Annotated in this window: 212 protein-coding genes, 8 tRNA genes, 1 other RNA gene and 10 pseudogenes (2 of these 231 only partly in view); 87 read left to right on the top strand and 144 right to left on the bottom strand. The window is 66.9% G+C overall.

All coding sequences use genetic code 11. The features are described 5' to 3' along the window. The 7 genes and pseudogenes from AAAZ40_RS06065 to scpA all read right to left on the bottom strand — a co-directional run. Positions 1-307, bottom strand: a pseudogene (locus tag AAAZ40_RS06065) (2-oxoglutarate dehydrogenase E1 component); it reaches 2574 nt to the left of the window's first position. A 241-nt stretch (positions 308-548) separates the two neighbouring features. Then, on the bottom strand, positions 549-812 hold the full coding sequence (locus tag AAAZ40_RS06060) for a hypothetical protein (protein ID WP_476661639.1): 264 nt from the start codon (positions 810-812) through the stop codon (positions 549-551). 91 nt (positions 813-903) lie between these two features. Then, the gene (locus tag AAAZ40_RS06055) at positions 904-1416 is read right to left on the bottom strand and encodes a VOC family protein (RefSeq protein WP_476661700.1); all 513 of its coding nucleotides are present in this window, start codon (positions 1414-1416) and stop codon (positions 904-906) included. A gap of 32 nt (positions 1417-1448) precedes the next feature. Then, positions 1449-3542, bottom strand: coding sequence for an ATP-binding protein (locus AAAZ40_RS06050; RefSeq protein ID WP_476661638.1), 2094 nt, complete (start codon positions 3540-3542; stop codon positions 1449-1451). A gap of 20 nt (positions 3543-3562) precedes the next feature. Continuing rightward, positions 3563-5095, bottom strand: a complete 1533-nt coding sequence (locus tag AAAZ40_RS06045) for an acyl-CoA carboxylase subunit beta (RefSeq protein ID WP_476661637.1) — start codon at positions 5093-5095, stop codon at positions 3563-3565. A 34-nt stretch (positions 5096-5129) separates the two neighbouring features. Further along, positions 5130-6284, bottom strand: coding sequence for a methylmalonyl Co-A mutase-associated GTPase MeaB (gene meaB / locus AAAZ40_RS06040; protein ID WP_476661636.1), 1155 nt, complete (start codon positions 6282-6284; stop codon positions 5130-5132). Between the two features lie 90 nt (positions 6285-6374). Then, positions 6375-8525, bottom strand: coding sequence for a methylmalonyl-CoA mutase (gene scpA, locus AAAZ40_RS06035; protein WP_476661699.1), 2151 nt, complete (start codon positions 8523-8525; stop codon positions 6375-6377). Positions 8526-8954: 429 nt separating this feature from the next. On the opposite strand from scpA, the gene AAAZ40_RS06030 reads away from it, so the two are divergent. Together AAAZ40_RS06030 and AAAZ40_RS06025 are read left to right on the top strand one after the other, a co-directional pair. Further along, positions 8955-9608 (top strand): GntR family transcriptional regulator, encoded by a 654-nt coding sequence (locus AAAZ40_RS06030; RefSeq protein WP_476661635.1) that lies wholly within the window; start codon positions 8955-8957, stop codon positions 9606-9608. Between the two features lie 252 nt (positions 9609-9860). Next, positions 9861-10631, top strand: coding sequence for an oxygen-binding di-iron domain-containing protein (locus AAAZ40_RS06025; protein WP_476661634.1), 771 nt, complete (start codon positions 9861-9863; stop codon positions 10629-10631). Between the two features lie 116 nt (positions 10632-10747). Here the strand turns inward: AAAZ40_RS06025 and AAAZ40_RS06020 are convergent, their stop codons facing one another. Together AAAZ40_RS06020 and AAAZ40_RS06015 are read right to left on the bottom strand one after the other, a co-directional pair. Next, entirely contained in the window at positions 10748-11029 is a 282-nt protein-coding gene (locus AAAZ40_RS06020; protein ID WP_476661633.1) for a type II toxin-antitoxin system RelE/ParE family toxin, read from the bottom strand. Beyond that, positions 11026-11307, bottom strand: coding sequence for an antitoxin of toxin-antitoxin stability system (locus AAAZ40_RS06015; protein WP_476661632.1), 282 nt, complete (start codon positions 11305-11307; stop codon positions 11026-11028). The genes AAAZ40_RS06020 and AAAZ40_RS06015 overlap by 4 nt, the downstream gene beginning before the upstream one ends. A 156-nt stretch (positions 11308-11463) precedes the next feature. Between AAAZ40_RS06015 and AAAZ40_RS06010 the strand changes: the two genes are divergently transcribed. From AAAZ40_RS06010 to AAAZ40_RS06000, 3 genes are all read left to right on the top strand, one after another. Further along, positions 11464-11540 (top strand) — tRNA-Arg (locus tag AAAZ40_RS06010). 4 nt (positions 11541-11544) lie between these two features. Then, a complete protein-coding gene (map, locus tag AAAZ40_RS06005; RefSeq protein ID WP_476661698.1) occupies positions 11545-12378 on the top strand; it encodes a type I methionyl aminopeptidase in 834 nt (277 codons plus the stop codon). A 52-nt stretch (positions 12379-12430) separates the two neighbouring features. After that, positions 12431-15142 (top strand): [protein-PII] uridylyltransferase, encoded by a 2712-nt coding sequence (locus tag AAAZ40_RS06000; RefSeq protein WP_476661697.1) that lies wholly within the window; start codon positions 12431-12433, stop codon positions 15140-15142. Between the two features lie 7 nt (positions 15143-15149). Here AAAZ40_RS06000 and ligA read toward each other — a convergent pair. Next, positions 15150-17335, bottom strand: a pseudogene (gene ligA / locus AAAZ40_RS05995) (NAD-dependent DNA ligase LigA). Positions 17336-17503: 168 nt separating this feature from the next. On the opposite strand from ligA, the gene AAAZ40_RS05990 reads away from it, so the two are divergent. The 6 genes from AAAZ40_RS05990 (at position 17504) to AAAZ40_RS05965 (ending at position 23145) form a co-directional block, all read left to right on the top strand. Next, complete coding sequence (locus AAAZ40_RS05990; RefSeq protein WP_476661631.1) at positions 17504-18517, top strand: PstS family phosphate ABC transporter substrate-binding protein; 1014 nt, start codon at positions 17504-17506, stop codon at positions 18515-18517. 40 nt (positions 18518-18557) lie between these two features. Then, a complete protein-coding gene (gene pstC / locus AAAZ40_RS05985) occupies positions 18558-19469 on the top strand; it encodes a phosphate ABC transporter permease subunit PstC (RefSeq protein WP_476661630.1) in 912 nt (303 codons plus the stop codon). A 9-nt stretch (positions 19470-19478) separates the two neighbouring features. Continuing rightward, positions 19479-20408, top strand: a complete 930-nt coding sequence (gene pstA / locus AAAZ40_RS05980) for a phosphate ABC transporter permease PstA (protein WP_476661629.1) — start codon at positions 19479-19481, stop codon at positions 20406-20408. A gap of 7 nt (positions 20409-20415) precedes the next feature. Then, complete coding sequence (gene pstB / locus AAAZ40_RS05975) at positions 20416-21285, top strand: phosphate ABC transporter ATP-binding protein PstB (RefSeq protein WP_476661628.1); 870 nt, start codon at positions 20416-20418, stop codon at positions 21283-21285. Positions 21286-21434: 149 nt separating this feature from the next. After that, positions 21435-22769 carry an NAD(P)/FAD-dependent oxidoreductase gene (locus tag AAAZ40_RS05970; protein ID WP_476661627.1) on the top strand — a complete coding sequence of 445 codons (1335 nt, stop codon included), beginning with the start codon at positions 21435-21437 and terminating at the stop codon, positions 22767-22769. A 31-nt stretch (positions 22770-22800) separates the two neighbouring features. After that, positions 22801-23145, top strand: a complete 345-nt coding sequence (locus AAAZ40_RS05965; RefSeq protein ID WP_476661626.1) for a DUF5368 family protein — start codon at positions 22801-22803, stop codon at positions 23143-23145. Positions 23146-23237: 92 nt separating this feature from the next. Here the strand turns inward: AAAZ40_RS05965 and recR are convergent, their stop codons facing one another. The 3 genes from recR to dnaX form a co-directional block, all read right to left on the bottom strand. Further along, positions 23238-23831, bottom strand: a complete 594-nt coding sequence (recR, locus tag AAAZ40_RS05960; protein WP_476661625.1) for a recombination mediator RecR — start codon at positions 23829-23831, stop codon at positions 23238-23240. A gap of 25 nt (positions 23832-23856) precedes the next feature. Next, positions 23857-24189 carry a YbaB/EbfC family nucleoid-associated protein gene (locus AAAZ40_RS05955; protein WP_045535694.1) on the bottom strand — a complete coding sequence of 111 codons (333 nt, stop codon included), beginning with the start codon at positions 24187-24189 and terminating at the stop codon, positions 23857-23859. Positions 24190-24256: 67 nt separating this feature from the next. Next, complete coding sequence (gene dnaX / locus AAAZ40_RS05950; RefSeq protein WP_476661624.1) at positions 24257-25849, bottom strand: DNA polymerase III subunit gamma/tau; 1593 nt, start codon at positions 25847-25849, stop codon at positions 24257-24259. Positions 25850-25884: 35 nt separating this feature from the next. Between dnaX and ffs the strand changes: the two genes are divergently transcribed. The 5 genes from ffs (at position 25885) to AAAZ40_RS05925 (ending at position 30218) form a co-directional block, all read left to right on the top strand. Then, an RNA gene (ffs, locus tag AAAZ40_RS05945) (signal recognition particle sRNA small type) lies at positions 25885-25981 on the top strand. A 64-nt stretch (positions 25982-26045) separates the two neighbouring features. Then, positions 26046-26378 carry a thioredoxin TrxA gene (gene trxA, locus AAAZ40_RS05940; protein ID WP_476661623.1) on the top strand — a complete coding sequence of 111 codons (333 nt, stop codon included), beginning with the start codon at positions 26046-26048 and terminating at the stop codon, positions 26376-26378. 350 nt (positions 26379-26728) lie between these two features. Further along, a complete protein-coding gene (rho, locus tag AAAZ40_RS05935) occupies positions 26729-27991 on the top strand; it encodes a transcription termination factor Rho (RefSeq protein ID WP_476661622.1) in 1263 nt (420 codons plus the stop codon). A gap of 153 nt (positions 27992-28144) precedes the next feature. Continuing rightward, positions 28145-28399 carry a type B 50S ribosomal protein L31 gene (locus AAAZ40_RS05930; protein ID WP_045535699.1) on the top strand — a complete coding sequence of 85 codons (255 nt, stop codon included), beginning with the start codon at positions 28145-28147 and terminating at the stop codon, positions 28397-28399. Between the two features lie 94 nt (positions 28400-28493). Further along, the gene (locus AAAZ40_RS05925; RefSeq protein WP_476661621.1) at positions 28494-30218 is read left to right on the top strand and encodes a hypothetical protein; all 1725 of its coding nucleotides are present in this window, start codon (positions 28494-28496) and stop codon (positions 30216-30218) included. A gap of 35 nt (positions 30219-30253) precedes the next feature. Here the strand turns inward: AAAZ40_RS05925 and phoR are convergent, their stop codons facing one another. The 4 genes from phoR to AAAZ40_RS05905 are packed head-to-tail and all read right to left on the bottom strand — an operon-like array spanning position 30254 to position 33457. Continuing rightward, a complete protein-coding gene (gene phoR / locus AAAZ40_RS05920) occupies positions 30254-31573 on the bottom strand; it encodes a phosphate regulon sensor histidine kinase PhoR (RefSeq protein WP_476661620.1) in 1320 nt (439 codons plus the stop codon). Continuing rightward, complete coding sequence (gene phoB / locus AAAZ40_RS05915; protein WP_476661619.1) at positions 31570-32295, bottom strand: phosphate regulon transcriptional regulator PhoB; 726 nt, start codon at positions 32293-32295, stop codon at positions 31570-31572. The genes phoR and phoB overlap by 4 nt, the downstream gene beginning before the upstream one ends. Next, entirely contained in the window at positions 32292-32993 is a 702-nt protein-coding gene (gene phoU / locus AAAZ40_RS05910; RefSeq protein ID WP_476661618.1) for a phosphate signaling complex protein PhoU, read from the bottom strand. Before phoU ends, phoB begins: the two co-directional genes overlap by 4 nt. Positions 32994-32995: 2 nt before the next feature. Beyond that, a complete protein-coding gene (locus AAAZ40_RS05905) occupies positions 32996-33457 on the bottom strand; it encodes a phosphate ABC transporter ATP-binding protein (protein ID WP_148311821.1) in 462 nt (153 codons plus the stop codon). On the opposite strand from AAAZ40_RS05905, the gene AAAZ40_RS05900 reads away from it, so the two are divergent. Further along, positions 33425-33530: transfer RNA gene (locus AAAZ40_RS05900), tRNA-OTHER, on the top strand. The two genes, AAAZ40_RS05905 and AAAZ40_RS05900, sit on opposite strands and share 33 nt — an antisense overlap. Positions 33531-33804: 274 nt before the next feature. Here the strand turns inward: AAAZ40_RS05900 and pstA (AAAZ40_RS05895) are convergent. From pstA (AAAZ40_RS05895) to pstS, 3 genes are all read right to left on the bottom strand, one after another. Next, positions 33805-34659, bottom strand: coding sequence for a phosphate ABC transporter permease PstA (pstA, locus tag AAAZ40_RS05895; RefSeq protein WP_045535707.1), 855 nt, complete (start codon positions 34657-34659; stop codon positions 33805-33807). Between the two features lies 1 nt (position 34660). Continuing rightward, the gene (gene pstC / locus AAAZ40_RS05890; protein ID WP_476661617.1) at positions 34661-35650 is read right to left on the bottom strand and encodes a phosphate ABC transporter permease subunit PstC; all 990 of its coding nucleotides are present in this window, start codon (positions 35648-35650) and stop codon (positions 34661-34663) included. 153 nt (positions 35651-35803) lie between these two features. After that, positions 35804-36844 (bottom strand): phosphate ABC transporter substrate-binding protein PstS, encoded by a 1041-nt coding sequence (pstS, locus tag AAAZ40_RS05885; protein WP_476661616.1) that lies wholly within the window; start codon positions 36842-36844, stop codon positions 35804-35806. A 248-nt stretch (positions 36845-37092) separates the two neighbouring features. On the opposite strand from pstS, the gene AAAZ40_RS05880 reads away from it, so the two are divergent. The 3 genes from AAAZ40_RS05880 to AAAZ40_RS05870 are packed head-to-tail and all read left to right on the top strand — an operon-like array spanning position 37093 to position 41022. Further along, positions 37093-37767, top strand: a complete 675-nt coding sequence (locus tag AAAZ40_RS05880; RefSeq protein WP_476661615.1) for a class I SAM-dependent methyltransferase — start codon at positions 37093-37095, stop codon at positions 37765-37767. A gap of 57 nt (positions 37768-37824) precedes the next feature. Continuing rightward, on the top strand, positions 37825-39810 hold the full coding sequence (locus AAAZ40_RS05875) for a monovalent cation:proton antiporter family protein (RefSeq protein WP_476661614.1): 1986 nt from the start codon (positions 37825-37827) through the stop codon (positions 39808-39810). 45 nt (positions 39811-39855) lie between these two features. Next, a complete protein-coding gene (locus AAAZ40_RS05870; RefSeq protein ID WP_476661613.1) occupies positions 39856-41022 on the top strand; it encodes a Na/Pi cotransporter family protein in 1167 nt (388 codons plus the stop codon). A 433-nt stretch (positions 41023-41455) separates the two neighbouring features. On the opposite strand, the gene AAAZ40_RS05865 is transcribed toward AAAZ40_RS05870, so the two are convergent. Continuing rightward, on the bottom strand, positions 41456-43447 hold the full coding sequence (locus AAAZ40_RS05865) for a DNA topoisomerase IV subunit B (protein ID WP_476661612.1): 1992 nt from the start codon (positions 43445-43447) through the stop codon (positions 41456-41458). A 103-nt stretch (positions 43448-43550) separates the two neighbouring features. On the opposite strand from AAAZ40_RS05865, the gene AAAZ40_RS05860 reads away from it, so the two are divergent. From AAAZ40_RS05860 to AAAZ40_RS05825, 8 genes are all read left to right on the top strand, one after another. Beyond that, the gene (locus AAAZ40_RS05860; protein ID WP_476661611.1) at positions 43551-44795 is read left to right on the top strand and encodes an MFS transporter; all 1245 of its coding nucleotides are present in this window, start codon (positions 43551-43553) and stop codon (positions 44793-44795) included. Then, entirely contained in the window at positions 44792-44920 is a 129-nt protein-coding gene (locus AAAZ40_RS05855) for a hypothetical protein (protein WP_476661610.1), read from the top strand. Before AAAZ40_RS05860 ends, AAAZ40_RS05855 begins: the two co-directional genes overlap by 4 nt. A gap of 184 nt (positions 44921-45104) precedes the next feature. Then, positions 45105-46550 (top strand): GntP family permease, encoded by a 1446-nt coding sequence (locus AAAZ40_RS05850; protein ID WP_476661609.1) that lies wholly within the window; start codon positions 45105-45107, stop codon positions 46548-46550. Between the two features lie 93 nt (positions 46551-46643). Beyond that, complete coding sequence (gene dapA / locus AAAZ40_RS05845; protein ID WP_476661608.1) at positions 46644-47531, top strand: 4-hydroxy-tetrahydrodipicolinate synthase; 888 nt, start codon at positions 46644-46646, stop codon at positions 47529-47531. Positions 47532-47606: 75 nt separating this feature from the next. Continuing rightward, entirely contained in the window at positions 47607-48746 is a 1140-nt protein-coding gene (bamC, locus tag AAAZ40_RS05840; protein ID WP_476661607.1) for an outer membrane protein assembly factor BamC, read from the top strand. Between the two features lie 99 nt (positions 48747-48845). Continuing rightward, positions 48846-50168, top strand: coding sequence for an MFS transporter (locus tag AAAZ40_RS05835; RefSeq protein WP_476661606.1), 1323 nt, complete (start codon positions 48846-48848; stop codon positions 50166-50168). Between the two features lie 33 nt (positions 50169-50201). Continuing rightward, positions 50202-52355 carry a methionine--tRNA ligase gene (gene metG, locus AAAZ40_RS05830; RefSeq protein WP_476661605.1) on the top strand — a complete coding sequence of 718 codons (2154 nt, stop codon included), beginning with the start codon at positions 50202-50204 and terminating at the stop codon, positions 52353-52355. 66 nt (positions 52356-52421) lie between these two features. Next, positions 52422-52497: transfer RNA gene (locus AAAZ40_RS05825), tRNA-Thr, on the top strand. A 374-nt stretch (positions 52498-52871) separates the two neighbouring features. Here the strand turns inward: AAAZ40_RS05825 and AAAZ40_RS05820 are convergent. Then, positions 52872-53198, bottom strand: a complete 327-nt coding sequence (locus AAAZ40_RS05820) for a type II toxin-antitoxin system PemK/MazF family toxin (protein ID WP_476661604.1) — start codon at positions 53196-53198, stop codon at positions 52872-52874. After that, positions 53195-53422: an antitoxin MazE family protein gene (locus tag AAAZ40_RS05815; RefSeq protein WP_476661603.1), complete on the bottom strand. Its 228-nt coding sequence runs from the start codon at positions 53420-53422 to the stop codon at positions 53195-53197. Before AAAZ40_RS05815 ends, AAAZ40_RS05820 begins: the two co-directional genes overlap by 4 nt. 205 nt (positions 53423-53627) lie before the next feature. Between AAAZ40_RS05815 and AAAZ40_RS05810 the strand changes: the two genes are divergently transcribed. Then, complete coding sequence (locus tag AAAZ40_RS05810; RefSeq protein WP_476661602.1) at positions 53628-53909, top strand: type II toxin-antitoxin system TacA family antitoxin; 282 nt, start codon at positions 53628-53630, stop codon at positions 53907-53909. Further along, positions 53906-54403: a GNAT family N-acetyltransferase gene (locus tag AAAZ40_RS05805; protein WP_476661601.1), complete on the top strand. Its 498-nt coding sequence runs from the start codon at positions 53906-53908 to the stop codon at positions 54401-54403. The genes AAAZ40_RS05810 and AAAZ40_RS05805 overlap by 4 nt, the downstream gene beginning before the upstream one ends. A 266-nt stretch (positions 54404-54669) precedes the next feature. Here AAAZ40_RS05805 and AAAZ40_RS05800 read toward each other — a convergent pair whose 3' ends face one another. Next, positions 54670-54960, bottom strand: a complete 291-nt coding sequence (locus AAAZ40_RS05800) for a CopG family ribbon-helix-helix protein (RefSeq protein WP_476661600.1) — start codon at positions 54958-54960, stop codon at positions 54670-54672. 134 nt (positions 54961-55094) lie between these two features. Beyond that, positions 55095-56276 carry a tRNA epoxyqueuosine(34) reductase QueG gene (queG, locus tag AAAZ40_RS05795; protein WP_476661599.1) on the bottom strand — a complete coding sequence of 394 codons (1182 nt, stop codon included), beginning with the start codon at positions 56274-56276 and terminating at the stop codon, positions 55095-55097. Here queG and tsaE point away from each other — a divergent pair. Further along, the gene (gene tsaE, locus AAAZ40_RS05790) at positions 56259-56807 is read left to right on the top strand and encodes a tRNA (adenosine(37)-N6)-threonylcarbamoyltransferase complex ATPase subunit type 1 TsaE (RefSeq protein WP_476661598.1); all 549 of its coding nucleotides are present in this window, start codon (positions 56259-56261) and stop codon (positions 56805-56807) included. The genes queG and tsaE overlap by 18 nt on opposite strands. Beyond that, positions 56804-58231 (top strand): N-acetylmuramoyl-L-alanine amidase, encoded by a 1428-nt coding sequence (locus tag AAAZ40_RS05785; protein ID WP_476661597.1) that lies wholly within the window; start codon positions 56804-56806, stop codon positions 58229-58231. The genes tsaE and AAAZ40_RS05785 overlap by 4 nt, the downstream gene beginning before the upstream one ends. 78 nt (positions 58232-58309) lie before the next feature. Here AAAZ40_RS05785 and AAAZ40_RS05780 read toward each other — a convergent pair. The 9 genes from AAAZ40_RS05780 to folC form a co-directional block, all read right to left on the bottom strand. Further along, positions 58310-58386, bottom strand: a tRNA-Asp gene (locus tag AAAZ40_RS05780). 7 nt (positions 58387-58393) lie between these two features. After that, positions 58394-58469 (bottom strand) — tRNA-Glu (locus tag AAAZ40_RS05775). 43 nt (positions 58470-58512) lie between these two features. After that, positions 58513-58588 (bottom strand) — tRNA-Ala (locus AAAZ40_RS05770). Positions 58589-58675: 87 nt separating this feature from the next. Beyond that, complete coding sequence (gene gltX / locus AAAZ40_RS05765) at positions 58676-60154, bottom strand: glutamate--tRNA ligase (RefSeq protein ID WP_476661596.1); 1479 nt, start codon at positions 60152-60154, stop codon at positions 58676-58678. Continuing rightward, positions 60151-61362: an O-succinylhomoserine sulfhydrylase gene (locus AAAZ40_RS05760; protein WP_476661595.1), complete on the bottom strand. Its 1212-nt coding sequence runs from the start codon at positions 61360-61362 to the stop codon at positions 60151-60153. Before AAAZ40_RS05760 ends, gltX begins: the two co-directional genes overlap by 4 nt. A 6-nt stretch (positions 61363-61368) precedes the next feature. Beyond that, entirely contained in the window at positions 61369-62874 is a 1506-nt protein-coding gene (gene purF / locus AAAZ40_RS05755) for an amidophosphoribosyltransferase (RefSeq protein ID WP_476661594.1), read from the bottom strand. Positions 62875-62893: 19 nt separating this feature from the next. Next, positions 62894-63379, bottom strand: coding sequence for a CvpA family protein (locus AAAZ40_RS05750; RefSeq protein WP_476661593.1), 486 nt, complete (start codon positions 63377-63379; stop codon positions 62894-62896). Between the two features lie 3 nt (positions 63380-63382). After that, positions 63383-64057, bottom strand: coding sequence for an SPOR domain-containing protein (locus tag AAAZ40_RS05745; protein WP_476661592.1), 675 nt, complete (start codon positions 64055-64057; stop codon positions 63383-63385). A 92-nt stretch (positions 64058-64149) separates the two neighbouring features. Then, the gene (gene folC / locus AAAZ40_RS05740; RefSeq protein WP_476661591.1) at positions 64150-65505 is read right to left on the bottom strand and encodes a bifunctional tetrahydrofolate synthase/dihydrofolate synthase; all 1356 of its coding nucleotides are present in this window, start codon (positions 65503-65505) and stop codon (positions 64150-64152) included. Between the two features lie 190 nt (positions 65506-65695). Between folC and ppnP the strand changes: the two genes are divergently transcribed. Next, positions 65696-66016, top strand: a complete 321-nt coding sequence (ppnP, locus tag AAAZ40_RS05735; RefSeq protein WP_476661590.1) for a pyrimidine/purine nucleoside phosphorylase — start codon at positions 65696-65698, stop codon at positions 66014-66016. A gap of 26 nt (positions 66017-66042) precedes the next feature. Next, complete coding sequence (gene argG, locus AAAZ40_RS05730; RefSeq protein WP_476661589.1) at positions 66043-67374, top strand: argininosuccinate synthase; 1332 nt, start codon at positions 66043-66045, stop codon at positions 67372-67374. 85 nt (positions 67375-67459) lie between these two features. On the opposite strand, the gene AAAZ40_RS05725 is transcribed toward argG, so the two are convergent. From AAAZ40_RS05725 to AAAZ40_RS05650, 16 genes and pseudogenes are all read right to left on the bottom strand, one after another. Beyond that, positions 67460-68776, bottom strand: coding sequence for an ATP-binding protein (locus tag AAAZ40_RS05725; protein WP_476661588.1), 1317 nt, complete (start codon positions 68774-68776; stop codon positions 67460-67462). 87 nt (positions 68777-68863) lie between these two features. After that, positions 68864-70096, bottom strand: a complete 1233-nt coding sequence (locus tag AAAZ40_RS05720; RefSeq protein ID WP_476661587.1) for an ATP-binding protein — start codon at positions 70094-70096, stop codon at positions 68864-68866. A 43-nt stretch (positions 70097-70139) separates the two neighbouring features. Then, entirely contained in the window at positions 70140-71483 is a 1344-nt protein-coding gene (locus AAAZ40_RS05715; protein ID WP_476661586.1) for an ATP-binding protein, read from the bottom strand. A gap of 10 nt (positions 71484-71493) precedes the next feature. Continuing rightward, on the bottom strand, positions 71494-71676 hold the full coding sequence (locus AAAZ40_RS05710) for a hypothetical protein (RefSeq protein ID WP_476661585.1): 183 nt from the start codon (positions 71674-71676) through the stop codon (positions 71494-71496). A gap of 61 nt (positions 71677-71737) precedes the next feature. Continuing rightward, positions 71738-71962, bottom strand: coding sequence for a type II toxin-antitoxin system CcdA family antitoxin (locus tag AAAZ40_RS05705; protein ID WP_476661584.1), 225 nt, complete (start codon positions 71960-71962; stop codon positions 71738-71740). A gap of 336 nt (positions 71963-72298) precedes the next feature. Next, the gene (locus tag AAAZ40_RS05700; protein WP_476661696.1) at positions 72299-72985 is read right to left on the bottom strand and encodes a nucleotidyl transferase AbiEii/AbiGii toxin family protein; all 687 of its coding nucleotides are present in this window, start codon (positions 72983-72985) and stop codon (positions 72299-72301) included. 46 nt (positions 72986-73031) lie between these two features. Then, the gene (locus AAAZ40_RS05695; RefSeq protein ID WP_476661583.1) at positions 73032-73850 is read right to left on the bottom strand and encodes a type IV toxin-antitoxin system AbiEi family antitoxin domain-containing protein; all 819 of its coding nucleotides are present in this window, start codon (positions 73848-73850) and stop codon (positions 73032-73034) included. Positions 73851-73990: 140 nt separating this feature from the next. Next, positions 73991-75973 (bottom strand): polysaccharide biosynthesis protein, encoded by a 1983-nt coding sequence (locus AAAZ40_RS05690; RefSeq protein WP_476661582.1) that lies wholly within the window; start codon positions 75971-75973, stop codon positions 73991-73993. Positions 75974-75975: 2 nt separating this feature from the next. Next, positions 75976-76716 (bottom strand): UDP-N-acetyl glucosamine 2-epimerase, encoded by a 741-nt coding sequence (locus tag AAAZ40_RS05685; protein ID WP_476661581.1) that lies wholly within the window; start codon positions 76714-76716, stop codon positions 75976-75978. Next, positions 76713-77198, bottom strand: a complete 486-nt coding sequence (locus tag AAAZ40_RS05680; RefSeq protein ID WP_476661580.1) for a DegT/DnrJ/EryC1/StrS family aminotransferase — start codon at positions 77196-77198, stop codon at positions 76713-76715. Before AAAZ40_RS05680 ends, AAAZ40_RS05685 begins: the two co-directional genes overlap by 4 nt. After that, positions 77122-78090, bottom strand: a complete 969-nt coding sequence (locus AAAZ40_RS05675; RefSeq protein ID WP_476661579.1) for a Gfo/Idh/MocA family protein — start codon at positions 78088-78090, stop codon at positions 77122-77124. Before AAAZ40_RS05675 ends, AAAZ40_RS05680 begins: the two co-directional genes overlap by 77 nt. Positions 78091-78235: 145 nt before the next feature. Next, positions 78236-79093: pseudogene (locus AAAZ40_RS05670) on the bottom strand (nucleotide sugar dehydrogenase); the annotation flags it as partial. Continuing rightward, positions 79090-80775: an ABC transporter ATP-binding protein gene (locus tag AAAZ40_RS05665; protein WP_476661578.1), complete on the bottom strand. Its 1686-nt coding sequence runs from the start codon at positions 80773-80775 to the stop codon at positions 79090-79092. The pseudogene AAAZ40_RS05670 and the gene AAAZ40_RS05665, both read right to left, overlap by 4 nt. A 499-nt stretch (positions 80776-81274) precedes the next feature. Next, complete coding sequence (locus tag AAAZ40_RS05660) at positions 81275-81514, bottom strand: hypothetical protein (RefSeq protein ID WP_476661577.1); 240 nt, start codon at positions 81512-81514, stop codon at positions 81275-81277. A gap of 136 nt (positions 81515-81650) precedes the next feature. After that, positions 81651-81881 (bottom strand): toxin-antitoxin system HicB family antitoxin, encoded by a 231-nt coding sequence (locus AAAZ40_RS05655; protein WP_476661576.1) that lies wholly within the window; start codon positions 81879-81881, stop codon positions 81651-81653. Continuing rightward, positions 81878-82300, bottom strand: coding sequence for a putative toxin-antitoxin system toxin component, PIN family (locus AAAZ40_RS05650; RefSeq protein ID WP_476661575.1), 423 nt, complete (start codon positions 82298-82300; stop codon positions 81878-81880). Before AAAZ40_RS05650 ends, AAAZ40_RS05655 begins: the two co-directional genes overlap by 4 nt. Before the next feature lie 508 nt (positions 82301-82808). On the opposite strand from AAAZ40_RS05650, the gene AAAZ40_RS05645 reads away from it, so the two are divergent. Together AAAZ40_RS05645 and AAAZ40_RS05640 are read left to right on the top strand one after the other, a co-directional pair. After that, positions 82809-83054, top strand: coding sequence for a helix-turn-helix transcriptional regulator (locus tag AAAZ40_RS05645; RefSeq protein WP_476661574.1), 246 nt, complete (start codon positions 82809-82811; stop codon positions 83052-83054). Then, on the top strand, positions 83051-83962 hold the full coding sequence (locus tag AAAZ40_RS05640; RefSeq protein WP_476661573.1) for a HipA N-terminal domain-containing protein: 912 nt from the start codon (positions 83051-83053) through the stop codon (positions 83960-83962). Before AAAZ40_RS05645 ends, AAAZ40_RS05640 begins: the two co-directional genes overlap by 4 nt. Positions 83963-84005: 43 nt before the next feature. On the opposite strand, the gene AAAZ40_RS05635 is transcribed toward AAAZ40_RS05640, so the two are convergent. The 10 genes from AAAZ40_RS05635 to murB form a co-directional block, all read right to left on the bottom strand. Further along, positions 84006-84242, bottom strand: a complete 237-nt coding sequence (locus AAAZ40_RS05635) for a hypothetical protein (RefSeq protein WP_476661572.1) — start codon at positions 84240-84242, stop codon at positions 84006-84008. Between the two features lie 110 nt (positions 84243-84352). Continuing rightward, the gene (locus AAAZ40_RS05630) at positions 84353-84685 is read right to left on the bottom strand and encodes a type II toxin-antitoxin system RelE/ParE family toxin (RefSeq protein ID WP_476661571.1); all 333 of its coding nucleotides are present in this window, start codon (positions 84683-84685) and stop codon (positions 84353-84355) included. Beyond that, positions 84682-84966, bottom strand: coding sequence for a type II toxin-antitoxin system ParD family antitoxin (locus AAAZ40_RS05625; RefSeq protein ID WP_476661570.1), 285 nt, complete (start codon positions 84964-84966; stop codon positions 84682-84684). Before AAAZ40_RS05625 ends, AAAZ40_RS05630 begins: the two co-directional genes overlap by 4 nt. A gap of 145 nt (positions 84967-85111) precedes the next feature. Then, positions 85112-85354, bottom strand: coding sequence for a ribbon-helix-helix protein, CopG family (locus AAAZ40_RS05620; protein WP_476661569.1), 243 nt, complete (start codon positions 85352-85354; stop codon positions 85112-85114). Between the two features lie 232 nt (positions 85355-85586). Continuing rightward, positions 85587-85907, bottom strand: a complete 321-nt coding sequence (locus tag AAAZ40_RS05615) for a BrnA antitoxin family protein (RefSeq protein WP_476661568.1) — start codon at positions 85905-85907, stop codon at positions 85587-85589. Positions 85908-85992: 85 nt separating this feature from the next. Continuing rightward, positions 85993-86223, bottom strand: coding sequence for a DUF2442 domain-containing protein (locus AAAZ40_RS05610; RefSeq protein ID WP_476661567.1), 231 nt, complete (start codon positions 86221-86223; stop codon positions 85993-85995). Between the two features lie 404 nt (positions 86224-86627). Continuing rightward, the gene (locus AAAZ40_RS05605; RefSeq protein ID WP_476661566.1) at positions 86628-86981 is read right to left on the bottom strand and encodes a nucleotidyltransferase domain-containing protein; all 354 of its coding nucleotides are present in this window, start codon (positions 86979-86981) and stop codon (positions 86628-86630) included. A 3-nt stretch (positions 86982-86984) separates the two neighbouring features. Then, positions 86985-87392 (bottom strand): nucleotidyltransferase substrate binding protein, encoded by a 408-nt coding sequence (locus AAAZ40_RS05600; protein WP_476661565.1) that lies wholly within the window; start codon positions 87390-87392, stop codon positions 86985-86987. 123 nt (positions 87393-87515) lie between these two features. Then, positions 87516-88880, bottom strand: a complete 1365-nt coding sequence (locus AAAZ40_RS05595; RefSeq protein WP_476661564.1) for an MFS transporter — start codon at positions 88878-88880, stop codon at positions 87516-87518. Further along, positions 88874-89926, bottom strand: coding sequence for a UDP-N-acetylmuramate dehydrogenase (murB, locus tag AAAZ40_RS05590; protein WP_476661563.1), 1053 nt, complete (start codon positions 89924-89926; stop codon positions 88874-88876). The genes AAAZ40_RS05595 and murB overlap by 7 nt, the downstream gene beginning before the upstream one ends. Before the next feature lie 39 nt (positions 89927-89965). On the opposite strand from murB, the gene AAAZ40_RS05585 reads away from it, so the two are divergent. After that, entirely contained in the window at positions 89966-90451 is a 486-nt protein-coding gene (locus AAAZ40_RS05585) for a YajQ family cyclic di-GMP-binding protein (RefSeq protein ID WP_476661562.1), read from the top strand. 19 nt (positions 90452-90470) lie between these two features. Beyond that, entirely contained in the window at positions 90471-91436 is a 966-nt protein-coding gene (locus AAAZ40_RS05580; protein WP_476661561.1) for an HD-GYP domain-containing protein, read from the top strand. Here the strand turns inward: AAAZ40_RS05580 and plsY are convergent. The 8 genes from plsY to AAAZ40_RS05540 form a co-directional block, all read right to left on the bottom strand. Continuing rightward, the gene (gene plsY, locus AAAZ40_RS05575; protein WP_476661695.1) at positions 91433-92065 is read right to left on the bottom strand and encodes a glycerol-3-phosphate 1-O-acyltransferase PlsY; all 633 of its coding nucleotides are present in this window, start codon (positions 92063-92065) and stop codon (positions 91433-91435) included. The genes AAAZ40_RS05580 and plsY overlap by 4 nt on opposite strands. Before the next feature lie 46 nt (positions 92066-92111). After that, positions 92112-93182 carry an aldo/keto reductase gene (locus tag AAAZ40_RS05570; protein WP_476661560.1) on the bottom strand — a complete coding sequence of 357 codons (1071 nt, stop codon included), beginning with the start codon at positions 93180-93182 and terminating at the stop codon, positions 92112-92114. Between the two features lie 23 nt (positions 93183-93205). Next, positions 93206-93298: transfer RNA gene (locus AAAZ40_RS05565), tRNA-Leu, on the bottom strand. A gap of 21 nt (positions 93299-93319) precedes the next feature. Beyond that, positions 93320-93934: a hypothetical protein gene (locus AAAZ40_RS05560; protein ID WP_476661559.1), complete on the bottom strand. Its 615-nt coding sequence runs from the start codon at positions 93932-93934 to the stop codon at positions 93320-93322. A gap of 7 nt (positions 93935-93941) precedes the next feature. Next, positions 93942-94892 carry a ribosome biogenesis GTPase YlqF gene (gene ylqF / locus AAAZ40_RS05555; RefSeq protein WP_476661558.1) on the bottom strand — a complete coding sequence of 317 codons (951 nt, stop codon included), beginning with the start codon at positions 94890-94892 and terminating at the stop codon, positions 93942-93944. Positions 94893-94902: 10 nt separating this feature from the next. Further along, entirely contained in the window at positions 94903-95562 is a 660-nt protein-coding gene (locus tag AAAZ40_RS05550) for an HAD family hydrolase (RefSeq protein WP_476661557.1), read from the bottom strand. 171 nt (positions 95563-95733) lie between these two features. After that, positions 95734-96030: an H-NS histone family protein gene (locus AAAZ40_RS05545; protein ID WP_476661556.1), complete on the bottom strand. Its 297-nt coding sequence runs from the start codon at positions 96028-96030 to the stop codon at positions 95734-95736. 45 nt (positions 96031-96075) lie between these two features. Then, the gene (locus AAAZ40_RS05540; RefSeq protein WP_476661555.1) at positions 96076-97110 is read right to left on the bottom strand and encodes an RluA family pseudouridine synthase; all 1035 of its coding nucleotides are present in this window, start codon (positions 97108-97110) and stop codon (positions 96076-96078) included. Between the two features lie 478 nt (positions 97111-97588). Between AAAZ40_RS05540 and AAAZ40_RS05535 the strand changes: the two are divergent. The 4 genes and pseudogenes from AAAZ40_RS05535 to AAAZ40_RS05520 all read left to right on the top strand — a co-directional run bounded on the left by AAAZ40_RS05535 (position 97589) and on the right by AAAZ40_RS05520 (position 103370). Beyond that, positions 97589-100685: pseudogene (locus AAAZ40_RS05535) on the top strand (Rne/Rng family ribonuclease). A 165-nt stretch (positions 100686-100850) separates the two neighbouring features. Further along, a complete protein-coding gene (locus AAAZ40_RS05530; RefSeq protein WP_476661554.1) occupies positions 100851-101393 on the top strand; it encodes a bacteriohemerythrin in 543 nt (180 codons plus the stop codon). A gap of 6 nt (positions 101394-101399) precedes the next feature. After that, positions 101400-102092 (top strand): VC0807 family protein, encoded by a 693-nt coding sequence (locus tag AAAZ40_RS05525; RefSeq protein ID WP_045534823.1) that lies wholly within the window; start codon positions 101400-101402, stop codon positions 102090-102092. A gap of 123 nt (positions 102093-102215) precedes the next feature. After that, positions 102216-103370 (top strand): alpha-hydroxy acid oxidase, encoded by a 1155-nt coding sequence (locus AAAZ40_RS05520; RefSeq protein ID WP_476661553.1) that lies wholly within the window; start codon positions 102216-102218, stop codon positions 103368-103370. A 32-nt stretch (positions 103371-103402) separates the two neighbouring features. On the opposite strand, the pseudogene soxB reads toward AAAZ40_RS05520, so the two are convergent. The 7 genes and pseudogenes from soxB to AAAZ40_RS05485 form a co-directional block, all read right to left on the bottom strand. Continuing rightward, positions 103403-105152 (bottom strand): annotated as a pseudogene (soxB, locus tag AAAZ40_RS05515) (thiosulfohydrolase SoxB). Between the two features lie 126 nt (positions 105153-105278). Then, the gene (soxZ, locus tag AAAZ40_RS05510) at positions 105279-105590 is read right to left on the bottom strand and encodes a thiosulfate oxidation carrier complex protein SoxZ (RefSeq protein ID WP_476661552.1); all 312 of its coding nucleotides are present in this window, start codon (positions 105588-105590) and stop codon (positions 105279-105281) included. A 42-nt stretch (positions 105591-105632) separates the two neighbouring features. Then, the gene (gene soxY / locus AAAZ40_RS05505; protein ID WP_476661551.1) at positions 105633-106085 is read right to left on the bottom strand and encodes a thiosulfate oxidation carrier protein SoxY; all 453 of its coding nucleotides are present in this window, start codon (positions 106083-106085) and stop codon (positions 105633-105635) included. 61 nt (positions 106086-106146) lie between these two features. Further along, a complete protein-coding gene (locus tag AAAZ40_RS05500) occupies positions 106147-106494 on the bottom strand; it encodes a c-type cytochrome (protein ID WP_476661550.1) in 348 nt (115 codons plus the stop codon). A 221-nt stretch (positions 106495-106715) separates the two neighbouring features. Further along, positions 106716-107412: pseudogene (gene lolD, locus AAAZ40_RS05495) on the bottom strand (lipoprotein-releasing ABC transporter ATP-binding protein LolD). Further along, positions 107405-108655, bottom strand: a complete 1251-nt coding sequence (locus tag AAAZ40_RS05490; RefSeq protein WP_476661549.1) for a lipoprotein-releasing ABC transporter permease subunit — start codon at positions 108653-108655, stop codon at positions 107405-107407. The pseudogene lolD and the gene AAAZ40_RS05490 overlap by 8 nt, the downstream one beginning before the upstream one ends. Before the next feature lie 161 nt (positions 108656-108816). Further along, complete coding sequence (locus AAAZ40_RS05485; protein WP_476661548.1) at positions 108817-109476, bottom strand: class I SAM-dependent methyltransferase; 660 nt, start codon at positions 109474-109476, stop codon at positions 108817-108819. A gap of 149 nt (positions 109477-109625) precedes the next feature. Between AAAZ40_RS05485 and recJ the strand changes: the two genes are divergently transcribed. Beyond that, positions 109626-111362: a single-stranded-DNA-specific exonuclease RecJ gene (recJ, locus tag AAAZ40_RS05480; protein WP_476661547.1), complete on the top strand. Its 1737-nt coding sequence runs from the start codon at positions 109626-109628 to the stop codon at positions 111360-111362. A gap of 27 nt (positions 111363-111389) precedes the next feature. On the opposite strand, the gene apbC is transcribed toward recJ, so the two are convergent. From apbC to AAAZ40_RS05450, 6 genes are all read right to left on the bottom strand, one after another. Then, positions 111390-112478 carry an iron-sulfur cluster carrier protein ApbC gene (gene apbC / locus AAAZ40_RS05475; RefSeq protein WP_476661546.1) on the bottom strand — a complete coding sequence of 363 codons (1089 nt, stop codon included), beginning with the start codon at positions 112476-112478 and terminating at the stop codon, positions 111390-111392. A 104-nt stretch (positions 112479-112582) separates the two neighbouring features. After that, complete coding sequence (locus AAAZ40_RS05470) at positions 112583-113209, bottom strand: Rieske 2Fe-2S domain-containing protein (RefSeq protein ID WP_476661545.1); 627 nt, start codon at positions 113207-113209, stop codon at positions 112583-112585. After that, a complete protein-coding gene (locus AAAZ40_RS05465) occupies positions 113206-115377 on the bottom strand; it encodes a SulP family inorganic anion transporter (protein WP_476661544.1) in 2172 nt (723 codons plus the stop codon). Before AAAZ40_RS05465 ends, AAAZ40_RS05470 begins: the two co-directional genes overlap by 4 nt. Continuing rightward, positions 115374-116294 carry a dimethyl sulfoxide reductase anchor subunit family protein gene (locus tag AAAZ40_RS05460; RefSeq protein WP_476661543.1) on the bottom strand — a complete coding sequence of 307 codons (921 nt, stop codon included), beginning with the start codon at positions 116292-116294 and terminating at the stop codon, positions 115374-115376. The genes AAAZ40_RS05465 and AAAZ40_RS05460 overlap by 4 nt, the downstream gene beginning before the upstream one ends. A gap of 30 nt (positions 116295-116324) precedes the next feature. Beyond that, the gene (locus AAAZ40_RS05455) at positions 116325-117053 is read right to left on the bottom strand and encodes a 4Fe-4S dicluster domain-containing protein (RefSeq protein WP_476661542.1); all 729 of its coding nucleotides are present in this window, start codon (positions 117051-117053) and stop codon (positions 116325-116327) included. Further along, positions 117050-119998 (bottom strand): molybdopterin oxidoreductase family protein, encoded by a 2949-nt coding sequence (locus AAAZ40_RS05450; protein WP_476661541.1) that lies wholly within the window; start codon positions 119996-119998, stop codon positions 117050-117052. Before AAAZ40_RS05450 ends, AAAZ40_RS05455 begins: the two co-directional genes overlap by 4 nt. A gap of 302 nt (positions 119999-120300) precedes the next feature. Between AAAZ40_RS05450 and AAAZ40_RS05445 the strand changes: the two genes are divergently transcribed. Both AAAZ40_RS05445 and AAAZ40_RS05440 read left to right on the top strand, forming a co-directional pair. After that, positions 120301-121494: a sensor histidine kinase gene (locus AAAZ40_RS05445; protein ID WP_476661540.1), complete on the top strand. Its 1194-nt coding sequence runs from the start codon at positions 120301-120303 to the stop codon at positions 121492-121494. Continuing rightward, entirely contained in the window at positions 121491-122216 is a 726-nt protein-coding gene (locus AAAZ40_RS05440; protein ID WP_476661539.1) for a response regulator, read from the top strand. Before AAAZ40_RS05445 ends, AAAZ40_RS05440 begins: the two co-directional genes overlap by 4 nt. Before the next feature lie 12 nt (positions 122217-122228). On the opposite strand, the gene cobA is transcribed toward AAAZ40_RS05440, so the two are convergent. The 13 genes from cobA to dsrA all read right to left on the bottom strand — a co-directional run bounded on the left by cobA (position 122229) and on the right by dsrA (position 133544). After that, entirely contained in the window at positions 122229-123077 is an 849-nt protein-coding gene (gene cobA / locus AAAZ40_RS05435) for a uroporphyrinogen-III C-methyltransferase (protein WP_476661538.1), read from the bottom strand. Then, complete coding sequence (locus AAAZ40_RS05430; RefSeq protein ID WP_476661537.1) at positions 123074-123463, bottom strand: hypothetical protein; 390 nt, start codon at positions 123461-123463, stop codon at positions 123074-123076. Before AAAZ40_RS05430 ends, cobA begins: the two co-directional genes overlap by 4 nt. Before the next feature lie 12 nt (positions 123464-123475). Further along, positions 123476-123850, bottom strand: a complete 375-nt coding sequence (locus AAAZ40_RS05425) for a TusE/DsrC/DsvC family sulfur relay protein (RefSeq protein WP_476661536.1) — start codon at positions 123848-123850, stop codon at positions 123476-123478. Next, the gene (locus tag AAAZ40_RS05420; RefSeq protein WP_476661535.1) at positions 123847-125259 is read right to left on the bottom strand and encodes a cobyrinate a,c-diamide synthase; all 1413 of its coding nucleotides are present in this window, start codon (positions 125257-125259) and stop codon (positions 123847-123849) included. The genes AAAZ40_RS05425 and AAAZ40_RS05420 overlap by 4 nt, the downstream gene beginning before the upstream one ends. 46 nt (positions 125260-125305) lie before the next feature. Continuing rightward, complete coding sequence (locus AAAZ40_RS05415; protein WP_476661534.1) at positions 125306-127258, bottom strand: NAD(P)-binding protein; 1953 nt, start codon at positions 127256-127258, stop codon at positions 125306-125308. A gap of 52 nt (positions 127259-127310) precedes the next feature. Next, on the bottom strand, positions 127311-128840 hold the full coding sequence (dsrK, locus tag AAAZ40_RS05410) for a sulfate reduction electron transfer complex DsrMKJOP subunit DsrK (protein WP_476661533.1): 1530 nt from the start codon (positions 128838-128840) through the stop codon (positions 127311-127313). Between the two features lie 18 nt (positions 128841-128858). Continuing rightward, on the bottom strand, positions 128859-129587 hold the full coding sequence (locus tag AAAZ40_RS05405; protein ID WP_476661532.1) for a respiratory nitrate reductase subunit gamma: 729 nt from the start codon (positions 129585-129587) through the stop codon (positions 128859-128861). A gap of 18 nt (positions 129588-129605) precedes the next feature. After that, positions 129606-129938, bottom strand: coding sequence for a TusE/DsrC/DsvC family sulfur relay protein (locus AAAZ40_RS05400; RefSeq protein WP_476661531.1), 333 nt, complete (start codon positions 129936-129938; stop codon positions 129606-129608). A gap of 47 nt (positions 129939-129985) precedes the next feature. Next, complete coding sequence (gene tusB / locus AAAZ40_RS05395) at positions 129986-130285, bottom strand: sulfurtransferase complex subunit TusB (protein WP_476661530.1); 300 nt, start codon at positions 130283-130285, stop codon at positions 129986-129988. A 13-nt stretch (positions 130286-130298) separates the two neighbouring features. Beyond that, positions 130299-130655, bottom strand: a complete 357-nt coding sequence (gene tusC / locus AAAZ40_RS05390; protein WP_476661529.1) for a sulfurtransferase complex subunit TusC — start codon at positions 130653-130655, stop codon at positions 130299-130301. Between the two features lie 84 nt (positions 130656-130739). Beyond that, entirely contained in the window at positions 130740-131099 is a 360-nt protein-coding gene (tusD, locus tag AAAZ40_RS05385; protein ID WP_476661528.1) for a sulfurtransferase complex subunit TusD, read from the bottom strand. A gap of 22 nt (positions 131100-131121) precedes the next feature. Continuing rightward, positions 131122-132192, bottom strand: coding sequence for a dissimilatory-type sulfite reductase subunit beta (gene dsrB / locus AAAZ40_RS05380; RefSeq protein ID WP_476661527.1), 1071 nt, complete (start codon positions 132190-132192; stop codon positions 131122-131124). Positions 132193-132245: 53 nt separating this feature from the next. Next, positions 132246-133544, bottom strand: coding sequence for a dissimilatory-type sulfite reductase subunit alpha (gene dsrA / locus AAAZ40_RS05375; protein ID WP_476661526.1), 1299 nt, complete (start codon positions 133542-133544; stop codon positions 132246-132248). Positions 133545-133812: 268 nt separating this feature from the next. On the opposite strand from dsrA, the gene AAAZ40_RS05370 reads away from it, so the two are divergent. Genes AAAZ40_RS05370 through AAAZ40_RS05330 form a run of 9 tightly spaced genes read left to right on the top strand, consistent with a single transcriptional unit; the run spans position 133813 to position 139166 of the window. After that, positions 133813-134040 carry a DUF6967 family protein gene (locus AAAZ40_RS05370; RefSeq protein ID WP_476661525.1) on the top strand — a complete coding sequence of 76 codons (228 nt, stop codon included), beginning with the start codon at positions 133813-133815 and terminating at the stop codon, positions 134038-134040. Positions 134041-134077: 37 nt separating this feature from the next. Next, the gene (gene cas6, locus AAAZ40_RS05365) at positions 134078-134704 is read left to right on the top strand and encodes a type I-MYXAN CRISPR-associated protein Cas6/Cmx6 (RefSeq protein ID WP_476661524.1); all 627 of its coding nucleotides are present in this window, start codon (positions 134078-134080) and stop codon (positions 134702-134704) included. Between the two features lie 36 nt (positions 134705-134740). Further along, complete coding sequence (locus AAAZ40_RS05360) at positions 134741-135070, top strand: TusE/DsrC/DsvC family sulfur relay protein (protein WP_476661523.1); 330 nt, start codon at positions 134741-134743, stop codon at positions 135068-135070. 12 nt (positions 135071-135082) lie between these two features. Continuing rightward, the gene (locus tag AAAZ40_RS05355; RefSeq protein WP_476661522.1) at positions 135083-135691 is read left to right on the top strand and encodes a hypothetical protein; all 609 of its coding nucleotides are present in this window, start codon (positions 135083-135085) and stop codon (positions 135689-135691) included. A gap of 2 nt (positions 135692-135693) precedes the next feature. Next, positions 135694-136647, top strand: coding sequence for a TauD/TfdA family dioxygenase (locus AAAZ40_RS05350; protein ID WP_476661521.1), 954 nt, complete (start codon positions 135694-135696; stop codon positions 136645-136647). Continuing rightward, a complete protein-coding gene (locus AAAZ40_RS05345) occupies positions 136644-138143 on the top strand; it encodes a 2Fe-2S iron-sulfur cluster-binding protein (protein ID WP_476661520.1) in 1500 nt (499 codons plus the stop codon). Before AAAZ40_RS05350 ends, AAAZ40_RS05345 begins: the two co-directional genes overlap by 4 nt. Before the next feature lie 17 nt (positions 138144-138160). Continuing rightward, the gene (locus AAAZ40_RS05340; protein ID WP_476661519.1) at positions 138161-138478 is read left to right on the top strand and encodes a S24 family peptidase; all 318 of its coding nucleotides are present in this window, start codon (positions 138161-138163) and stop codon (positions 138476-138478) included. A gap of 7 nt (positions 138479-138485) precedes the next feature. Further along, complete coding sequence (locus AAAZ40_RS05335) at positions 138486-138704, top strand: hypothetical protein (protein ID WP_476661518.1); 219 nt, start codon at positions 138486-138488, stop codon at positions 138702-138704. A 15-nt stretch (positions 138705-138719) separates the two neighbouring features. Next, positions 138720-139166 carry a hypothetical protein gene (locus AAAZ40_RS05330; protein ID WP_476661517.1) on the top strand — a complete coding sequence of 149 codons (447 nt, stop codon included), beginning with the start codon at positions 138720-138722 and terminating at the stop codon, positions 139164-139166. Here the strand turns inward: AAAZ40_RS05330 and AAAZ40_RS05325 are convergent, their stop codons facing one another. The 10 genes from AAAZ40_RS05325 to AAAZ40_RS05280 all read right to left on the bottom strand — a co-directional run bounded on the left by AAAZ40_RS05325 (position 139167) and on the right by AAAZ40_RS05280 (position 146159). Further along, the gene (locus AAAZ40_RS05325) at positions 139167-140270 is read right to left on the bottom strand and encodes a YeeE/YedE family protein (RefSeq protein ID WP_476661516.1); all 1104 of its coding nucleotides are present in this window, start codon (positions 140268-140270) and stop codon (positions 139167-139169) included. Between the two features lie 89 nt (positions 140271-140359). Further along, positions 140360-140587 (bottom strand): sulfurtransferase TusA family protein, encoded by a 228-nt coding sequence (locus AAAZ40_RS05320; RefSeq protein WP_476661515.1) that lies wholly within the window; start codon positions 140585-140587, stop codon positions 140360-140362. A gap of 165 nt (positions 140588-140752) precedes the next feature. Then, positions 140753-141337 carry a malonic semialdehyde reductase gene (locus AAAZ40_RS05315; RefSeq protein ID WP_476661514.1) on the bottom strand — a complete coding sequence of 195 codons (585 nt, stop codon included), beginning with the start codon at positions 141335-141337 and terminating at the stop codon, positions 140753-140755. Between the two features lie 11 nt (positions 141338-141348). Further along, complete coding sequence (locus tag AAAZ40_RS05310) at positions 141349-141987, bottom strand: 3-oxoacid CoA-transferase subunit B (RefSeq protein WP_476661513.1); 639 nt, start codon at positions 141985-141987, stop codon at positions 141349-141351. A 17-nt stretch (positions 141988-142004) separates the two neighbouring features. Further along, positions 142005-142709 carry a CoA transferase subunit A gene (locus AAAZ40_RS05305; protein ID WP_476661512.1) on the bottom strand — a complete coding sequence of 235 codons (705 nt, stop codon included), beginning with the start codon at positions 142707-142709 and terminating at the stop codon, positions 142005-142007. A gap of 63 nt (positions 142710-142772) precedes the next feature. After that, entirely contained in the window at positions 142773-143753 is a 981-nt protein-coding gene (gene queF, locus AAAZ40_RS05300; protein ID WP_476661511.1) for an NADPH-dependent 7-cyano-7-deazaguanine reductase QueF, read from the bottom strand. Beyond that, positions 143753-144442 carry a 2OG-Fe(II) oxygenase gene (locus AAAZ40_RS05295; protein WP_476661510.1) on the bottom strand — a complete coding sequence of 230 codons (690 nt, stop codon included), beginning with the start codon at positions 144440-144442 and terminating at the stop codon, positions 143753-143755. Before AAAZ40_RS05295 ends, queF begins: the two co-directional genes overlap by 1 nt. 78 nt (positions 144443-144520) lie before the next feature. Further along, a complete protein-coding gene (gene yaaA / locus AAAZ40_RS05290; RefSeq protein WP_476661509.1) occupies positions 144521-145291 on the bottom strand; it encodes a peroxide stress protein YaaA in 771 nt (256 codons plus the stop codon). Between the two features lie 236 nt (positions 145292-145527). Continuing rightward, the gene (locus tag AAAZ40_RS05285; protein WP_476661508.1) at positions 145528-145926 is read right to left on the bottom strand and encodes a PIN domain-containing protein; all 399 of its coding nucleotides are present in this window, start codon (positions 145924-145926) and stop codon (positions 145528-145530) included. Then, the gene (locus tag AAAZ40_RS05280) at positions 145923-146159 is read right to left on the bottom strand and encodes a ribbon-helix-helix domain-containing protein (RefSeq protein WP_476661507.1); all 237 of its coding nucleotides are present in this window, start codon (positions 146157-146159) and stop codon (positions 145923-145925) included. The genes AAAZ40_RS05285 and AAAZ40_RS05280 overlap by 4 nt, the downstream gene beginning before the upstream one ends. A gap of 353 nt (positions 146160-146512) precedes the next feature. On the opposite strand from AAAZ40_RS05280, the gene AAAZ40_RS05275 reads away from it, so the two are divergent. Both AAAZ40_RS05275 and AAAZ40_RS05270 read left to right on the top strand, forming a co-directional pair. Continuing rightward, entirely contained in the window at positions 146513-149773 is a 3261-nt protein-coding gene (locus AAAZ40_RS05275) for a valine--tRNA ligase (RefSeq protein WP_476661506.1), read from the top strand. Positions 149774-149960: 187 nt separating this feature from the next. After that, positions 149961-150542, top strand: coding sequence for a DsrE family protein (locus AAAZ40_RS05270; protein ID WP_476661505.1), 582 nt, complete (start codon positions 149961-149963; stop codon positions 150540-150542). 46 nt (positions 150543-150588) lie between these two features. Here AAAZ40_RS05270 and AAAZ40_RS05265 read toward each other — a convergent pair whose 3' ends face one another. Further along, the gene (locus tag AAAZ40_RS05265; protein WP_476661504.1) at positions 150589-150816 is read right to left on the bottom strand and encodes a sulfurtransferase TusA family protein; all 228 of its coding nucleotides are present in this window, start codon (positions 150814-150816) and stop codon (positions 150589-150591) included. Between the two features lie 66 nt (positions 150817-150882). Next, positions 150883-151884 carry a cysteine synthase CysM gene (gene cysM / locus AAAZ40_RS05260; RefSeq protein WP_476661503.1) on the bottom strand — a complete coding sequence of 334 codons (1002 nt, stop codon included), beginning with the start codon at positions 151882-151884 and terminating at the stop codon, positions 150883-150885. A 102-nt stretch (positions 151885-151986) separates the two neighbouring features. Between cysM and AAAZ40_RS05255 the strand changes: the two genes are divergently transcribed. Both AAAZ40_RS05255 and AAAZ40_RS05250 read left to right on the top strand, forming a co-directional pair. Further along, a tRNA-Leu gene (locus AAAZ40_RS05255) sits at positions 151987-152074 on the top strand. A 70-nt stretch (positions 152075-152144) separates the two neighbouring features. Then, entirely contained in the window at positions 152145-153140 is a 996-nt protein-coding gene (locus AAAZ40_RS05250; RefSeq protein WP_476661502.1) for a calcium/sodium antiporter, read from the top strand. An 8-nt stretch (positions 153141-153148) separates the two neighbouring features. Here AAAZ40_RS05250 and AAAZ40_RS05245 read toward each other — a convergent pair whose 3' ends face one another. After that, the gene (locus AAAZ40_RS05245) at positions 153149-154054 is read right to left on the bottom strand and encodes an NAD-dependent epimerase/dehydratase family protein (RefSeq protein WP_476661501.1); all 906 of its coding nucleotides are present in this window, start codon (positions 154052-154054) and stop codon (positions 153149-153151) included. A gap of 69 nt (positions 154055-154123) precedes the next feature. Here AAAZ40_RS05245 and AAAZ40_RS05240 point away from each other — a divergent pair, with 69 nt between their 5' ends. Then, positions 154124-155158, top strand: coding sequence for a CDP-6-deoxy-delta-3,4-glucoseen reductase (locus tag AAAZ40_RS05240; protein ID WP_476661500.1), 1035 nt, complete (start codon positions 154124-154126; stop codon positions 155156-155158). A gap of 51 nt (positions 155159-155209) precedes the next feature. Here the strand turns inward: AAAZ40_RS05240 and AAAZ40_RS05235 are convergent, their stop codons facing one another. Beyond that, positions 155210-155911, bottom strand: a complete 702-nt coding sequence (locus AAAZ40_RS05235; RefSeq protein ID WP_476661499.1) for a nucleotidyl transferase AbiEii/AbiGii toxin family protein — start codon at positions 155909-155911, stop codon at positions 155210-155212. Continuing rightward, positions 155904-156515, bottom strand: coding sequence for a DUF6088 family protein (locus AAAZ40_RS05230; protein ID WP_476661498.1), 612 nt, complete (start codon positions 156513-156515; stop codon positions 155904-155906). Before AAAZ40_RS05230 ends, AAAZ40_RS05235 begins: the two co-directional genes overlap by 8 nt. Here AAAZ40_RS05230 and AAAZ40_RS05225 point away from each other — a divergent pair. Both AAAZ40_RS05225 and AAAZ40_RS05220 read left to right on the top strand, forming a co-directional pair. Then, a complete protein-coding gene (locus AAAZ40_RS05225; RefSeq protein ID WP_476661497.1) occupies positions 156514-156777 on the top strand; it encodes a hypothetical protein in 264 nt (87 codons plus the stop codon). The two genes, AAAZ40_RS05230 and AAAZ40_RS05225, sit on opposite strands and share 2 nt — an antisense overlap. Positions 156778-157057: 280 nt before the next feature. Next, complete coding sequence (locus tag AAAZ40_RS05220; RefSeq protein WP_476661496.1) at positions 157058-157333, top strand: hypothetical protein; 276 nt, start codon at positions 157058-157060, stop codon at positions 157331-157333. Between the two features lie 2 nt (positions 157334-157335). Here AAAZ40_RS05220 and AAAZ40_RS05215 read toward each other — a convergent pair. From AAAZ40_RS05215 to AAAZ40_RS05150, 14 genes and pseudogenes are all read right to left on the bottom strand, one after another. Beyond that, positions 157336-157449 (bottom strand): annotated as a pseudogene (locus tag AAAZ40_RS05215) (type II toxin-antitoxin system MqsA family antitoxin); the annotation flags it as partial. Beyond that, a pseudogene (locus tag AAAZ40_RS05210) lies at positions 157448-157558 on the bottom strand (type II toxin-antitoxin system MqsR family toxin); the annotation flags it as partial. The pseudogenes AAAZ40_RS05210 and AAAZ40_RS05215, both read right to left, overlap by 2 nt. 112 nt (positions 157559-157670) lie before the next feature. Continuing rightward, a complete protein-coding gene (locus AAAZ40_RS05205) occupies positions 157671-158714 on the bottom strand; it encodes an Rpn family recombination-promoting nuclease/putative transposase (RefSeq protein ID WP_476661495.1) in 1044 nt (347 codons plus the stop codon). Positions 158715-158793: 79 nt separating this feature from the next. After that, a pseudogene (locus tag AAAZ40_RS05200) lies at positions 158794-158979 on the bottom strand (type II toxin-antitoxin system MqsA family antitoxin); the annotation flags it as partial. 134 nt (positions 158980-159113) lie between these two features. Continuing rightward, positions 159114-160157 carry an Rpn family recombination-promoting nuclease/putative transposase gene (locus AAAZ40_RS05195; protein ID WP_476661495.1) on the bottom strand — a complete coding sequence of 348 codons (1044 nt, stop codon included), beginning with the start codon at positions 160155-160157 and terminating at the stop codon, positions 159114-159116. Between the two features lie 283 nt (positions 160158-160440). Next, a complete protein-coding gene (locus tag AAAZ40_RS05190; RefSeq protein WP_476661494.1) occupies positions 160441-161985 on the bottom strand; it encodes an O-antigen ligase family protein in 1545 nt (514 codons plus the stop codon). Positions 161986-162119: 134 nt separating this feature from the next. Continuing rightward, positions 162120-162551 carry a pilin gene (locus AAAZ40_RS05185; protein WP_476661493.1) on the bottom strand — a complete coding sequence of 144 codons (432 nt, stop codon included), beginning with the start codon at positions 162549-162551 and terminating at the stop codon, positions 162120-162122. Positions 162552-162861: 310 nt separating this feature from the next. Beyond that, complete coding sequence (locus AAAZ40_RS05180) at positions 162862-163503, bottom strand: SCO family protein (protein ID WP_476661492.1); 642 nt, start codon at positions 163501-163503, stop codon at positions 162862-162864. Next, entirely contained in the window at positions 163500-164150 is a 651-nt protein-coding gene (locus tag AAAZ40_RS05175) for a hypothetical protein (protein ID WP_476661491.1), read from the bottom strand. The genes AAAZ40_RS05180 and AAAZ40_RS05175 overlap by 4 nt, the downstream gene beginning before the upstream one ends. A 36-nt stretch (positions 164151-164186) precedes the next feature. Further along, positions 164187-164795 carry a hypothetical protein gene (locus tag AAAZ40_RS05170; protein WP_476661490.1) on the bottom strand — a complete coding sequence of 203 codons (609 nt, stop codon included), beginning with the start codon at positions 164793-164795 and terminating at the stop codon, positions 164187-164189. A gap of 82 nt (positions 164796-164877) precedes the next feature. Next, complete coding sequence (locus AAAZ40_RS05165; RefSeq protein ID WP_476661489.1) at positions 164878-166368, bottom strand: Fic family protein; 1491 nt, start codon at positions 166366-166368, stop codon at positions 164878-164880. 9 nt (positions 166369-166377) lie between these two features. After that, positions 166378-166530, bottom strand: a complete 153-nt coding sequence (locus AAAZ40_RS05160) for a hypothetical protein (protein ID WP_476661488.1) — start codon at positions 166528-166530, stop codon at positions 166378-166380. Beyond that, positions 166527-167189, bottom strand: coding sequence for a hypothetical protein (locus AAAZ40_RS05155; RefSeq protein ID WP_476661487.1), 663 nt, complete (start codon positions 167187-167189; stop codon positions 166527-166529). The genes AAAZ40_RS05160 and AAAZ40_RS05155 overlap by 4 nt, the downstream gene beginning before the upstream one ends. Positions 167190-167294: 105 nt before the next feature. Next, a complete protein-coding gene (locus AAAZ40_RS05150; RefSeq protein ID WP_476661486.1) occupies positions 167295-168170 on the bottom strand; it encodes a methyltransferase domain-containing protein in 876 nt (291 codons plus the stop codon). Between the two features lie 421 nt (positions 168171-168591). On the opposite strand from AAAZ40_RS05150, the gene AAAZ40_RS05145 reads away from it, so the two are divergent. Genes AAAZ40_RS05145 through AAAZ40_RS05120 form a run of 6 tightly spaced genes read left to right on the top strand, consistent with a single transcriptional unit; the run spans position 168592 to position 176550 of the window. Beyond that, positions 168592-169200 (top strand): GspH/FimT family pseudopilin, encoded by a 609-nt coding sequence (locus AAAZ40_RS05145; RefSeq protein WP_476661485.1) that lies wholly within the window; start codon positions 168592-168594, stop codon positions 169198-169200. Then, positions 169197-169763, top strand: coding sequence for a type IV pilus modification protein PilV (gene pilV, locus AAAZ40_RS05140; RefSeq protein ID WP_476661484.1), 567 nt, complete (start codon positions 169197-169199; stop codon positions 169761-169763). Before AAAZ40_RS05145 ends, pilV begins: the two co-directional genes overlap by 4 nt. A gap of 14 nt (positions 169764-169777) precedes the next feature. Then, the gene (locus AAAZ40_RS05135; RefSeq protein ID WP_476661483.1) at positions 169778-170941 is read left to right on the top strand and encodes a PilW family protein; all 1164 of its coding nucleotides are present in this window, start codon (positions 169778-169780) and stop codon (positions 170939-170941) included. Beyond that, positions 170938-171501 carry a pilus assembly PilX family protein gene (locus AAAZ40_RS05130; protein ID WP_476661482.1) on the top strand — a complete coding sequence of 188 codons (564 nt, stop codon included), beginning with the start codon at positions 170938-170940 and terminating at the stop codon, positions 171499-171501. Before AAAZ40_RS05135 ends, AAAZ40_RS05130 begins: the two co-directional genes overlap by 4 nt. A gap of 11 nt (positions 171502-171512) precedes the next feature. Then, entirely contained in the window at positions 171513-176009 is a 4497-nt protein-coding gene (locus tag AAAZ40_RS05125; protein WP_476661481.1) for a pilus assembly protein, read from the top strand. A gap of 58 nt (positions 176010-176067) precedes the next feature. Beyond that, the gene (locus AAAZ40_RS05120) at positions 176068-176550 is read left to right on the top strand and encodes a type IV pilin protein (protein WP_476661480.1); all 483 of its coding nucleotides are present in this window, start codon (positions 176068-176070) and stop codon (positions 176548-176550) included. 34 nt (positions 176551-176584) lie between these two features. Here the strand turns inward: AAAZ40_RS05120 and dnaE are convergent, their stop codons facing one another. Further along, positions 176585-180160 carry a DNA polymerase III subunit alpha gene (gene dnaE, locus AAAZ40_RS05115; RefSeq protein WP_476661479.1) on the bottom strand — a complete coding sequence of 1192 codons (3576 nt, stop codon included), beginning with the start codon at positions 180158-180160 and terminating at the stop codon, positions 176585-176587. 119 nt (positions 180161-180279) lie between these two features. On the opposite strand from dnaE, the gene AAAZ40_RS05110 reads away from it, so the two are divergent. Further along, a complete protein-coding gene (locus AAAZ40_RS05110; protein WP_476661478.1) occupies positions 180280-180603 on the top strand; it encodes a hypothetical protein in 324 nt (107 codons plus the stop codon). 100 nt (positions 180604-180703) lie between these two features. On the opposite strand, the gene AAAZ40_RS05105 is transcribed toward AAAZ40_RS05110, so the two are convergent. Together AAAZ40_RS05105 and AAAZ40_RS05100 are read right to left on the bottom strand one after the other, a co-directional pair. Continuing rightward, positions 180704-181261 (bottom strand): flavodoxin family protein, encoded by a 558-nt coding sequence (locus AAAZ40_RS05105; RefSeq protein WP_476661477.1) that lies wholly within the window; start codon positions 181259-181261, stop codon positions 180704-180706. Between the two features lie 61 nt (positions 181262-181322). Next, positions 181323-182021 carry a pirin family protein gene (locus AAAZ40_RS05100; RefSeq protein ID WP_476661476.1) on the bottom strand — a complete coding sequence of 233 codons (699 nt, stop codon included), beginning with the start codon at positions 182019-182021 and terminating at the stop codon, positions 181323-181325. A gap of 186 nt (positions 182022-182207) precedes the next feature. On the opposite strand from AAAZ40_RS05100, the gene AAAZ40_RS05095 reads away from it, so the two are divergent. The 9 genes and pseudogenes from AAAZ40_RS05095 (at position 182208) to AAAZ40_RS05055 (ending at position 190816) form a co-directional block, all read left to right on the top strand. Further along, positions 182208-183173 (top strand): LysR substrate-binding domain-containing protein, encoded by a 966-nt coding sequence (locus tag AAAZ40_RS05095; protein WP_476661694.1) that lies wholly within the window; start codon positions 182208-182210, stop codon positions 183171-183173. A gap of 210 nt (positions 183174-183383) precedes the next feature. Next, positions 183384-184220, top strand: coding sequence for an energy transducer TonB (locus tag AAAZ40_RS05090; RefSeq protein ID WP_476661475.1), 837 nt, complete (start codon positions 183384-183386; stop codon positions 184218-184220). 9 nt (positions 184221-184229) lie between these two features. Continuing rightward, positions 184230-184979, top strand: coding sequence for a MotA/TolQ/ExbB proton channel family protein (locus AAAZ40_RS05085; protein WP_476661474.1), 750 nt, complete (start codon positions 184230-184232; stop codon positions 184977-184979). A 17-nt stretch (positions 184980-184996) separates the two neighbouring features. Beyond that, positions 184997-185407: an ExbD/TolR family protein gene (locus tag AAAZ40_RS05080; RefSeq protein WP_476661473.1), complete on the top strand. Its 411-nt coding sequence runs from the start codon at positions 184997-184999 to the stop codon at positions 185405-185407. A 56-nt stretch (positions 185408-185463) separates the two neighbouring features. Then, complete coding sequence (locus AAAZ40_RS05075; protein WP_476661472.1) at positions 185464-186573, top strand: NAD(P)/FAD-dependent oxidoreductase; 1110 nt, start codon at positions 185464-185466, stop codon at positions 186571-186573. A gap of 23 nt (positions 186574-186596) precedes the next feature. Then, positions 186597-187562 (top strand): annotated as a pseudogene (gluQRS, locus tag AAAZ40_RS05070) (tRNA glutamyl-Q(34) synthetase GluQRS); the annotation flags it as partial. A 126-nt stretch (positions 187563-187688) separates the two neighbouring features. After that, a complete protein-coding gene (gene trmB / locus AAAZ40_RS05065) occupies positions 187689-188465 on the top strand; it encodes a tRNA (guanosine(46)-N7)-methyltransferase TrmB (RefSeq protein ID WP_476661693.1) in 777 nt (258 codons plus the stop codon). 36 nt (positions 188466-188501) lie between these two features. Next, on the top strand, positions 188502-189794 hold the full coding sequence (gene ribD, locus AAAZ40_RS05060; protein WP_476661471.1) for a bifunctional diaminohydroxyphosphoribosylaminopyrimidine deaminase/5-amino-6-(5-phosphoribosylamino)uracil reductase RibD: 1293 nt from the start codon (positions 188502-188504) through the stop codon (positions 189792-189794). Positions 189795-189871: 77 nt separating this feature from the next. Continuing rightward, positions 189872-190816 carry a pseudouridine synthase gene (locus AAAZ40_RS05055; protein ID WP_476661470.1) on the top strand — a complete coding sequence of 315 codons (945 nt, stop codon included), beginning with the start codon at positions 189872-189874 and terminating at the stop codon, positions 190814-190816. Between the two features lie 103 nt (positions 190817-190919). Here the strand turns inward: AAAZ40_RS05055 and alaS are convergent, their stop codons facing one another. Further along, complete coding sequence (gene alaS, locus AAAZ40_RS05050) at positions 190920-193583, bottom strand: alanine--tRNA ligase (protein ID WP_476661469.1); 2664 nt, start codon at positions 193581-193583, stop codon at positions 190920-190922. Between the two features lie 64 nt (positions 193584-193647). Here alaS and AAAZ40_RS05045 point away from each other — a divergent pair, with 64 nt between their 5' ends. From AAAZ40_RS05045 to AAAZ40_RS05035, 3 genes are all read left to right on the top strand, one after another. Continuing rightward, the gene (locus tag AAAZ40_RS05045) at positions 193648-194175 is read left to right on the top strand and encodes a dihydrofolate reductase (protein ID WP_476661468.1); all 528 of its coding nucleotides are present in this window, start codon (positions 193648-193650) and stop codon (positions 194173-194175) included. A 108-nt stretch (positions 194176-194283) separates the two neighbouring features. Then, complete coding sequence (locus tag AAAZ40_RS05040) at positions 194284-194583, top strand: nucleotidyltransferase domain-containing protein (RefSeq protein WP_476661467.1); 300 nt, start codon at positions 194284-194286, stop codon at positions 194581-194583. After that, the gene (locus AAAZ40_RS05035; RefSeq protein WP_476661466.1) at positions 194580-195104 is read left to right on the top strand and encodes a hypothetical protein; all 525 of its coding nucleotides are present in this window, start codon (positions 194580-194582) and stop codon (positions 195102-195104) included. The genes AAAZ40_RS05040 and AAAZ40_RS05035 overlap by 4 nt, the downstream gene beginning before the upstream one ends. Positions 195105-195150: 46 nt before the next feature. Here the strand turns inward: AAAZ40_RS05035 and AAAZ40_RS05030 are convergent, their stop codons facing one another. Both AAAZ40_RS05030 and ffh read right to left on the bottom strand, forming a co-directional pair. Then, positions 195151-195783, bottom strand: coding sequence for a hypothetical protein (locus tag AAAZ40_RS05030; protein WP_476661692.1), 633 nt, complete (start codon positions 195781-195783; stop codon positions 195151-195153). 74 nt (positions 195784-195857) lie between these two features. Next, the gene (ffh, locus tag AAAZ40_RS05025; RefSeq protein WP_476661465.1) at positions 195858-197255 is read right to left on the bottom strand and encodes a signal recognition particle protein; all 1398 of its coding nucleotides are present in this window, start codon (positions 197253-197255) and stop codon (positions 195858-195860) included. Positions 197256-197289: 34 nt separating this feature from the next. On the opposite strand from ffh, the gene AAAZ40_RS05020 reads away from it, so the two are divergent. Genes AAAZ40_RS05020 through AAAZ40_RS04995 form a run of 6 tightly spaced genes read left to right on the top strand, consistent with a single transcriptional unit; the run spans position 197290 to position 206637 of the window. Beyond that, positions 197290-198090 carry a cytochrome C assembly family protein gene (locus AAAZ40_RS05020; RefSeq protein WP_476661464.1) on the top strand — a complete coding sequence of 267 codons (801 nt, stop codon included), beginning with the start codon at positions 197290-197292 and terminating at the stop codon, positions 198088-198090. Beyond that, positions 198087-198359 carry a PP0621 family protein gene (locus tag AAAZ40_RS05015; protein WP_476661463.1) on the top strand — a complete coding sequence of 91 codons (273 nt, stop codon included), beginning with the start codon at positions 198087-198089 and terminating at the stop codon, positions 198357-198359. Before AAAZ40_RS05020 ends, AAAZ40_RS05015 begins: the two co-directional genes overlap by 4 nt. Next, positions 198325-200058, top strand: coding sequence for a sensor histidine kinase (locus AAAZ40_RS05010; RefSeq protein ID WP_476661462.1), 1734 nt, complete (start codon positions 198325-198327; stop codon positions 200056-200058). Before AAAZ40_RS05015 ends, AAAZ40_RS05010 begins: the two co-directional genes overlap by 35 nt. A 43-nt stretch (positions 200059-200101) precedes the next feature. Next, the gene (locus AAAZ40_RS05005) at positions 200102-203104 is read left to right on the top strand and encodes an ATP-binding protein (protein ID WP_476661461.1); all 3003 of its coding nucleotides are present in this window, start codon (positions 200102-200104) and stop codon (positions 203102-203104) included. Between the two features lie 45 nt (positions 203105-203149). Next, positions 203150-205090, top strand: coding sequence for an EAL domain-containing protein (locus AAAZ40_RS05000; RefSeq protein WP_476661460.1), 1941 nt, complete (start codon positions 203150-203152; stop codon positions 205088-205090). Positions 205091-205107: 17 nt separating this feature from the next. After that, positions 205108-206637, top strand: coding sequence for a sigma-54-dependent transcriptional regulator (locus AAAZ40_RS04995; RefSeq protein WP_476661459.1), 1530 nt, complete (start codon positions 205108-205110; stop codon positions 206635-206637). A gap of 19 nt (positions 206638-206656) precedes the next feature. Here the strand turns inward: AAAZ40_RS04995 and AAAZ40_RS04990 are convergent, their stop codons facing one another. From AAAZ40_RS04990 to AAAZ40_RS04930, 13 genes are all read right to left on the bottom strand, one after another. Beyond that, on the bottom strand, positions 206657-207574 hold the full coding sequence (locus AAAZ40_RS04990; protein WP_476661458.1) for an energy transducer TonB: 918 nt from the start codon (positions 207572-207574) through the stop codon (positions 206657-206659). Between the two features lie 32 nt (positions 207575-207606). Further along, positions 207607-208077 carry a biopolymer transporter ExbD gene (locus tag AAAZ40_RS04985; protein WP_476661457.1) on the bottom strand — a complete coding sequence of 157 codons (471 nt, stop codon included), beginning with the start codon at positions 208075-208077 and terminating at the stop codon, positions 207607-207609. 21 nt (positions 208078-208098) lie between these two features. Next, positions 208099-208821: a protein TolQ gene (tolQ, locus tag AAAZ40_RS04980; protein ID WP_045535961.1), complete on the bottom strand. Its 723-nt coding sequence runs from the start codon at positions 208819-208821 to the stop codon at positions 208099-208101. Next, positions 208818-209267 carry a tol-pal system-associated acyl-CoA thioesterase gene (gene ybgC, locus AAAZ40_RS04975; protein ID WP_250960127.1) on the bottom strand — a complete coding sequence of 150 codons (450 nt, stop codon included), beginning with the start codon at positions 209265-209267 and terminating at the stop codon, positions 208818-208820. Before ybgC ends, tolQ begins: the two co-directional genes overlap by 4 nt. A 12-nt stretch (positions 209268-209279) precedes the next feature. Then, on the bottom strand, positions 209280-209852 hold the full coding sequence (gene nusB, locus AAAZ40_RS04970) for a transcription antitermination factor NusB (protein ID WP_250960126.1): 573 nt from the start codon (positions 209850-209852) through the stop codon (positions 209280-209282). Beyond that, positions 209849-210319, bottom strand: coding sequence for a 6,7-dimethyl-8-ribityllumazine synthase (gene ribH, locus AAAZ40_RS04965; RefSeq protein ID WP_250960125.1), 471 nt, complete (start codon positions 210317-210319; stop codon positions 209849-209851). Before ribH ends, nusB begins: the two co-directional genes overlap by 4 nt. Position 210320: 1 nt before the next feature. Beyond that, positions 210321-211454 (bottom strand): bifunctional 3,4-dihydroxy-2-butanone-4-phosphate synthase/GTP cyclohydrolase II, encoded by a 1134-nt coding sequence (gene ribBA / locus AAAZ40_RS04960; protein ID WP_476661456.1) that lies wholly within the window; start codon positions 211452-211454, stop codon positions 210321-210323. Beyond that, complete coding sequence (locus tag AAAZ40_RS04955; protein ID WP_476661455.1) at positions 211451-212071, bottom strand: riboflavin synthase; 621 nt, start codon at positions 212069-212071, stop codon at positions 211451-211453. Before AAAZ40_RS04955 ends, ribBA begins: the two co-directional genes overlap by 4 nt. Positions 212072-212077: 6 nt before the next feature. Further along, positions 212078-212527 (bottom strand): transcriptional regulator NrdR, encoded by a 450-nt coding sequence (nrdR, locus tag AAAZ40_RS04950; protein ID WP_476661454.1) that lies wholly within the window; start codon positions 212525-212527, stop codon positions 212078-212080. Between the two features lie 12 nt (positions 212528-212539). Continuing rightward, positions 212540-213784 (bottom strand): serine hydroxymethyltransferase, encoded by a 1245-nt coding sequence (gene glyA, locus AAAZ40_RS04945; RefSeq protein ID WP_476661453.1) that lies wholly within the window; start codon positions 213782-213784, stop codon positions 212540-212542. A 76-nt stretch (positions 213785-213860) separates the two neighbouring features. After that, complete coding sequence (locus AAAZ40_RS04940) at positions 213861-214829, bottom strand: lytic transglycosylase domain-containing protein (RefSeq protein WP_476661452.1); 969 nt, start codon at positions 214827-214829, stop codon at positions 213861-213863. A gap of 577 nt (positions 214830-215406) precedes the next feature. Beyond that, positions 215407-215841: a DUF1841 family protein gene (locus AAAZ40_RS04935; protein ID WP_476661451.1), complete on the bottom strand. Its 435-nt coding sequence runs from the start codon at positions 215839-215841 to the stop codon at positions 215407-215409. Positions 215842-215884: 43 nt separating this feature from the next. After that, positions 215885-216523 carry a trimeric intracellular cation channel family protein gene (locus AAAZ40_RS04930; RefSeq protein WP_476661450.1) on the bottom strand — a complete coding sequence of 213 codons (639 nt, stop codon included), beginning with the start codon at positions 216521-216523 and terminating at the stop codon, positions 215885-215887. Positions 216524-216592: 69 nt separating this feature from the next. On the opposite strand from AAAZ40_RS04930, the gene AAAZ40_RS04925 reads away from it, so the two are divergent. Then, positions 216593-217210: a nucleotide-binding protein gene (locus tag AAAZ40_RS04925; RefSeq protein WP_476661449.1), complete on the top strand. Its 618-nt coding sequence runs from the start codon at positions 216593-216595 to the stop codon at positions 217208-217210. Positions 217211-217229: 19 nt separating this feature from the next. Here AAAZ40_RS04925 and AAAZ40_RS04920 read toward each other — a convergent pair whose 3' ends face one another. After that, complete coding sequence (locus AAAZ40_RS04920; RefSeq protein WP_476661448.1) at positions 217230-217739, bottom strand: tRNA (cytidine(34)-2'-O)-methyltransferase; 510 nt, start codon at positions 217737-217739, stop codon at positions 217230-217232. A gap of 23 nt (positions 217740-217762) precedes the next feature. After that, a protein-coding gene (locus AAAZ40_RS04915) for a DEAD/DEAH box helicase (RefSeq protein WP_476661447.1) crosses the window boundary here: on the bottom strand, positions 217763-220280 show its 3' portion. 137 nt of this gene lie beyond the right edge of the window; only the last 2518 of its 2655 coding nucleotides appear in the window; its start codon lies beyond the right edge, outside the window; it ends in the stop codon at positions 217763-217765.

Below are 220280 nucleotides of genomic sequence, written 5' to 3'. Positions count from 1 at the left end.
GCTGCGCATAGACCTGCTTGCGCGCCAGCTCCGGGTCGGCGCCCGAGGCCACCACGACCTGCGTCACGCCCTGCTTGGCGCGCTCGGCAAAGGCGTTGATGACGGGCAGGTGCGGCACGTCGCGCGCCGCGCTGCCGTCGAGGGCCGGCACGTGCTGCAGCGCGTCGAAGTAGTCGCGCCAGGAATCGGGCACCGAGGTCGGGTCGGCGAGGTAGTTCTCGTACATCTCCTCGACATAGGGCGCATTGCCGCCGAACAGGTACGAATTGCCTTGATAGGCCTGATAGACGCCAGGGGTCTGGTTCATGAAATCGCTCGCCTTCAGTTTCCCTGCAGGAAACACAAGTGGGTTGAGAAAACCTTCCGCGACACGGCTGCACCGATTGGCGGATGCGACACGGGCCTGTAAAGGGCCCACGCAATTCCGCGATTGTGCCACCGTTTGCGGCTTGAGAGGAAAAAATCTGTGCTTGTCTCCTGAGCCCTGTAGGCCAGCGCTTGGGGCTCGCGGGGGGCCGTGAGAGGCCACCGCCTAGCGCCGGTCCGGGCTAATTTTGCGGCACAGTTTGAGCCTCGTTGTTGACGGGAAGCTGACCGCTGGTGCCGACGTTGACGCTGCCCGCGCCCACCGATACCCCCACGCCCACGCCGACACGGCCATCGCTGCCCACGCCCACGCCTACCGAGGCGCCACGGCCCAAAGGCACCGCAACCCCGAGGTTGACGCTGGCGCAGCCCGCGAGCACCAGCGCCAGCGCCACCAGCGCCAGGCCGCGCAGCGCAGCGGTGCCACGCAATCCAAACCTACCCATGGTGTGCACCTCCAAACTTCGCAATGGCGTCATTCTGACAGCTGCGGCGCCTGGGTGCCGGAATGCGCTCACAGCCCAGCCCCCCAGCCCCTCAGCCCAGCGCCGCGATCACCTGCGGCGGCGCCTGCACCAGCTCGATCAGCACGCCTTCGCCCGAGTAGGGAAATTCGGCGCTGGCCTTGGGGTGCATGAAGCAAATGTCGTGACCGGCTGCGCCCTTGCGGATGCCCCCGGGGGCAAAGCGCACCCCCTGCGCCGTGAGCCACTGCACGGCCACGGGCAAGTCGTCCACCCAGAGCCCGATGTGATTCAGCGGCGTGCCGTGCACCGCCGGCTTGGCCTGTGGGTCGATGGGCTGCATCAGATCGACCTCGACCGCGTGCGCCCCGCGCCCAAGGGTGCAGATGTCTTCATCGACGTTTTCGCGTTCGCTGCGAAAGCTGCCCGTGACTTGCAAGCCCAGCAACTGCACCCAGAGCTGGCGCAGGCGCTCTTTGTCGGGGCCGCCGATGGCGATCTGCTGCACGCCCAGCACCTTGAAGGGACGGGGAGTGCCGCAACGCTCCGGCGCCGGGCCGGCCGGATCCGCCCCCTCGGGGGGCAGCGACCCACGCAGCGGTGGCGCGTGGGGGCCGCTCACTGCTCGAACTCCACGATGGGCTGATCGACCACCAGGCTTTCGCCCTTGGCCGCCAGCACCCTGGCCACCACGCCGTCGGCGGCGGCAAAGAGCACGTTTTCCATCTTCATGGCCTCGATCACCGCCACGCGCTCGCCGGCTTGCACCCTTTGGCCCGGCTGCACCGCCACGTCCACCAGCAGCCCCGGCATGGGCGAGAGCACGAAACGGCTCAGGTCGGGCGGCCGCTTGAAAGGCATGAGGCGGTGCAACTCGGCCATGCGCGGCGAGACCACCATGGCCTGCAGGCGCGCGCCGTTGTGCTGCAGCACCAGCGCCAGCGGGTTGCCGGGCGCGCCGCGCTCGATCTGGGCCGTGAAGGGCTGCTGGTTGCAGTGGCCGCTGATGACGATGTCGTTGAGGCGCGAAAGCGAGCGCAGCTGGTAGTGCCGCGCCCCCACGCGCACCGAGGCGCAGCCGCTCTCGCCCACGAACTCGTCCACGTGCACCGGGGTGTAGCGGTGCGCGCCATCGGCCGCCAGGCTGATGACCACGTAATCCTGCCCCACCTTCACGCCATAGCCCGGCAACTGGCCCGAGAGGCCGGTGGCGCGCTCGCGGCTCTTGCGGCGCACGAAGGCGGCCAGCGCCAGCAGAAAATCGGGGTCGGTGTGCGGCACGTCCTCGGCCCTGAAGCCGTGCGCGTAGTGCTGGGCGATAAAGCCGGTGTTGAAGTGACCCGAGACGAAGTCTGGGTGCGCCAGCAGGGCCGACTGGAACGGGATGTTGCTGCCGATGCCGCGGATCACAAAGCCGTTGAGCGCCTCGCGCATGCGCGCAATCGCGTCGGCACGGTCGCGGCCGTGCACGATCAGCTTGGCGATCATCGAGTCGTAGTGCATCGGGATCTCGCCGCCCTCGAACACGCCAGTGTCCACGCGCACACCGCCAAAGGCGGCGCTGGCAGCGTCCGCGCTGGCCGGGGTGCCGTTGGCAAAGGGCGTTCCCGCTGCAAAAAGCGTAGGCTGTGGCGGGTTGAAGCGCCGCAGCCGCCCGGTGCTGGGCAGAAAATTGCGCAATGGGTCTTCGGCGTTGATGCGGCACTCGATCGCCCAGCCTTCGCGCTTGACCTCGGCTTGCGTCAGCGGCAGCGGCTCGCCGGCGGCGACACGGATCATCAGCTCCACCAGATCGAGCCCGGTGATGCACTCGGTCACCGGGTGCTCGACCTGCAGGCGGGTGTTCATCTCGAGGAAGTAGAAATCCTGGTCTTTGCCGACCACGAACTCGACCGTGCCCGCGCTCTGGTACTGCACGGCCTGCGCCAGCGCCACCGCCTGCGCGCCCATGGCGCGGCGCGTGGCCTCGCTGATGAAGGGCGACGGCGCCTCTTCGATCACCTTTTGGTGCCGGCGCTGGATCGAGCACTCGCGCTCACCGAGGTAGATCACGTGGCCGTGCGCGTCGCCCAGCACCTGAATTTCGATGTGGCGCGGCTCTTGCACAAATTTTTCGATGAACACGCGCTCGTCGCCAAAACTGTTGCGCGCCTCGTTGCGGCAGCTGCTGAAGCCCTCGAAGGCCTCTTGGTCGTTGTAGGCCACGCGCAGCCCCTTGCCGCCACCGCCCGCGCTGGCCTTGATCATCACCGGGTAGCCGATGCCCTGCGCGATCTGCACCGCCTGCTCGGGCGTGCCGATGGCGTCGTTCCAGCCCGGAATGGTGCTCACGCCGGCGGCTTGTGCCAGTTTTTTGGAGGCGATCTTGTCGCCCATGGCGGCGATGCTGTGCGCCTTGGGGCCGATGAAGACGATGCCCTCGGCCTCGCAGCGGCGCGCAAAGTCTTCGTTTTCGCTCAAAAAACCGTAGCCGGGGTGCAGCGCCTGCGCGCCGGTGGCGTGGCAGGCGGCGAGGAGCTTGTCGGCCGCCAGATAGCTCTCGCGGCTGGGCGCGGGGCCCAGCAGCACGGCCTCGTCGGCCAGCTTGACGTGGCGCGCCTCGCGATCGGCCTCGGAATACACCGCCACCGTGGCGATGCCCATTTTTTTGGCCGTGGCAATCACGCGGCAGGCGATTTCACCTCGATTCGCGATCAGGATTTTCTTGAACATCGGGTACGCTCCTTGGGCCGTCACAGCGGAATGTTGCCGTGCTTGCGCCACGGGTTGTCGAGTTTCTTGTCGCGCAGCATGACCAGCGAGCGGCAGATGCGCTTGCGCGTTTCGTGTGGCAGGATCACGTCGTCGATGTAGCCGCGCGCACCGGCGACAAAGGGGTTGGCAAAGCGCGCCTTGTATTCGGCCTCGCGCTGCGCCAGCCGGGCCGGGTCTTTCTTTTCTTCGCGAAAGATGATCTCGACCGCGCCCTTGGCGCCCATGACGGCAATTTCGGCATTCGGCCAGGCCAGGTTGACGTCGCCGCGCAGGTGCTTGGAGCTCATCACGTCGTAGGCACCGCCGTAGGCTTTGCGCGTGATCACGGTGATCTTGGGCACCGTGCATTCGGCATAGGCATAGAGCAGCTTGGCGCCGTGCTTGATGATGCCGCCGTACTCTTGCGCCGTGCCGGGCATGAAGCCGGGCACATCGACGAAGGTGATCACCGGGATGTTGAAGGCATTGCAAAAGCGCACGAAGCGCGCCGCCTTGATGCTGCTCTTGATGTCGAGGCAGCCGGCCAGCACCAGCGGCTGGTTGGCCACGATGCCCACGGTCTGGCCGTCCATGCGCGCAAAGCCGACGATGATGTTTTGGGCGTAGTCGGGCTGGAGTTCGAAGAAGTCGCCATCGTCCACGGTTTTGAGGATCAGCTCCTTCATGTCGTAGGCTTTGTTGGGGTGGTCTGGCACCAGCGTGTCCAGGCTCGGTTCGGCGCGGTCGATCGGGTCGCCGCTGGGGCGCAGCGGGGCTTTTTCGCGGTTGTTGAGCGGCAGGTAGTTGTAGAGGCGGCGCAGCATCAGCAGCGCCTCGACGTCGTCGTTGCACGCCAGATCGGCCACGCCGCTGCGGCTGGTGTGGGTGCTCGCACCCCCGAGTTCTTCGGCCGTGACTTCTTCGTGCGTCACGGTTTTGACCACTTCGGGGCCGGTGACGAACATGTAGCTGCTGTCCTTGACCATGAAGATGAAGTCGGTCATGGCGGGCGAATACACCGCGCCGCCGGCGCACGGCCCCATGATCAGGCTGATCTGCGGAATCACGCCGCTGGCGCAGACGTTGCGCTGAAACACCTCGGCGTAACCACCCAGCGAGGCCACGCCCTCCTGGATGCGTGCGCCGCCCGAGTCGTTGAGGCCGATCACCGGCGCCCCGACCTTCATGGCCTGATCCATGATCTTGCAGATTTTTTCGGCGTGGGCCTCGCTCAGGGCGCCGCCAAAGACGGTGAAGTCCTGGCTGAAAACGAACACCAGACGGCCGTTGATCATGCCGTAGCCGGTGACCACGCCGTCGCCGGGGATGCGCTGCTCGGCCATGCCGAAGTCGCTGCAGCGGTGTTCGACGAACATGTCCCACTCTTCAAAGCTGCCTTCGTCGAGCAGCACTTCGATGCGCTCGCGCGCGGTGAGCTTGCCTTTGGCGTGCTGGGCGTCGATGCGCTTTTGCCCACCGCCGAGGCGGGCGGCGGCGCGCTTGCGCTCCAGTTGGTCGAGGATGTCTTGCATGGGACTGTGGGCTCCGGGGGGTTGGACTGGAATGTCAAGGGGGGCACGCGGCGGCTGGCGGCGCGGGCGCTTGCGGGGGTGGTGCGGGTTCGAGCAGCGCCAGCAGCTGGTGCGCAGCGCTCGACGGCGCCAACTGCCCGGCCTGCACCTGCTGCGCCAGCGCGGGCAGGCGCACCCGCACCTGCGGGTGGGCGGCAAAGCGCTGCTTCAGCCCGGCCTCGATCAAGGCCCACATCCAGGCGCTGGCCTGGCGCTGGCGCCGCGCCTGCCACTGGCCGTTGGCCTGCTGCACGCGCCGAAATTCGGTCACCGCCGCCCAGAAGGCGTCGAAGCGGTGCGCGCTGGGGGGTGTGGGCGGCGCCTGCGCGGCGGCGCCTGTGGGTTGCGCCCGCGCGGCGCTCAGGGCGCTGAACTCGAGCACCTGCGGCTGCCATGCGGGGGCGCGCTGCGCACTGGCGGTTGCGTGGGTTGCGCTCGCGTCGCTTGCATCCGCCTCGGGCGCGGGCGCGGGCTCGCCGTGCCAGCCAAACAGGCGCAGCGCCGCCACGATCTGCGCCCGGGCCCGGGTGGCGGCGGCCGGGTCGAGGTCGGCCTTGTTGATCAGCACCAGGTCGGCCAGCTCCATCACGCCTTTTTTGATCGCCTGCAGCTCGTCGCCGGCGTTGGGCAGTTGCAGCAGGCAAAACAGGTCGGTCATGCCGTGCACGGCGGTTTCGCTCTGGCCCACGCCCACGGTCTCGACGATCACCACACCGTAGCCGGCGGCTTCGCAGAGCAAAATGGCTTCGCGCGTTTTTTCGGCCACGCCGCCCAGTTGGCCCCGGCTCGGGCTGGGGCGGATGTAGGCGCGCTCGTCGCTGCTCAGGCGCTCCATGCGCGTTTTGTCGCCCAGTATCGAGCCGCCCGAGACGCTGCTCGACGGGTCCACCGCCAACACCGCCACGCGCTGCCCCTGGCCGATCAGGTACAGGCCCAGGGCCTCGATGAAGGTGCTCTTGCCCACCCCAGGCACGCCGCTGATGCCCAGCCGCAGGCTGCGTCCGGTGTGCGGCAGCAGCGCGTCGAGCAGCGCATGGGCCTGCAGGCGGTGCTCGGCGCGGCTCGATTCGATCAGCGTGATCGCCTTGGCCAGGGCGCGGCGCTGCGCCGCATTGGGCGGCCCCAGCAGATCGGGCAGGAGGGCGTGCATCACCAAAGATCGAGTCGGACTGAGACGGCCATGGCGCTTACCCCGCTGTTGCAATACGGTCTTGACTGTATGACAAACCTGGGTCGGCGCTCAAGCCAGCGCCTGCTTGATCTGCTCGAGCACGTCCTTGGCGCTGGCCGGGATCGGGGTGCCAGGGCCGTAGATGCCCTTGACGCCGGCCTGGTACAGGAAGTCGTAGTCCTGGCGCGGAATCACGCCGCCCACAAACACGATGATGTCGTCGCCACCCTGGCGCCTGAGGGCTTCGATGATCGCGGGCACCAGCGTCTTGTGGCCCGCCGCCAGCGTGCTGATGCCGACCGCGTGCACATCGTTTTCGATCGCCTGGCGCGCGCATTCTTCGGGCGTCTGGAACAGCGGCCCGATGTCGACGTCAAAACCGAGGTCGGCAAAGGCCGTGGCCACCACCTTGGCGCCGCGGTCGTGCCCGTCCTGGCCGAGCTTGGCGATCAACACCCGCGGCTGGCGGCCTTGGGCCTGGGCAAACTCGGCGATCTCGGCCTGCAGCCGTGCCCAGCCTTCGGTATGGTCGTAAGCAGCCGCATACACCCCGGTCACCTTTTGTGTGTCGGCGCGGTGGCGCCCAAAAACCTGCTCCAGCGCATCCGAGACCTCGCCCACGGTGGCGCGCAGCCGCATGGCGCGGATCGAGAGCTCGAGCAAATTGCCCTGCCCCGACTCGGCCGCCGCCGTCAGCTCGGCCAGCACCGCCTGCACCGCCGTGCCGTCGCGGCTGGCCTTGATGGCTTGCAGGCGCGCAATCTGCTGCTCGCGCACCTTGTGATTATCCACTTCCAGAATGTCCACCGGCGCCTCCTGCTCGAGCCGGTATTTGTTCACGCCCACGATCACGTCGCGCCCCGAGTCGATGCGGGCCTGTTTTTCGGCCGCGCTGGCCTCGATGCGCAGCTTGGCCCAGCCGCTGTCCACGGCCTTGGTCATGCCGCCCATGGCCTCGACTTCCTCGATGATCGCCCAGGCCGCGTCGGCCATGTCCTGCGTCAGCTTTTCCATCAGGTAGCTGCCGGCCCAGGGGTCGATCACGCGCGTGATCTGGCTTTCTTCCTGGATGATGAGCTGGGTGTTGCGCGCGATGCGCGACGAAAACTCGGTCGGCAGCGCGATCGCTTCGTCAAAGCTGTTGGTGTGCAGGCTCTGCGTGCCGCCAAACACCGCCGCCAGCGCCTCGATGGTGGTGCGCACGACGTTGTTGTACGGGTCTTGCTCGGTCAGGCTCCAACCGCTGGTCTGGCAGTGCGTGCGCAGCATCAGGCTTTTGTCTTTCTTGGCGCCAAAGCCCTGCATGATGCGGCACCAGAGCAGACGCGCCGCGCGCATCTTGGCGATCTCGAGGTAAAAGTTCATGCCCACCGCCCAGAAAAAGCTCAGGCGGGGCGCGAAGTCGTCCACATCCAGCCCCTTGGCCATGGCGGTGCGCACGTACTCCTGCCCATCGGCGAGCGTAAACGCCAGCTCCAGCGCCTGGTTGGCGCCGGCCTCCTGCAGGTGGTAGCCGCTGATGCTGATCGAGTTGAACTTGGGCATCTGCTTGGCGGTGTAGGCGATGATGTCGCCGATGATGCGCATCGAGGGCTCAGGCGGGTAGATGTAGGTGTTGCGAACCATGAACTCCTTGAGGATGTCGTTCTGGATCGTGCCGCTCAACTGCTCCTGCGCCACACCCTGCTCTTCGGCCGCCACCACGTAACCGGCCAACACCGGCAGCACGGCGCCGTTCATGGTCATGCTCACGCTCACCTGCCCGAGGTCGATGCCGTCGAACAGGATTTTCATGTCTTCGACCGAGTCGATCGCCACCCCGGCCTTGCCCACGTCACCCGTGACGCGCGGGTGGTCGCTGTCGTAGCCGCGGTGCGTGGCCAGGTCGAAGGCCACGCTCACACCCTGTCCGCCGGCGGCCAGCGCCTGGCGGTAAAAGGCGTTCGATTCTTCGGCGGTAGAAAAACCGGCGTACTGGCGGATGGTCCAAGGGCGCACCGCGTACATGGTGGCTTGCGGGCCGCGGATGTAGGGCGCAAAACCGGGCAAGGTGTCGGTGTAGGGCAGGCCTTGCAGGTCGGCGGCGGTGTAGAGCGGCTTGACGCGCAGGCCTTCGGGCGTGATCCAGTCGAGCGCATCCACCGCTCGCCCCTTGAGCGACTGCGCTGCAGCGGCTTGCCAGTCTTGGAGCGCAGCCGCCTTGAACTCGGAACCCGACATGAACCACTCTCCTTGCACCGGACCCATGGCCGGCAAGCCCACACGCACGCACCGCGCCGACCCCGTGCCGGCGCACGCGCCCATTCTACACCATGATTCATAATTATCGATGCAAAATCCAATCGAGCGTACAATCCCTGGTCAGCTCGGTGCAAGCTTTGCCCACGGCTTGCGCACTTGCCCCTGTTCAAGCTCCAGCACCCGCAAACGCCCGCCATGACCCGACACGGCCCGACTTTGACTCCCCGCCCTTCATAGTGCAGTGTCTCGCAAATACCTCGACATGAAACCGCGTCTTCTTCCGCCATGCCGCGTTGCAAGCCCTTGCCATATGCACCATATGGCTGCGGGCTTGCGCCTTGCCTGGCGCAAGAATCCATCGGCTTCATCCTGTCAAGCCATTTGCGAGACACTGCACTAGCCGCTCCCATGTCCGCTGCCACCGCACTCGCCCCACGCACCGCCCTCTATCAGGAAGTGGCCGAGCGGCTGCGCCAGCGCATCTTCAGCCGCGAACTGGCCCCCGGCAGCTGGATCGACGAGCTGCGCATCGCCCAGGAGCTGGGCATCAGCCGCACGCCGCTGCGCGAGGCGCTCAAGGTGCTGGCCACCGAAGGCCTGGTGACCATGAAGCTGCGCCGCGGCGCCTACGTGACCGAAGTCTCGGAGCAAGACCTGCGCGAAGTCTATGAACTGCTGGCGTTGCTCGAAGCCGACGCCGCCGCCGCTGCCTGCAGCCGCGCCAGTGCGGAGCAACTGCAGCAGCTGCAAGACCTGCACCAGCAACTCGAGGCCGCTGCCGATGCGCAGACCGGCGCGCGCGAACGCTTTTTTGCTCTCAACGAAGCCTTTCACCGGCAACTGCTCGACATTTCCGGCAACCGCTGGCGCGCCCAAGTGGTGTCCGACCTGCGCCAGGTCATGAAGCTCAAGCGCCATGGCTCGCTCTTGCGCGAGGGCCGCTTGCACGAGTCGCTGCTCGAACACCGTGCGCTCATGGCCGCAATCGGGCAGCGCGACGCGGCCGCCGCCCGCAGCCTCATGGCCCAGCATTTCGAGCATGGGATGCAGGCCGCCATCTGATTTTTCTGTTATATTTTTTCATTCTGGTGCCGCGCTCTGGCCCACGACCACTACCAGGGTGGTGACCAATCGCCTCTAGTGTGGTGTTGCGCGCTTGATGGGACAAATAAAACCGATGGATTTTTGGCCCTGCTTAGGCGCAAACCACAGCCATAGTGCCACTATGGCGCGGATTTGCAACGACAGCAGGGACGAAAAGGCGCGGTTTTATGTTCCAGATAGCGCGCAACGCCACACTAGAATCCCCTGGTCATGGCCATTGAACTCTACAACCACAAAAATCACGTCTGCCTGATGTTCGCGCACCTGAGCGACGAGGGCGGCGAAGCGGTGCAGGCCAACCAGTTTCTGATCGTTGACGAGCAGCAAGGCGCCATCATCGACCCCGGTGGCAACGTGGCTTACAACGAGCTGCTCCTCAGCATCAACCGCTTTTTTCCGCCCCACAAACTGACCGAAATCCTGGCCTCGCACGCCGATCCGGACATCATCGCTTCGCTCGATCGCTGGATGACCAGCACCCAGGCCACGCTGTACATTTCGCGCCTGTGGGAGCGGTTTGCGCCGCATTTCTGCAAGCCGGGCAAGACCGCCGGGCGCATCGTTGGCATCCCGGATGCGGGCATGCGCATTCCGCTGGGCCGCAGCGAGATCGTGGCGCTGCCGGCGCATTTCATGCACGCCGAGGGCAACTTTCAGTTCTGGGATCCCGTCAGCCGCATCCTGTTCTCGGGCGATCTGGGCGTGTCGCTGGGCACCTCGGCCGACGCCGCCCAACCCATCACCTCGCTGGCGCCGAACCTCCCCCGCATAGAGGCTTTTCACCGCCGCTACATGGTCTCGCAAAAGGTGCTCAGGCTATGGGCCAACATGGCCCGCCAGCTGCTGCCCATCCGCATGATCGTGCCGCAACACGGTGCGCCGCTGAGCGGCCCGGCGGTGCAAGAATTCATCGACTGGATCGAGACCCTGAGCTGCGGCATCGACCACCTGACGCAAGCGGACTACGCCATTCCCAAGTGAGCGCGGCAGCAAAGCGCTGCGTCTGCCCGCCCCTTGCCTGTCAGGCGTGACGGCGCGGGCCGGGTCGGCCTTCAATGCGAAGACCGGCCTTTTCCTGCCCATGCCATGCCCTCACTTCATCGCGCCGGCGGCCACAGGCGTGCGGTATGCACCAAGGCCAGCACCCAAACCGTGCCGCCGTCGATCTCATACACCAGCCTGTAGCTTTCGTGCGGTATCAGCTCACGGGTGCCTGCGATCTTGCCCGCCTTGCCCATTTTTGGATGCGCCGCCAGCCGGGCGGCGGCAGCGCTGAAAAGCTCATCCATGCGAACGGCCGCGCCGGGGTTGTCGGCCGCGATGCAGTCCCAAATGTCGGCGCGGTCTTGTTCCGCTTCTGGCGTCCAGACGACGATCACGCCTGGCCCGCCGCCACCTGGTTGCGCCTGGCAGCGAACGCGGCCTCGACTTCATCATTCGGCCGGCCCCGGCCGGCACGCATCGAGGCGCGGCCGGCTTCGACCTTGCGCCGCAGATATTCGTCGCATTCGCGGGCCTGACGGCGCTGCTCGATGTAGCCGCGCATCAGCTCGCGCATGACCTGGGAGGCCGGCCGATCTTCGCCGGCCACCTCGGCCATGAAGTCGGCGCGCAGCTCTGGCTCCAGCTTCATCGTGAAAACGGCTGCTTTCGACATGGTGCGCTCCTTTGCCAAGGTACTGACGCAGTATATACCCAGTCTACCCATCGCGTGTCAACCTTGGGGCCTTCAGGCTGCTAAAATCGACGCAGGTTTTTTGGCCAACCCAAGCGCCCGCCAGCTGCCGGGATTGTGCAGGCATTGTGGCCTTTTCTGCCCGTAGCTCAGCTGGATAGAGCAACGGCCTTCTAAGCCGTAGGTCACAGGTTCGACCCCTGTCGGGCAGGCCAATATCTGCAAAAATACACCCCCATGACCGTTACCCTCAAGGACGCCGCCGGCATCGAAGGCATGCGCCGCGCTGGCCGGCTCGCCGCCGAAGTGCTCGACTACCTCGGCCCGCTGGTGCAGCCCGGCATCAGCACCAACGAGCTCGACCGGCTGGCGCACGACTACATCGTCGGCGTGCAGCAGGCCATCCCGGCGCCGCTCAACTACGCGCCCGGCGGCTATGCGCCCTACCCCAAAAGCATCTGCACCTCGGTCAACCAGGTGATCTGCCACGGCATCCCCAACGACAAACCACTCAAACGCGGCGACATCGTCAACATCGACGTCACCGTGATCAAGGACGGCTGGCACGGCGACACCAGCCGCATGTTTGCGGTCGGCGGCGCAGCCCCGGCGGCGCTGCGCCTGTGCGCCATCACCTACGAGGCAATGTGGAAGGGCATCGAGCGCGTGCGCCCAGGGACACGGCTGGGCGACATCGGCTACGCGATCCAGCAGCACGCCGAAGCCGCCGGCTACTCGGTGGTGCGCGAATTTTGCGGCCACGGCATCGGGCAGCAGTTTCACGAAGAGCCGCAGGTGCTGCACTACGGCAAGCCCGGCACCGGGCTGGCGCTGCAGGCCGGCATGACCTTCACCATCGAACCCATGATCAACCAGGGCCGGCGCGAGATCCGCGAAATGGGCGACGGCTGGACCATCGTCACCAAAGACCGCTCGCTCTCGGCGCAGTGGGAACACACGGTGCTGTGCACCGAGACCGGTTTCGAGATTCTGACGCTCTCGGCCGGCTCACCCCCGCCACCGGGCCGCGCCCCAGCGGGCCGGCCGGCCTGACACCCGTCCCCTGCTGGCGCGGGGCACACTCCCCTTGAACCGCACCCCTGCCATGCCACCCGCCAGCCCCCCAGTTGCAGCGCCTGCGCTGCGCCAGCGCTACCACGAGAGCCGGGCGGCGCTCTGGGCGCAGATCGGCAGTTGGCAAGGGCCGGCGCGCGGCATCCACGCCCCCCTGCGGCGGCTGGCGCGGCTGGCCGACGACACCTTGCGCCAGCTCTGGCGCCAGGCGGCGCTGCCACCGGGCTGCACGCTGGTGGCCGTGGGCGGCTACGGGCGGGGCGAGCTGTTTCCGCGTTCCGACATCGACGTGCTGCTGCTGCTGCCCGAGGCGCTCGAGCTCGAGGCTCAGCCGGCCGTCAAGGCGGCGCTGGAAGCCTTCATCGGCGCCTGCTGGGATGTGGGCTTGAGCATCGGCTCCAGCGTGCGCACGCAAGCGCAGTGCCTGCAAGAAGCGGCGGCCGACGTCACGGTGCAGACCGCCCTGCTCGAGAGCCGCTGGCTGGCCGGGGCGCGCAAGCCCTTTCAGTTGCTGGTCTGCGCCTTGATCGACGCCCTGGACGCGCGCGCCTTCATGCAGGCCAAGCTGCTGGAACAACGCCAGCGCCATCAAAAATACGAAAACACCCCCTACGCGCTCGAGCCCAACTGCAAGGAATCCCCCGGCGGCCTGCGCGATCTGCACACCATCCTGTGGCTGGCCAAGGCAGCGGGCCTGGGCCATTCGTGGGATGAACTGGTGCAGCGCGGCTTGGCCACGGCGCTCGAGGGCCGCCAGCTCAAGGCCAACGAGGCGCTGCTGAGCCTGATCCGGGCCCGCCTGCACGTGCTGGCCGGGCGCTGCGAAGACCGGCTGGTGTTCGACTTGCAATCGGCGCTGGCGCAGGCCTTTGGCTACCGCGCCGAACCCGAGACCGACGACGCCCACAGCCCCAAAACCCTGCACGCCCGACGCGCGCGCCGCGCCAGCGAGGCGCTGATGCGGCGCTACTACTGGGCCGCCAAGGCCGTGACGCAGCTCAACGAAGTGCTGCTGCTCAACATCCAGGAGCGCATCGATGCCGGCGAGTGCGGCACGGTGCAGCCCCCGACCCCCATCAACGAGCGCTTTCTGGACAAGGGCGGCATGCTCGAAGTGGTGCATGACGACCTGTACTGGCAGCAGCCCGAAGCGATACTGGAAACCTTCCTGCTGCACCAGACCGCACCTGGCATCACCGGGCTGTCGGCGCGCACCCTGCGCGCGCTCTACAACGCCCGCGGGCTGATGAACGCCGCCTTCAGGCGCGACCTGCGCAACCGCACCACCTTCATGCGCATCCTGCAGCAGCCCAGCGGCATCACGCACGCCTTCAGGCTCATGAACCAGACCTCGGTGCTGGGGCGCTACCTGTGGGCCTTTCGCCGCACCGTGGGGCAGATGCAGCACGATCTGTTCCACGTTTACACCGTCGATCAGCACATCCTGATGGTGCTGCGCAACGTGCGCCGCTTCTTCATCCCCGAGCATGCGCACGAATACCCGTTTTGTGCGCGCTTGGCCGCCGGCTGGGACAAGCCCTGGCTGCTCTACCTGGCGGCGCTGTTTCACGACATCGGCAAGGGCCGCGGCGGCGACCACTCCGAGGTCGGCGCGCGCGAGGTCGCCAGCTTTGCGCGCCAGCATGGCCTCGAGCGCGCCGACGCCGAGCTGATCCGCTTCCTCGTGGCCGAACACCTGAGCATGAGCCGGGTGGCACAGAAAGAGGATCTGTCCGACCCAGACGTGATCGCCGCCTTCGCGCGCCGCGTGGGCAGCGAACGGCGCCTGTGCGCCCTGTACCTGCTCACCGTGGCCGACATCCGTGGCACCAGCCCCAAGGTCTGGAACGCCTGGAAAGCCAAGCTGCTCGAAGACCTGTACCACGCCACCTTGCGCGTGCTCGGCGGCGGCGCCCCCGACCCAGCGGCCGAAATCGAAGCCCGCAAACGCGAGGCGCTGGCCCGGCTGGCGCTGCACGCCTTGCCACAGCAGGCGCACCAGCGGCTGTGGCAGCGGCTCGACGTGGGCTACTTCATGCGCCACTCGGCCGACGAAATCGCCTGGCACACGCGCCAGATCAGCAAGGCCCTGCACGAGCGCACCACGGCCCATGGCAGCGAGCGGCCCGCGGCGGACGTGGGCGTGGGCGTGGGCCCGGCCCCCTTGGTGCGCGCGCGCCAGTCGCCCGCCGGCGAGGGTTTGCAGGTGCTGGTGTACACCGCCGACCACGCCGAACTGTTCGTGCGCGTGTGCGCGTATTTCGATCGCGGCGGCTTCAGCATCCAGGACGCCAAAATCCACACCACCCTCGACGGCTTTGCGCTCGACACCTTTCAGGTCTTGCCCGCCAGCCTGCCCGAGCAGCATCGGGAGTGGATCGCGCAAGTGGAAAACGACCTGCCCCTGGCGCTGCAACGAGGCGGCCCCTTGCCTGCGCCCGGCAAAGGGCGGCTGTCGCGCCGCGTGAAGAGTTTTCCGATCGTGCCGCGCGTGGGCCTGCAACCCGACGAGAAAGGCCAGCGCTGGCTGCTCACCGTGTCGGCCAGCGACCGCATCGGGCTGCTGTACGCGATTGCGCGCGTGCTGGCGCAGCACCAGGTCGATGTGCAACTGGCCAAGGTCAGCACGCTGGGCGAGCGCGTCGAAGACACCTTCCTGATCCGCAGCCCACAGCTGCATCTGGCGCGGGCGCAGGCGCAACTCAACCACGACCTGCTGGCCGCGCTCGAGTCGGAAGACTAGCCGCCCGCTACCCCGGCGCCAGCAGCGCGCGCAACCCCGCTTCGTCGAGCACCGGCAGCCCGAGCGCCAGCGCCTTGTCCAGTTTGCTTCCGGCTTCGGCACCCGCCACCACGCAGTGCGTCTTTTTGCTCACCGACGCGCTCACCCGGCCGCCGGCGGCCTCGATCAGGGCCTGCGCCGCCTCGCGCGAGAGCGTGGGCAGGGTGCCGGTGAGCACCAGCGTTTTGCCGCTCAGCGGCAGCGCGGCGGCGGGGGCCGATTCTGCTGCGGTCGCTGCGCCAGACGCTGCCGGCTCTGGGCCGGCAGCGCTGCCCAGAGCCCCTGTCTCGCTCCACTGCAGACCCAAGGCGCGCAGCTGCTCCAGCCACTCGAGGTGCTGCGGCTGGCGAAAATATTCGTACACGCTTTGCGCCACCACCGGCCCCACATCGGGCACTTGCAGCAACTGCTCCACACTGGCCTGTTGCAGACGCTGCAGGCTGCCAAAGTGCTGCGCCAGGTCTTTGGCCGTGCGCTCGCCCACATGGCGGATGCCCAGCGCGTAGAGCAGGCGCGCCAAGGTGGTGCGTTTGGAGGCCTCGATCGCCTGCGCCAGATTGAGCGCCGATTTGTCGGCGATGCGCTCGAGCCCGGCCAGATCGTCCACGCTCAGGCGGTACAGATCGGGCAGGCTGCGCACCTGTTGCGACTGCACCAGCTGCTCGACCAGCTTGTCGCCCAGGCCCTCGATGTTCAGGGCGCGCCGGCCCACGGCGTGCAGCAGGGCCTGTTGGCGCTGCGCCGCACAGGCCAGGCCAGCGCCGCAGCGCTGCTCGGGCGAGTCGGGCTCGCGCCGCACGGCGGCGCCGCACACCGGGCAGGCCTGCGGCATCTGCCACGCCGGGCCACGCGCCGGCGCATCCGGCGCGTTGGCGCTCAGCACCGCCACCACTTCGGGGATCACATCGCCGGCGCGGCGCACGATCACGGTGTCGCCCACGCGCACGTCCTTGCGCTGCACCTCCTCGGCGTTGTGCAAGGTGGCGTTGGTCACCGTCACACCACCCACGAACACCGGCGCCAGACGCGCCACCGGCGTCAGCTTGCCGGTGCGCCCCACCTGCACTTCGATCGCCAGCACCTGCGTGCACTGCTCTTGCGCCGGGTACTTGTGCGCCAGCGCCCAGCGCGGCTCGCGCGTCACGAAACCCAGCTGCTGCTGCAGCTCGATCCGGTCCACCTTATAGACCACGCCATCGATGTCGAAGGGCAACTGGTCGCGCAGGGCGCCGATGCGCTGGTGATACTGCACCAGCTCTTGCGCCCCGCGGCAGCGCTGCACCAGGTCGCACACCGGCACACCCCAGTCGCGCAGTGCCAGCAGGCCCTCGTACTGGCTGGCAAAGGGGGGGCTTCGCCCCAGCCGTAGGCAAAAAAGCTCAGGCGCCGCCCGGCCGCCGCCGCTGGGTCGAGCTGGCGCACCGCCCCGGCGGCGGCATTGCGCGGGTTGACAAAGGTTTTTTCGCCTTTGGCCCCGGCCGCGATGCGCTCGCGCTGGCGCTGGTTGAGCGCCTCAAAGTCGGCGCGGCGCATGTAGACCTCGCCGCGCACTTCCAGCAGCGCCGGTGCCGGGCGCAGGCGCTGGTCGAGCCGCAACGGGATCTGAGCAATGGTGCGCACGCTGTGCGTCACGTCCTCGCCCGTGCTGCCGTCACCGCGGGTGGCGGCCTGCACCAGGCGCCCGTCCTCGTAGCGCAGGTTGATGGCCAAGCCGTCAAACTTGGGCTCGGCCACGTACTCCAGCGCCGTGTCGGTGGCTGTGAGGCCGAGCTCTTTGCGCAGGCGCGCATCAAAGGCCTCGGCGCCGCTGGGCTGGGTGTCGGTTTCGGTGCGGATGCTCAGCATCGGCACCCGGTGCACCACCGGCGCAAAACCCTCGCGCAGCGGCGCCCCCACGCGCTGGCTGGGCGAGTCGGGCGTTACCCATTCGGGGTGCTGGGCCTCGAGCGCGAGCAGCTCCTGCCACCAGGCGTCGTACTGGGCATCGGGCACTTCGGGCGCGTCGAGCACGTGGTACAGGTGGGCGTGGTGGCGCAGCAGTTCCCGCAGGGTGTGCAGGCGCTGGCGGCGCGCAGCGGCCTCAGGTGCGAATTCTGGCGCGGTTTCCAAGGCGGCGTTGGGATCTGGAGCGTTCATGAACGGCGATTGTCCCATTGCTGGGCCCAGTCCAGGCCTCACACAGACCCTGCAGCGCATTTGGAAAAGTCACACAAGTTTCACAATGGCTCTGCATCATGGGGCCTGTGCTGCGACGCCGCCCCGGTGTGCGTGCAGCGGTTTGGGGGTCCTGGTTTTTTGATTCATCCTTGCGGAGTTCGCCACATGCAAAGCAAACGTGCCTTCCTTGCGCTCACCACAGCCGCCGCCTTGGCTGGTGTGGTGGGTATTTCGACCGCCTGGGCCCAGACGCCCACCACCGTGCGGGTCGATGGCTCCAGCACCGTGTTCCCGATCTCGGAAGCGGTGGCCGAAGAGTTTCAGCGCGCCCAACGCGGCGCGGTGCGCGTGACCGTCGGCACCTCCGGCACCGGCGGCGGCTTTCGCAGCTTCTGCCGTGGCGAACTCGACGTGACCGGCGCTTCGCGCCCGGCACGCCCGGCCGAGATCGAAGCCTGCCGCGCCGCTGGCATCCGCTTCATCGAACTGCCGGTGGCCTTCGACGCCCTCACCGTCGCCGTACACCGCGACAACACCTGGGCGCGTCAACTGACGGTGGCGCAACTGCGCACCATCTGGGAGCCGGCAGCCACCGGTCGCATCACCAACTGGCGTCAAGTCGATCCGGCCTTCCCGGATCAGGCCCTGACCCTGTTCGGCCCCGGCACCGCCTCGGGCACCTTCGACTACTTCACCGAAGCCATCATGGGCCGCAGCGGCCAGAGCCGCACCGACTTCATGGCCAGCGAAGACGACAACGTCATCGTCATGGGCGTGTCGCGCAACCGTGGTGCCCTGGGCTACTTCGGCATGTCCTACTACCTGGCCAACCAGGACCGCCTGCGCTCGGTCAACATCGTGCCCGCCGCTGGCGGCGCCGCCGTGGCCCCGACCATGGAAAACGTGATTGCCGGCACCTACCAGCCGCTGGCGCGCCCGCTCTTCATCTACATCGCCGAGCGTTCGCTGGCTCGCCCCGAAGTGCGCCAGTTTGCCGAGTTCTTCTTGGCCAACGGTGCGCGCCTCTCGCGTGAAGTCGGCTTCGTGCCGCTGCCGGCCGAGGCCTACACCATCGCGGCCGGCCATCTGCGTGAAAACCGCCTGGGCACCCGCTTCGCTGGCGGTGAGCCCACCATCGGCGTGCGCATTCAGGACGTGATGCAGCGCGCCCCGCGCTGATCGTTCCTCCATCTGTATCCAAGCCTAGGTTTTCAGCTTGATGAGTCCCACGCGCTCCCGCTTCCACCCCCAAAAGGGCCGCCACGTCATGGAGCGCGTGGTTCAATCCATCTTATTCTTGGCGGCGGTATCCGCCATCGCCATCACGGTTGCGGTGGTCACGATTCTCGTGGTCGAGTCGATGGCGTTTTTCCGCCATGTCTCGATCTGGGACTTCCTCACCGACACCCAATGGACGCCACTCTTTTACGAGCCGCGCTACGGCATTTTGCCCCTGGTTAGCGCCACCATGGTGGTGACTTCGATCGGCTTGCTGGTCGCCATCCCGCTTGGCACCCTGGTGGCCATTTATCTGGGTGAGTTCGCTCCGCACAAGGTGCGTGAAACCGCCAAACCGGCGCTCGAAATGCTCAGCGGCGTGCCCTCGGTGGTGTACGGTTATTTCGCGCTGTTGCTGGTCACGCCGGTGCTGGCGCTGTTCATACCCGGGCTGCAAGGCTTCAACATGCTCTCGGCCGGCTTGGTCATTGGTGTGAGCATCGTACCGTTCGTGAGCTCCATGAGCGAAGACGCCATGCGCGCCGTGCCCATGGACATCCGCGAAGGCTCCTACGCCATGGGTGCCACGCGCTTTCAAACCGCCTGGCTGGTGGTGTTTCCGGCCGCGCTGTCGGGCATCATTGCCGCCTACATTCTGGCCATGTCGGTGGCCTTGGGCCAGACCATGATCGTGGCCATTGCCGCCGGCCAACAAGCCAACCTGACACTGGACCCGACCCAGCCCGCCGCCACCATGACGGCCTACATCGCGCAAGTTTCAATCGGCGACGTGGCCCACGGCACACTGGAATACCAGAGCATTTTCGCCGTCGGCCTGGTGCTCTTGCTCATGACGCTGGCGCTCAACGTATTGGGGCATTACCTGCGCCGTCGTTTCCGCGAAAACTACTGATCACACCCGATGAGCATTGCCCCGAATGAAATTCAGGCCGTGCGCGGCCTGATCGCGGCCCACAAACGCTGGGACCACGTCTTTGCCATCGGCGCCTTGCTGGCCATGATGTTTTGCGTGCTGGTGCTGCTGGCGCTGATTTTGTCCATGCTGGTCGACGGCTATCACCGCCTGACGCCCGAGTTTTTCACCCACTTCCCGTCGCGCTTTGCCGACCGATCCGGCATTCTGTCGGCCTGGGTCGGCAGTTTTCTGGTCATTACCGTCACCGTGCTGACGGCGGTGCCGGTGGGCGTGGCCGCTGGCATCTACCTGGAAATCTACGCCAAGCGCAATTGGATGATGGACTTGATCGAAATCAACATCACCAACCTCGCTGGCGTGCCGCCCATCATCTACGGTTTGTTGGCGCTGGGTTTGTTCGTCCACATATTGGGTTTGGGCCAAAGCATCCTGACCGCCGGCCTGACCATGGCGCTGATGATCCTGCCGGTGATCATCATGAACACGCGCGAAGCGATCCGCTCGATTCCGCAGCACATCCACGAAGCCGCCTACGCCTTGGGCGCCACCAAAGGCCAGGCAACGCGCGACCACTTGCTGCCCTACTCCAAGGGCGGCATTCTGACCGGCGTCATCATCGGCACCGCCACCGCCATCGGCGAAACCGCGCCGCTGATCACCATCGGCGCACTCACCTTCATCGCCTTCCTGCCGCCGGCCCCGATCACCGACGCATTCCCCTTCATTTCCTTCGCCTGGCTTTTGGACCCGTTCACCACGGTGCCGATCCAGATGTTCAACTGGGTTTCGCGCCCGTCCCCCGCTTTTCATGAGCTCGCCGCTGCGGCCGGCGTGGTCTTGATGCTGATTACCCTGACCATGAACGCCCTGGCGATCTGGCTGCGCTACCGCTACCGCAAGCGCATCCGCTGGTGACCCGCGTTTGGCGCGCTGCCAAGAACCCTGCCCTGTACGCAAGCGCCCATGCCCCCTAGGCCGCTGCCCCACCCCACCACGAAAGCCCTTAGCCTTGAAACCCACTGCACCGACAGAAGCCAAAGCCGTGGCCCAAAACCTCAGTTTTTATTACGGCAACGGGGCCCAGGCGCTCAAGTCGATCAATCTGACGCTGGCCATGAACAGCGTGACCGCGCTCATCGGCCCTTCGGGCTGCGGCAAAAGCACCTTTTTGCGCTGCTTCAACCGCATGCACGACCTGTATCCGGGCAACCGCTACGAGGGCCAGATCCTCATCAACCCCGACCACATCAACATCCTCAGCCCGGAAATCGACCCGATCGAGGTGCGCATGCGCAACTCGATGGTGTTTCAAAAACCAAATCCGTTCCCCAAATCCATCTACGAAAACGTGGCCTACGGCTTGCGCGTGCGCGGGGTGCGCCAGCGCGCGCTGATCGACGACAAGGTCGAGGAAGCGCTGCGCGGCGCCGCGCTCTGGGACGAGGCCAAGGACCGGCTGCACAGCCTGGCCTACAACCTCTCGGGCGGGCAGCAGCAGCGCCTGTGCATCGCGCGCGCGCTGGCCACCGACCCCGAAATCCTGCTCTTCGACGAACCGACCTCGGCGCTGGACCCGATCGCCACCGACTCGATCGAAAACCTGATCGGCCAGCTCAAGAACAAGGTCACGATCCTGATCGTGACCCACAACATGCACCAGGCGGCGCGGGTATCGAACTACACCGCCTTCATGCACATGGGCGAACTGGTCGAGTTCGGACCGACCGACATGATCTTTACCACACCCAAGCAAAAGCGCACCGAAGACTACATCACTGGGCGCTACGGCTGATTGGCGCGGCGCCCTGGATGCATCAGGGTTTTTACTGATATAAATCCGCGAACGCTGGCTGCTCGAATCCGGTCTGAGCCGTTACACTTGCCTGTACCAATATACACGACAGGGTATCAGGTCCATCAGTTTCAATCGGAGACGCGTTCATGCAACCATCCCCCATCGGCCGGCGCCGCCTTCTGGCCGGGTTCGCCGCCACCCCGCTGGCTGCCGCCTTGGCAGGCGCCAGCGCCAGCGCCCAGGCCCGGGTGCGCACCCAGGCCCACATCGTGATCGCCGGCAGCGGCGCCGGCGGCATCGCCATTGCCAACCGGCTCGCGCGCGGACTCGAGGGCGCGCGCATCACCATCATCGACGGCCGCGAGCAACACCTCTACCAGCCCGGCTGGACTCTGGTGGCCGGGGGCATCTGGCCCGTGGAGCGCGCGGTCTTGCAGCACAACAGCCGCTACCACCCGCGCGGCATCGAGTGGGTGAAGGACTACGTGGCCGAATTCGACCCCACGGCCAACACCGTCGTCACCCGCGGCGGGCAGCGCATCCGCTACGACTTTCTGGTCGTGGCCACGGGCTTGCAGCTCAACTACAAGGCCATCGCCGGCATGGACGAAGCGGCACTGGGGCAAAACGGCCTGACTTCGGTCTATGCCAGCCCGCAAGCCGCCGCCAGCACCTGGAAGCTCATAGACGCGTTTCGCCGCACCGGCGGGCGCGCCGTCATGACCGCACCCCATACCCCCATGAAGTGTGCCGGGGCACCGGTCAAGGTCACCTTCTTGCTCGACGACCGGATGCGCGAAGTGGGGACGCGCGAGCGCGCCGAGATCAGCTACCACACCGGCGGCGCGGCGCTGTTCGGCGTCGATGTCTATCACCAAGACATCGGTCGTCGTTTTGAGCGCCTCGGCATTGCGCACCACCTGCAACAGCGCCTGACCGGCATCGACATCGGCGCCCGGCGCGCCACCTTCAGCACCTTCAACGCCGGCCAACCCACCGGCGAAGTCAACACGGTCGATTACGACTTCATCCACGTGGTGCCGCCCATGAGCGCCCCAGACGCGGTGCGCAACAGCGACCTGTCTTGGAAGGAAGGCCCCTTTGCCGGCGGCGGTTGGCTCGAAGTGAACCGCGAAACGCTGCAACACCGGCGCTTCCCCAACGTATTCGGCATCGGTGACATCAACGGCACGCCGCGTGGCAAAACCGCCGCCACCGTCAAGGGCGGGGCGCCGATCGTGGCCGGCCACCTGATTCGGGCCATCCAGAACCAGGCCCCAGATCAGAAGTTCAACGGCTACACCTCCTGCCCGCTGATCACCCGCGTGGGTTCGGCGCTGTTGGTCGAGTTCGACCACGACGGCAACTTGGTGCCCACGCTGCCTCTGATCGATCCGCTGCAAGACAGCTTCTTTGCTTGGGTGATGAAGGTGCGCCTGCTCAAACCCGCCTACATCGCGGTGCTCGACGGCCGCGCCTGACCTCCATCAACCGAAAAGAGAGACACCCACCATGCTGTACAACCTCTGGCTTGGCCTGAACATCGTTTACGAAATCCTGCTCCCCATGCTGTGGCTGCTTGTCTTGTTGGCTGTGGCTTGGAGCGCCACACTGGTGCTGGCGCTGCTGCGCGCACCCAAGGGCCAGTGGCGCAAAACCTTGCCCACCAGCGGCGCCATCGGCGCCATCGCCATGGTGCTGGCCTTCGTTTTGTTCCCCGGCGTGGCCGGTTCGAGCTTTGCCGATGTCAATCAATTTGCCGACTGGTTGTTCGTGATCGGTACGGCGGTGGGCATCGGTGTGGCGCTCTGGGTGCTCACTTGGCCTGCGCTGACTTGGTTGAAAAAGTCGGCTTGAGGCCGCCGTACGCAAGCGCCGGGTTTGGGCAGCGCGCTTGTTTACCCATGGTGCTGCGCCCCTGAGCGCTGAACGGCGCTGAACGGCACCGTTCAGCGCCGATCGGCCAGCGCGTGGGCAATGGTGCCCAAGTCCACGTACTCGAGCTCGCTGCCCAGCGGCACGCCGCGCGCCAGCCGGGTCACTTTGATGTCGCGCCCCTTGAGCGCTTGGGTGATCAGGTGCGCGGTGGCTTCGCCTTCGGCGGTGAAACTGGTGGCCAGCACCAGTTCGCGCACCGCATCCCCTTGGGCGCCTTGCAGGCGCTCGAGCAGGCGCAACACACCGTTTTCTTGCGGCCCCAGCGCCGCCAGCGGGCCGAGTTTGCCCATCAGCACAAAGTAGCGCCCTTTGTACACGCCGGTGCGCTCCAGCGCCGCCTGGTCGGCGGGGGTTTCGACCACGCACAGCAGGGTGTCGTCGCGCGCTGGGTCGGTGCAGGTGGGGCACAGGTCGGCGTCGGTGAAGGTGTAACAGCGCGTGCAATGGCGCAGCTCGGCCACCCCGCGCGTGAGCGAGCGCGCCAGCTCCAGCGCGCCATCGCGGTCGTGTTGCAGCAGGTGAAAAGCCATGCGCGAGGCCGTCTTGGCCCCCACCCCGGGCAGGCCTTGCAGCGCGCGCAACAGCGACTCGAGCGCTTTGGCCATGCTCTGCCGATCGCGCTTGCTTAACTTAAAAAGGCAGCTTGATGCCGCCCGGCAAGCTGGGCATGCCGGCGCTGAGTTTGCCCAGTTTTTCCTGTGAATTTTCCTCAACCCGGCGCACAGCGGCGTTGAAGGCAGCAGCGACCAAGTCTTCGAGCATGTCTTTGTCCTCGGCCAGCAGGCTGGGGTCGATGCTCACGCGCTTGACGGCGTGCTTGCCGTTCATCACCACCTTGACCAGACCAGCCCCGGATTCGCCCGTGACCTCGAGCGTGGCCAGCTCGTCTTGGGCCTTTTTCATGTTTTCCTGCATGGCTTGCGCCTGCTTCATCAGGCCGGCCAGTTGTCCTTTGTTGAACATGGGTTTCCTTTGTTTGGAGGGGGGATTTGGAAGGGTTTTGAGGGGATTGTCGCAAACCGCTCGTGGCTCAGAGCGCTTGCAAGCTGCCGGGCACGATTTTGCCGCCAAAGTCGCGCAGCATAGACTGCACGAAGGGGTCTTGCAGCAAGCTGTCGTGCGCGGCTTGCAAACGCGCCTGCGCAGCCGCAGCCGCGCGCTGGGCGGGGGTGTCGTGCGCGGGGGCGATTTCCAGCTCCAGCCTCACCGCATGCCCAGCCTGCGCCAGCGCCGACTGCAGCCGCTCGCGCGCGCTGCCATTGGCCAGCGCCGCCTGCGCCACGCGCAGCGTCCAGCAGCCGGGTTCGCGCCGCACCAACTCGGCCTGCAAGGCCAGCTCGCGCGTGAGCGCCGTCACCGCCTCGCGCTGCACCAAGTCGCTGACCACGCTCTGCCAGAAATCGGGCAGGGGGGTGGGGGCTGGGGCTGGCAACGGCGCAGGTGCAGGCAAAGGTGTTGCAGCCGCCCGCACCTGCCCCGCCGCACCAAGCGGCTCAGCGCTTTTCAGGCTTTTTTTTTCCACCCCTTCGGGCCTGAAGGCCAGCAGCCGCAGCAGCACCATGTTCAGCGCCGCGTATTCGTCCGGGGCCAGCCCGAGTTCGGCGCGCCCGTACAGGCACAGGCTATAGAGCAGTTGCGTCTGGTCGGGGGGCAGCAAAGCCGCCAGGCGGGCGCAGTCGGCGTCTTCGGGGTCGTGGGGCTGCAACTGCGCCGGCACCGCCTGCAGCACCGCCATGCGCTGCAGCAGGCCCACCATCTCTTCGAGCGCCGATGCGGCGGCATAGCCTTGCAGACGCAAGGCCTGCACCGTCTGCACCACGCTGGCGCCGTCTCCGGCGGCCAAGGCTTCAACCAAGCGCAGCGCATGGCCGCGCTCCACCGCGCCCAGCATCTGGCGCACCGCCGCCTCTTGCAGCTGCCCAGCGCCAAAGGCGATGGCTTGGTCGGTCAGGCTCAGGGCATCGCGCATCGAGCCGCGCGCGCCGCGTGCCAGCAAGCGCAGCGCACCGGCCTCAAACGGCACCTGCTCGGCCTGCAGCACCTGCTCCAGGTGCTGCTGCACGGTCGCGGGCGGCATGGGGCGCAGGTTGAACTGCAGGCAGCGGCTGAGCACCGTCACCGGCACCTTTTGCGGGTCGGTGGTGGCAAGCACGAACTTGAGGTAGTCCGGCGGCTCCTCCAGCGTCTTGAGCATGGCGTTGAAGGCGTGCCCGGTGAGCATGTGCACTTCGTCGATCATGAACACCTTGAAACGCCCCTGCACCGGCTTGTAGACCGCTTGCTCCAGCAGCGCCTGCACCTCATCGACACCGCGGTTGGAGGCGGCGTCGAGCTCGGTGTAATCGACGAAGCGCCCGGCGTCGATCTCGCGGCAGGCCGGGCACTGGCCGCAGGGTTCGGCCGTGATACCCCCGGTGCCATCGGGCCCGGTGCAGTTGAGCGACTTGGCCAGTATGCGCGACACCGTGGTCTTGCCCACCCCGCGCGTGCCGGTAAACAGGTAGGCGTGGTGCAGGCGCTGGCTGCGCAACGCATTGCCCAGCGCCTGCACCACGTGCTCTTGGCCCACCATCTGGGCAAAGTTCTGCGGCCGGTACTTGCGGGCCAAAACGAGGTACGACATGCGCCCATTCTATTCTCTGGCTTACAATCGGACCCGACGGGCCTTCCCGCATGGTGAAGCGGCCAACCGGGTCAGGTGGGGAACCAAGCAGCCCTAACTGTGAATCCAGTGCCGGGGTCGAGGCTCGTCACCCCCTATTCTTTCCCGATCCCGACCCACTTTCAACTGCAGCGACGCAACGACGAGGCAAACCCACATGGCCAACCCCCTGATCAAGCAAGTCACCGACGCCAGCTTCGATGCCGACGTAATCAAGTCCTCCCTGCCGGTATTGGTCGATTTTTGGGCCGAGTGGTGTGGCCCCTGCCGCACCGTCGCCCCCATCCTGGACGAGCTGGCCACCCACTACAACGGCAAGCTGCAGATCGCCAAGATGAATGTCGATGAAAGCCGCCAGGTGCCGGCGCAGTTCGGCATTCGGGGCATCCCCACGCTGATACTGTTCAAAGGCGGCAAGGTCGCCGCCACCAAGGTGGGTGCCCTCAACAAGGCGCAACTCAGCGCCTTCATCGACTCCAACCTGACCTGATCGGAGCCTCGCGCAGCCCACCCAGACCCCGTGCGCTGCGCGCTCTGCGTGCGGTGCCGGTGGCTGGCTGGCGAGCAGGTTGATTTCGTTCGCCTGCTGGGTGCAAGTCGGCTTTGGTGCCCAGGCAGCGCGGCCCCTGGCGCCCCTCCTGTGTGTTGGGCACATGTGCAGGGGGGTTTTTCCTGTCATAATCCGGCTGGCTCACCGAGCATGGCGCCCCTGCAGGCCCGCTCCAAACTGCCCGCCCCCTGAACTGCCCTGGGCTGCCGCTTCCCGGCTGGCCCTGTCTTGCAGAACGGCCCCTGATTCTCCCGTACCCCTTTCCCCGACTCCTCGCAGGAGCGCACCCCATGCATCTCAACGAACTCAAGGCCTTGCACGTCTCGGAAGTGCTCAAGCAGGCCGATGCGCTGGAAATCGAAAACACCGGCCGCATGCGCAAACAGGAGCTGATGTTTGCGATCATCAAAAAGCGCGCCAAAACCGGCGAGCAGGTGTTTGCCGACGGCGTGCTCGAGGTGCTGCCAGACGGTTTTGGTTTCCTGCGCAACATGGACACCAGCTTCACCGCCTCCACCGACGACATCTACATCTCGCCCAGCCAGATCCGGCGCTTCAACCTGCACACCGGCGACATGATCGAAGGCGAGGTGCGCACGCCCAAGGACGGCGAGCGCTACTTCGCCCTCAACAAGCTCGACAAGATCAACGGCCTGTCGCCCGAGCACAACAAGCACAAGGTGATGTTCGAGAACCTGACGCCGCTGTTTCCGCAGCAGCAGCTGCGGCTCGAGCGCGAGATCAAGACCGAGGAAAACATCACCGGCCGCGTGATCGACCTGATCGCGCCCATCGGCAAGGGCCAGCGCGGCCTGATCGTGGCCCCACCCAAGAGCGGCAAAACGGTGATGATGCAGACCATCGCCCACGCCTTGGCCGCCAATTACCCCGAAGTCACGCTGATGGTGCTGCTGGTCGATGAGCGCCCCGAAGAAGTGACCGAGATGCAACGCACCGTCAAGGGCGAGGTGATCTCCTCCACCTTCGACGAGCCGGCCACGCGCCACGTGCACGTGGCCGAAATGGTGATCGAGCGCGCCAAGCGCCTGGTCGAGCTCAAAAAAGACGTGGTGATCCTGCTCGACTCGATCACCCGGCTGGCGCGCGCCTACAACAACGTGCTGCCGAGCTCGGGCAAGGTGCTCTCGGGCGGCGTCGATGCCAATGCACTGCAGCGCCCGAAGCGTTTCTTTGGTGCCGCGCGCAACGTCGAAGAAGGCGGCTCGCTGACCATCATCGCCACCGCCCTGATCGACACCGGCAGCCGCATGGACGAGGTGATCTTCGAGGAATTCAAGGGCACCGGCAACTCCGAGCTGCACCTGGACCGGCGCCTGTACGAGAAACGCGTCTTTCCCGCCGTGCAGCTCAACCGCAGCGGCACGCGGCGCGAAGAGCTGCTGCTGGCACCCGAAATTTTGCAAAAAACCCGCATCCTGCGCCAGTTCATGTACAACATGGACGAGATCGAGTCCATGGAAATGGTGCTCAAAAACATGAAGCAGACCAAGAACAACCACGAGTTCTTCGACCTCATGCGCCGCGGCGGCTGAGGTTCGGGCGGTTGATCAGGTCTGTGCTCAACACCATGTTTGTGCCCAACACCACAGCCAGCGGTTATAATTCGAGTTTTGCGGAAAGTGCTGCCGGATGGGCCGGTAGTGGCTGCTGCGTTGTCCTTTGCGCCCCATTTGATAGGTAAAGCCATGAAATCCGGCATCCACCCCAACTACCGCGAAGTCTGCTTCGTCGATTTGTCGAACAACCAGCAGTTCGTGATCCGCTCCTGCGTCAACGCCCGCGAGACCATCAAGCTCGACGACGGGCGCGAGCTACCGCTCTACAAGCTCGACACCTCGAGCGAATCGCACCCTTTTTACACCGGCACGCAAAAGAGCGTGGACAACATGGGCGGTCGCGTGGAAAAATTCCGCAACCGCTTCGCCCGCACGGCCAAGTAAACTGGTCGGCCGCCTGCGTGCCACCGATGAGCAGCCGCAAGGCTGCTTTTTTCTTGGCTTCGGCAACCGCCACCTAAGCCAGTTTTAGCCACCCGTGAACCACCCCAGCCCCGCCCTCGTGAGCCAGCACGCCGCCCGGCGCTTGCCGCGCTGGGTGTTGTGGACGCTGGGGCTGCTCTACGTTTTGCCTGGCTTCATCGGCCGCGACCCGTGGCGCAACGCCGACCTGGCCTCGTTGGGTGTGATGCGCGAGCTCGCCGCCCACCCCGGCCAATGGCTGCACCCGCAGCTGCTGGGCGAAACGGCGCTGGGCATCGGCTGGCTGCCCTACTGGCTCGGCGCGTTGGCCATCTACGCCTTGCCGTGGCTGCCCGCCCACCAAGCGGCCCAGCTGCCCTTCATGGCCTTGCTGGCCCTGACCCTGATCTCGACTTGGTACGCCGCCTACCACTTTGCGCGCCAGCCCGGTGCCCAGCCGGTGGTTTTTGCCTTTGGCGGCCAAGCGCACCCCACCCACTACGCCCGCGCCTTGGCCGACGCCGCCTTGTTGGCTTTGATGGCCTGCCTCGGCTTGGCCCTGCTGGCGCACCAATCCAGCGTGGATGCGGCGCGACTGGCCTTTGTGGCGCTGGGTCTGTGGGCCTACGCGCGCAGCTTTCATTCGGAACTGCGCTTAAGCACCACCCTAGCGCTCTGGGGGCTGGCCATGGCTGGCTTGGCTTTGAGCGGCGCGCCGGGCATCGCCCTGTTGCTGCTGCTCGGCGGCGAGTGCGCGCGCTGGTGCGGCATTTCCAACCCAGCCAAACCCTCGCAAGCGCTGCGCGGCTCTATGGCCGGCTTGGCGCTGGTGCCCGCCGCTCTGGTGTACGCGATCGGCTGGCCCGCTGGCTGGCTGGACTGGCCCGGCATCCTGCCGCACTGGCAGCTTGGGGCTTCGTGGGAGAGCTTGGCCCGGCTGTTGCTCTGGTTCACTTGGCCCTGCGCCCTGCTGGCCGCTTGGACGCTGTGGAAGTGGCGCCGGCAATGGCGCAGCCCACACTTGCTGCTGCCTCTGTTGTGGCTGCTTGGGCTGCTGCTGGCAACCTTTGTCCACCGCGGCAGCGACCGCATCTTGCTGCTGGCGCTGCCGGCCTTGGCGCTGCTGGCGGCCTTTGCCTTGCCCACCCTGTCGCGCAGCGCCGCCGCTTTGATCGACTGGCTGGCGATGCTGCTCTTTAGCGCCTCGGCGATCATCATCTGGATCATCTGGGTGGCCATGATGACGGGCGTGCCCGCCGAACCGGCCGAAAACGTGGCCAAGCTGCTGCCTAATTTTGTGCCGCAATTCGAAGCCCATCTGTTTGCACCAGCGGCCATCCTCACCTTGGCGTGGCTGGGTGTGATCGCCTGGCGCACCGGCCGCCACCAACCCGCGCTCTGGAAAAGCCTGGTGTTGTCGGCCAGCGGGATCACGCTGTGCTGGTCGTTGCTGCTCACGCTCTGGTTGCCAGTGCTCAACCACGGCATGGGGCTGGCGCCCATCAGCCAGCGCGTGGCCGCCCTGACACCGGCGCAGCAGTGCGTGCTGGTGCACGGGCTGGCGCACGAACAAATCGCCGCCTTGCAGTACCACGGTGGCCTGCGCGTGCAGCGCATCAGCGGCGGTGCGGCCGATGCTCACTGCCCGCGCTTGGTGGTCAGTTCCGAAGCCTTTGTGACCCTGCACCCACAGATCAACCTGCGCCAGTGGCAGCTGCTGCGCGAGGAGCCGCGCCTGCGCCCAGGCCGCGACGTCTGGCTGGTGTTCGAGCGCCGCCCAGGTGACCCAACCCAGCAGTAAGCCCGGCCACACCACGCCGCGAGCGCAGCCACAAGCTAATCGCTGTGGTTCAGCACCCGGCTGGGCGGCAAGATGATGCGAAAAGTCGAACCTTGGCCCGACGCGCTCTCGATCTGCACCTGGCCGCCATGGCGCTGCGCCACGTGCTTGACGATCGCCAAGCCCAGCCCCGTGCCACCGGTTTCGCGCGAGCGGCTGCGATCGACACGGTAAAAGCGCTCGGTCAGGCGCGGCAGGTGCTCGGCCTCGATGCCCGGTCCGTCGTCGCTGACATAAAAACCGGCGCCGCCGTCGCTGTTCAGGGTCCAGCCGGCGCGCACCTGCGCGCCCGCCGGGGTATGGCGCACGGCGTTGTTGAGCAGGTTCGACATGGCGCTGTGCAACTCGGGGCGCGCGCCCGCAATCAGAAAAGACGGGCCGCTTTGGGCCAGCACCTGATGGGGACCGCTGCCCAGCACCTCCGACAGCGCCTGCGCCTCGCTGACCACCTGCTGCAGCATGGCTTGAGCGTCGATCCACTCGCCCACACCGGGCACCGGGCTGCCTTCGAGCCTTGATAAGGTGAGCAGATCGCTGACCAGGCTTTGCATGCGCTGCGCTTGGGTGCTCATCAATTCGAGGTACTCGCGCCGCTCGCTGGCCGACAGATCCAGCGTTTGCAAGGTCTCGATAAAACCGCTGACCACGGTCAGAGGGGTGCGTATTTCGTGCGACACATTGGCCACGAAATCGCGCCGCATGGCTTCGGCCAACTCAACCGCCGTGATTTCGCGCGTCAGCATCAGACGCCGCCCCTTGCCGTAGAGGTAGAGGTTGATGGAAATGCGCTGCGGGTGGCCCGGGGTGGCGTCGCGGCCATCGATTTCGACCGCTTGGGCGTAATCGCCCTGCACCAGATAATCGATGAATTCGGGTACGCGCACCAAGTGCCGTATGGGTTGCTTGAGATCGCGCTTGGGGTCAAAACCCAAGTGCTGGGCGGCCGTGAAATTGCTCCACTCGATGGCCGCAGATTTATCGAGCAACACCACGCCGATGGGTGAGGCCTGAATGGCGGCCAAAAATTCCTGCAACCGCGCCTCGCTCTTGCGCGCCTTGCGGTTCAAGGCCTTGAAGGACTTGCGCGCACGCTCGACCACCTCGGCCCAGACGCCCACGGCAGGCGGTGGCGCGGCAGCGCTGCCATGACGCAACCAATCGAGCACGCGCCGCGCCCGCAGCGCATCGAACACGAACCACAGCAGCGCCCCGCAGGCGCTGCCCAATATCGGCAGCCAACTGGCAAGCCCAAACGCCGCTGCCAACGCGCCCGCAACCAGCGTAAACGCCAGCAGCTCGAGCAGGCGTCGCATCATGCCTCGGCAATGTCGGGTTTGGGCTTGGCCTTGATGGGGTTGGCCGTGATGCGGTACCCGGCGCCACGCACCGTCTCGATCATGGCGCCGGCAGCGCCGAGCGACTCGCGCAGGCGCTTCACATGCACATCGACGGTGCGCTCTTCGATGAACACATGGTCGCCCCAGATGCGATCCAACAAAAAGCCGCGTGTGTGCACCCGCTCGGGGTGCTTCATCAGGTAGTGCAGCAGCTTGAATTCGGTCGGGCCGATCTTGAGCTCGCTGCCGCTCCACATCACGCGGTAGGTCGAGGCATCCAGCGTCAAATCGCCCAATTGCACCGCATCGTTGACGATCTCGGGTGCACGGCGCCTGAGCACCGCGCGTATGCGCGCCAGCAACTCCTGCGTGGAAAACGGTTTGGTGACGTAATCGTCGGCCCCGGCATCGAGCCCCTGCACCTTGTCGGACTCTTCGGTGCGCGCGGTGAGCAAAATGATCGGCACCGTTTTGATGCGCTCTTGCAAGCGCCAGCGCTTGGCCAACGCCACCCCGCTCTCGCCGGGCAGCATCCAGTCGAGCAAAATCACGTCGGGCAGCACCGCATCGACTTCGCGCTGCGCCGACTCGCCATCAAAGGCCACCGTGGGTGCAAAGCCATTGTGGCGCAGGTTGACGGCAATCAGTTCGGCGATGGCCGGCTCGTCTTCGACCACCAGCACCCGTGGGAGCTTTCTCATTGCAGGGCCGACTTCCTTTCCTCTTCGCTGGTGTGGCGCACGTCGGCGCCTTTGACGACGTAGATTGTGGCTTCGGCGATGTTCTTGGCGTGATCGCCCACGCGTTCGATGGCCTTGGCCAAGAACAACAGGTTGAGGCTGGCGCCGATGGTGCGCGGATCTTCCATCATGTAGGTGATGAGCTTGCGCGTGTAGCCGGCATAATCTTCATCGAGCCGGTCGTCCAGATTGATGACTGCATTGGCCGCGTTGGCATCGAGCCGGGCAAAGGCATCGAGGGTTTGATGCAACTGCTCGATCGCAAATGTCAAACTCGCCTCGAGATCCCCACAGGGCAAGGCGCGCGGCGCCCCGGCCTGAATGTGGGCCCGAATGAGCTTGGCAATGCGCGCCGCCTTGTCGCCCACCCGCTCGAGGTTCATGACCACACGCGACAAGGCCACCAGCAAGCGCAAGTCGCGCGCCGTGGGCTGGCGCCGGCTCATGGTGCTGGTGATTTCGTAATCGATTTCGACTTCAAAATTATTCACCAGCGCCTCTTGCTGGAGCACCTGCTGCACGGTCTCGAGGCTGAGGTGATGCAAGGCGTATATGCACTGGCGCAGCTGGGATTCGACCAAGCCGCCCATTTCGAGCATGCGGGCGGTGGCGTGGGCCAGTTCGGCTTCGAACTGGCTGGAGAGCAGTTTTTCACTCATGATCAACCAAACCTTCCTGTGATGTAGTCTTCGGTCTCGGTGCGCTTGGGCTTGAAGAAAATCTGTTCGGTGGCGCCGTACTCCATCAGCTCGCCCAAGTACATGTAGGCGGTGTAGTCGCTGCAACGCGCCGCCTGCTGCATGTTGTGGGTGACGATGGCGATGGTGTAGTCTTTTTTGAGTTCGTGCACCAGTTCCTCGACCTTGCCGGTCGAGATCGGGTCCAGCGACGCCGTGGGCTCGTCGAGCAGCAGCACCGAGGGCTTGACCGCCACGCTGCGCGCGATGCACAGGCGCTGCTGCTGCCCGCCCGACAGGCTCAGGCCGCTTTGCTTGAGCTTGTCTTTGACTTCGTTCCAGAGTGCGGCTTTGCTCAGGGCCCACTGCACGCGCTCGTCCATGTCGGCGCGGCTGAGTTTTTCGTAGAGCTTGACGCCAAATGCGATGTTGTCGTAGATCGACATCGGAAACGGCGTCGGTTTTTGGAACAACATGCCGATGCGCGCGCGCAGCAGGTTCAAGTCCTGCTTTTCGTCGAGGATGTTTTGGCCATAAAAGCTGATCAAGCCCTCGGCGCGCTGGCCCGGGTACAGGCTGTACATGCGATTCAGGGTGCGCAGCAGCGTCGATTTGCCGCAACCCGAGGGGCCGATAAAGGCCGTGACCTTGCGCTCGATGATGTCGAGGTTGACGGTTTTCAGGGCATGAAAGCCGCCGTAGTAAAAGTTGAGGTTGCGCACCTCGATGGCGTTGCGTGGCTCGATAGAGGCTTCAGACATATACGAATTTCCAGTTTGCAGAAGGACTTAATTTAGACTTTGACGCGCTCACGGAACAAAATGCGTGCCGTGATGTTGATCGCCAGCACCGTCAAGGTGATGAGCAAAGCGCCCGCCCAAGCGAGCTCGTTCCAGTTGTCGAATGGGCTCATGGCCATGTGGTAGATCCAGACCGGCAGGTTGGCCATGGGGCCGTCCATGTCGAGGGTGAAGAACTGGTTGTTGAGCGCGGTAAAGAGCAGCGGCGCGGTCTCGCCACTGATGCGCGCCAGCGCCAGCAGCACGCCGGTGATGACGCCGGCGCGGGCGCCGCGCAGCACCACCATGGTCGCCACCTTCCAGTGCGGCGCGCCGAGCGCGAACGCGGCCTCGCGCAAGCTGCCGGGGATCATGCGCATCATGTTTTCGGTGGTTTTGATCACCACCGGAATGGCGATCAGCGACAGCGCGATCATGCCGGCATAGCCCGAAAAATTGCCCATGGTCATGACCACGACCGCAAACACGAACAAGCCCAGCACCACCGACGGCGCCGAGAGCATGACCTCGTTGACGAAGCGCGTGACGCTGGCGGTCTTGTTGGCGTCGCCAAACTCGGCCAAGTAAATGCCGGCCAAGACACCGATCGGGGTCGAGATCAGCACCGCGCAGCCGACCATGATCAAACTGCCGACGATGGCGTTGCGCAAGCCGCCGCCGGGCGTGCCGGGCGCGGGTGTGTCTTGGGTGAAGATTTCCCAATCGAGGGCGTAAAAGCCATTGGAAAACAGCACGAACAAAATCCAGACCAGCACCGCCAGCCCGATCAACGAGGCGACGCCAGAAAAGGCCATGATGGCAGCGTTTTTGCGCCGGCGCTGGTTGTAGAGCGATTGGTTGATTTGCATATCAGTATCCTTTGCTGCCCTTGCCTTCTTCGACCCGCAAAATCAGCAGCCGCGCCAGCGCCAGCACCACAAAGGTCAGGATAAAGAGCAGGAAACCGAGCGCAAACAGGGTGTGCATGTGCATGCCAAAGGACTCGGCAAACTCGTTGGCCAGCGCCGAGGTGATCGACACGCCCGGCGCGTTGATGGTCTCGGGGATGCGGTGTGCGTTGCCGATGACGAAGGTCACGGCCATGGTCTCGCCCAGCGCGCGCCCCAAGCCCAACATCACGGCCCCGACCACGCCCTTGAAGGCGTAGGGCATGACCACATGGCGCACCACTTCGGTGGTGGTGGCACCCAAGCCATAGGCCGATTCGCGCAGGATTTGCGGCACCACTTCAAACACGTCGCGCGTGACGGCGGCCATGTAGGGCAGCACCATAAACGACAGGATGATGCCGGCGGCCATAATGCCCAGCCCGTTGGGCACGCCGCCAAAGATGGCGCCGATGATGGGCATCCCGGCCATCAGCTCTTGCACCGGAATTTGAAAGTAGTCGGCAAACAGCGGCGCAAACACGAACAGGCCGAACATGCCGTAGATGATGGACGGGATGGCGGCCAGCAGCTCGACCGCCGTACCCAGCGGCCGGCGCAGCCAGACCGGGCAGGTTTCGGTCAGGAACAGCGCGATGCCAAAGGCCAGCGGCACGCCGATGATCATGGCAATGGCCGAAGTGGCCAAGGTGCCGATGATGGCCATGAGGGCGCCGAACTGCTCGTTGACCACGTCCCACTCGGCGGTCCAGATGAAGGCAAAGCCGAACTCGCGAAACGCCGGCCAGGCGTTGATGAACAAGGTGACGATGATGCCGATGAGCGCCATCAGCACCAACACGGCAAAGGCTTGCGAGACGCGGTAAAAAAGGGCATCGTGCAGGCGCTGGCGCTTGGCGATGGCGAGCACGTGGGGGTGTCCCAAGTCGTGCGCTTGTACAGGGGTGGACATAGGGGGGTCGAGCGTCGTAGCGGAACTGGCGCTTATCATAATCAGTCCAGACTTAAAAAGAGCAAACCGCCGACCGCCCAGAGGACGGCACGGCGGGTGCAACACAGCTGCGGCACGACAGACGCACGGCAGCGGCGGCAGTGGCAACGGCGCTTAAGCGCGGCGAATCTGGTTCCAGACCCGGGTCCGAATGGCTTCGGCCAAGGTGTCCGGGATCGGCACGAAGTCCATCTCCAGAGCCAAGGCGTCGCCGTTGCGGAACGCCCAGTCGAAGTAGGCCAGCACGGCGTTGCTTTCGGCCACGTTGGCCGGCTGCTTGTACATCAGGATGAACGAAGCCGTGGCCATGGGCCACGAGTTGGCGCCAGGGGCGTTGACCATCGACACCCCCATGCCCGGCACGCTGAACCAGTCGATGCCGGCGGCGGCGGCCGAGAAGGTGCGGTCATCGGGCTGGACGAAGTTGCCGGCGGCGTTCTGCATCGCCATGTGCGGAATGTTGTTGCGCCGTGCGTACGAGAACTCGACGTAGCCGATCGCCCCGCGGGTGCGCGCCACGATCGCCGACAGGCCTTCGCTGCCGCGGCCACCGATGGACGAAGCCGCCGGCCAGCGCACGGTGGCACCGCGGCCAATGCTGCTGGCCCACTCCGGGCTCACGGCCGAGAGGTAGTCGGTGAAGACGAAGGTGGTGCCCGAGCCGTCGGCGCGGTGCACCACGGTGATGCCCTGGTTCGGGAAGGTGCGGCCGGGGTTGACGGCGGCGATGCGCGGGTCGTTCCAGTTGACGATGCGGCCGCTGAACATGTCGGCCAACAGCTGACCGGTCAACCGCAGCTCGCCAGGGCGAAAACCTTCGAGGTTGAACATGGGCACGACGCCGGCGACGATGGCCGGAAACTGCACCATGCCGTCGCGCTCGAGCTCGGCGCCCGGAACGGGAGCGTCGGTGGCACCAAAGGCGACGGTGCGGGCGCGAATCTGGCGGATGCCGGCCGAAGAGCCGATCGACTGGTAGTTCAACTGCACGCCGGTCGCGGCGCGGTAGGCTTCGGCCCAACGCGAGTAAATCGGGAACGGCAGCGAAGCGCCGGCGCCGGTGATGATGGTCGAAGCGGTGGCCAGCTTGGTAAAGCCGCCGGTCATAGCCAGCGCAGCGGTGGCAGCCACGGTTTTCAGGAAAGTGCGTTTCATCGGGTTCCTTTGGAGGAAGGTTTAAGGGGCGTCCACGATCCTACGCAGGAATTATGGCAGTTTTGTGACAGACTCTTGAATTTTTGGCCACGAAGTGTCACAAATCGCCCCTAACTAGCGGTTTCCCCTGATCTTTCTCAGATGACAAACGCGTGAAATCCCCGTTCGACTGGGTTACAGTAGCGCCATTGCCGCCCAGCCGCCCTTTGGTGGCCGGGTTTTTACATCGATTACCCCCAGGAGCACCAGTGCCGACCCATCACAAGGACCGCAGTGCCGAGCCCCGCAGCATTGCCGCCAACCACCCGTTCGAGCACCAGACCCCAAGCCGCCCGAAGCAAGACTCGCGTTTGGCCGACGCGCTGGCTTTTCTGCGCGGATTCATGGCGCAACCGATGTCGGTGGCCTCGGTGGTGCCCAGTTCGCCCTATTTGGAACAAGGCGTGGTGCGCGCCTGCGACCTGGCGCGTGCGCGCTGCGTGGTCGAACTCGGGCCCGGCACCGGCGGCAGCACGCGCGCGCTGCTGCGCGCCATGTCGCCGCAGGCACGGCTGCTGGCGATCGAGCTCAACCCCGAATTCTCCAACCGGCTGCGCCAGCGCAACCAGGACCAGCGCCTGCTGATTCAAGAGGGCAGCGCCGCCGACCTGGGCCAGCACCTGGAGCGCTGGGGCCTGCCCGCGCCCGATGTGGTGGTCTCGGGGATTCCGTTTTCCACCCTGCCGGTGCCGGTGGCCCAGGGCATCGTCGCCGCCATCAAGGCCCACCTGGCCCCCGGTGGACGATTTGTGGCCTACCAGTTCCGCGCCCACGTGGCCAGTTACACCACGCCAGTGATGGGCGAACCCAGCTTCGAGTGGGAATGGCGCAACGTGCCGCCGATGCGCGTGTTTCGCTGGCAGCAGCCCCAGGCACGCGCCTGAACGCGGCCGCATGAGCGGCCGCATGTGCGGCCGCAGCAGCGGGCACAATCGCGTGCCATGAACCTGCCGCCGCTGTTTGAATTGTTGGCCTTGCTCGCGGCCGCCGTGGCGGCGGTGGCGCTGTTTCAGCGCACCGGCATCCCGGCCAGCCTGGGCTATCTGGCCGTCGGTGCCCTGCTCGGGCCCTACGTCGCTGGCCTGATCAGCGACACCGAAACCATCCGCCTGGTGGCCGAGTTCGGCATCGTGTTCCTGCTGTTCACGATCGGTCTCAATTTTTCGCTGCCGCAAATCTACGCCCTGCGCCACAGTGTGCTCTGGCTCGGCACCGGGCAGGTGGCGCTGACCACGGCACTGGTGGGGCTGGGCGGCTGGGCGCTAGGGCTGGACCCGGTGGCGGCCTTCATCCTGGGGGCGGTGTTCGCCCAATCTTCGACTGTGATCATCGCGCGCCAACTGGCCGAGCAAGGCGAGGAGCACACGCGCCATGGCCGACTCGGGCTGGCGCTGTCGGTGTTCCAGGACGTGACCGCAGTGCCGTTCGTGGTCGTGATTCCGGTGCTGGGCCTGGCGGCGGCTGGCGGGGTGGCGCAGCCGCTGGCGCTGGCGCTGGTCAAGGCGCTGCTGGCCTTTGCCCTGGTCTATCTGGCTGGGCGCTGGCTGCTGCGGCCGCTGTTTCACGCCGTGGCGGTGCGGCGTTCGGCCGAGCTGTTCACCCTCACCGTGCTGCTGGTGTCGCTGGCCTCGGCCGCGATCACCGACAGCCTCGGGCTGTCGCTCGCCTTTGGCGCCTTTCTGGCCGGGATGATGCTGGGCGAGACCGAGTTTCGGCACCAGATCGAGTCCACCATCCGCCCCTTTCGCGACGTGCTGCTGGGGCTGTTTTTCGTCTCGATCGGCATGCTCATCAACCCGGTCGCGCTGTGGGCGGTCTGGCCCTGGGCGCTGCTGGGCGCGCTGGCGCTGCTAGCCACCAAGGTAGCGCTGGTGTTTGCGCTGGTGCGTCTGGGCCGCTACAGCCGCCGCACCGCCTTGCGCACGGCGCTGACGCTGGCGCTGGGGGGCGAGTTTGGTTTTGCCCTGTTGGCGCTGGGCTTGGGCAGCGGCGGCATCGACGGCGCCACGGCGCAGATTGCGCTCGCCTCGGTCTTGCTGAGCCTGATTGCCGGCCCGTTCCTGATCCGCTACAGCGCCGAGCTGGCCGCGTTCGTGCTCGGGCCCGAAAGCAGCGCTGCGGCCGGGCCCGGCGCTTGCGACGGCACTGCGGCGGCCCCGAACCAACCGGGCGCGGCGCTGCAGCAGCACGTGATTTTGTGCGGCTATGGCCGCATCGGCCAGAGTGTGGCCAACTTCCTGGAGCGCGAGGGCATCGCGCACGTGGCGCTGGACCTGGACGCGGAACTGGTGCGCGAAGCCCACGCCGCCGGCGAGCCGGTCTATTACGGCGACGCCGCCGACCCGACGGTGCTCGAAGCCGTGGGGCTGACGCGGGCGCGCTTGCTCATCATCAGCTACGACCACCCGGCGGCGGCGCTCAAGCTGCTGCAACAGGTGCGCAACCTGCGCCCCGAGCTGCCGGTGATGGTGCGCACGCGCGACGAAAGCCACGTCGAGGCGCTGCGCGCGGCGGGTGCGACCGAAGTGGTGCCCGAAACGCTCGAAGCCGGCATGATGATGGTGGCGCACGCCCTGACCCTGCTCGACGTGCCCATGACGCGCGTGCTGCGCCGCCTGCGCGAAGCGCGCAGCGACCGCTACCGCCTGCTGCGCGAGCTGTTCCAGGGCGACCCGACCCTGGCCGGCGAAGACCCGACGCTGGCGCATCTGCACTCGGTGACGCTGGCACCGGGTTGCTGGGCCGTGGGCCAGCGCATAGGCGCGCTCGAGCTGGCGGCGGCGGGGGTGGAAGTCAACGCCATCCAGCGCGGCGGCCAGCGCCTGCTGCAACCAGCGCCCGATTTCGAGTTGCAGGCCGACGACGTGGTGGTGTTGTTTGGTCCGGCGCAAGCGCTGGCGGCGGTGGAAGCGCGTTTGTGCGCTTAGCATGTCGATGCGTCATTTTGATGACAGTGCAGGATAATCCGAGCCATGAACTGGGAAAACCTCACTTTGGCCGCCGGTGGCCTGGCGCTGTTTCTGTTTGCCATGCTGCTCATGACCGAGGGCCTGAAGGCCTTTGGCGGCGCCGGGCTCAAGCGCTTGCTCGGGCGCTGGACTTCGACGCCGGTGCGCGGGGTCGCGGCCGGCTTCGTGGTCACGGCGCTGGTGCAGTCGTCGAGCGCCGTCACGGTGGCGGCGATCGGCTTCGTCAACGCCGGGCTGATGAACCTGCGCCAAGCCTTGGGCGTGATTTTTGGCACCAACGTCGGCACCACCATGACCGCCTGGCTGGTGAGCCTGGTGGGCTTTGGCTTTGACATCGACGCCTTTGCCCTGCCCATCATCGTCGTCGGCGTCGCCTTGCGCCTGCTCAGCGCCGAACTAAGGCGCCAAGGCCTGGGCGATGCACTGATCGGCTTTGGCCTCTTCTTCATGGGGCTGGACTTGCTGCAACAGGCCCTGGGCGGCGTGGCGACGGGCTATGGCGAGGGCGCGCTCGCCGGCGGCATGGGCGCGCACTGGGCCACGGCGCTGCTGCTGGGCTTTGTGGTGACGGCGCTGGTGCAGTCTTCCAGCGCGGCGGTGGCTTTGATCTTGACCGCGGCCACGGGCGGCCTGATCGACCTGCCCACCGCAGCGGCGGCGGTGATCGGGGCCAACGTCGGCACTACGGCCACGGCGGCGCTGGCAGCGCTCAAGGCCACGGCGGCGGCGCGGCGCCTGGCGCTGGGGCACATTGCCTTCAACGTGATTACCGGCGTGGTGGCGCTGCTGCTTTTGCCGCTCATGTTGTGGCTGATCGACTGGCTGGCCAGCGCGCTGAGCATGGAAGACAGCCCGGCCGTGTTCCTGGCGCTGTTTCACACCGTGTTCAACGCCATGGGCGTGCTGCTGCTGCTGCCCTTCGTGGGCCGACTGGCCGACTGGCTGGAGCGTTTTTTCGCCGCCACGACGACGAGCTGGCGCGCCCGCAGCACCTGGACCACACCTTGGCCAGCTCGCCCGAACTGGCGCTGGGTGCGGTGCGCGCCGAGCTGCCGCGCCTGCGCGCCGCCCTGGCCAGCGTGGCCACGGCGGCGTTGCAAAACCAGAGCCAAGCCAGCAGCGCTGCCGAGGGCGCGCGCCAGCTTGCCAACGCCATCACCGACTACATAGCCAGCCTGCGCGCCGAACGCATGCCGCGCTCGGTCTCGAACGAGCTCACGCTGTGCCTGCGCGCCACGCGCTACTTCGACGAAGCCGGGCGCATGGTGCCCAGCGCGCTGCGCCTGGCCGAAACGGCGGCGCAGCCCGCCCCGCCCGCCGCCCTGCCGCCGCTGCTGGCGCAGGCGCTGGCCTGCCTGCAAGCGCCCTGCAACCAGAACGCCGCCGCACTGGCCGCCTTCGAGCGCGGCTACCAGGACGGCAAGGCCTGCCTGCTGGCGGCGGTGGTGCGGCACGAGCTCGACGCCGCCAGCGCCGACACCTTGCTCGACGACCTCAGCCACCTGCGCCGCTTGTTGCAGCAATGGGTCAAGGCCGACGCCATGCTTGCCTGCAGCGACAACGGACTGACCGCCCCCGACGAACTGCCCGCTTTCTGAGGGTGCTACACGTCCACCGCCACCGCGTCGCCCCAGCGCTCGAGCAGGGCGCGGCGCGCCGCCGCTTCGCCCTTGCCCATCAGTTGCGTCATGCGCGCTTCGGTGGCGGCGGCGTCGCAGGCACCCCAGTGCACCGGCAGCAGGCGGCGCGTGTCCGGGTTCAGGGTCGTGTCCCACAACTGCTCGGCGTTCATTTCGCCCAGGCCCTTGAAGCGGCTGATGGAGCAGCGCGCGCGCGCCACGCCGTCTTTGGCGCACTTGTCCAAAATCGCCTCGAGCTCGCCCTCGTCGAGCGCGTAGGCCTTGCTGGCCGGTTTTTTGCCACGCGCCGGCACATCGACGCGGTACAGCGGCGGGCGCGCCACATAGACATGGCCGGCCGCGATCAGGGCTGGGAAGTGACGCAAAAACAGCGTCAGCAACAGCACCTGGATGTGCGAGCCATCGACGTCGGCATCGGCCAGGATGCAGATCTTGCCGTAGCGCAGGCCGCTCAGGTCGGCGCTGGCAGCGCTGGCGTGCGGATCGACCCCAATGGCGACCGCGATGTCGTGGATTTCGGTGTTGGCAAACAGGCGTTCGCGCTCGACTTCCCAGGTGTTGAGCACCTTGCCGCGCAAGGGCAGCACGGCCTGGCATTCCTTGTCGCGCCCCATTTTGGCGCTGCCGCCGGCGCTGTCGCCCTCGACCAGAAACAGCTCGTTGCGCGCCAGGTCGCGGCTTTCGCAGTCGGTCAGCTTGCCTGGCAGCACGGCCACGCCCGAACCCTTGCGCTTTTCCACCTTCTGCCCGGCGCGCTGGCGCGTTTGCGCGGCGCGGATCACCAGTTCGGCCAGGCGCCGCCCGTGCTCGACGTGCTCGCTCAGCCACAACTCGAACGCCGGCCGCACCAGCGTGCTCACCAGCCGCAGCGCGTCGCGCGAGTTCAGGCGCTCCTTGATCTGGCCCTGAAACTGCGGGTCCAGCACGCGCGCCGACAGCACGTAGCTGGCGCGCGCAAACACGTCTTCGGGCAGCAGGCGCACGCCCTTGGGCAGCAGCGCGTGCAGTTCGATGAAGCCGCGCACGGCCTGAAACAGACCGTCGCGCAGGCCGCTGTCGTGCGTGCCGCCGGCGCTGGTCGGAATCAGGTTGACGTAGCTCTCGCGCAGCAGCGCCCCGTCTTCGGTAAAGGCCAGCGCCCAGGCCGCGCCCTCGCCAGCGGCAAAGGCTTCGCTGCTGGCGTCGGCGTAGGCTGCGCCCTCGAACAGCGGGATCAGGGGCTCGCCGGGCAGGCTTTGCAGCAGGTAGTCGCGCAAGCCGCCCTGGTAGTGCCAGCTCTGGCTCTGCCCGGTGGCTTCGTCGTGCAGTTGCACGCGCAGGCCCGGCAGCAGCACCGCCTTGCTGCGCAGCAGGTGCAGCAGCTCGGCGCGCGGCAGCTCCGGGCTGTCGAAGTAGCGCGCATCGGGCCAGACGCGCACCGTGGTGCCCGGCTTGCGTTCGCCGTTCGCCGCTGGCCGCAGTTGCAGCGGCTCGAGCACGGCACCGTCGGCAAACACCAGCCGCGCCACCTGGCCCTCGCGCCGGCTGCTGACTTCGAGCCGACGCGCCAGCGCATTCGTCACGCTCACGCCCACGCCGTGCAGCCCGCCCGAAAAACTGTAAGCCCCGCCCTGGCCCTTGTCGAACTTGCCGCCGGCGTGCAGGCGCGTGAACACCAGCTCCAGCACCGGCGCGTTTTCCTCCGGGTGCAGGCCATGCGGAATGCCGCGCCCGTCGTCTTCGACGCTGACCGAGCCGTCGGCGTGCAGCGTGACGTCGATGCGCTGGCCAAAGCCGGCCAAGGCCTCGTCGGCGGCGTTGTCGAGCACCTCCTGGATGATGTGCAGCGGGTGGTCGGTGCGGGTGTACATGCCGGGGCGCTGGCGCACCGGCTCCAGACCCTTGAGGACACGAATCGAGCTTTCGGCATAGGCGCCGGCCGAAGCCGGCGCGCGTGGGGCAGTGGGGGCAGGCATGGGGGCGGATTGTAGAGAGGCTGGCCGGCGCGCTGGCCCATTGCCCACCCGCCCTTGCCCACCCACCCTGCAAGCCACGCAATAATTGGTTACATTTGCCCGTATGACTGAACCCGCACCCGCCATGGCCCCGCGTTTGTCGATGTGGCAAGTGCTGCTCTGTGGCGCGGCCATCGTCATGCTGTCGATGGGCATCCGGCACGGCTTTGGGCTGTGGCTGCTGCCGATCACCGCCGAGCAGGGCTGGTCGCGCGAGACCTTTGCCTTTGCCATCGCCATTCAAAACCTCGCTTGGGGCGTGTTTGGCATTTTTGCCGGCATGCTGGCCGACCGCTTTGGCGCCTTCAAGGTGCTGGTGGCCGGGGCCGTGCTCTACGCGCTCGGGCTGGTGGGCATGGCGCTGTCGCAGACTTCATTCCTGTTTGTGCTCACCACCGGGCTGCTGATCGGGGCGGCGCAGGCCGGAACCACCTTTGCCGTGATCTACGGCGTGATCGGGCGCCAAGTGCCGGCCGAGCGCCGCTCCTGGGCCATGGGCGTGGCGGCGGCGGCGGGCTCGTTTGGCCAGTTCCTGCTGGTGCCGGTCGAGGGCTGGCTGATCTTGAGCTTTGGCTGGCAAGAGGCGCTGCTGATCCTGGCCGCCGTGGTGCTGTTGATCGCGCCGCTGGCCTGGGGCTTGCGCGAACCGGTGCTGGGCGCCGGTGGCGCACCGGTGGTGCGCGAACAAAGCATCATGCAGGCGCTGCACGAAGCGGCGCGCTATCGCAGCTTTCAACTGCTGATGGCGGGCTACTTCGTGTGCGGCTTTCAGGTCGTGTTCATCGGCGTGCACCTGCCCAGCTACCTCAAGGATTTTGGCCTCGCGCCCCATGTGGCCAGCTACGCGCTGGCGCTGATCGGGCTCTTCAACGTCTTTGGCACCTACATCGCCGGCGCGCTCGGGCAGCGGCTGGCCAAGCGCAAGATTCTGGCCTTCATCTACCTGACGCGCTCGGTGGCCATCACGCTGTTTTTGCTGGCGCCGCTCACGCCCACCAGCGTTTATCTGTTTGCCGCCGTCATGGGCCTGCTGTGGCTCTCGACCGTGCCGCCCACCAACGCGCTGGTGGCGCAGATTTTCGGCGTCGCGCACCTGTCGATGCTGGGCGGCTTCGTGTTTTTCAGCCACCAGATCGGCAGCTTCTTGGGCGTCTGGCTCGGCGGCTTGCTCTACGACCTGAGCGGCAGCTACGATGTGGTCTGGCTGCTGGCCATCGGGCTGGGTGTGCTGGCGGCGGCGGTCAACTGGCCGATCAACGAGCAGCCGATCCGGCGCGGCCCGCAGCGCCTGCAAGGAGCAGCCACATGAAAACGCGGTTGCTGCGCGCGCTCATCGGGTTGGCCGCCTGCGCGCTGCTGCTGCTCACCTTCAACCTCTATACCCACCCCGACTTCATGCTCAAGCTGGCCAATCAGGTCTGGCTGTGCTTCTGAGGCCGCCGTCGCTGCCATCCCGGCCCGCGCTGCGGCGGTTTGCTGCGCTCGCGGGTTTGGCGCCACTGCCTTGTCACACCCGCGTCACCCGCTTCGGTTTAGTATCCGGCCACGGCGCGGTTTGGAACCGAGCGCGTCTGCCTGTTGCCACACCCTCAACTGCCCCCTTCAGTGAAACCTGCCGATGTTTGATATTCTGGTCATCCTCATCACCCTGGGCCTGCTGATTTACCTGGCCTACCGGGGCATCAGTCTGCTGATCCTGGCGCCGGCGCTGGCCACCTTTGCCGTCATCGCCACGCTCGACGGCCCGGTGCTGGCCAGCTACAGCCAGGTTTTCATGGGTTCGGCGGCCGGTTTCATCGCGCTTTACTTTCCCGTGTTTCTGCTTGGCGCCATTTTTGGCAAGTTGATGGAAGACTCGGGCAGCGCCAAGGTCATGGCCAACGCCATCATCGGCTTGCTCGGCAGCCAACGCGCCATCCTGGCCGTGGTGCTGTCGTGCGCGATCATGACCTATGGCGGCGTGTCGCTGTTCGTGGTGGCTTTTGCGGTTTATCCGATCGCGGCGGCGCTGTTTCGCCAGGCCAACCTGCCCAAGCGCCTGATGCCGGCCACGATTGCACTGGGCGCCTTCACCTTCACCATGACGGCGCTGCCGGGCACGCCCGCGATCCAGAACGCGATCCCGATGCCGTTCTTTGGCACCACGCCCTTCGCGGCGCCGGGGCTGGGCCTGATCACCGCGCTGGTGATGTTTGGCCTCGGCATGCTGTGGCTCGAGTACCGCGCGCGCCAGCTCGCCGCCGAGGGCTACGGCCAGCACTCCGACGAACCCGCCACGCCCGACAAGGCCATGCGCGAACGCGCCGCCGGCGAGGGTTTCGACGTCATGGAGCTCAGCCCCGAACGCCCCTCTGTCGGCGCGCCCCCGACCTGGGTGGCGGTGTTGCCACTGGTGCTGGTGATCGCCATCAACCTGCTGTTCACTTTTGTCCTGATCCCGCGCATGGACACCGGTTTTCTGGCGCTGCCGCTCTACGGCGAGACCCACATCGACCAAGTGCGCGGCATCTGGTCGATCATCGCCGCCCTGACGCTGTCGATCATCGTGCTCATCGCCATCAACTGGCGCCGCCTGCCCAAGCTCACGCTCAGCCTGGACTGCGGCGCCAACGCTGCGCTGCTGCCGATCTTCAACACCGCCAGCCTGGTCGGTTTTGGCGCCGTGATCGCCTCGCTCGCCGCCTTTGTCCTGATCCGCGACTCGGTGGTGGTGCTGGGCGGCGACAATCCCTTGATCTCGCTGGCCATCGCCGTCAACATTTTGGCCGGGATGACCGGCTCGGCCTCGGGCGGCATGAGCATTGCCTTGTCCACCTTGGGCGACACCTACCTGGCCATGGCGCAAGCGCACGGCATCAACCCCGAGCTGCTGCACCGCGTCACCGCCGTGGCCACTGGCGGGCTCGATTCCTTGCCGCACAACGGCGCCGTGATCACCCTGCTGGCCATCTGCGGCCTGACGCACCGGCAGGCCTACCCCGATCTGGCCATGACTGCCATGGCCGTGCCCCTGGTGGCGCTGGTGGTGCTGATCACGCTGGGCACGCTGTTCGGCAGTTTCTGAGTTTGGGGCGCGCCACAACGGGCCTGCACCGGCAGGGCGCGCGGCTGGGTAGAATGCGCGCTTGACCCACCGCTTTCGCACCCCCCACCACATATGACGACACCGATCACTGGCAGCATCGTGGCCTTGGTCACCCCCATGCAACCCGATGGCAGCGTGGACTACCCGGCCCTGCGCCGCCTGATCGACTGGCACATCGCCGAAGGCACCGACGGCATCGGCGTGGTCGGCACCACCGGCGAGTCGCCCACCGTGAGCGTGCAAGAACACTGCGAGATCATCCGCGTGGCGGTCGAGCAGGCCGCTGGCCGGCGCCCGGTGCTGGCCGGCTGCGGCGCCAACTCCACCACCGAAGCGATTGCGCTGGCGCGCTACGCGCACCAGGTCGGGGCCGACTTCCAGCTGCAAGTCGTGCCCTACTACAACAAACCGACCCAGGAAGGCCAGTACCAGCACTTCAAGGCCATCGCCGAATCCTGCGGCGAGCTGCCCATCATGCTCTACAACGTACCCGGGCGCACGGTGGCCGACCTGCAACCCGAAACGGCGCTGCGGCTGGCTGAAGTGCCGGGTATTTTTGGCATCAAGGAGGCCAGCGGCAACATCGAGCGCGCCCAGTGGCTGATCCGCCAGGCGCCGGTGGGCTTTGGCATCTATTCGGGCGACGACGCCACCGCCGTGGCCCTGATGCTGTGCGGCGGCCACGGCAACGTGAGCGTCACCGCCAACGTGGCCCCGCGCCTGATGCATGATCTCTGCGCCGCCGCCTGCGCCGGTGACGCGGCCCGCGCCATGGCATTGCAGATGCAGCTGCTGCCCCTGCACAAACAGCTGTTCATCGAACCGAACCCGATCCCGGTCAAGTGGGCGCTGGAGCGGCTCGGGCGCTGTGGCGCCACCCTGCGCCTGCCCCTCACCCCCCTCACCCCCAGCAGCCAGAGCGTGGTCGAACAAGCCCTGCAGGAAGCCGGCTTGCTGTAAGCTCAGGCCCTCCAAGCCCCCGCTCTGCCCCGAACCCGACCGCTCGAACCCGACCGCCCGCACCAGACACCCGCCATGAACCCGATCACCCAGACCCCGCACCGCCGCCCCGCCCCTGCCACCACGGCCCTGACCGGCAGCGCCCTGGTCATCACGGCGCTGCTGGCCAGCGGCTGCTCGGCGCTGCAGGAAGACCGCATCGACTACCGCAGCGCCCGCCCGGCCGCCACCCTCGAGGTGCCGCCCGACCTGACCCAGTTGCAGCGCGACAGCCGCTTCGTGGCGCCCGGCGCCGCCGTCACCGCAGCCGGTTTTCAGCTCCCGCAACCCGGTGCCGCGGCCACGCCCACGGCCGCCGTGCAAATGGGCGACGTGCGCATCGAGCGCGCCGGCGACCAACGCTGGCTGGTGGTCAACCGCCCCCCCGAGCAGCTCTGGAGCCCGATCCGCGACTTTTGGCAGGCCAACGGCTTTTTCCTCACCCTCGATCAGCAGCAACTGGGCCTGATGGAGACCGATTGGGCCGAAAACCGCGCCCAGATTCCGCAAGACATCATCCGCGCCACCCTCGGGCGCCTGTTCGACACCCTGTACTCCACCGGCGAGCGCGACCGCTTTCGCACCCGGCTCGAGCGCCGCGCCGACGGCGGCACCGAAATCTTCATCAGCCACCGCGGCATGATCGAAGTCTTCAACGAGCGCCGCGACAGCACCCTGTGGCAGCCGCGCCCCACCAACCACGAACTCGAAGCCGAATTTCTGCGCCGGCTCATGGTGCAACTGGGCGTGACGCAAGAGCAGGCACAGGCCCTGGAGGCCGCCGCCACCCCGGCGCAGCCGCTGTCGCGCATCGAAACGGTCAACAACCTGCCGGTGCTGCAAATCGACGAAGGCTTCGATCGCGCCTGGCGCCGCGTCGGGCTGGCGCTCGACCGCACCGGCTTCACGGTCGAAGACCGCGACCGCGCCCAGGGCCTGTACTTCGTGCGCTTCGTGGCCCCCGATGCCACCCCCGCGCGCGCCGAACCGGGCTTCCTGGGCCGCATTTTTGGTGGCGCGCGGGCGCAGGCGGCGACGGCGCCGGAGCGCTACCGCATCGTGGTGCGCAGCACCGACAACCGCAGCACGGTGTCGGTGCTCGACGCCGCCGGCCAGCCCGCCCCGGCGGCGGTGGCGCAGCGCATCGTGCAAGTGCTGGCCGCCGACCTGCGTTAAGCCAGCGCCCCATCCTTCGTCCTCCACCCAGCCCGCTGCGGGCCGGCCACGGCCGGGGCGGCCTGCACGGCTGCGGCGCCCCGGTTCGAGCGCTCGAGCATGACACCCAGCCCGCTTCCAGACGCTGCGGCCGCACCCACCGGCCTCGACCCCGGCCCGCACTGGAAGCTGCGCTACTGGTCGATTTTTCTGGGTCAGGCGGTGTCGCTGATCGGCTCGGCCATGACGCAGTTCGTGCTGCTGTGGTGGATCACCGACACCACCGGCAGCGTCTCGATGCTGGCCATCGCCGGCATCCTGGCCCTGCTGCCCTACGCGCTGCTCAGCCCCATCGGCGGCGTGCTGGCGGACCGCTACAACCGGCGCCTGCTGATGATCGCCGCCGACACCCTGGGCGCGCTGTGCATGGTGCTGCTGATCGTGCTGTTCCTGACCGGGCGCATCGAAATCTGGCACGTGTTCGTGATGGTCTTCATCCGCGGTTCGCTGCAGGCGATCCAGTACCCGGCGGCAGTGGCCAGCCTGGCCAATCTGGTGCCCGCGCATTTTCTGCCGCGCGCCGTCGGCCTGAACCAGAGCCTGACCGGCATCATGACCGTGGCCGCAGCGCCCTTGGGTGCCTTTGCCATCAGCATCCTGCCCATCGGCTGGGCCTTGAGCATCGACGTGTTCACCGCCTTTCTGGGCATCATCCCGCTGCTGCTGTTCACCATCCCGCAGCCGCAGCGGCCCAAACCGCGCGTACACGGTTTTTTTGACACCCTGCGACGCGATTTCGTCGAGGGCTTCAAGGCCGTGTGGTCGGTGCCGGGGCTGCGCAAACTGTACGCCCTGCTGGCGCTGGTGGTGATGGTGGTGATGCCCTCGTTCACGCTGGTGATGCTGCTGATCCGCAACCACTTTGGCGGCGGCCCGGCCGAGGTGGCGCTGATGGAAGGGCTGGCCGGGGTGGCGATGATCGTGGCCGGGCTGGTGGTGGCCGCCATTGCGCCCAAGCGCCACATCCGCTGGGTGATCGCCGGTTTTGCCCTGTCGTGCTTCATGCTGGCCGCCACGGCCTTGCCCGACCCCGACTGGTTCGTGCTCGCCGTCGTGGCCTGGACGCTGAGCGGGTTTTTCTACATCATCGGCAACGCACCGCTGTCGACGCTGCTCTTGACCACGATCCCGAATCACCTGCAGGGCCGGGCGCTGTCGCTCATGACCACGGTGGTGGCGCTGGCGGCGCCGATCGGGCTGGCGCTGGCGGCGCCGGTGGGCGAGCTGCTGGGCATCCGCGGCCTGTTCATCTTCATGGGCGTGACGGGCGGCTGCCTGGTGCTGCTGGGGCTGCTGTCGCGCGACATCCGGCGCCTCGACGTGACGCGGGCGCACGGCGCCGGCCCGCAAAGGCAAAAACCCAAGGCAGATGGCGACCGTTAAAATCAAACGCTTGCCCGCCCACTGCCCTGCCCCATGACCCAGCGCCGCTTCTTTGTCACCACCGCCTTGCCCTACGCCAACGGCGCCTTCCACATCGGCCACATCATGGAGTACATCCAGGCCGACATCTGGGTGCGCGCGCAGCGCCTGCACGGGCACGAGGTGCATTTCGTCTGCGCCGACGACGCCCACGGCGCGCCGATCATGATCGCCGCCGAAAAAGCCGGCCAGACGCCGCCGCAGTTCGTCGCCGCCATCGCCGCCGGGCGCGCCCCTTACCTCGAGGGCTTTCACATCCGCTTCGACCACTGGCACAGCACCGACGCACCCGAAAACCACGCCCTGGCGCAGCGCATCTACCTCGACCTCAAGGCCGCCGGGCTGATCGAGAGCCGCACGATCGAACAGTTTTTCGACCCCGAGAAAAACATGTTCCTGCCCGACCGCTACATCAAGGGCATCTGCCCCAAGTGCGGCGCGCCCGACCAGTACGGCGACAACTGCGAGGCCTGCGGCGCCGTCTATGCCCCGACCGAGCTGCGCCAGCCCTACTCGGCGCTGTCAGGGGCCACGCCACTGCTGCGCCAGTCGGAGCACTTCTTTTTCAAGCTCTCCGATCCGCGCTGCCTCGAATTCCTCGACCAGTGGACCAACACCCCCGGGCGCCTGCAGCCCGAGGTGCTCAACAAAATCAGCGAATGGCTCGCCCCCGGCGACGACGGCCAAGCCAAAATGGGCGACTGGGACATCAGCCGCGACGCGCCCTACTTCGGCATCCAAATCCCGGACGCGCCGGGCAAGTACTTCTACGTCTGGCTCGACGCCCCGGTGGGCTACCTGGCCAGCCTCAAGCACCATTTCGACCGCGGCCAGGCGGCCGCGCACTGGCACCCGGCCTCGCGCACGGCGCAAAGCTTCGAGCAGTTTCTGGCCGACCCGGCGGTCGAGCAGGTGCACTTCATCGGCAAGGACATCATCACCTTCCACAGCCTGTTCTGGCCGGCGATGCTGCATTTTTCGGGCCGCAAAGTGCCCAGCGCCATTTACGTGCACGGCTTTCTGACCCTCAACAGCGGCGAAAAGATGAGCAAGAGCCGCGGCACCGGGCTCGATCCGCTCAAATACCTGCAACTCGGCCTCAACCCCGAGTGGCTGCGCTACTACCTCGCGGCCAAGCTGAGCAGCCGCAACGAGGACGTGGACTTCAACCCGCAGGATTTCGTCGCGCGCGTCAACTCCGACCTGGTCGGCAAGTACATCAACATCGCCTCGCGCGCCGCCGGTTTTCTGGCCCAGCGCTTCGACGGCCGCCTGGGGCCCTTGGCCCCCGATGGCGAAGCCCTGCTCGACGGCCTGCAGCGCGCCGTGCCGGCGATCGCCGAGCTGCTTGCCGAGCGCGAGTACGGCAAGGCCATCCGCGAGACCATGGCGCTGGCCGACCGCGTGAACGAATACGTCGATCAAAACAAGCCCTGGGAACTGGCCCGCCAGCCCGACTGCGCGCCGCGGCTGCAAGACGTGTGCAGCACCTGCATCGAGTGCTTCCGCGTGCTGACGGCGCTGCTCAAGCCGGTGCTGCCGGTGCTGGCTGCCCAGGTGGAAGCCTTTTTGCGCTGCCCGCCGCTCGACTGGGCCAACGCCGCCACGGCGCTGGGCCCTGGCCACCCCATCGGCGCCTACCAGCACCTGATGCAGCGCGTGGACGCCAAGCGGCTGCAGGAATTGTTCGAGCCCAGCACGCCAGCGGCGGCGGCTAAGGCCAAGGCCAGCCACGCCGCCACGCCCCCCGCCCACGCTTCCGAGCGCGACCCCCACACCCCCCTGCCCGGCGGCGAGTCCGTCGCCCCGGCGATCGGCATCGATGACTTTGCCAAAGTCGATCTGCGCATCGCGCGCATCGTCGCCTGCGAGGCCGTGAGCGGCTCGACCAAGCTGCTGCGCCTGACCCTCGACGCCGGCGAAGGGCGCTTGCGCAACGTCTTTTCGGGCATCGCCAGCGCCTACCAGCCCGAACAGCTGGTGGGCCAGCTCACCGTGCTGGTGGCCAACCTGGCGCCGCGCAAGATGAAGTTTGGCGTCAGCGAAGGCATGGTGCTCTCGGCCGCGCACGCCGACCCCGAAGCCCGCCCCGGCCTGTACCTGCTGCAAGCCTGGCCGGGCGCCGAACCGGGGATGCGGGTGCATTGAACCCAGATTGCCCGAGGCAATATAATCAAAGGCTGGGTGGCCGACGCCGGCGCGCCGCCCCCACAAGCCGGAATAGCTCAGTCGGTAGAGCAGCTCATTCGTAATGAGAAGGTCGGGGGTTCGATTCCTCTTTCCGGCACCAAAAAATCCCTGGCGCCATACATGCGCCGTTTGTCCCTGAGGTGTCCCCGAAAGGCCGCTCACTTGCGCCCGGCCCATGCTTCGCGGCACTCGGACAGGTCGATGATGCGGCTCTGGAGAGGCGGCGGCGCTACACGCTCGATGCGTCGCACGATGCGCAGGCCCTTAGCTGCAAGCCGGACGCGTTAGGCGCGCTGGCGTTCGGCTGCGTTGGCGTACACGCGCGGTCTGCCGGGGCTGCGGCGGGGCCGGTGAGGGGCTGGGTCGGTGACGGCGGGAGCTGCTGCACGCCTGCCCTGCTTGCCGCCGTGGGGGCGATACGCCTTCGGCGGGAGGCAAGGCAAGTCCATCAGGGCAGCGCACGCAAGTGGTTTTTCAGTCTGCGATCCCAAAAAACACGGCCAGGCAGCGTTCGACCTGGATCAGTGCGTCGGGATCGATGCGGCCAAACGGCGCCCCGACCTTTTCGCGCCGGTACGTCTGTGCCTTGTCCACCATGACCTGGGAAGCTTGCTGCAGGCCGTTTCGGGTACTCGGCTCAAGGGTTACGCGCAGCAGCGGCGCATCGATCAGCGTGCTGGTTATCGGCAGCACGGTAACGCTGCTGTGTGCGCCGAACAGGTCGGCCTGGACCACCAGAGCCGGGCGCGGCTTGCCAAAATCACCCTGCATGGCGACCGCTACAAGGTCGCCGCGCCTCATGCAGTCCAGCCGTCCACGTCCCTCGAGGCATCGTCCAAAAACGCCTGCGCCATCGGGTCGCCCCTATCAGCCTGAGCCGCAAGCAGGCATTGGCGCTCGCACTCCTGCGCAAAACCCGGGCGGCGCGTGTCGGGCACCCAAATCTGCACCGGGCGCAAGCCCGACCGACGCAAAGCGGCGCGGTGCTTTTGCACCCGCTCACTCACACTCGCAGCCACAACCATGATCGATACTCCAGTGTTACATGCAACATCATACGCCATTTTGTTGCTGCGGTGGCTTTCGCGTTCACCGGGGGTGTCGGGGCTTGCCCTGACTTGGGCGCTTGCCGCCAGAAACGAGCCGGGACGGATCAATAACGAGCCTGGCCCCGATACTTCTCTTGCAAAGTACGGCAATTTGCCGTAAGATTGAGCCTGGAGAAAAACCATGCCCACTGCCGTCTCTACCGCTCGCCTCGAAGCCCGCATCAGCACCGATCTGCATTCGATGCTCAAGCGCGCCGCTGAGCTTCAGGGGCGCACCATGACCGATTTTGTGGTGTCCGCCGTGCAGGACGCGGCGCAACGCGCCATCGAGCAGTCGGAAGTGATCCGGCTCTCGCTGGCCGATCAGGAGTGCTTTGCGCAAGCGCTGCTGTCGCCGCCGCAACCGGCAGCGGCGCTGGAGCGTGCTTTTGCCCATCGCAGCCGGCTCTTGCGCGCTGAATGAGCGGCGCACCGTTGCGGCTCGCGCCGCTTGCTGCCGGGCATGACCGCGCCGCGTTCCACTGCGGTTCGGAGCCGCTGAACCGCTACCTGCGCGAGCAAGCTACCCAGGACATGCGCCGCCGCGTGGCGGCCTGTTTTGTGGCCGTGGCGGACGGGAAGCGCATCGCTGGCTACTACACCCTGGCATCCGCAAGCCTGCTGCTGTCCGACCTTCCAGCCAGCACGGGCAAGAAGCTGCCTCGCTACCCGACCGTGCCTGCCGTTCGTATGGGCCGCTTGGCTGTCGATCGGGCGTTCCAAGGCCAAGGGCTGGGCGCTGCGCTGCTGGCCGATGCACTCGACCGCTCGGCGCGTTCGGAGATTGCCGCTTTCGCACTGATGGTGGATGCCAAGGATGAGGCTGCAGCGGCCTTCTACCGGTATCACGGCTTCATCGCCTTGCTTGACTCGCCGCTCACGCTGTTCTTGCCGCTGGCGACCGTTCAGCGTTTTTAAGCGGGGCTACCTGCACAACCCCGGATGCTTTAGCTCCGAGGTCGGTGATTTTGTTTTTGCGCAAGAGGCGGCGGGCAATGGCATCGAGCGCTTGACGCTCAAGCTCTACGAAAAGCGCGTAAAGAAAGACTGGCCTGGTGTGCAGCCGGACGCATTACCGGCGCTGATTGGGTTTCGTGCAAGGAAACCTATGGTGCCGCAAGCTCAGATCGCTTTATAGATTTCGTCGCGGTCTTGTGTCGCCTCTGGCGTCCAGAACAACTCCATCATTCGGCGGAGGCTTCAAGTCGACGGCGCGCAGCCTCCCGCCTGGCCGCAAACTTTGCCTCGACTTCGGCTGCCGGGATCAGATGGCCCGCATGGGCTGAGTCCAGGCCAATTTGCACCTGGCGACGAAACCATGCGTCATGCTCGGCAGCTTCCTGCTGCTGCCGAACGAAGTCGCGCATGAAATCGCGCAGGAGCTGCGCGGCGTTGCGGTCGCGCAGTCTGGCTGCAGCAGAGAACTCGGATTTCAGCGCTTGATCGACCCGGAAGGTAAAGGTGGCCTCGCTCATGGCTTTGCCCTCATGTGTTACAAGAGAACTGCATGGTAGCACAGCAACGCTGATCCAGCGCAGCCGCGCTTGGGTCAAACCACGACCGGGTGTTTTAGCCCAGCTCGCGCGCCAGGTTTTCCGGGTGCATGTGGTCAGGGGGTTCGATTCCTCTCCTGGGGCACCAATGCCCAACGCACATGCTCGCGCACCAAGGCGCTGGGGTCTTCGAGGCGGCTGGCCAGCGCCGCCTGCACGGCTGCTGCTTGCTCGGGTTCCAGCCGGCCGCTGGCCAGCGCATTGCCCAGCGCCACCGCCACGTTGCGCAGCCAGCGCTCGTGGCCGATGCGCCGGATCGGGGTGCCTTCGGTGTGGTGCTCGAAATCGGCGCGGCTCCAGCGCCAGACGCGCAGCAGCTCGGGCGCTTGCAGCGGCGCCCGTGGCTCGAAATCGGGCACACGGGCGCGCTGGGCGTACTTGTTCCACGGGCACACCAGCTGACAGTCGTCACAGCCGTAGATGCGGTTGCCGATCAGGGGCCGCAGCTCGGGCGCGATCGGCCCGGCGTGTTCGATCGTGAGATAGGCAATGCAGCGGCGCGCATCGAGCCGGTACGGGGCCACGATGGCCTGCGTCGGGCACACATCGAGGCAGGCGCGGCAGTGGCCGCAGTGGCTGCCGACTGCGGCGCTGGGCGGCAGTGCGACATCGAGGAAAATCTCGCCCAAAAAAAACATCGAACCGGCGTCGCGGCTCAGGGCCAGCGTGTGTTTGCCACGCCAGCCCAGGCCACTGCGCTGCGCCAGCTCGACCTCGAGCACCGGCGCCGAGTCGGTAAACACGCGCCAACTGGGGGCTTGCTGCGCCGCCGCGCTGCCGCCAGTGGGCGCCCCGGCACCGCTGCCGCTGGGCGCCGCCGCAGCTGCAGCGCCCTGCTCTTGCAAGCCCTGCTCGATGCGCTGGGCCAGCCGCTGCAGCCGCTGGCGCAGCACCTTGTGGTAGTCGCGCCCCCGGGCATACAAGGCCACGCTGCCCTGTAAGGGCTGGTGCAAACCATGCCATTCCTGCGCGCGCCAATCGGGCCCATGGCTGCTGGGCAGATAATCCATGCGCGCGCTGATCACGCTCAGGGTGCCGGGCACCAGCGCGGCCGGGCGGGCGCGCTTGAGGCCGTGCGCGGCCATGTAGCCCATCTCGCCGTGAAAGCCGGCCTCGAGCCAGCGCCGCAGCCCGTCTTCGGCGCCGGACAGATCGACACTGGCCACGCCGATTTGCGAAAATCCCAACTCCCGGCCCCAGCCTTGTATTTGTGTGACGAATTGAGCCGCATCGAACATAACCCAGCGATTGTAGAAAGCCCAGCCCCCGAGGCGCAGCCGCTGGCCTGCACGACCCTGCTGCTGGCGGATGAGAGCGCCACCGCCGCGCTCGCCGCCCGGCTGGCCGCCTGCGCCCAGATCGGGCAGGCGCACCTGCATTGTTACGGCGATCTGGGCAGCGGCAAAACCACTTTTGTGCGCCATCTGCTGCGCGCTTTGGGCGTGCAGGGCCGCATCAAAAGCCCCAGCTACGCCATCGTCGAGACTTACCGCCTCGAAGCAGGCCCACGCTGGGGCCCAGGAATGGAAGTCGTGCATGCGGATTTTTATCGACTAATCAACCCTCAAGAGTGGGAAGATGCGGGACTGCGTGAACTTTTTACACAACCCGGACTCAAGCTGGTAGAGTGGCCCCAAAAAGCCACTGGAATGCTGCCCATGCCCGACCTCGAACTGCACCTCGAAACCTTGGCCGACGACAGCCGCCGGCTGCAGTTGGGTGCGCGCACTGCGCTGGGTGTGCGCCTGTTGGAGGCGTTGCAGGCATGAGGCGCCGCAGCGCCCTGCAGTGGCTGGGCTCGAGCCTGGTGCTCACGCTGGGCGCGCCGCAGCTGGCTTGGGGCGCCACCATCGTGGCCGTGCGCCTGTGGCCAGCCCCCGACTACACCCGCCTGACCATCGAGTCCGACGCCGCGCTGCAAGCCACGCCGCACTTCATGCCCGACCCGCCCCGGGTGGCGTTGGACCTCGAGGGCATCGAACTGGCCCCGATGGCGCAGCAGCTCACCGGCAAGGTGCGCCCCGACGACCCCAACGTGGCCGCGATTCGGGTCGGGCAGCACGCGCCCCGGGTGGTGCGGCTGGTGGTGGACCTGAAGCGCCCGATCAACCCGCAGGTGTTCCAGCTCAGCCCGGTGGCCGCGTTCCAGCACCGCCTCGTGCTCGATCTGTACCCCGTACAGGCGCGCAACCCGCTGGATGAACTGATCGCGCAGCGGCTGCGCGAGCTCAACGACCCCGCCCCGCCACCCGCTGCAGCCCCCAGCGACCGCGCACCGTCGCCAGCTGCTGCACCCGATGCGCCCACCCCCCCCGACCCGCTGGGCGAGCTGATTGCCCGTTTGCCCGCCGACCAGCGCGCTGCCGCCCCCAGTCTGGGGACCATCAGGCTGCCCCCGCCGCCGACCACCACCGCCTCGGGTGCCAGCCGGCCACGCCCTGCACCCAGTGGCAGCACCGGTGGCCGCGCCGACCGCCTGATCGTCGTCGCCATCGACCCCGGACACGGCGGCGAAGACCCAGGGGCCATCGGCCCCGGCGGCACGCACGAAAAAGACGTGGTGCTGGCCATCGCCCGCAAGCTGCGCGAACGCGTCAACCGCACCCAGGTCAACGGCCACACCTTGCGCGCCTTCATGACGCGCGACGGCGACTACTTCGTGCCGCTGCGGGTGCGGGTGCAAAAGGCGCGCCGGGTGCAGGCCGATCTGTTGGTGAGCGTGCACGCCGATGCGTTTTTTACGCCGCGGCCGCGCGGCTCGAGCGTGTTTGCGCTCAGCGAGCGCGGCGCCACCAGCGCCGCCGCCCAATGGATGGCCAACCGCGAAAACGCCGCCGACAAGGTGGGCGGCGTCAATTTGCGCGAGCAAGAAACGGTGTTGCAGCGCATCATGCTCGACATGAGCACCACGGCGCAGATCAACGACAGCCTGCGCGTGGGCGATGTGATGTTGCGCGAATTGGGCCGCGTCGGGCGCCTGCACAAACCGCGCGTCGAACAAGCCGGCTTTGCCGTGCTGCGCGCGCCCGACATTCCCAGCCTGCTGATCGAAACCACGTTCATCAGCAACCCCGACGAAGAACGCCGCCTGCGCGACCCGCGCTTTCAAAACCAGATGGCCGACGCCATGCTGCGCGGCATCGTCGCTTACTTTGAGCGCAACCCGCCCTTGGCACGCCGGCGCGAAGTCTGAAAGCCACCCATCTCTGCGCACCTGGGCGCGCAAAAAAGCCGCAGGCCAAAGGCGCTGCGGCTCGATATGCGTGCTATTTGGCGGAGCGGACGGGGCTCGAACCCGCGACCCCCGGCGTGACAGGCCGGTATTCTAACCAACTGAACTACCGCTCCGTGCGGTTGGCGACCCTACGGGGATTCGAACCCCGGTACTCACCGTGAAAGGGTGATGTCCTAGGCCTCTAGACGATAGGGTCAAACCTAGAAAACTGTTACCGTGAAACCTGTTGCAGCCCGCCTTGGTGGAGGTAAGCGGGATCGAACCGCTGACCTCTTGCATGCCATGCAAGCGCTCTCCCAGCTGAGCTATACCCCCTTTTGGAGAGCTGCAACCTTTGCACTCGGTTCAGAGCCATGGCTCTGCGCTTCGTGCATCAGCAAGACTCGAATTATAGACAGGTTTTCAGGCCTTTTGCAAGGCGCGCAAAACTTTTTCGCGCGGCTGCAGCGCCAGCACGGCGTCGAGCGCCGGCGTGTTGGGGGTGCCCATGACGAGCACGCGCACCGGCATGGCGAGCTGCGGCATTTTGAGGCCGTGCGCGGCCAGCACGCGTTTCAGCGCCGCCGCGATGCCGGCTCGGCTCCACTCGCAGGTTTGCAGTTCGGCGGCCAGCGCCGCCAGCGCCGGGCGCAGCGCCGCCCCGCCGTGTTCGGCCAGCGCCTCGGGCGCCACCTGGGGCTCGCGGTAAAAGCAGGCGGCCCAGTCGGCCAACGCCACGGTGGTGTCGCAGCGGTCTTTGAACAGGGCGCAGATGGCGGGCAGGCGCTCGTCGGCGCTCAAGCCGCGGCGCGCCAGTTGCTCGGCCACCAGGGGCGCCAGCTCGGCCTCGGGCAGGGCCTTGAGGTGCTGGGCGTTGACCCAGCGCAGCTTGGCTTCGTCGAACTGGGCCGCGCTGCGCCCGAGGTGTTCGAGGTCGAACCACTGCAAAAACTGCTGGCGGCTGAAGATTTCATCGTCGCCGTGGCTCCAGCCCAGCCGCGCCAGGTAGTTGAGCATGGCGTCGGGCAGGTAGCCTTCGTCGCGGTATTGGGTGACGGGCTTGGCGCCGTTGCGCTTGCTCATCTTCTCGCCCTGCTCGTTGAGCACGGTGGGCAGGTGCGCGTACACCGGCGGCTCGTGCCCGAGGGCGCGCAGGATGTTGATCTGGCGCGGGGTGTTGTTGATGTGGTCGTCGCCACGGATGACGTGCGTGATGCGCATGTCGATGTCATCGACGACGACGCAGAAGTTGTAGGTCGGCACGCCGATGCGCGCAGACTCCGCGCTGCTCGGTGCGGCTTCGGGTTCGCTGCCGGGTTCGCTGCCGGGTTCGCTGCCTGGTGCTGCAGTCGGGGCCGGGCGGGCGATCACCAGGTCGTCGAGCTCGGCGTTGGCAATCTCGATGCGGCCCTTGACCTTGTCGTCCCACGCCACCACGCCGCCGATCGGGTTTTTGAAGCGCAGCACTGGCAGCACGCCCGCCGGGATGGGGGGCAGGACCTTGCCGGGTTCGGGCCGCCAGGTGCCGTCGTAGCGCGGCTTTTCCTTGCGCGCCAGTTGGCGCTCGCGCAGCGCGTCGAGCTCGGCCACGCTCATGTAGCAGGGGTAGGCCAGACCGCGCGCGAGCAGGTCGGCCAGCACCTCCTGGTAGCGCGCCATGCGCTGCATCTGGTAGTAGGGGCCTTCGTCGAAGTCGAGCCCGAGCCAGGCCATGCCTTGCAGAATCACATCGACGGCGGCCTGGCTGGAGCGCTCCTGGTCGGTGTCTTCGATGCGCAGAATGAAGTCGCCGCCCTGGGCGCGGGCAAAGGCCCAGGGGTAGAGCGCCGAGCGGATGTTGCCCAGGTGGATGAAGCCGGTGGGCGAAGGGGCAAAACGGGTGCGGATGCGCGGTGTGCTCATGGGTGGAAGGTGTCGATGCGGTCGAGGCCGCGCAAGAGGTCGGCCTGGATGTCGGGCAGGTGCTCGAGCCCGACGGCCACGCGCACCAGCCCCTGGACGATGCCGGCGGCCTGGCGCTGCGCCTCGCTGAGCTTGCCGTGCGAGGTGCTGGCCGGGTGCGCGCACAGGGTTTTGGTGTCGCCCAGGTTGGTGCACAGCGACAGCACCTGGAGCGCATCGAGCACACCGAAGGCGCGCGCGCGCGCCTGCTCGGGGCTGCTGGCCGCCACCTCAAAGGCCAGCACGGCGCCGCCGCAACCAGCCATCTGGCGCATGGCCAGCGCGTGCTGCGGGTGGCTGGCCAGGCCCGGGTAATGCACCCGCGCCACCGCCGGGTGCGCTTGCAGCCACTGCGCCAGCGCCAGCGCCTGTGCGCTTTGCGCCTGCAGGCGCAGGCTCAGGGTTTCGAGGCCCTTGAGCACCACCCAGGCATTGAAGGGCGAGAGCACCATGCCGGTGTTTTTTTGCACCGGCAGCAGGCGCTGGTGAATCAGTTCGGCGCTGGCGCAGACCGCGCCAGCCATGACGCGGCCTTGGCCATCGAGGAATTTGGTGCCCGAGTGCAGCACGATGTCGGCGCCGAACTCGAGCGGGCGCTGCAGCGCCGGGGTGGCAAAGCAGTTGTCCACCGCCAGCCAGGCGCCGGCGGCGTGCGCCAGATCGGCCAGCGCGGCGATGTCGCAGACTTCGGTCAGTGGGTTGGTGGGGGTTTCGGCCAGCAGCAGCCGGGTGTTGGGGCGCACGGCGCGCGCCCAGGCACCCAGGTCGGTCTGCGGCACCGAGGTCGATTCGACGCCAAAGCGCGCAAACTCGGTGCCCACCAGCTTGAGCGTGGAGCCAAACATGGACTGCGAATAGAGCACGTGGTCGCCCGCCTTGAGCAGGCCAAAGCAGACCAGCGTGATGGCGGCCATGCCCGAGGCCGTGGCCAGCGCGGCGGCGCTGCCCTCGAGCGCGGCCAAGCGCTGCTCGAAGCTGCTCACGGTCGGGTTGCCGCTGCGGCCGTAGGTGTAGCCGTCTTCGTCGCCAGCAAACCGGCGCGCGGCGGCGGCGGCGTTGGGCTGCACGAAGCCGCTGCTCAGATACAGCGCCTCGGAGTGTTCGCCATGCAGGCTGCGCTCCACGGCCACGCGCAGCGCCAGCGTGTCGCGATGCAAAGGGGTGGCCATGGTGGCTTACTGCTCGCGGGAGTTGGGCAGCGCCAGGCGCGAGCTGTCGGCGTCGTCTTCTTCGCTGCCGCTGCGCTGCGTGTGCAGGCGGTTCACGTCGTCGTCGCTGATGTCGCCGGTGATGTACACGCCGTCGAAGCACGAGGCCTCGAAGCCGTCGAGCGCCGGGTTGATCGAGCCCACGGCCCGCTTCATGTCGTCCACGCTTTGGTAGATCAGGGCGTCGCAGTCGATGATCTGGCGCACTTCTTCGAGCGTGCGCCCGTGCGCCACCAGTTCGTCGCGCGTGGGCATGTCGATGCCATAGACGTTGGGGTACATCACCGGCGGCGCGGCGCTGGCCATATAGACCTTGACGGCGCCGGCTTCGCGCGCCATCTGCACGATTTCGCGGCTGGTGGTGCCGCGCACGATCGAATCATCGACCAGCAGCACGCGTCGGCCCTTGAATTCGCTGCCGATGACATTGAGCTTTTGGCGCACCGATTTCTTGCGCACCGCCTGCCCCGGCATGATGAAGGTGCGCCCCACATAGCGGTTTTTCACGAAGCCTTCGCGGTACGGCTTGCCCAGCAACTGCGCCAGCTGGGTGGCGGCTGGGCGGCTGGATTCCGGGATCGGGATGACGACGTCGATCTCATCCAGCGGCACCTGCAGGCGCAGGCGCTCGGCCAGCGTGTGCCCCATGTTGAGCCGGGCCTGATAGACCGAGATGCCGTCGAGCGTGGAGTCGGGCCGGGCCAGATAGACGTACTCGAACACGCACGGGAAGCGGCGCGGCTGGGCGGCGCACTGGCGCGACTGGATGTGGCCGTCGAAACCGACGAACACCGCTTCGCCAGGCGCGATGTCGCGCAAAAAATCGTGCCCGGTGCCCTCGAGCGCCACCGATTCGCTGGCCACCATGACGGTGCCGTCTTTGCCGCGCCCGATGCACAGCGGCCGGATGCCGAAGGGGTCGCGAAAGGCCAGCAGGCCGTGGCCGGCGATCAGGGCCACCACCGCATACGAGCCTTGCAAGCGCAGTTGCGTGGCGGCCACGGCGGCAAACAGCGCCTCGGTGCTCCAAGCGCCGTGGGCACCGGCGCGGCCGATTTCGTGCGCGAGCACGTTGAGCAGCACCTCGGAGTCGCTGTCGGTGTTGATGTGGCGGTGGTCGAGCTGCACCATGTCGTGGCGCAGCGCGCTGGCGTTGGTCAGGTTGCCGTTGTGCGCCATGACGATGCCAAAGGGCGCGTTGACGTAGAAGGGCTGGGCCTCTTCCTCGCTGTAGGCGTTGCCGGCGGTGGGGTAGCGCACCTGCCCCAGACCGCGGTTGCCGGGCAGCGCGCGCATGTTGCGCGTGCGAAAGACGTCGCGCACCATGCCTTTGGCCTTGTGCATGAAGAACTTGCGCTCTTGTTCGGTGACGATGCCGGCGGCGTCCTGGCCGCGGTGCTGCAGCAGCAGCAAGGCGTCATAGAGCAACTGGTTGACCGGCGCCGTGCTGGCCACGCCTACGATTCCGCACATAAGAAGAATCCTGTTGTTATCAAGGGAAATGGGCCGCCAGCCAAACCGGCATCAGGCCTTCGAGGGCGGACAGACCGTTGTAGAGCCAGCCGGCACCGAGCGACTGCTGCCAGGCCGGGTGCTGGTGCAGCGGCGTCAGGTGCAGCAGCACGGTGAGCGCCAGCAAAACCACGACGCCGCGCAGCACGCCGAAGGCCGCGCCCAAGGTGCGATCGACCGGGCGCAAGCCCACCTGATCCATGCCTTTTTTGCACAGCCAGGCCAGAAAACCGCCGGCAAACACGCAGGCCACGAACACCAGCGCAAAGCCGATGGCAAAGGGCAAGGGCGGGTCGAGCTCGGCCAGCGGCAGCCACGCGGCGGCGTCGGCGGCCCACCACTGCGCCAGAAAAAACGCCGCCACCCAGGCGCTGAGCGACAAGACCTCGTACACCAGCCCGCGCCAAGCCCCGATCAGCAACGAGGCCAGCAACAGCAGCAGCAGAAAGACATCGACGGCGGCCACGGCTCATAGCGTGAGGATGGCCGCGGGCAAGCCGAGCTGGCGCACGCGCTCGGCGGCGCGCTCGGCTTCGGCGCGGCTGGCAAAGGGCCCCAGGCGCACGCGGGTGCGCGGACCGTCGGGGGTTTGCGCCACGTGGGTGTAGGTGGCCAAGCCGGCGCGCTCGAGGCGCTGGCGCACCTCGCGCACGCGCTCGGCGCTCTCGAAGGCGCCCACTTGCACCACCAGGCGCTGAGGGGTGGCCGGCGCCGTTGGCGCGGCGGCGGGCGTGCGTCCTTCGAGGATGGCTTGGGCGCGGTTGGCCTCGGCGGGGGCAGGAGCCGGGGCAGGAGCGGGTACAGGGGGCGTTGCCGGGCGGGCCGGGGCGGCGGGTGTGGGTGCGGTGGCTGGCGCGGCTGGCACAGGCACAGGAGCGGGAGCGGCCGGTGCCACCTCGGTTGCAGGCGCGGGCGGCTGCACGGGCAAGGGTTGGGCAGGCTGGCGGTCTGGGATTTCGATGGCGATGTCAACCGGCACCGGGCGCGGCTGGGTGTCAAAGAGCAGCGGCAGGCCGATCACCCCCGCCAACACCAATATGCCGGCCCCGATCAGGCGCTGGCGCGCACGCCGGCGCAAGGATTCGATGGTGGGCGGCGGGGCTGGGGCGTTGGCACCGCTGCCGCCTGAACGCAGTTTGAACATGAGCCGCTGTGACACCGTGGGTTGCAAAAAATCGGGCCTGTCCCTGCACCCCAAGGGCCAGCGCACGGCAGCCTTCAGGCTGTGGCAAGGCGTCAAGTGGGCAAGTGTGGGGCCGCCAAACGCGGCACCCCCTGCTCCAGCACGGCCCCCACCGTAAGGAAAGACCCAAAGACCACGATTCTATCAGCCGGGTCGGCAGCGGCGCGGGCCGCGGCCAGCGCCGCCAGCGCATCGGCGTGGGTGCTGGCGCTGCTGCCCGGGCGCTGCGCCAGCGCCTGCCAGCGCGCCAGCAGATCGGCCGCCCTGGCGGCACGCGCGCCGGGCAGATCGGTGAAGTACCAGCGATCCACCAGCGCACCGGCGCGCTCGAGCATCGGCCCCAGGTCCTTGTCGGCCATGGCGCCAAACACTGCGTGCGTGCGCGGAAAGTAGCCTTGGGCGTCGAGGTTTTGCACCAGCGCCGCCACCGAGTGCGGGTTGTGCGCCACGTCGAGCACCAGCACCGGCTGTCCGGGCACGATCTGAAAGCGCCCCGGCCACTGCACCAGCGCCAGCCCGTTGCGCACCGCCTGCGCCGTGACTGGCAGGCGCGGGTGCAGGGCCTCGATGGCCGCCAGCGCCCCGGCCGCGTTTTGCAACTGGTTGGCCCCGCGCAAGGCCGGGTAGGCCAAGCCGCTGTAGCGTTTGCTGCGCCCGCTCCAGCTCCACTGCTGGCGGTCGCCGCTGAACTGGAAATCGACCCCGATGCGCTGCACCTCGGCCCCCAGCGTGTGCGCGCGCTCCAGCACACTCTGGGGCGGCAGCGGGTCACTCACCACCACCGGGCGGCCGCTGCGCATGACGCCGGCTTTTTCGAGCCCGATGGTTTCGCGGTCGGGGCCCAGAAACTCCATGTGATCGAGGTCGATGCTGGTGATGATGGCGCAGTCGGCATCCCACAGGTTGACCGCATCGAGCCGTCCGCCCATGCCGATTTCGAGCACCAGCACCTCGGGCTGTGCCGCCACCAGCGTCTGCACGATGGCCAGCGTGCTGAACTCGAAGTAGCTCAAGGAAACCTCGGGCTGCCCGCCCTCGCCCAGGCGTGCGCGCTCGACTTCGGCAAAAGCCGCCGCCAGCGCCGCCGCCGCCACCGGCTCGCCCCGCACCTGGGCGCGTTCCTCGAAGCGCACCAGGTGCGGCGAAGTGTAGAGCGCGGTGCGGTAACCGGCGTGGCGGTAGATCGATTCGAGCATGGCGCAGGTCGAGCCCTTGCCGTTGGTGCCCGCCACCGTGATCAGCGGACACGGCGGCACGATGCCACGGCCGCCGTTCATGCGCAGCATCACCGTGCGCACACGATCCAGGCCCATTTCGATGCTCTTGGGGTGCAGGCGCTCGCAGTGGGCCAACCATTGCTCGAGGCTTTGCGGCGGGGTTGCGGGGGCGGGGGGGCGGGGGTCGGTCATGGTGTTCGGGAGGCGGTGAGTGGGGGGCCGGCTGGGGGAGCACGGCCAAGGGCAAGGCAAGCCCCAGGCGGGATTGTCGTGCATGGCCCGCTGCTGCGCAGGAATTAGAATCGGGGGCAAGCGCCGGGTTCCGCCCGCGAGTCCGCACAGCCCCCGCATCGTTCGTATCTTTCAACCCTGCGCATCCTTCATGAGCACCACCCAATTCGATGGCGTGACCGTCCAAACCCAGGCCAATGTGTATTTTGAGGGCAAATGCATCAGCCACAGCCTGACGCTGGCCGACGGCACGCGCAAGTCGGTCGGCGTCATCTTGCCCGCCACCCTCACCTTCAACACCGGCGCCGCCGAAGTGATGGAATGCGTGGCCGGCGCCTGCGACTACCTGCTGGCCGGCAGCAGCGCCTGGCGGCCTTGCGCTGCGGGCGAGTCGTTCGCGGTGCCTGCCAATTCAAGTTTTCAGATTCGCGTCAGCGATCAACCCTTCCACTACATCTGCCACTTTGCCTGAACCTGCCTGAACCCAGCGCCGCCGCCATGCCCACCATCCTGCAAAACCTCCCCGTCGGCCAGAAGGTCGGCATCGCTTTTTCTGGCGGGCTCGACACCTCGGCCGCGCTGCTGTGGATGCAGCGCAAGGGTGCCCTGCCCTACGCCTACACCGCCAACCTCGGCCAGCCCGACGAGAGCGACTACGACGACATCCCGCGCAAGGCGCTCGCCTTTGGCGCCGAGCAGGCGCGCCTGATCGACTGCCGCGCGCAACTGGTGGCCGAGGGCATCGCCGCCATTCAAAGCTGCGCCTTCCACATCAGCACCGGCGGCAACACCTACTTCAACACCACGCCGCTGGGGCGCGCCGTCACCGGCACCCTGCTGGTGGCCGCCATGCAGGCCGACGAGGTCCACATCTGGGGCGACGGCAGCACCTTCAAGGGCAACGACATCGAGCGCTTCTACCGCTACGGCCTGCTCACGAATCCGGCGTTGAAAATCTACAAGCCCTGGCTCGATCAGCGCTTCATCGACGAGCTCGGCGGGCGCAAGGAGATGAGCGAGTTCCTGATCGCGCACGGCTTCGACTACAAAATGAGCGTCGAAAAAGCCTACAGCACCGACAGCAACCTGCTCGGCGCCACGCACGAGGCCAAAGACCTGGAGCGCCTCAACAGCAGCATCCGCATCGTCAACCCGATCATGGGCGTGGCGTTCTGGAAGCCCGAAGTCGAAGTCAAGGCCGAAGAAGTGCGCGTGCGCTTCGAGGAAGGCCAGCCGGTGGCCCTCAACGGCCAGACCTTCGCCACGCCGGTCGAGCTGTTCCTGCAGGCCAACGCCATCGGCGGCCGGCACGGGCTGGGCATGAGCGACCAGATCGAAAACCGCATCATCGAAGCCAAGAGCCGCGGCATTTACGAAGCCCCAGGCATGGCGCTGCTGCACATCGCCTACGAGCGGCTGGTGAGCGGCATCCACAACGAAGACACGATCGAGCAGTACCGCGACAACGGCCGCAAGCTCGGCCGCCTGCTCTACCAGGGGCGCTGGTTCGACCCGCAAGCCCTCATGCTGCGCGAGGCGGCGCAGCGCTGGGTGGCGCGCGCCATCAGCGGCGAAGTCACGCTCGAGCTGCGCCGTGGCAACGACTACTCGATCCTCGACACCGAGTCGCCCAACCTGAGCTACGCGCCCGAGCGCCTGAGCATGGAAAAGGTCGAAGACGCGCCCTTCTCCCCCGCCGACCGCATCGGCCAGCTCACGCTGCGCAACCTCGACATCAGCGACACCCGCGCCAAGCTCGGCGTTTACACCCAGGCCGGCTTGCTGGCTCAGGGCGCTGGCGGCGCGGAGCTGGTGCGCTTGGGGGGCTGAGAGCAGGCTATCGAAGCAAAAGGAACCTGGTGTGGTGGCGCCCATCAACTCGGGCAAGCGGCGCAAGATGTGGTACCCGATTCGTTCACAGATACGCGAACGGAATCGCCGTCACCTCTTTGGAAAGCGGAACGTCGCGCTCGACGAAGCACAGCACCGCACCGGGGCCCACGGGTTTGTTCAACTTGTCGAGCACCGTAAAGTGCCGCTTGGCGTGGTGCGAGGGGGATGCGGTTTTCTTGATCTCGACCGGGTACAGGGTGTCGGCTGCTTCGACGATCAGGTCCACCTCCTGCTGGTCGGCGTCGCGGTAGAAGCTCAGCGGTGCCTCGCGCCCGTTGTGCCAGTAGCTTTTCAGGACTTCGCTCAGCGCCCAGGTTTCCAGCAGCGCACCAGACATGGCACCCGCTTCCAGCGAAGCGGCATCTGGCCAACGGGTGAGGTAAGCCGCCAGGCCGGTATCGAGAAAATACAGCTTGGGCGCTTTCACCAGGCGCTTGCTCAGGTTGGAGTGGTAGGGCTGGAGCAGGTACACCAGCCCCGAAGTTTCCAGCACCGAAAGCCAGGCCTTGGCGGTTTTGTGGTCGATATCGGCTGCGCGCGCCAGGCTGGCGACATTCAGCAACTGCCCGGTGTGGGCGGCTACTGCAATCAAAAAGCGGTTGAAGGCGGTCTGATCCGAGACCCGCAGCACATCCTGCACGTCGCGCTGGATGTAGGTCTGGATGTAGGAACGATAAAACACGTCGCGCACCAGGGGCGCCTGCTCGCCCTGCGTGTGCAGCCGCGGGTAGGCACCGAGCCAGATGCGCTCGAACACCGCCATCAGCCCACCCCGAAAACCTTCGCTACGCTCGGTTCCCCCCTCAAGGGGCAAGAAACTCTTGGGGCGGCCCGGCGAGTTTCTTGAGTGGGGCTTGGGCTGCGCGTGCTGGCGTGCCTGGGCGACCCACTCGGCGCTCGGCACAAAGGGTTTTGATGCGTCGGCGCGCCCGTCCAGTTCGGCTTGCGACAGGCCCAACAGATCGACGATGGCCACGCGCCCGGCCAGGCTTTCGGTCAGGCCGCGCATCAACTGGAACTTTTGCGAGCCGGTGAGCCAGAACTGGCCGTTGCCTTGCGCCCGATCCACCTGCATCTTGATGGCCGAGAACAACTGCGGGGCATACTGCACCTCGTCGATGATCACCGGCGCAGGCCAGGTTTGCAGGAACAGCGCCGGGTCGGACTGCGCCAGTGCGCGCGCGTCCAGATCGTCCAGCGTCACATACCGGCGCGGCGCGCCCTGTGCACACATGCCCAGCAAGGTGGTCTTGCCTACTTGACGTGGGCCTGTGAGCATCAGGACCGGAAAACTGGCACTGATGGCGTGCAGGGTGCGGGCAAGGGTGCGGCGGTACATTTAATTCGTGCAGATTGGAGTAAAAGGCCAATATACACGAAACCAAAGGAGCCGAGCTATGCCACGGCATCGTTCGGGATGGGTCACCTAGGCCCACCAGAAGCTGTGCGGTAGCGCCACCAGACGCTCCGAGAAGGCGACCGTTTCGCGGCCAGCGTAGAAAACCACACCACGCCGGAAGGCCGCCCCTTCGGTTTCTTGCAGGTGGCGCAGGCCGCGAAAATCGCTGGCGTCTACGCTCGCGCTGGCCTTGACTTCGATGCCGGTCAGCTGACCAAGGCGGTCTTCCAGCACGAAGTCGACTTCTAGGCCGCTTTGGGTGCGGTAATGCCACAGGCGCACCCCCTTGGCCGAAAAAGCCAGGTGCTTGAGCAGCTCGCCAGCCACCCAGGTTTCGACCCAAGGGCCAGGCAAGCCAGGCAGCGCCAGCAACTTGCCGGCGCTGTAGTCCAGCAGCGCGGCAAACAGCCCGCTGTCGGGCAAAAAGACCTTGGGTGCCTTGACCAAACGCTTGCCCGGATTGCGCGCCCAAGCCGGCACCCGCTGCAGCAGAAACAGCGTCTCGAGCAAGCCCAGGTAACGCTTCAGGGTCGTCTGCGGCAGACAGCAGGAACGCGACAGCTCGGCTTGGTTGAGCAGGCTGGCGCTGCGCGTAGCGAGCAGTTGCAGCAGATGCGGAACCTCGGTGAGCTGCTCCAGGTTCGCCAGCTCGCGCACATCGCGCTGCAGCAGAGTGTGCAGGTAGCTTTCGAACCAGGCGCTGCGGCGCCGAGCGCTGGTGCGCGCCACGGCTTCGGGAAAGCCGCCGCTGAGCAGCTTGTCGATCCAAAGCCCCCGGTCGACGGGCGGCAGGGCCAACGCGGCCCAATCGTCGCACAGCAGCGCGTCCAACCGGTTGGTGCCCGCCTGCCCCGCCAACTCGGCAGCCGAAAGCGGCCAGAGGGTCAGGATTTCCATGCGCCCGGCCAGCGAATCGGCCAACTGCGGCAGCAGCAAGACGTTGGCTGAACCGGTGAGCAAAAAACGCCCTGGGGAGCGCTCACGGTCGACCGCCGCCTTGATGTCGAGAAAGAGTTCTGGCGCGCGCTGGATTTCGTCCAGCACCACCGGCCCGGCCAGGCCAGCGACGAAGCCTGCAGGGTCACCCTTGGCCGCCGCCAGCACAACCCGGTCGTCCAGCGTCAGGTAGCGCCGGCCGCTCGACTTGGCCAGCGCTTGAACCAGGGTGCTCTTGCCCGTCTGGCGCGCGCCGTTGAGCAACACCACCGGCGTATCGGCCAGCGCTGCGCTGAGCAAGGGTTCGATGTGGCGCCTGAACATGGCTCGTTTATAGCATGAAAATCATCCGCTACGTGGACGATTTTCAGCCACCGCAGGCCACACATCCGTCTTCGCCCCCCAAAAACCAATCCACGGCACGGTGCAAGGCAATGCCGGCCGGAAGTTCCAGCACTGGCGGTATGTCCAGCGCAATCAGGCTGCGCTTGGCCTGCGCAAACTCGGCGCAATCCCCCAGCAGCGCGCGCAGCTCGCGCTCGCGCGTGGCCGCATCGTCCAGGCTGGCGCACACCTGAATCAACTCTGTGCGTCCATCGGGGTAGCGCGCCGCAAAGTCGATCTCGTGCCCTGCCTGGGTGTGCACGTAGCCGACCTCTGCACCGCGTCGATCCAGCTCGTGCAGCACGCAGGTTTCGAGGGCATGGCCCAGATTGGCCTTGCCGGAACGGTCGAACAGCGGGATCAGGCCCACATCGACCGGATAGACCTTGCGCGGGTTGACCATCTTTCGGCGCACCGAATCGGTGGCCAGCGCCAGCACGCGCACCAGAAACGCGTCTTCCAGGTGCCCCAGGTAGGCGTGCAGGGTGCCCTTGGCGACTGCAATGCCCTGCGACTTCAGGTCGCCGTAGAACTTGTGTACGCTGAACGCACCGGCCGGGTTGCCGAGCAACTGCCGCACCAGCCAGCGCAGCGCCAGGGGGTGCGAGACCGCGTGCCGCTCGATGATGTCGCGCAGCAAAACGACATCGACATAGGCTTGCAGCAATTGCTGCCGGTCTCGCGCACCAAGCCCCTGCGCTTCCGGGAAGCCCCCTACGCGCAGATAGTCCTGCAGGCGGCGGTCGAGTGCCGAGCGTTCCGCCTTGGTGAGCCGGGCGACGGACTTGGAAGGCTCGCAGCCGTGGTGGCGCAGATACTCACGAAAGCTGAACGGGGTCACGACCACCTCGACCGCGCGCCCGCGCATGCTGGTCGCCACTTCACGCGAGAGCAGTTTGGCCGAAGAACCGGACAGAAAGAGGTCGATGTTTTCGCCGTCGAGCAGACGGCGCGCAAACAGCTCCCAGCCGGGGACGGTCTGAATCTCGTCCAGGAACAGGGTAGCGCGGCGGCGATCGCGCCACTCTGGTGCCAGACGGTAGTATTCCTCCACCACCAGCCCCAGATCGCTCGCCGTCATGCCGGCCAGGCGCTCGTCCTCGAAGCTGAAATACAGCAGCCCGTCGCGCTCGCCGGTTGCTGCATGTCGGCGCGCCAGCTCCTGCCACAGGAAGCTGGTCTTGCCACTGCGCCGCATCCCGATCACCGCCACCGCCTTGTTCGGTATGCGGGGCAGACGCACGTCCCGATGCGTCAGCACCGGCAAGGGCGCAGCCAGACTGTCGGCAATCTTTTGGCGCACGGCATCGCGAAATAGGCTTTCCATGGAGGACATTTTAGAACATAAACGTCTCTCTCATGAAGACAAGTGGATGCTGGTAGAGCAGCGTAAGCGTACCCCTCCGGGTTGAGCGAAGCCAGCGCCAGGTGTCGTGCACCATCTTGGGCAGGCCGCGTTGGGCGCGCCAACCCAGCCCCACCACGGTCTGCGCCAGTTCACGCAACACGGCGCGTGCCATGAACAATCCTTGGTGCCGCAAGTCCCGGGATGGGACTGGTAACAGCACTAAACGCCAGACATCAGATGATTTCGGCCAGCGGGTGCCCATGGCGTTCATGCCATGCCGCTTGCGCAGCAAAACTGGCTGCATTCTCGCGCAACCACTGCTCGCGGCGCGCCTCGGCCACCGCCTTCCTGAGCGCTGCTTCGGCCACCGCCGAAACGTTGATCTCCAGCGCTTTGGCGTAGTCAAGCACTTCTGCGTCCAGCGTGAGAGATGTTTTGCGTTTGATGACAGATACCACTGGTGGATCCTTGCTCAATATACCGCTCGAATATACCTCAACTGGGTGCGTACCAACGCCCCCCAGCACGCGCACATCCAGGCGTTTTCGCAGTGACACAAATCTATCCTTGCATCAAGCTGCGTACCCCTCCGGGTTGAGCGAAGCCAGCGCCAGGTGTCGCGCATCATCTCGGGCAGGCCGCGTAGGGCGCGCCAGCCCAGCTCGAGCGCGGCGCGGCTGTCATTGGCGTGGAGCTGTGTTCCGGATTGTGCAACACATTCTTCGGCCAAGCGGCTGTTCTGAAGGCCCATGCGCGCAAGCGCGCCCGCCAGCCCTCGGTGCCACGCCAGCCGGTCAGGCCGCACATGGGTTCATCCCTTCAAGCAAGCCTGGATAGCTTGCGGCCCTCAAGCCCGCGAGCACTTGGCCAGTCAGTTTCCAGGCATCCCCCTTGAGACGAACGATCAGCTCCCGCCAGACGCGCCCGAAGGCGCGTATCGCGTCCTCATCGTTGAAGCGCGCGCCGGCTGGAAGCAAGGGTTCAACGTCTTCGGTGAGGCTGCGCGTAAGCTTTTCCAGCATGCGCTGCTCGGCGACCGCGCGGCTGATGGGCTTGCCTTCGAGGGCAAGGTAGTGCTCGAAACAGGCGATGAGCTTATCCGTGTCCAGCGCAAGTTGCTCGAGCCCGCGATGCAGGTCGAACAGGTCGCGGTTCTTGCGCCGCTGCAGCAGGGCGCGCAACTTCGTGCCGAACAATTCCTCCGGTGCGAAGGACATTGTCTCCGTAGCGCCGCGATACCAGTCGTTATCCACGGCGAAAGGGTAAGGCTTGAGGCCCAGCAGGTTGTCGTGTTCGCGGGTGTTGATCTCGATCTTGAGCTTCAAAGTCGCTTGCGCATCGGCCTCTGGCGCGTATTTGTAGATCAGGTGCATCGAGTGTCCGGCTTGTTCGCGATTGCACTTGCCCAACCAAGACAAGGCGTCACGGATCGCATCGACCGTGGCCCCAATGGGTTCAGCGCGGGTCTGCACCAGATCGATGTCTTCGGAATGATGGCACTCCAGCCTTGGATGTAGGCGTTGGGAATCAAAAGTCGACCTCTATCGCTTCATCGACGACGAGCTTCCAGCGCGTGTTCTTTTCATGTGGCACGGCCAGTTCCGGCAGCAGCGGCCTGACCGAAGGGTCGAGCGGTTTCATCGACTTGGCCTGTCGGGCAAATGCCGCCAGGGCATCGGCCTGCCGGACATGGCCGGCCAGATCGAGCAGATAGCCGAGCCGCCGCACCGAGGCGTTCTCGTAATGCGCGGCGGCCTTGGTCAGCTTGCGCGGATCGGCCTGCCCGCCCAAATCCTTCACCATTTGGGCCACGCCATGGATGCCCGCCGCTGCGTGGAAATAGCGCGCGGCATCGAGCAGGGTAAGCTCCACGCCCGCTACCTTGGCAAAGCCTGCTTCGCTCTTGATCTGGTCGAGCCAGTCGGGGCGGTTCACGTGGGCAAACGAAGCGGGGGCCTGATAGATGAACTGGATTCGATGGCGGCCGATCTCCAGCTTGCGGAGCTGGCGCGCAGCGACCACCTGGAACACCATCGCCGCCTGGTGCGACGCGCCGTGAAAGGCCGCCGCGCGCAGCAGTGAAATCCGATAGTCGATCTCCAGATAGCGCATCAACGGGTCGATCCAGCGCACCGGGTCGGGTGCGCCGGCAGCCCGGTCTTCCGGCCGCAGGATCAGGTAAAAACCCCGCCGGGGACTGACGAGCCGCTGCTTTCTGGCCAACCTGGCGGTGGCAGCCATGAACGCCTGCTGGCTGAGGCCAAGAGCAGCCACGCCTTCTTCGCGGCTGAAGTAGGCCCGACCCTGCGCGAGCCGGTCGTCAAGATAGTGGTCAAGTGCACCCATGCCCCGTTTATATTCACAAACAGACAATAAAGCAATGGTTGTTCATATGAGCGGCTGCCCGCCCCAGGGTGCAAGTAAAAAGTCGCTTCAGCTCGAGTACCCCTCCGGGTTAAGCAAAGCCAGCGCCCTGGGCTTGGTTGCTACACGGCGCGCGCCTGCGCCGCAGCCGCGCCGGCCTCCTGCTCCAGGTGCACCCAGTCGACGATGGCGTCGCTGGGGGTGTAGCCGGCCACCAGTTGCTGCATCAGCCGGCGCGTCACGGCCACGTCGTTTGCGCTCAGGGCCAGCTCCAGGGTTTGGAGCGCGGCTTCGAACTCGGGCCAGGGGATGCAGTCTTCGTGCGCTTTCATGATGCGCGGGTGCAGGGTGGGCTTGGGGTTGGCGCCGATCAGCAGCTCCTCGTACAGCTTCTCGCCCGGGCGCAGACCGCTGATGGCGATCTCGATCTCGCCTTCGGGGTGGCTGTCGTCCCTGACCGTCAGGCCCGAGAGTTCGACCATGCGCTGCGCCAGGTCCATGATGCGCACCGGCTGGCCCATGTCGAGCACGAACACGTCGCCGCCCTTGGCCATGGCGCCAGCCTGAATGACGAGCTGCGCCGCCTCGGGGATGGTCATGAAATAGCGCGTGACATCCGGGTGCGTGAGCGTGATCGGCCCGCCGTCGCGGATTTGCTGGCGAAACCTGGGCACCACCGAACCCGATGAACCCAGCACGTTGCCAAAGCGCACCATGCAAAAACGCGTGCGGGTCTGCGCTTGCGCCAGCGCCTGCAGCGCCATTTCGGCCAGGCGCTTGCTGGCACCCATGACGTTGGTCGGGCGCACGGCCTTGTCGGTGCTCACCAGCACAAAGTCGGCCACGCCGTTTGCCGCGGCGGCCTGGGCCGTGAGCAAGGTGCCGAACAGGTTGTTCTTGATGCCTTCGGCCGGGTTGTGCTCCACCAGCGGCACGTGCTTGTAGGCGGCGGCGTGGTAGAGCGTGTGCGGGCGCCAGGTGGACAAAATCTCGTGCAGGCGCTCGCCGTCTTGCACCGAAGCCAGCAGCGGCAGCAGCACGGTTGGCGCGGCGCCTGCTGGGCTGGCCAGCTTTTCTTGCAGTTCCTGGTGGATGGCGTAGAGCGCGAATTCGCTTTGCTCGACCAGCAGCAGCTTGGTTGGGCCCAGGGCCAGAATCTGGCGGCACAGTTCGCTGCCAATCGAACCGCCTGCCCCGGTGACCAACACCACCTTGGCGCTGATGTTGCGCGCCAGCAGGATGTGGTTGGGCAACACCGGCTCGCGCCCGAGCAGGTCGTCGATGTCGATCTCGTGCAGGTCCGACACACCTAGCCTGCCCTGGGCCAGGTCGCTCACGCTGGGCAGGGTGCGCACCGCCACGCGGATCGGGCGCAGGCTGGCCAGAATGGCGTTGCGGCGCTGGCGCGGCAGCGACGGCATGGCCAGCAACACGGTGCGCACGCCGTGCGCCTGCACCAGGCCTGCCAAGTCGTGCGGGCTGTGGATGGGCAGGCCGTTGAGCACATGGCCGTGCAGGCGGTCGTCGTCGTCGAGGAAGCCCACCACCTGCAGCTCGTGGTTGTTGGCCATGGCGGCGGCGAGCTGGCGGCCGGTGCTTCCAGCGCCGTAGATGAGCGCCTTGGGCAGGCTCAGGCGGGTAAAAATCGACTGATACAGCCCGCCCAACCAATAGCGCGCCAAGGCGCGCGAGGCCCCCACCGCCAGCAGCAGCAACATGGGCTGGATCAGCCCCACGCTGCGCGGCACCCCGGGCAGGCCGATGGCCGTGACCACCGTGGCGTAGAGCAAGCCGTAGAGCGCAAAGGCGCGCAACACCATGCGCATGGCCGCCGCCCCGGAGTAGCGGAAGATGACGCGGTAAAACCCGTGCGTGATGAAAATCGGCAAGGCCAGCGCCACCGAGGCCAGCACGGCCCATTGGGGCCGATAGCTGCCTTCGCCGCTCAAGCGCACCCATTCATCCAGCCGCAGGTAGAAGGCCAGCCAAACGGTGAGTACGCACAGGGCCACGTCCAGCGCAAGGGCCAAGGCGCGCTTGCCCTGGCGCGGCATGGCGAGCAGTGCGGCTTTCAGGCGTTGCGCGTGCGCGCTGTCGGATGGCATATTCAATTCCGTATGGCGTCGCCACGCCCCCCGCCAGCCACGGTTGTTTGCAGCAAGTAGCGCAGATAGTGGCGCAGCGACAGTGTGCGGATCATCTGCGCGTCGGTCTGGGCCAGCAGCTCGGGGGTGGACATGTCTATGCCGCTCACCTGCGCCAAGCCCGTGATGCCTGGGCGTACCGCGTACACGCCCAGGCGCTCACGCGCAGCGATCAGCTCGGTCTGGCTCGGCAAGCAGGGGCGCGGCCCAACCAGGCTCATACCCTCGGCGGCGAGATTCAAGACCGCCGTTGAAGTGGGGCAAAAATGCAGACTGGACACCCGGTCCGAAAGAATACGGTTGACCTCTTCAGGCATCCTCATGTTGAAGGAGCGCAAACCAGCTTCGACATGGGCAACAGGAATTTGTAATTTCGCGGCCGCCAATGCACCTGCAAGGGTAGAGTTGGTGTCGCCGTATATCAGCAGCCAGTCCGGCTTTTCGGCCAGCAACACTTTCTCTACCGCCTCCAGCATTCTCCCGGTCATGGCGCCATGTGAGCCGCCGGAAATCTCGAGATTATGAGCAGGAGGAGGAATGCCGAGTTCATCGAAGAAAACACCTGACATGTTTTCGTCATAGTGCTGCCCCGTGTGAACCAGAACCTCCGATAACCGCCCAGATGATTCTGATGCAATGGCACGCGAAACAGCCGCCGCTTTGACGAACTGGGGTCGGGCGCCTACAACAGTGACTACTTTCATGAAGTCGCCTCAAGCAACGCACCCGCAATAAGCTTCTGGTTTTCTTCATCCATGAAGGGGTGCATCGGCAAACTCATGACCTCCCCGGCCACCAGGTCTCCGATTGACAGTTTCACAGCCGCATCTGCCACCGCCGGTTGCCGGTTCAAAGGGATGGGGTAATGCACAGCGGTAGGCACGCCAGCAACTTGCAGTTGCTTCTGCACCCCATCGCGGTTTTTCACCCTCACCGTGAATTGCGCCCACACGCTCTGGTTGTGCGGCTCCACCACCGGCAGCAGCAGTTGCTCAGCCCCTTGCAGTTGCTCCTTGTAGCGGTCTGCCACCACTTGGCGCAAGGCAATTTCTTCGTCAAACACCGCCAGTTTGGGCAGCAAGATGGCCGCCTGCAGAGTGTCTAGCCGGCTATTCACCCCCACGCGCACGTGGTGGTAGCGCCTGTCTTGCCCATGGCGGGCGATCTGTCGGATGCCCGAAGCCATAGACGCTGGTGGTTTCGTAGCTGGCGGCCTGGATCTGTTCGTCTTCGGGGCGAGCATCGGCAAACTGCCATTGCTGGATTTCGTTCACGGCCACACCACCCACGCGCACCGTGCCGTTTTCACCGAGGATGGTGATGGAGCCTTCCAGGTTTTTGGGGTAGGTGAGCATGGTGCAGTTGAGCGAGCCCAGCGCGCCGTTGCGCCAGCGCACGCTGATGACGCCGGTGTCTTCGGCCTCGATGTCACGAGCCAGGGTGGCGGTGTAAGCATGGAGGGAATCGATGGGGCCGATGAGCCATTCGAGCAGATCCACATAGTGGCTGGCCTGGTTCATGAAGGCGCCACCGTCCAGCGCCCAGGTGCCGCGCCATGGGGCTTGGTCGTAATAGCCCACCTGGGGCCGCTGCCAGAACACGTTCAGGGCCACCATGTAGATGCGCCCAAAGCGCTTTTGCTCCACCGCCTTCTTGAGCAGTTGCAGCGTGGCGTTCTTGCGGTTTTGTTTGACCACAAAAAGCTGCACACCCGCTTCTTCGCAGGCGCGCACCATGCGCAGGCCATCTTCCCATTGGGTGGCCATGGGCTTTTCGCTGAGGACGTGCCGCCCGCTGGCGGCCACCTCGATGGCTTGGCGGGGATGCAGGCCGCTGGGGGTGGTCAGGACCACGCAATCGGCCGTGGTGTGCTGCAGCAAGCTCTGCAGGCTGGCATGGCCTCGGGCACCCGTGGCCGCCACGGCTTTGCTCAGGGCAGCCGGATCGATGTCGCACACGTCCACCAGCTCGGCGTGTTCGGCGTGCTGGGCCATGGCGTCGAAATGGTTCTTGGAAATGCGCCCGCAGCCCACCAGGGCAAAGCGGATTTTGCGGTCGGTGATGGGGGTGATCGTCATGGAAGGGGGCATCAGAGCCTGAACACGGTGAAGCCGGCGGCGGCGGCGGCATAGCGGTCGAAAAGGCTTTTCACATCGGCCAGAACGGGCTGCTCGCCCCGGCACAAGGAACGCAGATCGGCCACCGACAGGGCGCGGTATTCATGGTGAGGTAGTACGGGTCCACGCCAATGCAGTGGCCGCCCACCAGGCCGGGCCTGAAGGGCAGGAAGTTCCACTTGCTGCCGGCGGCCTCCAGCACCTCCAGGGTGTCGATGCCCAGCCGCGCAAAGATCACCGACAGTTCGTTGATGAGGGCAATGTTGAGGTCGCGCTGGGTGTTTTCGATCACCTTGGCGGCTTCGGCCACCTTGAGGCTGCTGGCCTTGTGCGTGCCGGCGGTGATGATCTGGGCGTACAGGGCATCTACCGCGTCGGCCACCGCAGGCGTGCTGCCGCTGGTGATCTTTTTGATGGTGGTGAGCGTGTTGACCTTGTCGCCGGGGTTGATGCGTTCGGGGCTGTAGCCGCAGAAGAAGCCCTGGTTGAACTTGAGGCCACTCATCCGTTCCAGCACCGGTACGCACACCTCTTCGGTGGCACCAGGGTACACGGTGGATTCGTACACCACCACACTCCCTGCACGCATCACTTTGCCCACGGTTTCACTGGCCTTGATGAGCGGCATCATGTCGGGCCGGTTGGCTTGGTCCACCGGGGTGGGCACCGTGACGATGAATACCTCGCATCGACGCAGGTCTTCGGCCTGATCCGAAAAAAGCAAGTGCTTGGCGGCCTGAAGCTGCTCAGGCGTGACTTCGAGTGTGCTGTCGCGCCCGGCCTGCAACTCTTGGATTCGGGCGGGGTTGATGTCGAAGCCGATGACGCTGCGCTGCTTGCCAAATTCCACGGCCAATGGCAGCCCAACGTAGCCCAGGCCGATGACGGCCACGGGTTTATTGTTGAGTGTGGCTGGGGTTTGCGTGGTGGTGGGGCGCACTGACCGGGCTTGTGCAGATTTCATGCTTGCTTGTGAACCATGCCGCCTTCTACACGCCACACAGCATGCATGGCACGCAGCGGGCGCGGGCGGTGGGTGATGAGGATGATGGTCAGCTCCGGCCCCAGGGCTTCGATGGCTTGGAGCACGGCGTCTTCAGTGTCGTCGTCCAGCGCGCTGGTGGCTTCGTCGAACACCAGCACGTCGGCCTGTTTGTAGAGCGCGCGTGCGATGGCCAAGCGCTGGCGCTGCCCGCCCGAGAGGCGCACGCCGCGCTCGCCTACCAGGGTGGCGTAGCCGTGCTCCCAGCTTTCGATGGTGTTGGCAATTTGGGCGCGGCGGGCGGCGTCTTGCACGCGCGCGTGATTGATGAGCGGCTCGGGCGTGCCAAAGGCGATGTTGGCGGCCACGCTGGCATCGGCCAGGAACATGGCTTGGGGCACGTGCGCCACGTGGCTTTGCCAGTGCGCGCGCGCTTGTTGGGTATTGATGGCAAGCCCGTCGATGCGCAGCTCGCCCGCGCTGGGCGGCAGCAGGCCGAGGATGATGTCCATGAGCGTACTTTTGCCGCTGCCAGTGCTGCCCACGATGCCGATGCGCGCCCCTTTGGCTATGCTCAGGTTGACGTTGCGCAGCACTTGCGGGCCACTGGCGTTGTAGGCAAAGCTGACGTTGTGCAGTTCAATGCTTTGAGAGAAGTGCAACAAGGCAGCGGGTGTCTGGGTAGGGGGTTTTGAGCTTGCATTTGGTTGTGGCTCGGGCTGCTCTACCAAGGCCAGTACTTCGCGTAAGTAGCCAGTGTTCCCACTCAGCAAAGACCATGCTGTGTAGATGTTTTGCACCATGGGCAACATGCGCTGGGCGGCCAAGGCCAAACCACCAAGAATTGGCACGGCCATAACCGCACTACCATCCTGGGTTTGCAACATAAAGAAAGCCACCATGGCTATGAGCGCCATCCCCAGCGCTTCGACCATGAAGCGTGGCGTAACAGAAATAACGGTTGCCCGCACCTGCACTCGGCGCAAAATGAGGTCTGCTTCATTAAAACGGCGGCCAAAGGTGGCGTGGGTGCCATCGAGCAAAATGTCGCGTATGCCACCAAGGCCCTCTTGCAATACTTGCATGCGTGCGGTAGCGGCCTTGGCTGCACGCAGGCCGTCGCGCACCAGACGCCCATGCGTGAGCCAGTATATGACGCCATAAATGGCACCCAAACCAAAAATGATGCCTAGTGCGACTATCGGCTGAAAAACGACAACCGCCAGCAAAACAACTAGCAATGTAAATACCGAAGTCAAAGCGCCAACCATGGGAGTAATCACCGAACCGATCACTCGCTCAACTTTCAGAACAATGCCATCAATCACCTCGCTGGTGTTGCGCTGAATGTGCACCGTATAAGGCTGGTGAAGGGTGCGGTGAAAAATGTTGCTCACCATGTCGTGGCCAATAGCAAGCGAAAGCTTGACGCTGGCCCACTGCACCACGATGCGCACCACACCAGCCAGCACCACTGCCTTTGCAAATGCCAGCGCCAGCGGCAGCAGCAACTGCCCCGGCTCGGTTATGCCCAGCCGCGCCAGCAAGGGCTGCAGCCAGGCTTGCGCAAACAGCAGTTCGGGGTTGGTAAGCGCTGCCAGAAAAGGAATAATGGCTCCGATGCTGAGCAGCTCGGCAAACGAAGCCAGCACCGACAGGCCCATCACCCCCACCGCCTGCACCTTGCGCCGTGGGCTGAGGCTGCGCCACAGCCGCAGCAGCTCGGCCGTTGGTTGGGGGGTGGTGGGAGGCACGAGGGAGGGGGTGAAGGGGTGTCAGCGCTTGGGGCAGGCTACCGCAGTGGCCGTCATGCTGCTGCATGGTCCACCCCAGGCTGACTTTTTGTTGCCAGCATTCTAGCAGGGTGGGTGAGAGGGGTGTAGGCAAAAACCGGTGCCCGCTGGTGGGAAGCGCCGCTGGTGGGGTGTGCGGCTGCCCCTTGCGGGGCTTGCTGGCGCAGGTAGTCGAGCGTGAGCATGGAGGCCAGCTTCTCGCTCGCTGCAGCCCTCAATTCAGCGGTGTGCTTTCCAGGTACAGGCTTTCGGGTGCAAGGTCGACCTCGTCGTTCCAGGCCACGGTGCGGTGCGCGATGTGTGCGCGCTGGATTGTCCGGGACTTGACATCTAATGAGGCTGGCCCCTTGAACTCCGCAGAACAACCCGCCTAGAAAAACTGCTTGGCAAAGTTGGCGATGGCGATGGCGATCAGGATGCCCATCATCCAGGCCAGCTTGTCCATCTTGGCCTCGACGACGGCAAACTTGGCGTCGAAATGCTCGCGGGATACGAGGTTGGACTGCGCGTCGGCCAGCACGCGCACCACCTGCTCAGCCTGCTTCTCGTCGAAGCCAGCATCGCGCAAACGGCGCGTAGCGTCCAGCGTGTCAAATGTGATCGTGGCCATATGCGGCGCATTCTAGTCTGTTTGGTTTGTACCGACAAGACTTATGGCGTGCGGTCGCCTCCAGCGAAGCGGGGGTGGGTATCGGGCTTGGGGGCTTGGGGACGGGCCAAGAAACCGGGGGCTGTGCCCACACGCCCTATTGCCCAGGCAGCTCGGGCTGATCGGGTACGGCGCTGAGGTAGCGCTCAAAGTGCTCGCGCCGGCCGAGTGCGGCTTGCTGGCGCAGGTAGTCGAGCGTGAGCATGGAGGCCAGCTTTTCGCTCGCTGCGCTGGCTATGAACTGGTTGACGGAGATGCGGTCGCGCGCGGCCAATTCGCGTATCTTGGCGTGTACCGACTGGGGCAGGCGGACGGTCAGGGCGGTCATGGCGGGTTCCTCAGCAAGGCAAGCAGGGCGGCGGGGGCAATGGGCTCGACGCCCAGTTGGGTAATGCGCGCAAAGTCGCGCAAGTTGTGTGTGACCAGGTAACGGCAGCCTGAAGCCACGGCACACTCCAGCACCATGTCGTCGTCTGGGTCGCGCAAAAACGGGCGCCAGAGGTAATGCACATCCTGCAGGTGCGCAATGGAGGCAAGGTAGCGCAGGTAGTTGAGCACGTCTTCGGCGCATAAACCAGGCGGTATGTGTTCGGGTCGCGTGAGCACGGCCTGCCACTCGGTGTAGAGCGCCACACTGAGCGCAATTTGCACCTGAGGGTGCGGCAGGCTGCGCACCAAGGCAAAGCTGGCCCCTTGGCGCGAACGCGCTGCAGCGACGAGTACCGATGTGTCGAGCACGATGCGCATGGTTGCGCCAGTATAACCACATGAACGGCGTTGAGCAAGCGCAAACGCATAGAATAGCTGCGCGTTGAGCTGAGTGCTTGATGCGGGGCCACCCTCACCCCTGCCCCGCTGCCGGGGGGAGAGGGGTGGGTTGCAGGCTGGAGGGCCAGGGGGCGGTAGAAAAGCCGAAGCGGGCGGCAAACTGCTCTTGCGTCATACCCACCCTGGTGCGCAAGGCCTTGATGTCGACCACGTGTGGGCGGTGCTCGCGCACACCGCCGCGCTTGCCCTGCCCGGCGCGCAAGCGGCGCGGGTGCTTCGCCGAACATGTCAAGCTCAGGCATGGCCACGCCCGAGCGGGCCTTGCGCAGGAACAGGTACGAAAGAAATCGTCGGTGGCGCTGCAGGCAAACACGCAGGCGCCAGGGTGGGACGGACGGTGGCGGCCACTGTGTGAGAATTCCCGATCGGTTAATTTGTTTGACAGCACCTTCTTCAGACCTTATAATTTCCCGAACAGGAAATTCACATGCCTACACTGATCGAAACGCCAGAACACTTGGGCGACGTGGTACGCCGCACCCGAAAAGCACTCAGCCTGACCCAGCCCCAACTGGCGCTTGCAGCCGGCGTTGGGGTGCGGTTTATTGTTGATCTGGAAGCTGGCAAGCCAACCGTCCGCCTGGAGAACGTCTTGCGGGTTCTTCAGGCGCTGGGGGCAACGCTCAACGTGTCGAGTTCAGAAGACAGCCAGACACAGGCTGACCCGAAATGAGCCGCGTCCTGCAAGTCTGGCTGCTGGGGCAGCACGTCGGGCAGCTTGCACAAGTCGATGGTCGGCTGAACTTTTGCTACTCAACGCAATGGCTGCAATCCGCCAACGCACGCCCACTGTCGCATCACCTGCCCTTGCAGGCAGAGGCTTTTGATGACAAGGCCACCCGCCCCTTCTTTGCCGGCCTTCTGCCTGAAGGTGACAAGCGCAGGCTGATTGCCCAGACCCTGCACGTCTCCCGCCAGAATGACTTTGCCCTGCTTGTTGGCATCGGCGGCGAATGCGCTGGAGCGGTCAGTCTGCTAGAGCCTGGACAACGGCCCGATCTTATCCCATCAGCGCAGGCCGTACGTTGGCTGGACGAGGCAGAGCTGATCGCCATCCTGAACGAACTGCCCCGCCGCCCGATGCTGGCCGGAGAGGAAGGGCTGCGCCTGTCACTGGCAGGAGCGCAGGACAAACTGCCCGTCGTCTTTTCCGAGGGACGCCTCGGCCTACCTCTGCAGAACACACCAAGCTCCCACATTCTCAAGCCGGCCATTCAGGCTGTAGAAGGCAGCGTGTTCAATGAGGGCTTCTGCTTGGCACTCGCAGGACAGATGAAACTGACTGCCGCCAGTGCAGCCATTCACCGAGTGGCTGATCCTCACCGACAAGATGGCGATGAAGATCGGCAGCAAGTTCAAATTCACCGAGGTTCAGGTGCGGCATTGGGAACAGTTTGCACAGGCTGCTGGGCTGTCACCCGCACAGGTCAAAAAGCGGATTCTGACGCTGGCGCGCCAGTTGCCCTCAGAGGCGGCCTCCCTGCGTTCCTTGTTTGCCAAACGGGAATGGGATCACGACATACTCGACGAGATCGTAGGCCTCATCGAACGGCGTTGCCAACTCACCTGCAAGCGTCTTGAAGCCGCTGGGCCTGGTGGCGATGAATGAACCTGAATCCGGCAGTTACCCAGTCGCCGGCAGCGCTGGTGGAGGCATGGGCGGTCCGATGTAGCGCCGGTGCCCGGCCAACAGTCCGAGCATCAGGGTGCCCAGCACTCGCGCTTGTCCGCCTTCGTCCCAGCGCACGTGCAAGCGCCCGCCCAGCGTGTCCACCACCTGCGGCTCGGCCGGCTCACCACCAGCCCCTTGGCGCGAACGCGCTGCAGCGACGAGTACCGATGTGTCGAGCACGATGCGCATGGTTGCGCCAGTATAACCACGTTAACGCCTTCGAGCAAGCTCGGAAAAAACCGGTGCCCGCTGACGGGAAGCGCCGCTGGTGTGGTGTGCGGCTGCCCCCTGTTACCAAGCTACGAATCAAGATGCCGCGCCAAATCCATGCTGTCGTGCAGTACGCGCAGTATCTCGACCTCGCAGGCCGCTTCGTCGACAAAAAACACCAACAGATGCCTACCCTTTCCACCATGACGCGCCACGTGCAGTGTGGCTATGCCATCACCCAATTCAGGGCATTTGCGCACATCTGGCAAGTGCGGCCCTGCATTCAATGCCTCCAAGGCAGCGTTGATGATGTCGGCGTAGATCTCAAGCTGCAACGGCCCAAAGTGCTCAAGCGTCCAGGCAAGAGCCTCTTCAATATCTTGATCGGCTCGATCAGCCAGACGCACCGTCCAGCCACTCATCCGCGTTTCGCCAGCACGCGCTGGCTGATGCCGTGGATGTGTGAGCGCAACGACGCCGCATCGTTGAACTCGATATAGCGCCCGGCCTCGATGTCGGCCCTGCCCACCGCCACGGCCTCGCGCAAGGCGGCGAGTTTGGCGGCTTGCTCGGCCTGCCGCGCCTGAACCAGACGCAAGCCTTCGCGCAGCACCTCGCTGGCGTTCTGGTAGTGGCCAACGGCTACCATGTGCTCAATGAACTTGGCCTGGCTGTCGGTGAGGACGACATTGCGTGTGGGCATGGCTAACTCCAAGACTGGGTTTATGGCGTATTATGCCAGTTGGTGGAAAGCGCCGCTGGTGTGGTGTGCGGCTGCCCCTTGCGGGGCTTGGCTGGGTATCGGGCTTGGGGGCTTGGGGACGGGCCGAAAAACCGTGGTCTGTTCCCTATGACGGTCCCCTATGATGCGCCCGTTGATCCTCGGCATCCAGCCGATCCAAAATCGCCAAGGCCTGCTTCACATCACCCGTTGCGGCCATGGCCCGAAAATGGTTCTCGGTGTCCCATGCCGCCAAGGCCCGCGCGCTGAGTTCCTCTACCAATTTGTTGGTACTCAGGCCACGGCTTTTCGCCAGCGATTTCAAGCGCTGCGCCGTGTCATCCGGCAAGCGTATCGTTAATGTCGTCATTGCCATTGCTCCAGACATTGTGCAGGTGTCAGCACCCGCAGTTGATCAAAGACGAGTTCGCCCCGACCCAGATCACGCACATCTGAGCGGGGTAAAGTTTGGGCTACCCTCACCCCCCGCTCTCCCCCCCGGCGGGAGATGAGTTGGACGTCTGAGGAATCGAGGGCACGTCCGCGCCCTGGGAACCACCCAGCGTTGAAAGCAGGACCGGTCCGGGAATGCGGGGGCAAGATCAGGTCTGCTCCTGACGTTTGTGTGCGTCCACGTAGGAGCGCAAAACGGCGTTGATTTGCGTTTGGTACTTGGTGCCCGGACGTTTGAAGAACTCCAGCACGTCGGCATCCAGGCGCATCGTCACCTGTTGCTTGGCGCGTGGCAGTTTGAGCGTGGCTTTCAGCCAGCCTGTATCGACTTCGGGGGCATCGCTGTAGTCGATCTGGTCGTCTGGCATGGCTGCCACGGCGGCCAAGCGCGCCCTTTGCTGCGCGCTCAGGACGGGCGGCTTGGAGAGGTCAAGCGTGCGCTTGACGGTAGCGCTGTCTTTCCTTTGCATTGGCTTTCCTTGCAGAGATTGTTACAGCAAGCGCCACTGGCACCACCCTCGCCCCCTGCCCTCTCCCGGCGGGAGAGGGGTGAATTCACTTCCCGCGCAGGTAGAGTGTGTCAGGTGACAAATCAATTTGCTCAGACCAAGCCACGGTTCCATTGCGGACATGGGCACGCATGAAAAACCCAGGCTCCTTGAGCGCGGCAAAGGCGGGGTAAGCCAGAAAGGGGCGCATATCCAGACGCCGCACTTCGCCATTCGCAAACTCAGCTTCGATGAAGAACTCGGGCGATGGCAGCACCTTGACCACGTCGGGCGTCATGTTCGGCCTCCTTAACGCAAGGGGTCAATCGGGTAGGGGGTTTGGCCGTTGCTGGCGAATGTGCGGATGATGGTTCTTGGCGGTGTCGAGAGCGTACATCAATACCAGTATGCCGTAGAACATGCTGATGGTGGGCATGGGGCGCGCTCCTCAGGCGGGTAGGTGGATGCTGGCGGCAGCTTAGCACAGGATCGAGAGGGTGTGAGGGCAGATACGGGAACCCTGGCCCCTGCCCTCCCCCGGCGGGAGAGGGGTGAAGGGAAAAAACCGCTGCCCACTGGTGGAAAGCGCCGCTGGTGGGGTGTGCGGCTGCCCCTTGCGGGGCTTGGGGGCTTGGGGGCTTGGGGGCTTGGGGGCTTGGGAAATCAAGGCGCGGGCAGGCACAAGCTGGGGGCTGTGTCCTGTTACCGAGTTGCCGTCATTTCCAGACTCCTGAAAGCGCGCTCGTAAAACACTTGCCCAACGCGCTCGATATGGGCACGCAAGCCGGGGTGCTCAAGCGCGTCGAGCCGCACCAAGTCCACCTGATACGGAATGGGCGATTCGTCCAGCCGTGCGCTCAGGCGCGTTTGTACGTCCAGGGTGACGTCCGGTCCCTGCAGGGCGAGATCGATGTCTGAGCCACGGCGGTAGTTGCCCATGGCGCGCGAGCCAAAAATGATGGCGCGTTGCACCGCTGGCGCCTCAGCCAGGATGCTCCGGATGGCTTCCAGGGTGGCGGCAGGCAGCCCAAAGTCGGCTTCTGTGGCGGGCTGCATGGCTTAGGTTTGCTGCTGCAAACGGGTCTGCAGAGCCAAAAACGCCGGGTAGTAGCGCTGCGCTATGGCTGCAGCCACCGTTTCGGCCACACTCACGTTGTAGGTGTGGCTGGAGAGGTTGCGCTTGTCGATCATGTCCATCCAGGTTTCACCGTCCTCGACCAAACCGCGCTTGAAGGCCTCGCGTACCGTGCTGCGTGAACCCACCAGGCCCTGAATGCCCTCCATTTCCAGGTAGTCCTTGAGCACATTCCAGGCCAGCTCGTGCGTGAACTCAAAGCCCTGAATCAGGCCCTGGCGCTCCAGCTCCGACAAGGGGCGCTGCTGCATCAGGGCCAGCGCCTGGGTGAGTTGCGCCAGGGCGCGCTGGTAGTTGTCGAAGCGCTGGCGCCAGCGCAGTTCGCTTGTCATGGTGCCATGGGGTTGAAGGGCCGAAGTGCCTGCGGGTGTGATGAGCGCTTTGATGACCATTCTAGCGGCGCGGCGGCCGCACGCAAGCGCCCAAGCCGCTGCCAGCAAGCCCTGGTCCTGCCCTTACTGCACATACTGCACATACTGGTTTTGCCCTTGCGCTTGCGCATCGGCTGCGAGCGCGGCGCGGCGGCCGCGTTCGGCGTCGATGCCGTACAGCAGCGCCAGCCCGATCACAAAGTACAGGCCAGTCACGAGCATGGCGCTGCGGTGGTCGCCGCTGGTGAGCCAGGTCACCAGCCCGTAGGTGAGCGGGCCGACGATCGAGGCCAGCATCACGGCCAGCCCCCAGAGCCCAAAAAATTCGGCGCGCTGCGCCGGCGGTGCCAGATAGCCCACCAGCGCCCGCCCGGCCGACTGGCTCGCCCCCAGGCACAGCCCGGCGAGGTTGGCCGCGACCCAGAAACTGGCCGCGCTCTCGCTCGACCAGGCCACCAGCACCATCGCGATCCAGCCCAGCAGCGTGAGCGCAATGCCGCGCACCGGGCCGATGCGGTCTTGCAGGTAGCCAAAACCCAGCGCCCCGATGGCGGCGGTGATGTTGACGACAAAGATCATCATCACCGTCTGCGCGGTGTCAAAACCCATCACCTCCTGGGCGTAGATGGCCGCCAGCGCGATCACCGTCATGATGCCGGCCTGATAAAACACGATGCAGACGATGAAGCGGCGCATGTCCTGGTAGCGGGCCGACTGCCTCCAGGTCTGGGCCACCTGCGCCCACGCCGAGCTGCCAGAGCGCGTTTGCGGCTGCGCGCGCTCGCGCACCAGAAGGAAAAACGGCAGGGCCGTGAGGGCAAACAGGCCCGCCGTGATGAGCAAGGTGACCGGCACGAACTCAGAGGCGGTGTGGCCACGCGCCTGCGCCCAGGTGATGTAGGCCAAGCACAGCGCCAGGCACAGCAAGCCGCCGATGTAGCCCAAGCCCCAGCCCCAACCCGACAGGGTGCCCAGGCGCTGCGGGCGCGCGAGCTCGGGCAAAAAGGCCGCCACCAGATTGCCGCCGGCGCTGAAAAACGCATTCGACAGCACCAGCAGCACCAGCGCCAGCAGCACGCTGCCCGGCCCGGCCCAGCCCAGCGCCGCCGTGGTGAGCACGCAGCCGATGGTGGTCAGCGCCGCCAGTAGCTTTTTGCCGGCGTGTACGTCGGCCCAGGCCCCCAGCACGGGGGCGCTGAGCAGCACCAGCAGATTGGAAAAAGCCAAGGCCGCCGTCCAGGCCAGCGTGGCCCAGGTGGCACCGCCGGCGATACCAGCCACGAAGTAAGCGCCGTAAATGGCCGTGATGACGACCGTGGTGTAGCCCGAGTTGGCAAAGTCGAACATCGCCCAGCCGAAGGCCTCTCGCCGGCGCACGCCGGGCTGCAGCACGGGGCCCAGATTCGTCGCCGCTTCGGGCGTGGGGCTGGAGGGGACGGGGCTCACCACAGCTCCGGTTCGATTTCGAGCCGCACGCCAAAGCGCTCCAGGACGCTGGCTTGGATTGCGGTGGCCAGCGCCATGACCTCGGCGCCGCTGCACGGCTGAAAGGCGTCGCCGCGGTTGACCAGCACCAGCGCCTGTTTTTCGTACACGCCGGCGCGGCCCAGCGTCTGGCCCTTCCAGCCGCAGGCCTCGATCAGCCAGCCAGCCGCGAGCTTGACGCGCCCATCGGGCAGCGGGTAGTGCACCACGGCTGGGTGGCGGGTGCAAATTTCGGCACAGTGCTCGCGGCTGACCAGCGGGTTTTGGAAAAAACTGCCGACGTTGCCGATTGCGGCCGGGTCGGGCAGCTTGGCGCGCCGGATTTGGCACACCCAATCAAAAATCTGCCGCGCCGTGGGTTGCTCCAGGCCGGTCTCGGCCACTTTGCGCTCCAGCTCGAGGTAGCCCAGCACGGGTTGCCAGCGCTTGGGCAGCCAAAAGCGCACCCGCGTGATGAGCCAGCGCCCGGCCAGCCCGTGGTCCGGTGCGCTGCTGCGCTGGCGTTTGAACACCGAGTCGCGGTAGCCGAAACGGCACTGCGCCGCGTCCAGGTTGTGCACTTGGCCGCTGTGCAGATCGACGGCGTCGAGCGAATGAAAGCGGTCTTGCAGCTCGAGCCCGTAGGCGCCGATGTTTTGCACCGGGGCCGCGCCCACCGTGCCGGGGATGAGCGCCAGGTTCTCGAGCCCAAACCAGCCGCGATCCAGCGTCCAGGTGACGAAATCGTGCCAGTTTTCGCCCGCATCGGCCTCCACCAGATAGCCCGCCTCGGTCTCGCGCAGCAGGCGCCGCCCCAGCATTTCGATTTTCAGCACCAGGGGCTCGACGTCGCTGGTGAGCACGATGTTGCTGCCGCCGCCGAGCACGCGCAGGCGCGCGGCGCACCAGCCGGGCTGGCGCACCAGGTCGGGCAGCATCTCGGCTTTGCGCAGCCGCAGCAGGCGCTGCGCCTGTGCCGCGATGCCAAATGTGTTGTGCGGCTGCAAGGCCACGTTTTTCTCGACTAACATCCGGGGATTGTCGCACCCCCGCCTTCACCGCACCGCACCATGCCCTCTTTCGATACCGTCCTCGAGCCCGACCGGGTTGAAATCAAAAACGCCGTCGATCAAACCGCCAAGGAAATCGGCAACCGCTTCGACTTCAAGGGCAGCAGCGCCGCCATCGAGCTCAAGGAAAACGACATCGTTCTGAGCGGCGACAGCGACTTCCAGCTCGCCCAGATCGACGACATCTTGCGCGCCAAGCTGAGCAAGCGCAGCGTCGATGTGCGCTTTCTCGATGCCGGTAAAATCGAAAAAATGGGCGGCGACAAGGTGCGTCAAGTGCTCAAGGTGCGCGAAGGCATTGCCACCGAAGACGGCAAGAAAATCCAGCAAGCCATCAAAGCCAGCAAGCTCAAGCTGCAAGCCGCGATTCAGGGCGAGGCGGTACGCGTCAGCGGCGCCAAGCGCGACGAGCTGCAAGCCGCCATGGCCCTGATCCGCCAAGCCCTGCCCGGCCTGCCCCTGAGCTTCAACAACTTTCGCGATTGAAACCGCCCGCTTGCCAGCCATGAATTTTGCCGCCGCGCCCGACCCCGCCTACGCGCTCATGCGCGAGTGGACGCAGCGCTGGTCCGACCTCGAGAGCGATCTGGCGCAGATGCTGCTGCAGCCGCACGCGCAGCGCGATTTTTGCGCCCGCGTGCAGGCGCTGCAGGCACAAGCCCAGGAGCTGCTGCAAATCGACCCCGACGCCAGCCTGTACTGGTTGCTGCAACTGGCCACCAGCTCCAGCATCGGTTACAGCAGCTCGCACGCGCTGCTGTGCTGGGCCTTGTGCAGGCTGGTGGCGCCCAGCCTCGATTGCCCCGCCGCCAAACAAGACAGCCTGGCGCACGCTGCCCTGACCATGAACATTGGCATGACGCAGCTGCAAAACACCTTGGCGGAACAGGCCATCGAACCCAGCGCCGAGCAACGCGCCGCCATCGACACCCACGCCGCGCGGAGCGCCCAGTGGCTGCGCGAACTCGGTGTCACCGACGCCGACTGGTTGCACACGGTGGAGCAACACCACGAACGCTCTGACGATCTCGACACCCCGACCCGGCTGCTGCAAGCCACCGACCGCTACGCGGCGCAGATCAGCCCGCGCGAAACCCGCGCCGGCCGCTGCGTCACCGATTCGGGCCGGCACGCCTTGCTGGCCCCCCAGGCGGGTGCAGGCAGCGGGGGCAGCGCAGTCAACGCCATCGGCCACGCCCTGCTGCGCACCGTGGGCATTTGCCCGCCGGGCAGCTTTGTGCGCCTCGAAGACGACACCGTCGCCGTGGTGCTGCGCCGCACCACGCAGCCGGGCGCGCCCTGGGTGGCCAGCGTGCTCGATGTCGCCGAGGTGGCGCTGGCCGAACCCACGCTCATCGACACCCGCACCGACGGTTGCGGCATTGCCGCTGCCTTGGTGGCGCAAACGGTGCGGGTGCGGCTCAACCACGCCCGGCTGCTGCACCTGTCGCGCATGGCGCTGGCGCATTAGCTTTTTTTGCGGCCCACCTGACCCTCTTGCCCGGCCAGCAGGCGCTGGATGTTGCCGCTGTGGCGCCACAGCAGCAGGGCACTCATGGCGCTGATGGCAATGCCCAGGGCGGGCTGCATCTGCCACAGGGCGGGCGAACCGAACCAATAGAGCAGCGGCGCCAGCAGCGCCGCCACGATCGCTGCCAGCGAGGAGTAGCGCGTGAGCAACAGCGTCAGCACCCACGACAGCAGCACCAGCAGGCCCAGCCAGGGCTCAAAACCCAGCAGCACCCCGGCGGCGGTGGCCACCCCTTTGCCACCCTGAAAGCGCATGAACACCGGATACACATGGCCGATGAAGGCGGCCAGGCCCACCAGCGCAACCGTGCCCCAGCCCAGCCCCCAATCGGGCCCCCACTGCGCCACCAGCCACACCGGCAACCAGCCCTTGAAGGCGTCGAGCAGCAGCGTGAGCGCCGCCGCCACCTTGTTGCCCGAGCGCAGCACGTTGGTGGCGCCCGGGTTTTGGCTGCCGTAGGTGCGTGGGTCGCTCAAACCCATGAGGCGGCTGATCAGCACCGCAAACGACAGCGAACCGATCAAATACGCCAGCACCAGGGCCGGCAGCCAGAGCCACTCAACAATCATCGTCATCCCTTGCAAAGGCAGCGCCGCATCGGCGCGGGCGGGCTGGTCAATAGGCCGGGTCGCGCTGCTCGAGCCGGATGGCGTCGATGGCTTGCAGCAGCTCGGGCGCCAGCACCGTGCCCCAGGCATCCAGGCAGGCATCGAGCTGCGCCAGCGAGGTGACGCCGATCAAGGTGCTGGCCACCTGCCACTTGGTGTAGCAAAAGGCCAGCGCCATTTGGGTGGGCGCCAGGCCGTGCTCGCGCGCCAGGGCGTTGTAGCGGCGCGCTGCCTGCAGCGCACTGGCGCGGCCCCAGCGCTGCTGGCGCATGCTGGCAAAACGCGCCATGCGGCCCAGCGCCGGGTCGGCGCCCTCGAAGCCGCTGGCATCGTACTTGCCGGTGAGCAGGCCAAAACCGAGCGGCGAATACGCCAGCAGCCCGACCCCAAGGCGGTGCAGGGTTTCGTCAAGCCCGTTTTCTGCGCCGCGGTGGATCAGGCAGTAGGGGTTTTGCACGCTCGCCACGCGCGGCAAGCCATGCTGTTCGGCCAGGCGCACGAACTCGTGCACGCCGTAGGGGGTTTCGTTGGACAGGCCGATGGCGCGCACCTTGCCCTGCTGCACCAGCTGTGCCAGCGCCTGCAACTGCTCGAGTATCGAGGGGCAGGGCCGATCCTTGGACGGGTCGTAGTACAGCGTGCCAAACATCGGCACGTTGCGCGCCGGCCAGTGGATCTGGTACAGGTCGATCGCGTCGGTGCCCAGGCGGCGCAGGCTGCCCTCGCAGGCCGCCACGATCTCGGGCGCCGTCAGGCCGGTGTGCTCGCCCCGAATCCAGCTCATGCCGCGCGCCGGCCCGGCCACTTTGGTGGCCAGCACCAGGCGCTGGCGCACCCCGGGGCGCGCCGCCAGCCACTGGCCGATGATGCGCTCGGTGGCGCCATAGGTTTCGGCCCGCGGCGGCACCGAATACATCTCAGCGGTATCAAAAAAGTTGACCCCGCGCTCGAGCGCCCGGTCCATGATCGCAAAGGCCTCGGCCGCGCCCACTTGCTCGCCAAAAGTCATGGTGCCCAAGCCGATGGCGGGCACTTGCAGGCCGCTTTGGCCGAGGGTGACAATCTTGATGGCCGACATACAAACTCCATTTAAGCCAGCGCTGGTGCCCCGAGCCGGGATCGAACCGGCACGCCGCTTATGCAGCAAGCGGCGGATTTTAAGTCCGCTGTGTCTACCTGTTTCACCATCGGGGCGCAAGCCCACGATTCTAGCCTTCAGGCGGCGCGCGGGCCGCCTTGAAGCAGCGCCAGGTAGGCGCGCCGGGTGGTCGGGGCGATGGCTTCGAGCACCTGCTCGTAGGCGGTGCGGTGGCGCGCCAGCAGGCGAAACGAGGCCACGCTGCGCGATTTGCAGAACCAGTGGCAGGTGTGCTGAAACAGCATCAGCTCGGCCAGCAGCATGTGGGCGCGCGCTTTGGCGCTGCGCCGTTCGTGGTTGGCGGCTGCGGCCTGCACGGCCTCGGCGTGGACGCGCAGCACGGCACGAAAATCGAGCGTGGACTGGGGCAGCCAGCGTTCGATCATGGGCAGGCTGACGCGGCACAGACGGGTTTGCGCGGCCGGCAGCTGGCCGATGTCGGCAGCCAAGTCGCTGAGCTGTTGCGCCAGCTGCCCCTCGGCCTCGGCCAGCGCGGCCCACATCGGGGCGCGGCGCTCGGGGTCGGGCTCGCCGAGGGCACGCAGGTAACCGTGGTTGAGCTGCTCCATCAGCTTTTCGATCTGGTAGCGGCGCAGGTGGCTGCTGAGCAAAGCGATGCGCTCGCGCTCGCTGCGCGCCTTGAGCGTGAAGTAGCCCAGGCCAAACAAAAAAGCGATCAGGAAGGCGTCCATTGGCAGGTCAGGTGTGGTTTGCGCGCTCCACTTGCGGCTTGGCCAGACGTGCGGCAGCGCGCTCGGCGGCGCGTTCGGCCTCGGCTTGCTGGGCGGCGTGCAGCCACTGCGCAAATTGCTGCGGCGTCTCGAGCGTGATGCGACCCAGGGCGGCGCTGCGAAAATCGCTCAACAGCACTTCGGCGGCTTTTTGGCTGTTCAAACGCCCGCCGGCCAGCAGGCAGCCCCGGCGCTGGCCGATGGCTTGCAGCAAGGCATCTTCGGGCATGGCGGCGATCTGCTCGAGCGCTTGCGGCAGCTGATAACGCGCCTGCAGCAGCGCGGCATAAGGCTGGCGCAGCCGCAGCAGCAGCTCCAGCGCCACGCTTTCCTCGTCGTAGGCGTTGCGCCCCACGGCGCCGCTGGCCGCCAGCAGGTAGCCGCTTTCAGGCACGATGATCTTGGGCCACAGCACGCCCGGGGTGTCGTAGAGATAAAAATCATCGGCGAGCAAAATGCGCTGCTCTGCCCGCGTGACCCCGGCTTCATCGGCGACGCGGGTGGCGCGCTTGCCCACCAGGGTGTTGATGAGGGTGGATTTGCCCACGTTGGGGATGCCACCGATGAGCACGCGCATGGGCTTGGCCAGCCCGCCGCGCCTGGGGGCCAGCTCGTGGCAGGCGCCGATCAGGGCGCGCGCCGGCCCGGCCATGCCGGCATCGAGCCCGATGGCGCGGGTGTGGGGCTGGCTTTGGTAGTGCGCCAGCCAGGCCTGCGTTCGGGCTGGGTCGGCCAGATCCTGCTTGTTGAGGATTTTGAGCGTGGGCTTGGGGCCGATCAGGCGCGCCAGCATCGGGTTGGCGCTCGAGCCCGGCAGGCGCGCGTCGAGCAGCTCGATCACCACGTCGATGGACTTGAGGCGCTCGGCGATCGCTTTTTGCGTCGCGTGCATGTGCCCGGGAAACCATTGCACGGCCATGGGATGAGGCTCAGGCGTGTGCGGCCAGCCAGGCGCGCAGCTCGGGCACCGAATGCACCACCTGCAAGGGCCCGAGGGGGTCGAAATGGGCGTGGTCGTGGGCGCCGTAGCTCACGCCCACGCTGGCGCAGCCGGCGTTGCGCGCCATCTGCAAATCGTGCGTGGTGTCGCCGATCATGAGCGTGCGCTCGGGCGCCACGTCGAACGCCTGCATGAGCTCGTGCAGCATCAGCGGATGCGGCTTGCCCGCGGTTTCGTCGGCGGTGCGCGAGCCGTCGAACACCCCTTGCAGCTGCACCGAATGCAGCGCTTGATCGAGGCCGCGGCGGCTTTTGCCGGTGGCCACCGCCAGCAGGTGCTGGCGCTGGCGCAGTTCGGCCAGCAAGGGCAACACGCCCTCGAACAGGGTCAATTCGTGCTGTTGCGCCAGATAATGCTGCTGATAGCGCTGGCCCAGCAGGGGGTAGCGCTCGGGGGGCACGTCGGGGGCGACATGGGCCAGCGCCGACATCAGACCCATGCCGATCACCCAGGCGGCCTGCTCGTCGCTGGGCACGCGGCCGCCGACGTCGCGCACCGCGGCCTGGATCGCGCGCACGATCTGGGCGGTGGAGTTGAACAGGGTGCCGTCCCAGTCGAAGGCAATGAGGTCGAATTGGCGCGGGCGCATGGGACGGGTGGCTGCAAAAAAGAGGAAGGGCGCATTCAAGCGCCCCCGTGGGATCTGCCGGGCCGGTCTGACGCTGCGCCCAAGGCAAAGCGTCGCGCTTGGCAGCAGATTATCGCAGAACCGCCGCCGCTTGCGCCTGGACGGACGGACGCCGCCCGCGCAGCGAGGCGCTCAGATGCGGTAGTCTTCGATGTTCTTGCCTTCGGCCTGCAGGGCCCGCACCCACTCGGGTTTGCGCCCCGGCCCGCCAGACCAGGTTTCGCCGTTGGGGCCTTTGAATTTGGCTGGGGCTTTGGCGCGGGCACCGGCTTTGCGCGCTGCGGCACCCAAGTCTTCGAGCGTAATGCCGTGCTCTTTCATGGTGGCCTTGATGCCCAGAATGACGTTGTTCAATTCCTGCTTGCGCACCTGCTCGGCTTGCAGCAGCAGGGCTTCGGCTTGGGCTTTGAGTTCGGCGTAAGTGGCCATATCGAGATTCCTTTAAACGAAGGTTAACGAGAGTTCCGATTGTAATCACAAAAACCGCTGGCAATCGGCCCAGAGCAACAAATCGGCCGGCAAAGGCGCCTGCAGTTGCACTTCCTGCCCCAGCACGGGGTGCGTGAAGCGCAATTGCCAGGCGTGCAGAAACATGCGCTTGCCGCCCAGTTTCTGCAAGTCGCGGTTCCAGCCAAAATCGCCGTATTTGTCGTCACCGGCAATCGGATGCCCGGCGTGCGCCAAATGCACCCGAATCTGGTGCGTGCGCCCGGTCTTAATGGTCACGGCCAGCAGCGTGGCCACTTGTGCGGCACCGCTTTCGCTGGCGCCAGCCAACGTCAGTTGCCCCAACACCTGCACCAGACTGATCGCGCGCAGGCCCTGCGGATCGTGCGCATCGGTGACGCGCACCCGGCGTTCGCCGTCGGGCAGCAAATACTTGTGCAAGGGCCAGTCGAGCACTTTGAGCCGGGCCGGCCATTGGCCCTTGACCAGCGCCAGGTAGCTTTTGCCCATGCTGCGCTGGCGCAATTGCTCTTGCAACAGACGCAGCACGCTGCGCTTTTTGGCCACCAGCAAGATCCCGCTGGTTTCGCGATCCAGGCGGTGTACCAGTTCCAGCAGCGGCGCCTGCGGGCGCGCGCGGCGCAACTGCTCGATGACGCCAAACGACACCCCGCTGCCCCCGTGCACGGCCACCCCGGCGGGCTTGTCGATGGCCAGCAGGGCGTCGTCTTCGTAGAGCAGCGGAAACTCGCGCGCTGGCGCCGCCGTCGCCGCCAGCGCCAATGCGGGCTGGGCGGGCGCCGCCAGGCGCAAGGGCGGGATGCGCAGCACATCGCCAGCGGCCACGCGGCTGTCGGCCTGCACCCGGCCCTTGTTGCGCCGCACCTCGCCCGAGCGGATGAGGCGGTAGATCAGGCTTTTGGGCGCCCCCTTGAGCTCACGCAGCAGGTAGTTGTCGAGCCGCTGACCGTCGGATTCGGCATCGACCACGAGCAGGCGCACGGCAGGGCTGGGATGGTTTATAATGGTTGCCACCTGAGTCGATGGGTGAGTGTATGGCATGCCTTCGAGCAAGCCTTTGAGGCAGCCTTGAATTTTAAGGCACCGCCACCCCCGGCTCGGTGACAAGTCGCCAGCCCTGCCCTTTCGTGCCGCCCCGCACAGGCTGCAGCAAAGCCGCCCACAGCGGCCGCACGAACCGCAGGATGGGTCAGCACAAACGAAGCGAACCCGATACGGAATACCCCAAACGTGCAGCCCGCGTCCTTGCGCCGCAGGCTGCATGCGGACCAAAGTGAAACCAAAGCCCCACTGGCATACGCTGTGACAGCCCACCACTGGCCCCCTTTGCTCACCGCCCTCCACGCGCCCATGCCTGGGCAGGTCTGAGGCTGCGCGGCTGCGCTCCAGCAGCCGATTGCGCAGCCCCCGCTTGCGCCCGGGATCTCCGGCAATTCCTCCTCGTTCGCTCGCCGCACGCTGGCCGCTGGCCGTGCGCCCCGCTTTTGGGGCATGGTGTGTGCAAGTCAGAGGAAAATTCATGAAACGCATGTTGATCAACGCCACGCAAGCCGAAGAGCGGCGGCTGGCCATCGTCGATGGGCAAAAACTGCTCGACTACGAAATCGAGATCGAAGGGCGCGAGCAGCGCAAGGGCAATATCTACAAGGCCGTGGTCACGCGCGTCGAGCCCTCGCTCGAAGCCTGCTTCGTGGACTACGGCGAAGAGCGCCAGGGCTTTCTGCCCTTCAAGGAAATCGGGCGCCAATACTTCCAGGGCAATACCGCGCCGGCGCAAGCGCGCATTCAGGACGTGATCAAAGAGGGCCAGGAACTGCTGGTGCAGATCGAAAAAGAGGAGCGCGGCAACAAAGGGGCGGCGCTCACCACCTTCGTCAGCCTCGCCGGGCGCTACGTGGTGCTGATGCCCAACAACCCGCGCGGCGGCGGCGTGAGCCGGCGCATCGAAGGCGACGAGCGGGCCGAACTCAAAGCAGTGCTCGATCAACTCGACTACCCGGGTGGCATGAGCATCATCGCGCGCACCGCCGGCATTGGGCGCGAGGCGGGTGAATTGCAATGGGATTTGAACTACCTGCTCAAGCTCTGGAACGCCATCGACGGCGCCGCCAAGGCCGGCAAGGGCGCGTTCCTGATTTACCAGGAATCGAGCCTGGTGATACGCGCCATCCGCGATTATTTCAACACCCAGATCGGTGAGATCCTGATCGACACCGACGACATCTACGAACAGGCGCACCAGTTCATGAGCCACGTGATGCCCGAGCAGGGGCATCGGGTGAAACGCTACCGCGACGACGCGCCGCTGTTTTCGCGCTTCCAGATCGAGCACCAGATCGAAACCGCCTACAGCCGCACGGTGCAACTGCCCAGCGGCGGCGCGATCGTCATCGACCAGACCGAAGCGCTGGTGGCGGTCGATGTGAACTCGGCGCGCGCCATCAAGGGCGGCGACATCGAGGAAACCGCGCTGCGCACCAACCTCGAAGCCGCCGACGAAGTGGCGCGCCAGGCGCGGCTGCGCGATTTGGGCGGCCTGCTGGTGATCGACTTCATCGACATGGAAGAATCGCGCAACCGGCGCGAAGTGGAAAACCGCCTGCGCGACGCGCTGCGCCAAGACCGCGCCCGGGTGCAGTTCAGCGCCATCAGCAAGTTTGGCCTGCTCGAAATGAGCCGCCAGCGCCTGCGCCCCACGCTGTCCGAAGGCGCCTCCATCCCCTGCCCGCGCTGCGGTGGCTCGGGCCACATCCGCGACACCGAGAGGCTCGGCGCTGCAGATCCTGCGCGTGATCCAGGAAGAATCGCTCAAGGACGGCACCGCCGCCGTGTTCGTGCAGGTGCCGGTCGAGGTGGCGAGCTTCTTGCTCAACGAAAAGCGCACCGAGATCACCAAGATCGAACTGCGCCAGCGCATCAACGTGCTGCTGGTGCCCAACAAGTCGCTCGACACGCCGCACTACAAGCTCGAGCGCCTCAAGCACGACGACCCGCGCCTCGACAAACTCGACGCCAGCTACCGGCTGGCCGAGGAGATCGACGACGTGGCCACCGTGACCCGGCGCAGCCACGAGCGCGCCAACAAGCAAGAGCCGCTGATCAAGGGCGTGCTGCCCGACGGCCCGGCCCCGCAGGTCGCGGTCAAGGCCGGCACGGGCGCTGGCGCAGCCGGTGCGGCTGCGGCGGTGCCTCATGCACCCGCTGCGACACCCACCCCCGCAGCCAGCGCGGGCGCAGCCGCGCGCAGCGCGCCGGCCGCCGCCTCGAGCGGCTTCATGGCGTGGTTCAAGCGCTTGCTGGGCTTGGCACCGGCCCCCGAGGCTGCGCCTGCAGCGGCACCGGCGGCCACGCGCGCCGCAGCAGCCGGCTCTGCGGCCACCAAGACAGAGCCGCCCCGCAGCCCACGCGGCGGCGGTAGCGGCAGCGGCCGTGGACGCGGTGAGCGCGGCGGTGAGCGCGGCGGTGAGCGCGGTGAGCGTTCTGAGCGCAGCAACCGCGCCGAAGGCGCTGCCGAAGCCGGTGCGCGCGCTGGCGAAGGCCGCCGCACCGAGCGCACCGAGCGCACCGAGCGCACCGAGCGTCCTGGCCGCAGCGAAGGGCGCGCAGAGGGCCGTGTCGAGGGCGCCACCGAAGGCCGCGCCGAGCGCGGTGGCGCACGCACCGAAGCCGGCGAGCGGCCCGAGCGCAGCGAAAGCCGCCGCTCCGGCCGCCCAGAGCGCGGCGAACGCAGTGAGCGGCCCGAGCGCGAGGGACGCCCAGTCAACACCGGCACCGAAGCCCCGCTGCCCAGCGCCAGCGGCGAAGCAGACGGCCAGGCCAGCACCAGCGCACCCGCCGACCACGCGCGGCGCGAGCGCAGCCGGGGTGGACGCGGCGAGGGCCGACGCAGCGCCGCCGCAGCCGATGCGGCCAATGCCAGCGCACCCTTTGCCGACCCAAGCGACGCCGATGCCAGCGCCCAGCCCGCCTCGGTCGAGGACGCGGTCGCCCAAGAAAACGGCTCCAGCCAGCCAGCGGGCGAACGCGAGCACGAGGGCACGGGTGGGCGCCGCCGCAGCCGCGACCGCTTCGGCCGCGACCGACGCGAACGCGCCGCCGGCACTGAAGGCACCGAGGGCAGCGCTGGCACCGAGGCCAGCACCGACAGCCCAGAGCGCGCCGCAGCCCTGGCCACGGTCGCCGCCACAGCCAGTGCCGCCAGCGCCGCCACCGAGCCCAGCGAGGACGAGGACGCCGCACCGGCACGCTCGTACTTCAACCGGCCCAGCAGCCAGCCCGCGCCGGCAGCACCGGCACCGGCCGCAGCCCCCCCAGCCCATGCCCCAGCCCCAGCCCCAGCCCCAGCCCCAGCCCCAGCTGCAGCTGCAGCCGCAGCCAGCGCCCCCTTCGCGCTGCCGCTGGCCGAGCTCGAGGCGCTGGCCAGCCAGGCCGGCCTGCAATGGGTGCAGTCCGACCCGGCCCGCATCGAGCAGGCCCGCGCCGCCAGCGCCGCTCTGGTGCCGGCGCCGCAGGTGCCGCGCCAGCCCAAGCCAGTGCAACTGCCCGACGACGGACCGCTGGTGCTGGTCGAAACCCGCCGCGACCTGCGCCAACTGGTGCTGCCACACGAACAGTGAGGTCGTGCCCCTGCGCTTGGCGCTGCGCGCTCGCGCCGTCCCGGAGGGGGCGCCAAGCGCCTTGGGGCGGCCCGGCGGCGCTTTTTGAACTTAATCCGGCGGTACGACTCAGGTTTTGACGCGCATCAAGACCCGTGTCACCCGCCGGCGCTATCCTGTTGCCCCATGAACACTGCCACCCCAGAGCCGACCACCAGTCCGACCGCACCCAGCGCGCCCGCGCGCGAGTTCCCGCCCGTGCCCGATCTGCAATGGTCCGAGGCGCTGCAAACCGGCGACGCGCGCATGGACGCCACGCACCAGGAAATGGTGGAGATGCTGGCGCACCTGCGCGCCCTGCCACCCGAGCAGCAGCTCGAACCCTACCGCGCCCTGCTTGCGCACACCACCGAGCACTTCGCCCAAGAAGACCGCTGGATGCTGGCCAGCGGCTTCACCGCCGACAACTGCCACAGCCTGCAGCACCGAAGCGTGCTCGACACCCTGATCGCCGTCGAAGCGCACTTTCACCAGGGCGACCGCAGCATCATCACCCGCATGGCCGAGGCGCTGGTCGAGTGGCTGCCCCTGCACGCGCAGAGCATGGACGCCGGGCTGGCGCAGCACCTGCAGGCGCTGCAATTCGACACCCAGACCGAAACCCTGCCCGACCCCTCCCGGGTGCGCCCGGCGAGCATGAGCGGTTGCGGCAGCATCAGTTGCAGCTAAGCCCCCATGACCGAGCGCAAACCCACCAGCCCCCTGACCGAGGTCCTGATCGCGGTCATCGTGCCGTCGATCATCCTGATGCAGCTCAGCGGCCCAGAAGACCTCGGGCCCGTCAACGCGCTGCTGTTGGCGCTGGCTTTTCCGCTCGGTTGGGGCGCGCGCGACCTGTGGCTGCAAAGCCGCATCAACCCCTTTGCCGTGCTGGGTCTGGTCAGCATCGGGCTCACTGGCGGCATCGGGCTGCTCGAGCTCGACGCCTTCTGGCTCGCGGTCAAAGAGGCCGCCATCCCGGGCCTGATCGGTTTGGTGGTCATCGGCTCCACCTGGACCCGTTACCCGCTCATCCGCACCGTGCTCTACCACCCGCGGCTGATCGACGTCGAGCGCGTGCAGGCGCAGTTGCAGCTGCGCGGTGCCCAAGCCGAATTTGAGGCCCGCCTGCTGCGCGCCACCTGGATGCTGGGCGCCACTTTCTTCTTTTCGGCCACCATGAACTTCATTCTGGCGCGCTGGATCGTGGTCAGCCCGGCCGGCACCACCGCCTTCAACGAAGAGCTCGGGCGCCTCACGCTCCTGAGCTACCCCATGATCGCCATCCCGGCCACGCTCATGATGCTGCTGGTGCTCTACTACATCGGGCGCGCCATCCACCAGCTCACCGGGCTCAAGCTGACCGAGTGCCTGCACACGGCGCAGTAAGCCCCCTCCTGCGCGACGGCAGCGCCATATTTCACGCCCTAGCAGCCGCTTTTCAACAGCCCGGAGCGGCCTTTGCTGCCCCCGGGCGCTATCATGCGGGATCCATCACAGCGAGACCCGCCCATGACCGTCATCACCTGCGTCGAAGACCTGCGCCGCTTGGCCCAGAAGCGCGTGCCGCGCATGTTTTACGACTACGCCGACAGCGGCTCGTGGACCGAGAGCACCTACCGCGCCAACGAGGCCGACTTCGTGCCCATCAAGCTGCGCCAGCGCGTGGCGGTCAATATGGAGGGCCGCAGCACCCGCAGCACCCTGATCGGCCAGCAAGTGGCGATGCCGGTCGCGCTCGCCCCCACCGGCCTGACCGGCATGCAACACGCCGACGGCGAAATCCTTGCCGCACGCGCCGCGCGCGCCTTCGGCGTGCCGTTCACGCTCTCGACCATGAGCATCTGTTCGATCGAAGACGTGGCCGCGCACGCCGGCCCGGGTTTCTGGTTTCAGCTCTACGTGATGCGCGACCGCGACTTCATCGCCCGCCTGATCGACCGCGCCAAGGCCGCCGGCTGCTCGGCGCTGATGCTGACGCTGGATCTGCAAATTCTGGGCCAGCGCCACAAAGACCTCAAGAACGGCCTCTCGGCCCCGCCCAAACCCACCCTGGCCAGCGTGCTCGATCTGCTCACCAAACCGCGCTGGTGCCTGAAGATGGCGGGCACCAGACGGCGCCAGTTCGGCAACATCGTCGGCCACGTCAAGGGCGTGAGCGATATGTCGCAGCTCAGCGCCTGGACGGCGCAGCAGTTCGACCCCGGCCTGAACTGGGCCGACGTGGAGTGGGTCAAGCAGCGCTGGGGCGGCAAACTCATCCTCAAGGGCATACAGGACGAAGCCGACGCCCGGCTGGCGGTGCAATCGGGCGCCGACGCGCTGATCGTGAGCAACCACGGCGGGCGCCAGCTCGACGGCGCCGAGAGCAGCATCCACGCCCTGCCCAGGATCGTGGCGGCCGTGGGCTCGCAGATCGAGGTGCACATGGACGGCGGCATCCGCAGCGGCCAGGACGTGCTCAAGGCGCGCGCACTCGGGGCCCGTGGCACCTACATCGGCCGCGCCTTCCTCTACGGCCTGGGCGCCCAGGGCCAAGCCGGCGTGAGCAAGGTGCTGGAGTTGATCCACAAAGAGCTGGAGCTCAGCATGGCCTTCACGGGCCACACCGACATCGACACCGTGGACCGCTCCATCCTGCTGCCCGGCACCTACCCGGTGGCCTGAGAGAGGCAGAGCGGCCAGCGCAACGGCCGCACTCAGGCGCTGCCGCCGCGTCGCAGCGTGGGCGAGACACCCGGGTCGGTGCCGACGTTGATCAGCCGTGGCGTGTTGATGCGCAGCGGCTTGATCACCTTCTGGTCGCGCAGGTACTCGCTCACCACGTCCCAGATCGGGGTGCCGGTCACGCCCTCCTGCACCGAGGCCCAGCCGGCCACGGTGTAGCGCCGATGGGCCTCGATCGGCGTGCCGTTGATGCGCATGTCGAGTATGCGCTGGCCCATCGGCGCCCTGGGGGCGCAGACATAGCTCATGCCACCCACCCGCACCATGTCGCCGCCCTGCTGCAGGTAGGGGTCGGGGTTGAAGATGTTGTCGGCCACGTCTTCGAGGATGTTCTTGATGTCGGCGCCGGTGAACTCGTTGAGCGTCGTGGCCGGGTAGGTCAGGCCGACCTGATCCATCAGGCGCTCGGTGGTGATGGTGTCGCCCGCCAGCAGGCTGGTGCCCCAGCGCACCCCAGGCGAGAAGGCGATCTGGGCGCCGCGGACTTCCATCAGCGCCTCGAGTATGAGCTGGTCCCAGGAGCCGTTGAAGTTGCCGCGCCGGAACAGGGTGCCTTCGGTCACGGCCAAGGGCTCGTTCAGGCGCGCCTGGTAGGGCGCACGCACGCGCTCGATGTAGGCCTGCATCTCGCGGTCGGCGGGCAGGAGGTTGGCAAACACCGGCATCAGGCGGTAGCGGTAGCCCTGGATGCGGCCGCCGCGCACGTCGAAGTCGAGCAAGGCCAGGAACTTGCCGTTCGAGCCGGCGTTGGTCACCAGGGTCTGGCCGCCGGCGTTGCGCACGATGAAAGGCGCCGGCATGCCGTCGTGGGTATGGCCACCCAGAATGGCGTCGATGCCGCGCACCCGGCCCGCCATCTTGATATCGACATCCATGCCGTTGTGCGACAGCACCACCACCACCTGCGCGCCTTGGGCACGCACCCGATCGACCACCTGCTGCATGTGCTCGTCCTGGATGCCAAAGGTCCAGTCGGGCACGAAGTGGCGTGGGTTGGCAATCGGGGTGTACGGGAAGGCCTGGCCGATGACGGCGATGCGCACGCCGTTTTGCTCCTTCATGGTGTAGTGCGGAAACACCGGGTCACCAAAGTCGGCGGTGGCGATGTTTTGCGCCACGAAGTCGATGTGGCCCTTGAAGTCTTTGGCGATGATTTCCTGCACACGCGCCGCGCCGTAGGTGAACTCCCAATGCGGCGTCATGATGTCTACCCCGAGCAGCTTGCAGGCATCGACCATGTTCTTGGGCGTTGGTCCACAGCGCCGTGGCCGAGCCTTGCCAGGTGTCGCCGCCGTCGAGCAGCAGCGCGTGCGGGCGGCTGGCCTTGATCTGCTTGACCAGCGTCGCCAAATGGGCAAAGCCGCCAACCTTGCCGAAGGTGCGCGCGGCGCGGTCGAAGTTGAGGTAGCTGAAGGCGTGCGCCTCGATCGTGCCGGGGCGGATGTTGAAGTGGCGCAGCAAAGACTCGCCCACGAGGTGCGGGATGCGCCCAAAGGCCTCGCCGACGCCGATGTTGACGCTGGGCTCGCGAAAGTAGATCGGCATGAGCTGCGCGTGGCAGTCGGTAAAGTGCATGAAGCTGACGTTGCCAAAGCGCGGCACGTCGTACAGCCTGTGCGTGGCGCCGGGGCGCGCGGCCAAAACGTCGGGGTGGCTGATCGCCATGCCGCCGGCGCTGGCCACGGCCAGCACCTGCATGAACTCGCGTCGGCTCATACTCATCTTTGTCTCCTGTTCTTGTCGGCAGCTAACGTTAAAAACAAAAAGGGCCAGCCAGGCACGCAACCGGCTGGCCCTCTGACGGGTTGTGGGCAGCGCCCCAACCCGTCCGCTCGGGTGGGAGGGGCTTTAAGTGATCGCCGCTTCGTCGGTGCGGGTACCACCGCGGTTGTCGGTCCAGCGCACCGCGACCCGGTCGCCCTTGGCGGCACCGCGGAAGCGGAACGCCAGGAACGGGTTTTGCGACACCGCCGGGCCCCAGTTGGCGCTCAGCACATTGCGCCCGTTGTGGGTCGCCTCGACTCGGTTGATGTAGTGTGCGGGGATGGGGTTCCCATCGGCGCCACGGCGCACGCCGGTCTCCATGACGTGTGCCATGAGCACGCGCACAGTGGTCACGCCGCCTTCTTCGACGGCTCGGATTCGCATCGGTGATGACATGATCTCTGCTCCTTGTGTGGTGTGGTGTGGTGTGAGGTGGCTTTAGCCGCCGCAGCCACCGAGGGTGACTTTGGTTTCCTTGACGGCAGAGAACAAGCGCCCGTCGGCGCGCGCAACCGCCACGATGTTGCTGCTCTGACCCATGCGGATGCGGGTCTGGATGTCGGGTTCGGTGCCTTGGACAATCGCGAACGAGGCTGCCATGGGCACAGGGTTTTGCTCGACCAAAATGAAGATCTCGGTGGTGTTGGGCAGGGTGCTGGCCACGCCCACCGGCACCACGGCACCGTTTTCGGCGATGTCGGGCGAGACGATGCGGATCTGGGCCGAAGTCGCGGGTGTGCCGCCCACGGCACGCAGCGCGTCTTGCAGGCTGCGCGCCTCAAAGCCCGGACGGCTGGCGGCGTGGGCCTGTTGGGCAGTGACTATGCCCAGTGCGACCAAGGTCGCCATGGCGCCACTGGTCTGGAGTACGGTTCGACGGTTGGCTTTCACGGTTGTCTCCTTTGGGGAAGTGAGGTGGGGTACGCGTTGGATTGAATAAACCCGGTAGAGTTCAACGTGCGGGTGCGCCGGCCAGAATCCAGGCCGCCAGCACACGTGCGTTTTCTTCGGACAAGGCAGGTTGGGCCGGCATCGGTACCGGACCCCATTTGCCGGAACCGCCGGCGCGAATCGAAGCCGCCAGTTTGGCCACATCCATGCCCTGGTGCCGGGCAGCGATGTCGCGGTAGGACGGACCCACCGAGCGCCGCTCGACCGCATGGCAGGCCATGCAGGCCATGCGCTGGGCCAGGGCGGTGGCGGCGGCGCCGTCAACCGTCGTGCCGGCCTGAGCGACGCCTGTGCTGGCCAACAGAGCGGCCGCACCAACAAGGGAAAGCAGAGACTGGCCGGTTTTCATCGATAGGCTACCTCGGGTGTGGATGGGTGAGGGATGGTTCACAGGGGCCGGCAGCACGCGCCCGATCACTTGGTACGAATCCGTTGCCACCTTGTGCTCCATTTGCGCAGCGTTGTCGTAGCCGCTTGGCTGCAACTATATTTCTGCACACTTATATTTGTAAGGGTAAAAACCCTAATATCTTTGCCATGGGCACGCTGCGCCCCGCAGGCCACTGACATTCAGAGCGGGTGCAAGCGCCCGCCCCGCATGTGCAGCACCCGGTCGCAGCGCTGCGCCAGCTCCGGGTCGTGGGTCACGACCACAAAGGCCGTGCCCTGCTGGCGCGCCAGATCGAGCATGAGCTCAAACACCGTGCTGGCGCTGGCGCGGTCCAGGTTGCCGGTGGGTTCGTCGGCCAGCACGCACGCCGGTTGGGTGACCAGCGCGCGCGCCAAAGCCACGCGCTGGCGCTCGCCGCCCGAGAGGCTCGGCTGGGCGGTGCTGGGTGCGCTCGGCCAGCCCGACCCGTGCCAGCCACTGCGCGGCCTGCTCCGCCGCCTGCGCCCGCGGCTCGCGCCGTATCCACAGCGGCATGGCGACGTTGTCGAGCGCCGAAAACTCGGGCAACAAATGGTGGAATTGATAGACAAAACCCAGATGGCGGTTGCGCAACTGCCCTTGCTGCGCTGGCCGCAGCCGGTGCAGCGCCTGGCCGCAGAGCTGCACCGCGCCGCTGCTGGGCGCGTCGAGCCCACCGAGCAGGTGCAGCAGCGTGCTCTTGCCGCAACCCGAGGCGCCGACGATGGCCAGCGTCTGGCCGGCGCAGACTTGCAGATCGACGCCTTGCAGCACGGTGAGGTCGATCGGCCCTTCGCGAAAGCGCTTGACCAGCCCCTGCGCGGCCAGCACCACGGGCGTTTGGACTGGCTCATTCATAGCGCAGCGCCTCGGCCGGGTTGACGCGGCTGGCGCGCCAGCTCGGGTAAATCGTGGCCAAAAAAGCCAGCAGCAGCGCGATCAGCACGATCGGCACGATGTCGGCGCTGCGCGGGTCGCTGGGCAAGGTGGTGATGAGGTAGATCTCGGGCGGCAGCAGGGTAAAGCCGAGCAGGCGCTCAAGCAGCGGCATCAGGCTATCGACGTTGAGCGCCACCCCCAGCCCGAGCAGCAACCCGAGCGCGGTGCCGATCAGGCCGGCCAGCGCCCCCTGCACCATGAAAGTGGCCATGATGCTGCCCGGGCTCGCCCCCAGGGTGCGCAAAATGGCGATGTCGGCGCGCTTGTCGGTCACGGTCATCACCAATGTGGAGACCAGGTTGAAGGCCGCCACCGCGACGATCAGCGTCAGGATGATGAACATCATGCGTTTTTCCAGTTGCACGGCGGCAAACCAGGTGCGGTTGACGCGCGTCCAGTCGCGGATGAACAGGTCGCCGCTGAGCGTGGCCGCCAGTTGCAGGGCGACTTCGGGGGCCTGGTGCAGATCGCGGATCTTGAGCCGCACCCCGGTCGGGCCTTCGAGGCGAAACAGCCGCGCCGCGTCTTGGTAGTGCAGATAAGCCAGGGTAGAGTCGAACTCGTGGTGACCAGAATCGAACAGGCCCGCCACCGTGAGTTGGCGCATGCGCGGCATCACCCCCGCCGGCGTAAGCTGGCCGCTGGGCACGATCAGCGTCACTGCGTCGCCCAGCCCCACACCCAGGTTGCGCGCCAGCGCCGCCCCCAGCACCACGCCAAAGGCGCCTGGCTGCAGTTGCGCCAGCGCCTGCTGCTCGGCCGCCAGTTCGGTGACCTGGGGCTCGAGCACCGGGTCGATGCCCCGGATCTGCGCGCCCCGCATGGTGTCGCCCCAGGCCAGCAGGCCCTGCGCGGCAATGAACGGCGCCGCCCCGATGACCTCGGGGTGCGCGCGCACCTCGCGCAAGGTCAGATCGAGGTGCGGGATGGCTTGCTCGCCGGGCGCGAACACCTCGACGTGCGCCAGCACGCCCAGCATGCGGTCACGCACCTCGGTCTGAAAGCCGTTCATGACGCTGAGCACGATGATCAGGGCCGCCACGCCCAGCGCGATGCCCAACATCGACACGCCGCTGATGAAGGAGATGAAACCGTTGCGCCGGCTGGAGCGGCCGGCGCGGGTGTAACGCCAGCCAAGCCGGAGTTCGTAGGGAAGCTGCATGTCTCAATCCGCACCCGGGCTGACCGGGCGAAACCACACCGCAGAGGTGGCACCTCTGCCGCGTCCGATTATCCCCTGAAGGGGAGGTTTCCAGCCGGAGACGGTTTTCGCTGCAAACGAGCGCCGGTCGGGGCTGGCGCTGCAGCCGCTGCCGCGCCCGCTCAGCGTGCCGCCAGTGGCGTGTAGCGCCAGACCGAGGCCGGCGGAAAGTTGGCCGGCGTCCAGGCTTCGCGCTTGCCCTGCAAGCCCAGCTTGTGCGCCGACAGCGGCGAGGTGACGCAGTACGAGTAATGCAGAAAGCCGCGCCCAGGGGCCACGGCCTCGATGGCGTCGATCAGCCCCTGCTGGCGCTCGAGTGGCAGCAACACCATGGGGATGCCGCAGACCACGCTGCCGATGCGCCCGGCGGCCTGCAGCCCCAGCAGTTGCGGCAGCTCCCAGGCATCGCCGCAGAGCACGGTGACGCCGGGGTAGGTTCTGCGCAGCACCTCGGCCATTTCGGGCACGATTTCCACCACGATCAGGCGCTCGGGGCCGACGCCACCGCGGATCATGGCCGCCGTGATGGCCCCGGTGCCGGCGCCGAGCTCGAGCACCATGCCGTCGGGGCTGCGGTGCACCGCAGCGGCCACCCGGCTTCCCAGTGCGTCCGACGAGGGCACGATGGAGCCCATCTGCAGCGGGTTGGCCAGCCAGCGCTTGAAGAACACCCAGGCCCGGCCGGCCGCCGTGCTTGCCTGGCCGCTCTGCGGCAGCGCGGGGCACGGGCCAGAGGCGGCGGTATGATCGGCGCTGGTGGCGCGGGCGCGAATGGGTTGCATGGGGTTTGAGCCTCGAGGTAAAACAGCCATAAATGATCAGCCAGCGGCTGCAGCTCTGTCGATGCTAGCGCTGCTGTGTGAAAGACATTTGACGCTTGCATGGCAAAACCGTTGCATCGCGCCCTCCCCTTCTCCATTTGGCCCCAAGCTTGAAAATCACCCAGCGCGACGCCCCGCCTCGAGCCATCTGGGCGCTCGAACAAGCCGGCATCCACCCGTTGCTGGCGCGCCTCTACGCCGGCCGTGGCGTGCGCTCAGCAGACGAACTCGACGACCAGTTGGCCCGGCTGCCACCGCCCGAGCAGCTGCGCGGCTGCACCGACGCCGCGCAGTTGCTGGCCCATGCCCTGCAGGCGGGCAAGCGCATCTGCATCGTGGCCGATTACGACTGCGACGGCGCCAGCGCCTGCGCGCTGGCGCTGCGCGGCTTGCGCCTGCTGGGCCAGCCACTGGGCTGGAACCGCGCCGACTACCTGGTGCCCGACCGTGTGCAAGACGGCTACGGCCTGACGCCGGCCATCGCCGAGCGCGTGCACGCCAGCGGGGCCGATGTGCTGGTGACGGTGGACAACGGCATCGCCAGTGTCGAAGGCGTGGCGCACGCGCGCGCCCTGGGCTTGCAGGTGCTGATCACCGACCACCACCTGCCCGCGGTGATCGGCGGCCACGTGGCGCTGCCCCAGGACTGCGTCATCGTCAACCCCAACCAGCCCGGCTGCGGCTTCGAGAGCAAGGCGCTGGCCGGGGTCGGGGTCATGTTCTATGTGCTGCTGGCGCTGCGCGCCGAACTGCGCACGCGCGGTTTATTTGGCGCCAGCAACCAGCCGCGCCTCGACCCCCTGCTGCCACTGGTGGCGCTGGGCACGGTGGCCGATGTGGTGCGGCTCGACGCCTGCAACCGGCGCCTGGTGGCGCAGGGCCTCAAACGCATCCGCAACGGCCAGATGCCCGCCGGTCTGGCGGCACTGTTTGACGTGGCAGGCCGGCGCAGCGCCTTGGCCAGCAGTTTCGACCTTGGCTTTGCGCTCGGGCCGCGCATCAACGCCGCCGGCCGCTTGAGCGACATGCGGCTGGGCATCGAATGCCTCAGCTGCGACGACCCGGCGCGTGCAGCCGAGCTGGCGCAGACGCTCGACGCCATCAACCGCCAGCGCAAAAGCCTGGAGGGCGAGATGCGCGAGCAGGCGCTGCAACTGGCCGAAGCACGCTGCACCACCCACACCGCCACCCCGCCGGCCTTGTGCCTGTACGACGACGCGTTTCACGAAGGCGTAATCGGCATCGTGGCGGCGCGGCTCAAAGACAGGCTGCACCGCCCCACTTTCGTGTTTGCGCCCAGCCAAGCCGCCGACAAGGCGGATGAACTCAAGGGCTCGGGGCGCTCGATCGTCGGCTTTCACCTGCGCGACGCGCTGGACCTGATCGCCAAGCGCCACCCCGGCGTGCTGCTGCGCTTTGGTGGCCACGCCGCCGCAGCCGGCTGCACCATTGCCGCCGCTCAGCTGCCCACCTTTGCCGCCGCCTTCGAGCAGATCGGCAGCGAATGGCTGGATGCCGCCACCCTGGAGCAGCGCATCGAAGCCGACGGCGCGCTCGAACCACAGTACCGCCGCCTGGACTTGTGCGACTCACTGCAGCAGCAGGTTTGGGGCCAGGGCTTTGCGCCGCCGCTGTTTTGCGAGGAACTCGAGGTGCTGTCGCAGCGCCTGCTGGGGCAAAAACACCTCGCGCTCAAGCTGCGCCACGGCGGCGAGCCGGTCGATGGCATCTGGTTTGGCCGCACCGAAGCGCTGCCCGCGCGCGCCCGGATGGCCTACCGCCTCGACGCCGACGAATGGCAGGGGCGCCGCCGCCTGCGTTTCTTGATCGAAGCCGCCGAGACCTGATGGCTTGCAGCGAACCCAGCCTGCCCTTCAGGTGTTGGAGACGACGATGTGCGGGAACTTGTTGGAATGGTCCACCGCCGCCTCACCAATTTTGACCGCCACCCGGCGCGCAATCTGTCTGTAGATGTCGGCCACGCGGCCATGCGGATCGGACACCACCGAGGGCTTGCCGGAATCGGTGTCGGCACGGATCGCGCGGTCGAGCGGCAGCGCGCCCAGAAACTCGACGTGGTAGTCCTCGCACATGCGCACGCCGCCGCCTTCGCCGAAAATGCGCTCCTCGTGGCCGCAGTTCGAGCAGATGTGCAGGCTCATGTTTTCGACCAGGCCGATGATCGGAACACCGACCTTCTCGAACATCTTGAGGCCCTTGCGCGCGTCGATCAGCGCAATGTCCTGCGGCGTGGTGACGATCACCACCCCGGTCACCGGCACGCGCTGCGCCAGCGTGAGCTGGACGTCGCCCGTGCCCGGCGGCAGATCCACCACCAGGTAGTCGAGATCGTTCCAATTGGTGTTGTTGACCAGTTGCTCCAGCGCCTGCGAGACCATCGGGCCACGCCACACCATCGGGGTTTCAACGTCGATCAGGAAGCCGATCGACATCGTCTGGATGCCGTGACCGAGCATGGGCTCGATGTTCTTGCCGTCGATGGATTCGGGCTTGCCGCTGATGCCCAACATGGTGGGCTGCGACGGACCGTAGATGTCGGCGTCCAGCATGCCGACGCGCGCGCCTTCGGCGGCCAGCGCCAGCGCCAGGTTGACGGCGGTGGTGGACTTGCCGACGCCGCCCTTGCCGGACGCAACCGCAATGACGTTCCTGACGTTGGGAATCATCTTGACGCCACGCTGCACGCTGTGCGCAACGACCTTGAAACCGACATTGACATTGGCGTTGCTGACGCCGTCGATGCCTTGGAGCGCGGACTCGACCTGCTGCTTGATGGCAGCCAACTGGCTTTGCGCCGGATAGCTCAACAAAATATCCAGCGAGATGGCATTGCCGTCGATCTTGAGGTTGCGTACGGATTTGGTCGATACGTAATCTTTGTGCGTATTCGGGTCGAGCAACGCTTTCAGTGCAGTTTGCACCTGAATTTCAGAAACAGCCATGATGCTCCAGTGTATTGATTTGACCTTGCGAATTTTAATGAAGACCTGAATTCCCTCATGTCTTCATGCCCTTCTGTGCCGCCGCCGACACCGACGCGGCGGATTTACCAGAACGCCAGAATGCGCCCGGCCTCGACTTTGGCTTCAAAGCGCTTGAGCGGGCTGTTGCCCTTCTTGACGCAGGCGCCGCTGTGGGCGTCGAACTCCCACTGGTGCTTGGGGCAGGTCAGGGTGCTGCCGCTCAGGGCCAGTTCGGGGATGTCGGTGCTTTGGTGCGGGCAGCGGCTGTCGAACACCTGGACGGTTTGCTGGCTGCGATAGACAAACAGGCCGCGGCCGTCGCATTCGGTGCGGATCACTTCGCCTTCAATTGCGTCGGCGCTGGCCATCACGTCGTGCCACTGCGGCTGCTGGGTCAGTGCCTCGGGCTCAAAGCCGGGGATGTTCATGTCCAGGATGATGTCCACGGCCCAGACAATTTTCGCCAACCCCAAGGTGGGAAAGGCCATCAGCAGCGCGTCCAGCACCTCCATGGGGGTGCAGCCCTCGCGCAGCGCCCGACCGAGGTACTGCCGAAAGCCGCGCTCGGTCTGGGCGTCGACCTTGGTGATGACCGAGATCAGGTTGCGCGTCTTGGGGTCGAGGTGGGTGCCGCAGCCCTTGAGAAAGGCAAAGTAGTGGCCCAGCGTTTCACCGCGGGTTTTCACGAGGTAGTTGAGAGCGTCACTCATGGGGTTGGCTGAGGTCCGTTTGGGGTTGAGGGAAGGGGTGAAAAAGACAGGGCGGCCAGCGGCAGCAATTCGCCCCGCCCGTCGCGGCCGAGGCTGGCGTAGATGGCCGTCAGCGCCTGTTCCTCGTTCGGGTACAAGTTGTCGGCACCGATCAGTTGGTCCAGGTCGGTGCGTCGCATCACGTCCAGCACCTGCTTCTTGACGCCGCAAAAAACGACTCGGATGCCACCGGCGCGCAGGCGCTCGACGATGTGGCGCACCACCTCCTCGCCCGAGGCGTCCATCTGGTTGATGCCATTGGCCACGATCAGCAAGTGGCTGGCAGTGGGCTTCTTCGCCAGCTCGTCGAGCACCTGCGACTCGAAGAACGCGGCGTTGGCGAAGTACAGCGTGGAATCGAAACGCAGCGCCAGCACCTCGGGGCTGGTAGGCAGGTCCGGATGCACCTGCACGTCGCGCAGCACCCCGTCGGGATGGCGCCCGAGCACCGCCACGCGCGGCTTCATCGTGCGCCACAGGTAGAGCAGCACCGCCAGCCCGGCACCGATCAGTATGCCCTGGTCGAGGTGCGGGGCCGCCACCAAGGTGACGACGAAGGTGATGGCGGCCACCACACCGTCGGCGCGGTTGGCGCGCCAGGTGTGCTTGAGCGCCGCCGGGGTGATCAGGCTCGTGACCGCCAGCAGGATGATCACGCCCAGGGTGGCCTTGGGCAGGTGGTAGAGCAAGGGCGTGAGAAAGAGCAGGGTCGCGGCCACGAACAGGGCGTTGAAGACCATCGCAAAACCGGTCTTGGCACCAGCCTGCAGGTTGATCGCCGAGCCGGTGAACGAGCCACTGGCCGGATAGGCCTGAAAGAACGAGCCCGCGAAGTTGGCCAGACCCTGGCCGAGCAGCTCCTGGTTGGGGTCCAGCCGTTGCCGCGTCTTGGCCGCCAGGGCCTTGGCCATGGCCATCGACTCCATGAAGCCCACCAGGGCGATCACCACCGCCGCACTCAACAGCGACAGGAAGGCATCGAAGCCGATGCTGGGCAAGCGCAGCTCCGGCAGGCCTTGCGGGATGTGGCCGACGACCTCGCCACCGCCCGAGAGCTGCAGTTGGCCATCGCTCAAGCCGACGATGCGCCAACTGCGTCCGTCGGTCTGAACGTCGGCGCCCACTTGGCTGGGCAGTGCGAAGCGGGCCTCGCCCCCTGCAGGTGCCTCGATGCGTGCGAGCCGCAGGCGCGACAGCTCGCGCCAGCGCTGCTGGTTCTCAGCGGCGAGGTCGGCCGCGTCGAGCTCACTCAGATGCAAGGCGTGCCGCAACTCGGCCATGGCGCGCCAATCCGTTTCGGGCAGGGCACGCAGGCGCGCCGCCTGCTCGGCGGCTTGGGCGTTGAGCGCGCCGATGCGCTGCCTGGTCTGCTCGTAGGCGAGCAAGGACTCGCGCAGCGGCGCGTCGACGACCTGGTCAATGCGCGCCTGCGTCTTTTGCCCATAGCCGATCAGCGCGCTGACGACAATGGTCACCGCCACCGCAATCAGCACGCTGAGCTTGGAAATCGGCCCGATGCGCTTGAGCACCAGCATCAGCGCCAGCGCGAAAATCGCCATGCCCAGCGTCGGCAGGTGCGTCTGCGGCAAGAAGCTGAGCGTTGCCCAGACGTCGCCCAGAAACGAGCCGCTGCTGCCCTTGGGGATGCCCAGCAGCATGTTCAGTTGCGACAGCGCGATGATGATCGCCGCCGCGTTCATGAAGCCCAGGATCACCGGGTGCGAGACGAAGTTGACGATCGTTCCGAGCTTGAAGGCACCAAGCGCGAACTGTATGATCCCCACCATCAAGGTCAGCAGCAACGCCAACTCGATGAACTCGGCAGAAAAAGGCGCTGCCAAGGGCGTGATCGCCGCCGCCGTCATCAGGGAAATGATCGCCACCGGCCCGGTGGAGAGCTGGCGCGACGAGCCCCACAGCGCAGCGATGATGGCTGGCACCAGCGCCACGTACAGACCGAAGTGAACCGGCAGCCCAGAGAGCTGCGCGTAGGCCATCGCTTTGGGCACCAGCACCAGCGCGCCGGTGATGCCAGCGATCAGGTCGCTGCGCAGGAGCAGAAAGCTGACCGGGAACCAATCCAGGAACGGGAAGAAGCGCGCCCAGCGTGAGCTGCCGGGTGCGCTCATGACACCGTTTGGTAATACAGATTCTGCGGATGGTTGGCCTGCGCGAAGAAGAACCAGCGCTCGGCCAGCAGGCCCAGGTACTGCACTGCAAAGGCCAGCACCAACAGGCCGGCCGAGGCCGACACGATGCCCAGCGCCACCAGCGCCAGCGGCAAGACGAAGGCGCCGAGCAGGAAGGCCCACTTCACGCTGCGCAGCACGCCGGGCGTCTTGCCATGGAAGAACTCGCGCGTGTTGAATGAGCCGCCCATGAAGCCTTGGGCGCGTTGGGTGATCTTGGGGTGGCGGATGCCGATAGCCGATTGCAGCGTGGAGCGCGGCACCAGGCGCGCATTGCGCAGCAGCGACAGCCAGCGGCTCACCAACCCGAACGCCGTGAACAAGAGCGCGGCGGCACCAAAGAACCCAATCATCTCCGGTGCCATCAGACCCGCCAGCGCGGTGGCCAGCGTGCAGCCCGAGGCCAAACCCAATAAGGTGTAGTTCACCAGCGTGTACGGGCTGGCCCACTCCTGCAGGAACTTGATGCACGCGTAGATCATGGCCGTGCAGACGAACAGGGCGACGCTGGCCAACGCCGTGAATCCGCCCAGCACCAAGGTATAACCCAAACCCAGCACATGATCCAGCGTCCACAGGAACAGCGTGCCCATGAACAGCGGCAGCGCGATCACCTCACGGCTCAGCCACGAGGTGCGCCACATGGTGGCCGTGCGCCAGGCGCGTTCGGGCCGACCCAGGTGGAAGAACGAGGCCACCAGGCCGGCCACGGTCAGCGCCAGCGCCACGGCGCCGCCGGTGACCAGGAAGGCAGGCGTTGCCAGGTCGGCCAGTTGCGCGCCGAACAAGGCGAGGAACAGACCCTGCGCCGCGCCGATCAGTGTGGTGAAGAAGATGACCGAGAAAGCTGGATTCATGATGGTTCGCGGTGGTACAGTGGGAGTCCGTCAAGTTGCAAAGTCTTCACGGCCCGCGCCCTGCTGGGGCAGTTCGGGCAGCTTGCCGTCGATCTTGAGTGGGTTGTCCACCCGGACCAGGTCTTCCGCATGGATCGTGATTTCGGTGCGCTTGCGTGGCAGGTAATGGTTGGAGGGTCGGGTGCTCCATTCGGGCATCAGGGCATAACCGCCCTGCTCCCGGATGGCCACCGACACCACCGACTCGGGGTCGTGCACGTCGCCAAACAGGCGCGCCTTGGCCGGACAGGCCAGCACGCAAGCGGGCTGGCGTTCGGCCTCGGGCAGCGTGGTGCTGGTGACGCGGTCCACACACAGGGTGCACTTGGTCATCACCTTGCTGCCTTCGTCGAACTCGCGCACCCCATACGGGCAGGCCCAACTGCAATACTTGCAGCCGATGCACTTGTCCATATCGACCAACACGATGCCGTCTTCGGCGCGCTTGTAGCTGGCACCGGTGGGGCACACCGGCACGCAGGGTGGGTCTTCGCAGTGCAGGCAGCTCTTGGGGAAGTGCACCGTCTGGGTGTTGGGGAACTCGCCGACCTCGAAGGTCTGCACCCGGTTGAAGAAGGTGCCGGTGGGGTCGGCGCCATAGGGGTTGTCGTCCACCAGCGGACCGCCGGCGCCGGAGGTGTTCCACTGCTTGCAGCTGGTGACGCAGGCGTGGCAACCCACACAGACATTGAGGTCGATGACCAAAGCAAGCTGAGTCATGCCGCGCCCTCCACGTTGGTGCCCTTCGGCTTGCCCATGCCCAAGCCTGCCATCCAGGCGCGGCGCTTGGGCGCTTCGCTCATGCCCGGCACCACCGTCATGGGCCGCTCGGCCTGTGGCCAAGTCTGCTCGGGTTCATCGGCGCCCGCCGGATAGATGCGCACGCGCACGTCGTACCAAGCGGCTTGTCCGGTGATCGGGTCGCTATTCGAGACCGTCAAGCCGTTGGCAGCGGGCAACTCTTCCTTGATCAGGTGGTTGAGTAGGAAGCCGCGTTGCGATTCGTTGGCGTCAGTGCTGAGGTTCCAAGCGCCGGCGGCCTTGCCGATGGCGTTCCAAGTCCAGACCGTGCCGGGCTCCACCGCTTCGCTGTAGCGGCACATGCAGCGCACCTTGCCCCAAGGCGACTCGACCCACATCCAGCCGCCGTCGCTGATGCCCTGGGCCTGCGCGGTGCGGGCGTTGACAAACAGGTAGTTGTGGGTGTGGATCTGGCGCAGCCAGGCGTTCTGCGAATCCCAGGAGTGGTACATCGCCATCGGACGTTGCGTTACCGCGTTGAGTGGGTAACGCGTCCTGTCGGTGGCCTGCTCTTCGAGCGGCGCGAAGTAGAACGGCAACGGGTCGAAGTAGGTGCTCACGCGTTCGCGCAGGCGCTGCGGCGGCTGTTTGCTGCCCTGGCCCGTGGGCTTCTTGCCCTGTGCGGCCAAGCGAAAGCGCTGCATGAACTCGGAATAGATGTGGATGACGACCGGGTCGCGGTCGCGTCGCAGCCCCACGCCTTGGGCCCAGCGCATGTAGTTGTCGTTCCAGTTGCGCATGTACTGCTGTGCCGGTTCGAGCTGGTGGTGAAAGACGCAGTTGTTCTTTTCGTACATCTCCCACTGCTTCGGGTTGGGCTCGCCGCGCATGCTTTTTTCGCCACCCTTGCCACGCCAGCCGGCCAGGAAGCCGATGCCGGAACCTGGCGCGGTTTCGTAGTTGACGATGAAGTCGGGGTAGTCGCGGAACTTGCGGCTGCCGTCGGCTGCCGTGAAGGCCGGCAGCTTGAGCCGCGAGGCCAGCTCGACGATCACGTCCTGGAAGGGTTTGCACTGGCCGGTGGGCGGCAGCACGGGAATGCGCACCGCATCCATCGGGCCGTCGAACTCGCTGATGGGTCGGTCGAGCAGCGACATGCAGTCGTGCCGCTCCAGGTAGGTGGTGTCGGGCAGGATCAGATCGGCATAGGCCGTCATCTCGCTCTGGAAGGCGTCGCACACCACCAGGAAGGGGATCTTGTACTCGCCATCCTCGCGCTTGTCGTTGAGCATCTTGCGGACTTCGGACGTATTCATCGTCGAGTTCCAGGCCATGTTGGCCATGAAGATCATCAGCGTGTCGATCGGGTACGGGTCGCCGCGCCAGGCGTTGGTGATGGCGCTGTGCATCAGGCCGTGGGCCGAGAGCGGGTGCTCCCAGCTGAAGCCCTTGTCGATGCGCACCGGCTCGCCCTGGTCGTTCACGAACAGATCGTCCGGGCTCTCGGGCCAGCCCAATGGCGCGCCGTTGAGCGGTGTGTCGGGTTTCACCGCCTCGGGTCCCTTGGGCGGGCGCGCATTGGGCGGCACGGCACGCGGGTAGGGCGCCTTGTGGCGAAAGCCCCCCGGGCGGTCGATGGTGCCCAGCAGGCTCATCAAAATCGCCAGCGTGCGGATGGTATGAAAGCCGTTGCTGTGCGCCGCCAGGCCGCGCATGGCGTGGAAGGCCACCGGGTTGCCGGTCACGGATTCGTGGCGCTTGCCCCAGCTGTCGGTCCAGGCGATGGGCAGCTCGATTTTCTGGTCGCGCGCGGTGATGCCCATCTCGCGCGCCAGACGGCGGATGGTGTTGGCCGGGATGCCGGTGATGCCTTCGGCCCAGTCGGCCGTGTAGGGTTTGACGCGCTCCTGCAACAGCTGGAAGGCGGGCACAGCGGGTGTGCCGTCGGGCATCTGGAAGTGGCCCAGCAGCGCCGGGTCGGTGCCCTCGGCGTGGTCGGCCACCGGCGCTTGGCTGTGGCGATCCCACCAGTAGAAGTTGGCCGGGCGCAGCGGGTTGACGATGTCGCCCTCGGCGTTGCGCAGCATCAGGCCAAAGTCGTCGCTGTCGGCGTTCTGGTTCACCAGTTGGCCGGCGTTGGTGTAGCGCGCCAAGAACTCGCGGTCGTACAGCCCGAGCGCAATGATCTCGTGCACCAAGGCCAGCAGCAGCGCGCCGTCGGTGCCGGGCTTGATCGGCACCCACTCGTCGGCGATGGCCGAATATCCGGTGCGCACCGGGTTGATGCTCACAAACCGACCGCCTTGGCGCTTGAACCTGGACAGCGCCGTTTTCATCGGGTTGCTGTGGTGGTCTTCGGCGGTGCCGATCATCACGAACAGCTTGGCGCGCTCCAGATCGGGGCCACCGAATTCCCAGAACGAGCCGCCGATGGTGTAGATCATGCCGGCGGCCATGTTGACCGAGCAAAAACCACCGTGCGCCGCGTAGTTGGGGGTGCCGAACTGGCGCGCGAACAGGCCGGTGAGTGCCTGCATCTGGTCGCGCCCGGTGAACAGCGCGAACTGCTTTGGGTCGGTGCTGCGCAAGTGGCGCAGGCGGTCTTCGAGGATCTGGAAGGTTTCGTCCCAGCTGATGGGCTCAAACTCGGCGGCGCCGCGTTCGCTGCCGGCCTTGCGGCGCAGCGGCTGCGTGAGCCGCGCAGGCGAGTACTGCTTCATGATGCCCGACGAACCCTTGGCGCAGATCACGCCTTGGTTGAGCGGGTGATCGGGGTTGCCGTCGATGTAGCGCACTTCGCCGTTGCGCAGATGCACCCGGATGCCGCAACGGCAGGCGCACATGTAGCAGGTGGTGTTGCGTATCTCGGTCGTGGCACCTGGCAAAGGTGGGCTGCAGGGATCGTGAAGCGGTGTGACTGACATGCGTTGGGGTTTATTCACTGAAAACGGAGCCATGCAAATCGTCCACCCCCGCATTGCACGGGTCGGACCGCGGAAAGAGACTCCATTAGAGTCTGGGAACGCTTTTCAGTCTATCACCGCCACGGGTAACCCCGCATCACCCAGATGGGTAGCGCCACGGTGCGCAGCGCCAAGCCAGACGCCAAACCCACTGCAGCCACCCCCGGCAAGTACGGGTTTTCAGCAAGTAAGAAATGCAGGCTTGCGTTCTACAATGCTCTTTGCTGCTGATACCAAGCGCCCAACCGGGCGCCACTTGCGACATGTCCACGCTCACTGCCTACCCACTCCAAGAGAGCGGCACCCTTCTGAAAGCGGCGCCGCACGGGAAGTCAGACGACGACCTGGAGCTGCTGCTGCAGCAATTCCTGGTCTCCATTGCTGCGCTGGCAGGCGCCCAGGCGGGTGCCGTGCGCGTGCTCACCGATGACCGCAAACACATGCGGCTGGTGGCGCAGCAGGGCTTGCCCCCCCACGTACTCGAGGCCGAACGCCTGGTCGGCCGTGGCTGTGGCATGTGCGGCACGGCATTCGGGGGCGACGTGCTGGGCTGGGTGGACGATCTGCAATCCTGCGGCCGGCAAGGCGGTGGCCATTATTTTGGCGGACAATGCCAGGGCGTGCTGGCGATCTCGCTCTCGCACGCCGGCGAGGTGCTCGGGATTTACAACCTGTTTTTTGCCTCCAGGGTCGAGCTGCCGGCGGCCACGCAGACCATGCTGAGGTTGATCGGTCGGCTGCTGGGGCTTGCGTTGCACAATGCCCGCATCGAGCGCGAGCGGCTGCGCATGACGGTGATGAAGGAACGCCAGGAAATGGTCAACGAAGTGCACGATTCGATCGCGCAGACCGTGGCTTACGCGCGCATGCGCCTGCCTCTGCTGAACGACGCCATTTTGGCCCACGACGACCCGAAGGCGATCAAGTATTTTGGAGACGTCAAGCAGGCGGTGAGCGAGGTGCACGACAACCTGCGCGAGGTCATGACCTACTTTCGCACGCGCATGGATCCGCTGGGCCTGCTGCATGCGTTGCAAGGCATCGCCGAGGGCTTCTTCGACCGCAACGGCATCGCGCTGGAGATTCGCAACACGGTTCCCCATCTGAACCTCTCCGATGAGCAGGAAATCCAGGTGTTCCACATCGTGCAGGAATGCCTGGCCAACATCGCCAAACACTCCATGGCCCGGCACGCAGCGGTGGCCATCAACAAGACCCCGGCGGGCCTGGAGTTCGTGATCGAGGACGACGGCCTGGGCATGGTCACGCCCAGCGTCTCCACCCTCGTGACCAGCGCCAAGGCGCTGACCTCGTCCGGCCATTTTGGCTTGGATATCATGCACAGCCGCGCCCAGCGCCTGGGGGCAAGCCTGGAGGTGGGGGACAACGCCGGGGGCGGCACCCGCGTGCGCCTGCTGCTGCCGACCTCCCATGTGGCCGCAGGGCGCACGGCATGACGACACCCGCCACGAAAGCCATGCAGACCCGCGTGATGCTGGTCGACGACCACGCCATGTGCCGCAGCGGCTTGTCCGAACTGCTGCAGAACCGCAGCGGCATGGTGGTCGTCGCGGCCACCGGCGAGGGGGCACGGGTGATTCCTTTGCTGCGCGAGTTCCAGCCCGATCTGATGGTCCTGGATTTGAGCCTGGGCCCAGACAACGGCCTGAGCATTTTGCGCGCGGTGCGCACCGAGGGCATCGAGGTGCCGGTGGTGGTGCTGACCATGAGCAACAGCGAAGACGACCTGTCGGCGGCGCTGCGCGCCGGTGTACGCGGTTATCTGCTCAAGGACATGGACCCCGACGACGTGATCGAATCCATCGGCCGGGCTGCGCGCGGCGAACTGGTGGTGGCCCCGTCCATGGCCCCCAAGCTGGCACAGATGTGGCAGAGCGGGCAAAAGGGTGCGGTCAAGCGCGATCTGATGGACACCCTGACCGAGCGCGAGCGCCAGGTACTGGACCATGTGGTGCGCGGCATGAGCAACAAGGTGATAGCGCGGGCGCTGGACATCAGCCACAACACCGTCAAGCTGCACGTGCGCCACATCATGGCCAAGCTCGACCTGAGTTCGCGTGTGGAAGCGGCCGTGTTCGCATTCCAGCACCGCACCTCGAGCGACCCTTCGCCCAGGGGCGCAGAGCTGGAAAACGCCTCCGAACGGCGGTCGAACTGAAGGTTCTGGGCTTCAGTTGGCCGCCGCCGCGTTCAGCATCGGAAACTGCAAATTCTCGAGGTGTCCGGGGGGCAGGTAGCTGGTCGCCCCCGTCTGCGGGTCGAACCAGTTCAAGGTTCCGTGCAGCTTGACCACGTTGCCGACGATCAGCAGACTGGGTGAGGTGAAGCCGCTGTCCGCCACCTTGGCCGGCAGGTCGCTCAGGGTGCCGGTGAGCACCTGCTGCGTGGACAGGGTGCCGTGCTGCACGACGGCAATCGGTCGCGTGGCAGGGGCTCCGTGCGCCATCAACTGGCGGCAGATGTCGGGCAGGGCGTTGAGCCCCATGTAGATCACCACCGTCTGGTTCGGGCGCACCAGCGCCTCCCAGTCCAGGTTCGCGCTGCCGTCCTTCAGGTGGCCGGTGACGAACAGACAGCCCTGCGCGTGGTCGCGGTGCGTGAGCGGAATACCGGCGTAGCTGGCCACGCCACAGGCGGCGGTCACGCCGGGGATGACCTCGAAGTGTACGCCGTGCGCGGCGAGCTCCTGCATTTCTTCGCCGCCGCGCCCGAACACGAAGGGATCGCCCCCTTTGAGCCGCACCACCTGCTTGCCCTCGCGCGCCAGCTGCACCAGCAAGGCGTTGATCTGCTCTTGGCGTAGGGTGTGCTCGTTGCGGCGCTTGCCGGCAAAAATGCGCCGCGCCTCGGGTGCAGCCAAGTCCAGCACCCCCGAAGAGACGAGGTTATCGTAAACGACGACGTCGGCCCGCTCCAGCAAGCGCACCGCCTTGAGGGTGAGCAGTTCCGGATCACCTGGCCCGGCGCCCACCAAATAGACGCAGCCGCTGGAGCGCTGTGGCGCAGGTCGAATGCTCATGCGCTTGTGCTCCGTGGGCCACAACCGCCACTGGGTGCGCAGCCGCCGTTGCCACAACCGCCACCGGTGCTGCAGCCGCTGGCAGCGGGAGCCTCGGCCTCTGGCTGCTGGTTGACGAAAATGAAGTTGAACTGCCCCGGCTCCATCTCGACGAAATCGAGCACCGTGTCTTCCAGCAGATCGACGTGGGCGGCGGCGATCACCACCGCCACGTCCTCCAGCAGCAGACGCGCGTCGTTCTCGGCCACCGCGTCAAAACCCATGCCGTAGTCGATGGAGCCATCGGCCATGCGCCGGGCCGCGACGCGCAGGGCCAGTTGTTCGGCATCGCTCTCAAGGGCGGCCTGCCGTATCTGCTGTGCTGCTGCAGGTGTCAGGGTAAACATATTTGCTGCCTTTCAGTGTTCGCCTTTGGTGCGCAACAGGCCGGCCAGACGGTTGCCCTGCTTCTGCGGACCGCCGCGCGGAAAAAGATCGTGCAGGTAGTGGTTGCTGCCGCGCTCGGGCCCCCAGACCTGGGTGAAATGCTTGATCATGGCACGCACCTGGGCCTGCACGCCATGCTCGGCGTAGTAGGCACGCAGGTAGTGCACCAATTCCCAGTGCTCGGCCGTCAGCGTCAGCCCTTCTTGTGCGGCCAGCGCGCGCACGAAGTCTTCGGACCAGTCGCCGAGGTTGCGCAGGTAGCCTTCGGAATCGGTCTCGATCGGCTTGCCGTTGACCATCAGGATGCGGGTGAATACGTCGGTCGGGGGTGTGAGCGTGGCGTTCATGCGGCGAGCCTTTCATGCGGATCCAAGTGCGCATTCTGCACCCGCTGGGCGCGCACGAAATCGACAAAGTGACGCGCCCAGTCGGTGCCCGCCACGCTGCGCAGATGGGTGTAGGAGGCGAGCAGGTTGTGTTGCACGATGCCGTCGTGCCGTCCATCGATGCCATGGCCGCGTGTGACGCGCCAGGCGTAGCGCGTGTCAGCGGGCAAGCCGTCCAGGCTGGAGTAGTGGAATTCGTGGGCGCGGATGCCCTGGCCTTGCAGTCCGGCCCAAGGCATGTGCCCGCTGGCGCTCAGGTGCACGTAGCCGCGTCCCACCGGTTTGTCGTGCAGCGTGGCATTGCCGGCCACGGCACCGACCATCGCGCAACGCTTGTCACGCCATTGCAGCGAGCGCGCCAGGTACATCAGTCCGCCGCATTCGGCGTAGGTGGGCAGACCGGCCGCAATCGACGCCGCGATCTGCGCACGCAGCGCGACGTTGGCCTGCAGGGCGTCCATGAACAGCTCGGGGAAACCGCCGCCGATGTACAAGCCATCGATGGCCTCGGGCAGCGCCGGGTCGCTCAGGGTGTCGAACGGCAGCAGCTCGGCGCCCGCGTCGCGCAAGGCCTGCAGGTCGTCTGGGTAGTAAAAGCCAAAGGCCCGATCCTGCGCCAGGGCGATGCGCACGCGCTGGGCCGTGCTGGTGACAGGTGCCTTGGGCAAGGGCGAGAGGTTCAGCGCTGGCGCACTGGCGGCGAGCGCGCGCACCCGCTCCAGATCGACCTGCAGCGCGATGCGCTCGCCTATGCGGGCAATCAGCCGCGCGGCATCGGCATGTTCGTTGCTCGGCATCAGGCCCAGGTGGCGTTCGCTCAGCGCCAGGTCGGCGTCTTCGGCGATCGCGCCCAGCACCTGCACGTCGGTGTAATGCTCGATCACGGCGCGCAACTTGGCTTCGTGTCGGCTGCCACCCAGCCGGTTCAGGATCACGCCACCGATGCGGATGCGGCGGTCAAAGGCCTGGTAGCCCAGGATCAGCGGCGCAATGCCGCGCGTCATGCCGCGCGCGTCGATCACCAGCAGCACCGGCAGGTCCAACAGTTGCGCCAGCGCAGCGTTGCTGTTGCTGCCGTCGAGCGCCAGACCGTCGTAGAGCCCCTTGTTGCCTTCGACGAGGCAGAGGTCGGCACCGAGTGCCTGGCGGGCAAAGACAGCGCCGATCTGCTCCGCTGGCATGAGGTAGGGATCGAGGTTGTGGCAAGCCCGACCGCTGGCCCGCCCCAGCCACATCGGGTCGATGTAGTCCGGCCCTTTCTTGTAGGGCTGCACCACCACCGCGCGCGACGTGAAGGCCGCGCACAATCCCAGGCTGACCGTGGTCTTGCCCGAAGACTTGTGGGCGGCGGAGATCAGCAGGCGGTCCATGGCGGTCAAGCTCAGGGGTGGCGCACAGGTCGCGCAGAGGGGCTTCTTACTCCCCCAGGCCCATCTGGATGTAGCCGGTCGGGCAAACGTCGTGGCAGATGTGGCAACCGATGCACTTGCTGTAGTCGGTGTCCACATAGCGCCCGGTGGTCGCTTTCGACTTGGGCACCTTGAAGACCGCGGTCTGCGGGCAGTAGACGACGCAGTTGTCGCACTCGAAGCACTGGCCGCAGCTCATGCAGCGCTTGGCCTCGGCTTGCGCCTGCGCCTCGACCAGCGCCTGCAAGCGCTCGTCAAAATTGCCCAGCGCTTCTTCGGCCGTGAGGTTGGTGATGTGGCGGCGGTTGCGCGGCGTGTAGTTGAAGTGGCCGAGAAACAGCTCCTTGTGCGAGATCACGTAGCGGTCGGAGCGGTTGTCGTAGTTGTGGATCGCCACGTTGCTCTTGTCGGTGCCGTGTATCGGTTCTTTCACGGTGCCGATGCTCAGACCCTTCTCGATCATCTTGCGCTGCAGGTCGAAGGCGTGCACGTCGATCTTGGGCCGCTTGTCCAGCGCCTCGCCGCGCAGGAAACGGTCGATGCCCTCGGCCGCAATGGCACCGTGACCGATGGCCGTGGTCAGCAGATGCGGACGGATGACGTCGCCGCCGGCGAACACCCCCGGCTGCACCTGGTAGTTCTTGTCGGCCGGCACTGCGCCCTTGCCGTTGTTGAACTCCTCCAGCCCGGTGAAATCCACCGCCTGGCCGATGGCCGAGACGATCAGGTCGGCCGGCAGGTCTTCTTCCGTGCCTGCGATGTTCTTGATTTCCAACCTGCCGCCCACGATCTTGGCTTCGCAGCGGATCACGCGCAGCGCCGTGGCGCGTCCGTCCGGGCCGCGCACCACGCACACCGGCGCCCAACCGCCGCGGATGGCAATGCCTTCGGACAGGGCGTGCTCGACCTCGTGCTTCGAGGCCTGCATCTTGTCGATGCTGAAGACCGAGGTCAGCGTGACCTCGGCACCCTGCTTGGCCGAGACCGAAGCCACGTCGTGGGCCACGTGACCAAAGATGGCCGACTCGGGGTGGTCGGTCTCGTGCACTTGGTCGATGTGGCCGAGGCGCCGGGCCACGGTGGCGACGTCGATCGAGGTGTCGCCGCCCCCCACCACCACCACGCGCTTGCCCACGTGGTGCAGGCGGCCGTCGTTGAAGGCCTTGAGGAAGGCGGTGGCGGTGACGCAGTTGGGCGCATCGGCGCCCTCGACCGGCAGGCCGCGGCCGGACTGTGCGCCCATGCCCAGGAACACGGCGTCGAAATCGGCACGAATCTGCGCCATGCTGATGTCGGTGCCGATGCGGCAGTTGGTGCGCGCCTCCACACCCAGGTCCAGAATGCGCTGGATCTCGGCGTCGAGCACGTGGCGCGGCGTCCGAAAGCCGGGGATGCCGTAGCGCATCATGCCGCCGAGTTCGGCGCGTTCGTCAAACAGCGTCACGGCGTGGCCGCGCAGCGCGAGCTGGTAGGCGGTGGACAAACCGGCCGGGCCGCCGCCGATCACGGCCACTTTCTTGCCGCTGGAGAAATCCGGCTTCTTGAAGGCCAGCTTGTTGGCGATGGCGTACTCGCCGAGGAAGTGCTCGACCGAGTTGATGCCGACGAAGTCTTCCACCTGGTTGCGGTTGCAGCCCGATTCGCACGGCGCCGGGCAGACCCGGCCCATCACCGAGGGGAAGGGGTTGGCTTCGGTCAAGCGGCGGAAGGCGTATTCCTGCCAAGGCATGCCGGCCGGTGGCTTTTCGACGCCGCGCACGATGTTCAGGTAACCGCGGATGTCCTCACCCGAAGGACAACTGCCCTGGCAAGGCGGTGTGCTCTGGATGTAGGTCGGGCACTTGTGGGAGTGATCGGCGTTGAAGATCTGTTTTTGCCACGGCCCCGGCTTGTGGTCGCCGTCCTTGTAGCGCCGAAAGTTGAGGGGCTTGACGCTGACGGTTTCGGTCTGAACTGACATATCGTGTCTCCTGTGATCGTTGTCTGGTCTTCGGTCGTCGTGGCGGGGGGGCTTACTTGTCACCAAGCCGGATGGCCTTGCTCACGAGCTGGTGCACGCCGCCCACCATGCTCATGTCAAAGCCGTACTGCGGCAACACCTTGGTGAACTGCGCCTTGCAGATGGCGCAGATGGTGGCCATGAAGTTCACGCCGTGTGCGTCCACCACGTTTTTCAGCGCTTCCATGCGGGGCAGCGCACCTTTGACGCGCAGCTCCAGCAGGTCGTCGGTGAGCAGACCACCGCCACCGCCGCAGCAGAAGGTGCGCTCATGGATGGTTTCGGGTGCCATGTCGTGGAAGTGGTTGGCCACCGCCTTGATGATCGCGCGCGGAATGGTGAACTGGCCGCCGGCGAAGTCGCCCATGCGCGAGGCGCGTGCCACGTTGCACGAGTCGTGGAAGGTGATGATGCGGTCGTCGTTGCGCTCTTTGTCGAAGCGCAGTGCGCCACGCACGATCAGATCGTGCGTGAACTCGCAGATGTGCATGGGCTGCTTGTAGCGCTGGTCGAGCTGGTTTTGCAGTTCGATGGCAAACGGATCCTGGCCACCGGCGCCGATGCCCGCCAGCGTGTTCCAGAAGCTGTAGGCCACGCGCCAGGCATGACCGCATTCGCCGACCACGATGCGCTTGACACCCAGCTCCAGCGCCGCCTGGCGGATGCGCAGCGCGATCTTGCGCATCTGCTCGTAGTTGCCGATGAACATGCCGAAGTTGGCCGCCTCGCTGGACATGCTCGAGAGCGTCCAGCTCACGCCGGCGGCGTGGAACACCTTGGCGTAGCCGATCAGGCTGTCCACATGGGGTTCGCTGAAGAAATCGGCCGATGGCGTGATCAGCAGCACCTCAGCGCCCTTGACGTCGAGCGGGAAGCGCACGTCCAGACCGGTTTCGTCCTTGGTGTCTTCTTCCAGCCCCAGCAGGGTGTCTTCCAGCGCCGGCCCCGGGATGCCCAGGTTGTTGCCGACGCGGTGCACCTTGCCGATGATTTCGTTGGAATATTTCTGCCCCATGCCGATCGAGGCCATGATCTCGCGCGCGGCCATGGTGACCTCGGCGGTGTCGATGCCGTAGGGGCAGAAGACCGAGCAGCGGCGGCATTCCGAGCACTGGTGGTAATAGCTGTACCAGTCGTCGAGCACCTCGCGCGTCAGATCCTTGGCGCCGACCAGTTGGGGAAAGTATTTACCCGCAAAGGTGAAATAGCGGCGGTACACCTGTCGCATCAGGTCTTGACGCGCCACCGGCATGTTTTTCGGGTCTTCGGTGCCCAGGTAGTAATGGCATTTGTCGGAGCAGGCGCCGCAATGCACGCAGGCATCCATGTACACGCGCAGCGAGCGGTATTTGCCCAGCAACTCGCCCATCTTGGCAATCGCCTTGGCTTGCCAGTCTGGCACCAGCTCGCCCGGGAAGCCCAGGTTTTTCTGGATTGCCTCGGATGCCACAAAGGGCTTGAGGTGCGCGCTGCTGCCCTCCCGGATCAGCGGAATGACCGGGTAGGGCTTGAGCTTGGGGGTGGTGAATCCGGCGGTGGCCATGGGGAATCGGGGCTCTGATTATTTGTCCAGCTTCGCAGCCCAGGAGGCCAGATGCCGGGCTTCGCGCGGGTTGTCGGACATGTTGCGCGTCGGGCTGAAGAACAGGCCGGGGGCGTGCAATAGCTTGCTGATGGGGAAGATGATCATCAGCACGGCCACCAGGAACATGTGCAGCAGCAGCAGCGGCTCAGCCGGCAGGGGCAAGATGCTGAACTGCATCAGGCCAAACACGAACGCCTTGACCGCCAGAATGTCCACGTCTGTGTAGAGGTTCATGCCCAGACCGGTCAGACCGATGGCCACCAGCAGCGCCAGCATCAGATGGTCCGAGGGGGTGGAGATGTAGCGCACGCGGTCCACCAGGAAACGCCGCGCCCACAAGCCAGCCAAGCCGAGCAGCATGGCGACGCTGGCGTAGTTGTTGTAGAGCGGAATCATGCCTATCGGCGACCAGAACTCTTCCAGGGTGAAGCGCACATGGTGAAACAACACCAGCAGCAGCGCGACATGGAACACCCAACTGAAGACCCAGGTCCACTTGCTGGCGCGAAACAGGCTCTGAAAGAACAGCAGTTCACGCGTCAGGCGCCAGCCCACACCGGCGCGCGTGAGCGGCGCCGGCGTGAGGGGAATCTTCAGCGGCGCCGGCGTCAGGGCGTACTGCCGGATCTTGAACGCCAGCCCGACCACCAGGATGGCGGCGGCCAAGTAATACAGCGCAGCGAAGAAAATCGAGAGAGCACTCATTACCTGACGGGTGTCGCCTCAGACGCAACCGGTGGGCTTGGGCAGTCCAGCGATTTTGCAGGCCTGCTTGGCGGGGCCGTAAGGGAACAGGTCGTAGAGGTACTTGCTGTTGCCCTTTTCTTCGCCGAACTGTTTGCCGATGGCCTTGGTCAACACGCGCACCGCCGGGGCGATCTGGTACTCGTTGTAGTACTCGCGCAGGTAGTTGATGACCTCCCAGTGGTTCTCGGTCAGCTCGACCTTCTCTTCCACGGCGATGTACTCGGCGATCTCCTTGTTCCAGTCGGCCAGGTTGATCAGGTAGCCCTCTTCGTCGGTCTCGAAAGTTTGGTCGTTGATAACGATGCTCATGGTTTGCTCCTCAGGTTCTAGGGATGGAAATGCGGATTGTTCTAGGCTCAGAGCCAGCTGTTCGAAGCGCTGTGTTCGGCCACCAGATCGACGAAGCCGCCGTAGTCGACCAGGCTCACGCCGCTCAGGGCGCGCGCACCCAGGCCGCGCGCGTCCAGATCGGGCTTGAGCGCGTAGAACTTGATCGGGTTGCCAGCGTCTTGCAGCCGGGCCTCGATTGGGCTGCCGGCGGTGGCGGCATAGACGCCGTCTTCGATCAGCAGCACGGCGTGGCCGGGCAGGGCCAGGCGCAGGCAGCTCTCGAGCGATTGGGTCTGATGGGGAGATTTGTTGACGATGTGCAGCATGGCGGTGCCCTCCTCAAAAACTAAGCAGCACGTCTTGCTGCGCCATCAGCTCGGCCATCTGGGCGCTGTCGAGCACCTCGACCGGCACCAGCAGATCGGCCTTGCTCAGTCCGCGCTGGGCAAGCGAGTCCTGGTCGACATAGAGCTTCTCCACGTCGTAGCCCTCCAGCGCCCGGTAGCTGGGCGAGAAGTTCTTGATGCCGATGTCCTTGGTCTGCTGGCCCTTGACCAACTGATAGACGCCATCGTCGATGAAAACCAGGCTCACGTCCTGATCCAGCGTGGCGGCGATCAACACCACCTCGAGGCTTTCGAGCGCGTAGATCGTGCCGTAGGGGGCCTTGCGGTTGATGAACATGAACTTTTTCATAGCAGCTCCTCCCGGGCCGCTTCAAAGGCGGACCGCGCCCCCGCGGGGGGCAGAGTACGAAGTGTAGGGGTGGGCATGGTCCGATCAGTCCCCAAAAGTCACGAGACGGTCGGCCTTGACCCCGCTGTCCACCAGTTGACCCAGGCCCGAGATGCGAAAGCCAGGGGCCAGCACCTCGTCCTTGATACCGCGGCGCAGCGCCGCCGCCACGCACACCACCAGATCGACCTTGTGCTCGGCCTGCAGCGCCGACCAGCGGTTGACGATATGGCGGTCGTCCTGCGGCGGATCGGTCAAGCGCGTGGCGTTGTTGACGCCGTCGTGATAGAAGAACACGCGCTGGATTTCATGGCCCTTGGCAATGGCCGCGATGCAGAACTGGTAGGCGCTGTCCGCTGCCTGATGGGTGTAGGGCCCCTCGCTGACGAGTAGTCCGAATTTCATGTGCTGGGTCCGCAGAAGTGGGTCAGAAACGGATGTGGGTCGAGGCGTTCAGGTTTGCACGCGAACCACGCCAGTCGTCGATCAGGTACTTGGTGAAGGGCAGATCGCACTTCTCGAAGAAGTTCGGCCAGCCGATCCGCTCCACCCAGTCCGACAGGCGCTCCCAGGAGCGCGCATCTTCCTTGTAGGTGTAGAGGATTTTCTTGACGATCTCCGACACCTCGGGCCAGCGCGGCGGGTTGTTGGGGATGCCGGAAGCGACCATCTTCATGAAGGTGGGTTTGCCACGGGCGTTGGAGTTCTTGCCGCCGACCCAGATGGCGAATTTGGAATGCTCCGGGTCGTTGATCTGCATCGGTGGGCAGGGTGGGTAGCAGGCGCCGCAGCAGATGCACTTCTTCTCGTCCACCTCGAGCGAGGGCTTGCCGTTGACCAGCGCCGGGCGAATGGCTGCCACCGGGCAGCGCGCCACCACCGCCGGGCGCTCGCAGGCGTTGGCCACCAGGTCGTGGTTGATCTTGGGCGGCTTGGTGTGCTGGATCACGATGGCTATGTCGGCCTGGCCGCCGCAGTTGATCTCGCAGCAACTGGTGGACAGGTGCACGCGGTTGGGCATGTCCTCGCGGATGAACTCCTCGTACAGGTCGTCCATCAGCGCCTTCACCGCGCCCGAGGCGTCGGTGCCCGGAATGTCGCAGTGCAGCCAGCCTTGGGTGTGCGCGATCATCGAGACCGAGTTGCCGGTGCCGCCCACCGGGAAGCCGCTCTCGGTCAGGGCCGAGATCAGCGGCGCGACCTTGTTCGGGTCCGACACGATGAACTCGATGTTCGAGCGGATGGTGAAGCGCACATGGCCTTCGGCGTAGGTGTCGGCGATGTCGCACAGCTTGCGGATGGTGTGCACGTCCATCTGGCGCTGGGTGCCGGCGCGCACCGACCAGACTTCGTCGCCATTGTGCGCAACGTGGTGCAGCACGCCGGGCCGGGGCCGGTCGTGGTACTTCCAGTTGCCATAGTTTTTGAGCAGGGTCGGATGCAGGTACTTTTTGTTGTCCGGCACGCCGCTTTCGATGGGGGTACGCAATTGGGCCATGGTGGTCTTCCCGTTGTCGTTGGGTATATGGGATGGAGGGCAGCCAGCGCCGCTCAGGCGGCCGCCTGCTTGCGGGCGTTGAACTTGGCCACCTCTTCGTCCCAGCCGTCGGTGCGCACATAGGGGTTGGTGCGCGGGGTGGAAACCATGTTCGGGTCCACCTCCAGATCGATGCCTTCGAGGAAGTTGACCAGGCCGATGCGCTCGATCATCTCGCCGGTGCGCTCGTGTTCCAGCGCGTTCTCGGCAAAGAAGTCGATGATCTTCTGCGCCAGTTTGACCAAGCCCTTGTAGTCTTCTTCGGTCTTGAGCGACATGAAGGGCACCACCACCGTGCCCATCAGGTCGCCGATCTTGAGCGTGCGCTTGCCGCCGACCAGGATCGTGGCGCCGGTGTCGGTGCCGTGCGCCAGCGCCCCGGTCATGACGTTGATGCAGTGCATGCAGCGCACGCAGTTGCTGTTGTCGATTTCCAGGCACTGGCTGTCGTTGATTTTCACGCTGGAGATCTTCGGCCCCTGCGCCACGTCCTTGACCTCCTTGAGCTGGATGGTCTTGGTCGGGCAGCGGTTGATGACGTCGTTGACCAGCTCGTTCATGCCGTGCTTGTCGAACCACTTGCGCGCCAGGGCCTCGTCGGTGCGCATGTTGTCGCGCCAGGTGCCGATAACCGCCATGTCCGAGCGCTGGATCGAGTTCATGCAGTCGTTGGAGCAGCCCGAGAACTTGAACTTGAACTTGTAGGGCAGCGCCGGGCGGTGGATGTCGTCGAGGAAGGTGTTGATGACCTGGCGGTGCGCCTTGGCCTCGTCGTAGCACGACTGCTCGCAGCGCGCCGCGCCGACGCAGCTCATCGCGGTGCGCACCGCCGGCCCGGCGCCGCCGAGGTCAAAACCGAGCTCGTTGATCTCGTCGAAAGCGTCCTGCACCTTGGCCGTGGTCGCGCCCTGGAACATGATGTCGCCCGACTGGCCGTGGAAGGCGATCAGGCCCGAGCCGTGCTTCTCCCAGACGTCGCAGAACTTGCGCAGGATGTCGGTGTCGTAGTGCATGCCGGCCGGCGGCATGACGCGCAGCGTGTGGAACTCGGCGGCATCCGGGAACTGGGGCTTGCCGTCGGCGTCCTTGAGTTCGGTGAAGCGCGGGATCACACCGCCGCCGTAGCCGAACACCCCCACCGTGCCCCCTTTCCAGAAGCCCTTGCGGGTGCGGTAGGACGTTTCGAGCTGACCCATGACGTCAACCATGTAGTCTTTTTCGCTCGCCAGCCGCTTGAGGCCGGTCACGAAACTGGGCCATGGGCCGCTCTCGAGTTCATCGAGCATCGGCGTGGCGTGCATCTTTTTGGCCATGACTTGTCTCCTGTTGGTGTGCCGTTTTCGACAACGGCGGTCTTGAAACCTTGGCATCGAACAGACTCAGCGTGCCCGTCTTTGCTTGCTGCGTATTTTGCGAGGCGCAGTGGACGTCATGCTATCCCCCGCGTTGGCTAGAGTGTGCTACCCAGATGGGTTATGGAACCCCACCTGTCCCGGCTATAGACCGACGAAACCGGAACCGATTTAATATGGTACACAAACAAGGCTTGCCCATGGGCGCCAACCTAAGAGTGACGGAGACATGAGCCAGATCACCCCGCTAGACCGATTCCGGGTTCCCCTCGGTGGGCAGGAAGTCGAGCTGCAACAGTTGGACCACGACGGTGGTGGCATGAGCCTGCTGCGCACGCGCATCCGAGAAGGCAGCCGCTTCACGATCTTCGACATCGACCCCCAGACCGCCGAACACTGGGGCCGGTCGCTGCTGCGTTGGGCGCAAGAGCAGGCCGAGCGCAAGGAGTCGTCATGAAACCACACCACAGCCATCTGCCCGGCGTTGCCACAGCATGAACACGAGCCTCGATGAGCCGCTGCCGTCCACCCTGGTGGACCTGGTCTATCCGCTGGAAGGCCACAGCCTGCCGCGCGATGCCGCGCCGGCCCTGCGCCTCGCGCTCGAGCGCGAGTTGCCCTGGCTGGCCGAAGAACCGCTGGCCGGCATCCACCCGCTCAAGCTGGTGCACGGCACCGGTGCCCAAGCCCTGCTGTCGCAGCGCACGCGCCTGCTGCTGCGCTTGCCGCGCCAGCGTTTCGATGTCGCCGCCAAACTGGCCGGACGCGCCCTGCAGATCGGCGCGCAGACGCTGACCCTGGGCCAACCACACCTGCGCGAACTGCTGCCCCACCACACCCTGTACGCCTACGCGGTGGCCGCCGAGTGCGACGACGAAATCGCCTTCATGCAGGCCATGAACGGCGCACTGGAGGCCCTGGCCGTGCGCTCGCAGCCGATCTGTGGCAAACGCCAGCAGCGCGACTGGCCTGCGGGCACCCAGACCACCTTCAGCCTGATGCTGCATGATCTCAGCAGGGTCGATTCGCTGCGCCTGCAGGAGCGCGGCCTCGGCGGGCACCGCTTGCTGGGTTGCGGCATCTTCGTTCCGCACCGGTCGGTCGCTGCGGTCGGCGCTTAGTTTTTTTCACCAACCCCCTCACACGGAGACTCAAGGATGGGCTACCTCATCAATGGCGTTGAACTTGAAACCGATGCCGAAGGCTATCTGCTCGAACCCGACTACAGCGCCCAAGCCGTGGAGGTGATCGCGGCGGCCGAGGGCATCGTGCTGACAGACGAACACTGGGCCGTCGTCAACTACATGCGCGATCAGTACCGTGAGCACGGCCACACGCCCAATTTCCGCAACATGCTCAAGGGCTACGGCGAGATCCGCGAGGGCGTGGACAGCAAGTACCTGTACGACCTGTTCCCGCTCGGGCCCGCCAAGCAGGCGGCGAAAGTGGCCGGGCTGCCCCAGCCCTTGGGCAAGGGCGGGTACTGAGCCCCCAGCACCATGGCCCTGCGCATCAAGAACCAGTGGTTTGACAGCGGGCGCCCGAAGTCCGCCAAGGAGACGGCGAGCGTCGTCGCCTTCATCGTCTGGCGCGCGACGCAGAACATGGTCAAGCAGATGCGCCAGGCCCGCTTCGACATCGAGGTCGGCCCGCAGTATTTCGCTTTCATGCGCGAAGTTCTCGGCTTCTTGTGCCAAGTGGTGGACCGCATGGCGTTCGAGCGCATGGACGCCGAACAACGCGCAGAGTTCACCGCTGCCCTGGTGCGCCGCGTGGCCGAAATCCTGGAAGAGAGCGAGCAGGAATGGCTGGGGCCGCCGCCCGCCGACACCGACAGTTGGCGCAACCAGTTCATCGCTTTCTTCAACGAGCTTGGCGCGGCCTACGCCGACTTCGGCCACGGCCCCGACGGGCCGGACTTTGCCTTCGTGCGCTACCTGGGCAGCCGCATCGAGGGCGTGATGCCGGCCAAGGACCGCTACTGGGTCATAGACCAAATGATGGCCTATGAAGTGCCCGAGGCCTTGGAGCTGGTGCGCCGCGGCATGCAAGGCGCCCTGTCCACCGAGCCACGGCCCAAGAGGCGTGCCTCCATGAGCGGAGATTGACCATGTCAGGCACGGCACCCAACCCATTCGACCTCGACCAGCCGCAGGCCTACGCGCAGTGGCGCGCGGCCCGGCTGGCGACGATGCCGCAGCGCCCAGAAGACCTGATCGTCGATGTGGCCGACCCACGTTGCCTGAGCCCAGACGAGCGCACGGCGCTGCTGCGCACCTGCGCGCGCGCCAACATGGTGGTCTACCGCAGCCCAATTGCGTGCGAAGACAAGGCGCTGCCGCGCTTGCTCGGCGCGCAGTTGGGCCTGCACCGGCTCGATGCCAACTGGCTGGCCGACGAAGACGGCATCTCGCCGATCGCGGTGTCGGCGCAGCAGCTGGGCGCCCGCGCCGACTTCATCCCCTACACCGACAAACCGATCCGCTGGCACACCGACGGCTACTACCACCCGCAGTCGCGCCGCATCGAAGGCATGTTGCTGCACTGCGTGCGCGCGGCGCGTGAGGGCGGTGTCAGCGGGCTGGTGGATCATCACCGCCTCTACATTGCGCTGCGCGACGCCAACCCGGCGTGGGTGCGTGCGCTCATGGCGCCCGACGCCATGACGATACCCGAACGGACCGACGAGCAGGGCGTGGCCCGCCCGGCCCAGAGCGGCCCGGTGTTCAGCGTCTTGCCGGACCGTGACGCAGGCCACGTGCTGCACATGCGTTACACCGCGCGCACGCGCAGCATCGCCTGGAAAGACGACCCCGACACGCGCGCGGCGGTCGCCTTTCTCGAGCAACTGCTGTCCAGCACTGCGCCCTGGATCTTTCGCCTGCTGCTGCAACCGGGCATGGGCCTGGTCTGCAACAACGTGCCGCACGAGCGCAGCGCCTTCAGCGACGACCCGCTGCGCCCGCGCCTGCTGTACCGCGCGCGTTACCTGGACCGCGTCGCTGCGCCGCCCCCGGCCGATCGGCGCGCGCCGCTGCTGGCCGTGCCGGAGCTGCAATCGTGAGCCACTGGCTGACCCTCTGGCGCGCCGCCCAGATCGTGGGCGTGTCGCGCGGTGCGCTGCAGCAGCAGGTGCGCTCGGGTGCGCTGGTGCTGACCGAGGGCCTGGTGTCCAGCGACGAGCTGCTGCGGCTGTATCCCGACGTGCAGCTCGAAGAGACCGGTATGCTGGAGCGCGTGACCCACATCCGCGACGAGGCTTTCGGCAAGCGCTTGCGCGAGCGGCTACTTCCCAGTCAAGAGGTGCTGGCACAGCGGCTGTTTCACCAGACGCAGGAGCTGGCCGATGTGCGGCGCCTGCTGCAGCGCTACCACGCCCTGGTGCTTGCGCTGCAGACGCGCATCCATGCCCTGCAAGAGAGCGGCGCCACGCCGCTGGCGCTGTCTGAACTGCAGGATTTTGTCGACCACGGTCTGGCGCAGGCCCTTGCGACCGAACAGGCCGACCTGCTCACGGTGATGGACGACATGCTCAAAGTCATGACAGCCCAGGTCACGGTGCGCCCCAGCGGCCACCAGTTCGTTGTCGAGGGACACGCCACCCTCCTGCAGGCCGGCCTGCTCGCCGGGCTCAAGCTCAACTACGGTTGCGGCAACGGCACCTGCGGCATGTGCAAGGTGCGCGTGATTTCCGGCCAGGTCGTGCGCACCCAAGCCTTTGACTACCCGCTGTCCGAGGCCGAACGCGCCCAGGGCTACACGCTGGCCTGCGCCCACACCGCCGCCAGCAGCGAACTGACGCTGGAGCTGCTGGAGGCCAGCGGCCCGCAGGACATCCCGCAGCAGCAGATCGTGACCACGGTGCGCGCCGTCACCCAGCTCGCGCCGGGCACGCGCCAGTTGCACCTGCAGACGCCGCGCAGCCACCGCCTGCGCTTTCTGGCCGGTCAGTCGGTCACGCTGGGCCTGCACCGCCCAGACGGCAGCGACGTGCACGCCCAGTACCCCATCGCCAGTTGCCCGTGCGACGACCGCAACCTGCTGTTCTTCATCGAACACCACCCGCTCGATTCCCTGTCGGACCAGCTCTTTGCGGACCGCATCCAGCCGGGCGACAGCGTCACGGTATGGGGGCCGGTGGGCGATTTCGTGCTGGCCGAGAGCACGAGGCCGCTGGTTTTCGCCGCCTGCGACACCGGCTTTGCGCCAGTCAAGAGCCTGATCGAGCACGCCTTGGCGCTGGACAGCGCGCCCTCGCTCTCGCTCTTCTGGCTCGCCACGCGGCCCGACGGTCACTTCCTGGCCAACCAGTGCCGCGCCTGGTCGCAAGCGCTGGACCTGTTCGAATACGAGCTGCTGGCCGAGCCCGACGTGGCTTTTGGTGCGCTGCAACTGGCGCGCGCCATGCGTGCCGATCTGTTCGAGATCAACTGCGACTTCTACCTCGCAGGCCCGGCGCTGTTCGTGCAAGCGCTCGACGCCGAGTTGCGTGCGGCGGGCGTGCCGGCGGCGCAGATCCACAGCCTGGTGCTGGCCGTTCCGGTCGGGGAGTTGGCATGACGCTACAGCTCGATGCAATGCCCGCCTCAGCCTGCAGCGGCAACGAGACCTTCGCCCTGCGCGTGCTCGGCACCAGCATGGAGCCCGAGTTCCTGGAGGGCGAGATCATCCTCATCGAGCCCGATGGCCAGTTGCGCGACGGCAGCTTCGTGCTGGCCCAGCACGAAGGCGAATGGATCTTCCGCCAGCTCTGCCAGCAGGCCAACGGCTGGATGCTGCACGCGCTCAACCCGGCCTTCCCCGACCATTCGCTGCCCGATCTGTCGCTGGTGCGCGGCGTCGTCATCCAGAAGGCGCTGCCCGGGCGGCGCCGTGCCAGCAAACGCTACGTCTGAGGAACCCATGCCCTACTACATCTACCGCATCAAACCCTTCGGTCTGCTCGAACCCTTGGAAGAGCATGGCGCCTTTGGCGCGGCTTCTGCCCAAGCCAAGGCGCTGCGCGCCGCGCTGCCGCCCAACAGCCCCGACAAAGTGAAAGTGATCTTCGCCGAGAACGCCTTGCAGGCCGAAGAACTGCTGTGCCAGGTGCGCGAGCCCGGCCACCCGGGCGAAGAATAACCCCTGGGGCTGGGCATGGTCGATGAGGCTGCGTACCGCCGCACCGTGGCCGAAGCCCAGCGCTTGCCCTGCGTGTTCAGGGCGGCCTTGCTGGCGCGTCAGGCGGTGTGCGAACTGGCTGAGCGTCACTGCGTCGCCGAGCGCGAGGTGCTGGCCTGCTGCTCAGCGCCGGCGCACCTGAACTGCGAAACGCTGGAGCGCCTGTTCGTGGAGCGGGCCACCTTCCCGCTGAAACTGTACCCCGGTGTGCCGCTCACCCACGGCACCGTCATGCGCCTGCACTGTGGCGGTTTGCAGGGTTTGCAGCAGGTGCTGGGTGCGCCGCAAGCCGATGTGCACCGCATGGTGGTGCAAGCCCAAGAGGAACACGAGGGCAGTCTGGTGCACCTGCCCTGGGGGCGCATCGTCGCGCAAATCGTGGCCTGGAAGCCGCGCCGACGCGCCGAAAAACCAGAACCGTAATCAGCGTTGCTGCCACTTCATGGTGGCTGCGGCACCGACGATGATGCCGGCCAGCGCCATGAAGGAGCCGACTGCCAGCGTGGACACGCCCGACACGCCTTGCCCGACGGTGCAGCCGATTGCGAGCACGCCGCCAAAGCCCATCAGCACCCCCCCGAGGAGCTGGGTGCGCAAGTCCTCCACCGAGGCAAAGCCTTCCCAGCGAAACTGCTTGGTGCTGATGGCGTAGACAAACGAACCGAGCACCACGCCAATCGCAGTCGCAATGCCGAAGGTCATGACCAGCGACTGGTCGGTCCAATGCAACAGCATGTTCAGGCTGAAAGCCACCGGTGCGACAAAGCTCATCGACTCCAGGGTGCGGGTATTGGTCGCGAAGTACACCGTTTCGAGCGTATCCGGGTCTTCACCGTGGCCGATATTGCCGGTCAGGAACCACGCCGCCACCACCAACAGACCCAGCACCAGCCCACCGATGATGTGCGACAGATTGCTGCGGAAACGTTTGTCCTTGAACACAAAGGCCAGCAAGGCCAGGACGATCACGGTCATGGTGATCAGCAGCGCCGTCGGTTCCGGCAGGCCGGTCAGCGCGGACAGCAGATGCGGCAGACTCTGATCGCTCAAGCCCCACTGCGACAGGTCGATCGCTACCGGGTCCAGGTAGCTGGTGCGCCACTGACCAAACAGGCCCCTGAGCGTCATGTAGGCCGAAATCGCCACGACAATCAGCACCACCACCGAACGCATGCTGCCGCCGCCCACGCGCACCAGGTTTTTGTTGACGCAGCCCGAGGCGATGGTCATGCCCACGCCGAACATGACACCGCCCAGCAGCAGCGACAGCCAAGGCAGCACCGGCCGTTGGTAGATCGTATCCGACAGGTTGATCAGCTCGAAGAAGTGGAGCAGGTTGGCCCCGAGGATCGCCACCGCGATGGTCAGCAGCCACATGCGCATGCGCCCCCAGTGCTCCATGTTGACCACGTCGGAGATTGCACCCATGGTGCAAAAGTTGGTCTTGTTGGCAACGGCACCAAAGATGAAGGCCAGCAGAAAAGCGCCCACCACCACCAACGTGGCCGGATTGATTCCTTCGGTCATATGCATCGCTCCATTTCAGCACAGAAAACGCACCGCATATCGAAATCTTTCATTGCAGCGCCCGACCCGATGGATTCCGCTCAGGGAATTCAGGCTTTTTTCAGGAAGAACACGAACTTGCCGTTCTCGGTGCTGTGCTCGAGCAGGGTATGGCCGGTCTGCTCGGCGAAGGCGGCCATGTCGCATACCGCACCCGGGTCGGTCGCGATCACGCGCAGGATCTGGCCGCTGGCCATGTCGGCCAATGCTTTTTTGGTTTTTACGATGGGCATCGGGCAGGCCAAGCCGGAAGCGTCAAATTCTTTGTTGAATTCCATTTGTGTCTCCTGGGTTATAGCGGCTTTCATGCCGCAACGGCCGTGATTCTGCATGAGGCCCTCTGGTGCGCCTATCACCGCATTGGATGAGGATGACTAACCCATCTGGGTGATGCGGCGCACCGGCAGCGCTCCCCAGAACCTGCGGCATGGCCGGCACCGGCCTCAGACGATCTGGCAGACCTCGGCGAAGTCCGGCCGCGGGCTGCGCGGGTAGAGTTGGCTGGCGTCGCCATAACCCAGGCTGCAGATGAAGTTGACCTCGATCGAGGTGCCGGCGAAGAATGCAGCATTCACCTGCGCGGCGTCGAAGCCAGACATCGGCCCGCAGTCGAGGCCGAGGCCGCGTGCGGCGAGCATCAGATAGGCGCCCTGCAGGCTGCTGTTGCGAAAGGCGGTGGCACGGGTCAGCTCGGCATTGCCGGCGAACCACGATTTTGCGTCCACATGCGGGAAGCGTTGCGGCAGCGAGTCGGGAAAGTTCATGTCCATGCCCAGGAGGGCGGTGACCGGCGCGGCCTGCACCTTGGCGCGGTTGCCCTCCATGAGGGCGGGGATGAGGCGCGCTTTCGCCGACGCCGACTTGACGTAGACCACGCGCAAGGGCCAGCAGTTGGCGCTGGTCGGGCCCCATTTCATCAGCTCATGCAATTCGGTCAGCAGGGCATCGGGGACGGGCCGGTCCAGCCAGCCGTTGTGGCTGCGGGCGTTGCGAAAGAGTTGGTCGAAGGTGGCGTGGTCGAGCTTCATGGCGTCACCTTTCAGAGCAGCGGCACGCCGGTCTTGCTCTGGATTTCGTCGCGCGTCACCTCGGGCGCCAGCTCCACCAGCCTGAGGCCCTCGGGGGTCACGTCCATCACCCCCAGGTCGGTGATGATGCGGTTCACCACCCCCTTGCCAGTGAGCGGCAGGGTGCATTGCGGGATGATCTTCAGGTCGGTGCTGCCGTCTTTTTTGCGCGCCACATGCTCCATCAGCACGACCACACGCGGCACGCCGGCCACCAGATCCATGGCGCCGCCCATGCCCTTGACCATCTTGCCCGGAATCATCCAGTTGGCCAGGTCGCCGCTGCCGGTGACCTGCATCGCGCCCAGGATCGAGAGGTTGATCTTGCCGCCACGGATCATGGCAAAGCTTTCGTGGCTGCCAAAGATCGACGAGCCCTTGATCGTGGTCACGGTCTGCTTGCCGGCGTTGATCAGGTCGGCATCGACTTCGTCTTCGTAGGGGAAGGGGCCGATGCCGAGCATGCCGTTTTCGCTCTGCAGCCAGACTTCCATGTGGTCGGGCACGTGATTCGCCACCAGCGTCGGGATGCCGATGCCGAGGTTGACGTAAAAGCCGTCCTGCAATTCTTGCGCCGCACGAGCGGCCATCTGGTCTTGGGTCCAGGGCATGATTCTTGGCTCCTTGCTCAAACTTTGCGGTCGCGCGTGGTGCGCTTTTCGATGCGCTTTTCGGGCGTCGGGTTGTGCACGATGCGGTGCACGTAGATGCCGGGCAGGTGCACGTCGTCGGGGGCGATGTCGCCGGTGGCGACGATGCGCTCGACTTCGACGATGCACAGCTTGCCGGCCATGGCCGCAGCCGGGTTGAAGTTGCGCGCCGTGAGGTGAAAGCGCAGGTTGCCCGACAGGTCGGCCACGTCGGCCTTGACCAGCGCCACGTCGGGCCGCAGGGCGCGCTCCATGACGTAGGTGGAGCCGTCGAAGTCGCGCAGCTCCTTGCCCTCGGCCACCATGGTGCCGACGCCGGTTCTGGTGAAAAACGCCGGGATGCCGGCGCCGCCGGCGCGCAGTTTTTCGGCCAAGGTGCCCTGCGGCGTGAACTCGAGCTCGAGCTCGCCGGCCAGGTACTGGCGCTCGAACTCTTTGTTTTCGCCCACGTAAGACGAGATCATCTTGCGGATCTGGCGCGTCTCGAGCAGCTTGCCCAAACCAAAGCCATCGACCCCAGCGTTGTTGGAAATCACCGTCAGGTCGCGCACGCCGCTGTCGCGCAGCGCGTCGATCAGTGCCTCGGGGATGCCGCACAGGCCAAAGCCGCCCACCGCAATCAGTTGCCCATCGGCCACCACACCCTGCAGCGCCGCCGCCGCACTGGGATAGACCTTGTTCATGCACGCTCCTGTGTAGTTGATGGGTTTGCATTGTACGGGCGCGGCGCCCCACCCTACCCCGCCCTACTGACGTGCCGTGCGCACCGGCTCGGGCGGCTGCTGCGGGTGGCTGCAGCGCCAGGGGTTGATGTCGAGCCCGCCGCGGCGCGTGTAGCGCGCATAGACGCTGAGCTTGAGCGGGCGGCAGCGCTGCCAGAGGTCGAGGTAGATGCGCTCCACGCAGTGCTCGTGAAAGCCGCTGTGCCGCCTGAAGCTGACCAGGTAGCGCAGCAGACCAGCTTGATCGATCGGCGCCCCGCTGTAGGCGATTTGCACGCTGGCCCAGTCCGGCTGGCCAGTCACGGGGCAGTTGCTCTTGAGCAGGTCGCTCGTCAGCACCTCTTGCACCACGGCCTGGCTGGGGTCGGCTTGCAGGTGCTGCGGGGCGGGCTCGTAGTCGCTGCACGCCTTGTCCAGCCGATCCAGGCTCAGGCCCTCGAGCGCCTGCAAGCGCTCCTGGCCAAACTGCGCCGGGCGCAGCAGCCGCACCCCCACGCCGCCGCTGCGCTCGCTGCCGCGCCACAGCGCCTCGGTCAGATCGTGGCGCAGGCGCTGCTGCACCGCTTCGGCGCTCTCGAACACGCTCTGGTGGTAGCTGTTGAGGTAGAGCTTGAACGACTTGCTCTCGAGCATCTGCGGCGTTTCGCAAGGCACGGTGAAATGCACGATCGCCAGTTGCGGCTTGCCGCGCGCATTGAGCCAGCTGAGCTCGTAAGCCGTCCACAGATCGGCCCCCAGAAAGGGCAAGGGGTGGCCCAGCCCCAGCTCGGCGCGCTTGGGCGCACGCGGCAGCGGGCACAGCAGCGTTGGGTCGTAGCGCTCGGGGTACGCGGTGGGCTGGCCGAGCAGCAGGGGCTGGGCGCCAGCGGGGGGCACGGGGTTGCCGGGCGGCAGGGGCTGGGCGCCAGCGGGGGGCACGGGGTTGCCGGGCGGCAGGGGCTGAGCGGGCGGTGGGCAGGTGGACGACATCGGCGGGATGGGGCTGGAGGGGCTGGAGGGGGGCATCAGACAAAGTGGTGTTCGCGCAGCCATTTGGTGGCCACCCACTTTTCGCCCTCCCACACCGGCGCGCTGCCGTGCAGGGTGCGCGTGCTGGGGTGCGGGCGTTCGTAGGCAAAATACAGCGCCTGGCCGCAGTGCGGCAGCACCTCGAGCCCCAAATCGGGGAAGGTGGTGGCTCCGCCGCGCGGCACCTGGTTGAGGTAAATCAGCACCGTGGCCAGGCGCTGGCCGCCGCGCCGCGTCAGCGCGGGGGTGCCGGGCTCGTCTGGGTCGAAGTAGTCGTAATGCGGCTTGTACTCGCCGCCCTCGGGGTAGTGCAGCACCTGCAAGCCCTCGCCCTTGTCTACGGGCCAGCGCAGCAGACGGGCGATGCGCGCTTCCAGGCGCCGCACCAGTTCGGTTTCGGCGCGCCCAAAAAACATGCCGCTGCTGGTGCGGTCGGGGTTGATTTCGCTGCCCCCGCTGCGCGTCTGCACGGTGAGCGAGCGCTTGAGCCGCGGCCGCGCGGCCTCGATCAGCTGCGCGCACTCGGCCGGCGTGAGCAGCCCATCGAACAGCGCCAGCGGTGGCTGCTGCAAGCGCAGCCGCAGCTCCACCGACAGATCGCCGCAATCCAGGCAGCGCTGCGCCGCGCCCCAGTCGGGCTGCGGCAGGGCCAAGGGCGCGGGGGCTGGTGGGTCGGTGGGGGGCATGGCTGTGGACAGGGCAGCGGGGTTGCAAGGGCTGGGGCAAGACTGGCTGGCGGCAGGCGGCGGCTGTGGCAGCGGCGTTCAGGCCGACAAGCGGAACACCAGCCGGTCGGGCCCTGATTCGCTGGCCACGTAGCGGTAGCCTTCGGCGTCAAAGGCCTTGAGCTGCTCGAGGCTGATGGCGCGGCAGTCGATGGCGTGGCGCATCATCAGGCCGCGCGCGCGCTTGGCGGCAAAACCCATGACTCGGTAGCGCCCGCCGTGCAGTTGCTCAAACACGCAGTGCAGCACCCGCGGCTGCAGGGCCGACGCATCCACGGCCTTGAAGTATTCCTCGCTGGCCAGGTTGACGACCAGCGGCACCGGGTCGGTGCTGGCGCGCTGATTCAGGTAGTCGCTGATCTGGCGGCCCCAGTACTGCACCAGGTTCTTGCCCCGGGCGGTGGCCAGCCGGGTGCCCATCTCGAGCCGGTAGGGCTGCATCAGATCGAGCGGACGCAGCACGCCGTACAGGCCGCTCAGGATGCACAGGTGCTGCTGCGCCCACTGCAGGTCGGCTTCGCTCAAAGTGCGCGCCTGCAAGCCGTCGTACACGTCGCCGTCAAAAGCCAGCAGCGCCTGCTTGGCGTTGGCGGGCGTAAAAACCGGCTGCCAAGCCTGAAAGCGCGCCGCATTGAGCGCCGCCAGCTTGTCGCTCAGGCCCATGAGCGCGGCCAGTTCGTGCGGGGCCAGGGTGCGCAGCTGCGCCACCAGTTCGGCCGCCTGCGCCACAAACTGGGGTTGGCTGTGGCTGGCGCTATGCGCCGGGGTCTCGAAATCGAGCGCTTTGGCGGGCGACAACAAAAACAACATCGGTGACGGGTCCTCTGGTCTGCGGTGGGGGCGGTGGGGCTCTGGCTGCAATTATCGGGGCAGCGCAGGGCGGTGGGCGGGCTGGGGCCGCCGGGCCAGGCGGGGGCGTTCTTGCTTAGGCGTCCTGCGGCCGCAATGGCGCTGCGATCGCCCCCTCCCAGTCCGGTGGCCCCAACCCGCAGCCCCCGCTCGGCCTGGCTGGGGGCGCCGGGCCAGCGGCCCCAGCCCGTGCGCCGCTAGCGCCAGTTCTCGACCTGCAAGCCGCTGACCCGGTTGAACTCACCCACATTAGAGGTCACCAGGATCAGGCCGCGTGCCACGCCGGTGCCGGCAATCAGCGCATCGTAGGCGCCGATGGGTTGGCCTTGCAACTTGAGGGCTGCGCGAATGGCCGCCGTGGCCTGCGCATCGGCCTCGTTGAAGGGCACGGTGCCCACGACCGAGAACAAGGCATCGAGCACCGGCGCCAGCTTGCGGGCGCGCTCGCTGTTGAGCGCCAACCCGTAATCGATTTCCATGCGCGTGAGCGCCGAGACCACGATCAGCTTCGGTGAGGTCGCCTTCAGGCGGGCCATCACGCCCGCTTGGCCCTTGACAAAATCCGAAACCGTGCAAGTGTCGAGCAGGTACTTCATGCCAGCGGGTCGTCAGCAGGTGCCTTGAGCCGCTCGCGACTGGCTTCAAACGGCGGCACATCGGCGATACCCTGAAAGCAGGCCACGGCCTGGGGCCACTGGGGCTGGGATTGCTGCGCCAGCCACTCGCGCACCGCAGCACGGATCAGCGCATTGCGGCTCTGCCCCACCTGCTGGGCCATGGCGTTGAGCTGCTGCCCGGTGCTGTCGTCGAGATAGATGTTGAAGTGCATGGCGATCTCCGTACGCTGGGCGTCCAGTATAACACTTTGGTATGTTATATCACACAAGGGTCAATTGACCTACCCCCAACAGCAGCAGCAGGCGGGCTGGGGCTGCTGGCCTGGCTGGGGCCGCCGGGCCGGGCGGGGGCGATCGCAGCGCCATTGCGGCCGCAGGACGCCTAAGCAAGATCGCCCCCGCCCGGCCCGGCGGCTCCAGCCAGGCACCCCAGCCAGGCACCCCAGCCAGGAGGCACCCCAGCCAGGCCAGCGCCAGCCAGGCCAGCGCCAGCCCGATAAAATCAACCGCCGCCCTGCCCCAGCGCAGCCCGCGATTTCTTTCCCCAGCCCGCACCTTGCCCACCATGCCTGACACCCCAGCCCAGCCGGGCCTGCACAGCCTGCCCAAATCGTTCCAACCGGCCGAACTCGAGGCGCGCTGGGGCCCCGAATGGGAGCGGCGCGGCCTGGGGCGCGCGGGCGTGCGCGGCACCGGACAGGCGCAGGCCGGCGTGCCCGCCTTTGCCATCCAGCTGCCACCGCCCAACGTGACCGGCACCTTGCACATGGGGCACGCCTTCAACCAGACCGTGATGGACAGCCTGACGCGCTACCACCGCATGCTGGGCCACAACACGCTCTGGCTGCCGGGCACCGACCACGCCGGCATCGCCACCCAGATCGTGGTCGAGCGCCAGCTGCAGGCCCAGGGGCGCAACCGGCACCAGCTCGGCGCCAGCGAAACCGAATCGCGCCAGCGCTTCATCGAACACGTGTGGCAGTGGAAAGCGCAATCCGGCCAGACCATCACGCAGCAGATGCGGCGCATGGGCGACAGCGTGGACTGGAGCCGCGAGTACTTCACCATGGACGAGCGCCTGTCGCTGGTGGTCACCGAAACCTTCGTGCGCCTGTACGAACAGGGCCTGATCTACCGCGGCAAGCGGCTGGTCAACTGGGACCCGGTGCTCAAGAGCGCGGTGTCGGACCTGGAAGTGGAAAGCGAGGAAGAAGACGGCTGGCTCTGGCACATCGCCTACCCGCTGGTCAGTGGCGCCGGGCAGCTGGTGGTGGCCACCACGCGCCCCGAAACCCTGCTGGGCGACGTGGCCGTGATGGTGCACCCCGAAGACGAACGCTACGCGCATCTGGTCGGCCAGTACGTGCGCCTGCCCCTGTGCGCGCGCGAAATCCCGGTCATTGCCGACGCCTACGTCGATCGCGCCTTTGGCACCGGTGTGGTCAAGGTCACGCCGGCGCATGACGCCAACGACTACGCGGTCGGGCAGCGGCACCAGTTGCCGATCATCGGCGTGCTCGCGCTCGACGCCACGCTCAACGACCACGCCCCCGCGCCCTACCGCGGCCTGGACCGCTTCGAGGCGCGCCAGCGCGTGGTGGCCGACCTGCAAAGCGCCGGGCTGCTGGTCGAGACCAAGAAACACCGCCTGATGGTGCCGCGCTGCACCCGCACCGGCCAAGTGGTGGAGCCCATGCTCACCGACCAATGGTTCGTGGCCGTCAACCAGGCCCCGCGCACGCCCGCAGCCGATGGCGCCAACACCCACGCCACCCCCGACAGCCGCAGCATCGCCCAAAAAGCCATCGACGCCGTGGCCAGCGGCGCCGTGCGCTTCGTGCCCGAAAACTGGGTCAACACCTACAACCAGTGGATGGGCAACCTGCAGGACTGGTGCATCAGCCGCCAGCTGTGGTGGGGGCACCAGATCCCGGCCTGGTACGACCTCGAAGGCCAAGTGTATGTGGCGCGCGACGCCGCCGCCGCCCAGGCCCAATTCGAAGCCCACTGCGCCAGCCTCAACCCCAGCCAGCGCGACGCCCTGCTCGCCGCCGGCCTGGTGCGCGACCCCGACGTGCTCGACACCTGGTACTCCAGCGCCCTGATCCCGTTTTCGACCCTGGGGTGGGGGCTGGGCGGCGCCGGCCCAGCCGGAGACGGCGGGACGGCCGGGGGCGCTCGCAGCGCCATTGCGGCCGAAGGACGCCTAAGCAAGAGTGCCCCCGGCTGGCCCGACGGCTCCAGCGGTACCGACGCCCCCGGGCGCGGTCAGGCTGGGTACGCCCTTGCTCATGCGTCCGAAGGCCGCAAAATCGCTGCGGACGCACCCAGCCCGCCCGCGCCCTCGCCCGCGCCAGACGACAGCGCAAGCCTGAGCGACTACGACCTGTACCTACCCAGCAGCGTGCTCGTCACCGGCTACGACATCATTTTTTTCTGGGTCGCGCGCATGATCATGATGACGACCCACTTCACCGGGCGCGTACCCTTTCGCCACGTCTACATCCACGGCCTGGTGCGCGACGCCCAGGGCCGCAAGATGAGCAAGAGCGAAGGCAACGTGCTCGACCCCGTGGACCTGATCGACGGCATCGAACTCGCGCCCCTGCTCGACAAACGCAGCAGCGGCCTGCGTAAACCCGAAACCGCGCCCGCCGTGCGCAAAGCCACCGAACGCGAATTCCCCGACGGCATCCCCGCCTACGGCGCCGACGCCCTGCGCCTGACCTTCGCCGCACTGGCCGCACTCGGGCGCAGCATCAACTTCGACAGCAAACGCTGCGAAGGCTACCGCAACTTCTGCAACAAACTCTGGAACGCCACCCGCTTCGTGCTCATGCACTGCGAAGGCCACGACTGCGGCCTGGCCGCCCACCCCCCCAGCAGCTGCGCCAGCAGCGGCAGCCAAGGCGGCACCGAAGCAAACGACAGCCCCTACCTCGACTTCAGCGCCGCCGACCGCTGGATCGTCTCGCGCCTGCAGCGCGCCGAGGCCGAAGTGGCACAAGGCTTTGCCGACTACCGGCTCGACCTGGTGGCGCAAACCGTGTACGAACTGGTGTGGAACGAGTTCTGCGACTGGTACCTAGAGCTCGCCAAGGTGCAGCTGCAACAGGGCAGCCCGGCGCAGCAGCGCGCCACCCGCCGCACCCTGATCCGCACCCTCGAAACCCTGCTGCGCCTGGCGCACCCCATCATCCCCTTCATCACCGAAGCGCTGTGGCAAACCGTGGCCCCCGTGGCCGGGCGCTGGCCGCAAGACGCCAACGGCCAGCCGCTGCCCCAGGCCAGCATCAGCGTCGCGCCCTTTCCGGTGGCGCAGCCCGAGCGCATCGACCCGCTGGCCGAAGCCGAAGTGGCGCAGCTCAAGGCCGTGATCGACGCCTGCCGCAACCTGCGTGGCGAGCTTGGCGTGTCGCCGGCGCAGCGCCTGCCGCTGTACGCCTACGCCCACAACAGCGCCCAAGCCCAATGGCTGACGCGCATGGCGCCGCAGCTGCAGGCGCTGGCGCGCCTGAGCGAAGTGCGCTGCTTTGCCGACGAAGCCGCCTGGAGCGCCGCTGCTGCCGCCGCCCCGGTGGCCCTGCAGGGCGATCTGCGGTTGTGCCTGTACGTAGAAGTGGACGTGGGCGCCGAACGCGTGCGCCTGGGCAAGGAAGCGACGCGCCTGCAAGCCGAAATGGCCAAGGCCCAGGCCAAGCTCGACAACCCGGCCTTTGTGGCTAAAGCCCCGCCTGCCGTGCTCAAGCAAGAGCGCAAACGCTTGGCCGACTTTGACGCCACCCTGGCCCAAGTGCGCCTGCAACTGCAGCGCTTGGGCCTATAAGCCAGCCAGCTTGGGGGACACCGCTCGAACCGTCCCCCGAACCGGGCAGACAAACCGCTCTGCATGGGGCACCGGATAAGCCCTGATTGCCATGCCTGGGCATCAGGCGCTACAGTGTGCGGCAAGGTGGCCGTTGCAGGCCACCGGTCTTGTGCGCGCCCATCCAAAACCCCAACCAGGAGACACCATGCCCCCCGAACGCACCCCCAGGCCCACCGCCTCGCAACCCTACCGATACCCCGCTTGGCTGCTGAAGGGCTTGCTGACCCTGCTGGTGCTGGCTGCGGCCGCGCTGAGTTCGGCTCCGGCGCAGGCGCAGGCGCAAGCGCAGACACAGGCGCAGGCACCCGCGCGCGCGCAGGTGGCCCGCGTGGTCTATCACGCCGATTTTGCCGACCCGCGGCGCTTCAGCTCCATGCTCACCAGCATCAACTTCATGGTCACGCACTACACCAACGAGATGCTCGACTTCGACGTGCGCGTCGTCTTCAACTCGCACGGCATCCGCTTCCTGACCGATGACCCGCTCACCGGCACCCCCTTTGCCGCCGACGCCGCGCTGGTGCAGCAGCGCGACAACCTGCGCGGACGCCTGCTGGCGCTCAACCAGGTGCACCGGGTCAAGCTCGAGCTGTGCGAGATCACCCGCGCCCAGGTCAACCTCGATCGCGCCAGACTGTACCCAGGGGTGGAACTGGTGCCCTCGGGCGTGGTGCGCATCGCGCAACTGCAAAACGAGCTCGGTTTCGCCTACCTCAAGATCGAATGAGCACGGCCCAGCGGCCGCGTGCCGCTGCCCAAACCCAGGCGCAAGCTCAGCGCCGCCGCAGCACCGAGATGTATTCGGGCCCGACGTTGCTTTGCTCCACCAGCTCGTTGCCGGTCTGTTTGGCAAAGGCCTGAAAGTCGCGCACCGTACCGGAGTCGGTGGCGATGATCCTGAGCGTCTGGCCGCTGCTCATTTCGGCCAAGGCTTTTTTGGCCTTGAGGATGGGCAGGGGGCAATTCAGCCCACGGGCGTCGAGTTCTCGGTCTGCATTCATGGTGTGTCGGGTTGCCTTTGCGGGCTATTCTAGCGGCGCGGCGGACGCCAGGCTGACAAGGGCCGATCAGGCCGGGAATACCCCTGTGGACAGGTAGCGGTCGCCGCGGTCGCAGACCACAAAGGCGATGGTCGCGTGCTCCACCGTGGCTGCGATCTGCTGCGCCACCCAGCAAGCCCCGGCGGCCGATATGCCGCCAAAAATCCCCTCCTCGGCCGCCAGCCGGCGGCACATCTGCTCGGCGTCGGCCTGGCTCACGTACACCCGCTCATCGACCTGCGCCGGGTCGTAGATTTTGGGCAGATACTCGGACGGCCATTTGCGGATGCCCGGAATGCGCGAGCCCTCGCTCGGCTGCGCGCCCACGATGCGCACCGCCGGGTTGCGCTCCTTCAGGTAGCGCCCCACGCCGGTGATGGTGCCGGTGGTGCCCATGGCGCTGACAAAATGCGTGATGCGCCCAGCCGTCTGCTGCCACAGCTCGGGCCCGGTGGTCTCGTAGTGGATGCGCGGGTTGTCGGGGTTGGCGAACTGGTCCAGCACCCGGCCCTTGCCCTCGCGCTGCATTTTTTCGGCCAGGTCGCGTGCGTACTCCATGCCGCCGCTCTTGGGCGTGAGGATGAGCTCGGCGCCAAAGGCCTTCATGGTCTGGGCGCGCTCGATCGACAGGTCTTCGGGCATGATCAGCACCATGCGAAAGCCCCGAATCGCCGCCGCCATGGCCAGCGCGATGCCGGTGTTGCCCGAAGTGGCCTCGATCAGGGTGTCGCCGGGGGCGATCTCGCCGCGCTCCTCGGCGCGCCGGATCATGGCCAGCGCCGGCCGGTCTTTCACCGAACCGGCCGGGTTGTTGCCCTCGAGCTTGGCCAGCAGCACGTTGCCCCGCGCCCGGTTGGCCTCGGCCCCGATGCGCTGCAGCGCCACCAGCGGCGTCTGGCCCACGGTGGACTCGATGCTCGGGTAGGCCGGCGGCTCACCGGCGGCCGCAGCCTTCCTGGATGACCGGGCAGGCTTGGCGGGCTTGACGGGAGGGTCGAGGGACGGGGGGTGGGGCTGGGCGCGTGGCATGGTGGCAAATTCGGACGATCAATCAGCAAAATGCGAACCGTGCGCCGGGCAGCGCAGGCCGCTCAAGGCCTCTAATGTGCCATAATCCGGCCTCACTTCAGTGCCGGAGTGGCGAAATTGGTAGACGCAGCAGATTCAAAATCTGCCGGTGTAACCCACCGTGCCGGTTCGAGTCCGGCCCCCGGCACCACTACCCGAGGCAGCATCCCACCCGATGTTGCCTTTTCTTTTGTCAGCAGCGCCTCTGGGGTCAGCCGATCATGTCTTTGCTCTTGCCTTTGTTGTCGGTGTTCGTGGGTCTGGCCGTGCTGGTCTGGGCGGCGGACAAGTTCATCGACGCCGCGGCCACGGTGGCGCGCCACTACAGCCTGCCGCCGCTGCTCATCGGCGTGGTGATCATCGGCTTTGGCACCTCGGCACCGGAGCTGTCGGTGTCGGCGCTGTCGGCGCTGGCGGGCAGCCCAGGCATTGCGCTGGGCAACGCCTACGGCTCGAACATCGCCAACATCGCGCTCATTCTGGGCCTGACCGCCCTCATCAGCCCGATCGTGGTGCAGTCGGGCATTCTGCGCAAGGAGCTGCCGCTGCTGTGCGGCGTCACGCTGCTGTCGGTGGCGCTGCTGTGGGACTTGAGCGTAAGCCGCCTCGATGCGGTGCTGCTGCTGCTGACTTTCGCCGGCGTGATGGGCTGGTCGATCTGGCAAGGCTTACGCGGCGGCAAGGACACGCTGGCCGACGACACCGCCGCCGAGATGGACGCGCACACCATGGCCTCGGTGCGGCTGGCCTGGCTGTGGCTGGTGGCCGGGCTGGTGCTGCTGATTGCCAGCGCGCGCCTGCTGGTCTGGGGTGCGGTGCTGGTGGCGCAGTCGCTCGGGGTGAGCGAGCTGGTGATTGGCCTGACCGTGGTGGCGGTGGGCACTTCGCTGCCCGAGCTGGCCTCGTGCATCGCCGCCGCGCGCAAGAACGAGCACGATCTGGCCATTGGCAACATTCTGGGTTCGAACCTGTTCAATACGCTGGCCGTGGTCGGCTTGGCGGGCGCGATCCACCCGCTGGTGGCCGAGCCCGCCATTCTGTACCGCGACATGCTGGTGATGGGCGCGCTGACGCTGGCGCTGTTCGTGCTGGCGCGCCAACGCGGCGGCCAGGCCGGGCGCATATCGCGCGTCAGCGGCAGTTTGCTGGTGCTCAGCTTCGTGGGCTACACGGTGTATCTGCTGCTCACCACCGTGGGCGCGCAGGCCGCCGCTTGAACCCGGATTTACCCCAACAGGCCCTGCTGCGGCGTGGGGTAATGCAGGCACAGCCGCAGCTCGCGTTTCAGGCGCTGGTTGTGCAGTCGGCGCGATTCGCTCATGAAGCTGAGCAGCATCGGGCTCAGGCGCTCCTGCGCCTCGGCGCGGCTGATGCGCGGCGGCCGTGGCAGGCCGTACAGATCGGCGGCCAGGTCGAAGTAGTCGCCCATGCGCAGCGTGCTGTCGTCGCAGACGTGGGCGCAGCGCTGCGGCGCGTGCCACCAGAGCGCGCGCACGCAGGCGCGGGCCAGGTCGTGGGCGTGGATGTGGTTGGTGTACACGTCGTCTGGCGAGCGCAGCACCGGCGTGCCGCGCAGCAGGCGCTCGCGCGCGCCACCGGGGCGGCCGCCGCCATAAATGCCCGGTATGCGCAGCAGCGACACATCCACCCCGCGCCAGCGGCCCCAATCGCGCCAGGTGCCCTCTGCCGCCAGCCGGCGCTGCCCCCGCGCCGTGCTGGGCTGTGGGAGGCGGGTCTCGCTCACCCAGGCGCCGGCGCAGTCGCCATAGACGCCGCTGGTGGAGCCATAGACCAGCTTGCGCGGCCGGCTGCGCCGCCCCAGCGCCTGCGCCAGGGCCCGGCTGCGCGGGTCGGCGGGGGCCGCGCCCGCATTGGGCGGTGGCGCCAGGTACAGCACCCTGGTGGCCAGCCCGGCCAGGCGCTGCAGGCTGGCGCGGTCGTCGAGGTCGCCCAGCAGCGGCACCACCCCCTGGGCGCGCAGCAGCGCCAGGCGCTCGGGCGACGAGGTCAGCGCCAGCACGCGCCGCCCCGGCCGCAGCAGCGCCGCGCAGCGCAAGCCGACGTCGCCGCAGCCCACGATCAACACCCGTTGGCGCCTGAAGCGCGCCGGCAAAGCCCCCAGCATGGTCATGTGCGCCATCCAATTTGAGAAAATAGCGGTTTTGGCTGCTACCGGCCCCATCCCAGGAACCGCGCCCGCATGAGCTACACCATCACCATCGAACCCAGTGCCCGCCAGTTTAGCGCCGAAAGCGGCGAAACCGTGCTGCTTGCCGCCATCCGCCAGGGCGTGGCCCTGCCCTATGGTTGCCAAGACGGGGCCTGCGGCTCGTGCAAATGCAAAAAACTCAGTGGCACGGTCGAGCACGGCGCGTTTCAGCCCAAGGCACTGTCGGAGGCCGAACAGGCGGCCGGCTTTGTGCTCACCTGCCGCGCCCAGCCGCGCAGCAACGTGGTGCTTGAATCCAAACAGGTGGGCGCTGTCGACGCCTTCCCGGTGAAAAAGCTGCCGGTGCGCGTCAAAGCCCTGCAGCGCGCCACCGACGACGTGATGATCGTGCACCTGCAACTGCCCGCCAGCGACAGCTTCCAGTACCACGCCGGCCAGTACATCGACGTGCTGCTGCGCGACGGCAGCCGGCGCAGCTACTCGATGGCCAGCGCGCCGCACCTGCAAGCGGTCGCGCCGGGGCTGGAGCTGCACATCCGGCACCTGCCCGGCGGCAAGTTCACCGACCAGGTGTTTGGCAGCCTGAAAGAGAAAGACATCCTGCGCATCGAAGGCCCGCTGGGCGGCTTTTACTTGCGCGCCGACAGCGCCAAGCCCATCATCCTGCTGGCCTCGGGCACCGGCATGGCGCCCATCAAGGCGCTGATCGAACACCTGCGCCTGCTCAACTGCGAGCGCCCGATCACCCTCTACTGGGGCGGCCGGCGCCCGGCCGACCTGTACCTGAACGACTGGATTGCCAGCCAGTGCGCCGACATGCCCAACCTGCGCTACGTGCCGGTGGTGTCCGACGCGCTGCCCGCAGACGGCTGGAGCGGGCGCAGCGGCTTCGTGCACCGCGCCGTGCTGGCCGACTTCCCCGACCTCTCGGGCCACCAGGTGTACGCCTGCGGCGCGCCGGTGGTGGTGGAGGCGGCGCGGCGCGACTTTGCCGCCGCCGGCCTGCCCGAGCACGAGTTCTATGCCGATGCGTTTACCTCGGAGGCTGACAAGCTGGGGGTCTGATTGGGTGCACCAAGCAAAGCTTGCAACCACAGACGCGGGCGGGCACGGACCTCAAGGGTGTGTGTCCCAGGCCTGGCGCATCTCGGCCACGCTGGCCGCGCGGGCCATGCCATTGATTTCAGCTTCCAGCCGCTGCAGGCGCTCCACGATCGCCGCCAGGTTGGGGACGTGTTCGGCAATATCCGGTGTGATGGCCAACGTGCTCTGCGGCAAGGTCGAGTTGCGACCGCCAAACTCGATCAAGATGCTCGGACGCACGTAGCTGTCGGTGTTCTCCACTGCGCTGGGGTAGAACACCCACAACTTTTCGGCGTCAGCGCTGAGCTTGAGGCTGGTGGGTTGCGTGGGAAGCGCCGTGGCCAGCGCTGCCTGCAAGGCCGGCGCCAACTCGTCGGTGACGTGCGCCGTGAGCGCTGCCTGCAGTGCGTCCGACAATTTGCCGCGCTGACTGTGGCTGGTCATCGATTCCAGCTCGGGGGCGTCCGCCACCAGGCTGCGGTAATCGACGGTGACGTCGATGTCCTCGGAGAAACGGTCAATCGCCTTGTAGACCTTGGACAGTGAGGTGCCGCCCTTGAATGCCATGGGCTTGCGGCACGGCAACTGAAACAGGATGTCGAGCACTTGGCACAGCCAGATGTCCTTTTCGAGGATCTCGGCCCGACGGCCCAACACGGGTGCCAGGCTCAGGAGCACATCGGCCTGATCGCTGACACTCAGCTCGAAATAGTGCTCGCGCCGGGTGTCAGTCATGCGCCCACGCGCCTTCCTCGTAGCGGCGCAGGGCTTCGAGCATCCAGGCCGGCATGGAGGCCTTGGCGCTGCGCAAGGCTTCGAACTCTGCCTGCGGCAGCAGGACAGCAAGACGCTCGAACGTAGCCGACGTAACTTGCGAGCGCCCCAAGTACCAGAGCGCAGACAAGGCCTGGCCCGCCGGGCGACCGGCCAGCGCGAGCTTGCGCGGTGCCACGTGCTGCAGCCGCACCAGCAACTTGCCCATGCGCACGGTGTGCGACGAACCGGTGGTGTAGTACACCGGCTGGGCCGGCGCCTGGGTGCTGAAGCCAAAGCGGCGAACGGCCTCGGCCCCGTGAATTTCGATCGAGGCACCTTCGGCGGCAGCGACGGTCAGCGCCACCGTTTCCGGCGTGGGCACCGTCTTCAGACCCAAGCGGCTGGCCTTGGGCACGGTGTAGAGGCCACGGCCGAGCCGCTCAATGCGCCCTTGCCGGGTCAGGCGCATCAAGGCCTGGTCAATGGACGCGCGCGTACCCAAGCCAGCAAACAGCGCTGGGGTGAAAGGTGCGCCAGCAGGTTGGGCCGCGATGCGCTCGCGGATGGCTTGTGATGTGCTCATGCTTGCCTCATTGTTAGATAGTTTAGCTAAAAATCTAACATTTGGCAAGGCTGGCTCTCTCGGCCACGCTGGCCGCGCGGGCCATGACGGCGCTGCGTTCGGGGACAATGACAAGATGGAAAAAACATTGTTCGCTGACTTGGTGCAAAGCCTGAAAGAAGCCAAGGCGATCGCTCGCGGGCACGCGCCTGCCTCGCGTCGGATCAAGCCATTCACTCCAGATGCGAAGGCGGTACGGGGCAAGGGGCTGCAAGGGCCATAAGAGCGGGTTTTGGGTTAAGCTGGCACCCATGCAAGATTGCCTTGGCCACCTTTGTTCGCCTGCACGGCCTGGCGCCGTGTGGGCTGCCTGCTGCGTGGGCTTGAGCGCCGCGCTGCTGCTCGCTGGCTGCGACGCGCCCCATGCACCAGCCCCGCCAGCCCCGCCAGCCCCGCCAGCCCCGCCAGCCCCGCCAGCCGCACCAGCCGCACCAGCCGCACCAGCCGCACCAGCCCCAGCGCCTGCCCTGCCTGACGGTGCCGCGTTGCCTGCAGACGCGGCCATGCCCGACGCGCCGCCGGTTCCGCCTGCGCCCTTTACGCGCTCGTATTTCCAGTGCGACCACGGCGAGCGCCTGGACTGGCGGTATTTCCCCGTGCAAGGGGTGGTTTCCATCCGGCTCGAAGGGCAAAACCATGAGCTGCACCCCGTGCCTCCAACCCGGCAACGGGAGCACTTTGCCGGCTACGGCGTGCAAGCGCAGTTGCGCGGGAACACGTTGCGCGTCAACTTCCTTGTACAACCGCGCACGCTGCAGTGCCAGCGCGTTCAGCCGTGAACACGTTGGAACAGACCAAGCAGTTCGCTGTAACGGTCGCCGTGTTCGCGGTTCAAGATGGCCTCGCCACAAGCCGGACAAAAATCACCCGTCACCGCCGGGATGGTGGTGGATTCACGTCAGCTTCAGGTACACCTCCGCGCGGCTTGCTGTCTTGGCGTGGTACACATCCTGCCAGATACGGTGATCGGCATGAGTCGTCATGCTCTTGTAAAAGCCGGCGGGGGGGGGTGAGCAGGTCGCACACCATTTCGGGGTACGAGAACAGCAGCTTGTAGCCGCTGTCGTGGGCGTGGCTTGGGGCGCACCAGACGACGTTTGCTTATTGGTCCGGCCCCTATTCTCGCTCCGGGTCGTTTGGGCCCAACAACTCAGACAAAGAAGCCGCCGTGAAAATGCGGCCCATCCAGTCCGTCAGTTGCGCTTCGCTGGCCTGCGCCAGGCGCGCATCTGCCCAGTCCGGCACGGTGCCGAAACGCAGGCGCAATTGCAAGGCCAGCGCCTTGGCGTAACCTTGATGCAAGCCCTGCTGCATACCCTGCTGCATACCCTGCTGCATACCCTGCTGCATACCCTGCTGCAAGCCCTGGCGCACCCCCTTCTGGGTGGCCTCAATGAACCAGCGTTCTATGGTTTGCTCCAACATGGCGCTGCCTTCCAGTAGGTCGTTGATGGTGTCGATTTCGTCTATGTTAGCGCGTGGTGCCTTGCGCCGCAAGAGCAGGCGCACCCACACGCTGATGGTGCGGCGCAAGGGTTGCATGGCCGTGCCTTGCAGCAACTGGCCCAGCGCGGCCAGCACTTGCGCAATGTCGGCCGGCGTGCGGCTGCGTTCGAGCCGAAACAGCGCTTCGGCCAGGTTGCGCACTTCGTCCAGGGGGTGCAGCTTGAGCCGCGCTTCGTCTACCAGGTGGTAGCGCAGTTGGGGCCGGTAGGCTTCCAGCCCGGGCAGGCTGGGGGCGTAGCTGTCGGCCACGTCGGTGGCAGATTTCCAGGGCACTGCACCGTTGTACAGCACCAGGGGCACGACGGTGGGCAGCAGCCCGTCTTGCAGCTCGCCCTCCTTGACCAGGTGTTGCGACAGCAGCCCGACGTAGACCATCATGCGCAAGGCCATCCAGGGGTCGGGCTCGCTTTGGAACTCGAGCAACAGGTACACCCACACCCATTGCTGCCCAACGCGCAGCCGCCAGACCATGTCGTCGTGGCGCTGGCGTTCGGTCTCGCTCACGTAGCTGGCGTTGACGCGCTCCAGGGTGTTGAAGTCCGCCTGCTCCAACCAGGCGCCGCCCAGGTAGCCGGTGAGCAGGTCGCGCACCATCTCGGGGTGCGAGAACAGCAGCTTGTAGCCGCTGTCGTGGGCGTGGTTGGGGTGGGCCATGGTGCTGGGGATGATAGCTGCTGTCATTGGCGCGTGGAGCGCAGCCCAGCCGCGGCAGTCCATGGCCGCATGTGGGTGATGGATGGATCCTGCGACTGCGCGCAGGATGACACGCGGCCAGCGGCGGCTTGGTCTTGCCGTTTTCGTAACGCGAGAAAGCGTTGACACCTCCGCCGAACAGCTCAGCGGCCTGCCGCTGGTCAAGGTCGAGCTTGCGGCGCACCTGGGCGATGTAGGCAGGATCGACGTAGGCAGCATTCAGTCGTCATGCTCTTGTAAAAGTCGGCGGGGGGTGAGCAGGTCGCACACCACTTCGGGGAGCGAGAACAGCAGCTTGTAGCCGCTGTCGTGGGCATGGCTTGGGGCGCGCCAGACGACGTTTGCTTATTGGTCCGGCCCCTATTCTCGCTCCGGGTCGTTTGGGCCCAACAACTCAGACAAAGACGCCGCCGTGAAAATGCGGCCCATCCAGTCCGTCAGTTGCGCTTCGCTGGCCTGCGCCAGGCGCGCATCTGCCCAGTCCGGCACGGTGCCGAAACGCAGGCGCAATTGCAAGGCCAGCGCCTTGGCGTAACCTTGATGCAAGCCCTGCTGCATACCCTGCTGCATACCCTGCTGCATACCCTGCTGCATACCCTGCTGCAAGCCCTGGCGCACCCCCTTCTGGGTGGCCTCAATGAACCAGCGTTCTATGGTTTGCTCCAACATGGCGCTGCCTTCCAGTAGGTCGTTGATGGTGTCGATTTCGTCTATGTTAGCGCGTGGTGCCTTGCGCCGCAAGAGCAGGCGCACCCACACGCTGATGGTGCGGCGCAAGGGTTGCATGGCCGTGCCTTGCAGCAACTGGCCCAGCGCGGCCAGCACTTGCGCAATGTCGGCCGGCGTGCGGCTGCGTTCGAGCCGAAACAGCGCTTCGGCCAGGTTGCGCACTTCGTCCAGGGGGTGCAGCTTGAGCCGCGCTTCGTCTACCAGGTGGTAGCGCAGTTGGGGCCGGTAGGCTTCCAGCCCGGGCAGGCTGGGGGCGTAGCTGTCGGCCACGTCGGTGGCAGATTTCCAGGGCACTGCACCGTTGTACAGCACCAGGGGCACGACGGTGGGCAGCAGCCCGTCTTGCAGCTCGCCCTCCTTGACCAGGTGTTGCGACAGCAGCCCGACGTAGACCATCATGCGCAAGGCCATCCAGGGGTCGGGCTCGCTTTGGAACTCGAGCAACAGGTACACCCACACCCATTGCTGCCCAACGCGCAGCCGCCAGACCATGTCGTCGTGGCGCTGGCGTTCGGTCTCGCTCACGTAGCTGGCGTTGACGCGCTCCAGGGTGTTGAAGTCCGCCTGCTCCAACCAGGCGCCGCCCAGGTAGCCGGTGAGCAGGTCGCGCACCATCTCGGGGTGCGAGAACAGCAGCTTGTAGCCGCTGTCGTGGGCGTGGTTGGGGTGGGCCATGGTGCTGGGGATGATAGCTGCTGTCATTGGCGCGTGGAGCGCAGCCCAGCCGCGGCAGTCCATGGCCGCGTGTGGGTGATGGATGGATCCTGCGACTGCGCGCAGGATGACACGCTTGAGGTGCGCAGGATGACACGCGGTCAGCGACAGCCAACGCAGCAGCCAGCTTGCGTCCTTGCGCCACAGCCACAACGGCTGCTCGCACTTGGGCGAGGCCGCGCAGCCCAAGCGGGCGTGCAAACGCGCTGCAAGCCTGACCGAGGCCCACGTGCAGGCACAGATCTCAAGGCCGCGGCCAGGCGATGACGCCTTGCAGCCACAGGCGCGGCTGGAAGGGGCCGCCTTGGTAGGCTTGGAAGTCTTCCAGGCTCAGGGGCAGACGCAGGGCAAAGTCGAGCGGAACCAGCACGGCGCTGCTCAGGCCCACAGTAGCCAGCAGGGCCACGCTGGCCCAGCGGCGCCAGCGCCAGCAGCGCCAGCAGCGGGCAGCGCTGGGGCTGGCTGCGCCCTGGCGCGCAGTTTCGTGGCTTGCCACGGCAGCGCTGGCGGGTTCCGTGTCGCTCGCGGGTGCTGAGGCGCTGCCCAGGGTGCTCCAGTAACCCCCGAGCGCGAGCGCAAACAGCAGCAGCGGGTAAGGCATGACGAAGTTGCCGTCGAACAGCGACACCGCGCCTGCGCTCGCCAGCGCCAGCAGGCAGGCGGCGCGCACCAGCGCCGCTTCGGTGTTGGGGGGCTGCTGCCAAGCCAGCACGCAACCGGGGGCCAGTACGCGCCACGCCGCCCAGGCCAGCAGCAGCGTGAACGGCAGGCCCCATTCGCTCAGCAGTTGCAGCGGCAGCGAATGCGGGTGCGCCGCCACCGGGTTGGGGAAGTAGGCAAAGTGCATCGGCCCCACGCCCAGCAAAGGGTGCTGCAGAAAATGCTCCCACGCCTGTAACCACAAGACCTCGCGGCTGGAGAGCGGGTTGGCGCTGAACAGGGTCTGATTGATGCGGTCGCCGACATTCGATGTGGCTTCCACCCAGCCCAGCGCAGGCAGGAGCACGAACAGCAAGGCGTACACGCACGCGCCGAGCACCGCGCTGGCGGCGTAGGGGCGCAGCCAGGCGCGGCGCAGCGTGGGCACGGCAGCGCACAGCGCGAGCGTGAGCAGCGCACCCAGCAGCGCGGCGCGCGATTCGCTCATGAGCAGCGCCGTCCACCACAGCGCCAGCAGCAGCCACAGCGCTGCCACCAAACGCTGCGGCAGGCGCTGCAGGCGCGCCAGCGCGTAGGCCCCCAGCAACAGCGGCAGCAGCACGGCGGCTGACTGGCCGAAGAAGCGGATGTTGTCAAAACCCGGCAGCAGCCACCAGGAGTTGAGGGCGTGCCCGTGGTGCAGAGCGGCCAGCAGCGCAAGCCCGATCTGGAGCCAGAACAGCAGCGCCAGCAGCGCCGCCACGTACAACCAGCGCGCGCCCAGGGTAGAGGCGGCTAGACCGCGCCCCCAGGCCCACGCCAGCAGCACGACGCCGGCCAGTTGCGCCCACTCGATCAGGGCCAGCGCTGGCAGCGCTGCCGCCGCGCAAGCGGCCAAGCCCAGTACGGCCAAGCCCAGCCCCAAGGGCGGCGCGGCCCAGCGCTGCTGCAAACCCAGCAACACGGCGACGACGATGGGCAGTTGCAGCAGCAAACGTTGCTGGTCGTGCCAACTGCCCAGCGGCAAGAGCAGCACCAGCGACCCCAACAGCGCCACGGCGCAAGCGGTATACAAGCATACAAGCCCCAACGCGCGCCCACGCCCGGCACCCTGGGGCTGAAACTGGTGCAACAGCGCTGCAGCGTTCATGGGCCGGCCCCAATGCGGAAAAGACAAAGCGCCGCCGCCACGGTCACATGGCGGCGGCTTTGGCTACCGGGGCAGCGGTCACCGACCCCAGCGCAGGAGGTGCTGAGCGCCTGGGGTCTGGTAATGCTGGGGCATCAGGTGCCAGCGCCGCAACCCGCCGGCCTAAATTCAGCAGGTACGTTGGTGGTGCAAGTCCAAAGCCCGGTAGCAGACGCACGTGTCAGGGTGATCGTATCGCCTACTACGTTACCTGGCCCGCCTTGGATGGTGCAGATCAAAGTCGCGGCGCCAGCACCTTGTACAGCGACATCATGATCACAATGGGCTGTAGCAGCAGTTGGCAAACCCGATGCAGTTCGTGCCACAGCATCATCAGCCGCGCTGTCGCGCATCATCAGTTCATCGACGCCAATCTTGCCAGCACTGACTTCTGCCAGCGCAGCTCCAACTTTTGAGCGAGAAACGTAGTTCTGATACGCCGGCAGCGCAATCGCCGCCAAAATGCCGATGATGGCCACGACGATCATCAGTTCGATCAGCGTGAAGCCTTGTTGTACGCGTTTCATGGGAAGTTCCCTCCAGGAGTGGTTGAAAAACACAGGTTGAGCCTAAAAACCCACCTCAAGGGGCTTGAGGCTGCGCATACTCAAGCAGTTTTCGTGCCAGGCTGGGTAGCGGCAGGGGCGCACCGGGGCGCACCGGGGCGCACCGGGGCGCGCCGGGGAGCGCAGGGGATCTCAGGGACGCACACGGGGCGGGTGGGGGCGGGCTGGGCGCACAATGGGCTTGACCTGGGCCGCCACCACATCAAATTTTGACGTTAAATTTTGATGTCCAGCAAGCTGGCACAGCAACCCGGTGCAGCCACTGCCCGCATCAGCCGCGCACAGGCTCGTCCAGCAGCAGCTTCACGTCGGCGGCAATGGCCTGCGCGCTGCTGCCAAAGGCGTGGTGTACGCGCACGCGGCCCTGGGTGTCGAACAGGAACTTGCCAGCCGAATGGTCGATGGTGTAGCTGTCGGGGGTGCTGCCCTCGACGCGCTTGAAATAGACCCGAAACGCGCGCGCCAGCGCGGGCAGCTCGGCCTCGGGGGCGTAGAGGGCCAAAAAACTGGGGTCGAAAGCGGCCATGTAGGCGCGCATGATGTCGGGCGTGTCACGCGCCGGGTCCAGGCTCACGAACAGCACCTGCAGGCGCTCGGCCTGCGCGCCCAGCAGCCGCCGCGCATGGGCCAGGGTGCCCATGCTGGTGGGGCAGACGTCGGGGCAGTGCACGAAGCCAAAAAACATGGCCACTACCTGCCCCCTGAAGTCGGCCAGGGTGCGGCGCACGCCGTTGTGGTCGGTGAGGTCAAAGCCCTGGGCGTAGCTGGCGCCGGTGATGTCGATGCCCGCAAAGGGCGAACGCGGCCCGCAAGCCGCCAGCAGCCCGCCAGCGCCCACGGCCAGCAGCGCGTGCAGCAGGGTGCGGCGGGGGTGCCCAGGCTTGGGGGTGTTTGGCAGGTGTGGGTTTATCATTTGCCCCAGCGCCTGGGCGCAAAGCCGCTGGGTGTGGTGAGTTCGAACATCTCGTCGTGGATGCGCGCGGTGTACAGGCCGGCAGCCTGGGCCGCTTGCTCCACCTCGGGCTGCCAGTCCACCCCGGCCAGAATGCCCAGGCGCACCTTGCCAGCCAGTTCGGGCAGCAGCAGCGGCAGGGTTTCGATCTGCTCTTGCAGTTGCTCGATGGCCTCGGGGCGCACGCGGCTCTTGACCTCCACCAGCACCACGCTGTTGACTTCGCCGTTGGCCCAGGCCAGCACATCGTATTCTTGCTCGCGCCCCAGCCGGCGCACGCGGTGCCGGGGCGAGATGTTTTCCATGCCGAAGCGCTCGGTGAGCAGCCGCTCCATCGACGGCAGCGCCATGCCTTCGGTGAAGTAACCAAACTTGTCGCCCAGGCCGGCGATCTGCTGCCCGAGCTGGTCCAGCCGGCGCCCGGTTTCTTTCATGCGCGCGTCGGTGTCGCGCATACGCGCATCGGTGTCGCGCATGCGTGCGTCGGTGTCGCGCATGCGCGCATCGGTTTCTTTCATGCGCACATCGGTCTCGGCCGACTGCTGCGCCAGCGCGCGCAGCATGGCGCGCAGGTCGTCCCAGCTGGTGTGTTCGGTATCGGTTGTCATGCGCTTGGCCCCTGCTGCTGTGGAGGTGTGGGTTTATCATTTGCCCCAGCGCCTGGGCGCAAAGCCGCTGGGCGTGGTGAGCTCGAACATCTCGTCGTGAATGCGCGCGGTGTACAGGCCGGCGGCCTGGGCCGCTTGCTCGACCTCGGGCTGCCAGTCCACCCCGGCCAGAATGCCCAGGCGCACCTTGCCAGCCAGTTCGGGCAGCAGCAGCGGCAGGGTTTCGAGCTGCTCTTGCAGTTGCTCGATGGCCTCGGGGCGCACGCGGCTCTTGACCTCGACCAGCACCACGCTGTTGACTTCGCCGTTGGCCCAGGCCAGCACATCGTATTCCTGCTCGCGCCCCAGCCGGCGCACGCGGTGCCGGGGCGAGATGTTTTCCATGCCGAAGCGCTCGGTGAGCAGCCGCTCCATCGACGGCAGCGCCATGCCCTCGGTGAAGTAGCCAAACTTGTTGCCCAGGCCGGCGATCTGCTGCCCGAGCTGGTCCAGCCGGCGCCCGGTTTCTTTCATGCGTGCGTCGGTGTCGCGCATGCGTGCATCGGTGTCGCGCATGCGCGCGTCGGTCTCGGCCGACTGCTGTGCCAGCGCGCGCAGCATGGCGCGCAGGTCGTCCCAGCTGGTGTGTTCGGTGTCGGTTGTCATGCGCTTGGCCCCTGCTGCTGTGGTCGCGTCCATTCTAGCGCTGCAGCCCAGTTTGGGCAAAGATGTGGGGCAAGACCAAGCCTCACACGCCGGTCTGGAGAGACCGCTTCCATTCTGCAAGCGCAATCGCCATGGACGCTTCGAGCCACTCTGCGAAGCGCTTCTCCGTCGTCTCGAACGACTCGGCATAGTTGAATTGAAAAAGCTCCGTCGCAGCGGGTTGAAGAGCGACCGGCTCCGTCCCCCCCTCTTCTCGCGGCGCTTTCATGTAAGTGAACGCAGACGCCGCCAGGATCCCGGTATCGCCGGGCCCGTATCCATGGAAACTCACCACGTAGTCGAAGCCCTGATCCGTGGTGAGCGTGAGACGCACCCAGGCACGAAAGCGCTCAAGGTTTGCAAAGTAGTCAAAACGCTTTGCGATTTCGACGATCTGCTTCTGAAAGTAGTGGCGATGTTGCCCTGATGCGTTGTCGGCAGAGTTTGAACGCGCTTGGTACTGGCCCTCGGGACGCTGCGGCGGCGTAAGCGAGCGCAGCTGAGGATCAAGGGTTGTGGCAAGCTCACGGAACTTCTGCTCGACCTGAGCGTACAGCTTGTCGGCATGCTCGTAAACCGCTGACACCTTTTGCTGCTGGCGGTTAAAGCGGCCGCGCAGGAGTTCGAGGGCAGACGCGACAATCTGCTCGGCGTACTTGCTTTGTTGAACCTGCTGCTCAAGCCCAAGCGCCTTGAGAATCGCGTCGCGCTGACGGCGCGCGAAGAACGCAACGAGCGGCCCGAGGTCGCCGGCGTCGGCTGTTTCCAGCGCACCGATGTACGCTTTACGGTCAGACTCGCGCACCACAAGCGGGAAGAGCCCTTCCCGCAGAAACACCAGCGATGCAAGCGCCCGCGCGACGCGACCGTTGCCGTCTTGAAACGGATGGATCTGCGTGAAGCGGTGATGCAGCCAGGCCGACTTGAGCTCTGGCATGTAGTCCGCTTCCGCTGCGCGATACATGCGGATGAGAGATTCCATCTCTTCCTTGGTCCACTCTGGAGGGCAATATGGATGCACTTCACCGTCTGGGCGGCGCGGATTGTTCGGAAGGGTCTTGTACTCACCCTTTTGCAAGGTGACGCGCACGAGATCGCCCGCTTCCGTGACTGCTTCGGTGTAGTCCTGATGTGCCGTGAACTGCGCCTGCAGGCTGCGGATGAAGTACTCAGTCAGCGGCTCTTCGCCCTTGATGTAGCCGAAAAGACCTTCGACGATACCCAGGTGGTCGTTGATGAGTGTCTGGATGTGTTCGGCATCCCGCTTGGACACGCCTCCTCGGTTCACAATGATCGAGGACTCAATACCCTGTTCAATGAGAACTTCCGTGACGCCGCGGTCCCACGTGTACAGACGTTCGATGATTCCAGTCTCAATGGCCCACTCTCGCTGGAGCTTCTTGATGAACTCTTTGTAGGCACCATCTTCCTCGAGCGCGGCCCTGCGTTCATGCCACACGGACGACAAGGCCCGGAGCTCTGGGAACTCGTAGGCGTTGGGTGCAGGGAACGGCTGGATGCGCTGATAGTTCATGGAAATGCATTATCCCGGCCAGGGTTCCTGTGTGGCACCGTCCAGGCTCACGAACCGCACCTGCAGGCGCTCGGCCTGCGCGCCCACGGCCAGCAGCGCGTGCAGCAGGGTGCGGCGGGGGTGCCCAGGCTTGGGTGTGTTTGGCAGCTGTGGGTTGATCATTTGCCCCAGCGCCTGGGCGCAAAGCCGCTGGGCGTGGTGAGTTCGAACATCTCGTCGTGGATGCGCGCGGTGTACAGGCCGGCGGCCTGGGCCGCTTGCTCCACCTCGGGCTGCCAGTCCACCCCGGCCAGAATGCCCAGGCGCACCTTGCCGGCCAGTTCGGGCAGCAGCAGCGGCAGGGTTTCGATCTGCTCTTGCAGTTGCTCGATGGCCTCGGGGCGCACGCGGCTCTTGACCTCGACCAGCACCACGCTGTTGACCTCGCCGTTGGCCCAGGCCAGCACATCGTATTCCTGCTCGCGCCCCAGCCGGCGCACGCGGTGCCGGGGCGAGATGTTTTCCATGCCAAAGCGCTCGGTGAGCAGCCGCTCCATCGACGGCAGCGCCATGCCCTCGGTGAAGTAACCAAACTTGTCGCCCAGGCCGGCGATCTGCTGCCCGAGCTGGTCCAGCCGGCGCCCGGTTTCTTTCATGCGCGCGTCGGTGTCGCGCATGCGTGCATCGGTGTCGCGCATGCGCGCATCGGTTTCTTTCATGCGCGCATCGGTCTCGGCCGACTGCTGCGCCAGCGCGCGCAGCATGGCGCGCAGGTCGTCCCAGCTGGTGTGTTCGGTATCGGTTGTCATGCGCTTGGCCCCTGCTGCGGTGGTCGCGTCCATTCTAGCGCTGCAGCCCAGTTTGGGCAAAGTTTGGGCAAAAGGGGCTGGTACGGCGCACAGCGGCCCGCTTCGGCGGGGCTTGAAGGGGCTTGGGGGTGTGATCCCCTAGCCACGCCCTTGGCGCAGCCACTGGCGCATCTGCTCGAGCGGCACGCTGCTGCTGGCGGCCACGGGCACGCGGGGGGTGGCGCGCACGGCGTGGCCGTAGATGATCTCGAAGCTCAGGCTCCACTGGCCCTCTGGGGTGCGCGGCAGCTCGTGCCCGATGGCGGCCAGCAGGCGCTGGCGGTGGCCGCGGCCGCGCAGGCTGGCGGGGCGCTGCGGGTGCAGGTTGCGGCCAAAGGCGCGCAGGTCGGCCAGCAGGCGTTCGGGGCTGGGGTAGCACAGCACGATGCGCTCGGTGTCGAGCACCGGGGCGGCAAAGCCGCTCTCGACCAGCATGTCGCCCCAGTCGTGCATATCGACAAAGGGCTGGTGCGGCGGCGGCCAGCCGCGTGCAGCATAGAGCGGGCGCAGCTCGCGCAGGGTGTCGGGCCCCAGGCTCGAGAAGTAGAGCAGCCCATCGGGGCGCAGCCAGCGGTGCCAGCAGGCCAGCAGCGCTTGCGGCTCGGCATACAGGTGCAGCGCCATGTTGGCCCAGAGCAGATCGGCCTGTCCGGGGGCGATGGGGGCGGGCGCTGGGCTGGCGCCCGGCGGCTGCAGCCGGCCTTGTTCGTCGAGCAGGTGCAGGCGCGCCTGCGGCCAGCGCGCCGCCACCGCCTGCTGCGCCCGCCAGCCGCCCAGCGCCGGGTGCCAGCTCAGCCAGGTGGCGGGCGGCTGCAGCAGCCAGTCGAGCCGCTGCGCCATGCGCTGCCCCACCTCTTCGTGCAGCCAGGGGCTTTGCGCGCGCTCCAGGGCACGCCAGCGCTGGGCAGCCAGCGGGTCGAGCCCGGGCTGGGCTTGGGCGTGCGCCTGGGCCGCGGTGGGGGCAGGCTCGGTCATGGCTGGGGTCTTAAAAATCGGTAGTGGGCAGGGCAGTGGCAGGGCGCGCTGTGCGCAGGCCGCCGGTGTGGTTCGAAGCGCTAGTGCAGTGTCTCGCAAATGGCTTGACAGGATGAAGCCGATGGATTCTTGCGCCAGGCAAGGCGCAAGCCCGCAGCCATATGGTGCATATGGCAAGGGCTTGCAACGCGGCATGGCGCAAGAAGACGCGGTTTCATGTCGAGGTATTTGCGAGACACTGCACTAGGCTGCTCGAGGGGTATGCTTGGCATGTGGGGCTTCATTTGGTTTGCTGCCTGAAACAGTGTGCATTGTGCACGGGCACCGCCCCCCTTGCAGACGACTACCGCTGGGCAGCCCAAAAGCGCCGTTCGTCGGCTGGCGGCCCGCACACGCGCCGGTGCAACCTTATGATGCGCGCATGTGTGCCTTGAACCGCCTTCGCTGCCACGTTCGTGGCGTCACCCTGATCGAGGTCATGGTGGTGGTGGGCATCGTGGCCATTCTGGCCGCGCTGGCCGCGCCCAACTTTCGCGCCATGATCGAGCGCAACCGGATCAACAGCGCCGTCAACGAGCTGATGATGGGGCTGCAACTGGCGCGCTCCGAAGCCATACGCCTCAACGGCACCGTGACGCTGTGCCGCAGCGCCAACGGCACCGCCTGCGGCAGCCCCGCAGGCTGGGAAAGCGGCTGGATCGTGTTCCACGACCGCAACGGCGACGGCGCGGTCTCGCCCGCGGTGGCCGGGCCGCCGGCCGTGCCAGCCGATGCGGTGCTGCGCACCTGGGGCGCGCTCGGGCCCGGGCTCACGCTGCGCGGCAGCGACGGGGTGGCGCAGCGGGTGCGCTTCAACGCGCGCGGGCAGGCGCTCGACACCGGGCACCTGATCGTCTGCAACAACAACCAGTTGCTGCAGGCGCGCGCCATCGTCGTCACGCCCAGCCGGCCGCGCCTGGCCACCGACAGCAACGCCGACCGCATCCCCGAAGACGACAACCGCGCCAATTTCACCTCGTGCACGCCATGAACCCCGCCCACACTCCTCCCTTGGGCGCAGCGCACCGGCTGGGCTGCCTGCACTCTGCTGCGCAGCTGCGCAGGGCCGCTGCGGCCAAGCGCCAGCGCGGAGCCTCGCTGATCGAGGTGCTGGTGGCGTTTTTGCTGCTCACCTTTGGGCTGCTGGGCATGTCGGCCATGCAGATCAACGCGCTGCAAAACAACCACAGCGCGCTGCAGCGCAGCCAAGCCTCGATGCTGGCGCACTTCATGATGGACGCCATGCGCGCCAACCGCGAGGACGCCATTGCGGGCCAGTACGACCTGGGGGCACTGGGCATGCCCGGTCCGCCTGCTACGCCGGATGTGCCGGTTTGCACCCCCCCAGCCGACACCAGCCTGGTCACGCACGACCAGCGCACCTGGCTGCTGGCCATGCGCGCCACGCTGGGCGATGCCAACACCACCTGCGGCCTGGTGGCCTGCGTAGCGGGGGGCGGGTCGGCCAGTTGCACCGTGCGCGTCTATTGGGACGATACCCACGGCACCGGGGGCGCGGCGGCGCAGATGGTCGAAATCGTCAGCCAGCTATAGCCCGCCCACATACCATGCACACCCCCACCGCCCGCCCCGCCCGCTCCCTGCACACCCGGCGCCCCTTGCAGGCACCGGCGGCGGCGCGTGGCGCAATGAGCCGCTGGCCAACCCAGCCCCCGCACCCGCGCCACGGCGCCGCTGGCGCGCTGCGCCAGCGCGGCCTGACGCTGATCGAGGTCATGGTGGCGCTGCTGCTGGGCCTGCTGCTGATCGGGGCCGTGGGCGGGCTGTATCTGGCCAACCACCAAACCTTCCGCCAAGTGGAGAACATGGCGCGCATCAACGAAAACGCGCGCCTGGCGTTCGAGCTGCTCGGGCGCGAGCTGCGCGAAGCCGGCGGCATTGCCTGCGGCAGCCGCTTGCCTGTGGCCAATGTGGTTCAAGCGCCCGCCGGCACTTGGTGGCACCAGTGGGGCCAAGGGCTGCGGGGTTACGAGCAGGACGAAGCCAACCCGGTCAATCAGTTGCCTGCACGCGCTTTTGGGCTGAACCCGCTCGACCGCGTGGCGGGCACCGACGCGGTGGTGGTGTGGTCGGGCAGCAATGAGGCCGCACTCAGCGTCGTCAGCCACAACCCGCCTGCGGCGCAGCTGCAAGTCGACCGCAATCAGCACGGCCTCCAGGATGGGGACATCGTGCTCGCCTGCGACATGCGGCAGGCTGCCATTTTTCAGGTGAGCAACGCCAATCAAGCCAACACCACCATCGTGCACAACACCGGCGCTGCCGTGAGTCCGGGCAACTGCCGCAAGGAACTGGGCCTTTCCAGCGCGCCACCGCACGACTGCACGACCGCAGGCAGCGACCATTCCTTTGCCGCCGGCGGTTTCCTGACCCGGCTGCAAGCGCACGCCTGGTACATCGGCTTCAACGGCCGTGGCGGCACCTCGCTGTACCGGGTTGCGCTGGGCAATGCGGCCGGCACGGCGCAGGCCAACGCACCCGAGGAGATGATCGAAAACGTCTCCAACCTGCAACTGCTCTACCTCGAACGCAGCGCTGCGGGCGCGCTGGGCAGCAGCTATGTCGCGGCCACCACGGTGAACGACTGGAACCGGGTGCAGGCGGTGCGGCTGGAATTGACTTACTACACCGCCGAGGCGGTTGGGGTCGGTGGAGTAGGCATCACCCGCACCCTGCCCTTTGTCGTCGGTCTGCGCAACCGCCTGCCATGAACACCCTGCCCCACCGCCCCCACACCCAAAGCGGCATGGTGCTGCTGATGGCGCTCATCATGCTGCTGCTGGTCACGCTGCTGGGCGTGACCTCGGTGCGCATGCTCACGGCAGAAGAGCGCATGGCGACCAACACCTTTGACCGCAACCTCGCCTTCCAGGCCGCCGAAACCGCGCTGCGCGAAGGCGAGGCGCTGGCCGACGCGCAGTCGCTCGCCAACCCTGCGAATGGCGCTTTCCCAACGCAAGCCATGAGTTGCACCAACCTCAACAACGGCGCTTGCGTCAACGGCTTGTGTTCAGCGCCCGCTGCCGCTTGCAACGACGCACGCTGGATGAACGACAGCTTTACCGGCTGGCACAACGCCACCACGGCGGTCTCGCCGCTGGCCGCGGGCGCGCCACAGTTTTTTGTCGAGCACCTGGGCTCGAATTTTCCTTGCAACCCGCAGGAGCCCACACTCAACCTGCACTGCGAGCGCTACCGCATCACCGCGCGCAGCCACCCAGCCGACGGCCGCGCTGCGGTGATCGTGCAGTCGATCTATGCCGCCCAATGAGGAGCCGCGCCATGCCACCCCCCCTTGCCCGATCTCTGTCCGCCCTGCATTGGCCCGCTGCGGCCGGGCGCTGGCTGCGCCGCTGCGCCCTGCTGGGTGCCCTGGGTGCGGCTGCGGCCAGCCTGCTTCTGGGCCCCATGGCCGCCGCGAGCAGCCCCGCGCCGCTGGGCACCAGCCCCGAAACCGCGCCGCCGCTGGGGGTGGTGCAGGCGCAGCCGCCGCTGGTCATGCTCACCGTGGGGCGCGACCGCACCCTGTTCAACGAAGCCTACAACGACGCCAGCGACATCGATGGCGACGGCGTGCTGGACTTGCGCTTCAACCCGCGCATCACCTACCTGGGCTTGTTCGATTCGCGGCTGTGTTACACCTACACCGCAAGTGCAACCACTGCAGAAGGGCGACGTAACGACAACGCCGGACTGTTTCAGCCAGCAGCCAACGCGATAGCTGATACCGGCAACCGCAACTTTCGTTGCGCCACCGCCGATCACTGGTCCGGCAACTGGCTCAACTGGGCCACCACCAGCCGCATCGACGCGCTGCGCGTGGTGCTCTACGGCGGCTACCGTGAGGTCGATACCGCCACCCAAACCATTCTGCGCCGCTCCTACATCCCGCAAGACGCGCATTCCTGGGCCAAGGAATACACCAGCACGGCGGTGGATGGTTACGATATTCGGGATTTCACCCCTTTGGGCCAACCCAGCGGCAGCGGCACCCGGCGTCACTTCTTTGGCAACCTCACCGACGTACGCGGCCGCAATTGCGCCACCCTGAGCAGTTGCAGCAACCGCGCCCCCTTGCTGCGCGTGATCGAGAACTCCAACCGCCGCGTCTGGGAATGGGCTTCCACCGAGCGCCCGGTGCTGCACGAGACCAACAACCACGCTGGCTCGCGTACCGACCACACCGTGCGTGTGGAGGTCTGCACCGCCAGCTTCAACCAGGGCTGCCGCCGCTACCCAGGGGCCAACGCGGCCAGTGCTGCCGACGACGTCTTCAAACCCGTGGGCCTGCTGCACGAGTTTGGCGAAAACAACGCCATGCTGTTTGGCCTGCTCAGCGGCAGCTACGACCGCAACCTATCGGGTGGCGTGTTACGCGACGTGGTGTCGTCGTTTCGCGACGAAGTCAACCACGCTACCGACGGCACTTTCACGGCGAATGCCCGCATCGTGCAAACGCTGGATGCGCTGCGCATCCGCGGCTTCAACGACGGCCGCACCGACAACGCCTACCGCGGCGGTTGGGTCACCACGCGAGCCATGAACCAAGGCGAATTCGTCGATTGGGGCAACCCGATTGCCGAGATGATGTACGAAGCGGTGCGCTACTTCGCCGGCCTTGGCAGCCCGACCAGCGCCTTTGACACCTCCGGCGGCACCGATGAACACCTGGGCCTGCCCCGCGCCGCTTGGGACGACCCTTTCAGCACCACCAGCGGGGCCGCCCGCGCCCAATGGTGTGCGCGCCCGAACCTGCTCGTCATTTCCAACATCAACCCGACCTTTGACTCGGACCAGTTGCCGGGCTCGGCTTTTGCGAGTTTCACTGGCGACCTCCCCAGCAACCTGCCAGCCCTGAACGTGGCCACGATAGGCCAGGAAATTGCCACCCACGAACCCGGCGTGATCGGTTCGCGCTTCATCGGCCAGGTTGGCACTGTAGCCGACGGTGCCCCCACAGCCAAGAACGTCACCTCACTGGGCGACATCCGCGGTCTGGCCCCAAGCGACCCGACCATGCAGGGCAGTTTTTACTCGGCTTCGGTGGCCCACTACGCCCGCCGCACCGACCTGCGCCCCAACGTTCGCGGCAACCAGACCGTCGACACCTTTGCTGTTGCCTTGAGCGCGCCGCTGCCACAAATCGTGGTGCCCTCCACGAATGGGCGCAGCTTCTCGCTCGTACCCTTTGCCAAGTCGGTGGGGGGCTCTAGTATCAGCAACGCCAAGGGGACTTTCCAACCCACGAACCAGATCGTCGATTTTTACGTCGAGAGCATTGTCAACTCCTGCCCGCAGGCAGCGGGTGGGGTGGCGTCGATGTGCGCGGACTTCAATTCGACCATCAACGGCGGGCGCTACCGCGCGGTGTTTCGCATCAACTTCGAAGACGTGGAGGCCGGCGCCGACCACGACATGGACGCCATCGTGCGCTACGAAATCAGCCTCGAGGCCGATGGGCGCCTGCGTGTCATCCTCATACCCGAGTACCAAGCCGGCGGCATCCAGCACGCCATGGGCTACGTGCTCTCGGGCAGCACTGCCGACGGGGTTTACCTCGTGGTGCAGGACGAAAACGTCAACCGCCCCTACTTCCTGAACGTACCGCCCGGGCAATCCCCAGGCTTTTGCGATGCCGACCCGTTCCCCTCTGGCTGTGGCACCCTGCCTCGTTTGGGTGGCGGCACGGGCAACGACCGCTCCGACCGCACCTTCACCGCCGCTGCCGCTGGCACCGCAGCCGGCTTCCTGCGCGACCCGCTTTGGTACGCAGCCAAGTGGGGCGGCTTCAACGACCGCAATGGCAACCTGCGCCCCGACCTGCAAGACGAGTGGGACAGCAACCGCGACGGCACCCCCGACACCTACCACCTGGTGCAAAACCCGGCCCTGCTGCGCGACTCGCTGGCGCGCGCCTTCAACACCATACTCGAGCGCAGCGCCGCAGCGGGCAATGTGTCGGCCAACAGCACCTTCATCACCACCGACAGCGCGGTGTTCCAGGCCACGTTCAACAGCGCCAATTGGTCGGGCGACCTGTCGGCTTTCCCCGTCGCGGCTGCCGGGGTGGGCGCGACACCGCTGTGGCGCGCCTCCACCGGCCTGCCTGCGCACGACCAGCGGCGTCTGTTCACCACCAACGCCGCCGCCAGTCCGGACACGGTGGCCTTCAACTGGGCTGGCCTGAGCACGGCGCAACGCAACTTGTTTGGCGCCGACGACACGGTTCGCCAGCAGCTTGTCAACTACCTGCGCGGTGATGCCAGCGACGAGCTGCGCCACGGCGGCACGCTGCGCAACCGCCCGACCACTGTGCTGGGCGACATCATCCATTCGTCGCCGGTGTATGTGGGCGACAACAACACCGTGTTCGTGGGCTCCAACAGCGGCTTTCTGCACGCCTTCAACGCCAGCACGGGCGTAGAGCAGTTTGCCTTTGCCCCGAGTGGCTTGCTGCAGCACATGCGCACGCTTGCCGACCCAGCGTATGACCACCGCTACTTTGTGGACGGCGAGATTGCCGTCTCGCAGCGCGCGCAGACCGGCGGGCGCAACATCCTGGTCGGCTTTCTGGGCCGGGGCGGGCGCGGCCTGTTTGCGCTCGATGTCACCGACCCGGCACAATTCGGCGCCAGCAACAACGCCAGCCGGGCGCTCTGGGAGGCCACGGGCAGCGCCGACAACGACATGGGCTTCCTGCTCGGGCGGCCTGTGATTGCGCGCGTGCGCAGCGGTGCCAACTCCACTGTGGATGCGGTCATTTTTGGCAACGGCTACAACAGCGCGAATGGCCGCGCTGTGCTCTACATCAAAAACCTCCGCACGGGTGCGCTTATCGAGCGCATCGACACCCTGGTTGGGAGCGCAGCCAGCCCGAACGGCCTGGCCAGCCCGGGGTTGGCCTTGGACGGCAACGGCGTGGTGCAGTTTGCTTATGCGGGTGACTTGCAGGGCAATGTGTGGAAGTTCGACCTGAGCCACTCCAACTCAAACCAATGGGGCTCGTTCCACGGCAGCAGCACAACACCGCAGCCCTTTTTCGTGGCCCAGAATGCACTGGGGCAGCGCCAGCCGATCACGGCCCCGATCACGGTCGAGACCAACCCCGTGGCCGGCGACCCGCACGTCGGCAAGCGCTTCCTGTTTTTTGGCACCGGCAGCTACATGGCCAACACCGACCCGGCCGACCGGCGGGTGCAGTCGTTCTACGGCCTGATCGACGAGGGCGTGGCGATTGCCGGGCGCGGCGACTTGCGCCAGCGCCGCATCGACCAGGTCGGCACTTTTGCTGGCCGCACCGTGCGCACCTTCGAGCTCGCCACAGCGGGCGACATGGCTGGCCGCCGAGGCTGGTTTTTCGACTGGACTGAGCCTCCGCATCCTCCCGGCACAGCCCGCGGCGAGCGCGTAGTGAGTGCGGCGCGGCTGTTGCCCACCATCGTGCCGTCGCTTGCCGTGAGCAGCATCATCCCGGTGGTGGGGGACCCGTGCGAGCCGGGCGGCACCGGCTTTCTGAACCTGCTCGACCCGTTCACCGGCGGCGGCATCACGGTCGGGCTGCTCGACGTCAACCGCGACGACCGTTTCACCGACGATTTGCTCGGCACGCGTTTCATCGCCTCGTTCGACCCCGGCATCGGGCTGCTGAGCGAACCGGTGCTGGTGGGCGACCGCCTGGTGGTGGGCGGCTCGCTGGCGCAGGTGGCCGATGTGCGCGTGCAGCGCCCACTGGCGGCCGGGCTGCGTGGCCGCATCTCGTGGCGCGAGATCATCCGCTAGCGCCCCAGCCTCCAAACCCCTCCGACCCACCCCTGCACCCGCAACACCCGCTGCCACCATGTACACCTCCACCCCTGCAGCCCCATCCGCGCCGGCCACGGCCCGCGCCCGCCGCACGCCCTGGGCACCGCGCCGGGCGCGAGCGGGCTTCACCTTGGTCGAGCTGATGATCGTGGTGGCCATCATCGCCATTCTGGCGGCGATCGCCCTGCCGAGCTACCAGCGCCACGTGACCGAAACGCGGCGCGACGCGGCCACCGCCTGCCTGCTGGAGCTGGCGCAGTTTGCCGAGCGCTACCACACCACGAACATGAGCTACCAGGGCTTGGCCTTGCCGGTCATGCAGTGCAGCACCGACTTGGCCGCGCACTACAACTTTTCGCTGCACGGCGCGCCCACGGCGCGCACATTCACCATTCAGGCCGTGGCCCAGGGCGGCCAGGCTGCGCGCGACGCCGCCTGCCTGACGCTGCGCATCGACCAGCGCGGCACCCAAACGGCGCTGGACAGCGCCAACTTGGCGAGCGCGGGTTGCTGGTGACTGCCAGCCCTGTGCCGGGCGCGCAGAGCCTCGGTCAGTCGTACACCACCTCGGCGCGCTGCTGGTGCGCCTGGGTGCGCCAGGCGGCCAGCGCGGCGTCGCTGGGGTAGCACTGGGCGTGCTGGGGGTCGAGCTGCAGCGTGGCGCGCACGGCCTCCAACTCGAGCTCGAGGCGCAGCGGCAGGCCGCGCAGCACCTCGCCCAGCTCGGTCTGGTGGCGCCGGGGCGGGTGCGCTTGCAGCAGCGCCGCCACCTCGGGGCGCTGGGTGGGCCCCACGGCCACGCGCAGGCATTTGCCAAAGCGGCAGCGCGCAGCGGGCAAGTCCCACACCTGCTGCACCTTGAGGCGCAACCCGCCCGAAAAGCGGTCGGGCTGGGCCAGCACTTGCAGCAGCACCAGTTCGTCGTCCTGCAGCAACTGGCGGTGCGCCTGCCACAGCGCGTCGTCGGCGCTGGCTTCGAGCACGGCGCTGCGGTCGTCGAGCTTGAAGATCGCCACCTTGCCGCGCTGGCCGTTGATGACGCGCAAATCGCCCACGATGCCGGCCAGCAGCTGCGGTTCGCGGCTCTCGGCCACGTCGGCCAAGGGGGTGCGGGCGATGCGGCGCACTTCGTCGGCGGCCTGGTCGAACAGGTGGCCCGAAAAGTAAAAGCCGAGCGCGGCCTTTTCGTGCGTCAGGCGCTCGCGCACGCTCCACGGCGGCGCCTCGGCCAGCGCCGGCTCCTGGTCGCTGGCGCCGTGGCCGCCGGCCTGGCCGGGCAGGTCGAACAAGCCGCCCTGCAGGGCGTTGGCCTGCTGGGCCTGGGCGAAATCAAAGGCCAGCTCGACCGAGGCCAGCACGGCGGCGCGGTCGGGGTGCAGGCGGTCGAAAGCGCCGGCCTTGACCAGCGCCTCGACGGTGCGCTTGTTGAGGCGGCCGCGTTCAATGCGGGCGCAAAAGTCGAACAGGCTGCTGAACGGCCCCACCACGTCGGCACGCGGCCCCGCGCCCCGGCCCTGGCGCGCGGCCACGATGGCCTCGATGGCCTGCTGCCCGGTGCCCTTGACGGCCCCGAGGCCGTAGCGGATGCAGCGGTCGCTCACCGGCTCGAAGCGGTAGCCGCCCAGGTTGACGTCGGGCGGTTCGAACTCGAGGCCAAAGCGCTGCGCGTCTTCGACCAGCAGCTTGAGCTTGTCGGTGTCGTCCATCTCCAGCGTCAGGTTGGCGCAGAAGAATTCGGCCGTGTAGTGCACCTTGACCCAGGCGGTGTGGTAGGCCAGCAGCGAGTAGGCGGCGGCGTGGCTTTTGTTGAAGCCGTAGCCGGCAAACTTTTCCATCAGGTCAAAGACCTCGTCGGCCTGCTGCGGGCTCAGGCCTTGGGCGGCGGCACCGGCGCGAAACACCAGCCGCTGCTGCGCCATTTCTTCGGGCTTTTTCTTGCCCATGGCGCGGCGCAGCAGGTCGGCACCGCCCAGGCTGTAGCCGCCCAGGATCTGCGCCGTCTGCATCACCTGCTCCTGATAGACCATGATGCCGTAGGTCTCGGCCAGCACCGGCTCGAGCAGCGGGTGCGGGTATTGCACCGGCTCGCGCCCGTGCTTGCGCGCCACGAAGCTGGGGATCAGGTCCATGGGGCCGGGGCGGTAGAGCGCGTTGAGGGCAATCAGGTCTTCGAGCCGGCTGGGCCGCGCGTCGCGCAACATGCCTTGCATGCCGCGGCTTTCGAACTGGAACACGGCCTCGGTGCGGCCGTCCTGGAACAGGCGGTAGGTGGCGGCGTCGTCGAGCGGCAGGCGTTCGTAGCTGAAGCCGGCCTGGTCGGGGTGGCGCTGCACGATCAGCTCTTTGGCCTGCTCGAGGATGGTGAGCGTGGCCAGCCCCAGAAAGTCGAACTTGACCAGCCCGATGGCCTCGACGTCGTCCTTGTCGTACTGGCTCACCGCGGCTTCGCTGCCGGGCTGCTGGTAGAGCGGGCAAAAATCGGTGAGCTTGCCGGGCGCGATCAGCACGCCGCCGGCGTGCATGCCGACGTTGCGCGTCAGGCCCTCGAGCTTTTGCGCCAGCTCGATCAGTTGCCGCACCTCGTCTTCGCGTTCGATGCGCTCGGCCAGCAGCGGCTCCATCTCGATCGCGTACTGGTTCTTGTCGTTGGCGGGTTTGGGCCGCGGCGGGTACTGCAGCGTCACGCTCTGGCCCGGCTTGTTGGGTATCAGCTTGCTGATGCCGTCGCTAAAACCGTAGGGGAAATCGAGCACGCGCCCGACGTCGCGAATCGCGGCGCGCGCCGCCAAGGTGCCAAAGGTGGCGATCTGGCTCACCGCCGCGAGGCCGTACTTGCCCTTGACGTAGTCGATCACGCGGTCGCGGTTGGCCTGGCAGAAGTCGATGTCGAAGTCGGGCATCGACACCCGCTCGGGATTGAGGAAGCGCTCGAACAGCAGCTGGTAGCGCAGCGGGTCGAGGTCGGTGATTTGCAGCGCGTAGGCGACCAGCGAACCGGCCCCGGAGCCGCGCCCCGGCCCGACCGGGCAGCCGTGGGCCTTGGCCCACTGGATGAAGTCGGAGACGATCAGAAAATAGCCCGGAAAGCCCATTTTGATGATGGTGCCGAGCTCGAATTCGAGCCGCTCCTGGTAGCGCGGCTGCTGGCGCAGGCGCTCGGCCGCGTCGGGGTAGAGCTGCTGCAGGCGCTGCTGCAAGCCCTGCTGCGAGGCGTGGCGGAAGTAGTCTTCGGTGCCCAGTTGCTGCCCGTCCACGGGCGGGATCGGGAACGCCGGCAGCTGCGGCTTGCCCAGACTGAGCTGCAGGTGGCAGCGGCGCGCGATTTCGACCGTTTGCGCCAGCGCCGTGGGCAGGTCGGCAAACAGGGCCGCCATGTCGGCGCTGGTCTTGAAATGCTGCTCGCGTGTGAAGCGCCGGGGCCGCCGGGGGTTGCCCAGAATCTCGCCTTCGGCGATGCACACGCGCGCCTCGTGGGCCTGAAAATCGTCGGGCGCGAGGAACTGCACCGGGTGCGTGGCCACCAGCGGCAGCCCCAACCGGCTGGCCAGCGCCACGGTGGCGCGCAGGTGGCGTTCGTCGTCGGCACGGCCGGCGCGCTGCACCTCGAGGTAGAAGCGCTGCGCGAAGGGGCCCGCCAGTTGCTGCGCCAGCGCGGCGGCGGCGGCTTCGTCGCCGGCCAGCAGCGCCTGCCCCACCGGCCCGGCGGCGCCACCGCTGAGCACGATCAAGCCCTCGTGGTGCTGACGCAACCAGTCCCAGCGCAGCACGGCCTGATCGCGTTGCACCGGGCTGCCCCAGGCCAATGACAGCAGCTCGCACAGATTGAGGTAGCCGGCCTGGTTTTGCGCCAGCAGCAGCAGGCGCGGCCAGGCATTGCTCCCGGCTGGCGCGGCGGCGCCAGCGGGGGCGGCGCCCAGCCCCTGCAACAGCACCTCGGCCCCGAGGATGGGCTGCACCCCAGCGCTGCGCGCCGCTTGGTAGAACTTGATGGCCCCAAACAGGTTGTTGAGGTCGGTGATGGCCAGCGCGGGCTGGCCGTCGGCAGCGGCGGCGGCGGTGACGGCGTCGATGCGCGTGGTGCCATCGACGACGGAAAACTCGGTGTGCAAGCGCAGGTGTACGAACATGGGCACGATTGTAGGGATGCCCGACCTGGCCACCGACTGCCACAAAACTGCAACATCCAGGGGCAAGAATGCCGGGGCTTGCCTTGTTCCTGGTTTGTGTCAATCCTTGGAGGTTTTCGATGCGTCATCTGCTTTTGGCCGCTGTGGCCGCTGTCACCTTGGCCGCTTGCGCCACCCCGCCCACCGCCACGGCCCCAACCGCTCCGGCGGCCCCTGCTCCGGCTGCTGCCGCCCCGGCGGCTACCCCTGCTGCAGCCCCGGCGGCCCCGGCTGCAGCAGCGGCCCCGGCTGCGCCGCCGCAATGCCTGAACGCCCTGACCGGCCGCTTCGCTGCCGTGGGCGAGCGCATCGACTTTTACGGCACGCCCTTGGTCTGCACCGCCATCCAAGGCGGCCGCAGCGCCCAATGGGACGCCCCACCCGCCGCTGCTCCGGCGCGCTGAGCGCTATCCTCACACACGCCACACTGCGCCAGACCGGCGCGGGGGCGTTGCAAGCCCGGCTTCCAGGCCGGGTTTTTTCATGCCTCAAATGGGGGGTGGCTCAGCCCCGCGCCCAGCGCTGCGCCGTGGCGGCCACGCGTTGGCCGAACAGGCGCGCGGTTTCGAGGTCGCCGGGCAGCATTTCGTGCGCGCCGGCGTCTGCGGGCGTTTGCGCCATGGCGCCACTGAAGGAGCCGACGTAGTTGACGTCGTTGCGCTGCGCTGCCTTGCTGTTGCTGGGCATGAGGCCGGTGCCCACCCAGAGGCCGCTGTGCTGCATGGCCAGCGTGTAGAGGTAGTGCAGGGTCGAGAGCTTGTCGCCGTTCATGGTGGCGCTGTTGGTGAAGCCGGCAAAGAGCTTGTCTTTCCACGTTTGCGCAAACCAGGCCTTGCTCGAGGCGTCGGCAAACTTCTTGAACTGCCAGCTCACGCTGCCCATGTAGGTGGGCGAGCCCATGACGATGGCGTCGGCGGCGTCGAGCGCCTCCCAGCCGCCGGCGGGCAGGTTGCCATCGGCGTCGATGGCCAGCAGCTGCGCGCCGGCCCCTTCGGCCACGGCTTGCGCCATGCGTTGCGTGTGGCCGTAGCCAGAATGGTAAACAACGACGATTTTGCTCATGGGAGGGCTTTCAAAAAATGCGCCGACCTGTGGCCGTGCGCGGGTGGGGAGGGAGATTGGATCAGGCCGCCAGGTCAAACACCAGCACCTCGGCACCGTGCCCGTGGCTGAGTTCAAGTGTGCTCTCGGTCGCCAGCAGGGCCGCGTCGCCGCCTTGCAACGCGCTGCCATTGACGCCGATGGCGCCGCGCACCACGTGCACGTAGGCTTTGCGCTTGGGGTCGAGCCTCAGCTCGGCGCACTCGGCGCCGTCGAACAAGCCGGCATACAGTGCGGCGTCGGCGTTGATGTGCACCGACCCATCGACCCCACCGTTGCTGGCCAGCAGACACAGGCGGCCGCGCTTGAGGGCGGCGTCAAAGGTTTTTTGCTCGTAACCGGGCGCCACGCCCTTGAGGCTGGGCTCGATCCAGATTTGCAGCAAATGCGTCTGCCCGCCGGGCTCGTGGTTGAACTCGCTGTGGCGCACCCCGGTGCCCGCGCTCATGCGCTGCACCTCGCCGGGGCTGATGGTCTCGACGTTGCCCATGCTGTCGCGGTGTGCCAGCCGGCCTTGCAACACGTAGGTGACGATCTCCATGTCGCGGTGGCCGTGGGTGCCAAAGCCGGTGCCCGGCGCGATCCAGTCTTCGTTGATCACGCGCAGATTGCCCCAGCCCATGTGCGCCGGGTCGTAGTAGTCGGCAAAAGAAAACGAGTGCCGGCTTTGCAACCAGCCATGATCGGCGTAGCCACGTTCGGCGCTGCGGCGGATGTGCATGGAGCGTGTCCTGGAACAAGGTCTGTGGGCTTGGGCAGCAGCGCAGCGGCACCCGAGCTGGAAGGGGCCAACCGTTGCTTTGCTGTCGGCAAGGGCAATGTATGGAATGTAGGCGTTGCAGCCGGTCTGGTGGCCGCATATATTTGCTGGCATCATTCAAAATCTTTGTATATGCAGGCCCCCACCATGCCCAATCCGCGCCACGCCCTATCCCCCGACAACCTGCACCTGATCGGCACTGTGGCGCGCTGCGGCAGCTTGGCGGCGGCGGCGCGCGAGCTCGGCATGGTGCCCAGCGCGCTCACCTACCGCGTGCGCCAGGTGGAAGACGCGCTCGACGTGCTGCTGTTCGACCGCCGTTCGCGCCGCGCCACCCTGACCCGCGCCGGCCAGGAGCTGCTGCGCGCCAGCGAGCACCTGCTGCGCGAGCTCGACGCGGTGGCCCTGCGCGTGCGTCGCATTGCCACCGGCTGGGAGCCCGAGCTCACGCTGGCCGCCGACGCGGTGATCGCCAGCGCGCCACTGTTTGATCTGTGCCACGATTTTTATGCCCTGCAAGCCCCGACGCGGCTGCGCCTGCGCACCGAAACGCTGTCGGGCACGCTGGAGGCGCTGTTGAGCGGTAAGGCCGATCTGGCCTTGGGCCTGGCGCTCGATGGCAGCGGGCTGCCGGGCTTGCACAGCGGCTTTTTGGGCGAGGTGGAGTTTGTGTTTGTGGTGGCGCCACAGCACGCGCTGGCCAGCGCCCCCGAGCCGCTCACGCCCGCTGCCATTCAGCCGCACCGCGTGGTGGCGGTGGCCGACACCGCACCTGCGGGGCGCGGCCAGAGCGTGGGCCTGCTGCCGGGGCAAGAGGTGTTCACCGTGCCGACCATGCAGCACAAGCTGGCGGCGCAGTTGCGCGGCCTGGGCTGTGGCGCGCTGCCGCTGCCGCTGGTGCAAGGGCACCTGCACAGCGGCGCCCTGCTGCGCAAGCGCACCACGCTGCCGGCGCGGGTGCATCGCATCGGCTACGCTTGGCGCAGCAGCGCCGCCAGCACCCCCGGCCCGGCGCTGCAATGGTGGCTGCAGCGGCTGGCCAACCCCGCCAGCGCCAGCGCCTTGCTGCACCATTTTGCCGCTTGCCCAGCGGTGGACACCCACAACGGATGACCCGATCGCGCCAATGCTGCCGCACCGCTGGCCTCGGGCGTGGGCGTGGGCGTGGGCTTGGGCTTGGGCGTAGACACACGTATGGGATGATTCTCATTTACAATTGAGCAGCGCCGCCCATAGTTTGCTATGCTGCTGCGCCTGCCCCGGCCCCCCAGTGGGCAACTTTCTTGCCCCCTGCTTGCCCCGAGCTCCCAGCATCCTGCTTCCATGCCCCTGCCCCGTCCGCCTTGGCGCACCTTTGCGCACCCCGTCAGCGTGACCGCCGCCGTGGGGCTGGCGCACGCCGGGGCGCTGTGGGCGCTGCACGGCGCCTGGGCGCCGCCCGCATCTGCCCCGCCGCAGGGGACGCAGGTGGTGGTTGAGTTGCGCGCCCAGGCGGCCCACACAGCCCCCGCCGCCGTGGCACCCGCACCCCCTCGGGCCAGCGCACCGGCCGCACCGGCCGCACCCACTGCGCCCGCCGCCCGCGCCTTGCCCGAGCGCACCGCCCGCCCCGAAGCGCCCGCTCCTGCAGCGCCGGCGCCGGCCTCGGTGCAACCACTGGCCCCCGCACAGCCGGTGGCCACGGCGCAGGCGCCAGCGGCTGCGGCAACCAGCCCGCAAAGCGCCCCCCACCACAACCCCCAAGGCACCGCAACAGCCAACAGCGCAGCGCACGATCACCGCAGCAGCGGCACGGGCGCCCTGGATGCCCCAGCCGACGCGGCTGCCGACCGCGCCCCCTCTGGGCAGGGTCAAGCGCCAGCGCCGGCGCCGGCGCAGATCGTGCTCCCCTCGAGCAATGCGGCCCATTTGCACAACCCGGCCCCGCCCTACCCGGTGTTGAGCCGCCGTCTGGGCGAACAGGGGCGGGTGCTGCTGCGCGTGCGCATCGAAGCCGACGGCAGCGCCTCGGCGGTCCAGATCCATGGCTCGAGCGGCTTTGCGCGCCTGGACCACGCGGCGCAGCAGGCGGTGTTGCGCTGGCGCTTCGTGCCCGGCACGCACAACGGCGAACCACAGGCCATGTGGCACCTGGTGCCGATTCATTTTGTATTGGAGTAAAAAGCAGGCATGGAAACTCATTTTGGCCTGACCTACGTCTGGCACCAAGGCGACTGGGTGATACGCGGCACCGCGCTCGCGCTGCTGGGCATGTCGATCGCCACCTGGGTGGTGATCGTGCTCAAGGCGCTGCACCTGCGCCAGTTGCGCGCGCGTGCGCAGTTGCTCGAGAGTTTCTGGCACAGCAAGGACTTTGCCGAAGGCCTGAACAAACTCGGGCCTGACGGCCACAACCCCTTTTATCTGCTGGCGCTGCAGGGGCGCGAAGCCACCAGCCACATCCTGCACCTCGACGGCACACCCACGCGCCAACTGCACGACAACCTCGACGTCAGCGACTGGGTCACGCGCGCGCTGCGCAATGCCCTCGACGACAGCAGCGCGCGCCTGCAATCCGGCCTGGCGATCCTGGCCTCGATCGGCTCGACCGCACCCTACATCGGGCTGTTTGGCACGGTGTGGAAGATCTACCACGCCCTGGTCGGCATCGGGGCGGGCGGCAGCGCCACCATCGACCAGGTGGCCGGGCCGATCGGCGCCGCGCTCATCATGACCGCGCTCGGGTTGGTGGTGGCGATTCCGGCCGTGCTCGGCTACAACGCCTTGCTGCGCGGCAACAAGGCCATCCTGCACCGGCTCAACCGCTTCGCCCACGACCTGCACGCCTACTTCGTGACCGGACACCGGGTGGCCTCGAACCGCCCCGGCGTGGCCGCCCCTTCATCCGCACCGGCAACCGCACCGGCCTGCCCGCACTGACCCAAGGCGCACGCACCATGGCCCCCCCCTCCAACCTCGAGCCCGACCAAGGCGAACTGCACAGCGAGATCAACATGATCCCGCTCATCGACGTCATGCTGGTGCTGCTGATCGTCTTCATCGTCACGGTGCCGGTGATCACGCATTCGATCCAGGTGCAACTGCCCCACGCGGCCGCCGCAGCCAGCGCGCCCACGCCCGAGGCCGTGCGCCTGAGCGTCGATGCGCAGGGTGGTTTTCACTGGAACGATGCCGCCGTGCCCGACGCCGAACTGATGCTGCGCCTGCAAGCGCTGGCGCAACAGGCACCACAACCGCCCCTGCACCTGCAGGGCGACGCCGCCGCCCGCTACGAGCGCGTGGCACTGGCCCTGGCCGCCGCCCAGCGCGCCGGCATCGAGCGGCTGGTGTTCGTCACCCAGCCCTGAGGGGCAGCGTGCCTGCCTGCGGCTTCGCTACACTGTGGCACCCACAGGAGACCGACATGAGCACCCAAGCACGCCGCCGCGCCGGCACCTCCCGCGCCTCTGCAACCGACGGCGCCCCACGGGCGCGCCGCACCGCCGTCGTCGGGGCGGGCATGGCCGGCATCACCGCAGCGCGCACGCTGACCCAGGCTGGCCACGAGGTGCTGCTGCTCGACAAACACCACAGCCCCGGCGGGCGCATGTCCACGCGCCTGACCGAGTTTGGCGGCTTCGACCACGGCGCCCAGTTCTTCACCGTCACCGACGAGCGCTTCAAAGCCGCGCTGGCGCTGCACCCCGAGCTGATCGCCCCGTGGCAGGTGCCCACCGTGCGCGTGCTCGACACCTTGGGGCAAGCGCTGACCAGCGCCAGTCCAGTCAAGAAAGCGCGCTGGGTGGGGGTGCGCGGCATGAATGAACTGCTGCGCCAGTGGGCGCTGCCGCTGGCCGATGGCTCGCTCAACGCCAGCAGCCACTACCACGCGCAGGTGGTGGGCATGGAACGCGACGCCCTGCACCCCGAGCAGTGGCAATTGCGCTGCGCCGGTGCCGCCGGCGCGCAACAGGTGCTGGGCGGACTGGACCGCGTGCTGCTGGCGCTGCCGGCGCCGCAGGCCCAGGCGCTGCTGCGCGCCAGCGCGGTGGCGCCTGCCTGGGTCAAGGCCTTGGATGCGGTGCAAACCGCGCCCTGCTGGACGCTGATGCTGGCTTTTGCCCAGGCCACCCCAAGCGGCCCAGAACCCTTTGGCCCGCCCTGGCACGCCGCCAGCAGCGACCACCACCGCATCCGCTGGGTGGCGCGCGAAAACAGCAAGCCTGGGCGTGCGGCGATCGAGCGCTGGACGGTTCAGGCCAGCCCGCAGTGGTCGGCCGAGCACCTGGAGGACGATGCCGAGCGCGTCAAGGCCAAGCTGCTCAAGGGCTTTGCCGAAGTCACCGGCATCCGCGCCGAGCCCACGCTGGCGCAGGTGCAGCGCTGGCGCTACGCGCAGACGCAGCGTGCGCTGGGGCAGCCGTTTTTGTACGACGCCGCCAGCGGTCTGGGCCTGTGTGGCGACTGGTGCCTGGGGCACCGGGTCGAAAACGCCTTTGTCTCGGGGCTGGAACTGGCCCTGGCTGCGGCTTGATCGGCACGAGAGCCACCCATGGCCTGAGCGGCTACCGCGGCCGCTTTGCCCCCACGCCCAGCGGGCCGCTGCACGCCGGCTCGCTGGTGGCGGCGCTGGCCAGTTGGCTCGACGCCCGCGCTCACGGCGGCACCTGGCTGCTGCGCCTCGAAGACGTGGACCGCCCGCGCTGCGTGCCCGGCGCCGACCGTCTGATCGTGCAGCAGCTCAGCACCTGCGGTCTGGTGCCCGACCAGCCCCCCACATGGCAAAGCGCCCACGAGGCGCGCTACGCCGCCGCCTTGCAGCACCTGGTGGCCCACGGCTGGGCCTACCCGTGCCACTGCAGCCGCAAGGCCATCGACGCCGCCAGCGCCGCGGCTGGGCTGCTGCGCCCGCGCCACGGCGAGCGCATCTACCCCGGCACGTGCCGGCCGCCGCTGGCCTTGCCTGCCTTGGGCTCGAGCGCTGCGCTAGCCGACGCACACACTGCCCGCACCAACCCCAACCCCAACCCCAACCCCAACCCCAACCCCAGCCCCAGCCCCAGCGCCTGGCGCTTGCACGTGGCTGCGGTGCAGCAAGCGCTGGCGCTGCCTGGCCCCACGCGTTGGCACGACCGGCGCTTGGGCGCGCAGCAGCAACAGGTGGCGCTCGAGGTGGGCGACTTCGTCCTCCAGCGCGCCGACGGCCTGTGGGCCTACCAACTGGCGGTGGTGGTGGACGACGCGGCACAAGGCATCACGCACGTGGTGCGCGGCGCCGACCTGGCCGACAACACCGCGCGCCAGATCGTGCTCCAGCGTGCGCTGGGCCTGCCCACGCCGCACTATCTGCACACGCCGCTGGTGCTGGGCCCCGACGGCAGCAAGCTGTCGAAGCAAAACGGCGCCGCCGCGCTGGATTTGCGCGACCCGCTGGCGGCCCTCAGGGCCGCGGCGGCGGTGCTTGGCCTGAGCAGCGAAGGCGCAGACCTGGCGGCCGCGCTGGCGGCCTGGGTGCAGGAATGGCGTGTGCGCTTTTGCGCTACAGTCGCATCAATCGACATGGCTGCTCTCACTCTTGATCCCCACGCTGCCTGCGCAGCATCCGCTTCCCCCCTTGCTGCCGCGCCCCGTGCAAACGCTGCGCCTGCTATGTCTACCGCTACTGTTGTTTCTGCTGCGCCCTCTGCTGCTGCGCCCACTGTCCCCCACCCCAAAACCATCAAAAGCTTCGTCAAGCGCGGCGGGCGCACCACCACGGCGCAAGCCAAGGCGCTGGCCGACTGGGGGCCGCGCTGGCTGCTGCCGTTTGCGCGCCAGCCGCTGGACGCGCAGGCCGCCTTTGGCCGCCGTGCGCCGCTGGTGCTCGAGATCGGTTTTGGCATGGGCGAGGCCACGGCGCACATCGCCGCCCTGCGCCCGCAACACGATTTTCTCTGCTGCGAGGTGCACGAGCCCGGCGTGGGCGCGCTGCTCAAGCGCTGCGCCGAGCGCGGCCTGGACAATGTGCGCATCGTGCGCCACGACGCGGTCGAGGTGCTCGAACACATGCTCGCGCCCGCTGCGCTGGCCGGGGCGCACATCTTCTTCCCCGACCCCTGGCACAAGCTGCGCCACCACAAGCGGCGCCTGATCCAGCCGCCGCTGGTGGCCTTGCTGGCGCAGCGCTTGCAGCCGGGTGGCTACCTGCACTGCGCCACCGACTGGCAGCCCTACGCCGAGCAGATGCTGGCCGTGCTCAGCGCCGAGCCGCTGCTGCGCAACCGCGCTGCCGACGGCGGCTTTGCCGCGCGCCCGGACTACCGCCCCCTGACCAAGTTCGAACAGCGCGGCCTGCGCCTAGGGCACGGCGTGTGGGACTTGGTGTTCGAGCGGCGCCAAGGCCACCCCCATGCCACCCACAGCACGCACGCTGCTTCGGCTGGGTAGCTGCCCAAACCGCACCCAGCTCAGCCCCAACACGCCATGAGCCTCCCCAGCGTGCCGCCCCACCCCAGCCCGCGCGCCGACGCTGCCCTGCCAGACTGGGTGCAGCCGCATTGGCTCGATGGCCTGGGCGCGCTGGCCGAGCAGGCCATAGGCCTGTCGGAACCGAACCCGCGCGTGGCTTGCCGCATCATCTGCCGCGACGGGCGCAGCTTCAGCGGCCACACCCAGCACGCGGGCGGCGCCCACGCCGAAGTCATGGCCCTGCACGCGGCCCGCGCTGCGGGTGCGCCGCTGCAAGGTGCCAGCGCCATCGTCACGCTCGAGCCCTGCAGCCACCACGGGCGCACGCCGCCGTGTTGCGACGCGCTCATCGCCGCCGGGCTGGCGCGCGTGCTGGTGGCGCTGCGCGACCCGAACCCGCTGGTGGCCGGGCGCGGCATCGAGCGCCTGCGCGCCGCTGGCGTACAGGTGGATGTGCTGCCCGAGTCGCACCCGCTGGCGCAGGAGGCGCGTGCGCTCAACCTGGGCTTTCTCAGCCGCATGGAACGCGGCCGGCCCTGGGTGCGGCTCAAAGTGGCGGCGTCGCTCGACGGCATCACGGCCCTGCCCAACGGTGCCAGCCAATGGATCACCAGCCCCGAGGCCCGCGCCGACGGCCACGCCTGGCGCAAGCGCGCCGGTGCCGTGCTCAGCGGCAGCGGCACGCTGCGCGCCGACGACCCGCGCCTGGACGTGCGCCTGGTGCCCACCGCGCAGCAGCCACTGCGCGTGCTGCTCGACAGCCATTTGCGCACGCCGCTGCAGGCGCGCGTGTTGCAGCCGCCGGGCCGGGTGCTGATCTACCACCAAAACCTGGACGCGCCCTGGGCCACCCACGCCGCCGCCGCCAACGAACGGCTTGCCTTCCAGCAACGCCACGCCGCCTTGCAAGCCCAGGGCGCAAGCCTGATCGCCGCGCCCAGCGCAGCCGCTGCAGCCACCGGCGCGCACCCGCCTGCGCCATGGCCCGGCCCCGACGGCCTGCCCCCATCCGGCGAGCTGGACTTGAGCTGGGTGCTGCACGACCTGGCGCAACAGCAGCAGGTGAACGAACTGCACCTGGAGGCGGGCGCGCGCCTGAACGGCGCTTTTTTGCGCGCGCAACTGGTGGACGAAGTGCTGCTCTACCTCGCGCCGCTGCTGCTGGGCCAGGGCCAGGGGCTGGCCGCCTTCGGCCCCTTGCGCGCGCTCGAGCAAGGCGTGGCGCTGCAGTTCATCGAAACCCTGCCCCTGGGGCGCGACCTGCGCCTGCGTGCCCGCGTCAGCCCGGCTGCGGGTGGTGCGTTCTAAGTCTGCCGTTCCAAGTCTGCCGCCCGCTCGCGCCGCGCCGCACCCCTTGACCCCGGTTTGCATCCGCTTCCTGCCCCATGGCGCACCGCCCCAAGAACCCCCACTTGCCGCTGCGCGACGGCCTCGCGCCCAGTTGCCTGGCACTGCCCCGCCTGCGCCAGCCGCCCTGGGCCAGCCTGCTCGACTGCCTCAGCCAGCGCCTGCCGCGCATCAGCCGCGCCCAGTGGCTGGAGCGCCTGCAAGCGGGCCAGGTGTGCGGCGAAGACGGGCAGGCGCTGCCCGCCGACGCGCCCTACCTGGGCGGGGAGCGCATTTACTACTGGCGCGAATTGCCGCAGGCCGAAGCGCCGATCCCGTTTCAGGCCCAGGTGCTGCACCAGTGCGAACACCTGGTGGTGGCCGACAAGCCGCACTTCCTGCCCGTCACCCCGGGCGGCGGCTACGTGCGCGAAACCCTGCTGGTGCGGCTCAAGCAGGCACTCGGGCTGCCGAATTTGAGCCCACTGCACCGGCTGGACCGCGAAACCGCCGGGCTGGTCTTGTTCAGCGTGCAGCCGCAGCAGCGCGACGCCTACCAGCGCCTGTTCCGCGAGCGCCGCGTGCACAAAAGCTACGAAGCCATTGCCGCCACGGCACCGCACCTGAACTTTCCGCTCACGCGCCGCAGCCATGTGCGCGAATGCGAACAAGCGTTCTACAAAATGCGCGAAGCGCGGCCCGACGAAGCATTGAGCGCCAACAGCGAAACCGAAATCCACCTGCTCGAAACCCGCGGCCCCTGGGCGCGTTACCGCCTGCACCCGGTCACGGGCAAGCGGCACCAGTTGCGCGTCCACATGCTCGCACTCGGCCTGCCGATAGTGGGCGACCAGTTCTACCCCTACACCCTGCGCAGCGCCGGCCAAGCCGAAGACTACCGCACGCCGCTGCGCCTGCTGGCGCACGCCATCGCTTTCGACGACCCCATCAGCGGCGCACCACGGCGTTTTGAAAGCACACGCCAACTGGCTTGGCCGGATTGATCAGAAGTCGAAGTGCGCCACCTCTGGCGGCCCAACTTGCACGACGAGGCGGACCATTTCATGGTTGAAATCGCTGTGGCCGCCTGCCCCCAACCAGCCAAGCCTAAACCGCCACCCCCAGCCGCTGCGCCACCCAGGCGGGGACGCTGGCCAGCGCTTGCGGCAGCGCGGCCGGGTTGCTGCCGCCGGCCATGGCGAGGTCGGGTTTGCCGCCGCCTTTGCCGCCCACCTGCTGCGCCACGAAGTTCACCAGTTCACCGGCCTTGAGGCGCGCCATGCAGTCGGGCGTGACGCCAGCGGCCAGCTGCACCTTGCCGCCCTCGACTGCGGCGAGCACGATCGCGGCGCTGCCCAGTCGCGCCTTGAGCCGGTCCAGCGTCTCGCGCAGCGCCTTGGCGTCGGCCCCTTGCAGGCTGGCCGCCAGCACCTTGACCGCGCCCACCTGCACGGCCTGCGCCAGCAGCTCGTCGCCCTGCGCAGCCGCCAGCTTGCCCTTGAGCACGGCCAGCTCTTTTTCCAGCGCCCGCACCTGCTCGAGCACGGTGTGCAGGCGCGGCAGCAGCTCGGCCACCGGGGCCTTGAGCGCCTCGGCCGCCGCGCCCGCTTGGGCCTCGAGCTGTTGCAGATAGGCCAGCGCGTGCGCGCCGGTCACGGCCTCGATGCGCCGCACCCCGGCCGCCACCCCGCCCTCCGAGACGATCTTGAACAGGCCAATCTCGCCCGTGGCGCGCACATGCGTGCCGCCGCACAGTTCGCGGCTGCTGCCGATGTCGAGCACGCGTACGGTGTCGCCGTATTTTTCGCCAAACAGCATCAGCGCGCCCGACTGCTGGGCGCGCTCGAGGTCCATCAGCCGCGCCTCGGTGGGCTGATTGGCCAAAATCTGCGCGTTCACCTGCGCCTCGATGGCCACGCATTCGGCCGGCGTGAGCGGCGCGTGGTGGGCAAAGTCGAAGCGCGTGCGCTCGGGCGTGACCAGCGAGCCCTTTTGCTGCACGTGCGCGCCCAGCACCTCGCGCAGCGCGCGGTGCAGCAGATGGGTGGCGCTGTGGTGGCGCGCGATCGCGGCGCGTCTGGCCTCATCGACCTCGGCCAGCACGTGATCGCCCACGGCCAGCGTGCCCGCTTCCAGTTGCCCGTGGTGGCCGTACACATCGGCCTTGATCTTTTGCGTATCGGCCACGGCAAAATGGGCCGAACCGCTGTGCAGGCGGCCGCTGTCGCCCACCTGACCGCCCGATTCGGCATAAAACGGCGTGGCCTCGAGCACCACCACCCCGGCCTGCCCGTGCTTGAGCTCGGCCACCGGCACCCCGTCGCGGTACAGCGCCAGCACCTTGGCGCTGGCCTGCAAGGCGCCGTAGCCGACGAACTCGTTGCCGCCGCCCGCGTAGTCGAGCCCGCGCTCCATTTTGAACTTGCCGGCCGCACGCGCCTGGGTTTTCTGGCGCTCCATGGCGGCGTGAAAGCCGGCTTCGTCCACCCGCAAGCCGCGCTCGCGGCAGACGTCGCACGTGAGGTCGAGCGGAAAGCCGTAGGTGTCGTGCAGCTTGAAAGCGACTTCGCCCGACAGCGCCGCCTGCCCCGAGGCCGCCAGCTCGGTGTACGCGCGCTCCAGCATCTCCATGCCGTTTTCCAGCGTTTCGTAAAAGCGCTCCTCCTCGATCTGCAGCAGCCCGGCGATGCGCGCCGCACTGGCCGCCAGATGCGGATAAGCGGCCCCCATCTGCGCCACCAGTTCGTCCACCAGCCGGTGCAGAAACGGCCGCTTGCAATCGAGCTTGTAGCCATGGCGGATGGCGCGCCGGATGATGCGCCGCAGCACGTAGCCGCGGCCTTCGTTGGCCGGCAACACGCCGTCGGCGATCAGGAAGGCGCTGGCGCGCAGGTGGTCGGCGATCACGCGCAGCGAGGGGCTGCTGGCGTCGGCGCAGCCGGTGACGCGCGCCGCCGCGCCGATCAGGGACTGAAACAAATCGATCTGATAGTTGCTGTGCACGTGTTGCAACACCGCCGCCAGCCGCTCCAGCCCCATGCCGGTGTCGACGCAGGGCGCGGGCAGCGGCTTGAGGCTGCCGTCGGCCTGCATGTCGAACTGCATGAACACGTGGTTCCAGATTTCGATGTAGCGGTCGCCGTCGGCCTCCGGGCTGCCGGGCGGGCCGCCGGCCACCTCGGGGCCGTGGTCGTAAAAGATCTCGGAGCACGGGCCGCAGGGGCCGGTGTCGGCCATCATCCAGAAGTTGTCCGACTGGTACTTGCCGCCCTTGTTGTCGCCGATGCGCACCACGCGCTCGGGCGGCAGGCCGATTTCTTGCGTCCAGATCTCGTAGGCTTCGTCGTCGTCGATGTACACCGTGGCCCAGAGCCGATCGGGCGGCAGGCGGTAGACCTCGGTCAGCAGCTCCCAGCCCCAGCGCAGCGACTCGCGCTTGAAGTAGTCGCCAAAGCTCCAGTTGCCCAGCATCTCGAAAAAGGTGTGGTGGCGCGCGGTGTAGCCGACGTTTTCCAGGTCGTTGTGCTTGCCACCGGCGCGCAGGCAAGCCTGCACCGAGGCCGCGCGCACGTAGGGGCGGCGGTCGGTGCCCAAAAACACGTCCTTGAACTGCACCATGCCGCTGTTGGTGAACATCAGCGTCGGGTCGTTGCCCGGCACCAGCGGGCTCGAGGGCACGACGCTGTGGCCGCGCTGGGCAAAGAAGTCGAGGAAGGTCTGGCGTATCTCGGCCACGCTGGCCACGGGCAGGTTGAGGGTGCTGGAGGACATGGTCGGGCTCGGTTAAACCCAGATTTTATTCGCCCGGCCCAATCCTCTGCGCTATGCTTGCCCCATGCGCATCAACCTGATCTACGCCCGCGCCGCCAATGGCGTCATCGGCCTGCACAACCGCCTGCCCTGGCACCTGCCCGAAGACCTGGCGCACTTCAAGCGCCACACCTTGGGCTGCCCGGTGCTCATGGGCCGCGCCACCTGGGATGGCCTGCCGCCGCGCTTTCGCCCCCTGCCCGGGCGGCTCAATCTGGTGCTGACGCGCGACCCGCTGCGCGCCGCCGCCTTGCGCGCCCAAGGCGCCCAGCCCTGCACCAGCCTGGAGGACGCGCTGGCCCACTGCGCCGCCCTCGAGCCCGCGCCGCCCGAGCTGTGGGTGATCGGCGGCGCCCAAGTCTATGCCCAGGCCCTGCCCCTGGCGCAGCGCGTGCTGGCCACCGAGATCGACGCCGACTTCGAAGGCGACGCCCACGCCCCGCCACTGGGGCCGCAGTGGCGCGAATGCGCGCGCACGCCGCACACCAGCGCCAGCGGGCTGCGCTTTGCGTTTGTCACCTACTGCAAGAGCCAGAAGCCGCTTCCGTGCTAAAGTGGCGCGTGCGTTTCAGGCCATTCAGCCGTCGGTGCCGCTTGGGGCAGGTGCGCCGGCGGCAAATCCCGACTGCCCAGGCACCCTTCAGTCGCCAACCCCCTCCTCATGCGCCTAAGCCCTGAGCACGTTGCCGCCATCAAGCACACCGCGCACGCCGTGCTGGGTGAGGGCGCGCGGGTCATCCTCTTTGGCTCGCGCGTGGACGACGCCCAAAAAGGGGGCGACATCGATCTGTTGTTTGAAACCGACCAGCGGGTCAACAACCGCGCTGCCACCGTCGGGGCCATCTATGTGGCGCTGATTCGCCAATTGGGCGAGCGCAAAATCGACATCCTGCTCAAAGACAGCGTCACCCCCCCAGCCCCGGTGCTGGAAAGGGCGCGACGCAGCGGCATTCTGTTATGAGCCTCAAATACCTGCCCGAACAGGCGCAACCGGCGCTGCTGGCGCTCGATTTGGCGCACAAAGAGGCTGCGCACCTGCGCTACAGCCAAAGCACGCTGTTTGCGCTGCCCATCGACTTGGCTTGGGTGCAAAGCTTGGGCGAGCGGCCCGAGTTGGCCGAAAAAGTCGAGGCTTTTGCCAGCCGTTTTGGCCGACTGCAAGACCACTTGGGCGAAAAATTGTTGCCCCGCATGGTGGCCTTGGTCGGCGAAAGGAGCAAGACCTTGCTCGATACGCTGGACAGCGCCGAAAGGCTGGAACTGCTGCCCAATGCCGACGCCTTCATTGCCGCGCGCAGACTGCGCAACGCCTTGGTACATGAATACATGCACGATGCCCAAACTTTTCTGGACAACCTATGGGCCGCAGAGCAAGCCTGCAGCATGTTGTTTGAAGTGATTGCAAAAGCACAAGCCGAAATGGAGCGCCTGGGGCTGGCAGCAAGCGCACATGGCCCTGCACAACCACCCCCGGCATGCTGACAAACGCCCCGACCGCACGCAGCGCGGCCCGGGTTTGCGGGTTTACCTAGGGCTTGCTCTTGCTCGGCGCTTGCAGATAGCGCGCATCCGACCACGTGGCCAGCCACTGCGGCGCGAAGGCCACAAACACCGCCACCAGCATGCCGGTGATGAAGGCGTCGCCCCAGGCCATGAGCCAGCGCGCGACCACGGCCTGCACCAGGTCGTGCGAGCCGGTCATGGCGTGCGCGAGCTCGAACAGCACCCCGGCCACGAACACCGCCAGCGCCGTGCCCAGAAAGCCACGCCCCAAGGTGTAGATGAAGATGTGCGGCGGCAGCCAGTGACGGATGGCGGCGCCGATGAAAAACGCCAGCGTCGCCGGCACCAGCCCCATCCAGAACCATTGCGACAGCGCACTGGCCACCCCGGCATCGCCCAGCAGCCAGACCAGCAGCGCCACCAGCGCCAGCACCGGCACCGCCAGCGGCCAGCCCAGCATCAGCAGCACCAGGCAGGCGCCAGAAAACTGCACCGGCAGGCCCACCGGCAGGTACTGTGGCACCAGCCACAACGGCGGCAGCAAGACCAAGGTGCCGAGCACGGGCGAGATCAGCGCCCCGCCGCTGAGCAGCCGCCAAGGCCGCATGGCCAGCGCCAGCGCCAAGGCCAGCGCGCCCAGCAGCGCCTCGGCCCACAACAGTGCGCCCCAGCCGCCGCTTGCCACCGTTGCCGCCAGATCGGAATCCAAAGCCGCTCCTGTGGTGGTGCCGCCTAGCCGCGCGCCCCCGGAAACTTGGGCAACCCCATGCCGCCCAGCCCGCCGCCGCCCATGCCGCCAAACTGCTTCATCATCTTCATCAGGCCGCCGCCTTTCATTTTTTTCATCATGCCCTGCATCTGCTCGAACTCCTTGAGCAAGCGGTTCACCTCTTGCACCTGCACCCCGGCCCCGGCGGCGATGCGGCGCTTGCGCGTGGCCTTGATGAGTTCGGGCTTGCGCCGTTCTGCCACCGTCATGCTGCAGATGATGCCTTCCTTGCGCCGCACCTCCTTGTCGGCCCGGTCCATGTCGGCGACACCGGCTTTGGCCGATAGCTGACTGGGCAGCTTGTCGATCAGGCTCGCCAGGCCGCCCATTTTTTTCATCTGCCGGATCTGCTCCAGAAAGTCTTCGAGCGTGAAGCCGGCGCCGCTCTTGACCTTGGCGGCAAAGGCCTGCGCCTGCGCCACATCGACCCCGGCCGTGACCTGTTCGACCAGCGCCACGATGTCGCCCATGCCCAGAATGCGGCCGGCGTGGCGCTCGGCATCGAAGGCCTCGAGGCCGTCGAGCTTTTCGCTCACGCCGGCAAACTTGATCGGCACCCCAGTCACGGCGCGCACCGACAGCGCCGCGCCGCCGCGGGAGTCGCCATCGAGCTTGGTGAGCACGATGCCGGTGAGCGGCAGCGCGTCCTTGAAGGCGCGCGCAGTGTTGACGGCGTCCTGGCCCTGCATGGCATCGACCACGAACAGGGTTTCGACCGGTTTGAGCGCGGCGTGCAGGGCCTGGATTTCGGCCATCAGGACGGCGTCGATGGCCAGCCGGCCGGCGGTGTCGACCAGCAGCACGTCGAAATGGTGCTTGCGCGCGTAGTCGAGCGCGGCGTGGGCGATATCGAGCGGCTGTTGCTCGGGCGTGCTCGGGAACCACTCGGCGCCGGCCTGTGCCGTCACGGTCTTGAGCTGCTCGATGGCGGCGGGGCGATAGACGTCGCCCGAGACCGTGAGCACTTTCTTTTTGCGCCGCTCGATCAGGTGCCGCGCCAGCTTGGCGGTGCTGGTGGTCTTGCCCGCGCCCTGCAAGCCGGCCATGAGCACCACCGCCGGGGGTTGCGCCGCCAGATTGAGCTCGCCGGCGGCATCGGCGCCCATGGTGGCCGCGAGCTCTTTGTGGATGATGCCCACCAGCGCCTGCCCCGGCGTGAGCGAACCCACCACCTCGGCGCCCAGCGCTTTGGCCTTGACGCGGGCGATGAAGTCGCGCACCACCGGCAGGGCCACGTCGGCCTCGAGCAGCGCCAGCCGCACCTCGCGCAGCATGTCGGCGACGTTGTCTTCGGTGATGCGCGCTTGGCCGCGCAGTTCTTTGACCAAGCGTGAGAGTTTTTCGGTAAGGGCTGAGGCCATGCGGACAATCGTGGGCTGGGTTTAAACTCCAAGCATGATACTCGCCACAAGCCCTTGGTGGAGCACTGCGCCGGCGGTGGGTGCGGCGCTGGGCTACCTCGTGCTGGCTTGGGGCTCGCGCCACCTTGGGCGCGGCCCCACCAGCGGCCTGATGCTGGCGGTGTGGCTGCTGCATGGGCTGGCGCTGCTGGCGGCGCTGGCCGTGACACCGGCGCGCTTTGGCTTTGCCACCACGTTGTCGGTCACCGCCTGGCTGGTGCTCACGGTGTACGCGCTCGAAACCCGGCTCTACCCGCAACTGGCCACGCGCTGGACCTTGGCCGGTTTGGGCGCCCCGGCGGTGTTGCTGGCGCTGCTGTTTCCGGGCCAGACTTATCCGGCGCTGCTCTCGGGCTGGCTGCCGCTGCACTGGGCCTTTGGCGTGGCCTCTTACGGTTTGCTGGGCGTGGCGGTGGCGCACGCCTGGATGATGCAGCGCAGCGAGCAGCAGATGCGCAGCGGCCAGCCCTCCAACCCGGCGCTGCCGCTGCTGATGCTCGAACGCCTCACCTTTCGCTTCGTCGGCGCCGCCTTCGCGCTGCTCACCCTCACTTTGCTGGCCGGGGTCTATTTCTCGTGGCTGCTGTACGCCAGCGGCTGGGCCTGGACGCACAAGACCGTTTTCACTTTGCTTTCGTGGGGGGTGCTGGGGGTGCTGCTGCTGGGGCGCTGGCGCTACGGCTGGCGGGGCTGGCGCGCGGCGCGCATGCTGTACCTGGCGGCGGGCCTGCTGCTGCTGGGCTATGTGGGTTCGCGCTTCGTACTCGAAGTGCTGTTGCAGCGGCTGCCGGCATGAAGTACGCCTTGGTCGCGCTGGTGCTGGTGCTGGCGTTTTTCATCTGGCGCCACAAGCGGCGCCAGCGCCTGCGCGAGCGCGAGCCACACCAGGCGACGCAGGCGCAGGCGCAAGCGGCGGCACGCAAAGCGCAGGAGCAGGCTCTGGCCGCACCGGTGCAGATGGTGCAGTGCCGCCACTGCGGCCTGCACCTGCCGCTGAGCGATGCCACCCCTGGGGCGCTGGGGCACTACTGTGACCACGAACACCGCCAGCGCGCCGAAGGCTGAAGCCAGCGCGGCAGCAGACGCAGCGGGCTTTGCCCCGACCTGGTTGGTGCCGGCCCCTGCGCCGCCTGCGCCCAGCGCGCCATACTTCGAGAACACGACCGAGTCGAGCGCCCGGCTGTGGCGCTACTTCATGGCGGCGCGGCTGCTGGTGGCCCTCGGTTTGCTGGCCTGGCTGGCTTGGGCCCAAGCCCAGGGCCAAGTGCCGCTGTGGCTGCTGCTGTTGTGTGCGGCCTACCTGGTTTCGACCGCTGCCGCGCTGCGCTGGAGCCGCCCGGCGCAGGCCGACTCATTCTGGGCCCCGGTCTGGCTGCTGACCCTGTGGGTCGATCTGGCTTTTTTTGGCCTGCTGCAATGGACACACGGTGGCAGCGTGAACTACATGCCGCTGTTCGTGCTGCCGGTGCTGCTGGCGGCGGTGCTCGGGCCGCTGCGGCTGGCCCTGGGCAGCGCGGCCTTTGCCACCCTGGTGCTGCTGTTCGATGCCGTGGCCGGAGAGCTGCTGCGCCCGCAGCACGCCGCCACCTATGCCCAGGGCGCCATCAGCGGCGCGGGCTTGTTCCTGGTGGCGCTGCTGGTGCACCAACTGGCGCAGCGCCTGGGGCGCGAGCAGGCGCAAGCCAGCAGCCACCGCGCCATGGCCGACGCGCAGACCCAGGTGAACCAGATCATCGCCACCGGCCTGAGCGAGGGCGTGCTGGTGATCGACGCACGCGGCCAGATCTGGCACGCCAACCCCGCCGCCTGCGCCATGCTCGGCGCCGCCGAGGCGCAGCCCCCCTACGCCGCCTTGAGCACGCTGCCGGCCTGGCCCTTGCTGGCGAGCTGGACCCGGGCCGTGCTGTCGCAAGGCAGCCACACGAGCTGCACCATGCGCCTGCCCAGGCCGGGCGCAGAGCCCTTGCAGGTGCAACTGCGCGCCCACCTCAACAGGCCGGCCCCACACAGCCCGGCGCAGCCCACCTGCGTCATTTTCATGGAAAGCCTGCGCGACATCGAAGCGCGCATCCGCACCGAAAAACTGGCCGCCATGGGCCGCGTGTCGGCGGCGGTGGCGCACGAAATCCGCAACCCGCTGGCCGCCATCAGCCAGGCCAACACGCTGCTGGCCGAAGAAGCGCTGACCGCAGCCCAACAGCGCCTGAGCACCATGATCGGGCACAACGCCAAACGCCTGAGCCGCACCGTGGACGACATTCTGGAGCTGGCCCGGCAACCGCTGCGCCCCGACGGCAGCAGCCCGAGCCTGAGCCTGGACCCAAGCGTCGCCGCCCTGCTGGCCGATTGGCTGGCGCTCAACCCGCAAGCCCAGCTCGAATGGCGGCCCGGCGCGCCCCAGGCCACGGTTGCCTTCGAGGCCGAGCACCTGCGCCGCGTGCTGGTGAACCTGCTCGACAACGCGCTGCGCCACGCCGCCGACAGCCCGCAGCCGCTGCAACTCGCCACCCGGCACGGCAGCGAGGGCGTGCAGCTCGAGGTCTGGAACCCCGGCCTCCCGATGCCGGCCGATGTCGAAGCGCACCTGTTCGAGCCCTTCAACTCCTCAAACAGCCGCTCCAGCGGGCTTGGGCTGTACCTGGCGCGCCAGTTGTGCCAGCGCCACGGGGCCCAGCTCGACTACTGGCGCGCCGACCGCGCCGAAGCCGCCGGCCATGCCTTTGTGCTGCGCTTTGCCGCCCCTACCAGCGCCGGCGGGCACTGAAAAAGCGTATGCTGTGCCTCTTTGCCGATAGGGAGACTGCGCCATGCCTAGCTTGAAGCCGAGCACGCCCTTCGAGAGCAGAATCACGGTGATTTTTGCCGGCGTGGTGCTGGTGCTGGTGCTGCTGGTGCTGGCCTACACCGCCTCGCAGCTCACGCGCGACTCCGACCGGCTGGAGCAGCGCATCGCGCACACCCACGAAGTGCTCGATGCGCTGTCCTCGGTCAAAATGCTCACGCTGCACATCGATGTCGAGCGCCAGAACTTTCTCATCACCGGTGACAAGGCTCTGCTGACCACCCTCGACGCGCACTGGGTGCAACGCGACCAGGTGATGCAAAGGCTGCGCGAACTGACGCAAGGCAATGCCGCGCAGCAAGAGCTTTGGCATCAGGTGCGCGAACTGCTCGACGAACGGCGCGCCCTGTCGGAGCGCGTCTTCGAACTGCGCCTGAGCGCGGGTGAGCTGGCGGCGCGCCTCTACAGCGACAGCGCACCGATGCGCCAGACCCGGGCGCGCCTGACGGAATTGCTGGATGCGATGGAGGCCCAAGAGCAGCGCCAACTGGCGGCGTATCAGACCCGGCATGACCGCGCCCAAGTGGTCAACACCAATGCCTACGCCCTGCTCGCGCTGCTGGTCGCCGCCGTGCTGCTGACCGCCTTCTGGTTCATTCGGCGCCAACTGCGCGCCAACGAAGCCGGCCGGCGCGCGCTGGTGGCCAGCGAGCACACGCTGGCACAGCGCGTACACGAGCGCACGGCGCAACTGCAGCAGGAGCAGCGGCGGCAGCAGGCCGAAATCCGCGTGCTCGACGCCATCAGCAGCCACCAGCCTCTGAGCGCGGTGCTCGAGAGCATTGCGCGCGAAGTCGAGGGGCTGATGCCCGAGGCGCTGTGCTCGATCCTGCTGCTCGACGCCGACGGCAAGCACCTGCGCCATGGTGCCGCACCCAGCCTGCCAGACGAGTACGTGCGCGCCGTCGATGGCCTGGCCATCGGCGCGCAAGCGGGCTCGTGCGGCACCGCGATGCACCGCAAGCAGCAGGTGATCGTCAGCGACATCGCCACCGACCCGCTGTGGGCCGATTACGCTGCCCTAGCCCTGCCGCTGGGGCTGCGGGCCTGCTGGTCCACCCCGGTGCGCAGCGGCAGCGCCCAGGTTCTGGGGGCGTTCGCCGTCTATTACCGCAGCCCGGGCACGCCGACCGCGTCCGAGCTCGAGTGCCTGGACGACTGGGCACGCCTGACTGGGCTGGCGATCGAGCGCCGGCGCGACACCGACGCCCTCGCGGCCTTGAACCAGAGCCTGGAGCAGCGCGTGACCGAGCGCACAGCCGAACTGGAACTGGCGCGCCTGGAGGCGCAGCGCCTGTCGCAAGTCAAGGACATTTTCCTGGCGACCATGAGCCACGAGATCCGCACCCCGCTCAATGCCCTGCTCGGCATGCTGGAGCTGCTCGGACTGCGCGCGCACGACCACGAGGCCCAGCGCATGCTGGGCGTGGCGCTGCAATCGGGCCAAGCGCTGCTGCACCTGATCGACGACATTCTGGACTTCTCCAAGATCGAGGCCGGTAAGCTCGAGATCCACCCCGAGCCGACCGCGATCAGCGAACTGATCGAGCTCAGCGCCGACAGCTTTCGCAACCTGGCCGCCAGCAAAGGCGTGCAACTGGTGCACTGGGTGGACCCCCAGCTCAGCCCCTTGCTGCTGGCCGACCGCCTGCGGCTGCGCCAAATCCTGAACAACCTGCTCTCCAACGCCGTCAAGTTCACCCACACCGGGCAAGTCACGCTCATGGCGCAGCGCGTGCAGCGCCAGGGTGCCAGCGAACGCGTGCGCCTGTCGGTGGCCGACACCGGTATTGGCATCGAACCCGAAGCCCAGGCCACGCTGTTCCAGCCCTTTGCTCAGGGCGACACGCAAACCACGCGGCGCTATGGCGGCAGCGGCTTGGGGCTGGCGATTTGCCGCCGCCTGGCCGAGCTGATGCACGCCGAGCTCGAGCTCCAGAGCACGCCGGGCGTGGGCACGACCCTGAGCCTGACGCTGGACTTGCCCGTCCTGAGCGCCGCGCAGATGCAAGCCAGCCCGCCTGCTGCTTGGCAGCCCAGGGGCGGCAGCCCGTCTGCCCCCGACGCCTTCACGCCCGCCGAACGGGCGCGGGAGCGCGCTGCCGGGCGCCTGGTGCTGCTGGTTGACGACCACCCAAGCAACCTCGACCTGCTGAGCACGCAACTGCAGACGCTGGGCTACGCCTCGGACCAGGCCAGCAATGGCCATGAGGCCTTGCGCCGGTGGGAGTGCGAGCGTTACGGCCTGTTGATCACCGACTGCCACATGCCCGACATGGACGGCTACCAGTTGATGCGCGAGATCCGCCGCCGTGAAGCGGCCACCGACCGCGCGCGTCTGCCGATACTGGCCTGGACCGCCAACGCCCTGTCGGACGCCCGCGCCGACTGCGTCGCCGCCGGTGCCGACGACATCCTGGTCAAACCGAGCAACCTGCTGTTGCTGCAACAAAAGCTCGAGCAGTTGCTGCCGCAAACCGGACCGCAAACCGGACCGCAAACCGAGCCGCAAACCGACAGCGCCACAGCGCCTGCGGATTGGGCCGCAGACGCTGACGCCGCTCTTGCAGCATCCACAGCAGCCGCTGGACCAGCCGCCAGCCCAGCCTCCAGCCCAGCCTCCAGCCCAGCGCCAGCACCAGCACCAGCGCTGAGGCACGGGGCGCTGCGCGAATTGTCGGGCGGCGATCTGGCGCTGGAGCGCACGCTGTTGCTGCGCTTTCGGGCCGCGCACCAGGCCGACGCCGAAGCCCTCTGGCGGGCGGCCGCAGACCGCGACGCCGCCGCGCTGGCGCATCTGGCGCACCGCATCCTGGGTGCGGCGCTGATGATCGGCGCCGACCGCTTGGGCAGCGCCAGCCTGGCGCTGGGGCGCGCCGCCCTGGAGCAGGACTGGAGCGCCATCGACACCGCGCTGGCGGCGTGGAAAGCGGCGGCGGCCGAACTCGAACCCGAGCTGCCGCGCTAGCCCAGGGTGCAAAATGGTGCCTACAGCAGCCAGCGAGAAGCCAGCATGAACCCATCCGAGATCGAGCGCCTGCACTTCCTGATCGTCGAGGACGAGCCAACGCAGCGCGCGGGTCTGGTGGCGCTGCTGACGCGCATCGGGGCGCGCCACATCGCGCAAGCCGAACATGGACGGGCCGCGCTCGAGATGCTGCAGGCCCAGTCGCCACCGACCGACATCCTGCTGTGCGACATCGACCTGCCGGATATGGACGGCATGGCCCTGCTGCGGCACATGGTCGACTTGCCCAGCCTGCCGTCGATCATTCTGGTCAGCAAGCTCGACGCCGCCATGCGCGACTCGGTTTTTGCCATGGCCCAGGCCTACCACTTGCCGATTCTGGGCGACATGGCCAAACCGCCCTCGCGCAGCAAACTACTCGGCTTGCTGGCGCACTACCAGGCCTCTGCGCTGCACAAGTCGCGCCCAGCCGGTGCGGCGACCCCCACGGTCGAGCGGGACGAAATCGCCGCGGGCCTGAAAAAGGGCGAGTTCGTGCCCTACTTTCAACCCAAGGTCGAAATGGACAGCGGCCGCGTCGTCGGCGCCGAGGCGCTGGTGCGCTGGAACCACCCCCAGCGTGGCCTGCTGGCACCGGGTGCGTTTCTGGAGGCGGTCGAAAGCCACGGCCTGATGGATCACCTGACGTGGATCGTGTTGGCCCAGTCGGCCGCCCTAGGCAACACCTGGCACCAGCGCGGCCTGGATCTGACGCTCTCGGTCAACCTCTCGCTCAGGTCGCTGGGCCGGGTCGAACTGGCCGAGCGCATCGTTGAAGTCGTGTCCAAACACGGCTTTCCGCCCGGCAGCATGATCCTGGAAGTGACCGAATCGGCGGCCATGCAAGCCCTCGGGCCCAGCCTGGAAAACCTGACGCGGCTGCGCCTGCGCGGCTTTGGGCTGTCGATCGACGACTACGGCACCGGTTACTCGGCGCTGCAGCAACTGACCCGGGTGCCGTTTACCGAACTCAAGATCGACCAATCTTTTGTCAGAACGGCGCTCCAGCACGAAACCACGCGCATCGTGGTCGAGTCCAGCCTCGATATCGCGCGCAAGCTCAAGCTCAAGTGCACCGCCGAAGGCATTGAAACCCCCGCGCAGTGGGAAATGCTCAGGGCCATGGGCTGCAACATCGCCCAAGGCTTTCTGATCGCCAAACCCATGCCGGCCGAGGCCGTGCCGGATTGGGTGGCGCACTGGCACCCCGGCAGCCTCAAGCGGCGCACGGCCAGCGCGCCAGAGCTGGACATTCTGCTGGTCGAAGACGAAGACTTCCAGCGCGCCACCTATGCCGAACTGCTGAGCCAGTTGCGGCTCGGGCGCGTCGAGACCGCGGCCAGCGTCGAACAGGCCCTGCATTGCCTCGAGTACGTCCGCTATGGGCTGGTGATCACCGACGTCGATCTGGGCCAGTCCAGCGGACTGGAGCTGGTGCGCCTGATCCGTTCGCGCCAAACCCCGGCTGGGCCGCAGACGCGCATCGTGCTGCTGTCGTCGCACGCCGAGCAAGACCTGGTGCTGCAGTCGATTGCGCTCGACATCAATGGCTACCTCGCCAAGCCAGCCAGCGCCTTTGCCTTGCAAGAAGCCATCGAACAAGCGCTGACCGAAGCCTTCATTGCCCAGCCTGCCGTCCACTATCTGGGCCTGAGCGCCGCCGAACCCCCTGCCGACTCGCCCCTGTCGGCCTCGATCCTGCGCGACACCCCAGCCCGCAGCGCAACGTCCGAGCAGCCAAGCAGCCGCGTCTTGGCGCTGGAGGGCCTGGAAGCCGGCATGGTGCTGGCCGCGCCGATTTTGAGCCTAGAACACAAGCTCATCCTGCGCAGTGGCCATGTGCTCACTGAGTCGATCATCAACCGCTTGCGCGACATGCGCCACCTGCTGCTCAAACCGCTGGTCGAGGTGTATGCGGCCGCGCCGCCGCAAGCCCCCAGCGTCTGATGCTCCCTTCAGCCCCCATGCCCCCGAGCACCGCACCCCATCTGCTGGTCGTCGATGACGAACCCGACCTGCTCACGCTCTACGAGCTGACGCTGAGCAAGAGCGGGCACCGGGTCGCCGCCGCCAGCGATCTGGCCCAGGCGCGCGCGCTGCTGGCCAGACAGCGCTTCGACGCCCTGATCACCGACATGCGCCTGCCCGACGGCCTGGGGCTGGAGCTGGTGCGCGAGCTGGCGCAGGCCGGGCGGGCCGAAAAAACCATCGTCGTCACCGCCTACGGCTCGGCCGAGAACGCGGTGCAGGCGCTCAAGGCCGGCGCCTTCGATTACCTCACCAAGCCGGTCGAGCCAGCCCAGTTGCGCGCCGCCGTGGCCAACGCACTGCAAGCCGCGTTGCCGTCCGGCAACGCCGTCGTTCCCAATGCGACAGCGCAGCTTGCTCACCCTGCCCCAGGCCCAACAGCGGGGGCCGGGCTGGGCCGGGGTAAGGAATCGGAACCTGTGACTGACGAACCCCGGCCCAGCCCGGCTCCCGCCGCCAGGCCCAGCCACGACCGGGGTGAAAAATCGGTGGCATCGGTGGCGGCCGACCCCGCCTTGGCGCCGCTGGTGGGCTCCAGCCCCGCCATGTGCGCGCTGCGCGAGCGCGTGCAGCGGGTGGCGCGCAGCATGGCGCCGGTGCTGGTGCTGGGCGAATCGGGCACCGGCAAAGAGCTGGTGGCGCGCGCGCTGCACCGCTGCAGCCACCGCGCCGGCGGCCCCTTCATCGCCGTCAACTGCGGCGCCATCCCCGACACCCTGCTCGAAGCCGAATTCTTCGGCGTGCGCAAAGGCGCCTACACCGGCGCCAACGCGCACCGCGAGGGCTACTTTCAGGCGGCGGCAGGCGGCACCTTGTTTTTGGACGAAATCGGCGATCTGCCGCTGCCCATGCAGGTCAAGCTGCTGCGTGCAGTGCAAGAGCGGCGCGTGCGCAGCCTCGGCGCCACCGACGACGAAGCCACCGACGTGCGGCTGGTCAGCGCCACCCACCTCGACCTGGCGGTGGCCGTGCGCGCAGGGCGCTTCCGGCAAGACCTGTATTACCGCCTCAACGTCATCGACCTGCAGCTGCCGCCGTTGCGCCAGCGCCTTGCCGACTTACCCGAACTGGCCGCCGCGCTGCTGCAGCGCCTGAGCGAGCGCAGCGGCCTGCGCACGCCCCCCGTGCTCAGCGCTGCGGCGCTGGAGCGCTTGGCCCGCCACCCATTCCCGGGCAACGTGCGCGAACTGGAAAACCTGCTCGAGCGCGCGCTCGCCCTGCACCCCGGCCCCGTGCTGGACGCCGAGGCCGTCGGGACGCCGCCGTCGAGCGCCCCGCCCCCGGCAACTGCCGCACCCGCCGAGGGCCCCGACGATCAAGCCCCCACCCGCGAGCAACTGCAATCCTGGCTCAACCAGCACCGCTGGAACCAGTCGCGCACCGCGCGCCACCTAGGCTGGACTTTGGCCAAACTGCGCTACTGGATGCAGCGCCACGGTTTGGCCGATACGACCCTACCCCAATGACATCGCTGCACCCAGGGGTTCAGTCTTGCGGCCTGAAGCCCAAGATGAGCACGCTAGGCACGCGGCCATCGACGTCGCGGGGCAGGCGCCCCGTGCGTTCGATCGCCCGCAACACCGCCGCATCCCAGCCGGCATGGCCGCTCGATTGCAGCAAGCGGGCGCTCAGGATGGTGCCATCGGGCAGCGCGCGCAACTCGACCTCAGCGCGCGGATTGGCACTGAGGATCTCGGTGAAAACGATGTTCGGCCGTATGGCCGCCGCTAGGCGGTTGGCGTAGCCGGGCGAGGGACCGGCGGCGACGGCGGCCGTGCCGGGGGCAGCGGGCGCAGCCGGCGCCGCAGTGGCCGCCGCCCGGCCCATGATGCGCTCGATGTTGTGCTGGCGCTCGGCCTCGAGCTGGGCTTCCAGTTCGCGCTGCTGGCGCCGGGCCTGTTCGGCCTGCCGCGCTTGTTCGGCGGCGCGCTGTTGCTGCTGGCGCTGCTCGAGCCGCTCGCGCTCGCGCTGCTGCTCGAGGGCGATGGCCGCCGGGTTGGGCGCTGGCGCCGGGGCCGGCGCACGGACTGGGGGCGGCGTGGGCGCGGGCGCTGGCGGCGCTGGCCGTGGTGGCGGTGGCGGTGGCTGTGCTGGCCGTGGCGGCGGCGGCGGCGGCGGCTCTGGTGGTGGCGGCAGAGGCAGCGGTGGCGCAACCGGTGGCTCGGGCGCGGGTGGGGCCGCAGGTGGGGCTGCAACGGGCGCTGGCGCAGCTGGCGCCCCAGCCGCCTGCGGCAGTTGCGCCCACAGCTCGGCCTGCACCGCCTGCACGGCGGGCTCGCGCTGCCAGTTGACGCTGGCGCTCAAGGCCAACAGCAGCAGCGCATGCGCCGCCAGCGCCAAGGCCAGCGGCAGGCGCCAGCGGCCGGGGGCCGGGGGGTTGAGGTCGGGTGGGGTTGCGTGCATCCCGCGCGGACAAGTTGGGCTCGGGGCGGTTTTCAGGGCGTGGCTTCTTGCACCGCCAGCCCAATGCGCGCCACCCCGGCGCGCTGCAAAGCGTCCATGGCCTCGATCACCGTTTCGTAGCGCAGACTGCGGTCGGCGCTGATGATCACCGGCGCCGCTGCGGGTGCGGGCGCTGCGGCCGCATCCGCGGGCGCAGTGGCGGCAGCGGCTTGCAGGGCCAGCACCTGGGCCGGCAGCTGCTCCAGCGTCAGCGCCTGCGCTGGGCCGGTGGCGGTGCTGTCGCGCAGCTCGATCTGCCCTTGGGCGTCGATCACCACATGGATGAAGCGCTCGGGTTGGCGCGCGGCTTGGCCAACGCCGGGCAGCTCGATCTGCCCCGGGACGATCAAGGTGGCCGTCACCATAAAAATGATCAGCAGCACCAGCATCACGTCGATGAACGGCACCATGTTGATCTGGCTCATGGTGCGGCGGCCTCGGCCTCGGGTGGCGACGGCGGGCATGGTGCGCGGTGCTCCGTGTGCTCAGCGCCCGACCGCCGGGGCCACCGGCACCGACGCGCCCGGTTGGCCTTGGGCGGCGACGTTGCGCTGCAAGATGTTGGAGAACTCGTCGATGAAGCTCTCCATGCGGTTGGCGGCGCGGTCGATGTCGTGCGCGAAGCGGTTGTAGGCCACCACGGCGGGGATGGCGGCAAACAGGCTGATAGCGGTGGCCACCAGCGCTTCGGCGATGCCGGGCGCGACCACTGCCAACGTGACTTGCGCCATGGCACCGATGCCGGTGAAGGCGTGCATGATGCCCCAGACGGTGCCAAACAAACCCACGTAAGGCGCCACCGAGCCCACCGAGCCCAAGAACGACATATTGGCCTCGAGCGCATCGACCTCGCGCTGCAGGCTGGCGCGCATGGCGCGGCGGGCGCCGTCGAGCAGCGCGTCGGGCTGGCTGACGCGGCGGTCGCGCAGCTTGTGGAACTCGCGCATGCCGCTGGCAAAGATGCGCTCGGTCGGGCTGGCATCGGCAGCGCGTTGCAGCGCCGCTTGGTAGAGCTCGTTGAGCTGGCCGCCAGACCAGAAATCGCGCTCGAACTCGTCGCTTTGGCGTTGCACGCGGCGCAGCAGCAGACCTTTGCGAAAAATCGCCGCCCAGCTCAGGATCGAGGCCAGGATGAGCAACAGCACCACCGCCTGCACCACCCAGGTGGCTTCGAGCATCAGTTGGATGACGGAAAAATCCGGTTTCATGATTGATTCAGCAAATGGACCAAGGCCGGCGGCAGCCGCAGCGGTCTGAGCGTGGCGGCATCGACCCAGCCAATGCGGATGGTGGCCTCGCACAGCAGCTCGGCCACCGTGGGCTCATGCGGGGCGGCGGCCTGGCTGGGCTGCGGCGGCCACAGGCGCGCCTCTTGGTGAAGTGTCAGGGCGGCGCGCCCGAGTTCCGTGACGCGCGCACTCACTTGCAACAAATCGTCGAGCCGCGCCGGGCGCTGGTAGCGCAGCGCGGTCTCGCTGACCACGAACACGCCCCCGGTCTGCTCGCGCAGGCGCTGCTGCTCCAGCCCGAGGCTGCGCAACCACTCGGTGCGGGCGCGCTCGAAAAACTTGAGGTAATTGGCGTAAAAAACGATGCCGCCGGCGTCGGTGTCTTCCCAATAGACGCGCACCGGCCAGTGAAAGGGTTGAGACATGGCTGTGCGGCTTCAGGCAGATGGCGCCGGCAGCGGGCGCACAGGCGCCGGTGGGGGGCTGCGGTTGGGGCGGGCGGCGTCGCGCTGCACCTCGGCGCTGCGCCACTGCGGCGCCAGCTGGTTGAGCACGCCATTCACGTATTTGTGGCCGTCGGTGCCGCCAAAAGATTTGGCCAGCTCGATGCACTCGTTGAGCACCACGCGCCAAGGCACGTCGAGGCAGTGCTGCAGCTCGTAGGCCCCGATCCACAGCACCGCGTGCTCGATCGGCGACAGCTCGACCAACGGCCGGTCGAGCAGCGGCTCCAGCGCCACGTCGAGCGCGGGCGCGCTGGCGATGCAGCCGTGCAGCAGCGCGTCGTAGTGCACGCTGTCGGCCTTATGAAAACCGCTGAGCTCGCGCGTGAAGGCGTCGATCTCGGCCGCGGCGTTGCGCCCGACCAGATGCTGATAGAGCGCTTGCACGGCAAATTCGCGCGCCCGGGTGCGCGCCGATTTGTCGGCTGCCTTGCGCGGCTTGGGGGCCTCCGGGGCTGCAGCAGGGGCCGCTGCAGAGCCCGCTTCCGGGTGCACGGGTGCGGTCATGGGCTCACCCACTGCTGCAGCAGGCGCGCCATTTCCACCGCCACCCGGGCCGCGTCCACCCCTTTGTCCACTTGGCGCGCTTGCGCTTGCTGCAGGTTTTCGGTGCTCAGCACGGCGTTGGCCAGCGCAATGCGGTGGTCCAGCGCCACCCGGCTGATGCCGGCAGCGCTCTCATTGCAGACCAGCTCGAAGTGGTAGGTTTCACCCCGAATCACGCAGCCCAGCGCCACCAGCGCGTCGAAGCGCCCGCTGGCGGCCAGCGCCTGCAGCGCCAGCGGCAGCTCGAGCGCGCCCGGCACTTGCACCTGCTCGATCTGCTCGGGGGTCACGCCCAGGCGCAGCAACTCGGCACGGCAGGCTTGGGCCAGCGCGTCGGTCACGTCGAGGTTGAAGCGCGCCTGCACCAGCGCAACGCGCAAGCCCTGGCCGTCGAGCGCGGCGGCCCGGCCTTTGTCTGCACCCAGCATCTCAATGTCCTTTGTTCAAAAAACCGCTCACTTCCAGCCCGTAGCCGGTCATGCTCGGCATGCGCCGGGGCGCACCCAGCAGGCGCATTTTGTGCACCCCGCAGTGGCGCAAAATTTGCGCCCCGATGCCGTAGGTGCGCAGGTCCAGCCCACTGCGACCGCGCTCGGGCGCTTGGGTGGCGCGGGCCGTGCCCTCAAACTGCGCCAGCAGCTGCTCGGCGCTCTCGCCGCAGTTGAGCAGCACCACCACGCCGCGCCCCTGCGCGTCCATGTGGCGCAGGCTGGCCTCGAGCGACCACGAGTGCATGGCGCGCCCGACTTCGAGCGCATCGAGCACGCTCAGTGGCTCGTGCACGCGCACGCAGACCTCGTCTTGTGGCGCCCAAGTGCCCTTGACCAGCGCCAGATGCAGCGCCGGGCTGGTCTGGTCGCGAAAGGCGTGCGCGGTGAACTCGCCGCTGGCGGTGAGCAGGCTGCGACTGCCGATGTGCTGCACCAGGCTTTCGGTGCGGCTGCGGTGCTCGATCAGGTCGGCGATGGTGCCGATCTTGAGCCCATGCACGGCCGCAAAGCGCTGCAGGTCGGGCAGGCGCGCCATGCTGCCGTCGTCGTTCATGATCTCGCAGATCACGGCGGCGGGGCTGCAGCCGGCCAGCGCGGCCAGGTCGCAGCCGGCCTCGGTGTGGCCAGCGCGCAGCAGCACGCCGCCATCGACCGCTTGCAGCGGGAAGACGTGGCCCGGCTGCACCAGGTCGGTCGGGCGCGCGTCGGCGGCCACGGCGGCTTGCACGGTGCGGGCGCGGTCGGCGGCCGAAATGCCGGTGCTCACGCCCTCGGCGGCCTCGATCGAGACCGTAAAGGCCGTGCCCATCTTGGTGCCGTTGCGCGCCACCATGGGCGGCAGCTGCAGCCGCTCGCAGCGGTCGCGCGTGAGCGTCAGGCAGATCAGGCCGCGGCCAAAGCGCGCCATGAAGTTGATCGCCTCGGGCGTGACGTGGTCGGCGGCGAGCACCAGGTCGCCCTCGTTCTCGCGGTCTTCTTCATCGACCAGGATCACCATGCGGCCAGCGCGCAGTTCGGCGACGATCTCGGCCACGGGCGCAATGGCGACCGGTTCGGGGCTGGGTGTGTTCATGCTGGGGTTTTGAGCATGCGCGCCACGTAGCGCGCAATCAGGTCGATTTCGAGGTTGACCGGTTGACCGGCCTGCAACTGGCCCAGCGTGGTGTGGCTGAGCGTGTGCCCGATCAGGTTGAGGTGGCATTCGCAGCCCTCGGGGCGGTCGCAGACCGCGTTCACGGTCAGGCTGACGCCGTTGACGGTGAGCGAACCCTTGGTGGCCAGGTACGGCGCCAACTCCGACGGGGCCAGCAGGTGCAGCGCCCAGCTCTCGCCCACCGGGGCAAAGTGCAGCACGCGGCCCACCGCATCCACATGCCCGGTGACGATGTGGCCGCCGAGCCGATCCTGGGCCCGCAGCGCCTGCTCCAGATTGACCGCGCCCGGGCGATCGAGCCCGGCGGTGTGCGCCAGCGACTCGGCCGAGACCTCGACCGTGAACTGGTGCGCGTCCAAATCGAGCGCGGTCACGGTCATGCAGGCGCCATCGATGGCGATGCTGTCGCCCAAGCCCACCCCGGCCAAATAGCCCGGCGGGGTTTGGATGCACAGGCGCTTGCCGTGCTGCGCCGTAGCGCCTAGCGGATGGACGGCGGTGATGCGCCCCACCCCGGTGATGATGCCGGTGAACATAGGGCGCTATTGTCGCACTTCATCGACCAGGGTCTTGAACTCGTCGATGTCCTGGAAGCTGCGATAGACGCTGGCAAAGCGGATGTAGGCCACCTGATCGATTTTCTTGAGCTCGCGCATCACCATCTCGCCCAACCGCTGCGACGCCACTTCGCGCTGCCCGAGTTGCAGCAGGGCTTCTTCGATGCGCTCGAGGGCGGCGTCGATCTGCTGCGTGCTCACCGGGCGCTTGCGCAGCGCCAGGGCAAAGCTGGCGCGCAGCTTGGCGGCGTCGTAGTCGATGCGCCGCCCGTCTTTCTTGACCACCAGCGGCAGCGCCAGCTCGGGCCGCTCGTAGGTGGTGAAACGCCTGTCGCAGGCCGGGCAGCGGCGCCGGCGGCGCACGTGCTGTCCGTCTTCAGCCACCCGGGTTTCGGCCACTTGGGTGTCGGGGTGGCTGCAAAAAGGGCATTTCATGCCCGGCCCCCATCAGCCATAGACCGGGAAGCGCGCGGTCAGGGCGTGCACCTGGGCGCGCACGGCAGCCAGCACGGCTTCGTCGCGCGGGTGCTCGAGCACGTCGGCCACCAGGTTGGCGGTCAGGCGCGCTTCGTCGTCCTTGAAGCCGCGCGTGGTCAGGGCCGGGGTGCCGATGCGCACGCCGCTGGTGACCATCGGCTTTTCGGGGTCGTTGGGGATGGCGTTTTTATTGATCGTCATGTGCGCCCGGCCCAGCACCGCCTCGGCCTCTTTGCCGGTGATGCCCTTGGCGCGCAGATCGACCAGCATGACGTGGCTTTCGGTGCGCCCGCTGACGATGCGCAGGCCGCGCTCGGTCAGGGTCTGGGCCATGATCTGCGCATTGCGCAGCACCTGCTGCTGGTAGGCCTTGAACTCGGGTTGCAGCGCCTCTTTGAAGGCCACCGCCTTGGCGGCGATCACGTGCATCAGCGGCCCGCCCTGCAGGCCCGGGAAGATGGCGCTGTTGAGGGCTTTTTCGTGCTCGGCCTTCATCAGGATGATGCCGCCGCGCGGCCCACGCAGGCTCTTGTGCGTGGTCGAGGTCACGACGTCGGCGTGCGGCACCGGGTTGGGATAGACGCCGGCGGCGATCAGCCCGGCGTAGTGCGCCATGTCGACCATGAAAATCGCCCCCACCTCTTTGGCGATGCGGGCAAAGCGCTCGAAGTCGATGCGCAGGCTGTAGGCCGAGGCCCCAGCGATGATCAGCTTGGGCCGGTGCGCGCGCGCCTTGGCTTCCATCGCGTCGTAGTCGATTTCCTCTTGCGCGTTGAGGCCGTAAGAGAGGGCATTGAACCACTTGCCGCTCATGTTGAGCGCCATGCCGTGCGTCAGGTGCCCGCCTTCGGCCAGACTCATGCCCAAGATCGTGTCGCCGGGTTTGAGGAAGGCCAGAAACACCGCCTCGTTGGCCGAAGCGCCGCAATGCGGCTGCACGTTGGCGGCGTCGGCGCCAAAGAGCTGCTTGAGGCGGTCGATGGCCAGTTGCTCGGCCACATCCACGTGCTCGCAACCGCCGTAATAGCGCTTGCCCGGGTAGCCTTCGGCGTATTTGTTGGTCAGTTGCGTGCCTTGGGCCGCCAGCACCGCTGGGCTGGCGTAGTTCTCGCTGGCGATGAGCTCGATGTGCTGCTCTTGGCGCAGGTGTTCGGCCTGGATGGCGGCCCAGATTTCGGGGTCGGTGTGGGCGAGGGTGGTGGAGCGGGAGTACATGGATGGCGGTGTGTGGGGGCCGCTTCGGGGCCGGTTCTGGCCGACGCGCGCGGCCCTTGCAGAATCCCCGATTTTATCAGGAGGGCAGCGATTTTGCAGGGTACAGGCGGGGGCCAGCATCCGGCTCCGGGCTGCTGGCAGGCACGGCCAAGCCTGGGCTCGAGGTGCTGGCCTTGTCTTGCTCGGGCGCGGCGGCCGCCAGCCTGGCGCTTTCGGGGGCGGCCGTGGCCCCAGCGTCTGCTGTCTGGGCCAATGGACGGGTGCGCCGCTGCCCGGCATTGAAGCCCACCCGCTGCCCCGCAGCCACGCGGTGCAGCCGGTCGCGCTCCGAGAGCACGCGGTCGATGTAGTCGCGGCCATCGGTGCTCACCGCCCCCACATACAGGCGCAGCCCGCCCTCGATCGAGCCGGAGCGCCGGATGGTGTCGCGCAAAATCATGGCGCCCACGCGCAAGTTGGTGAGCGGGTCGAACACCGCCAGCTTGCCGCCAAAGTCTTCGAGCTTGGCGCTGTGCACCCGCGTCATCACCTGCATCAAGCCCTGTGCGCCCACCGGGCTGGCGGCAAAGGGGTTGAAGCGCGACTCCATCGCCATCACGGCCAAGATCAGTTTCGGGTCCAGATCGAGCTGCTCGCCCACCACGTAGGCCTCGGCCACCAGCGCGCTCATCGGTTCTTTGGCCACCCGGTATTTGCGGCTCAACCAGTCGGTCACGCGCTGCTGCTGACCGGTCAGGTCGCTCGGGTCGGCCACGGTCACGCGCTCGATCGCACCGGGCTCGACCGTCACCTCCTGGGCCGCCAACTGGCGCTGCAGCAGCCAGCCCAGGGCGTGGTACTCCAGCCCCTGGCGCAACTGGGGCTGCAGGGCCAGCGCGCCCAGCGCCAGCACCAGCGCCAGCCCGAGCAACAGCAGGCTGCCGCGGCCCAGGCGCAGCAGGCGCTGCAGCCGGGAGGCGACGCTGCGGTGCGCAGGCGCGTCGGGTGGGCTTTGCAGCGCCGTGTCAGAAGGCCCAAAAAATCGGGCCCAAGTGGATGCGGTCATGGCAACTCCTTCAACGCTGCCCAGGCTCCAAACCCACCGCGAGGCGGTGCGCATTGGGAGCTCGAAATGGGCCAGCGTGGGTTGGGCCGACGCGGCACCGCGAGGGCGCCTGCTCGGCAGTCTCTGGGGCAAACGGGCCTCGAGGGCACGGCACCAGGGCGAAGATGCGCGGATGGTAGGGACCTCAAAATACATTGTCAAGACTTTAGAATGCATTTTTCATGATTTAAATGGATATCAAAATCCCGCCAATGTCTTCGGCACAGACCTACAGGAAGGGAAACCGAGCTCAATGGCGAAAAAATTTTGATCACCAAAATGGTCTCGATAGCGAAATTTTTCTGCCCAACCAGCCCCCGATCGGCTAAAGTGAAGGCGTTGGCTTGGGCGCCTTGATTTTTACAGCCCTAGCCGACCACTGCCCGCGCTGGGGGTTTCCCCTGCGCCCGGCAACTGGAACGCAAGCAATCCCTTGCTTGCGACGCGGCGCGACAAACCAACTCCGCCGCGTCACCGGGCTCGAAGTGTCTTCGGCCCAACGGCCTCGGTGGGTGCAACCTGCCGGGGCCGTTTGCTTTCAGTCCGCCGTGGCGCGGCGGCGAACGTGGTCGAGGTAGGCGGCGCCATCGGGCGGGCGGCCGCTGCGCTGGCTCTCCCAGAGCATGCGCCCCAGGCACTCCATCACCTCGTGCTGCGCCGCATGCACGCTGCCCCGGCGCGCCGTCAGCAGCTCCACCGCCTGCCGGATGCCCGGCGGCTGGTCGATCGAGCACTGCTCGCTGATGCTCAGGTGCATGGACAGATGCAAAAAGGGGTTGTCGCGCGGCGGCACCTGCCCCTGCAGGGCACGCAACGCCGCATCGAGGTCGGCCAGGTCGGCGTGGTATTCGGGGTGGCGCTCGATCCACTGGCCGGCCAGCACCTCGATCGGCTCGAGGGCCGTCTGCTGGCCCAGCTTGGCATAGACGCCGCAAAAGAAACGCCGCACATCGGCTTGCGAGGGTTCAAACATGGCCCGATTGTCGCCCCTGCCCACCCCAGGTGCAGCCGCGCCTTCAGATTTTCCAGGGCGGCACCACCCAATTGCGCCACAGCGCCAGCGCGCGCAGGCCAAAGGTGAGCACCACGCACAGCAGCATCGCCTGCTCGGACGAACCGCTCCAGTGCCACCAGCCCACGTAGGCCCAACCGCCCACGAAGGCGCAGATGGCGTAGGGTTTGTGGTCGCTGAAGGCGCTCGGGATCTCGTTGCACACCACGTCGCGCAGCACGCCGCCAAACACACCCGTGACCACCCCCATGAGCACGGCCACCAGCTCGGGCATGCCCACGGCCAGCGCCTTGCTCACGCCAATGGCGGCAAACAAGCCCAGCCCCAGCGCGTCGGGCCACTGCATGGCGCGCTCGGTGGGGGCAAAATGGCGCTGGCGCATGAACAGCACCGCCAGCAGGCACAGGATCAGCAGCACCCACAGCCAATGCTGGTGCTCGACCCAAAAGAAGGGGCGCTGATCGAGCAGCAGATCGCGCAGCGTGCCGCCGCCAAAGGCGGTCAGAAAGGCCACCGTGAACACCCCCACCAGATCGAGCCGCTTGTGTGCCGCCGCCAGCAAGCCCGACAGGGCCCCGGCCAGCACGGCCCCAGACTCGATCACGACGCTCAAATGTTGGAACCAGTGCAGCAGCTCTTGCATGGGGATGATGAGGTGAAGGGGGGTTGCTGGTGGTAGAGTCGGCCAACCGCAGACGTTTGGAGCAACCGCATGACCGTGATCGTCGTCGCCAACCCCAAGGGCGGAGTGGGCAAATCCACTCTGTCCACCCAAGTGGCGGGCTATCTGGCCCGGCGCGGACACACGGTGCTGCTGGGCGACTCGGACCGGCAGCAGTCGGCCAGCCGCTGGCTCGCCTTGCGGCCCAAGCAGGCGCGGCCTATTGTGACATGGGACGCCAGCCACAGCGACAACCTGAAACCGCCGCCCGGCACCACCCACGTGGTGCTCGACACCCCCGCCGGCCTGCACGGGCGCGACCTGAAAGAGGTGCTCAAGCGCGCCGACAAGCTGCTGATTCCGCTGCAACCGAGCGTGTTCGACATCCTGGCGACGCAAGACTTCGTGGCCGAGCTGCAAGAGCGCCGGCGCAGCGTCGGCTTGCCGATCGGGGTGGTGGGGATGCGGGTCGATGCGCGCACGCTCTCGGCCGAAAAGCTGCGCGCCTTTGTGCAAGGGCTCGAGCTGCCGGTGCTCACCTATCTGCGCGACACGCAAAACTACATCAACCTCGCCGGCCAAGGGCTGACGCTGTTCGACGTGGCACCAGGGCGGGTGCAGCGCGACCTCGAGCAGTGGCTGCCGATCTGTCGCTGGCTGGAGCAATAGGCGCCCCAGCCGTCGGCTTTCAGGCGGGCGCGGGGCTTGCGCCGGGTACAGCGGCAGCGGGCTCGCCGCCAGCAAAGCCCTGCTGGCGCCAGGCTTCAAAGGCCACCACCGCCACCGCGTTGGACAAATTCAGGCTGCGCTGACCCGGCCGCATCGGCAGGCGCAGGCGCTGCGCCGGTGCGATTTGCGCCAGCAGCTCGGGCGGCAAACCGGCGGTCTCGCAGCCAAACACGAAGCAGTCGCCGGGCGCGTAACGCGGCTCGAAGGCCGAACGCTGCGCCAGGCTGCTGAACGCAAACAGCCGCTGCGGATCCGGCTGCTGCTGCGCCAAAAACGCGGCCCAGTCGGCATAGCGGCGCACGGCGGCGTACTCGTGATAATCCAGCCCGGCGCGGCGCAGGTGCTTGTCGTCCATGGCAAAACCCAGCGGCTCGATCAGGTGCAGGGCGCAACCGGTGTTGGCGCTCAGGCGGATGGCGTTGCCGGTGTTGGGCGGGATTTCGGGGTGAACCAGGACGAGGTTGAACATGGGGGGATAAGTTGCTCTGCTGGCTAGGATTGCAGGCCTGTGGCACCGGTTGCAGCTAAGTATTCGGGTAGTTCGATTTTCCAATGGGGCAGCAGCACCAAATCACACACCACGCTCGGCTGCCCCGCAAGCTCCAGCTCCAACTCGCCCACCCGTTCGCCCTGGTCCACGCCAAAAGCCGAGGTCATGAGCTGCAACACGGCCTTTTTGTACTCGGTGTCGTCGTTGCCCGCCAGGTGCTGGCCCTTCACTTCCAAGACCACCACGCGGCTGGCGTGGGCTTCGTGCTGAACCGAAAAAATGAAGTCGGGGTAAACCTTCTCGCGCCGCCAGCCTTGCAGCGCATAGTGGCTGCGGGCCACGTTGCGGTGCCACCATTGCAGGGCCTGTTCCGCATCGAGGTACACCGCAACATCGCGCTCGTCCGGACTCGAAAAATCGCCCTTGTAGATGGGAGAGAACAAACTCTTGGCCAGCGGACCCCCGCTGGCCCCAAGCAACTGATCCGCACCCACGGGCTCATAGGTCTCGGCTTGGAGCGGCATGCGCCAGTTCTTGCCGTCCGTCCGCAGCCGGAATTGAATGCGCCCGGCGTGCACCTCGGCACGAAACAGGGCTTCGGCCATGGCGTCGCGCTGGGTTTCCAGCCACTGGCGCAGCGCTTCAATCACCAGACCGGCAATCTCGCCCAGTTTGGCATCAGTGAAACCACGCAGGCGCAAACCGTCTAGCACTTGGCCAATCAGGGCGCGGCCCCACCAGGGGTTGGGCACGATGTCGCAAACCATGCGCACGGCGTAGGGGATGTCTAGACGCAGCACTTCTTGGCTGTCCTCAGCGGCCTCATCGACAATGCGCTCGCTCCCCTGCTCGACCAAGCGAATCCGGCGCATTTGCCGGTCCGCGCCTGCGGCGTTCAAAGGAATGCGCTGCACGAACGGCGTGACATCCAAGTCAGACCAGTCCAGCGCGTACAGGATGTCCTCTTCATAGTCCAGCGGGCGGACTGTGCCGTCGAGCACGCGCAACACCAAGGGCAGGAAGATCTCCCGCTGGGCAAACACAGGGCGCCGCTGTATGGGGCGCGGCTCGCGCCCGCCGCTGCCGTCAGGGGTCTTGATTTCCTTCACCAGATCGGCCATGCCCTCCTCTTCCAGGCCCTTTTTGATGGCGTCCAGCACCTCGGCGGTGTTGGCGTGGTGGGTGATGACGTAGCACTCATCCAATGCGGGCACGCCCGTCTTTTCTGCATGGGGTTGCCGCAGAATGCGCCCCACCAGCTGCGTCATGGCCGCTAGGTTGGCACTGGCGGCCAGTGCGCACAGCACGTAGGCAAAGGGGCAGTCCCAGCCCTCTTGCAAGGCCTGCTTGGTGATGATCACGCGCACCCGGTTGAGCGGGCTCATCAGGTCGGTGTTCTCGGGGTCGGCCAGATCGTTGGTGTCGGCCGTCTTGATGGCGATTTCCGCCTCGTCCACAGCGCCCACCGTGGTCAGCCACTGCTTCACGTCCAGCGCGTGCACGCGGGTGCCATCGCGTTGGTCCTGCCCGGTCCGTTCTACCTGCACCAGCAGGATGGGGCGGATGTAGCGCCCACTGTCGGCTTGAAACCGCCGTGCCGTGGTATCCAGCAGGTTCAGGCGCTCCAATCCGGCGGCCAAGGTGTTGCGCCAGTCGGTTCCGGCGCGCGGGTCAAGGTTCATGGGCATCTTGATCATGCCCTCCCGGTCCAGGTCGATGCCGCTGACTTCCACCAGCACGTTGGCGTGCCGTGCCGTGGTGGGGTTGCGCCCGTTGGTGGCGGCCACGTCTTTGGGCGTGGCGGTCAGCTCCAGCACAAAGCACGGGTTGAAGCCGTACAGGGTTTTGTAGGCCAGAGGGGACACGGCCCTGTGGCCCTCGTCCATGATGACCACCGGGCGGATGAGCCGCAAGGCGTTGCCCAACGAATCCTTGACTTGGGGCCACGAGTAGGCCGCGCCTGCCAGGTCGTAGATATCTAGGTTGGGCGTGCGCTTTAAGGCTTCGGCGTGCGCTTCTTGGTCGCCCTCGGGTGGGAAGAAACCCACCACGTCGCCACGGTCGCGGAACATGCGCAGCGAATCCTTGTTTTCGCGGTTGCCCGACTGCAACATCAACAGCATCACGCACAGGTGCTGCGCCACATCGCGGGCGTCTAAATGGTCGTCTTTTTCCAGAATGCGCACTGCATTACCCGAAAGCACGTCCAGCATTTGCCGCAACGGGTGCTGCCGGCTGACGAGTTGGCGCTTGGTCTGGGTGTAGATGGCCTCGTTGGGCACAATCCACAGCACAAAGCCTCGGCTCTGCCCCAGGTAGGTGCCGAAAATCTTGGACAGCGCGGCCACGCCCAAAAAGGTCTTGCCGCCCCCGGTGGGTACTTTGAACACCACATTGGGCACAGGCCGGCCGACACCATCCAGCCGCTCAGAAAACGGGATGCCTTGCCGGGATGGAGGCAAGCGGTTGGCTGCGGCCATGGCTGCCCATGCCTCCTTGGGGAAGTCGGGCACAGGCCGT

It is taken from the genome of Serpentinimonas sp. SMBJO2 (genome assembly GCF_056341105.1).
This window is presented reverse-complemented; position numbering and strand designations above follow the sequence as displayed.

Excerpts from the sequence above, each read along its gene's own strand:
- AAAZ40_RS05990 (WP_476661631.1), top strand. The coding sequence starts at position 17,504 with ATGCAAAGCAAACGTGCCTTCCTTGCGCTCACCACAGCCGCCGCCTTG.
- AAAZ40_RS05620 (WP_476661569.1), bottom strand. The coding sequence starts at position 85,354 with ATGACGACATTAACGATACGCTTGCCGGATGACACGGCGCAGCGCTTG.
- AAAZ40_RS05450 (WP_476661541.1), bottom strand. The coding sequence starts at position 119,998 with ATGTCAGTCACACCGCTTCACGATCCCTGCAGCCCACCTTTGCCAGGT.
- AAAZ40_RS05720 (WP_476661587.1), bottom strand. The coding sequence starts at position 70,096 with ATGTTCAGGCGCCACATCGAACCCTTGCTCAGCGCAGCGCTGGCCGAT.
- AAAZ40_RS06050 (WP_476661638.1), bottom strand. The coding sequence starts at position 3,542 with ATGTTCAAGAAAATCCTGATCGCGAATCGAGGTGAAATCGCCTGCCGC.
- AAAZ40_RS05430 (WP_476661537.1), bottom strand. The coding sequence starts at position 123,463 with ATGTTTACCCTGACACCTGCAGCAGCACAGCAGATACGGCAGGCCGCC.
- AAAZ40_RS05835 (WP_476661606.1), top strand. The coding sequence starts at position 48,846 with ATGACACCCAGCCCGCTTCCAGACGCTGCGGCCGCACCCACCGGCCTC.
- AAAZ40_RS05135 (WP_476661483.1), top strand. The coding sequence starts at position 169,778 with ATGCACACCCCCACCGCCCGCCCCGCCCGCTCCCTGCACACCCGGCGC.
- AAAZ40_RS06060 (WP_476661639.1), bottom strand. The coding sequence starts at position 812 with ATGGGTAGGTTTGGATTGCGTGGCACCGCTGCGCTGCGCGGCCTGGCG.
- AAAZ40_RS05080 (WP_476661473.1), top strand. The coding sequence starts at position 184,997 with ATGGCCCCCCCCTCCAACCTCGAGCCCGACCAAGGCGAACTGCACAGC.
- metG (WP_476661605.1), top strand. The coding sequence starts at position 50,202 with ATGACCCAGCGCCGCTTCTTTGTCACCACCGCCTTGCCCTACGCCAAC.
- folC (WP_476661591.1), bottom strand. The coding sequence starts at position 65,505 with ATGACCGACCCCCGCCCCCCCGCCCCCGCAACCCCGCCGCAAAGCCTC.
- AAAZ40_RS05040 (WP_476661467.1), top strand. The coding sequence starts at position 194,284 with ATGCGCCTAAGCCCTGAGCACGTTGCCGCCATCAAGCACACCGCGCAC.
- AAAZ40_RS05160 (WP_476661488.1), bottom strand. The coding sequence starts at position 166,530 with ATGATCAACCCACAGCTGCCAAACACACCCAAGCCTGGGCACCCCCGC.
- AAAZ40_RS05970 (WP_476661627.1), top strand. The coding sequence starts at position 21,435 with ATGCAACCATCCCCCATCGGCCGGCGCCGCCTTCTGGCCGGGTTCGCC.
- pstA (WP_476661629.1), top strand. The coding sequence starts at position 19,479 with ATGAGCATTGCCCCGAATGAAATTCAGGCCGTGCGCGGCCTGATCGCG.
- cysM (WP_476661503.1), bottom strand. The coding sequence starts at position 151,884 with ATGCCACGCGCCCAGCCCCACCCCCCGTCCCTCGACCCTCCCGTCAAG.
- AAAZ40_RS05415 (WP_476661534.1), bottom strand. The coding sequence starts at position 127,258 with ATGTCAGTTCAGACCGAAACCGTCAGCGTCAAGCCCCTCAACTTTCGG.
- AAAZ40_RS05015 (WP_476661463.1), top strand. The coding sequence starts at position 198,087 with ATGAAGTACGCCTTGGTCGCGCTGGTGCTGGTGCTGGCGTTTTTCATC.
- AAAZ40_RS05640 (WP_476661573.1), top strand. The coding sequence starts at position 83,051 with ATGAGCCGCGTCCTGCAAGTCTGGCTGCTGGGGCAGCACGTCGGGCAG.
- AAAZ40_RS05805 (WP_476661601.1), top strand. The coding sequence starts at position 53,906 with ATGAGCGGCGCACCGTTGCGGCTCGCGCCGCTTGCTGCCGGGCATGAC.
- AAAZ40_RS05195 (WP_476661495.1), bottom strand. The coding sequence starts at position 160,157 with ATGGCCCACCCCAACCACGCCCACGACAGCGGCTACAAGCTGCTGTTC.
- AAAZ40_RS05240 (WP_476661500.1), top strand. The coding sequence starts at position 154,124 with ATGAGCTACACCATCACCATCGAACCCAGTGCCCGCCAGTTTAGCGCC.
- AAAZ40_RS05685 (WP_476661581.1), bottom strand. The coding sequence starts at position 76,716 with ATGAAAGTAGTCACTGTTGTAGGCGCCCGACCCCAGTTCGTCAAAGCG.
- bamC (WP_476661607.1), top strand. The coding sequence starts at position 47,607 with ATGAACCCGATCACCCAGACCCCGCACCGCCGCCCCGCCCCTGCCACC.
- phoB (WP_476661619.1), bottom strand. The coding sequence starts at position 32,295 with ATGAGAAAGCTCCCACGGGTGCTGGTGGTCGAAGACGAGCCGGCCATC.
- AAAZ40_RS05580 (WP_476661561.1), top strand. The coding sequence starts at position 90,471 with ATGAATTTTGCCGCCGCGCCCGACCCCGCCTACGCGCTCATGCGCGAG.
- AAAZ40_RS05270 (WP_476661505.1), top strand. The coding sequence starts at position 149,961 with ATGCCCCCCGAACGCACCCCCAGGCCCACCGCCTCGCAACCCTACCGA.
- pilV (WP_476661484.1), top strand. The coding sequence starts at position 169,197 with ATGAACCCCGCCCACACTCCTCCCTTGGGCGCAGCGCACCGGCTGGGC.
- AAAZ40_RS05110 (WP_476661478.1), top strand. The coding sequence starts at position 180,280 with ATGCGTCATCTGCTTTTGGCCGCTGTGGCCGCTGTCACCTTGGCCGCT.
- AAAZ40_RS06015 (WP_476661632.1), bottom strand. The coding sequence starts at position 11,307 with ATGTCGAAAGCAGCCGTTTTCACGATGAAGCTGGAGCCAGAGCTGCGC.
- AAAZ40_RS05625 (WP_476661570.1), bottom strand. The coding sequence starts at position 84,966 with ATGCCCACACGCAATGTCGTCCTCACCGACAGCCAGGCCAAGTTCATT.
- AAAZ40_RS05420 (WP_476661535.1), bottom strand. The coding sequence starts at position 125,259 with ATGGACCGCCTGCTGATCTCCGCCGCCCACAAGTCTTCGGGCAAGACC.
- AAAZ40_RS04955 (WP_476661455.1), bottom strand. The coding sequence starts at position 212,071 with ATGTTCACCGGCATCATCACCGGGGTGGGGCGCATCACCGCCGTCCAT.
- AAAZ40_RS05930 (WP_045535699.1), top strand. The coding sequence starts at position 28,145 with ATGAAATCCGGCATCCACCCCAACTACCGCGAAGTCTGCTTCGTCGAT.
- pstC (WP_476661630.1), top strand. The coding sequence starts at position 18,558 with ATGAGTCCCACGCGCTCCCGCTTCCACCCCCAAAAGGGCCGCCACGTC.
- AAAZ40_RS05005 (WP_476661461.1), top strand. The coding sequence starts at position 200,102 with ATGCCTAGCTTGAAGCCGAGCACGCCCTTCGAGAGCAGAATCACGGTG.
- AAAZ40_RS05815 (WP_476661603.1), bottom strand. The coding sequence starts at position 53,422 with ATGGTTGTGGCTGCGAGTGTGAGTGAGCGGGTGCAAAAGCACCGCGCC.
- AAAZ40_RS05000 (WP_476661460.1), top strand. The coding sequence starts at position 203,150 with ATGAACCCATCCGAGATCGAGCGCCTGCACTTCCTGATCGTCGAGGAC.
- AAAZ40_RS05285 (WP_476661508.1), bottom strand. The coding sequence starts at position 145,926 with ATGAAGTACCTGCTCGACACTTGCACGGTTTCGGATTTTGTCAAGGGC.
- AAAZ40_RS05490 (WP_476661549.1), bottom strand. The coding sequence starts at position 108,655 with ATGCAGCTTCCCTACGAACTCCGGCTTGGCTGGCGTTACACCCGCGCC.
- AAAZ40_RS05185 (WP_476661493.1), bottom strand. The coding sequence starts at position 162,551 with ATGAAACGCGTACAACAAGGCTTCACGCTGATCGAACTGATGATCGTC.
- AAAZ40_RS05635 (WP_476661572.1), bottom strand. The coding sequence starts at position 84,242 with ATGCGCATCGTGCTCGACACATCGGTACTCGTCGCTGCAGCGCGTTCG.
- AAAZ40_RS05180 (WP_476661492.1), bottom strand. The coding sequence starts at position 163,503 with ATGATAAACCCACACCTGCCAAACACCCCCAAGCCTGGGCACCCCCGC.
- dnaE (WP_476661479.1), bottom strand. The coding sequence starts at position 180,160 with ATGTTCGTACACCTGCGCTTGCACACCGAGTTTTCCGTCGTCGATGGC.
- AAAZ40_RS05585 (WP_476661562.1), top strand. The coding sequence starts at position 89,966 with ATGCCCTCTTTCGATACCGTCCTCGAGCCCGACCGGGTTGAAATCAAA.
- AAAZ40_RS05550 (WP_476661557.1), bottom strand. The coding sequence starts at position 95,562 with ATGCGCCCGCGCCAATTCGACCTCATTGCCTTCGACTGGGACGGCACC.
- AAAZ40_RS05055 (WP_476661470.1), top strand. The coding sequence starts at position 189,872 with ATGGCGCACCGCCCCAAGAACCCCCACTTGCCGCTGCGCGACGGCCTC.
- AAAZ40_RS05295 (WP_476661510.1), bottom strand. The coding sequence starts at position 144,442 with ATGCCCCCCACCGACCCACCAGCCCCCGCGCCCTTGGCCCTGCCGCAG.
- AAAZ40_RS05530 (WP_476661554.1), top strand. The coding sequence starts at position 100,851 with ATGAACACTGCCACCCCAGAGCCGACCACCAGTCCGACCGCACCCAGC.
- AAAZ40_RS05525 (WP_045534823.1), top strand. The coding sequence starts at position 101,400 with ATGACCGAGCGCAAACCCACCAGCCCCCTGACCGAGGTCCTGATCGCG.
- AAAZ40_RS05865 (WP_476661612.1), bottom strand. The coding sequence starts at position 43,447 with ATGCCTGCCCCCACTGCCCCACGCGCGCCGGCTTCGGCCGGCGCCTAT.
- AAAZ40_RS04990 (WP_476661458.1), bottom strand. The coding sequence starts at position 207,574 with ATGCACGCAACCCCACCCGACCTCAACCCCCCGGCCCCCGGCCGCTGG.
- AAAZ40_RS05355 (WP_476661522.1), top strand. The coding sequence starts at position 135,083 with ATGGCCCTGCGCATCAAGAACCAGTGGTTTGACAGCGGGCGCCCGAAG.
- AAAZ40_RS06000 (WP_476661697.1), top strand. The coding sequence starts at position 12,431 with ATGCCACCCGCCAGCCCCCCAGTTGCAGCGCCTGCGCTGCGCCAGCGC.
- AAAZ40_RS05660 (WP_476661577.1), bottom strand. The coding sequence starts at position 81,514 with ATGGCCACGATCACATTTGACACGCTGGACGCTACGCGCCGTTTGCGC.
- trmB (WP_476661693.1), top strand. The coding sequence starts at position 187,689 with ATGTCTACCGCTACTGTTGTTTCTGCTGCGCCCTCTGCTGCTGCGCCC.
- AAAZ40_RS05545 (WP_476661556.1), bottom strand. The coding sequence starts at position 96,030 with ATGGCCACTTACGCCGAACTCAAAGCCCAAGCCGAAGCCCTGCTGCTG.
- AAAZ40_RS05745 (WP_476661592.1), bottom strand. The coding sequence starts at position 64,057 with ATGTTCAAACTGCGTTCAGGCGGCAGCGGTGCCAACGCCCCAGCCCCG.
- AAAZ40_RS05760 (WP_476661595.1), bottom strand. The coding sequence starts at position 61,362 with ATGGCCACCCCTTTGCATCGCGACACGCTGGCGCTGCGCGTGGCCGTG.
- AAAZ40_RS05150 (WP_476661486.1), bottom strand. The coding sequence starts at position 168,170 with ATGACCGAGCCTGCCCCCACCGCGGCCCAGGCGCACGCCCAAGCCCAG.
- AAAZ40_RS05275 (WP_476661506.1), top strand. The coding sequence starts at position 146,513 with ATGCCTGACACCCCAGCCCAGCCGGGCCTGCACAGCCTGCCCAAATCG.
- AAAZ40_RS05955 (WP_045535694.1), bottom strand. The coding sequence starts at position 24,189 with ATGTTCAACAAAGGACAACTGGCCGGCCTGATGAAGCAGGCGCAAGCC.
- glyA (WP_476661453.1), bottom strand. The coding sequence starts at position 213,784 with ATGTACTCCCGCTCCACCACCCTCGCCCACACCGACCCCGAAATCTGG.
- cas6 (WP_476661524.1), top strand. The coding sequence starts at position 134,078 with ATGAACACGAGCCTCGATGAGCCGCTGCCGTCCACCCTGGTGGACCTG.
- apbC (WP_476661546.1), bottom strand. The coding sequence starts at position 112,478 with ATGGCTGTTTCTGAAATTCAGGTGCAAACTGCACTGAAAGCGTTGCTC.
- AAAZ40_RS05400 (WP_476661531.1), bottom strand. The coding sequence starts at position 129,938 with ATGAGCATCGTTATCAACGACCAAACTTTCGAGACCGACGAAGAGGGC.
- AAAZ40_RS05690 (WP_476661582.1), bottom strand. The coding sequence starts at position 75,973 with ATGCCATCCGACAGCGCGCACGCGCAACGCCTGAAAGCCGCACTGCTC.
- AAAZ40_RS05725 (WP_476661588.1), bottom strand. The coding sequence starts at position 68,776 with ATGTACCGCCGCACCCTTGCCCGCACCCTGCACGCCATCAGTGCCAGT.
- AAAZ40_RS05965 (WP_476661626.1), top strand. The coding sequence starts at position 22,801 with ATGCTGTACAACCTCTGGCTTGGCCTGAACATCGTTTACGAAATCCTG.
- AAAZ40_RS05130 (WP_476661482.1), top strand. The coding sequence starts at position 170,938 with ATGAACACCCTGCCCCACCGCCCCCACACCCAAAGCGGCATGGTGCTG.
- AAAZ40_RS05425 (WP_476661536.1), bottom strand. The coding sequence starts at position 123,850 with ATGAACGCCACGCTCACACCCCCGACCGACGTATTCACCCGCATCCTG.
- AAAZ40_RS04985 (WP_476661457.1), bottom strand. The coding sequence starts at position 208,077 with ATGCCCGCCGTCGCCACCCGAGGCCGAGGCCGCCGCACCATGAGCCAG.
- ribBA (WP_476661456.1), bottom strand. The coding sequence starts at position 211,454 with ATGAACACACCCAGCCCCGAACCGGTCGCCATTGCGCCCGTGGCCGAG.
- AAAZ40_RS05280 (WP_476661507.1), bottom strand. The coding sequence starts at position 146,159 with ATGCACTTCAACATCTATCTCGACGACAGCACCGGGCAGCAGCTCAAC.
- alaS (WP_476661469.1), bottom strand. The coding sequence starts at position 193,583 with ATGTCCTCCAGCACCCTCAACCTGCCCGTGGCCAGCGTGGCCGAGATA.
- AAAZ40_RS05265 (WP_476661504.1), bottom strand. The coding sequence starts at position 150,816 with ATGAATGCAGACCGAGAACTCGACGCCCGTGGGCTGAATTGCCCCCTG.
- AAAZ40_RS05630 (WP_476661571.1), bottom strand. The coding sequence starts at position 84,685 with ATGAGTGGCTGGACGGTGCGTCTGGCTGATCGAGCCGATCAAGATATT.
- AAAZ40_RS05340 (WP_476661519.1), top strand. The coding sequence starts at position 138,161 with ATGCCCGCCTCAGCCTGCAGCGGCAACGAGACCTTCGCCCTGCGCGTG.
- tolQ (WP_045535961.1), bottom strand. The coding sequence starts at position 208,821 with ATGAAACCGGATTTTTCCGTCATCCAACTGATGCTCGAAGCCACCTGG.
- AAAZ40_RS05250 (WP_476661502.1), top strand. The coding sequence starts at position 152,145 with ATGTCTTTGCTCTTGCCTTTGTTGTCGGTGTTCGTGGGTCTGGCCGTG.
- AAAZ40_RS05335 (WP_476661518.1), top strand. The coding sequence starts at position 138,486 with ATGCCCTACTACATCTACCGCATCAAACCCTTCGGTCTGCTCGAACCC.
- AAAZ40_RS05325 (WP_476661516.1), bottom strand. The coding sequence starts at position 140,270 with ATGACCGAAGGAATCAATCCGGCCACGTTGGTGGTGGTGGGCGCTTTT.
- tusC (WP_476661529.1), bottom strand. The coding sequence starts at position 130,655 with ATGAAAAAGTTCATGTTCATCAACCGCAAGGCCCCCTACGGCACGATC.
- AAAZ40_RS05445 (WP_476661540.1), top strand. The coding sequence starts at position 120,301 with ATGTCCACGCTCACTGCCTACCCACTCCAAGAGAGCGGCACCCTTCTG.
- AAAZ40_RS05615 (WP_476661568.1), bottom strand. The coding sequence starts at position 85,907 with ATGCAAAGGAAAGACAGCGCTACCGTCAAGCGCACGCTTGACCTCTCC.
- AAAZ40_RS05170 (WP_476661490.1), bottom strand. The coding sequence starts at position 164,795 with ATGACAACCGACACCGAACACACCAGCTGGGACGACCTGCGCGCCATG.
- nusB (WP_250960126.1), bottom strand. The coding sequence starts at position 209,852 with ATGACCGCACCCGTGCACCCGGAAGCGGGCTCTGCAGCGGCCCCTGCT.
- AAAZ40_RS05235 (WP_476661499.1), bottom strand. The coding sequence starts at position 155,911 with ATGACTGACACCCGGCGCGAGCACTATTTCGAGCTGAGTGTCAGCGAT.
- AAAZ40_RS05035 (WP_476661466.1), top strand. The coding sequence starts at position 194,580 with ATGAGCCTCAAATACCTGCCCGAACAGGCGCAACCGGCGCTGCTGGCG.
- AAAZ40_RS05785 (WP_476661597.1), top strand. The coding sequence starts at position 56,804 with ATGAGGCGCCGCAGCGCCCTGCAGTGGCTGGGCTCGAGCCTGGTGCTC.
- AAAZ40_RS05105 (WP_476661477.1), bottom strand. The coding sequence starts at position 181,261 with ATGAGCAAAATCGTCGTTGTTTACCATTCTGGCTACGGCCACACGCAA.
- AAAZ40_RS04930 (WP_476661450.1), bottom strand. The coding sequence starts at position 216,523 with ATGCAAGAGCTGCTGCACTGGTTCCAACATTTGAGCGTCGTGATCGAG.
- AAAZ40_RS05095 (WP_476661694.1), top strand. The coding sequence starts at position 182,208 with ATGCCCAATCCGCGCCACGCCCTATCCCCCGACAACCTGCACCTGATC.
- phoU (WP_476661618.1), bottom strand. The coding sequence starts at position 32,993 with ATGAGTGAAAAACTGCTCTCCAGCCAGTTCGAAGCCGAACTGGCCCAC.
- pstA (WP_045535707.1), bottom strand. The coding sequence starts at position 34,659 with ATGCAAATCAACCAATCGCTCTACAACCAGCGCCGGCGCAAAAACGCT.
- AAAZ40_RS05870 (WP_476661613.1), top strand. The coding sequence starts at position 39,856 with ATGAACTGGGAAAACCTCACTTTGGCCGCCGGTGGCCTGGCGCTGTTT.
- AAAZ40_RS06045 (WP_476661637.1), bottom strand. The coding sequence starts at position 5,095 with ATGCAAGACATCCTCGACCAACTGGAGCGCAAGCGCGCCGCCGCCCGC.
- AAAZ40_RS05090 (WP_476661475.1), top strand. The coding sequence starts at position 183,384 with ATGCCCCTGCCCCGTCCGCCTTGGCGCACCTTTGCGCACCCCGTCAGC.
- AAAZ40_RS04935 (WP_476661451.1), bottom strand. The coding sequence starts at position 215,841 with ATGTTTGAACCCTCGCAAGCCGATGTGCGGCGTTTCTTTTGCGGCGTC.
- AAAZ40_RS05220 (WP_476661496.1), top strand. The coding sequence starts at position 157,058 with ATGCCCGACGCGCCGCCGGTTCCGCCTGCGCCCTTTACGCGCTCGTAT.
- AAAZ40_RS05360 (WP_476661523.1), top strand. The coding sequence starts at position 134,741 with ATGGGCTACCTCATCAATGGCGTTGAACTTGAAACCGATGCCGAAGGC.
- dsrA (WP_476661526.1), bottom strand. The coding sequence starts at position 133,544 with ATGGCCAAAAAGATGCACGCCACGCCGATGCTCGATGAACTCGAGAGC.
- AAAZ40_RS05310 (WP_476661513.1), bottom strand. The coding sequence starts at position 141,987 with ATGCCCTGGACCCAAGACCAGATGGCCGCTCGTGCGGCGCAAGAATTG.
- AAAZ40_RS05540 (WP_476661555.1), bottom strand. The coding sequence starts at position 97,110 with ATGCCATACACTCACCCATCGACTCAGGTGGCAACCATTATAAACCAT.
- AAAZ40_RS05085 (WP_476661474.1), top strand. The coding sequence starts at position 184,230 with ATGGAAACTCATTTTGGCCTGACCTACGTCTGGCACCAAGGCGACTGG.
- dsrB (WP_476661527.1), bottom strand. The coding sequence starts at position 132,192 with ATGGCCCAATTGCGTACCCCCATCGAAAGCGGCGTGCCGGACAACAAA.
- AAAZ40_RS05125 (WP_476661481.1), top strand. The coding sequence starts at position 171,513 with ATGCCACCCCCCCTTGCCCGATCTCTGTCCGCCCTGCATTGGCCCGCT.
- AAAZ40_RS05645 (WP_476661574.1), top strand. The coding sequence starts at position 82,809 with ATGCCTACACTGATCGAAACGCCAGAACACTTGGGCGACGTGGTACGC.
- ribD (WP_476661471.1), top strand. The coding sequence starts at position 188,502 with ATGAGCCTCCCCAGCGTGCCGCCCCACCCCAGCCCGCGCGCCGACGCT.
- AAAZ40_RS04920 (WP_476661448.1), bottom strand. The coding sequence starts at position 217,739 with ATGTTCAACCTCGTCCTGGTTCACCCCGAAATCCCGCCCAACACCGGC.
- queF (WP_476661511.1), bottom strand. The coding sequence starts at position 143,753 with ATGCCCCCCTCCAGCCCCTCCAGCCCCATCCCGCCGATGTCGTCCACC.
- AAAZ40_RS06030 (WP_476661635.1), top strand. The coding sequence starts at position 8,955 with ATGTCCGCTGCCACCGCACTCGCCCCACGCACCGCCCTCTATCAGGAA.
- AAAZ40_RS05680 (WP_476661580.1), bottom strand. The coding sequence starts at position 77,198 with ATGGCTTCGGGCATCCGACAGATCGCCCGCCATGGGCAAGACAGGCGC.
- AAAZ40_RS05470 (WP_476661545.1), bottom strand. The coding sequence starts at position 113,209 with ATGAGTGACGCTCTCAACTACCTCGTGAAAACCCGCGGTGAAACGCTG.
- AAAZ40_RS05460 (WP_476661543.1), bottom strand. The coding sequence starts at position 116,294 with ATGAATCCAGCTTTCTCGGTCATCTTCTTCACCACACTGATCGGCGCG.
- AAAZ40_RS05405 (WP_476661532.1), bottom strand. The coding sequence starts at position 129,587 with ATGAGTGCTCTCTCGATTTTCTTCGCTGCGCTGTATTACTTGGCCGCC.
- gltX (WP_476661596.1), bottom strand. The coding sequence starts at position 60,154 with ATGAGCACACCGCGCATCCGCACCCGTTTTGCCCCTTCGCCCACCGGC.
- AAAZ40_RS05820 (WP_476661604.1), bottom strand. The coding sequence starts at position 53,198 with ATGAGGCGCGGCGACCTTGTAGCGGTCGCCATGCAGGGTGATTTTGGC.
- AAAZ40_RS05045 (WP_476661468.1), top strand. The coding sequence starts at position 193,648 with ATGCGCATCAACCTGATCTACGCCCGCGCCGCCAATGGCGTCATCGGC.
- AAAZ40_RS05675 (WP_476661579.1), bottom strand. The coding sequence starts at position 78,090 with ATGACGATCACCCCCATCACCGACCGCAAAATCCGCTTTGCCCTGGTG.
- recR (WP_476661625.1), bottom strand. The coding sequence starts at position 23,831 with ATGGCCAAAGCGCTCGAGTCGCTGTTGCGCGCGCTGCAAGGCCTGCCC.
- dsrK (WP_476661533.1), bottom strand. The coding sequence starts at position 128,840 with ATGGCCACCGCCGGATTCACCACCCCCAAGCTCAAGCCCTACCCGGTC.
- plsY (WP_476661695.1), bottom strand. The coding sequence starts at position 92,065 with ATGATTGTTGAGTGGCTCTGGCTGCCGGCCCTGGTGCTGGCGTATTTG.
- AAAZ40_RS05560 (WP_476661559.1), bottom strand. The coding sequence starts at position 93,934 with ATGGACGCCTTCCTGATCGCTTTTTTGTTTGGCCTGGGCTACTTCACG.
- AAAZ40_RS04995 (WP_476661459.1), top strand. The coding sequence starts at position 205,108 with ATGCCCCCGAGCACCGCACCCCATCTGCTGGTCGTCGATGACGAACCC.
- AAAZ40_RS05330 (WP_476661517.1), top strand. The coding sequence starts at position 138,720 with ATGGTCGATGAGGCTGCGTACCGCCGCACCGTGGCCGAAGCCCAGCGC.
- AAAZ40_RS05860 (WP_476661611.1), top strand. The coding sequence starts at position 43,551 with ATGACTGAACCCGCACCCGCCATGGCCCCGCGTTTGTCGATGTGGCAA.
- AAAZ40_RS05205 (WP_476661495.1), bottom strand. The coding sequence starts at position 158,714 with ATGGCCCACCCCAACCACGCCCACGACAGCGGCTACAAGCTGCTGTTC.
- ffh (WP_476661465.1), bottom strand. The coding sequence starts at position 197,255 with ATGGCCTCAGCCCTTACCGAAAAACTCTCACGCTTGGTCAAAGAACTG.
- AAAZ40_RS05155 (WP_476661487.1), bottom strand. The coding sequence starts at position 167,189 with ATGGACGCGACCACCGCAGCAGGGGCCAAGCGCATGACAACCGATACC.
- AAAZ40_RS05075 (WP_476661472.1), top strand. The coding sequence starts at position 185,464 with ATGAGCACCCAAGCACGCCGCCGCGCCGGCACCTCCCGCGCCTCTGCA.
- pstS (WP_476661616.1), bottom strand. The coding sequence starts at position 36,844 with ATGAAACGCACTTTCCTGAAAACCGTGGCTGCCACCGCTGCGCTGGCT.
- AAAZ40_RS05485 (WP_476661548.1), bottom strand. The coding sequence starts at position 109,476 with ATGCAACCCATTCGCGCCCGCGCCACCAGCGCCGATCATACCGCCGCC.
- AAAZ40_RS05315 (WP_476661514.1), bottom strand. The coding sequence starts at position 141,337 with ATGAAGCTCGACCACGCCACCTTCGACCAACTCTTTCGCAACGCCCGC.
- ylqF (WP_476661558.1), bottom strand. The coding sequence starts at position 94,892 with ATGGCCGTGCAATGGTTTCCCGGGCACATGCACGCGACGCAAAAAGCG.
- meaB (WP_476661636.1), bottom strand. The coding sequence starts at position 6,284 with ATGCACGCCCTCCTGCCCGATCTGCTGGGGCCGCCCAATGCGGCGCAG.
- queG (WP_476661599.1), bottom strand. The coding sequence starts at position 56,276 with ATGTTCGATGCGGCTCAATTCGTCACACAAATACAAGGCTGGGGCCGG.
- AAAZ40_RS05850 (WP_476661609.1), top strand. The coding sequence starts at position 45,105 with ATGTTTGATATTCTGGTCATCCTCATCACCCTGGGCCTGCTGATTTAC.
- rho (WP_476661622.1), top strand. The coding sequence starts at position 26,729 with ATGCATCTCAACGAACTCAAGGCCTTGCACGTCTCGGAAGTGCTCAAG.
- trxA (WP_476661623.1), top strand. The coding sequence starts at position 26,046 with ATGGCCAACCCCCTGATCAAGCAAGTCACCGACGCCAGCTTCGATGCC.
- AAAZ40_RS05665 (WP_476661578.1), bottom strand. The coding sequence starts at position 80,775 with ATGGGCCTGTCGGTGCTGGCTTCGTTTGCCGAGCTGCTCAGCATCGGA.
- AAAZ40_RS05440 (WP_476661539.1), top strand. The coding sequence starts at position 121,491 with ATGACGACACCCGCCACGAAAGCCATGCAGACCCGCGTGATGCTGGTC.
- AAAZ40_RS05225 (WP_476661497.1), top strand. The coding sequence starts at position 156,514 with ATGCTTGCCTCATTGTTAGATAGTTTAGCTAAAAATCTAACATTTGGC.
- purF (WP_476661594.1), bottom strand. The coding sequence starts at position 62,874 with ATGTGCGGAATCGTAGGCGTGGCCAGCACGGCGCCGGTCAACCAGTTG.
- soxZ (WP_476661552.1), bottom strand. The coding sequence starts at position 105,590 with ATGTCATCACCGATGCGAATCCGAGCCGTCGAAGAAGGCGGCGTGACC.
- AAAZ40_RS05245 (WP_476661501.1), bottom strand. The coding sequence starts at position 154,054 with ATGACCATGCTGGGGGCTTTGCCGGCGCGCTTCAGGCGCCAACGGGTG.
- AAAZ40_RS05695 (WP_476661583.1), bottom strand. The coding sequence starts at position 73,850 with ATGGGTGCACTTGACCACTATCTTGACGACCGGCTCGCGCAGGGTCGG.
- AAAZ40_RS05230 (WP_476661498.1), bottom strand. The coding sequence starts at position 156,515 with ATGAGCACATCACAAGCCATCCGCGAGCGCATCGCGGCCCAACCTGCT.
- argG (WP_476661589.1), top strand. The coding sequence starts at position 66,043 with ATGCCCACCATCCTGCAAAACCTCCCCGTCGGCCAGAAGGTCGGCATC.
- AAAZ40_RS05350 (WP_476661521.1), top strand. The coding sequence starts at position 135,694 with ATGTCAGGCACGGCACCCAACCCATTCGACCTCGACCAGCCGCAGGCC.
- scpA (WP_476661699.1), bottom strand. The coding sequence starts at position 8,525 with ATGTCGGGTTCCGAGTTCAAGGCGGCTGCGCTCCAAGACTGGCAAGCC.
- AAAZ40_RS05610 (WP_476661567.1), bottom strand. The coding sequence starts at position 86,223 with ATGACGCCCGACGTGGTCAAGGTGCTGCCATCGCCCGAGTTCTTCATC.
- tusB (WP_476661530.1), bottom strand. The coding sequence starts at position 130,285 with ATGCTGCACATCGTCAACAAATCTCCCCATCAGACCCAATCGCTCGAG.
- AAAZ40_RS04940 (WP_476661452.1), bottom strand. The coding sequence starts at position 214,829 with ATGACCGCATCCACTTGGGCCCGATTTTTTGGGCCTTCTGACACGGCG.
- murB (WP_476661563.1), bottom strand. The coding sequence starts at position 89,926 with ATGTTAGTCGAGAAAAACGTGGCCTTGCAGCCGCACAACACATTTGGC.
- AAAZ40_RS05190 (WP_476661494.1), bottom strand. The coding sequence starts at position 161,985 with ATGAACGCTGCAGCGCTGTTGCACCAGTTTCAGCCCCAGGGTGCCGGG.
- ppnP (WP_476661590.1), top strand. The coding sequence starts at position 65,696 with ATGAGCACCACCCAATTCGATGGCGTGACCGTCCAAACCCAGGCCAAT.
- AAAZ40_RS05605 (WP_476661566.1), bottom strand. The coding sequence starts at position 86,981 with ATGCAGCCCGCCACAGAAGCCGACTTTGGGCTGCCTGCCGCCACCCTG.
- AAAZ40_RS05100 (WP_476661476.1), bottom strand. The coding sequence starts at position 182,021 with ATGCACATCCGCCGCAGCGCCGAACGTGGCTACGCCGATCATGGCTGG.
- AAAZ40_RS05650 (WP_476661575.1), bottom strand. The coding sequence starts at position 82,300 with ATGCGCATCGTGCTCGACACATCGGTACTCGTCGCTGCAGCGCGTTCG.
- AAAZ40_RS05455 (WP_476661542.1), bottom strand. The coding sequence starts at position 117,053 with ATGACTCAGCTTGCTTTGGTCATCGACCTCAATGTCTGTGTGGGTTGC.
- AAAZ40_RS05120 (WP_476661480.1), top strand. The coding sequence starts at position 176,068 with ATGTACACCTCCACCCCTGCAGCCCCATCCGCGCCGGCCACGGCCCGC.
- AAAZ40_RS05800 (WP_476661600.1), bottom strand. The coding sequence starts at position 54,960 with ATGAGCGAGGCCACCTTTACCTTCCGGGTCGATCAAGCGCTGAAATCC.
- AAAZ40_RS05020 (WP_476661464.1), top strand. The coding sequence starts at position 197,290 with ATGATACTCGCCACAAGCCCTTGGTGGAGCACTGCGCCGGCGGTGGGT.
- AAAZ40_RS05145 (WP_476661485.1), top strand. The coding sequence starts at position 168,592 with ATGTGTGCCTTGAACCGCCTTCGCTGCCACGTTCGTGGCGTCACCCTG.
- AAAZ40_RS05320 (WP_476661515.1), bottom strand. The coding sequence starts at position 140,587 with ATGGAATTCAACAAAGAATTTGACGCTTCCGGCTTGGCCTGCCCGATG.
- AAAZ40_RS05855 (WP_476661610.1), top strand. The coding sequence starts at position 44,792 with ATGAAAACGCGGTTGCTGCGCGCGCTCATCGGGTTGGCCGCCTGCGCG.
- AAAZ40_RS05655 (WP_476661576.1), bottom strand. The coding sequence starts at position 81,881 with ATGACCGCCCTGACCGTCCGCCTGCCCCAGTCGGTACACGCCAAGATA.
- AAAZ40_RS05875 (WP_476661614.1), top strand. The coding sequence starts at position 37,825 with ATGAACCTGCCGCCGCTGTTTGAATTGTTGGCCTTGCTCGCGGCCGCC.
- AAAZ40_RS05905 (WP_148311821.1), bottom strand. The coding sequence starts at position 33,457 with ATGTCGATCTACGACAACATCGCATTTGGCGTCAAGCTCTACGAAAAA.
- AAAZ40_RS05165 (WP_476661489.1), bottom strand. The coding sequence starts at position 166,368 with ATGAACTATCAGCGCATCCAGCCGTTCCCTGCACCCAACGCCTACGAG.
- ribH (WP_250960125.1), bottom strand. The coding sequence starts at position 210,319 with ATGCTGGGTGCAGACAAAGGCCGGGCCGCCGCGCTCGACGGCCAGGGC.
- phoR (WP_476661620.1), bottom strand. The coding sequence starts at position 31,573 with ATGATGCGACGCCTGCTCGAGCTGCTGGCGTTTACGCTGGTTGCGGGC.
- AAAZ40_RS05715 (WP_476661586.1), bottom strand. The coding sequence starts at position 71,483 with ATGGAAAGCCTATTTCGCGATGCCGTGCGCCAAAAGATTGCCGACAGT.
- dapA (WP_476661608.1), top strand. The coding sequence starts at position 46,644 with ATGACGACACCGATCACTGGCAGCATCGTGGCCTTGGTCACCCCCATG.
- AAAZ40_RS05465 (WP_476661544.1), bottom strand. The coding sequence starts at position 115,377 with ATGAGCGCACCCGGCAGCTCACGCTGGGCGCGCTTCTTCCCGTTCCTG.
- nrdR (WP_476661454.1), bottom strand. The coding sequence starts at position 212,527 with ATGAAATGCCCTTTTTGCAGCCACCCCGACACCCAAGTGGCCGAAACC.
- tusD (WP_476661528.1), bottom strand. The coding sequence starts at position 131,099 with ATGAAATTCGGACTACTCGTCAGCGAGGGGCCCTACACCCATCAGGCA.
- AAAZ40_RS05370 (WP_476661525.1), top strand. The coding sequence starts at position 133,813 with ATGAGCCAGATCACCCCGCTAGACCGATTCCGGGTTCCCCTCGGTGGG.
- AAAZ40_RS04925 (WP_476661449.1), top strand. The coding sequence starts at position 216,593 with ATGACCGTGATCGTCGTCGCCAACCCCAAGGGCGGAGTGGGCAAATCC.
- AAAZ40_RS05570 (WP_476661560.1), bottom strand. The coding sequence starts at position 93,182 with ATGTCGGCCATCAAGATTGTCACCCTCGGCCAAAGCGGCCTGCAAGTG.
- AAAZ40_RS05305 (WP_476661512.1), bottom strand. The coding sequence starts at position 142,709 with ATGAACAAGGTCTATCCCAGTGCGGCGGCGGCGCTGCAGGGTGTGGTG.
- cobA (WP_476661538.1), bottom strand. The coding sequence starts at position 123,077 with ATGAGCATTCGACCTGCGCCACAGCGCTCCAGCGGCTGCGTCTATTTG.
- AAAZ40_RS05500 (WP_476661550.1), bottom strand. The coding sequence starts at position 106,494 with ATGAAAACCGGCCAGTCTCTGCTTTCCCTTGTTGGTGCGGCCGCTCTG.
- AAAZ40_RS05810 (WP_476661602.1), top strand. The coding sequence starts at position 53,628 with ATGCCCACTGCCGTCTCTACCGCTCGCCTCGAAGCCCGCATCAGCACC.
- AAAZ40_RS05710 (WP_476661585.1), bottom strand. The coding sequence starts at position 71,676 with ATGGCACGCGCCGTGTTGCGTGAACTGGCGCAGACCGTGGTGGGGCTG.
- AAAZ40_RS05520 (WP_476661553.1), top strand. The coding sequence starts at position 102,216 with ATGACCGTCATCACCTGCGTCGAAGACCTGCGCCGCTTGGCCCAGAAG.
- AAAZ40_RS05175 (WP_476661491.1), bottom strand. The coding sequence starts at position 164,150 with ATGACAACCGATACCGAACACACCAGCTGGGACGACCTGCGCGCCATG.
- dnaX (WP_476661624.1), bottom strand. The coding sequence starts at position 25,849 with ATGTCGTACCTCGTTTTGGCCCGCAAGTACCGGCCGCAGAACTTTGCC.
- ybgC (WP_250960127.1), bottom strand. The coding sequence starts at position 209,267 with ATGTCTCAACCCTTTCACTGGCCGGTGCGCGTCTATTGGGAAGACACC.
- yaaA (WP_476661509.1), bottom strand. The coding sequence starts at position 145,291 with ATGTTGTTTTTGTTGTCGCCCGCCAAAGCGCTCGATTTCGAGACCCCG.
- pstC (WP_476661617.1), bottom strand. The coding sequence starts at position 35,650 with ATGTCCACCCCTGTACAAGCGCACGACTTGGGACACCCCCACGTGCTC.
- AAAZ40_RS06025 (WP_476661634.1), top strand. The coding sequence starts at position 9,861 with ATGGCCATTGAACTCTACAACCACAAAAATCACGTCTGCCTGATGTTC.
- AAAZ40_RS05600 (WP_476661565.1), bottom strand. The coding sequence starts at position 87,392 with ATGACAAGCGAACTGCGCTGGCGCCAGCGCTTCGACAACTACCAGCGC.